Genomic DNA, 228,520 nt, shown 5'->3' on the forward strand with positions numbered 1-228,520 from the left:
CTAAGACCGCGACTGATCTTGCCGACATAGCCAAGGTCATTGAGCAGCGAACTCAATTGCAGGCCATCGATCTCATCCGCGCGCAGGGCTGCGAAGGCGCGCTCGCGGAACTGGATCTCGAAATTCCCGATACTCTGATCCAGCCGGCTCGTCAGGCTGTCCCAATCGGCCTCGTCCGCGTCGGCTATCGCGCGGATCTCTTGCATGAGGGTGATCAGCTGGCGGCGCAAGTCGACATAGGCGCGTCGCACCGGAGAATCCGGCTGCCGTAGGTAGTAACCTAGGTTCTTTTGCAGGTGCTTGGCGTCCTTGATTGTCTCGACGAGCTGCAGCGCCGCAAGCTGGCAGACGGCCCAGAAATTCTGCTTCTCCGCGCTCTCCTTGCTCGTATCAATGCGTCCCATGAAGCTTAGAAGATCGCCGTATACGCCCTTGATATGGCGCTGGTACAGCGTTTCCGCGTCCGCGTAGGTGTCGGCGGGGCGCGATGCGAGCAAAGCCTCGTCATGCTGGGCGCGATCCAGCTCGCTCACCGGCAGGTAAAGCGCATGGCAGATGACTTCGGCGCCAAGACGTCCCAGATGCTGAAGCTCCATCACGACCGCGGACGCGGCCGCGTCGGGCGAGTTGAGCGCCTGTTCCGTCAGGTATCGCGCACGCGTCCGCTCGACTGGCGCGGCGCCCCCGCGCCCGCTGGGCAGGAGGACGCTCGGCTCCTCCTCCTCCGGCAGCATTCTTCGCAAAAAGCCCGCGAATGTGTCCAGGAAGGGCCAGAACATCCCAACACCGAGCCCATTGAAAAGCGAATGGAAGATCGCCAGCATGATGAGATCGTTGCTGGGGAAGCCGATCAGACCGGCGATCTCCTTCGTCAGCCAAAGGAAAGCGGGTAACAGCACGAAGGCAACGAGGGCCGTGATCACGTTGAACAGGACATGCGCCAACGCCAGTTGCTGGCCGCTGCGATTGCCACCGAGCGCCCCCGCGAGCCCCGTTGTTACACTGCTGCCGACATTGGCGCCGATGGCGATCGCGGCTCCCTGCGTAACGTCGATCTGACCGAGCGAAAGCGCGGTCAGGGTCAACATCAGCGTTGCATGAGTCGACTGCAAGACAAGCGTCAGCACAAGGCCCGCACCGAGGAAGACGAGGCTGCCGACCCATCCCGTCAATTGAACCTTGGCAAGATCGAGGGCTTCGGTGACGCTCGAAAAGCCGGTCCGGATCTGGTCGATTCCGAGCAGAATGAAAGCTATGCCGAGCAGGATACGCCCGGATGCTTTCGCCTTCGGCCCCATGAAGCTCGCCAGGACACCAAAGATCATCAGCGGCATGGCAAACGGCGCCAGCCCGAAATTCTGGCCGGCCAGTGCGAGAAGCCAGATGCCGGTGGTCGCGCCGAGATTGGCCCCGAAGATGATGGCGATGCCCGCCACAAGGCCTATCAGACCCGTGGTGATGAAGGCGATCGTCATCAGCGAGACAAGTGTGCTCGACTGTAGGACAGTCGTGCCAATGACCCCGATCATGAGGCTCTTGAGGCGGGTTGCGGTGCCCCGCGCCAGCATGCTCTCCAGCTTCTCGCCGGCGAGATTGCGGAGCCCTTCCTCCAAGCATTGCATGCCAAAGAGGAACAGTGCCAGACCCGCGCAAAGCGTTGTCCAGTTTCGGCTTTGCCAGAAGCTCGCTGCGAGCGCGCCAGCGAAGAGGATGATCAGGCTATTGGTGGCAAAGCGGCGCCATGTCCCGCCGTACCTGTCAACCCCGCTCATGGCCGAAGGCTCCAGGAATGAGTACCGCCGCACGCGCTGAGCGCGCAATCCGCCAGGGCTGCTCCTGCCATTGACGCCACTCCCCTTCCGCGGGCTCAGCGCCCGTGCCTACAAGCCGCGACGAAGATGCCGGCTTAGCACAATACGGCGCGGGAGGAAGCGTCTTCCCCAATCCAAATCACGGCTCAGGCCTGGGAGGTCGGGGTCCTGAGATAGGCGCCATGCGCACGCAGGTCATCCTGGAGTGCCGCCACGTTGATAGCGCGCGGCGACACATCCTCTCTGATCGCGAGCTTCGCGGCCCGGCCCGCCGCTTCTCCCATGGCCATGCAAGTAGCCATGACGCGGATAGCGCCCATGGCCTCGTGTGTCGTGGATATGGCACGCCCAGCCACGATGAGTTGCTCGACCTTCTTGGGAAGCAGGGAGCGATAGGGGATATCGTAGCAGTCACCACACCAGATCAGAGTACATCCATCGTCTCCCGGCCGATGGATGTCGATGGGATAGCTCGCGACGGCGATAGCCTCATTGAAGTACCGGCAGGAAAGCACATCATCCTGATTCATCACATAATCCCCGACGATCCGCCGCGTTTCGCGGATGCCGAGGAACGGCGCCGTCTTGGTGAAATACGCGTTCTCGAAGCCGGGCACGTAGTTCTTCAGATAAGTGAAAATGTCGTCGATCTGGTGGCGCGCCTCGATCTCACCCATGCTGAGACTGCGTGAATCCGTCCCATCAACCCCCTTCACACGGGTCATGTTGATCCAGACCTCGCCGGAGCGCAGCCCCGTGATGATGATCGTGCGCTCATTCGGGATATCGAGCCCGCGTTCCTCGCGCGCTTTGGCGATCAGCTCGCGCAGACCGACAACGATGAACTGGTGGTTTTGTCCGAAATACTCGGCCGGGATGAAGTCTGTCAGATAGGTCCGCGGTTGGACAGCGATGCTGTTGCGCAGCTTGTCCGTATCCACACCCGCGATACAGAACATCAATGTGGGCGGCTGCATCCCGCCGTGCTCGTCGCCCTTTTCACACGGCACCCCCGCCCGATAGGCGACATCGGCATCACCCGTGCAGTCAATGACGATCTTCGCCAGAATGGCCGAGCGACCGTCCTTGCCCTCGGTGATAATGCCACGGATGGTATCGCCAGCCTCGTTCATAACAACGCCGACGCAGGCGGTATAAAACGTCACGTCGACCCCAGCCTCAAGCAGCATGTCCAGCGCCACGGTCTTCACGGCCTCTGGTTCGACCAGCGTGATCCCCATGTGCAGCGGACAGGGGCGGTGCTCGCTCGCGCCACCGCGCGCCTTCAGGCGGTCGATGAACTTCTGTGGTAATCCCTCGATGATCTGGTTGCCTTTTTGCCCAAGGAAGCCGAGCACCGGCAGGCCGATCGTCATGTTGCCACCGACGAAGCTCCGGTTCTCGACAAGGCCGACCCGCAGCCCGTCCTCGGCTGCCGCAAGCGCCGAGGTGAGACCAGCCGGACCACCGCCGACGACCAGCACATCATATTCAGCGCGCACCGGCGTGGAGCGGGCAGGTTCATGGATCGCGAGTTGTTCCGTCATCATCAGACCTTCATCTTGTCCAGGCACGCACGTCAGGCCTCGGGTCATACGGGTAATTTGCGTCGTGACGGCCGCCCCGCGCCGAGCCAAAGCGCGGGGCGGCCGTGAACTCACGCCGGCAGCAGCGGCCGCACACGGGAGGCGATGTCGGCGACAGCCGCCTTCACGGGCTTGCGGCCGAGAACAGCCAGTTGCACTTCCTCGAGGAAAATCGTCTGGGCACGAGCCGCCTCCGGAAAGGGCGGAAAGGCGCCGCGCGCATTTTTGAGCACCGCCGCCTCCACCGCCGCAACCGGATTGGCTGCCGCGAAATCCTTCTCCGCGTAAGTCGAAACGCGCACAGGGCCATTGCCGTTGATTGCCATGCCCAAGGTCACGCGCTTGCTCGCGACCTCGCGCAGGAAGCTCCAGGCGAGATCCTTGTCGCTGGCGTTGGCAGGAATGACCATGCCCCAGGATTCGACGACGGAAGCCATCGGCGTCTTGCCCTTCAGGCTTTCCGCGATAGGGAATTCCACCGCCTTGATCTTGCCGGGGAAGCTCGACTGATCCTTGTTGTTGAGCTGGGCATTGCGGGCGAACGGTAGCACCGTGTAAGCCGCCCGCCCCTGCTGCAGCCAGGTGACCTGATCGTCGTTGCGTGTCGTCGCGTAGCTCCGGGGCAATGCCCCCGCGTCGAAAAGGTCTTTGAGGACCGAGAGCCCTTTCTCCATGGCCTCGGGATTGGGGAGCAGCTTGAAGTCACTGGTGATGAAGTCCCCGCCGTAGGCACGGGCAAACATCACGGGAAACACCGCCAGATCGCTCGCCAAGACAAGGCCGACCACCGGAGTGCCCGACTTGGTCGTGAAGGTCAGTTGCTTGGCCTGCTCGACCAGTTCCTCCAGGGACCCCGCCGGCGCCTTGATGCCCTTCTCTTCAAGCAAGGCCTGATTATAGAACAGGCCTTGCGTCGCATGACGCACCGGGACGCCAATCATCTTGCCGCCAACGGTCATCGCCTGGACGAGGCCGGGCGCGATGTCGGAAAAATCCTCGATCGGCGCCTTCGACTGATAGTCGTCCAGCGGCGTGAACAGCTTGGCGATCTCAGCGGTTGGACGATTGTCTATGATATAGCCGACACTGAAGTCAGTCTTCGGGAGACTCGCCTCACGGAAGAGGCGATCCTGCAGGGGGTTGGAATCGAACGTCACCCACGAAAGTTCAGCGTCGTTCGCCTTGCGCCAGGCCTCCGTAAGGTCACCGGTCGCCGGGCCGTTGAGAACCGTCTGGTGCACCTTGTGACTCAGGATGTTCAACGTCTTCGCCGCGGCAAAAGCTGAGCGCCCGGCAAAAAGGCCAGCGCCCGCCAATGTCATACCGAGCATCCGTCGGCGTGTCATCGTGAGTATATTTTTCTTTGTCATGATCTCCTCCCTCCACGTCCCCAGTATTCGCACCCATTCCAGGGCGCGTTTCCCCGATGGATTCACCCCTTGGTGGCCCCAGCCGTCAGACCCGCAACGAGATAGCGGTGCATGAAGGCGACGAACAACAACACCGGCACAAGCTGCACGGTCGCAGCCGCGAACAGAATTCCCCAGTCTACGCCATCGATGGAGCCAATCATCTCCGATATGACAAGCGGCGCCGTCTTCGCGCGTGTCGCGGTGAAGACGAAGGCGAACAAGAACTCATTCCAGGCAAAAACCACCACAAACACCGACACGGCCAAAATGCCCGGCGCGACGATGGGCAGGATGATGCTGCGCATGATGGTGAAGCGCGAGGCTCCGTCGATGAGTGCCGCCTCATCGAGTTCGCGCGGGACCTGATCGATGAACGTGCGCATCAGCAGAGTGCCAAGCGACACGAAGAAGGTCGCATAGAGCAGGATGAGCACGAGATGCGTGTCGTTCAGCCGCAGCCAGTTCACGACTGGAAACAGCGGCAATGTAATCGCGATCGGCGGAATAAGACGCACGACGATGAGAAACACCGCGCTTGCGTTGAGGAACCGGCCGCTATGGCGCGAATAGATGTAACCCGCTGCAACGCTCGTGACGACCGCTAGCATGGTGGCACCGACAGTAACAATGAAGCTGTTCAATAGCCCGTCGAAGAAGCCACCCCACTTGGCGATGAGCTCCAAGTAGTGCCGCATCGTTGGTTCGAAGATGAATTTCGGAGGCGCCGCGAAGATGTCTTTCGCGGGCTTCAACGACGACATCAGCACGAACGCGATCGGGAAGAGCGACCAGATCAGGATCAGAGCCACCGCGACCAGCCGTCCGCCCATAGCGAGGAGGCGTTCAATGGGCATGGGCGCCTCCCTGACGTCGCAAGATGAGCACATAGCCAGCGGCGAGCAGCAGCGAGATCAGCACCATGATCCAGGCCGTCGCGGCCGCCGTGCCAAAAGCATTGAAGCGGAAGGCCTCCTGATAGAGATACACCGCAACCACCTCGGTGGAGCGGGCGGGACCGCCCTGGGTCATCAGCCACACTTCCGAAAACAGCCGGAAGGCGAAGATGTAGCGAAACAGCAAGGCAATCAGCATGGCGGGCCCAAGCAAAGGCAAGGTCACGCGGCGGAAGCTCTGCAAAGTCGTCGCGCCGTCGACCTTCGCTGCCTCATAGAACTCACCGGGAATGGCAAGGCGTGCCGCGTAGAGGATGACGAAGGTGAAAGGCAGGTGCAGCCAGATCGTCAACAACGCGATGATCAGAAGACCGTGAGACGGCACATAGGACCATTCGAGGATCGGTAGATGAAGCGCCCTCAGCGCCATTGTCACCGGTCCGATATCCGGATCGAAAAGAAAGCGCCACATGGCAACGGCCGTCACCTCGCTGATCGCATAGGGGGCCAGGACCGCCACGAGAAGGAAGCGTCGGCCGGGCAGCCCGCCCGCGAACAGAAGCGCCATCCCGAGCGCGACCGCCAATTCGAGATGCACGGCGACGACCACGATGATGCCCGTATTGATGAGGGCTTCGCGAAATGCGGGGTCGGCCAGAACTTTCACATAGTTCGCGAGGCCGACATAGACAGGCGCCTGGCCGAAACTCGACGTGTTGAGGCTGAGCCAGCCCACGTAGAACGCGGGTATAACGATGATGCTCAGCAGAAGCAGATGCACAGGAGCAAGAAACGGAAAAAAGCCCAGTGCATTTCTCACGCGTTCCGGGATGCGGATGATCCGCGCTGGTGTCCGGCCTGGCTGGGGTGACCTGCGGTCCACCCGTCGTTCGTCGGGCATGGCATTGGCGTGAATGGCGCTCACGGATGGGGGACCTCCGTCATGGCGCGCAGCCGATGCATTCCGTCCTTGAGGGCGGGATACAGCGACCGGTAGACTTCGAAACAAGCGTTATAGATGTGCTGCTCCCGCTCGCGTGGTTCCGCGCTGGGAGCAAGCCGCACCCACCCATCGGCAGCCCGCCGCGCGCTGACGAGGCCAGCCCCGAGTGCCGCCAGAAGGGCAGCGCCCATGGCTGCCTCCACGTTCTCGGCGATGGTCAGGACACGCCGTCCCGTCACATCCGCAATGATCTGCAGCCACAGGCTGGATTGCGCCGCACCTCCAACCACGATGAGATCCTTGTCGAGAAGGGCCGTGTCGCTTGCCTCGATATTGTGGCGAAGCGCAAAGGCCACGCCCTCGAGTACGGCGCGATAGGCGTGCGCGCGGGTATGGTAGAGGCTCAGACCGACAAAGGCTCCGCTCGCCCGCCCATCCCAGATCGGGCTGCGCTCTCCCATGAGATAGGGCAGAAAGATCAGCCCGTCTGCTCCGGCCGGCAGCGGGGCGGCCGCCTCGTTCAGCAGCTCATGAACGTCGCGGGCGCCATATTTTGCTTCGTCTGTATCGGCCTTGCAGAACTGCTCGCGAAACCAGGTGACGGATGCACCCGCGGCTATCGCACCGCCAAAAACATAAGCGTCGCGCTCGCCGTTGAACACATGCGGCATGCTCACAAGCTTGCTCGCGGGGTCGACCGCCGGCGTGATGTGTCCCCAGCACATGCTCGTGCCGATCATCGCCACGTGCTGGCCCTGGCGCGTCGCACCGGCTGCGAATGTTGCGACCGCGGCGTCGACGCCGCCGGCGACCACCGGCGTAGCCGCGGCAAGACCGAGCCGTGACGCGACATCAGCCGTGAGCCCACCGACGATCTCATGGGAATAGACCAGCCGTTGCGGCATCATCGCCGGCGGAATGCCGAGCTCCGAAAGCATCTCCGCAGACCAGCAGCGCTTGCGAAGGTCATAGACACCGCCGATATTGCCCGCGGAGGAATGGTCGACAGCGATTTCGCCTGTCAGCGCATGGATCACGAAAGCATTCGGTGGCAGCCAATATCGCGTTTTCTTCCAGACCTCCGGCCTGTTCGCCTTCAGCCACAGGATCTTTGTATAGCCATAGTAGCTGTCGACGTGATTGCCCGTGATTTCCGCGAGCCTATCCGGGTCGATGGAATGCCGGACCCGGGCCACCTCGGCTTCGGCGCGCCGGTCCATCCAAATCAGGCACGGATGAAGCGGATTGATGTGGTCATCGACCGGAATGCCGGAACCGCCATAGAGGCTCGAAATACAGAGCGCCTTGACCTGCGCCGCGTCAAAGCCCGGCACGTTTGCACGGGCGCGCTCGACGCTGCCCACGATGCTTTCAAGCGTCGCATCGAGCCAAACCGAGGCATGCTGTTCCGCCCACAATGGGCGCGGGGTATCGGGATGGTACGCCTTGCTCATCTGCGCCACGATATGTCCATCGGCATCGCAGATGAGAGCCTTTGTGCTTTGGGTGCCGATATCGACGCCGATCACATAACTCATGGCAGGGACCGTCCACTCTCAGGCTGCATCAGCACCTTGATGGAGCCAAGTGAGCTGGCCACCTTTATGGCCTCATCCCACGCCTCCAGCCCGTATCGGTGGGTGACGATGCCTTCCGAGGTGACAAGGCCGCGCGCGAGCAGGTCGATGGCGATGGGATAGCAGTAGGGTCCAAGATGCGCTCCGCGCACATCGAGCTCTTTACGGTCGCCTATAATGGACCAATCGACCGTGGCGGGCGCGCCGAAGACCGAGAATTCGACGAAGCGTCCGAGCTTGCGGACAAGGGTAAGCCCTTGCTCAACACCACTCGGCGAGCCCGTCGCCTCAATATAGGCATCGCAGCCGTAGCCGTCCGTCAGTCCGCTGACGATTGACCAGGCGTCGTCCTCACGCGGGTTGACCACCACATCGGCCCCAAACCGTCGGGCGAGCTCCAGTCGCTCCCGCACCGGGTCGATGACGACAAGCTTCCGTGGAGTCTTCAGGCGCGCCACCTGCACCATCATCAGGCCGATCGGACCGGCGCCTGCAATGACGAGAACATCGTCGAGCTGCACCTCGGCGCGGTTGACCGTATGGATGGCGCAAGCCAGCGGCTCTATGATGGCCGCGTCGTCGAGCGAAATGCCGTCGGGTATTTTGTGGACGCGCGCGGTCGCGGGAATACGCATGAATTCTGCCATGCCCCCATCCGCCACTTCGCGCTGAAAGCCAAAGATATTGTGCACCTCGCACATCCAGTATTGGCCCGAACGGCAATAGCGGCAGCGGTCACATGGAACGATCTGCTCTGCAATCACGCGGTCTCCAATCGCGATGCCGAAATGTTCAGCCGCTTTGGCCCCGAGTTCCTCTACGTAACCAAAGAATTCGTGACCCGGTACGACTGGCGCCTTTACCCATGGGCTATCACCGCCCCAGAACATCTTGGCACCGGACCAGCATTTGCAATCACTGGCGCAAACACCGCACGCGCCAATACGGATCACCATCTCACGATCACCGGGTATAGGCCGGGCAATGTCCTCGACGCGATAGTCTTCGGGCCCGTGACAAACGATGGCTTTCATCGTCGTGGGCCGACGGGATTTCTCGGCGCCCGCGCGCATTTCCGTAAAAGCCATCTGTCGATGCCTCTGTCTGTTTCTGTCTAGGACCGCATCGTGCCAGCTGCACGTGCAGCGTTCAGCGCCGCGATGCGCCCCTCTGTCCGCTGCCGACTGCCTCCGGAGCTACTGTTCCGCTGGAGCGGAGCGAGGCCCGATGAGGCGATGGATCGATGAACTGTGCGGCGTTCTGCCGGTGCAAGCGCCGGAACACGGAGGGCGGCATGCCGCGCAAAGCGATGAAATGACGATTGAAATTCGAAAGATTATTGAAGCCTACCTCGAAACAGATGTCGGCCACGCTCTGGTCGCTGTTGCGCAGCAGTTCACAGCCGCGATCAATGCGCAGGCGGTTGATGTACCGGACGAAAGTCAAACCCGTATGATGTTTGAACGCCCGCGAGAAGGCTGAGGGCGTAAAGCCACTGAGTTCGGCGAGTTCCGCCTGCCTCAGGTCGCTGCAAAGATTGCGCGCGATGTGGTCCAGCACATGGTTGAGCGGTTCTGCGACATAATTTTCGGGCCGCGATCGGTAGCTCGCGCTTGCAAGCTGGCGAAACTCCGAGCCGCGCAAGACGCTGAGCAAATGGAAAAACAGGCTGATACGTTCCGGACCGCTTGCCGCCAACAGCTGTTCGATGATCGGTCGGACCGATGCCCCAACGCCGTTCGCAAATTCCACACCCGAAGCCGAGGCCGCGAGGACGGGCTCAAGCGACCGCAATTCCGGCATGGTGACGATACAGGCCTCGATGAACTCATGGGTGAATTGGACAACAAGTCCGCGCTGTGCGACGATCTCACCCTTTTCGATGTCACTGATCCAGTTATGTGGAAGATTCGGGCCGGTCATCACGAGATTTCCCGGCTCGAAAGTTCCGATATAGTCGCCGATGAACGATCGCCCGCACGTCTCCGTTACAAGATGGATCTCGTATTCAGGGTGGAAGTGCCAGCGGACAGTCCGAAATGGATAGCCGTGGGCCCAGGCCTTGAAGGAACTTTCCCGCGGAACGTCGACAACTTCAAGATCCGGTGACGTGTCCAAGCCCTCGCCCGCCGCACGCGCGGACAGGCTGTCGGCTTCGAAGTTCGAGTCATCATCACGCGTCGAGACGGCTTCGATGCGCAACACACCGCCGTTTCTCGACGACGTCCTTGTTGAGGAGGCCCCCTCCTGGGTAGACGGCACGCGCGCCCCACCGTATGTCGCAAGCGCTTGCGTGCTTTCCGCTGGCACAGGATGCGACGCGTATTTTTTTGCAGGCCGAATGTTCCCGCAAAATCCGCCAGAAGATGCAGCGCCGTAGCGGTGGTGTGGATGCACGCGAAATCCTCCCAGGCCGTGCATTCTCTTCTTATGGCGTGATTCATCGCATGGGCCGTGATAGCCCCGCAACCACGTTTCAGCGCAGCGACTGATACTTTTTTGCGGGAGACGCCACGGGGAGAACCTCCCGACCGGTGCGCGGCAGGGAGGGCAATCCAATTTGGTTTAATCTAGATGTCTAGAACATAATCCGAGAGGCGTGGGCCGAGGATTGATAGGATTATGCTTACAACAAAAGGGGGGGCCGATCTCATTCAATCAGATCGGCGCTCTAGCCGTGCAGCGTCGCGGGCGCCCGTGCTCCGGACAGGGACGCAAAGCGGTTGATAGCAAAAGGCTCTATCGGCAGATGTGTCACCTTGTCCACCACGAGGTCCCTCACGATACGTCCGGTGATGGGACCGAGACAAAAGCCGTGCCCGGAAAAGCCCATCGCCACGACCAGCCCCTCGACGCCCTCAGGTGTATCGATCACCGGCAGCGCATCCGGCGTCAGATCAATCAGGCCAGACCAGGTGTCCTCGATCTCGGCGCCTCGAAAGGCTGGGATGACCTCACCGATTAGACGAACGACTTCTCCGATGCTCTCAGCCGTCGGCAGCACGCGTGGCCTGATGCCCTCCGGCCCCGCCATGTCCTGCATCCCGCCCGGCCAGCTCTTCAAGCCGCTCGTGACACGAAAGCGGCCGTTGTGTTCCTGGCGGCCCGCGCAGTCCGCATTGGCGACACCGATTACCTGTTCGAGCATGGCCGTCATGGGGGCCGAGCGGAGCACGGTGACCATGGGCACCTCAAGGGGCACGTGGAGACCCAAGGGGGCGATCAGTTCATTGCCGAAGACGCCCGCCGTCACCACCACATGGCGGGCGGGAATGCTGCCCTTGTCCGTCTCGACGCCCGTGATGCGTCCCCGGTCGGTGTGGAGCCTGATGACCCGTTCGCCGAAACGCAGTGTCGCGCCAAGGCGCTCGGCGGCCCTGATGAAGGCCGCGACGCTGGCGGCCGCATCGGCGCTGCCGTCGCTTGGACACAAGGAGGCGCAGAGAACCCGCTCCGAGAGTGCCGGGGCGACGGCACGCAGATCGGCGGTAGTGGCGAGAAAATCGATCTCCAGGCCGGCGGCGGACTGGTCATCGACCAACTGACGGATGACCGCGGCTTCCGCCTCCGTCCGCGCCAGACGCAGGTTGCCGCCACGGCGATAGTGGGTTTCGCCGTCGAGCTCACTCGCCAGCGTCGGCCAAAGCGCGACGGCCGCCCGTGCCAGCGGCAATTCGGCCGGATGGCGGCCGGACTGGCGCACCCCGGCGAGCGTCCAGCCTGATGCCATCGCAGCGGGACCGAAGCGATCGACAAGGACGACATCGAGCCCCGCCTTCGCCAGCTCATAGGCGCTCGCGGCGCCGCTGATGCCAGCGCCGATGACGACCACGTCGGTCATTGTTATAATCCTCTTTGGATGCAGCCGAGGAGATCAGCGAGGCCATCGGCCTAGATCTCACTCTGAAAGAACACTGAGAAAACACGACATCTACGTCAATCGCGATCCGATACCCAAAAACATCGATCGATTACTATTTCGACTGTCGGAAAGCTTCCTTAAAGCATGGCGGTTAGCTGCTGGTGCAGCTTCGCGGGAATTGTTATGCCCTCGCGCGCGGTGCGCGCCCGCATGGCATTCCTTCGTCCGCCGGGCACGCGCACGCCCGGCTGGTCGGCAATGGCCCCCAGCAACCGGTCCAGCGCCGTGCCGAAGCCGGCGCCGGCAACGCCTGCGGCGTCAAGCGCGATAAAGGTCACCCCAATCCGTGAAGGCCCGGTCTTCGGATCGACGAGCGGGGTCGCATCAAGGCCAAGGTCGCTGCCGGTGTAGACGGCCGCGAACAGCTCCACGATCAGGCCGACACCGAAGCCCTTGTAGCCCCCGAAGGGCGCCATGGTGCCGCCATCAAGGGCGGCCTTCGGCGAAGTGGTCGGGCGGCCTTCCCGGTCGAAGGCCCAGTGAGACGGAATGTCCTCGCCATGCGCCGCGCGATCCATCACCTCGCTCTTCGCCACGACGGACGAAGATTGGTCGATGACAAAGCAGGTGCCGTCGGGTCGCGGCGCGGCGATCGACATGGGGTTGGTGCCGATGACCGCCCGCTTGCCGCCCCAGGGCGCGATCGAGGCGGGAGCCTGCGTAAAACCCATGACCAGAAGACCCTCTGCCGCGAGCCGTTCGGTGTGGTGGCCCAGCACGCCGCAGGCATAGGCGTTGGCGACCGCCAGAACGGCGATGCCGTTGTCCCGCGCACGTTCGGCCAGCAGGGGACGCGCCTTGTCGATAGCCAGATGCGGAAAGCCGTCGCGGCCTTCCACATGCACGATGCCCGGCTTGGGGACGGTAATGACCGGTTCCGCATCCGCGGCAATCTTGCCCGCCGTCACCATGGCCGCCGTGCTCGGCACGCGCGCCAGGCCATGGCTTGGAATTCCGTCCGCCTCGGCCGCCGCGAACTGCGCGGCGACCGGGAGCGCATGGCGCGGCGACAGCCCCGCCCGCGTGAGGACCTGGACAGCCAGGTCCTCAACTTCGGCAAGATCGAGATGAACCCGTCCCTCGCCTTGCTTCATGTCGATGGCGTTAGTCATCCTGCCCTCACCTTCAGCCGACAGAAGCCGTTTCAATGGCGAAACCGGACGTCAAAGTGAGGAAACCCGGCAGATTGACGAAGCCCGACACCGCCTTGCGGCGTGCATAAGCCTGATGGCGGAAGACGAGGCTGATGATGCCGGGATCCGCGACCACGGCCTTCTCAAGGTCGGCATAGATCGCCTTGCGCTTGTCGACATCGAGCGTGCTGCGGCCGGCCCGCACGAGCCGGTCGACCTCCGCGTTGACGTAGCCCCAAGGTCGCGAGAAAGCCGGCGGAAGCCCCGAACCAAGTACACCGTCGAGCCCCGCCGGGTCGTTGTTGTCGAGCGATGTCGCGGTCACGCTCATGTGGTACTGGCCCTTGTTGCCAAGCTGCACGCGGGTTGCCCAGTCAGGCAGGTTCAGCTCGCCCTGAATGCCGACGTCGACCAGGCTGCGCTGGATGACGATGGCCGGATCGCGGTGAACGCTGTACTGGCTCGTCGCCAGAATGCTCGTCTTGAAACCATTGGGATAACCGGCCTCGGCCAGCAACGCCTTCGCCTTGGCGAGGTCACGCTTGAAGATGTCGACGGAAGCCGGATCGAAATAGGGCGAAGCGCGGCTGAGCGGCAAGGGGCCGCTGAGGGCGGCGCGTCCCGAGAAGGCGCCATCGATGATCGCCTGCCGGTCGATGGCATAGCCGACCGCGCGGCGCACCCGCGGATCGACGAACGGCCCGCTCTTGACGTTGAACATCACCAGCGAGGCCGGCCCCTCGACCGCATCAAGCGCGAGATTGGCGTCCTCTTCGATCGCGCCCATGGCCGGCGAAGGCACATATTCGATGAGATCGACGTCGCCCGAGCGGAGCGCCGCGACGCGAGCGCTTTCGTCGGCATAGACCACGAAGCGCAGGAGCGGCGATTTCGGCAAGCCCGGCCGGTAGAAGCCGTCGAAAGCCTTGAGGTCGATTGCCGTGCCCCGTTCCATCCCGGTCACCTGATAAGGTCCGGCACCGACCGGCTTCGTCGCGTCCTCCTTCATCGAGCGACGCGACACCACAGGCGCATCATAACTCGCGAGCCCGACGAGAAAGGCCGCGTCCGGCGCCTTGAGCTTGATGCGCACCGTCTTGGGATCGACGGCCTCGATCGCCGCGAGCGAGGCGAAGAACGGCTTCATGAAGGCCGTCGAGGGCTCAGCGCCCATGGTCTCGAACGAGAAGACCACGTCATCGGCCGTCACCGGGTCGCCATTGTGAAACTTGGCGGGCCGGAGGGTGAAGACGACCGTCGTGTCGTCCTCCTGCTTCCAGCTCTCCGCGAGCTCACCGCGCAGTTGGCCGTCCGGCTCGTAGCTCATGAGCCCGCGGAATGATTGCAGCTTCACGGTTTCCGCCGCCGTGCCGACATTCGCGAACGGGCTGAAGTTCGATGGATAGGCCGAGAGCCCCACGCGCAACGGCGTACCCGCGGCGCGCGCCCCGCGCCATGTCGGCGCAACGAGCGCGAGCCCCGCGGCACTGCCCAGGCCAGCGAGAAGATGGCGCCGGCTGAGGCCGGACCTGTGATTGAATCTGGTCTGCATGGTCTGTCCCTTCTGGTTGTCGTCGACGAAGAAACCCTGCAATGCTGTGTGCGCTTCTGCTCCTTGTTCCTGCAGTCTGCCCGGCCTATGCGGCGGGGATGAACCAGCCGTCGGCCGCGTCGCGCGCGTGGTCGGCCTCTCCGCGCTCATGCGCCGGGCCGTGGCCGCCTCCGCCGGGTGTCACGATGTCGAGCACGGCCCCTGTGGCGAGAACACCCGCGCCGTTGGTGAAGACCGCAGGCTCACCATCGATGAGAAAACGCGTCGACTGTCCCGCATCGCCGCCGGCGAGCCCCCAGGGCCCCGACCGGAAGCGCGAGCCGTCAACCTCGATGCGGCAGTCAGCCTCCGCGCGATAAACACGGCGCAGGCCCATCCCGCCCCGGCGGCGGCCCCTGCCTCCGGAATCGCGCGCCAGTTCATAGCGCAGCACTGTGAGCGGATATTCGGGCTCCAGCGCCTCCACCGGCAGGTTGGACGTATTGGTGAGATGCACCTGGATACCGTCGAGCCCGTCCTTGGCCGGGCGCGCGCCTCCGCCGCCCCCGATCGCCTCGAGATAGACCCAGGGCGCGCCCTCCCCTTCATGCGCTCCAGCGGGGCGCAAACCGCTGAAGAGAGCCGCCGTAGCCGAACCGCAAGCGGCCGCCGGCATACGCTCCGGCACAGCCTGCGCGAGGGCGCCATGGATGAGATCAACCACACGCTGGCAGGGCTGAATGCGTCCGTTCACGGCCGCCGGTTCCTCGCAATTGAGCGTGCTGCCGAGCGGCGCCTCCACCGTGAGCGGCCGGCCGATGCCGGCATTCGGCGGCACGGTCGGGTCCACCACCGCCTTCACCGCGTAGTACACCGTCGCCAGGAGCGCCGTGCGTACGATATTGATGCTGGCACGGACCTGCGGCGGCGCGGAGAAGCGCAGGTTCATCCTGTCCCCGGCGATGGTGATCTCCACGCCGAGCGTGATCGGCTCCGGCACTTCCGGGCAATCGAACTGGTCGGAAAAGCGATAGACGCCATCGGGGATCGCCGCGATGCCGGCGCGCATGCGCCGCTCCGTATAGTCTTTCAGCGCAGATCCTGCCGCGAGCACCGTCTTGAGGCCGTAGCGGTCGCAGAGTTCGCCCATCCGCTGCACGCCGAGCCGGTTGGCCGCCATCTGGGCGCGCAGGTCGGAGACGCGTTCGCGAGGCACTTGGCAGTTGATCAGGATGAGGTCGAGCAGGTCCTTCTGCAGCACGCCTTCCCGGTAGAGCCGGACGGGAGGGATCCGGATGGCTTCCTGAAAGATATGGGCGTGCGGACGATCGGCGAAATCGGCGTGATGGGCCGTATTGATCGCCCAGCCGATCAGGATCTCACCGTGGAAAATCGGCTCCGCTATCACGATGTCGGGCAGATGCGTGCCACCGCCCGCATAGGCATCATTGCCGACGAAGGCATCGCCCGGCCGGATCTCGGCGACGGGATGACGGGCCAGGATCTGCGGGATGAACCCGAGGAACGAGCCGAGATGCATCGGGATGTGCTCCGCCTGGCAGAGCGTTTCGCCGTCCGTGTCGAACAGGGCCGTCGAACAGTCCCGGCGCTCCTTGATATTCGTGGAATAGCTGGCGCGCACGAGCGCCTCCCCCATTTCCTCGGCGATGGAAAGGAAGGCGCTTCCGAGAACCTCCACCGTGATCGGGTCTACGAAAACGGGGTCTGCCGCATTCTGGGAGGTCTGCGCCGAGGTCACTGTGGAAGCCATGACTTGTGCCTATCCTGAAGTTGCTGGGGGTCACCGTCGCAGTTGAACAATCCATGGCCCTCATCAGGGCTGGCTGGCGACGCGCGGTGCGCGGCCGAAGAATGCATCCTTGAAAAACGCCATGCGCGCAGGGGAGCGCCCGCGTGGATCGAGGACATCCCGCAAGCCGTCGCACAGCGCATTGAGCAGCAGCACGGTCAGGCTGAGCGCGAGACAGGGCCAGATCAGCAAGAGCGGTGATTGCGCCATCGTGGCGCGCGCCGCGCCGATCATCAGCCCCCAGGACGGCGTCGGCGGCACCACGCCGAGCCCGAGGAAGGACAATCCCGACTCCAGCATGATCGCCGCGGCGGTCGCGAGGCTGACTTGCACGATCACCGGCCCCATGATGTTGGGAAGTATGGTGCGCAGCATGATGTGCGTGCGTCCCGCGCCGATGACTTGCATGGCGTCGACATAGTCCTGGTTGCGCACCTGCAGCACGCCCGCATACGTTACGCGCACGAAGCCCGGCAGATAGACGATCGCGAGCGTGGGAATGAGAGTGCCGGCGCCCGGCCCCGCCAGTGTGACGACGAGGAGGGCCAGCAGAAGCGGCGGGAAGCATTGCACCACGTCCATGCTGCGGATGCAGAACAACTCCGCCCAGCCTTTGAGATAGCCGCCGAGAAGGCCCAGCGTGACACCGATGACGCAGGCTATAACCGATGCTGAGAGTGCCACGAACAGGGAGATTCGGGCGCCCCAGAGCAGGCGCGAGAAGACATCGCGGCCGTATTCGTCCTGCCCCAGCCAATGGGCTGCGGACGGGCCGGCGAAACGGCCCGCGACATCCATCGCGGTCGGATCCTGAAGGCCGAGCAGGGGCACAAGCAGCACGATGACCACGAACGCGATGGCGATGAAAAGGGGAACCCGGAGCCTGTTCATGAGCGTCGCACCCGCGGATCGAGGACGCCATAGATGAGGTCGACGCCAAGGTTGATGAGAACGAACAGGATGGCGATGACCAGAACGACCCCTTCCACGAAGGGGTAATCGCGCGCGTTGACGGCATCGACCATCAGTCCCGAGAGCCCGGGAAAATTGAAGACGTATTCGACCAGCACCGTGCCGCCCAGAAGCGTGCCGAGCTGCAGCCCGAGTACGGTGACGACGGGCATGAGGGCGTTGCGCAACACGTGCCGGGACATGATCGCGCCATGCGACAGACCCTTGGCCGTCGCGGTGCGGACGAAATCACGCTGGAGAACCTCCAGCACCGACGCTCGTGTCATCCGGAAAATGATCGGGAAGAGCCCGAGCGCGATCGTGAAGGCCGGCATGGCCATCAGCATGAAATGACGGGCGGGATCGGGCCAGAGCGGTACATACCCGCCGGCCGGGACCAGCCCCAGCGTCTGCGAGAACACGAGGACGAGCAGCGTCCCGACGACGAAAATGGGCACGGACAAGCCAAGCGCCGACATCCAGCCCGACAGCCGATCGAGCCAGCCACCGGGATGATTGGCGGCGATGAGCCCGGCGGGAATGCCGAAGATAAGCGCCAAAACCGCCGATACCGCGATGAGTTCCAGCGTGCGTGGCAGACGCCGCATGATCTCGGAGGCCACCGGCGTGCCATCCGTGAGGCTTTCACCCAAGTCGCCGCGGAAAAGGCCGACGAAGCGATCGGCGTATTGGACCGGCAAAGGCTTGTCGAGCCCGAGCTGGGAATGGATCTCGGCGACGAGCGAAGGATCCGGCGCGATACCGCCCTGCGACAGGAGAATCTCGGCCGGATCGCCCGGCACCATGCGGATCGCCAGGAAAACGATGCTGGCGACGATCCAGATCAGGATGACTGATACGCCGATCCGGCGCAGAAACCATGTCATGGCGGCTCACTCCTATCGCGAGACGGCGGGGGAGTTGGCGGTCCCAATGATGCTGGCGGTGGCCTCCTTGCGAGACGCCTCCGGGGCAGGCTTCGCCTCTCAGGCGATGGCGGTCGTTTCCAGTGTCATGCCTGAGAAGAACGTGAGCTGGCTCGGCAGGTTCACGAAACCATCGACGGCGGTCTTCATCGCATAACCCTGTTCGCGCCAGGCAAGCGGCGCCAGCGGCACCTGGTCGAGGAAGGCCGTCTCGAGCTTCTTGTACACGGCCTTGCGTGCCTCCGGCTCGAAGGTGCGCCGCCCTTCGGCGAGAAGCGCGTGGATCTCCGGCACATCGAGCTTGAAGCTTCGCACGAAGGACACCGGCAGCGTGCCGTCGATCAGCGAGGCCAGTCCGTCGGGGTCGTTATAGTCGGCCGTGTTGCCCACTACGGCCATATCGTACTGGCCACGATTGCCGAGTGTCGTATAGGTCGCATAGTCGGGCAGGTTCAGCTCGGCCTGGATGCCGATCGCCGCGAGACTTTGCTGGACGACCTCGGCGGTCGAGCGGTGCATGCCATATTGCGCGTTGGACAACAGTTTGCAGGCGAAACCGTTGGGATGGCCGGCCTCCGCAAGCAAAGCCTTGGCCTTCGCGGGATCGAACGCGAAGTGGTTCGCGGTCGCCGGGTCATAGAACGGGCTCTCCTTCGCCAGCGGCATCCCTTCCAGCAGCCCACCACGACCGAAGAACGCACTCTTGACGATATCGTCACGCTTGACGCCATAGGCGACAGCCTGGCGGACGCGCTTGTCGGCGAAGGGCCCGGACTGACCGTTGAAGGTCAGGTACATGAACGGGCCGAGCGTTGTCTCCAGCTTGAACTTCTTGTCCGCCTCGATTTCCGCCATCGCCTGCCAGGGCACGTATTCGATCAGGTCGACATCCCCGGATTTCAGGGCGGAGACCCGCAAGGTCTCGTCCGCGTAAGCCACCATGCGCAGCTTCGGCATCTTGGGCAGGCCCGGCTTGTAGAACTTGTCGAAGCGCTCGAAATCGAGCGCGACGCCGCGCTCCTGGCGGACGAGCTTGTAGGGGCCGGCGCCCATCGGCAGGGTGCTGCGCTCGAAGACCGTGTCCTTCGGCACGATCATCATATGCGGCATGGCAAGAATGAGCGGCAGCGTCGACAACGGCTCCTTCATGACGATGGTCACCGTCCGCGCATCCGGTGTCTCGATGGCCTTAACGCCTTGCATCACGGCGCGGTAATATGCCGTGGAGTTGTCCAGCGCGACCTGCTCGAAGCTCCATTTCACATCGGCCGAGGTCACCGGGCGCCCGTCGTGGAAGACCGCATCGCGCAGCTTGAAGGTCCAACCGGCATCGTCAACCCGCGCGAAGCTCTCGGCGATCTCGGGCTGGATCTCTCCCTTGTGGTCGAAGGAGAGCAGGCCGCGATGCGTCATCAGCTTGACGGTGGTGGCGGCGGTGCCCACCTGTCCCCACACGGAGAACGCGCCGGGATAGGCGGAGAGGCCAAAAGTCAAGGTGTCCTTGCCGGCCGCGAAGCCGCGCGTCGTTCCCAGGCAGGGGAGCGCGATGCCGGCGGCGATGAGACTACGGCGAGTAAGCTGCATGGTGTCTCTCCTCATTGTCACTGAACCGCCTCGGCGGCGTCGGCAAAACGATCGATACGGAACGCTTCCAGGGGAATTTCGGTCTGCCCGTCGATGACGAGCTCGGCGAGGATCGATCCGATGGCGGGACCGAGCTGAAACCCATGTCCCGAAAAACCGAAGGCGTGGAACAGGTTGGGTATCGTCCGGCTCGGCCCGATGACGGGGATATGGTCGGGCATCTCGCCATCGATCCCTGTCCACGAACGGATGACCGTGGCGGAGGCCAGCGCTGGCACGAGCTCGATCGCCAATCCCATGATCTCGCGGCTGACCTCGGGCAGGGGCCGCGACCATGGTACCGATGGATCGCTGATGCCGAAGCCGCCGCCAAAGACGATGTTGCCGCGTCGTGTCTGGCGGAGGTAGACGTTGCCGCCGACCACACCCAGATTGGGCACGATGAAATAAGGCATCGGCTCCGAAACCATCATGTTCGGATTGAAGGGCGCAACCGGCACGGGCTCGCCGAAGCGCTCCGCGATCGCCCCGCCCCAAAAACCTGCCGTATTGATCATCACGGGCGCGCGGAAGGTTTCGCCGCCGGCCTCGGCCATGAAGCCCGCACCGTCATGCTGGATACGGTCGACGTTCATGAACTCGCGAATGATGGCCCCGGCGGCACGCGCCGCATGGGCGATACCCGGCGCGAGCAGACGCGGATTGGCCACGCCATCCTCGGGCGCGAAGGAGCCCGCGACGATCGTCGGCCCAAGAAACGGATAGGTCTCGTGGACCTCGTTGTTGCCCATGAAATGAAGCGGCAGCCCATGCTCCCGTGCCACATCGAGATAGGCGACGAGGTCCGCCTCCTCATCGGCGTTCCGGGCGACTTTGAGGTGGCCCGTGTTCTCGAATTCCGCATCACTGCCGATGAGCTCCGGCAGCCGCCCCCAGATCTCGCGGGAGCGCCGGGCTATCGGCAGTTCCGCCGGATGCCGCCCTTGCTGGCGGACGCCGCCGTAGTTCACGCCGGAGGCCTGGCTGCCGATCTGGCCGCGCTCGAGCAGGATAACCTTGGTCCCGCGCAGCGCCAGATGCAGCGCCGCCGAGGTGCCGGCACCACCGCCGCCGACGATCAGCACATCGGCATCCTGGGGGGAGGACAGGACGCTCATGATGCCCTCGCCTTGAGCACCACATCTGCATCAGCGCGTATGGGTACGGGTTTGACCGGCGATTGACCGCGCAAGCGCCCCACTTCCGGTAAGGGGCAGCCGAGCGCCGCCGCCAGAACCTCCGCGCCCGCGGGACCGCAGACCCGTCCCTGGCAGCGGCCCATGCCGACACGCGTGAAGGCCTTGGCGCGGTTGACCTCGGGCGCGGCCAGCCGGACTTCCTCGCGGGCGGTCGCGCGCAGCTCTCCGGCGGTAATTCTCTCGCAACGACACAGCACGGTCTCATCGGCGACGCCGGCCGCGAGATCCACCGGGAACGGACCAGCCTTCTCCACCGCCCGGCGGAAACGGTCCTCGCGCGCGAGGTCGCGGTCGATCCGCGCGATCGCCGTCCTGTTTACGGCGAGCCCGATGTCCTCCAGCAGGGACCAGCCGGCACGCGCGCCGGCCAGTTCCGCCGCATCGGCGCCGCCGATACGGACGCCGTCGCCGGCCATGTAGACCCCCTCGAGCGGTGTGCGCCCCGTCGCATCCACCTGGGGCAGCCAGCCGCGCTGGCGTTCGCTGTAGGCAAAGGGCACACCGGCGAGATCCGCGAGCTGGGTCTCCGGCTTGAGCCCCCAACCGACGGCAACAGCGTCACAGGCGGTTTCCTGCTCCCCTCCTTTGGCATCGCGCCAGGCGAGAGCGGCGACCCCGTCCTCTCCGTTGATGCCGCGCGGCGTGGCGCCCTCGACGACGCGGACGCCGTGGCTCTTCAGCCAGCCGTAGTAATAGAGCCCCTTGGCGAAGGTTTTCGGCTCATTCAGGAGGCCGAGCGTCGCGGAGGCCTTGTCCCCGAAGGTCGCGGTATCGAGCACAAGAGCGACGCCGGCGCCAGCCTTGGCGTATTGATAGGCGACGAGGAAAAGCAGCGGCCCGGTGCCGACGAAGGCGACCCGCCGCCCGATGCCGACGCCCTGCGCCTTGAGGGCGACCTGCGCGCCGCCGAGCGTCGTGATACCCGGCAACGTCCAGCCGGGCAGCGGGATGACCCGGTCCATCGCGCCTGTCGCGAGGATCAACCGGTCATAAGCCAGCCGATCGTAGTCGCCATCGCGCATGAGGTCGAGCTGCCCCTGCCCGATGTTCCAGACAAGCGTGCCCGGCCTGTAGTCGATGCGCCCGGAAAGCGCGTCGAACGCGCCGTGCACCGCCCGCGCTTTCTTCGCCTCGAAGCCGTATAGCGCCTCCGGTGCGCGGGAAAAACCCGCGGGCTGACGTTGGTAGATACGCCCACCGCTGGCGGCCGCTTCGTCGATCACGACGGGACGTAGTCCGGCAGCGACAAGGACCTCCGCCGCCCGGGTGCCGGCTGGCCCCGCGCCGACGATGGCGATGCACGGCTTGTCGCTGTCCCTTATCATGTGCGTATCACCTTCATGCCGTCCTCGACGGGGGTGGAGCAGGCGCGCAGGCGCCCCCTGCCCTGCACGGTGACCCAGCAGTCCTGGCATGCGCCCATCCAGCAGAAACCGGCACGTGGACCATCACCGAACTCGCTCATGCGGACACGGCCATCGACGGCGAGGATCGCGACGAGCAGCGTGTCGCCAACGAGCGCTTCAGTCTTCAAACCGTCCAGCGTGAAGCTGACCGCAGGGCGAGCCGTCTCGGCCAAGCGGATGATCCGCATAGCCTCACCGCCCGCCCCGTCGCGGCGTGCCTTCAGCGCCGCGTGCTCAACCATAGGTGGCCTCCGCCGCCTCGGCCGTGATCGTGCCGTCAGCCACATCGCGGGCGATCGCCTCCCGCGAACGCTCCGCCGCGGGACCATAACCGCCCCCGCCGGGCGTCTGGATGGTGACGATCTGCCCGCGATCGAGCTCGCCCTGGCCGAGCAGAAGCGGCTTCGCGCCCTCGCCGAGATCGAGATGCGAGCCGGAGGCCTTGGCGCCGCCGAAGAGGCCCCAGGGCTGCGAGCGGATGCGCGAGGTGTCGAACTCGATCCGGCAATCGGCTTCGGCGCGGTAGACGCGGCGCAGTCCGAGGCCGCCGCGATGGCGGCCGGCGCCGCCCGAGCCTTCCGCAAGCTCATAGCGCAGCACGGTCAGCGGATATTCCACCTCCAGCGCCTCCACCGGCAGGTTCGACGTATTCGTCATGTGGACGTGGACCCCGTCGAGACCGTCCTTGTGAGGCCGGGCGCCGAAACCGCCGCCGATGGTCTCGATGTAGATCCAAGGATCGCCGTTCGTGGGCTGCACGCCGCTGAAACAGGCCATCATCACCGTGCCGCAGCAGGCAGCCGTCACCCGTTCGGGCACCGCCTTTGCGAGCGCGCCATGCACGAGATCGACGACACGCTGGCTTGGCCCGATGCGGTTGAACACCGCGGCCGGCGCCTTGGCATTGACGACGGTTCCGACCGGCGCGGTCACCGTCAGAGCGCGCGAAAGGCCCGCGTTCGGCAGGATGGTCGGATCCACCACGGTCTTCACGGCGTAATAGACCGTAGATAGAAGCGCAGTATAGGTCATGTTGAAGCCGGCGCGCATCTGCGGCGGCGCATCGAAATGGAGGCGCATCGCATCGCCATCAACAGTCACCGAGATGGACAGCGGCACCTCGCCGTCGAATTCGGGATTGTCGTAGACATCCGCGAAGGTATATGTCCCGTCCGGAATGGTCGCGATACCCGCGCGCATCTTGCGCTCGGCATAGTCCATCAGCGCATCGCCAGCGGACAATACGATATCCCTGCCGTATTTCTCACACAACGCCTGCATGCGCTGCACGCCGAGTCGGTTGGCCGCCATCTGGGCGCGCAGGTCCGACAGACGCTCGCGCGGCACCTGGCAATTGAGCAGGATGAGATCCTGCACGTCCTTCTGCAACGCGCCGGCGCTGTAAAGCCGGATCGGCGGGATGCGGATGCCCTCCTGGTAGATATGGGCGTGGCCGCGATCAGCGAAATCGGAATGGTGAGCGGTATTGATCGCCCACGCCACGATCTCCCTCTCGACGAAGATGGGCTCCGCGAGCACGATATCCGGCAGATGGGTGCCGCCGCCCTCGTAAGCATCGTTGCCGATGAAGACATCGCCCGGCTGCATCTCCGCCACCGGAAACCGCTTCGTGATCAGCGGGATCATGGCCAGGAAGGAGCCGAGATGCATCGGGATGTGCTCGGCCTGGCAGAGCGTCTCGCCGTTGATCGTGAACAGCGCCGTCGAGCAGTCGCGACGCTCCTTGATATTGGTGGAATAGCTGGCGCGGACGAGAGCCTCACCCATCTCTTCCACGATGGAGGAGAGCGCGCTGCCGATGACCTCGACGGTGATCGGATCGACCGCCACGCGCTGGCGGGGGGCGACAAACTGGTTCATGCGTCTTCCAGGATCAGGTTGAGATAAGGATCGACGTGAGCCGACATGCCGGGAAGCACGACGGTGGTCGTGTCCATCTGCTCGACGATGGCCGGCCCCTCGATGCGGTTGCCGGTGGCGAGGGCCTCACGGGAATAGACGGGGCATGTCACGAAGCCGCCCGCCTCAGGCATCCACACCTCGCGCGATCCAACCCGCGCCGAGGATGCATCCGTACCCTGGTCGCTCATCGGCTCGAAGCGGGCCTTACGGACGACGCCTGCAGCCTCGACGCGGAAGGTCACGAGCTGGATGGTTTCACCCTCCGCGATGAAGCCATACATGCGTTTGTGGGCGGCCTCGAAGCCGGCGGCCAGCGCATCAAGCGTCGCCTTGGTGACCGGGCCGTCCGGCAGCGGGATCGAGAGCTCGTAGTTCTGTCCCTGATAGCGCATGTCGACGGTGCGCGTCAGCCGGCGCGAGGCCGGAAGGATACCTTCGTTCTCAAGCCACCCGTCGGCGTCCTTGAGGAGGCCGACGAAAGCCTCTTCGATCGTCGGCAGGATATCGGCTTTCAGGACCATGAGCCGCGTCGTCGCGAAGTCGGCGCGCAGATCGGTCAGCAGGAGCCCCATGGCGCAGAGAATGCCGGGATAGCGCGGAACCAGAATGCGCTTCATATCGAGCTCGCGCGCCAGCCGCGCGGCATGGAGCGGCCCGGCACCGCCGAAGGCCGCGAGGGCGTAGTCCCGCGGATCATGGCCGCGCTGCACGGAGATGACGCGGATGGCGCGCGCCATATTCGCCGTCACCACCGAAATGATGCCCTGCGCCGTCGCCATGACATCCATGCCGAGCTTTTCGGCAAGGAGTCCGATCGCGGCCTTGGAGAGATCCTGGCGGATGGCCATGCGGCCGGCGAGCAGATGCGTCGGGTTGAGGGTCTGGAGGACGACGTTGGCATCCGTCACAGCCGGTTCCGTCGAGCCCTTGTCGTAGCAGACCGGGCCGGGGAAGGCGCCACAGCTCTGCGGGCCCACCTTCAGCAGTCCACCCGTGTCGATATGCGCGATCGAACCGCCGCCCGCCCCGACGGTGTGGATGTCGAGCATGGGCGCCTTGATCGGGTAGCCATGGACGATCGCCTCGCTGGTGAGGCGACACTGGCCGTCATGCAGAAGGGCGACGTCCGTCGAGGTGCCGCCCATGTCGAAGGTGATGAGGCGCTCCATGCCCGTCATCTGACCGATGGCCTGGGCCGCGACGACACCCGTGGAGGGGCCCGAGAGCACGGTGCGCACGGGCAAGCGCGCCGCCTGCTCGAAACCGATGACCCCGCCGTTCGATTGCGTGAGGTGCGGCGCGACTTTCAGTCCGAGCTCCTTGAGCCGGCTCGCCAGTCGATGGATGTATTTCTCCATGACCGGACCTAGATAGGCGTTCACGACCGCAGTCGACATACGCTCATATTCGCGAAATTCCGGCGCGACTTCATGACCGGCGGAGAGAAATACGTCTGGCAATTCTTCTTTGAGGATCTCGAGAACACGCGCCTCATGCTCGGCACGCACGAAACCATAGAGAAACGAGATAGCGACGGCGGCGACCCCGGCCTCCTTCAGCGTCTTGGCGGCCTCGCGCACGGCCGTCTCGTCGAGCGCCGTTTCGATGCGGCCATCGTGGCGGACACGTTCGGGCACCTCCAGGCGCAGCGAGCGCGCGACCAGCACCTCCGGCTTGTCGGCATTGAGATCATAGAGGTCCGGCCGCTTCTGACGCCCGATTTCGAGAAGATCGCGGAATCCCTCCGTAGTCACGAGGCCCGTCTTGACACCTTTGTGCTGTATAAGCGCGTTTGTCCCTACAGTCGTTCCATGTCCCAGATACGCGATAGCGCTCGCCGCAATTCCGATTTTCTCGATTCCTTGCTGAACACCCTCGGAAATACCACGCGAGGGATCATCCGGCGTCGATGACACCTTCCAGACCACGACCTCGCCGCTGTTGTCCTCGAACATACAAACGTCCGTGAAGGTGCCGCCTGAATCGACGCCAATTCTCCAGACCATGGCCTTGTCTCTCCTCGGATAGAATCCACAACGGATGCGGACCGCCCACGGGGCCGCAACCCGGCAAAGACCTCGCGTTCGCCACGCCGAGCAACGCGCTTGTCGCTGATACGACGCAGGCGTGGGGCCTCAACCGCGCCGGACGCCGCCTCAACACATCAAAGCGTGTGTTCGTAGCGGCAATTGACCAATAACTCGGCAACTGCCGCAGTATTCGGAAGCGCTACGATAGTACCCACTAGTCGCGCCAGATCCTCCGCCTGGATCATCTCATCTTGCGCCACCGAGGGAACATCAGACGTCATCTCGGTGCTGACGTAACCGGGACAGAGCGCGACGGCACGAATACCATGTTCCCAGCCGGCGCGGCGGATGGCGTGATTCAGCGCCATCACCGCATGTTTGGACATCTGGTAGCCGACATTGAGGCCCATCACACGCTTGCCCGACAACGATGCGACCGTGACGACACGTCCGCGACCGCTCTGTTTGAGAACCGGAAATGCCGCCCGCGCAAGACGGAATGGAGCCTTCACATTGATATCGAGGAGGGCGTCGAGCATGGCGTCCTCGGCAGCCTCATCCTCAGCCTCGAGGCCCACATGGCCAAGGATTCCCGCGTTGAGCACGAGGACATCGAGGCCGCCGAAACGCGCGGCGACGGCCTCAACAAGGGCTTTTTCCTCACCCCTTTCAGCGTCATAGGCGAAGACGGCGGTGTTCTCGCCGACAAGTTCGTCGGGGATACGGGAGGGGTCGCGGACAGCGAGGGCGATGGAAAAGCCGTGCCGATGCAATTCGAGTGCGATAGCGCGGCCAATCCCACGGGACGCACCCGTGATCAAGGCAATGCTCAATTCGTCTTTCCTCTCTGGAATTTCCCAAAAGAGACCAGAGGGGGCCGAACGCGTCAAGACGATTTCGTATGTCAGAACTTGACAGTTATAAGTATTCCGACTATCGGAAACTATGGCTGACAAGACGATTTCCGAAACAGTCGAAAAAGCGCTGATCCTGCTGTCCCATCTCGCTGAGGGTGGTCACGATGGTCTTGGCCTCGGAGACGCGGCGGAGCGCGCCGGCATCAGCAAGCCAACGGCTCACCGCCTGCTCAATACTCTGGTTCAGCAGGCCTTCGCCGAGCGCCCGCCCTATTCTCGCAACTACCGGCTCGGGCCCGCCATTAGCGCGCTTGCACGTGTCGATATCGCAGCCGACCTCCACGGGGAGCGCTGGCGCACCTGCCTTGGGGAGATATCGGCGGGAACCGAGGCGGCCGCCTTTCTATTCGTGCGGGCGGGTGATGAGGCGCTTTGCGTGGAGGCGAATTTCGGCGCCTTCCTGCTGCCTACACTCTCGTCTGGCATCGGCGGCCGCGTGCCCCTGGGCTTAGGGCCAGGAAGCATCGCCATCCTGGCAGGCCTCGGCGAGAGCGAAGCCGAGGCCATCCTAGCGCGCAATGCCCCCCGGTTGCGCCTTAGTGCAACCCGCACGCTCGAAACCTTAAATGGGCAAGTCAAGTCAGCCCGCTGCAACGGCTATGCCTTCGATCCCGGAGAAATACTGGCTGAGGTGCGCGGCGTGGCTATCGGGGTTGTCCACCATGGCAATTCACTGCCGATGGCTGTCACAACCGCGAGCCTTGCCTCGCGCCTGCCGGAGGATCGCATTTCCGAGACCTGCAAGCTGATGCGCAAGGCGATAGCCCAGGCCTTGGGTGGGCGCTCTTAATCCGCGTCAGGTTTCCCGCCCGGAGACGCAGTCAGCGACAGAATCGCCCGACCGGAAACAAGACGTTGTGATGGCGTCCCTACTAACCCCGCTTTCAATCACGCGGGGTCCCCTCAAGTACATTGGATAGCAGCATTTTTCAGTCGGGATGAGGCTTAGCAAGCGCCTGCTAGCAGCCACGATCATGGCCGAGGATCTCACCATTCGAAGGCACGCACCCTTAGAATTATCTATAAACGTGATGGCGACGAAAAGGCGAGACCGCCTTCTGGCCCAATTCTCCGGCAAGCGGCCAGAATGCGAGGGTCCACTCGCATCAGGTGCTCTTAACGCAGCATTCTTTGTCAAACCGAGGTAGCTTCGGCCTAACCCCATTGTCATGCCTGCACTAGCGAATATGATTTTAGCGATAGAGATTCGTTTTTATAGATTGTTTTCACAATGACGGCATAAGCCACCCCGCAAGACCAGCGCGACCCCTGCCGCATTGTTGGCCGGCAATCTCACCCGCGGGGAGAATTTGCCCAAACTGACATCGAGGGAAACCTTTCCTATGGAGAGCCCATGAACGCCAATTTGCATCTGCGCGCGGCCACCGCGCCGCTCGACGGGGTAAGGCCTCTATGGAGTCTCGAGGACGCGCTAGCGATCTACGAAATGCCCTTCAACGACCTGATCTTCCGCGCACAGGTCACTCATCGGGCAAACTTCGATCCAAACAGGGTACAATTGTCTCGGCTGCTTTCGATCAAGACCGGCGGTTGCCCGGAGGACTGCGCCTATTGCAGCCAGTCGGCTCGCCATAAATCCGGCCTCAGCGCCTCCAAGTTGATGGACGTGCAGCGGGTCCTGACCGAGGCGGCGAAAGCGCGTGACCGCGGCGCCACGCGGTACTGCATGGGCGCCGCTTGGCGTAATCCCAAAGAGCGGGACATGGACGTCGTCACGGCCATCGTCAAGGGCGTGAAAGCACTTGGCATGGAGACCTGTATGACACTCGGGATGCTGGATCTCGACCAGGCGTTACGCCTGAAGCGGGCCGGGCTCGACTACTACAACCACAACATCGACACTTCCGAGCGGTACTACCCTGAGATTATTACCTCGCACAGCTTCCGCGACCGTTTGAACACGCTTGCGAATGTTCGCGACAGCGGTATCAAAGTCTGCTGCGGCGGTATCCTCGGGATGGGCGAGGATAAGATCGACCGCGTCGCCATGGTGGTGGTGCTGGCCAACCTTCCCGAGCATCCCCACAGCGTGCCGATCAACATGTTGATCCCGATCGAAGGTACGCCACTCGCCGATGCGGAACCGGTCGAGCCGATAGACTTCGTGCGCATCATAGCGCTTGCCCGGATTGTGATGCCGAAGTCGCATGTGCGCCTGTCGGCCGGACGCACCGCAATGAGCGACGAGATGCAGGCGCTGTGCTTCCTCGCCGGCGCCAATTCGATCTTTGTCGGTGAGACGCTCCTGACCGCCGAAAACCCCGAGGAAGACATGGACCATGCTCTGTTCCGGCGCCTCGGTATCCAGCCGATGGAGCGTGACGCCCCATGAACAGGAAATCTCTGCTCGACCGCTACGAGGTCAGCCTCAGTGGCCTGGCCCGCAAAAGCCGCTTGCGCTCGCTGAGCCGCCGTACCGGGCTAGATTTTGCTTCCAACGATTATCTCGCGCTTGCGACCAGCGCGCACATTGCCGCCGCCATTGTAACGGCCGTTGCCAACGGCACGCCTGCCGGCGCCACAGGTTCGCGTCTGCTGCGCGGCAATGCCAACGAGCACGAAGCGCTGGAGGCTAAGGCTGCCGGTTTCTTCGGCTCCGAGCGTGCGCTGTTCTTCGGCGGAGGCTATCTGGCCAACTTCGCCGTGCTCACCACCCTTCCCCAGAAGGGCGACCTCGTCGTGCTCGACGCGCTGATGCATGCCAGCGCCCATGAAGGCGCGCGCGCCGGCCGTGCCGATGTCGTGAAGGTCCCGCACCGCGATGCTGACGCAGTGGACGATGCGATCAATACCTGGCGGGCGAGCGGCGGCCGCGGGCATGCGTGGATCGTGGCCGAAAGCCTCTACAGTATGGACGGCGACCGGGCGCCGCTGGACGAACTGGCCGCGATCGCCGACCGCCGTGAGGCATTTCTCTTTATCGACGAGGCGCACGCGACAGGCGTTTACGGCCCTCGTGGCCGCGGGTTGGCTCATCATCTTGAAGGCCGCGAAAATGTCGTGGTGCTTCATACCTGCGGCAAAGCACTAGGCGCCTGCGGCGCGCTCGTGACGGCGCCTCGCGTACTATGCGATTATCTCGTCAACCGTTGCCGGCCTTTCATTTACGCAACGGCACCGTCGCCGCTCATGGCGGTCGCGGCTACAGCCGCCCTCGACATCGTCGCCGCGGAGCAAGAACGCCGCGAACGGCTGGCAAATATGGTGATCACGGCAAGCGAGCAAGCCGAAGCGTTCGGCTTTAAAACAAGCGGATCGCAGATCATGCCAATCATCATCGGCGACAACATCCGTGTGATGGCCCTGGCCGAGGCGCTGCAGGCTCGCAATTTCGACGTGCGCGGCATCCGCCCGCCGACAGTGCCCGAGGGCACCGCACGCCTCAGGATCTCGCTGACTCTCAATGTGGAGGAGCCGGATCTTCTTGCTTTGTTTGAAGCATTGTCTGAGGAATGTTCGCGATGACGGTCAAGATCGTCGTGACGGGCACGGACACCGGCATTGGCAAGACTGTCTTCGCGGCAGGTCTCGCCACGCTGCTCGGGGGCATATACTGGAAGCCGGTGCAGTCGGGCGTCGAGGCCGAGATCGACAGCGAGATCGTAGCACGGCTGGCCGGCCTGCCCAGCGAGCGGATCCTACCCGAGGCGTGGCGTCTGAGAGAACGGCTGTCGCCGCACCGCGCCGCTGAACTCGAAAACGTGGACATCGACGCAGAAGCGCTTGCCCTGCCCACGACACGGCTGCCTCTTATTGTCGAAGGCGCCGGCGGGTTGATGGTGCCGGTTGATCGGCGCACTCTCTTTATCGACATCTTCGCACGTTGGGGGGCTCCGGTTGTGCTCTGCGCCCGCACCGGGCTTGGCACGATCAATCATACGCTTCTATCGATCGAAGCCCAGCGGCATCGCTCCGTTCCACTTCTAGGTGTGGCCTTCATCGGCGATGAGATGATTGATACGCAGCGCACCATTGCGGAGATGGGCAGAACGCGCGTGCTCGGCCGCCTACCACATCTCGATCCTTTGACGCCGAAATCGTTGGCCCAGACTATGCGGGCAAACTTCAATGCCGCCGACTTTCTGAACGCCACACCATGAAACGGTCTGCGGTTTGGCATCCATTCACGCAGCATGCGACCGAACCGGCGCCACTTAAAATCAGGCAGACAGAGGGCGCTTATGTCGTGACATCCGACGAAAGGCGCGTCCTCGACGCGATCTCATCGTGGTGGGTCATCACCCACGGCCATCGACACCCCAAGATCGCTAATGCAATCCGCACGGCAACCGAAACGCTTGACCAGATGATCTTCGCCGGCCTAACTCACGAACCCGCGGAAAAACTGGCGTCGGCCCTCGTCGAGATTGCACCTGCCGATCTTGACTGGGTGTTTTATTCCGACAGCGGCTCCACCAGTGTCGAAGTAGCGCTGAAGATGGCACTCGGCTTCCACCGCAATACTGGCGGCATACGCCACCGCATCATCGTCATGGAGCACGGCTACCATGGAGATACGATTGGAACCATGAGCGTCGGCGCCCGCGGTGTCTTCAACGCCGCCTACGATCCACTGCTGTTCGAGGTCGACACTATTCCCTTTCCTGCGCCTGGTCGCGAGCAGGCGTCGCTTGACCGCTTTGAGGCGCTTACCCGCGACGGCCGGGCTGCGGCCCTCATCGTCGAGCCACTCGTGCTGGGCGCCGGCGGCATGCGGATTTACCCGCCCCGGGTGCTGACCGAACTGAAGCGTATTGCCGAGAACTCCGGCACTCTGCTGATCGCCGATGAGGTCATGACTGGCTGGGGACGCACCGGTACCATGTTCGCTTGCGAACAAGCAGGCATCTCGCCCGATATCCTCTGCACGTCGAAGGGCCTCACGGGCGGTTCGGTGCCACTGGCTGCGACGCTCGCGACCGACCAGGTGTTCCGAGCGCATTTCTCGACAGACCGAGCAAAAACTCTCTTCCATTCGAGTTCCTACACAGCGAACCCGATTGCCTGCGCGGCTGCGCTCGCCAATGTCGAGATCTGGTGCAATGAGCCGGTAGCGAAGCGCGTTTCGGCACTGTCGCGCAAGCAAGCCGAAAACATCGCGCGATTCAACGACGACCCACGCTTCGAGAATGCACGCGCAATCGGCACCATCGCCGCGCTTGATCTACGCGTGGACAAGCCAGGGTATCTCGCCGAGGTGGGGCCGAAACTCCGCGCGTTCTTCCTCGAGCGCGGGCTCCTGCTCAGACCCCTCGCCAACGTCATCTACGTGTTGCCACCCTACTGTGTAACCTCTGCCGAACTCGACCGCCTCTATAACGCCATCGATGAGGCCGCCGAATTAGCGTGCGGCCGATGAGCTTCGGCACACGGATCTCCGGCTTCGGCCACTTCGTGCCCGATCGTAAGGTCGCGAACGCCGAGATCGAAGCGATGCTCGGGCTAGGCGCCGGTTGGATCGAGGGCCGCACCGGCATCCGCTCGCGCTTTTGGGCGGAGCCTGACGATACTTTGTCCGGATTGGCAGCCAGAGCTGGCGACATGGCGCTGAAAGCATCCGGCGTGGTCCGCGACCAGATTGGCCTTCTGTTGCTCGCCACTTCGACGCCCGACCATCTGCTGCCACCGAGCGCACCTCTTGTCGCCCACAAACTCGGCCTCGCCAAGGCCGGCGCCGTGGACCTCGCCGGCGCCTGTGCCGGGTTCATCTATGCGCTGACCTTCGCTGACGGCTTCGTCCGTCTCCATAATAAGCCAGCCCTCGTGATCGCCGCCAATATCCTGAGCCGCCGTATCAACCTGGCGGAGCGGGCGAGCGCGGTCCTGTTCGCCGACGCAGGCGGAGCCGTGGTGCTCTCGCCCTGCGACAGCCCGGAGCGCGGCATCCTTGGCGCGTCAGTACTCGCCGATGGCGCCGGATACGACCTGATCCAGATCCCGGCGGGTGGCAGCAGCTGCCCCTTCACCGCTCAAATCAAGGCTACGGAAACGCAAATGACTATTGCCGATGGTCGAGCGGTCTTCGCTCACGCCGTCGGGATAATGAGCCGCTGTTCGCAGGAGGCGCTCACCTCAGCCGGACTGGCCGCGACCGACGTCAGCCGCTTCGTACCGCACCAGGCCAATGCTCGCATCTCCAAAGCCGTCTGTAAAACCCTCGGCATTGCCGATGATCGGACCATCAAAACTATCGCCGACTTTGGCAATTCCTCCGCCGCCACGATCCCGCTGTCGCTCTCCCTAGCCCATGCAAGGCAGTCATTCCGACCTGGCGAAAAGGTACTGCTTGCAGCCGCAGGAGCGGGCTTGACTGGCGGAGCCCTGATAGTCGGTATGTAATAAGCTGACATGTATTCGACGATCTGGGTGCCTCGAAGCACCGGTGTCGGCAAAGCCAGATTTCCCCAGCACGGCGTGCCGGCGCGAGCGACCCTCATAGTTCCTCGTCCTGCGCGCTGTGGCCGGCAGTCGCAGCGCCTGTAGGCTTTCGCGACATCGATAGCTTTTCGTGCCGTCGGACCTCACCGGCCACTCCCAACGTACCTTGCCCCCAAGCACGTGATAACCCTTTGCTTTCGAATGACTTCGCGCACCTCCTCACAGCGCGGCCGTGGGTTCTCGCCACCGCGACGGGACGATGTAACGCTCTGCCGCGTGAAAGAGCAGGGTCGACGACATTTTAAGCTCAAAAAGAATGAAATTTCATGCATAATCACTGTCGCTGGTTCCGCCCCATAGGCAAGCTGGCGGAAAGAGGCGATGATCGCCCGGCAGAGGGGACATAAGGGAGCGTGGATCGACATGATCGGGATTCAGCAGAAGCAGCGCGGCTGGGCGCTCGGCAAAGGTATCACACTCGCGTGCGCCATCGCCGCGTCGGCAGCGGGGCTCGCGACGGCCAGCGCGCAAACCATTCCGACGATTCGCGTAGGCTGGACCGTTCCGGCCGAGGACGCGAAATACTGGATGATGAAGCGTCCGCAGGAATTCCCCAATCTCGGCAAGAAGTATAACGTCGAGTGGGTGCAGTTCCAGGGCACTGCGCAGATGGTCCAGGCAATGGCAGCCGGTGCGCTCGACTGTTCGACCCAGGGCGTCCTGTCGCTCGCGCAGGGCGCCGCTTCCGCTGGCCTGCAGACCTACATCGTCGCCCAGCATGTCGGCGAGAAAGCGCCGGGGAGCTTTTCCGTGTATTGGGCTGTAAAAGAAGACAGCCCCATCAAATCCGTGAAGGACTTCAAGGGTAAGACCATCGGCCTCAATGTGCTCGGAACGGGGATCTGGGGGCCGCTCGCCATCGCGCTGAAGAAGAACGGGATCGATCCGGACAAGGACGTCAAGCTCGTGGAAGCGGCGTTCCCCACCCAGGAAGACGCCATCAGAACCGGCCGTCTCGATATCGGCGTGCTCAACCAGCCGTTCGCCGCGCGTGCGGAGGCGAAGGGTGGGCTGCGCAAGGTCTTCTCGATTTCCGAGGAAATTCCCGACATTGTCCATATCCTCGAGGCCTGCAGCAAGACCTTCGTAGATAAGAACCCCGAACTTGCGGCGCTCTATGTCGAGGATCTGACCGCGGGCATGGGCAAGGCGCTCGCCAACCGTGATGAGACCTTGAAAATCGTCACGGAGATCTTCAAAGCGCCTGTACAGGTCTTTGATCCATTCTACTTCAAGGCGCGCGCATCCAATGATGCGCCATTGGGTTCGGCGGATTTCGCGCGTGATCCCGGTGCGGCTGCCAACTACGATGGCATCCAGGCCATGTTCAAGCTTTACTATGATGTCGGCATGCTGCCGAAACAGCTTGACGTAAAGGACTTCAAGCACGCCAAGATTTTCGCGCCACTCAAGCCATGAGCCATGCAGAACTGATGCAACAACGGATCGCGACCGGGGAGCGGAACGCGTTGCCTCAACCCTCGATGATCTCCATCGAGAGCGTGTCGAAATTCTTCGACACGCGGCGCGACAGGCGCCATCTTGCCTTGAGCGAGATAACCCTCTCCGTCGCACGTGGCGAATTCGTTTCGATACTAGGGCCTTCCGGCTGCGGGAAGTCGACGTTGTTGTACATCGTTGGCGGCTTCGTGCAGCCGTCTGCGGGGCAGGTGCTGGTCAACGACCGCCCTGTCGAAGGGCCGGGGCCGGACCGGGGACCCGTCTTCCAGGAATTCGCGCTCTTCCCGTGGAAGACTGTGCTCGGCAATGTGACCTACGGGCTTGACCAGCGCGGAGTGCCGAAAGCGGAGGCCGTGGCGCGCGCGCGGGAATTGCTCGCCATGGTCAGCCTCTCCGGGTATGAGAACTTCTACCCGAAGGAACTGTCGGGCGGCATGAAGCAGCGCGTCGCGATCGCCCGCACGCTCGCCTACAAGCCCAATATTCTTCTCATGGACGAGCCTTTCGGCGCACTCGATGCGCAAACGCGCACGCGGTTGCAGAACGATCTACTGAAGATCTGGGACGAGGATCGCAAGACCGTGCTGTTCGTCACCCACAGCGTCGAGGAGGCGGTGTTCCTGTCCGACCGCGTGGTGATGATGTCGCGCTCGCCGGGCCGCATCCAGGATATCATCGACATCGACCTGCCGCGCCCGCGCGATCGCGCTTCGCTCCTCCTCGACCGGCGCTACCAGGACTATGTCGTCAGCATCGAGCGGATGATGGACGCCCAGACCGGGGACCACGCGTGATGGGGCGGGTGACTTCCATGCCCGCACTGGCCCCGCTCATTGCTTGCGCGGGCATCCTTGCCATCTGGGAGCTCCTGTCGCTCTACTTCGGCCTCGACGGCCTGCCACCCCCCTCGGTGGCGCTGTGGCAGGTGCCTGTCATCCTCACCGACCCGCAATCGCTCTTCGATATCGCTGATTCCCTGCGGCGCATGGCCATCGGCATCGCGCTGGCGCTCGTCTTCGCCATCCCTGTCGGCCTCTGGATGGGCCGCAGCCGTCTGGCGGCCGCCTTTTTCAATCCGCTCCTCTCGGTCATTTACCCCGTGCCTAAGGCGGCCTTGATGCCCATCGTCATGCTGTGGCTGGGCGTTGGTGATGCCTCGAAGATCCTCGTCATTTTCCTCGGCGTCACCCTGCCGCTGATCTACCACAGCTATCAGGGCAGCCGGGCCGTGGAGGAGAAGCTTCTCTGGTCGGCCGCGGCCATGGGCATGCAACCGACCGCGCGGCTTGCCCGCATCGTCCTGCCCGCCGCCTTGCCGGAAATCCTCGTGGGCTGCCGCACAGCGCTCGTGCTGGGGCTGATCACCATGGTGACGAGTGAGATGATCGCGCGCCAGACCGGCATTGGCAATCTTGTCTTTCAATCACTCGAGATGGGCATCTACGACACGGTCTATGCGATGATCGTCATCATCGGCGCACTCGGCTTCATCCTTGATGCGCTGTTCGAGAGGCTGCGCGGCTGGCTTGTCGGCTGGGCGGAACCCGCGCAATCCATTGTCGTGGGCTCCACATGAACGCGCGTTCTTCGCAGGCTGTCGTCGGAGTGCTCGGCGCGCTCCCCATCGTCGGGCTTCTCGTCCTCTGGCAGGCCATCCACGCCTCCGGCATCGCTCCGCCAGCGCTGCTGCCCTCGCCGGTGGCGGTCTTCACGCGGTTTTTCCAACAGCTAGGTGACGCGAGTTTCCTGCAGAATGTCGGCGTGACGCTTTACCGGCTCTTCGTGGGATTCGCCGTGGCGGCGATCATCGGCATCGCCGCCGGGGTCCTGGCGACCGGCAGTAAGCTGTTCGCAAGCTTCCTGCTGCCGCTCGTGCGAGTGCTCGCGCCCGTGCCGAAAATCGCGCTGTACCCCGCCTTCACGCTGACGCTCGGTTATGACGATGCCTCGAAGATCGCCCTGGTGATCGCCGACGCGCTCTTTCCCATCCTGCTCGCCACGTATCAGGGCACGTCAGCCGTGGAGCCTAAGCTTGCATGGTCGGCCCGTGCAGCCGGGGTGTCGCAACTGCGCACCTTGTTCACCGTGGTCTTGCCCGCAGCCCTTCCCTCGGTGCTGACAGGCTGTCGCATCGGCCTTGTCATCTCGTGCATCGTGGTTTTCCTCGCGGAGATGATCACCTCGACGGACGGCCTCGGCCATCTCCTGATGCGCGCGGCGCGCAATTTCCAGACGGTCGACATGTTCGTGCCGCTGATCGCGATCTCGATCCTCGGCCTCCTCCTCAATGCGGCTTTCAACGCCCTGCGGCGCCATCTCCTGCGCGGATTTCCCGAGGAGAAATAGTCGCTATCGCCGTGTACGCTCGGCGCACTCGCGGATCAGGAGATCGAGCGCCTTGAGGATCATGGCGCGCTCCTCCGGCGTCAGCGGTGCCAGCATGGCGGTCTCATGCTCCTTGGCCGCCTTCAGCATCGGCACCGCTCGCGCCCGTCCATCCGCGGTGAGATGGATGAGGACGCGGCGTCTGTCGCGCGTGTCGGCACGCCGCTCGACAAGTCCCTGGCGCTCCATGCGATCGAGAATCTTGGTCATGCGCGACTGGCCCATGATGGCCATGGCCGCAAGATCGCTGACCCCGAGGCCCTCGGCACCCGTGAGGCAGGCCAGAACCCGATATTCGGGCACCGATAGTTTCCAGGTCTTGAGCTTCTGGTGAAAGCCGCTCGCAACAAGATGGCTCGCGCGGGCAAGGAGATAGGACAGATAGGTCGCAGCGAAGCTGTCGGACGGGTTCTCCGCGGAAGGCGATGCGATCGTGATCTCGTCCGTTGCGTCCTGCATGCGTCCTATCCAGCGGCCCTTCTGTACGGCCTATTCCTTTTCATATAGTCTTTATCCAAGCATGGCCTGCGCATAGGGGCTTGTCCATCGTCTCGCGCTGCTCGTCTTGGCCGGACCATCGCCGCTGACGCGATCGAGGCCCAGGTGAGGTGGCATTTGGACCATGATCCAAAGCACGAGCTTGGTCATGGCGATAATTTGCGACGGAACTGGCGGATCACTCAAAGAAAATGATCGATGCATTCGCCGAAACGAAGTGCATCTTACACCAAGGGATTGCCGATGCTTGCGGATCGTATCGAGGGAAAGTGGATCGACGCCTTCACGGAGGTGATAGGGCGTTGCGGGGTCAAGCCCGGAGAGACGGCCGCCATCCTGTCCGAGACCCAGTCACGCCCGTTGAACGTGCATCTTGCCGAGCTTGCGCTTCTGCGCCTCGGCGCCCGCCCCTTCCACATCGTGCTGCCAACACCGCGCAATCCTCATCCCGTACCAGTACGGTCCACCGGCGCCAGCACGGCGATCGGAGGGCTGGAACCGGTTATCACGGCGCTGTCGCAGGCGGGCTTCATCGTCGACTGCACGATCGAGGGGCCGATGCATGCGCCGGAAACGCCGGCGATCCTGAAATCAGGAGCGCGCATCCTGTCCATTTCCAATGAGCATCCGGAAGCCCTGGAGCGCATGCGCCCGGATCCCGTCCTCGAGCAGCGGGTCCGCAATGCCGCGCGTATGGCGCGCGCCAGCCACCGCATGACGGTGACGTCGACCGCGGGCACCAACCTCACCATCGACATGACGGGCGCATCGACCGTCGGCATTTGGGGCTGGACGGAGAAGCCCGGCACGTTGGCTCATTGGCCCGGCGGCATCGTCGTGAGCTTCCCGGCCAAGGGCACCGTGAATGGAACGCTGGTGCTCGACCGTGGCGATATCAACCTGACTTTCAAACGCTATCTGGAATCACCGATCCGCCTGACGCTCGCGGATGACTACATCACCGACATTGCCGGCGATGGCACCGACGTTGCCCTGATGCGTCGCTATCTCGAAGCCTGGGGCGATCGCGAGGCCTATGCGGTCTCGCATGTGGGCTGGGGCATGAACCCCGGCGCCCGCTATGAGGCCTTGACCATGTATGATCAGCGGGACACCAACGGGACGGAGCTGCGTGCTGTGCCCGGGAATTTCCTGTTCTCGACCGGCGCCAACGAGTTCGCCGGGCGCTTCACGGCCGGACATTTCGACATCCCCGTGATGAACACCACCATCATCCTCGATGAAACCGTCGTCGTGCAGCACGGCGTCCTGCAGGACGTGTTCGGCTGACGAAGTGCGGCGCGATGGTGGGCATGGCTATCACGACCTCCTTTCAGACCTGCCCGGCGAGCTGGAGCGTCGGATCCTGATCAGCCCCGGCATTGGCTGGCTGATCATCGCAGGCCGGCAGTGGTTCGAGATGCATCTCGTGATGCTCGGCGTCGTCATGCTCCGCCTTGCACGCTTTGCCATGAACACCACCGCCGAGCGCACCGCACGGCATGCGCTGTCCTGACGGGACGGCCGCTGAACGGCGCTGGATGATGAGCGCCATGGACTGTGAAATACGAAGAATGATACTTACATGATTAAAGCCGTCGATTTAGTATACAATCACTGTCACGTGCTCACCGATGGTCGGATGGGAGCACTGCCCGGCGGTTTCCGACGCGGCGTGGAGTGGGATAGAAGAGGAAACCGAGATGCGTTCCGCTCGTCAGAACATCGCTCTGGCCGATCCGATTTGGCTCACGATCCAGGCCGAAGCACGCGAGGGCGTCGCGCATGAGCCAGAACTGGCGAGCTTGCTGTATGCGGGCATTCTCCATCACAGCAGCCTGGAGGGAGCCGTCGCGGCGCGTGTTGCCAACCGCATAGCCCATGATTTCTTGCCGCCCGATCTGATCAATGCCGCTTTCTCGCAGGCCCTCCGCGCTGATCGCAACATGCGGCAGGCCATCAGGGCGGATTTGGCAGCCGTTCTCGATAGGGATCCGGCCACGACGCGCTACCTTGAGCCGTTGCTGCATTTCAAGGGCTTCCATGCCCTGCAGGCCCATCGCCTCTCCCACTGGCTCTGGCGCGAGGGGCGCAAGGATCTCTCTCTCGCGATCCAGAGCGCGGCCGCCGAGGCGCTGCAGGTCGACATTCATCCAGCTGTGAAGATTGGCCTCGGAATCTTCTTCGATCACGCGACCGGTATTGTCATCGGAGAAACCAGCGAGATCGAGGATGATGTGTCGCTGCTGCAGGGCGTCACGCTGGGCGGCACGGGTAGCCGGAACTGCAAGAGGCATCCGAAGTTGCGCTCGGGCGTTCTCGTCGGCGCTGGCGCGATCCTGCTCGGTGACATCGAGATCGGCCATGGCGCGCGGGTGGGAGCGGGGTCGGTCGTGCTGCATTCCGTGCCGCCCTATACGACCGTTGCCGGCGTTCCCGCGGTCAAGGTCGGCATGGTCGATCGCACGATCGAACCGGCCAAAAGCATGGATCAGATGTTCTATGACGTGGGGCTGTGACGGCAGCATCGCTGCCATTCTGAAAAGCAGCGCATCCGCGACACCGTTCCTCTACCGGGCCGGGAACAGCGCGGCATCCGACGTGCGCAGGCCTGAGGGACAGGAGGCAAGCCAGTGCTGACCAAGAAAGGCAAGTATGGCCTGAAGGCGATCGTATTTCTTGCCAGCCTGAAGCCTGGTCAATCTGTCCAGGTCGCCGAGATCGCCGAAGCCAACAACATTCCGAAGAAGTTTCTGGATGCGATCCTCGGCGAACTCCGCAACGCCCGTTTTCTCAACAGTCGAAAAGGCAAAGGCGGCGGCTATATGCTGGCCCGACCGGCCGAGGAGATCATCATAGGCGATGTCGTTCGCGTTTTAGACGGTCCACTCGCGCCGATCCAATGCGCCAGTCGCACCGCCTATCGGCGATGCGATGACTGCGATGAGACCCGCTGTGAAATACGCCTGATGATGCTGGAGGTCCGCGAAGCCATCGCGAACGTGTTGGACAATCGCACCCTCGCTGACATGCGCGAATTGACGGATGATGCGATGGCGTCCTTCATCTATCACATTTGAGGCTCCGCCGGAGCTCCCCGCGCCGGGGGAAGCGCTCTATTCACCGAGAACCGGCGGGCGCTTCAGCCCATACTGGTCGAGCATGGCCGCGAAGGCTTTCAGCCTGTTACGACGATAGGCATCGAGATCAAGATTGTCGTAGTCCAGGAAACCCTTGCCGGTCTTGAGCCCGATGCGGCCTTCGCGCATGTTGCGCTCGACGATGGCCGGTGGCGCATGGCGCGGATCATCGAGCGCTTTCGCCAAGTAATGGCTGGCATAGTAAAGAATATCGCCGCCGCCCCAGTCGATGAATTCAAGCAATCCAAGTACCGCGAAGCGGAAGCCGAAGCCGTATTTGATGGCCTTGTCGAGTTCTTCCGCTGTGGCCACCCCTTCTTCGACCATGCGCGCGGCCTCATTCATGGCGAGCGCCTGAATACGCGGCACGATATAACCCGGGCTTGGCGCGCAGGTCACAGGTACCTTGCCGACTGCCTCCAGCAATGCCCTGAGCCGCGCTGTCACCCCCGGATCCGTCGCCTTGCCGGGCGACAGTTCGACGAGCGGCACGAGATAAGCGGGATTGAGCCAATGGGCATTAAGGAAGCGCTCTGGATGCTCCACCGCGCCGGAGAGATCATCGACCAGGATGGTTGATGTGGTCGAGGCTATGATGGGTTCCGGGCCGGCCAGCCGCGAGGCCCTGGCGAGTGCCTCGCGCTTGAGATCGAGCACCTCCGGCACGCCCTCGAAGATGACCGTGGCGGAAGACAAGGCCGTTTCCGCCTCAGCATCCGGCACGACCGAAACCCTTGCCGCGATCCGCTCGACGGCGGCGCTGTCGAACATCCCGAGTTCCGCCAGCATGCCGAGCGTGCCGCGCACCTCGCCTAGCGCCTCAGTGGCCAGGCGCGCGAAATCGTCCGCCGGGCGGGGCTTGAGATCGACGATGGCGACGGCATGGCCGGCATAGGCGAAGACCGCGGCGATGCCGCGCCCCATGCGGCCCGCCCCGAGGCAGGCGATACGTTCCCGCCCGCTCATTGGAAGCCGTCCCGCAAAAGGGCCTGCAACGACGCGCGGTCATAATCGCCGAAACCCACGCTGCGCAATGTGCGGCCGGTCTCCATGAAATCCTCGCCGCAGACCGCCCCGCCGATCGCCGCGAAAGCCTGCATCAGGGGCGTCGCGACGCCGGCGAGCGCCGCGACCGAGCGAAAGAAGGACAGGCCGATGCGCGTATCCTCGACCATGTAGCGATGTTCCGTGAGGATGATGTTTTCGCGCCAATCGCCGGAATCGGTGAGCCGGTCATGGGAGCCGCGCCCGTACATCCATTCCTCGCCCTCGCGGGCGTAGTGATGGGCGAGCGGGAAATGCGGCCCGCCGTAGCCCAGGGCCTCGCGGATGGCGATGCGCTCCGCATCGAGCGCATCGGTGACGCGGCGGATTGCCGGCTGCGTGCCTTCCTTATGAATATCCCAGCTTGGAAAATGCTCCAGCGGCCCCGCGTTCATGGTGATGAGCGGCGGGTGGATGATCGGTCCTGCATTCATCAGCGCGCCGGAGAGGGCATCGCCGCAGTCCTCGATCACGCCGGGGAACGCCTGCCCAATGACGTGGAGGGCATGAGCTTTCCGCGTCAATGGGAAGACGCCTGTCGGCAGCCGCTTCGCGCGCACCGTGATCGCCACCTCGAAGGGGCCGTGCTTGCGCGTCAGCCACGGCAGCGTGCCGGTCTCGGCGAAGGCCACATCGGCCCGATTGCCGGCATCATGGGCGGCCTTGGCGAAGATCATCGAGCCGAACGTGCCGGGCGGCAGGAACACGACCTGGCCCTCGGCGAGATGCGGCGCAAGCCGGCGGGCGATATCGGGCTGGGCGGTCGCGGGCGCCGGGCAGACGATGAGCTCGGCCCCTTCAACGGCCGCCGCGATATCATCCGTGACGAGGCCGATCGGCGCTTCGTGGCGACCTGCGAAATCCTTGATGGCGATGACGCGGCCGGCCGCGTTATGCGCCTTCACGGCCTCTCCGTCGCGCCGCCAAAGCCGGACATCATGGCCCGCGAGCGCGAAATCCCCGGCTGCCGCGAACGAGCCGTTGCCTCCGCCAAGAACGGCAATCTTCATCAGGGATCTCCCATCACGCTAATTGTTGTTTGAGAACGAAATGCTGAACCTTGCCCATGGCATTGCGCGGTAGGCTCTCGACGAAGACGACCTCGCGCGGCACCTTGAAGCGGGCCAGATTATCGCGGGCATGGGCGATGAGCGCATCGGCTTCGACAGCGCAGTCGCGGCGGATGACTACATAGGCGACAGGCACTTCCTGCCACCTCGGGTCGGGCCGGCCGATCACCGCGACTTCCGCGACTGCCGCATGTTCACCGAGAACGCGCTCCAATTCGGCCGGATAGATGTTCTCGCCACCCGAAATGATGACGTTCTTCTTGCGGTCATGGATGTGGAAATAGCCGTCCGCATCGCGCGTGCCGATGTCGCCGGTGTAATACCAGCCATTCTTCAGGGCCTCAGCCGTGGCGGCCTCGTTCCCCCAGTACTCGAAGAAGACGCTCGGTCCGCGCACGACGACCTCGCCGGCGGTGCCGTAGGGCACCTCCTCTCCTCTCTCGTTGACGATGCGCGCCTCGCAATGGAGGCCCGGCAGGCCGGTTGAGGTGCCCCGCGCCTCGCCGCCGAGACGCGTGTAGACGGCGATCGGGCAGGTCTCGGTGGAACCATAGACCTGCAGCACAGGGATGCCGCGCGCGGCGACCGCGTCGATCAGGGGCTGAGGCACATTGACGGAGCCTGTGGACAGCGCCCGCAGGCTGGAAAGATCCGTCGTCCCCCAATCGGGATGTTCGACGACTGCCTGGATGGTGGTGGGTACGAGCACCGTATGGGTCGGCCGGTCCGTAGCGATCGCCGCGAGCGTCGCGTCCGGGGCGAACCGCCGGTGGACAGTGACGGTCGCGCCCAGCTGCAGCGCCGGTGTCGTCTGGATGTTCAAGCCGCCCACGTGGAAGAACGGCAGGACAGTCAGAATATGGTCGTCGCTCGTCAGACCATGCATGTGCTGGCTCATGGCGGCGTTCCAGACCAGAGCCTCCTGCCGCAGCACCGCGCCCTTGGGCCGCCCTGTCGTACCCGACGTGTAGACGATCAGCAGCGGACAGGAAAAATCGATATGGGGACTGCGCCCGTCGCCCATGCCCACTGCCAGGAGATCATCGAAGGAGATCGCATCCGGTGGGGCGAATTCCAGGCCGACGACGCGCGTCTCCGGCGCGGCCTCGGCCAGCGGCGCGACCACGGCGGCATAGCTCTCCTCGACAAACAGCGCCTTCACCGAGGCATCGGTGAGGATGAAGAGCTGCTCCGGCAGGGCGAGCCGCCAGTTGATCGGCACCAGCATGGCGCCGAGCCGCGCGCAGGCGTAGAGCAGCACGAGATAGTCGGGATGGTTGGCGGCGAGGATCGCCACCCGGTCGCCGCGCCCCACACCGAGATGCGACTTCAGGGCGCGCGCCGTCGCGGCGATGCGCTGCGACAGATCACGATAGGTGAACGTCGCGCCCTCGAAGCGGATCGCCGCCTTATCCGGCGTGAAGGCCGCGTTGCGGTCGATGAGATCGGACAGATCCATACGCGTTCTCAGTCGTCCTTTTCGCCGGGCTCGTAGAGCGCCTCGCGACCGATGCGATCGACGCAGATTTCGGCGGTCCAGGGCAGCATCAGCGCGCCGCAGCGGCTGTCGCGGTAGATCCGCTCCAGGGGCAGACTCTTCAGCATGGCCTGCCCACCGCAGGTGCGGATCGCCTTCACGGCGATCGCATTGGCGTTCTCCATCACGCTGTGCTGAGCCGCGTAGGCACGCAGAACCTGCTCGCGGCTCGGATTGGCGCGCGCCTCGGTAATGGCCTGGAACCAGAGCGTCTTGGTCTGCTCCAGCATGATGCGCATCTCGGCCACGGCGATCTGCTTGGTCGGGAACATGCGCCGCTTCACCGGCGGCATGCCGGGCAGTTCGCCGCGCAGATAGGCCACCGTGAAATCATAGGCCGCCTGCGCCAGCCCCATATAGGTCGGCGACAGCGTCAGGAACATATGTGGCCAGCGGGTCGCCGCCTGGAAATAGACCCCATGCGGCATGAGCATCGCGTCCTCAGGCACGAAGACGTCCTTGAAGAGGAGCGTGCGCGAGACGGTGCCCCGCATGCCGAGCGGGTCCCAATCGCCGACCACGGAGACGCCTTCGGCATTGGCCGGCAGGGCAAGGTAAAGCGTGTTGCGCCGGCTCGCCGCCTCGCCTTCGGCGCGCTCCGTGCACAGCACGCCATAGTAGTCGGCGGCGCCGGAGAGGGACGCGAAGATCTTCTTGCCGTTGACGATGAAGCCACCCTCAACCGGCTTTGCCTCCGTGCCGAAGGCTATGGCGCCGGCCGCCGCCGCGCCGCCTTCGGAGAAGGGCTGGGCGTAGACAGCGCCCTCATTCACGATGCGCTGATAATGCACGCTGCGGCGCGCCCGATGGGCGGCGCGATCCGCGGGCGTCATCTCGAGTTCGTCGGCCAGGGGGCCGGACCACAGCGTCGAGCAGACATGCATGTTCCAGGAGAGCGCCGTCGCCCCGCAGTAGCGGCCGAGTTCGGCGGCGGCGAGGCAATAGGTCTGGAAGTCCGCACCGAGCCCGCCTTCATCCTTCGGGATGCAGAGCCTGAGCAGGCCCTCGCCGTGCATGTCCCGGAAATTCTCGATGGGGAAAGTAGCTTCCCGGTCGTGGATGGCGGCGCGCGGCGCCACCACTTTCCTCCCGAAGGCGCGGACCTTGGCAGTCAGTTCGGCCTGCTCATCGCTGAGCCGAAAGGCCTCGGGCGCGAACAGCGGCGCATCGACAGGCGCGCTGTCGAGATCGGTAGGTTGGGCGCTCATTGGATCGTTCCCCTCATGCGCTCGGGTCGAGTTCTGCCAGAAAATCGAGAATGGCGGCGTTGAAGCTGACGGGCGCCTCGCAGTTCGGCAGATGGCCGACATCGGGCAGCAGCCGATAGCGCGCGCCGGGAATGCGTGACGCCATGCGCTCCATCATCGGCGCGGGTGCGTTGCGGTCATGCGCGCCGGCAAGGCACAGCACCGGCACACGGATGGCGCCGAGGCTGGCGCGCTCGTCGAAATTTACGAGGCACAGCACCGCCGCGCGATAGGTGGCGGCAGGCGTCGCAGCCATGGTCGCAACAGCGAGCGCCCTGCCCTCGCCATCGGGCGAAGGGCCCATCATGCCGTCGACCATCTCCGGCGCGAGGTCTGCCATGGTGCGTCCGCTTTCGAGCGGCGCAAGCCGCGCGGCCACGAACGCTTTCTGAAAGTCGCCCTGCGGATTGCCGAAAGCCGGGCTCGTGCCGACCAAGACGGCGGCATGATAGGCGTCAGGCCGACGCCGCAGCATCGTCTGCACCACCATCCCGCCCATGGAATGGCCGACCAGGACGGGCTTCGGCTGGCCAACGCGCCCGATCGCCGCCTCGACGTCGGCGGCCAGATCCTCGAAATCCATGGCGGTGACGGCCGGCCGCGCGCCGTAGCCCGGCATGTCGAGCGGCACGGGCCGGAAGCCCGCCGCCGCGAAAGCCGCCACCTGCGGTGTCCATACCCGCGCGCTGCCGCCGATGCCGTGGATGAACACGACAGCCCGCTTTCCGTCATTCCCCTCGCCGGGGCGATCGCCCCTTGCGTCCGCGCTCATATGGGCCTCCCGAGCGTTCTTACGCGGGGTCCATGCTAGCAAACCTAGGATATATGAAAAGGAATATTTCTAGGCAGCCATTTGACGCAAAAAGCAGGCGGGCGGGACCGGCCGCGTTGAATACGCGAGCCGGGCCCACAACCGCTTGTGCATTTTTCATCGCGCCGGGATGGCGCTTCGGCCGCGACCGCTCAACGGCGCGCGACGCTTTCGGCCGCCGCCTTCAGCCAGAGTGCGACGGCTTCCGCGCCCGGATCGGGATAGCCCAGCGCACGCTCGCCGATGTAGCTGGACCGCCCGCGGCGCGGCATCATCTCGGCCGTGCGGGCCGCCCCCCGGCTCGCCGCATCGGCGGCGGCGGCCAGTTGCGCGGCCACCCCGCCACCCTGGGCGATCGCCTCGGCGGCAGGCAGAAGCGCGTCAACCATGGTCCGGTCGCCCGCCTTTGCGCCACCGAGCCGCGAGACGGAGGCCACTGCCGCGGAAAATGCCGTCGCCAAGGTCGCAGGGGCGTCCCCGGTGGCCTCCTTCAGGCTGTTGCTGGCGCTCAGCGCCATCGCCGCATAGAGCGGTCCCGACGTACCGCCCACGGCGCGGCGGATGGTCAGCGAGAGCTCGCGCAGCACGGCATAGGTCGCGTAGCCCGGCATCGCGTCGAGCCGCGCCAGGATGGCTTCCGCGCCCTGCGCCAGCGAGCGGCCGATATCGCCGTCGCCGACATGGCGGTCCATTTCAGTGAGCCGGTCCTCGGCCGCGAGCAGGGCCTCGCAGCCGCCGCGGATGGCGGCGATCACCGCGGGCGGGGCAGGCGTCGCGCGGCCGTCATCGGGGTTCACCTCGGCCTGCCCGGCGGGCACCGTCGCCACCCTGGCAAGCGGTGGCCGCGTGGCGCGGACGTTGCCGAGCCATGCGGGCGCTTCCGTCGCCGCGTCCAGCGCCTCGCGCAGGGACGCTTCGAGCTTCAGCAGGCTGAGCGACACGCCGTCCATCTCGATGGCGGTCAGGAAAGTGCCGCAATAGGCACGCTCGACGACGATGCCATGGCCCTGCAGATGATCGAGCGCATTCTTCGCGACGATGTTCATCTCCATCGTCGGCGTGCCGCCGAGATTGTTGACGAGCAGCGCCACCGCATCGCCGGACTTGATGGCCCGATCCGCGATGATGGTGTCGAGCAGGAGAGCGGTCAGCGTCGCGGCGCTGGCAATAGTGCGCCGCGCAACGCCCGGCTCGCCGTGGATGCCGAGCCCGAGCTCGATTTCATCCGCTCCGAGCTCGAAATTGGCCTTGCCCGACGCCGGCACGGTGCAGGGGGACAGCGCGACGCCCATGGAGGCAAGCCCGGCGACCGCCGCCCGCGCACGCGCCGTCACGTCGGCGAGGCCGAGGCCCGCCTCAGCGGCCGCGCCCGCCACCTTGTGCACCAGCACGGTGCCGGCGATGCCGCGCCGGCCGGCTGTCGCCTCGGCGCTGCCAAGCGCCGCGTCATCATCGACCACCACGGTTTCGACCGGAATGCCGTGCGGCCGCGCCATTTCCGCCGCGAGGCCGAAATTGATGCGGTCGCCCGTGTAGTTCTTGACCACCATGAGGACACCGGCCGGCGTGCCCACGGCCATCAGCGCCGCGAAAACCGCGTCCGTGCTCGGCGAGGCGAAGACATCGCCCGACACGGCCGCCGTCAGCATGCCGCGACCGACATAACCGGCATGAGCGGGCTCGTGGCCGGCGCCGCCGCCGGAAATGACGGCGACCTTGCCGCTTGCCCGGAAAGCCTCAATATCGCCGCGGATCACCGTGGCATAGCCGTCGAGCAGCGCCAGATCCGGATGCAGGCGAACAAATCCCTCAAGCGTTTCCGGTACAACCTTCAGAACGTCGTTGATCAGCTTCTTCAAGGCATCCTCGCTCCGTTGATGCCTCGAGTATGATCACATCGCCTGACCGATCAACCGGCAGAGGTCGTGAATGTTGCAGCCGGGTCCCGTTGCTGTCAGGCGAAGCCGGCCTGCTTCAGCACCGCGATGCCCGAGCGAGCAACGGCTGCGCCATCGTCGAACAGGTTGCGCCATGCGCCGACCCCGGCGGCCACCTCCGGGCCGGAAATAGCGCTCGAGAAGGCCTCGACGCCGATCATGTCGGTGTAGTTGGAGGCCTTGAGAAAAGCGAGCATAGGGGCGAAATCGATGACGCCGCGATCAAGCGGCCCCCGGTTACTCTGGTCGATCTCGAAATAGGCAAGATAGGGTCGCGCCGCCTTCAGTGCCTCTAGTGGGTCGTCTTCCTCGATATTCATGTGGAACGTGTCGAGATGAAGATGAAGATTGGGCGCGCCGACACGCCTGACCATGTCGATACCTTGGGCGGCCGTGTTGAGAAGATTGGTCTCGTAGCGATTGACGATCTCCAAGGCGATCCGCATGCCGAAGCCGGCGGCCTCGTCGGCGAGAAGCGCGAGCGCCTCCGCCGCGGCCTTCACATTCTCCTCCGTCGCGGCGCGCTGCGCCTTGCCGAACACGCTGTAGAGAATGCCGCCCATGTGCTTGGCGCCGAGATCGCGCGCCAGCCGCAGGGAGAGGCGATGACGCTCCAGCCCCGCTGCCCAGATAGCGCGGTCGGTGCTCGAAATGTCCGCATCCGGTCGCTGATTGGCCGTCGTCACCGGCCGCAGACCCTCCCGCTCCATGATGCGAACGATGGCGGCGGCCTCGATAGCCTCATGATCGCGCAGTGGAATGACGAGGCACTGGTAGCCGGCGGCCCGTGCCTGACGGGCCGCTTCCTCGCCATACTGCGTCGTCCATGTCGGCAGGAACGTATAGGAGTGGATGGAAAGCGGATTCATTGCGACAACCTTCTGAAGCCTTCCGGTGACACCACCGAAGCCTAAATGCGAGACAAGCTGGAGGAGTGGGCTCAGTCCTTGACGGCGCTGCCAGTGAAGCCCTGCACCAGGTATTTCTGAAGAAAGACGTAAAGCGTGGCAGGTATGACGCTGCCGATAACGGTAGCCGCCATGATTTCAGACCATTGCACGCGGAATTGACCGATGAGCCGGGTAATCCCGAGTGTCATGGTTTGCTTGGCCTGATCTTCAATGAGGCACAGAGCCCACAACAGATCGCCCCAGGCGAGAAGAAAGGCGAAGGTTGCGGTGGCGACGAAGCCCGGAATGATGTTCGGCGCGATGATCCGCAGCAGGATCTGCAGCCGGTTGGCACCATCGATCATCGCCGCGTTGTCGATCTCGGCGGGGACGGTGTCGATGTATCCCTTCAGCATCCAGACGCTGAACGGCAGTGTAATCGTCGTCTGCGCAAGAATGAGACCGAACAGGGTGTCATAGAGCCCGGCGAAGGTCAGCATACGGAAATAGGCGCCGACCAGGAGTACGCCTGGCAGCATCTGGCTGCCGAGGAACAGGGACATCCATGCCATCCGCCCCTTGAACTTGAAACGGGAGAAGCCGTAGGCCGCGAAAAGGCCAACCCCGGACGACAGCAAGGCCGTGCTGAGCGACACGATCAGGCTGTTACGGAAATAGGCGACAAACCCTTCCTGCAGCCAGATGTTGCGGTAGGCGTCCGTCGTCCACGCCTGCGGCACGAGCGTCGCGGGATAAGAGACGACCTCGAGCGAGCTTTTGAAGGAGGACGTCACCATCCAGTAGAAGGGAAACAGATTGAAGATCGCCACGGCGAGAAGCGCGACCCAGACGAAGAGATTGGATTGAGGGGATTCGCGCATTGGTCTCACGCCTCCTTCCGCAGGCTGGAGCGCACATAGGGCACCGCGAAGACCAGCATGACTGCTGCTAGAACGACCGCCATGGACGCCGCATAGCTCGCGTTGAAGAATTCAAAGTAATTGCGGTAAATCAGCAGCGGCATCACTTCAGTTGCATTGCCCGGGCCACCGCTCGTCATGCCGAACACAAGACCGAAGAGGCGTGCCTGCCAGATGAGATCCAGCACCGCGGCCACGAGCAGCATGGGCTTGAGGTTCGGGATCGTGACATGCAGGAAGCACTGCCAGGTCGAGGCGCCATCAAGCTGCGCCGCCTCGTATTGCTGCTGACCGATCGACTGCAGCCCTGCGAGCAGGATCAGCATGATGAAAGGATAGCCGCGCCAGCCCTCCGCGAAGACCACGGCGGCGAAGGCAAGCTGCGGATCGCCGAGCCAATCGATCGGCGCCGCGATGAGCCCGACCGTCGTCAGGAGCGCGTTCACGAATCCGGCCAATGGATCGAACATGAACCGCCAGAGAATGCCGCTGATCACGTCAGGGACCGTCCACGGCAGGATCGCGGTAACGCGGAACAGCCACTTGCCCTTGACATCGGCGTTGAGCAGAAGCGCCACGCACAGGCCGAGCGTGATGTGGATGCTCACGGTGGATGCGACGAACAGCGTGGTATTCCGGAAGGCCTGCCAGAACTGCGGATCCATCGCGAGCTGAACGTAATTCGCGATGCCCGGCACGTCCCCCGACCCCCAGAGCACATCGAAGCTCTGGAGAATTGCCGCAACCGCAGGGAAACCAAGAATGCCTACAAGAAGAATAATGGCAGGCAACGCGAAGAATAAGCCGACACGTTGATCAGTCATTGCCACCCTGTCTTTGTCCAATATGCGGCTTTACGCGACATGGAGCGCGGAGGGCCTTGACCCGCCGCGCGATATCAACGGCCCGCTGTTTTCAACAGGCTCGCCACACCCCTAGCGCGCCAGGATCGCCTCGATCTGGTTATGAGCGTCGGCGAGAGCGGCTTCCGGCGTCTTCGTCTGGGCAACGGCTGCCTGGAGGTTCTGCCGGAAGGCGGTCAGGATTTCCGGCCATTGCGGGATCAGCGGCAGGAAGGACGCGTGGTCGATCTCGGCCTTCACGACCTGGGCGAACTTGCTGTCCTGGATCGGCTTGAACTCGTCGTTCACAGACTGACGGCCCGACAGCATGTTGTTGTCAACAAACCACTTTTCCATGCGCTGGCGATCAGTCATGAACTGGATCAGCTTCCACGCCGCATCCGCGTGCTTCGTGTTCGGGTTCATGAAGAGGCCGTCCACATAGAGCGTGGACCGCACCTTGGGGTCGGTTCCCGCTTTCACCGGGATCGGCGCCATGGCCAGCGTGTTCCAGGCGTCGAAGGCCGGGTTGATCGCCTGGATGATCGGCAGGGCCCAGAGTGTCTCGACGATCGTGCCCACCTTGCTCTGCGCCATGAACTGGCGAGCGGCGTTGGCATCCACCTGAGAGACGCCGGGGGGCATGACCTTGTCCTTCTGGATGAGGTCGACCACGTACTGGAAAGCTTCCTTTGCCTCAGGCGTGTTGAGCGCGGAGTGCTTGTTGTCCGGCGTCAGGAAATCAGCCCCGAAACCGCGCAGGATGACAGACACGCGCAGATCAAATCCGGCCGGCTGAAGAATAAGCGCCGTGCCCCACTGGTCGACCGGGCCGCCTTCCTTTGTCGCGCGCGTCAGTTTCTGGGCGGCCGTGCGGAATTCTTCCCAGGTCGCAGGCGCCTGGCTGACGCCTGCCGCGTCGAAAAGCTTCTTGTTGTAGGTCAGGACCATCGCGGCGGTATTCTTCGGCACGCCATAGACCTTGCCGTCGTTGGTGACAGCGTCGCGGAGCGAGGGGTAGAAGTCCGCCATGAATGCCTTGGCGCCGCCCTCCTTCTCCATGTAGGGCGTCAGGTCCTTGACCCAGCCTTCCCGAATGTACTGGCTGATAGGGTTGGCATCGAGCTGGAAGATGTCCGGCCCGCGCCCCGCCCGGATGGCGGTCGTCAGCGTGACGTCGCGCTGCCCGAGCGACACCGGCTGCGGCACGATCTTGATGCCCGGATTGAGCCGCTCGAATTCCGCGAAGCCTTCCTTGAGCGAGGTCGCCCAAGGCTCTTCCGCCAGATGCCAGCTCTGATAGGTCAGCCGGATGTCTTCCGCCTTTGCAGGCGTGAGCGAACCAAGCGCCGCGAGCGAGGCCCCGACCAGGGCGGCCTTCGCCAACCCGCGTATCCCAAATCCCTTCACCGCATCCTCCTTGGCTTCCACGGCTCTGTGACCGTCCTCGCGCCGGACAGTGCAGACGGCGTTTTCATTTGTCAACAAGTACAGAATTTGTTGGACAACAATTTTCGGAGGCTAACACGTCATCGACGCAAATTTCTGAGTTATCTGATATTTTCCACAACCTGCGGGCGCGTCCTTGTATGATGACTTGACGCTGGAGTGAAGCCGTCGTCTGTTGCGCAAAGGCAAGCGAGAGAGAGTTCGATGTCGTCTGGCGATCTGTCCCCGGCTGGTAGCCAACCGTCACGCCGTACCGCGTCCAGGGTCTATGATCATATCTTCGACCGCATCGCGGCTGGCGACTACCTGAAGGGACAGAAGCTCCCGACGGAGACGGAAATCGCGGAGCAGTTCAAGGTGTCGCGCACCGTGGTGCGGGAAGCGCTTGCCCGGCTCAGGGACGATGGCCTCATCCAGTCGCGGCAGGGCGCGGGCAGCTTCATCCTGGCGAGCGCGGACCAGGCGATTCGCCGCTTCGCGCCGGTGATGAGCATCGGCGACATCCAGCGCTGCTACGAGTTCCGCATGTTCATCGAGGAGGCCGCCTGCGGGCTCGCCGCCCTGCGCCGCACCGAGAACGAGCTGCAGGAGTTGCAAAAGCTTCTGCGCGCCACGGAGGACATCAACGATGTCAGCCTCGGCGTGGAAGCCGACCTCGATTTTCACCTTGCCATCGCCTCGGCCTCGCACAACCGCTTTTTCGTCGACACGCTCGTGTCCATGCGCAGCCATATGACCGTCGGCATGGAGCTGACGCGCAAGCTCTCTCTCACCCGCCCGCAGGATGCGCTGCAGCTGATGTATGCGGAGCATCAGCTCGTCTACGATGCGATCGCGGCCGGGCAGGTCGACGTCGCCTCGGCGGCCATGCGCAATCACCTGGAGGCCGCCCGCAAGCGCGTCTTCGAGGATTAGAGCATAATCCGACCGGAGGGAAACGAGGTCGATATGAGTGCTTCAAATAAAACAGCTTAGAGCGCCGATCTGATTCAATCAGATCGAATCGCGCTCTAGCGGGGCGCCCCGCCCTTTCGCCGCAGCGCAACATGGCCTACATGCACGGGCTCAAGCATCCGCCAGGTCCCCGTAAGCCATGATTCGTCTCGACAATATCGGTAAGCAGAACGGCAAGCAGATCGTCTTCATCGAGGCCGGCATGGCGCTCCTCAAGGGCGAGAAGGTCGGCCTCGTCGGCCCCAACGGCGCCGGCAAGACCACGCTGTTCCGCATGATCACGGGCGAGGAGCAGCCGGACGAGGGCCAGGTCTCGATCGATCGCGGCGTCACCATCGGCTATTTCAGCCAGGACATCGGCGAGATGTCCGGCCGCAGCGCGGTGGCCGAGGTCACCGATGGCGCCGGGCCCGTCAGCAGCGTCGCCGCCGAGTTGCGGGAACTGGAAGCGGCGATGGCCGATCCCGACCAGGCCGACCGGATGGACGCGATCATCGAGCGTTACGGCGAGGTGCAGGGGCGCTTCGAGGAGCTTGGCGGCTATGCGCTTGAGGGCCGCGCGCAGGAGGTGCTCGCCGGCCTCGGCTTCAGCCAGGAGATGATGGACGGCGATGTCGGCGCCCTCTCGGGCGGCTGGAAGATGCGCGTCGGGCTGGCGCGCATCCTCCTCATGCGCCCGGATGTCATGCTGCTCGACGAGCCGAGCAACCATCTCGACATCGAGAGCCTGATCTGGCTGGAGCAGTTCCTGAAGGGCTACGACGGCGCCCTGATGATGACCTCGCATGACCGCGCCTTCATGAACCGCATCGTCACCAAGGTGGTGGAGATCGACGGCGGCGCGCTCACCACCTATTCCGGCGACTACGAGTTCTACGCCGAGCAGCGCGCGCTCAACGAGAAGCACCAGCAGGCGCAGTTCGAGCGCCAGCAGGCGATGCTCGCCAAGGAGATCCAGTTCATCGAGCGCTTCAAGGCGCGCGCCTCCCACGCCGCCCAGGTACAGAGCCGCGTCAAGAAGCTGGAGAAGATCGACCGGGTGGAGCCGCCGAAGCGCCGCCAGACCGTGGTCTTCGAGTTCCAGCCGCCCCCGCGCTCCGGCGACGATGTCGTCAGCCTGAAGAACGTGCACAAGCGCTATGGCAGCCGCAGCATCTATGAAGGGCTCGATTTCGCCGTGCGCCGCCGCGAGCGCTGGTGCGTCATGGGCGTCAACGGCGCCGGCAAGTCGACCCTGCTGAAGCTCGTCGCGGGCGCGACCACGCCGGACGACGGCACGGTCGTCATCGGCGCCAATGTGAAGATGGCCTATTTCGCCCAGCATGCCATGGAGGTGCTCGACGGCGAGGACACCATCTTCCAGTCGCTCGAATCGTCCTTCCCGCAGGCCGGCCAGGGCTCGCTCCGCGCGCTCGCCGGCTGCTTCGGCTTTTCCGGCGACGACGTGGAGAAGCGCTGCCGCGTGCTCTCGGGCGGCGAGAAGGCGCGCCTCGTGATGGCCAAGATGCTCTTCGACCCGCCGAATTTCCTGGTGCTGGACGAGCCCACCAACCATCTCGACATGGCGACCAAGGAGATGCTGATCACCGCGCTCGCCAACTACGAAGGCACCATGCTCTTCGTCAGCCACGACCGCCACTTCCTCGCCGCGCTCTCCAACCGCGTCCTCGAAGTCAGCCCCGACGGGGTGCATCAATATGCGGGCGGCTACACGGAGTATGTCGCGCGGACGGGGCAGGAGGCGCCGGGGTTGCGGGGGTGATGGCAGCCAAGCTTTGATTAGCCCACACTATAGCAATGAGTTATTGCCGGATGATACCCCGCTCAGCGACGGCGAAAGCACAGTGAGACATTTTCCCGATCTGGTTGGCCATTGTCAATATGTAACTGTCGTATCGTCAATCGTCACGGCAATATTTGAACCAATCCTTATCTAGAATCGAAAATCGTCGATAAACCGGTCCGCAAAACTATGCTCGGATCTAAAGCGCCGCGGATGTCTATAAAATGTAAAATTTGCTGAAAAAAAGCTCGTCTGCTACCTTCCGTTAAGGGGCTTGATCTACTGGGGGCAGGAGCGAATGAATAAGGAAGCTCATTTTTCCGTCCATACGAGGTTGACTAGAATCCTTGGAGAAACATATCGCTCTAGTGAAGTCGCTATTAAGGAACTAGTTGATAATGCTTGGGATGCAGACGCCCAACATGTGTGGATCAATCTGCCCGATCCGCTATCAAACGAAGCTATTGTTGTAAAGGATGACGGCACCGGAATGACATCCCAAGAGATACGCAGTGAGTATCTCAATATAGCGAGTGATAAACGCACTCGGACTGGCGAGAGAACGCCAGTATACCGACGAAAAGTGAAGGGAAGAAAAGGAATTGGAAAATTCGCTGGCTTGACCATTGCTAATAAGATGGAAATATCTACAGCAGCACGCGGCTATATTTGCACCATTATTGTGGACAAGCAGGAGCTGATTGACAATCAAAACGATCTTGAAGCAGTTCCCCTTCCCTTCACTGAAGCCCCGCAGAATGAATCCGCGACAGGAACCACCATTACACTTTCGTCGCTCGACGATCGCTTAAATTTTCCGAATCCTGATCGTCTTAGAGAGGTTTTGATATCTTAGAGAGGTTTTGATACAAGAATACGGGCGAGAGGACAGATTCATCGTTTCTGTTAACGGAACTGCGCTGTCGGTCGATGATGTGCCGGGCCAGACCTCCCAGGCAGAGGAGATTTTACCTAACGCCGGCAACATAAAGCTACACTTCACTATAGCCGACAGCAAACGTCTTCCAAAACTTCCAGGAATTATTTTAAAAGTTGATGGGAAGGCGGTCGGACGACCTTTACTATTTGGTCTGGATCAAGATGAGGAAATTCCCACCAAACTCGCCCGTCGTGTCTATGGTGAAGTTAATCTCAGCGGACTGTCGGATTTTGTTACCGCCGATTGGGGAGGCTTTATCGAGAACAGCAAGGCGTTTCAGGAAGTGCAGACTTATGTGCAGCTTGAAATAAAGAAAGGGCTTAAGGATACGCATGCTCGCGAAATGAACCTCCAGCAGGCGCGATTAAAGAACGAACTACGACAACGCCTGATGCGGCTTCCTGAACACCGCCGGCAGTATGCAGAAGAAGCCTTAAACCGCATTCTCAAGCGCTTTTACGGAGAAAGCGATGAACGTGTTTCAACCATTGCAAGCGTGGCGCTGGACGCGATGGAACACGATGCGTACTGGGCCGTTTTTGAGCGCATCAGCGTATCCAGCCGTAGTGACGTTTGGTCATTTGCAGAGTCATTGGAGCAATTTGGCCTAGTCGAGCTATCTAGCATTGCCCAACAAGCGGTACGCCGCGTAAAATTCTTAGATTTTTTTGATCAACTCGCCAACAATCCAGACACGCTTGAGAAAGATGTGCACAAAGCACTGGAAACAAACCTTTGGATTCTCGGCCGCAATTACTCTGCAATGTCGTCTAATGCGACGCTTCGCACCATAGTCGAGACTTATTGCGGGACTTCGTTAGAAAGCGGCAGAGCCTCAAAGCGGCCTGACCTGTTGCTTTCGCAGAGCTACGGGGACGCCTACCTGCTAATCGAGTTTAAGCGCCCCAATCACAGCATATCGCGGGAAGATATCGCGCAAGCCGAGAAGTATCGGGATGATCTTTGCGTACGACTATCATCAACTACAAAAATGGAGATAATGATGATAGGAAAAGGTAGAGTTAACACCTTAGATACGAAGAATCTTCTGGAAACGATAAAAATTATCTCCTATGCAAGCATGATATCTAATGCCCGGTCCGAATTAGAATGGCTTATTGCTTCCTTATCTAATCTTCGAGCCTAAAGGTCAATTTGATACATCATAATCGCGCACGAAAGCCCTTCACACCCCGCGCGGTCGTATATCATCATGTTTCCCTCACCCCCCATTCGCCTCCCGCACATGCACCAGGAGCCCCTGGCCGCCGCGTTCGATGTCCTCGCGGCTCGCGGCGCGGGCTTTGTCGGGGTCGCGTTCGCGCAGCGCGGTGATGAGGCGCAGATGCGGGTGGGGTTCCCAGTCCGGCAGGCCCTCGTCGTAGAGATGGGAGAGGATGGGCCCGCAGCGCACCCATAGGCCCTCGACGATGTCGTAGAGGATGGGCAGGCGCGCCATGCGGCAGAAGGTGAGGTGGAACTCCGTGTTGAGATCCACCGCCTGCACGAAGCTCCGGCTCGCGTGGCATTCGGAAATCTGCGCGTGGATGGCGACGAGGGTCTCGATCTCGGCCTCGGTGGCGATGAGGGCCGCGGCGGCGGCAGCGCGCCCTTCGAGATCCGTGCGGATGGCGCGGATCTCCTGCAGCTGCTCCAGCGTCAGGGTCGGCACCACCACCGAATTGCGGGCATCGAGCGCCAGCGCCTTCTCGCCGACGAGCCGCAGCAGGGCCTCGCGCATCGGGGTCGCGCTGATGCCGAACCTCACCGACATGGGCCGGAGCCGCAGGCGCTCGCCGGGCCGCAGCCGCCCGCGCATGAGGGCCGCCCTCAAGTCCGTGTAGGCGCGCTCGCTCAGGTTCTCCTTGACGATCGGCTGCACCCAATCGCCCGTCGCCGGGGTTTTCTCTTTATTGTGTGGCATACGACTTGACACGGGGCGGTTTCCTCGACCAAAACTGTTATAACAAATTACTTATTGCATCAACCCAACGCCCGGACCAATGCGATCGGGCAGCGACCGCCGGGGCCGATGAGGCCTCCGCCGGCGCACGGGCTGATAACGGGAGGAAGCGGTGATCGCGCTTCGCAAGACAACCACGGCCTTTGGGGCCGAACTGGTCGAGATGGACAAGGAGCCCGCGCCAGGCGAGGGCGAGGTCGTCATCGCGGTCGCCGCCGCCGGCATCTGCGGCAGCGACATCCACGCCTATGAGTGGACACCGGGCTACGAGTTCATGACGGCGTCGATGCCGCTCACCATCGGCCACGAGTTCGCGGGCACGGTGCGTGCGCTCGGCGCTGGTGTCACCGGCTTCAAGATCGGCGACCGCGTCACCTGCTGGCCGACGGTGAGCTGCGGCCACTGCCCCGCCTGCGATGCGGGCACGCCGGAGCACTGCCAGAACCGCAGCATCATCGGCCTGCATATCGACGGCGGCTTCGCCGATCTCGTGCGCGTGCCGGCCGCCAACTGCCGCCCCATTCCCGATGGCCTGCCCTTCAAGGTTGCCGCGCTGACGGAGCCGCTCTCGGTCGCCGTGAACGCGGTCGATGTGGGCGATGTCGGGCCGGGCGACCGGGTGGTGGTCCTCGGCCCGGGGCCGATCGGCCTCGGTATTGCCTTCGTGGCGCAGACACGCGGCGCCAAGGTGCTCTTGTGCGGGCTGAACGACGCGCTGCGTCTCGACAAGGGCCGCGAGATCGGCATCGCCCATTGCGTCGATCTCGCCGAGGAAAGCCTGGGTGATGCCGTGCAGCGCGTCTTCGCTGGCCCGGCCGACCGCGTCATCGAGGCGACCGGCGTCGCCCGCTCGGTCAGCGACGGGCTGGCCGTGCTGCGCTCGGGCGGCGTCCTGGTGGTGGCGGGCATTCACTCCGGTCATCTCGATCTCGATCTGACGCGATTCGTGCGGGACAAGAAGCAGCTTCGTGCCGCGCACGATACCACCGCGCAAGCCCTTGAGAACGCCATCACTCTGCTCGCCGCCCACGCGGATGTGCTGGCCCGCCTGATCACCCACGCGGAGCCGCTCAGCCGCGCCATCGAGGCCTTCGAGCTCGCGCGCAGCCGCCAGGCGGTGAAGGTTCTGCTGGTTCCGCAGACCCTGTCGCAAGATTTGCCCCAACCGGAAAGTGAAATCGCATGACCTCGGTCACACGCGTTGTTGTCGCGCCTGTCCCCGGTGGCCCGGACGCGCTCAAGATCGTCGAGCGGGAACGTCCGACGCCAGGTGAAGGCCAAGCGCTCGTCAGGGTGCATGCCGCAGGCATCAACCGTCCGGACGTGATGCAGCGGCAGGGCAACTATCCGCCGCCGCCCGGCGCGAGCGATGTGCTCGGCCTCGAGCTCGCCGGCGTGGTCGAGAGCCTCGGCCCGGGCACGACGCGCCTCAAGCCCGGCGATCGCGTCATGGCCCTCGTCGCCAGCGGCGCCTATGCCGAATGGGCCGTCGTGGACGAGACGGTAGCGCTGCCGATCCCGGAGGGCATGTCCTTCGTCGAGGCCGGCGCCTTCCCCGAGACCTATTATACGGTCTGGTCGAACCTCTTTCAGCGCGCGGGCCTGAAGGCCGGCGAAACCGTGCTCATCCATGGCGGCACGTCCGGCATCGGCACCACGGCGATCCTGCTCGCCAAGGCGCTTGGGGCGCGGGTTCTGGTCACGGCCGGCTCGGACGAGAAATGCGCCGCGAGCCGCGCTGTCGGCGCTGATCTCGCCATCAACTATCGCACAGAAGATTTCGTCGCCGCCGCCCGCGCCGCCACCGACGGCCGGGGGCCGGAGGTGATCCTCGACATGGTCGGCGGGGACTACATCCCGCGCAATCTCGATTGCATCGCCGCCGATGGGCGCATCGCGCAGATCGCCTTCCAGCGCGGCTCGAAGCTCGAGCTGGATCTGCTGCCGCTTCTGATGAAGCGCATCACCCTCACGGGCGCCACGCTCAGGGCGCGGCCCGTCGCCATGAAGGCGGCGCTCACCGCATCGCTGGCCGAGCATGTGCTGCCGCTCCTCGCGGCGGGGAAAGCGAGGCCCCTCATCGACTCAACCTTCCCCTTCGACCGCGTTGCCGAGGCGCATGCCCGCATGGATGCCGGCGAGCACGTAGGGAAGATCGTTCTTGTCATGCAAGAGGGCGCGTGAGCGCCACAGCAGCAGGGCGCATCTGCGCCACGGAAGGAAACAGGAGCATGAACGCAGTGACCAAGCCCGCGCCGCGCGCAGCCAGCAACATCACCGGCGCGCATCTCATCGCCGCGGCCTTGCAGCGCCATGGCGTGCGGGAAATCTTCGGCCAGAGCATTCCCTCGGCGCTTTTTCTCGCCGCGCCCGACTACGGCATCCGGCAGGTCGGCTATCGCACGGAGAACGCCGGCGCGGCCATGGCAGATGCCTATGCGCGCATTTCCGGCAAGGTCGCCGTCGTCACGGCACAGAACGGCCCGGCCGCGACGCTCCTGGTGCCGGGCCTCGCCGAGGCGCTGAAGGCCTCGATCCCGGTCGTCGCCATCGTCCAGGACGTCAGCCGCAAATTCACGGACAAGAACGCCTTCCAGGAACTCGACCATTTCGCGCTGTTCGGTGGTGTTGCCAAATGGATCCGCCGGGTTGCCGATCCTGCGCGCATCGATGACTATGTGGACATGGCTTTCACGGCAGCCGCCAGCGGCCGCGCCGGCCCAGCCGTGCTGCTGGTGCCGCTCGACGTGCTCGACGAACGCCCGGATTTCGCGCCCGAGGCGCCCCAGCGCGCGAGCCATCTTGGCACCTTCCCGCTTGACCGCACGGCCGCTGATCCGGCGCGCGTGGCAGAGGCGGCTAAGCTGATCGCCGAGGCCAAGGCTCCTATCGTCATCGCCGGCGGCGGTGTGCACGCCTCGCAGGCCTGTGCTGAACTCTCGGCCCTGCAGGCGCTTGGCATCCCCGTCGCGACGACCGTGATGGGCAAGGGAGTTGTGGACGAGACCAACCCGCTCTCCGTCGGGGTGGTTGGCTACTTCATGGCTCCACGCGGGCGCTCCTCCCATCTCAGGGATCTCGTCACCGAGGCCGATGTGGTTGTGCTGGTCGGCAACCGCACCAACCAGAACGGCACGGACAGCTGGTCGCTCTATCCGCCGCAGGCGCGTTATATTCACATCGATATCGACAGCCACGAAATCGGTCGCAACTACGAAGCGCTCCGCCTCGCGGGCGATGCCAAGCTGACACTCGCTGCGCTGACTGCGGCCCTGGAAGCGGCTAAGCCGGCCTCGCTCGCGGCGCGCCGGCCCGCGCTCGAGGACAAGATCACCCGAGGTCGTGCACAGCACGCTGAGGACATGAAGCAGCTTGTCCATCTCGATGCGGTGCCGGTGCGTCCGGAACGGTTGATGGCCGACATCGACAGCGTGCTCACGCCGGATAGCATCGTGGTCGCGGACGCGAGCTATTCGTCGATCTGGATTGCCAATTTCCTTACCGCCCGCAAGGCCGGTCAGCGTTTCCTCACGCCGCGCGGCCTGGCCGGCCTCGGCTGGGGCCTGCCTTTCGCACTCGGCGCGAAGGCCGCCCGCCCCGATGCTCCGGTCATCGCGGTCACCGGTGATGGCGGCTTCGGCCATGTCTGGTCGGAGCTCGAAACAGCGCGCCGCATGAAGCTGCCCGTCGTCCTGGTCGTCCTGAACAATCAGATCCTCGGCTATCAGAAGCATGCCGAGCTCAGCCTCTTCGGGAATTTCACCGATGTCGTGGACTTCGAGGCCGTGGACCATGCCGCCATCGCGCGGGCATGCGGCTGCAGCGGCGTCCGCATCGAGAAGGCGTCTGACTTCCTGCCCGCCTTGAAGGAAGCGCTCGCGCGCAATGACGTCACCGTCATCGATGTAATCACGGATGAGCACGCCTATCCGCCAATCACGGTCTTCGAAGGCAAGGATGCCTTGAACTACTGATTTTAACGCCGCTCGATCAATAATATACGTGGGAGGGATATTATGAAATTGTCACTGTTGCTGAAGACGGCTGCCGCGGCCGTGCTCTTCACGGCCACGGCAGCCCATGCCGACGTCAAATTCGGTGCGCTCTATCCGTTCAGTGGCCAGCTCGCGCTTCTCGGCGATGAAAGCGCGCGCGGACTGGAGATCGCAGTCGACGAGATCAATGCCGCGGGCGGCGTCCAGGGCGAAAAGGTGGTACTGATCCGCGGCGACGCCGTGGACAATAACCAGGCGATCGGCGAGGCCCGCCGGCTGATCTCCCGTGAGAAGGTCGCTGCCATATTCGGCTCCTATTCGTCAGCGCGTTCCATCGCGGCGAGCCAGGTCGCCGAGTTGTCGGGCGTTCCCTATTTCGAGATGGGCGCGGTTGCCGACGAAGTGACCGGTCGCGGCTTGAAGTTTCTTTACCGCACCAATCCAACTGCCGAGGACATGGGCAAGTTGATCATCGAGATGATCGTCAACAAGGTGGCCCCCGGCATCGGCAAGAAACCAGAAGATCTCAAAATTGGAATCATTTATGAGGATTCCAGTTACGGCACGTCTGTTGCTGGCCACCAGAAGAAATATGCGACTGAAGCTGGCTTGAACGTCGTTGCCTCGCAGGGCTATCCCGCCTCGACGGTCGACATGTCGTCGCTGGTGCTGGATCTCAAGCAGCGCGGCGTCGATATCGTGCTGCAGACGTCGTACCAGAATGACTCGGTGCTGTTCCTCCAGCAGGCCAACGAGGCTAATTTCAAGCCCGCAGCCATTATTGGTGGCGGCGGTGGCTACTCCATGCAGCCGACGGCCGACGCGGTCGGGCACAAGGTGATCGATGGCGTCCTGGATGCGGATTTCACCCAGTTCCTTGTCAATACCAAGTATACGCCTGGTCTGGAAAACTTCGTCGACGCCTACAAGAAGAAGTACGGTGAGGCGCCCCGCTCGGGTCACTCGCTCAACAACTACGTGGGCGCGAAGGTTCTGCTAGAGGCGCTCAACAAGGGCAAGGGCTTTACGCCGGACGCTATCGTTGCGGCGGTCAACAACATCGACATCGGTGAAGGTGTGACGGCGGCCGGTTACGGCATGAAGTTCGGAAAGAACAACCAGAACGAGCGTGCAAAGATGATGGGAATGCAGTGGCAGGATGGCAAGCTCGTCACGGTTTATCCGGATGCGGCCGCCGTCTCCCCGATGCGGCTCAACAAGTAACCGAGTTCTTGGGGGATGCCCCGGCATCCTCCAACCTCTTGTCCAGAAAGCGAGACGCGATGCCCTGCATTCGCAATCGCGCTTTCCATTTTTTGGTTTTATCGCATGTCGATGACGCAAGATCTCTACGCACCTTTGTGCGACATGCTTTAGCGAGGGCGTGATGGATACCGTTCTCCAGTTGCTCGCCAATGGCTTGATGCTTGGCGGCCTCTTCGCGATCGTTGCGGTTGGACTGACGCTGATCTTCGGCATCGTCAAAGTCGTGAACTTCGCCCATGGCGAATTCCTGATGGTCGGGATGTATCTCACCTTCCTGGTCACGCGTCTGCTTGGGCTCCATCCCTTCGTGGCGGTCATCGTTGTTGTGCCAGCGCTCTTCCTCCTCGGAGCCTTGACGCAGCGCCTCATTATTCAACCGCTGATGAGCGCGCGCGACGATCATATCCAGATCTTCGCGACAGTCGGCTTGTCGACAGCGCTGATAAACCTCGCCTTGCTGGTTTTCGGCGCCGATATCGCCAACACGCCGGCAAGCGGGCTCCGAACGCCCATTGAAATCGGGCCGGTTCGCGTCCTCAGCGGGCAGATCGTGATCTTTGCCGCTTCTATCCTGCTTGTCATCGGCTTGCAGGCGTTTCTGCAGAGCACGGCGACAGGCCGTGCCATTCGTGCCGTCGCCCAGAACCGCGCCGCCGCCCAGCTGATGGGCATCAACGTCGACCGGATCTATATCCTGACCTTCGGCATCGGCGCGGCCTGCGTAGGCGTCGCCTCAGTGCTGATCGCGCCGCTCTATCCGACCTCGCCGACCATCGGCACCTACTTCGTGCTGACTGCCTTCGTTGTCGTCGTTCTCGGCGGGCTGGGGTCCATTCCCGGGGCCTTCGTCGGTTCGCTGGTCATCGGATTGATCGACAGTTTCGCGGGCTTCTATGTTGGCTCGGACATGCGCGAAGTCGCGGTCTTCGGCATGTTCCTCATCATTCTCATCCTGAAGCCGGCAGGCCTGTTCGGAAAGCGTCTGAACCTGTCGCACGTATCGCCATGACAGCGCCATGACAGGATTGCCATGACAGATATCACTCTCGCCTCCCCCGCTCCCTCGCGGTTCGCCGGCGTGACCTGGCGCAATCTGGTTGCGCTCGTCGTCTTCCTGGCTGCGCTCTTTATTATTCCGGTGATGATAGATGATGACTTCATCTATCACATCTTCGTCACGCTGTTCATCTTCGCGGCACTGTCGACCGCATGGAACATCGTCGGTGGCTTTGCCGGACAGTTGTCGCTAGGCCATGCCATCTTCTATGGCCTCGGCGCCTATGTCGGCATCATCCTGATGAACATGGGCATCAGCCCTTGGCTCGGCATGTTCGCGGGCGCTGCGGTTTCGATCGTCGTGGCAATCGCGATCAGCTATCCTTGCTTCAGGCTGCGCGGTCCCTTCTTCGCTTTGGCGACCATCGCCTTCCTGGAAGTGTTCCGCGTCATCGCGCTGCATTTCCGCGACCTTACGGGTGGCGCCACCGGTCTGATGATCCCGCTGAAATTCGGCTGGGAGTGGATGGTCTTCCGGGAGCGCCTGCCGCCGCTCATCATCGCCTTCGGCATGCTTTTGGTTTGCCTGGCCGTTGCCTGGTGGATCCGTTCGCATCGCATCGGCTTCCAGCTGGTCGCCACGCGCGAGCGCGAATCCGCCGCGAAAGCCGCCGGCGTCAATACCGTGAAGGTTCGCCTCATCGCCGTGTCGGTTTCGGCGGCGCTGACCGCCATGGTCGGCACCTTCCACGCCATGTACCTCACCTTCATCGAGCCAGCGGCGATGTTCTCGCTGCCTCTCTCGATCCAGATCGCCATGTTCGCCCTCATCGGCGGCATCGGCACGGTCTTCGGCCCCTTGCTCGGGGCGGTGCTCCTGGTGCCGATCTCGGAGGTGGCGCGCGGCTGGCTCGGCGCGCACGCGCTCGGGCTGCACGGCTTCGTCTACGGCGCGGTGCTGATCCTCGTCGTGCTCTTCATGCCCAATGGTTTGATGGGTTTGCTCGCGCGGCTGAATGGCGGCGGCGCCACGGCCGTCTCCCGGCAAAAGCAGGCCAGCGCCGTCGCGGCGGCCCCGGCAGCGGCGACGCGGGCTCCGCTGGGAGAGGAGATCGTCAAGGTGGAAGCCCTGCAGAAGCACTTCGGCGGGCTGCATGTCACCAACAATGTCGGCTTCACCCTGCGCGAGGGGGAGATCCTCGGCCTGATCGGCCCGAATGGCGCCGGCAAGACCACTGTGTTCAACATGATCTCGGGCTTTCTGGCGCCGGACAGCGGCTCGGTCACGGTGCGCGGCGCCGATGGCAATTGGCACAAACCCGTGACGCCGGCGGATTTCGCGGCGATCGGCGTCGGCCGCACCTTCCAGATCGTCCAGCCCTTCGCGGCCATGACCGTCGAGGAAAACATCATGGTCGGCGCGTTCCATCGCTTCAGCGACGTCCATGAGGCGCGCGAGGTGGCACGCGAGACGGCTCACCGGATGGGACTGGGTCCCTGGCTCGATGCCGAGGCCCGCGGCCTGACCATCGGCGGCCTGAAGCGGCTGGAGATGGCCCGCGTCATGGCGATGAAGCCCCGCGTCCTTCTGCTCGACGAGGTGATGGCTGGCATCAACCAGACGGATGTGCGCCGCGCCATCGACTTGACCCTGTCAATCCGCGACAGCGGCGTCAGCATCATCGCCATCGAGCATGTCATGCAGGCGGTGATGTCGCTCTCGGACCGGGTCATCGTGCTGTCCTCCGGACAGATTATCGCTCAGGGCAAGCCGCAGGAGGTGGTGCGCGATCCCACGGTCATCGAAGCCTATCTCGGCAAGGAATTTGTCCATGCTCAAGCTTGAGAACATCGATGCCGGATACGGCGCCACCACGATCCTGCACGACGTCTCACTGGAGGTGAACGCCGGCGAGGTGGTGACGATCGTCGGCGCCAATGGCGCCGGCAAGACAACCACGCTGCGCACGATCGCCGGACTGATCAGGCCAACGTCGGGTCGCATCCTCTTCGAGGGGCAGGACATCACGCGCCTCTCCGCTCACGAGACGGTCGACCTCGGCATTACGCTCATTCCGGAAGGGCGCCAGCTCTTTCCGGAGATGACCGTGCACGAGAACCTGCTGATGGGGGCCTATCGCAGCGCAGCTCGTGAGAAGCAGGCCGATACGCTGGAGGAAGTGCTCACGTTGTTTCCGCGTGTGCGTGAGCGCCTTGACCAGAATGCCGCCTCGCTGTCCGGCGGCGAGCAGCAGATGGTTGCCATCGCGCGGGGCATGATGGCCCGCCCGAAGCTCCTCATGTTCGATGAGCCCTCGCTTGGCCTTGCCCCCATCATCGTCGCGCAGGTCTTCGACGTGATCGACTCGATCGTCAAGACGGGCGCGACGGTGTTGATCGTGGAGCAGAACGTCTTCCACACCCTGAAGGCGGCGGATCGTGGCTATGTGCTCGAGAACGGCGAGATCGTGCTAACGGACAGCGGCGAGGCCCTGCTCGCCAATGATCACGTCCGCCAGGCCTATCTGGGTATTTAGGCCTATCTCGGCATCTGCATGCCTTCCACGCGTGAACTCCGCACAGAACTGCGCAATCCTGAGCAAGTTCCAAAGACTGGGCAATTGTCATGGCAACACGTGAAGTCAATCCCGCCGATATCGCAGTCCGGCCGAGCCATCAGGGCCGCCGCGTCCTCGTCACCGGCGCCGGCCGCGGCATCGGGCAAGCGATCGCCCTCGGTTTCGCCCGCCGCGGCGCCACTGTCGGCGTCGCCGACGTGACGAAGGCCGATGTCGATGCCACGGTCGCGGCGATCGCGGCGGCGGGCGGCAAGGCCCTGCCGCTCGTTCTCGACGTCGCCGATTACGACGCGGTGGACAAGGGGCTGGCGGAGGCCGCCCGCGCGATCGGCGGACCGTTCGATACCATCATCAACAATGCAGGTATCTCGCCGAAGCACGACGGCGTCGCCCACAAGGTTTGGGAGATGGATCCTGCCGAATGGAGCCGCGTCGTCGCGGTCAACCTGTCCGGCCCCTTCAACACCATCCGCGCGCTGAGCCCTTTCATGCGCGAGGCCGGACGCGGCTGGATCGTCAATATGTCTTCCGTCGCCGGCAAGACCTATTCGCCGATCGTCGCCTGCCACTATGCGGCGACCAAGTCGGCGCTGATCGGCTTCACCAAGCATCTCGCCACCGAGTTCGGCCCATTCGGCATCCGCGTCAATGCGCTGGCCCCCGGCCGTATCGAGACGCCGATGGTCAAGGCCGTGGCCGGCGCCGTCAACGACGAACAGGTGCGCCTGACCCCCATGGGCCGCCTCGGCGGGCCGGACGAGGTCGCCGATGTCGCGCTCTATCTGACTTCGGCGGAGGCAAGCTTCGTCACCGGCCAGACGGTGGATGTCGCAGGCGGCCTCTATATGACCTGAGCTTGCGCCCGGTCTAGCCATCGGCAAAGCTGGGGCTCCGCAGCGGAGGCGAACGGCACGTCTGGAAGAACGGCAATACTGCCACAGCGGCATGGGACGGAACAATGCAAGAGATTACCGGGCGCACGCGGATACTCGGCATCCTGGCCGACCCGATCTACCACGTGAAAACGCCGCAGGTGATGAATACGCTGCTCGCGCGGCACAACGTCGATGCCGTTCTCGTGCCCTTCCACGTGGCGCCCGGGCAGCTCCGGACGCTGCTGGACGGTCTTCGGACGATGCAGAACTTCGGCGGCTTCATTGCCACGGTGCCGCACAAGCCGGCGATGCTGGAGCTCTGCGACGAGACAACGCCGGAAGCACGGTACATCGGCGCCGTGAACTGTGTGCGGCGAGAAGCCGACGGTCGCATGGTCGGCGCCATGCTCGACGGCATCGGCTTCGTCGAGGCGCTGCGGACCTCCGGTGTGGAGCCGAAGGGCCTGCGCGCTTATCTCGCCGGCGCGGGCGGCGCAGCGAGCGCGATCGCCTTCGCGCTTGCCGAGGCCGGCGTTCGCGAGCTCACCATCGCCAACCGCACGCGGGACAAGGCCGAGGCGCTTGCTGGCCGTGTGCGCGGGATTTATCCAACGCTCCCCGTGAGCACGGATGCGGACCAGGTCGCCGCGCAGGATATCATCGTCAACGGGACGTCGCTCGGCATGCGCCCGGACGATCCACTGCCTCTCGACGTGGCGCAGATCGAGCCCCGGCAATTTGTCGCCGAGGTGATCATGGACCCTGAGATGACGCCTCTCCTGAAGGCCGCAGAAGCGAGGGGGTGCCGGATCCAACGGGGGCTGCCCATGCTGGAATCCCAGATCGTTCTCATGGCGCGGCACATGGGTGCGCTTTGACCCTTCTTGACTGCATTCGGCGGGATCGCCGGCTTCTGTCGCAGTAACCCGGACGACACCGCCCATGACCGATATCTCCGCTGAAACCTTCGACTACATCATTGTCGGCGGCGGCACCGCAGGTTGCGTCCTTGCCAATCGCCTCACCGCCTCGGGGCAGCATTCTGTCCTTCTGCTGGAGGCTGGTCGGGAGGCCAGAAGCCCATGGGTTCCCATACCCGCCGGCTTCAGCAAGCTTCTTACCAATCCGACTTACAACTGGCGCTTCCAGACCGAACCCGAGGAGGCCACCGGCAATCGCGTCATCGCGGTGCCGCGCGGCAAGGGGCTTGGTGGCTCTACCCTGATCAACGGCATGATCTATGTGCGCGGACAGCCGCAGGACTATGACGGCTGGGCGCAGCGGGGCTGTCTCGGCTGGAGCTTCGAGGATGTCCTGCCCTATTTCAAGCGGCTGGAGGACTATGAGGGCGTCACGGGCGGCCTGCGCGCCCGTGGCGGGCCGCTTCCCCTCGTCGAGGTGGCGGAGCGCCCGGCCATCGCCGAGGCGTTCATCGCGGCGGCCGGCCAGGCCGGCTTCCAGCGCAATCCCGACTACAACGGGGAAAGCCAGGACGGCTTCGGCTATTATCAGGTGAACCAGCGCAACGGCCGGCGCGTCAGCGCGGCGGAAGCCTATCTCAAACCTGCTCGGGGCCGCTCCAATCTCGCGGTGCGCACGGATGCCCATGTGCTGCGCGTGGTCTTCGAGGGCGGCCGCGCGGTCGGCGTCATGGTGAACGTCGCCGGCCAGACCCAGCGCTTCTCGGCGCGCGCCGAGGTCATCCTGGCGGCAGGCGCCGCGCAGACGCCCCAACTGCTGGAGCTCTCCGGCATCGGCGATCCCGCAATCCTGCAGGCGCTCGACATTCCCGTCCAGGCCGCGCTGCCTGGCGTTGGCGCGAACTACATCGATCATTTCTGCACACGTATGAACTGGCGGGTCAAGCAGCCCATCACACTCAACGAGCAGACGCGTGGGGCAAGGCTTGGTCTTTCAGTCCTGCAGTATCTGGCGACGCGGCGCGGCATCCTCACACTCGGCACCGGCCTCGCCTTCGGCTTCGTGCGTACGCGCCCTGAGCTTGCCGGGCCCGATGTGCAGTATTTCTTCATGCACGCGAGTTACGCCAACGCGGCTGAACGCAAGCTCGACCGTTTACCCGGCATGACCATTGGCGTCACCCAGCTGCGTCCGGAATCGCGCGGCACCATCCACGCCATCTCACCCGACCCGCTGCGCGCACCCGCCATCCGCCCCAATTTCCTGGCCGCAGCGGAGGATCGCCGCGCCATGGTGGAAGGCATGAAGATCGCACGCCATATCGTGGATCAGGCTGCCATGGACCCCTATCGCCAGATCGAGTTGGCACCGGGCCCGGACTGCCGCAGCGACGCAGACTGGCTCGCCTTTGCCCGCCGTGACGGCCAGACCATTTATCACATCTGCGGCACCTGCCGCATGGGGCGGGACAGTCTGGCGGTCACCGATCCAGAACTGCGGGTTCACGGTGTCGAAGGGCTGCGGATCGTCGACGCCTCGATCATGCCGACGATCGTCTCGGGCAATACGCAGGCGGCCGTCTTCATGATTGCCGAGAAAGCCGCGGACATGATCCTGTCCTCCGCGCGACAGACAGCGCGACCGAGCAGGGCTGCGGCGAGCTGACCCCATGCCGACAAGGTGAACACATCCGCGTCCTTGCCTGGATCCATGATATGATCACCGCGCAGGTGAGCGCAGAAGGCTCTCATACAGGGAGACTAAGCCTTGGATAAAGATCCTATCGTCATTGCCGCCATCGCACGCACCCCGATGGGCGGGTTCCAGGGCGAACTCAAGGGGCACTCCGCTCCGGAACTCGGCGCCGTTGCCATCAAGGCGGCCGTGCAACGTGCGGCGCTCACCGGTGACGACATCGATGAGGTCTTGATGGGCAACGTGCTCAGCGCCGGCGTCGGCCAAGCCCCAGCGCGCCAGGCCGCTCTCGGCGCGGGCTTGCCACAAGCTGTTCCCTGCACGACCGTCAGCAAGGTCTGCGGGTCGGGCATGAAGGCCGTGATGCTCGGGCACGATCTGATCGCTGCCGGCAGTGCAAATGTCGTGGTGGCAGGCGGGATGGAGAGCATGACAAATGCGCCCTATCTGCTGGACCGTGCACGCCAGGGCCTGCGCCTCGGCCACGGGCGCGCGCTCGACCACATGTTCCTCGACGGTCTCGAAGACGCGTACGACAAGGGCCGCCTGATGGGCAGCTTCGCCGAGGACACCGCGCAGCACTACCAGTTCACACGCGAGATGCAGGATCGCTATGCGCTGACCTCGCTGGAACGTGCCAACCGTGCCATCGCGGACGGGGAGTTTTCATCGGAGATCGTGCCTGTACCAGCAGGTGTCGATGCCATCCGCATCGACGAACAGCCCGGGAAAGCGAAGCCCGATAAAATCCCAACGCTGAAGCCCGCGTTCCGCGCTGACGGCACCGTCACCGCCGCGAACGCCTCCTCCATCTCAGACGGCGCCGCTGCCCTCGTCTTGATGCGTCGGTCGGAAGCGGAGCGTCGGGGGATCACGCCTGTCGCGATCATCCGCGGACAAGCCGGTCATGCGCGCGCGCCGGCCTGGTTCACAACAGCCCCCGTCGGCGCGCTCGAAGCCTTGTTCGCGAAGACGGGTTGGACCAAGGCCGACGTCGATCTCTTCGAGATCAACGAAGCATTCGCGGTGGTGGTACTCGCCGCGATGCGCGAGCTCGACCTGCCACATGACAAGATCAATGTGAATGGCGGGGCCTGCGCACTCGGACATCCCATCGGCGCGTCCGGCGCGCGAATCCTCGTTACTCTCGCGGCTGCGCTTGAGCGACGCGGTCTCCGGAAAGGCGTCGCCACGCTCTGCATCGGAGGCGGAGAGGCAACAGCCGTCGCCATCGAGCGGCTGTAACTCCCGGATCGGCATCTATCACTTTTGCCAAACACATCCATGCTGTGGAAGCGCCGTGCAGTCACGGCGCCCGCATTCTTGCCCACTCAGCCATAGATCAGATTGGGCAGGAACAGGCTGATCGCCGGGACGTAAGTGATCAGCAGCAGCGCGAGCAGCAACATCGCGAAGATCAGCCAGAAGTAGCGCATGAACTCTGATGACGTGCATCCGACGATGGTGCTCGCCACGAAGATTAGAGTTGCTACCGGCGGCGTCAACGCGCCGAGCGTCAGGTTGAACACCAGAATGACGCCGAAATGGACGAGGTCCACGCCAAGGCCTGTCATGAGCGGCACCAGGATCGGCGTCAGTATGATCAGGAGCGGCGGCCCCTCCAGGGCGAGGCCAAGCAGGAGCAGCACCACGTTGATGATCATCAGGATGACGAACTTGTTGTCGCTGGCACTCAGGAACCAATTCGCAATAGCTTGCGGTAGCCTTTCCCAGGCAATGGCATAATTGAGACCTGTGCTCGAGGCCAGGATGAACATGATTATTGCTGTGAGAAGTGCCGACTCCTGGAATATCGCCGGGAGTTCCTTGAGTGTCAGCTCCTTGTACACGAAGACGCTGACGACAAGACAATAGAGGGCAACAAACGCGCCTAGCTCGGTTGGGGTGAACAGCCCCCCGCGCAGGCCAACCCAGACAAAGACAGGGAACATCAGGGCCCAGAAGCCGCGCTTGACTGCCTGCAGGAGATCCCCGGCGGTCGCTTTGGGCTGCAGTGGGATTTCGATGGCATGCTGTTTCATGACGAGGAGATTGGCCATCATCAGCGCACCCGCCACGACTATGCCGGGTAGCACGCCCGCCATGAACAGCCGGCCGATCGACACCTCTGCCATGAGACCATAGAGGATCATCATGATGCTGGGCGGAATGAGGGGCCCGAGAACACCAGCGACCGCAGCCACCGAGGCGGCGAAGCCGCGCGGGTAGCCTTCGCGCACCATCTCCCGGGACACTGTCTTGGAGAGAATCGCCGTATCGGCGGTCGCCGATCCCGACACTGCGCTGATCAAGGCACCGCCCAGCACGCCGACCTGGGCGAGCCCACCCCGCATGTGGCCGACTGAGACACGGGCGACATCGATGAGACGCCTCGCTATGCCGCCGCGTTGCATGATCTCGCCAGCGAGCACGAAGAAGGGTATCGCCAACATGGGAAACGACGCCGTGCCACTCGCGATGCGCTGCGCAAACAAGGCCTCGGGCAGCCCAGCCGCAACGAAATACAGCGCGCAGGGAATAAGAACCGCAAAGGCGATCGGCATGCCGAGGCCGATCAGGACCATGACACCGATGAGCATGAGCGTCATGTCAAACCTCCGGGTCGGTATTGTTTTTTAGTCGTACGCATTCAGCCTGTTGCCAGTTACGTAGAATATCGACGACCTGGGCGAGAGAATGGATAGCGATAAGAGCAAAGCTGATAGGAATGGCGATGTAGACGTAAAAATACGGCACACCGACCATGTCGATTTCACGGTCCCATGAATTCATGCTCAGGTTATAGCCGATCCTGACCATGTGGAGCGATACAACAAGGATTGCGCCGGACATCGCAAGATGCAGCCACGGCTTGCCCGCCTTCGGGATGAATATCGAGAAGCCTTCGATGCCGATGTGCTGCAGTTTTCGAACCGCGCCTGCGCTTCCAAGAAAGACGAGCCATACAAAGAGCGCGGTGGCAACCTCGGCGGAACCTGCAAAGCTCACATTCAGGACATAGCGACAGAGCACATCGATGATCACAAGAATTGTCATCAATGCCAGCAGTGAGCCGGGGAGAATATTTTCCGCCCATTGCACGAAGCGCTTTGCAAACATGGGACCCCTATCGAGTGCATATCCGGTGGAAGCCGAGCCTGACGAGCGACCGCCTCGTAGAGCTAGGAACAATAAGCGGGCCAGCGGCACGCCCTCGAAGACGCGCCGCCGGTCACGTATGCCAATGGGTCAAGCCATATTTGGAGGGAACCACCCGGACGCAGATCACGTTACGCTTAACGGAATGGGCCCAGGCTGAATGTCGGCTGCCTCTAGGCATATACTAGAGTCGAGGCGTGAGGTTGACGGTTTTATTTTTTACATCTGGGCGCCGATGATGGCACGAACCTTGTCCAGCAGCCCGGGGCTCCAGTCCTTATAGTCCTTGTAGATCGGCATGACGGCAGCCTTGTAGCCTTCTATGTCGGGCGTGACGAAGGTCGCGCCGGCCTTCTGCATCTGCGCCTGCAACTCGCCCTGACGATCTGCGCCCTGCTTGCTGTAGCGCTCGCCGCCAGCCAGCATTTCCTCGATCAGGATTGTGCGCTGGTCAGCGGGGAGGCTGTCGAACACCGTCTTGTTCATCATCAGCCCAAGCACCTGCTTGACATGCCCGGTCTTGGTGATGAAGGGCGCGGGCTCGTAGAGTTTGGAACTGTAGATCGAACCCGTTGGGCCCTCGGCCGCGTCAACCACCCCCTGTTGAAGGGCGCTGTAAACCTCGGCGAAATCGAGCGTCACGGGCGAGACGCCAAGGGCTTTGAACGAATCGATGTAGATCGGGATCGGTGCGAGACGGAACTTCACGTGAGCGAGGTCGCTAACCTTCGGATAGCCCTTGCGACCTACAATGTGGCGATCGCCGAAGAACCAGTTGAAGGCGAGCATCTTCACGCCGTTCTTCTCACCTTGGGCGAGCCAGCTCTTGGCCAGATCTGATTTGAGCACCTTCGTCACTTCTTCGTAGTCCTTGAAGACGAAAGGTGCTGAGAGAATGCCGACGTCCTTGCTCGCGTAGCTGGCGAAATAGCCGGAATCGACGATCGTGATGATGGGTGCACCCATCTTCACCTGCTCGTGCACATCACGCTCGCTGCCCAGCTGCCCGCCAGGGAAGAGCTCCAGCACCAGCTTGCCACCTGTGCGCTCCTTCACCCGCGTGGCGACCTCCTGCAGAATGACGTTCTGCAGCTCGGCCGCCGCCTGTCCGGTGCCGATGCGCAGAACCGTCTGCGCCTGGGCTGGCGCGGCCATTGCGAGCGCAGCCGCAGCCATGCAAACACCAACGAGTTTCTTGAATGATTTCATGTGACCCTCCCGAATTCTTATGCAAGCGCGACCTAGCGTAAAAGCATCGTCGCAGTCTCTCTCCGCTGGCAGAAGCAACCCGCATGCCCGAGAACGGCTTGCACGAGACTTGCGGAGTGCAGACTGGTCATTGCCGGCCCTAGCGACCGATCTCATCATCTTGGGAGACTGGATCTCCGCTTACGTTCACTGTTTGCGTCGCGGCTGACGAATACTTAGGCCGCAGCTTGGGCATGTGTGGCGTCCACGAGTTCCCGCATTGCCGTGAGCAACGCTGACCGCGTCGTCTCCTTTCTCAGGTAAGAACCGACATGGTGGCCGGCCTGCTTCTCAAAACGACCAAAGCCACGGAAGCGCGGACGGATCGCCGCATGCTGCAGCGTCTCTCCAACGGCAGAGAAATAGCCATTGAAGGCGCCATCGATCGTGCTGTCCCGCCAGGATGACATCGTCGCGGGCTGGCCGTGATGTCGGGCGAAAATGCCATCTTGAGTTTCATTGTGAAGCAGGAAGGCGACATAGGTTCTCGCAGCATCGGGATCGGTGCAATGCGCGGTTATACCGACAGCGGCGCCGCCGACCAATGTTCCTGCGCATTCCGGCGCCTCAAGCCCGGGGAAGGCTCCAAAGGCCAGGCGTCGCCGGCCGAAATCGGCCTCGCCATAGGTCGCGTAGCCGTAGGTCAGCGGACAATAGACAAGATCATCCCGGGCCGTCATCGCGTCGTGCAAGGCGATGGAGTTGAAATGCCCGCTGTCCGGATGAGCAAAGCCGTTGACTTCATCAAGCGCATCGAGCGCCCGCGAGAACGCATCAAGATCGAACACAAGCCCGCCTTCAGGCGTCTCCGTCCAGCGAGCACCCTGATTATGCATCAGCGTGCCTGCCGCCAGAAACCCGTGGTGATCGCCATTGGCGAGACCGAGCCACAGCCCTTGCCGGCGCGCGGCGCGGCCCAGCGCGATCACCTCCTCCCATCTCCGAGGCTCGGGACAATCCAAGGGTCTGAGCAGGTCCGGACGGAAAATCGCGTTCATGGTCGCCGCATCGACGGGGGCGCCCCAAACCTGCCCCTGCCACCGGTAGCTCCGTAACGATGGACCGGCGTAGGTCGCCTCAGCCGTGCCGCCAGGAACCCGTGCCAGCACGTCATCCAGCGGAAGGAACAGGCCGGAACCCGCAATTTCTCCGATGAACGGATGATCGAAGACGAGGAGATCACAATCGCGGATGGCCTCAGCGAGCGGCTGATGCTCGAACGCCCTGAGATCCCGAACTGCCCATTGAACGCTCCGGCCGTGCTGGGCTTCAAATACGCGGCTTGCCTCGACAAGGGGGTTGATCGCCCGTCTGTGTCCCCACGTGATCCCTCTAAGCGGCGCGTGCGACCGGTTCGCAGATACCATGTCCGTCCCCATCACGGCGTCTTGCGCGCGTTGAACATCTGCGCACCCGCCTTGTCATTACCGGCTGCGAAGCACAGCGCCATCAGCTCGTTTTCAATCTGCAGACCCAGATCGAGATTGCCGTTCATGCCCGCGCGCACCGCGGCTTTCGTCGCCTGGGTGGCGACAGGCGAATAACTGGCGATCTGCCGGGCAAGCTCACGGGCCCGCGGGAGTGCCGCGTCGTCGTCCACCACTTCCTCGACGAGGCCGATCCGCAGCGCTTCCTCGGCTGTGATGCGCTGACCCGTGAGCAGAATCCGCATTGCCTGTCCATAGCCGATCAAGCGAGGCAGATACTGGGAGGTCCCGCCGGCTCCCACCCAGCCGAGGCCGATTTCCGGGGAGCCGAGGATAGCACTGCGCGCGGCGATGCGAATATCGGAGGCAACCGCGAGTTCATGCCCGCCGCCGAGAGCCCACCCGCGCAGGACCGCGATGACGGGTTGCCGAATAGCGCGGATCTGCGTGACATAGTCGACCCGATTGCGCCAATCCCAGAAGTCTTCGTATTCCTTGAGCGTATTGATATCGGTCCCGGCGCAGAAGGCACGCTCGCCCTCGCCTCTCAGCACAACGACGTGGATCGAGCGCGTCTCGTTGATCTCCTGGCTCAATTCGCGCAACAGCTTGAACATCGCAGGGGTCATCGTGTTCAACTTGGCCGGTCGGTTGAGGACGAGTTCAGCGACGTGCCCGTCCTGTTCAACGTATATGTCCGCCTTCATCGGGCCGCTCCCGTGCTGTGCAGCGCCTGCCGCGCGTGCTCGTCAAAGCCGAGCTCAGCCAGCACCTCGTCGGTGTGCTCGCCGAGACGCGGCGCTGTCTTGAACGTACGCTTCTCGCCGGTGTCGATCGCCGGGGCCAGGGTGCGATACGGACCACCGGCATGGTTGATTTCCGTGACAAAGGGGCGAAACTGCTCGTGGCTTGCAAGCTCCGCGTAGCTCTGAACTGGATTGACCCAGATATCGAGCGGAGTCAGCCGGTTGATCAGCTCCTCCGTCGAATATTTGGCAACATGCCGCGCCACTAGGCCCGCCGCCTTGTCGCGCCAACGGCGACGCGCCTCGAGATCCGCGTGGGGCGGCGCTTCTTCACCGAGCCCGGCGAGCTCCGGATCTTCGAAGGCATTGGCGAGAGCCGGAAAGCGTGCCTGGGCGATCGCAAGAAAGCCGTCCGCTGTGCGGTAGATCCCGTAGGGCGGCTCCATATATACGCTGGCGAACGGCCGCTCGGAGCGCGGCGCCAGACGCCCGGTATTCAGAAAGGTGGAAATCTCCTGGATCTGGATCTCGAGCGCGGCAGCGAGCAGGGAGACTTTGAACTCACGCCCCTTTCCGGTGCGCTGGGCCTCGATGTAACCGGAAAGCGCCGCCTCCGTTGCCAAATGCGAGGCGCAGGTATCGACCATATAGACCGGCGACGGATGAGGCAGACCGTCGTCAGTACCCGCGTTGAACGCGAGACCCGAGAACGACTGCACCAGAAGGTCCTGGCCGGGCCTGTCGACCATCGGCCCCTCGTCGCCATAGCCGCTGATGGCCACATAGACGAGCTTCGGGTTGATGCGACTGAGCGTCGCGAAATCGATGCCGAGCCTTGCGGCGACACGCGGCCGGAAATTCTGCACCAGAATGTCTGACTGGGCGACGAGCCGGTGCAAAACCTCCTGGGACGACGGCTGCTTCAGGTCGAGGCATATGCCGCGCTTGCCGCGATTGAGCATGAGGAACGCGCTCGACTCCTCACCGTGCCAATAACCGTCGATCGGCCACTGCCGTGAGAAGTCCCCGCTGGGGGACTCGATCTTGATGACGTCTGCGCCGAGATCGCTCATGCGCGACGTCGCCAATGGGCCTGCCATGGCAATCGTCAAATCGAGCACTCTGACGCCCTCGAGGACGGAACTAGGTGAATGAGCTGCGGCCGACACGGGAACCTGCCTGGTTAAACAATCCATAGATCATAAATCATATATGATCTATGATCGCAAGCACCAAACGCGCCTCGATCCCGATTTTGTGCCGCCACGAAACGGATATGCTTCGCCGACGGCCCGTCGGATCCGTCGGCTTTTCCCTTCCGAGAATCGGGCAAAGGCTATAAAGGTCACGATGATGGAGCCCATACGCGAGCCCGACTTACCCCTCTCAGCCCGCGCCGGCCGGAGTGATCTGCAGCGCTCCAATCTGGTCGACCAGATTCACGACGAGCTGCATCGGCGTATTACCGACAGGCTCATGGCCGCGGGTGAACGCATCGTCATCGACAAGCTTGCAGCTGAATTCGGCGTGAGTCTCATTCCCGTGCGAGAGGCGCTCGCGCGCCTCAAGGTCGAGCGGCTCGTGACTCACGAATCGAACAAGGGCTATCGTGTCGCGCCCTTTCCTGAGGGCTTCGAAATGCGCAAGCTCTTTGAGGCCCGGCTCGTCGTGGAGCTAGGGGCCCTCGAGCAGGGTTTCGATAATCTCTCCGACGCTCTTGTCGAACAGCTCGCCGCTATCAACGCCACCATTCGCAACGGCGACTATGGGCCGGAGTTTGCGAGCTTTCGGGACTTCATCGACCGCAATGCCAATTTTCACCGGCTCATCGTCGGCCTTGCGCAAAACCCGTTTATTGACGAGGCCTACAGCACGCTGGGCTATCATCAGCGGGTAGCCCAGACGCTGTTCGGGCGCGGCCCCGACAACCTCGATATGATCGTGACCGAACACGACAGCATCGTGGAGGCCCTGCGTCGACGCGATCTTGCAGCCGCGAAACAGGCGCTCGGCGATCATATTCGCCACGGGATGGACCCGTATCTGACATAAGCCAAGCGACACCGTCCGGCGCGAGAGGCAGTCGCATGAGCGAAGCCGCAACCAGCACTCCGTCTGCTCGCCCAACGATCGCAGCTTCGAACGCCCCGGCTCACGCGGAGCTTTCTCACCCGTGCGCATGCATTTTCTTTGTGACATCTCACAAATGACTTGTGAGATGTCACAAGCTGTGATGAGCTATGCCCATGCTTGATCGATCCTCCCCATTTCTAACCGCGATACCGCCTGGTCCCGCCACCAAAAACGCGGTGGCCGGGCAGGTGCTCCGCCATGCTCTGCTGACCTGTGACATCGCGCCGGGGGCGGCCTTTTCGGAGGTGGAGATCGAATTTCGATATCGGCTGGGGCGAGCCAGCATCCGTGGGGCACTCGCCGGCCTTGCCGGGGAAGGTCTCGTGACCCCGCTGCCGCGTCAGGGGTGGCGGGCCGCGCCGATCACCGTGGCGCTGATCACGAGCCTCATCGCGGCGCGGCGCCAGCTCGAGCCGATGTTGGCGAAACGCAAGCTCTCGGCTGCCGAAGTCTCTCGCCTAGATTCGCTTGTGATGCTCGATGTCGCGCTTGCAGGGAGGGGCGACATTCAGGCCATCACGACCGCGCGCGTCACTGACCGCCAGATCATGGATGTCATCGCCCTTGAAAGCGGGGTTTTTCAACGCAAATGGCTTGCGGAAACGTGGGACCACTGCGCCCGAGTCCTGGCCTTCCTCGAAACCGGCGAATTAAAGTATCATCACGCATCGCGAGCCGATCTCGTGGCGGCCCTGCGAGCTGGTGACGCCAAGCAAGCCGGCGCTGAGCTGCTTCGCGATATCGCTGCTTTCGAGCGTTTTGTAGAACGGGCGGTGCTCAATCGCTCCGATTTCGCTTTGGGTGCTGTGGAAAAACGATCCGCACGCCGTATTCGCGACAAGTCGACATCAAATGCAACGACGAGCGTGTCATCCATCGGGACATTGGGTTCGCCACGCAAATCTTGAGCATGACGGTCGAGCGTGTTTTGGGGAGAACTCAGATGACGTCACTTAGCTCTAAAGTCGCAGCAATTCTATTTGGACTGTCTCTTGCGTCCGCGCCAACCGCACTCTTCGCCAAAGACAGGCTGACGGTGGATCTCGTCAACGAGCCTTCCTCACTCGATCCTCAGGTGCAGTGGAACCCCGATAGCTATTACGTCTACCGCAATATCTTCGACAATCTGCTGACGCGTGACGACAAGGGCGATATTATTCCCCAGGTCGCGACATCCTGGAAATACCAGTCAGACACTGAGATCGAGTTTCAAATCCGCGACGACATCACCTTCCATGACGGCAAGAAACTGACCGCCGAAGATGTCGCCTTCAGCGTACAACGCATCACCGATCCGAAGTTCGGCAGCCCACAACTTGGGCAGTTCAACAAGATCATCAAGGCCGAGGCAACGAACCCAACGACGGTCAAGTTGACGACCGACGGCGCCTATCCAGCCCTGCTCGCCCAGCTCACGAAGCTGTCCATCGTGCCGAAACACGTGGTCGAGGCCGTGGGCAAGGATGCCTTCAACCTCAAGCCCATCGGCAGCGGGCCCTACAAATTCGACAATTGGCAGCGCGGCGTCCAGGTGACGCTCACGGCCAACCCCGCCTACTGGGGTGAGAAGGGGCCCTTCCCGACCGCCGTGTTCCGGGCCGTGCCAGATGCGTCAACGCGCGTTGCCAATCTGCAGGCGGGCACCAGCGATATCGCCGTGACGCTGGATTCCGATCTCGCGGAGCAGCTCAAGGCCTCAGCGAAAGCGAAAGTCCTTTCGGTGCTGACCGAGCGCGTCGCCTATCTTCGTCTTAACCCGACGAAGCCCCCCTTCGACAATGCGAAGGTCAGGCAGGCGGTGGCCTATGCGATAGACAAGGAGGGCCTGATCGACGGCATTCTCGGAGGTTATGACAAGCCCGTGCCGGAGATGCTGACGCCCTCGCATGTGGGCTGGGTCGCCGACATCAAGGCGCCCTCCTATGATCTCGACAAGGCCAAGGCGCTCGTCGCGGAGGCGGGTCCCGCGGCCAAGGCCGAGATCGAACTTGCGACGTCGCCGGTCTTCGACCAGCGTATCGTGCAGGCGATCCAGCAGATGCTGGCCGAGGCCGGCTTGAACGTGAAGATCAACATGTCCGACATGGCCAATTATCTGAAGCGCGCGCAGGGCGGCCTCGACGCCACGCCAGCCCTCAGTTTTGGCCGCTGGTCGTGCTCGTGCCAGGATGCCGACGGCGTACTCTTCCCGCTGCTCCACAAGAGCAGTTCCTGGTCCGTCTATCGCAACGACAAGGCCGATGCCCTGCTCGAGGACGCCCGCGCTACGCTCGACGAAAAAAAGCGGCTCGATGATTACCGGCAGATCCACGAAATCGTCGCCGAAGATGTGCCGCTTGCGCCGCTTTACCAGGTTGCGGCCATCTATGGCGCCGCCAAGCCTCTGCAGTGGCAGCCCTCGCCCGGCGAAAGCCTCTTCCTCAACCGCATGAGCTGGAAAGAGTAACCGAGGACCGGGGCAAGCCCTCCCCTGCTCGGCACATAACGATGGGCCTTTAAAACATACATTTTCAGATGGAACTCAATGGGAGAACGGTTATGGCGATGCGAGGCAGGGGGCTCGTGGCGGCCCTTCTGGGACTATGCCTGACAGTCGCGCCGGGGGCGCTGATGGCAAAGGACAGGCTAACGGTGGATCTCGTCAACGAACCATCGTCGCTTGATCCGCAGGTACAGTGGAATCCGGACAGCTATTTTGTCTATCGCAATATCTTTGACAACCTCGTCACGCGCGACGACAAGGGCGAGATCGTCCCGCAAATCGCGACATCCTGGAAATACTTGTCCGATACGGAAATCGAGTTCCAGATCCGCGATGACGTTACCTTCCACGACGGCAAGAAGCTGACCGCCGAGGATGTCGCTTTCAGCGTTCAGCGCATCACGGATCCAAAGTTCGGCAGCCCGCAGCTCAGCCAGTTCAACAAGATCATCAAAGCCGAGGCGACGAGCCCGACAACGGTGAAGTTGACGACCGACGGCGCCTATCCCGCGCTGCTCGCCCAACTCGTCAAACTGTCGATTGTGCCGAAGCATGTGGTCGAGGCCGTCGGCAAGGATGAATTCAATCTGAAACCGGTCGGAAGCGGTCCCTACAAATTCGAGAACTGGCAGCGCGGCGTGCAGGTCACGCTCAGCGCCAATCCCAATTACTGGGGTCAGAAGGGGCCATTCCCCACAGCCGTGTTCCGGGCAGTTCCGGACGCCGCGACCCGCGTTGCCAACCTCCAGGCCGGCACTACGGATCTCGCCGTAACACTCGATTCCGATCTTGCTGCGCAGCTCAAGAATTCACCGCGGGCGAAGGTTCTCTCGGTTCTGACCGAACGCGTCGCCTATCTCGCCATGAATGTGCAGAAGCCGCCGCTCAACGATCCGAAGCTGCGCGAGGCGGTAGCCTATGCCATCGACAAGGAAGGTCTCGTCGACGGCATCCTGGGTGGCTACGACAAGGCTGTGCCGCAGATGCTTTCTCCCGCGCATGTCGGCTGGGTCGAAGGCATCGAGGCGTTGCCGTTCGATCTGGCCAAGGCGAAGGCGCTCGTGGCCGAAGCCGGCCCCAAGGGAAAGCAGGAGATCGGGCTCCTGACCTCGCCGGTCTATGACCAGCGGGTGGTCCAGGCTATCCAGCAGATGCTGCGCGAGGCCGGCCTGAACGTCAAAATCGACATGACGGACATGGCGACCTGGCTGAAGCAGATGCAGAGCGGGCCGGACGTCATCCCGCAGATGGCCTTCAGCCGCTGGTCCTGCGCCTGTCAGGACGCGGATGGGGTGCTGTTCCCGATCCTCCATTCATCGAGCGGCTGGGCCAATGCTAATGACAAGGCCATCGACAGTCTCCTGGTGGAGGCGCGTCAGACGCTCGATGAGAAGAAGCGCCTTGAGGCCTATCGCGGCGTGCACGAACGGGTGCGGACAGAGCGGTTCGTCATCCCCCTTTATCAGGTCGGCATCGTCTATGGCGCCGCGAAGGGCCTGCAATGGACGCCGACGCCTAACGAGAGCATGTTCATTAATCGCATGAGTTGGAAGGATTAAGATCGATCGACGTTCAAGGACTCGCGCCGGTCATCCCGGGACGAGCGAAAGCCCGGGCCCGGGATCCAGAACCGAAACGGTTAGTTGATCATCAGTATCCATCAGCCTCTGCACAAGGCGCCTCTTTGCTGGAGGGGCAAGGTTTCTGGATCCCGGACAACGGCTTCGCCGTTTCCGGGATGACACCGAGGTTCCCGCCTGATTGCGGCAGATGCCTGAATGTCGGTCGATCCCACAGATCCTTCCGCGAACATCGCTCTCCCCGGAGCCGATACCATTACGTTTCACCTTGATCGGCAGGAATGCAGATAGATGCGGCGGTTCCTTATTAGGCGGATAGGACAGGTGATCGGCACGATCTTTGGTGTCGTGACCCTGATCTTCTTTCTCCAGAGGCTGACTGGAGACCCGACGTTCCTCCTCGTGCCGGAGACGGCGACGCAGGCGGATATCGACGCCTTGCGCCATTCGCTGGGCTTCGATCGGCCGCTCATCGTGCAGTATCTGGATTTTCTGAGGCAGATCGCCAGCTTTGACCTCGGCCGCTCCGTCATCCAGAATATCCCGGTCTGGGATATCATCGCGTCACGCCTGCCCTACACTTTGCAGCTCGCGGGCGGGGCCTTCCTCGTGGCCTTCGGGCTTGGCATCCCCGTGGGTATCGTGCTGGCGCTACACCGCGAACATATCGCGGCGCGCCTGCTTGCCGGCATCGTGCTGTCCGCCCAGAGCATGCCGACCTTCTGGAGCGGCATCCTCCTCATCATGATCTTCGCGGTGACGCTCGGCTGGCTCCCCCCGTCGTCAGCCGGGGGCATCGACCATCTCATCATGCCATCGGTCGCGCTCGGCCTGCTCAGCATGGCGACATTCGCGCGCATCACACGCACATCGCTGCTCGACGAGCTCTCCAAGGATTATGTGCGCACGGCGCGCTCACGCGGCGTGTCGATCGGCCGGCTGCTCGTCCGCCACCTCGCCCGCAACGCCTCCATCCCGATCATCACGGTCTCGGCGCTGGAAATTTCCAACCTTCTCGCCGGTGCCGTGATCGTCGAGACGGTCTTCGCTTGGCCAGGCCTGGGGCAGGTCACGGTGCAATCCATCCTGGCGCGCGACTTCCTGGTCGTGCAGGGCGTCGTCCTGCTCGGCGCCTTCGTCACCGTCGCGCTCAATCTTGCCGCCGACCTTCTCTACAGCGCCGTCGATCCACGCATCCGTCTTGATGGGGCGAGCCGATGAGCGCGGTGATGTCAGCGCCGGCCCGCCGCAAGCCGAGAGTCAGCGTTGCCAAGCGGGTCCTTCAGTGGGCGCCTGTTGGCCTCATTGTATTCGCCATTCTTGTCGCAGTCTTTGCGCCGTTCATCGCGCCATACGATCCGAATGCGCAAAATCTTCTTGGCCGGATGAAGCCGCCCGGCACGGTCTCACGCAGTTTCCATTACCTGCTCGGCAGCGATGAATTGGGTCGCGATCTCCTCAGCAGGCTGATCTTCGGCGCGCGCGTCTCCCTGTTTGTCGCCTTCGCCTCCGTCATCCTGTCTGGGGTTATCGGCGTGCTGCTTGGCATGCTCGCAGGCTATGCGCGCGGCTGGGTGGAAGTGGTCGTCATGCGGCTTGTCGATGTCTTCCTATCGATCCCCGCCATTTTGCTTGCGATCATCACAGTTGCCGTGCTCGGCCCGGGCCTCGTCAACGTCATCGTGGTGCTGGCGCTGACACGTTGGCCGCGCTACGCCCGCATCGCCTATGGCCAGACCCTCGGCGTTGCCAACATGCCCTACGTCCGTCTCGCCACCTTCATGGGCGCGTCCGCCCCACGGGTCCTGCTGCGCCACATCCTGCCCAACATCATCGGTGCCGTCACGGTGGTGGCGACGTTGGAATTCGGGCTGATGGTGCTGTTCGAAGCGGGGCTCTCCTTCCTTGGCATGGGTGTGCAACCGCCGACGTCGAGCTGGGGCGCCATGTTGAGTTCGGGCCGCAATTATCTCGCCACTGCCTGGTGGATCGCCACCTTCCCCGGCATCTGCCTGTTTCTGCTCGTCCTGGCAGTCAATTTGATCGGCGACGATCTGCGCGATCGTTTCGATCCTCGTTCACAGTGAGGCATTCATGGATTTCTTCTCCGACATAGCCGGCAAGCGCGCCGTGGTCACCGGCGCATGCGGGGTCATTGGCCGCTGGATCGCGCAGTCTCTACGCGAAGCGGGCGCCGATCTCTGCCTCACGGATACGGACGCCGATGCGCTCAAGGTCTGTGCGGACGAGCTCGGGCTCGGCGGAACCGGCTTTACCCATGCCGCCGATCTGACGGACGAGGCTTCGATCAACAGCCTCGTCAATGCTGTCGAGCAGCACTGGGGCGCCACGGATATTCTCGTGAATAATGCGGGGATCTATCCGAGCGGCTTTCTGCTCGATATTTCAACGCAGGATTTCGATCGGATCTTCGCGATCAACCTGCGAGCGCCTTTCATCCTCACGAAGGGCATCGCCCTGCAGATGATCGCCAAGGGCATCAAGGGCTCGGTCATCAATATTTCGTCCGGCGCCTCGCGCAAGATGCGACGCACCGTCGTGCCCTACTGCACCTCGAAGACGGCGCTCGACCGGCTGACGAAGGGCTTCGCCATCGAGCTCGCCGAGTTCGGCATCCGCGTCAATGCGCTGGAGCCCGGCTTCGCCGCCGGCTCGTCGGTCAGCAGCCTCACCGAGGACCACATCAACAATACTATCGCGGCGATCCCGCTCGGCCGTCCTTCGTCGCCGAGTGACGTCGCCAATGGCCTTCTTTATCTCGCGAGCGAGGCCTCAGCCTATGTCACCGGGGCGACCCTGACGATCGACGGCGGCAATTCCATCGGCTCGCTCGCCGTGCATCAGGCAAAGAAGCATCCGTTGTGAGCGAGGCCGCCATGTCCGATCAATCCCGTGCTACCCCCTCGCCGCGCTACGTCTGGCCGGAGGGCAAGCAAAGCGCCTTTGCCTTCTCCATCGACGTCGATGCGGACGCGCCCCTTCTGTGGAACGTCCGGGGCGAGCCGCCCTCTCGTTTGCTCGGCCATATGGAACAGCGGCTGTTCGGGCCACGTGTGGGCATCTGGCGCATTCTCGATCTGCTCGATCGTTTCGGGATAAAGGCGAGCTTCTATGTGCCCGGCGCCGTCGCCGAACAGCACCCGGATCTTCTGCCCGCCTTTGTCGCGCGCGGCCATGAAGTCGGCCTGCACGGCTATTTCCACGAGATCGTTAGCCAAGTCTCCGACGAGGAGTTCACCGGCGCGCTGGAGGCATCTCTGGCGATCTTTCAGGCGCAAGTCGGCATCAAGCCGAAGGGGTTTCGCTCGCCGGCCTGGGAAATGACACCGCATATGCTGGCCGAGATCAGGAAGCATGGGCTCTACGACAGCTCCCTCTCCGGCTTCGACCACCCCTATACGATCGGCGACGTGGTCGAGGTGCCGGTGCAGTGGGCCATCGACGATGCGATCTATTTCAAGTTCCTTGGCGGCGGCGCCGATTCCTGGCCGCCGCAGGCGACCCAGCCCATTCTCGACAACTGGCTCGACGAATGGGACATGCTCCATGCCGAAGGCGGCCTTTTGATGCTCACCATTCATGACTGGATCTCCGGGCGCGCCCACCGCATCCGGATGCTGGAGCGGCTGTTGACCCGCATCACGGCAACCCCGGGGGCCTGGACCGCGACCGTCGGCGAGATCGCGGCTCACCACGCGGCCTCTGCCAATGCCACGCGGTTCACAGTGCCTGTGAGGACGCCCGAGCCGATCGCCGATCGGCGTTTCGGAAGATAGATATCATGCAGACCTTCTCGATCCACAAGCCGGCCGTGCGCTCCCGCCACGGCCTTGTAGCCGCCCAGAACCGCTATGCGGCCGAGGCGGGCGCCGCCGTTCTCGCCCGGGGCGGCAATGCCATGGACGCGGCCATCGTCACGGCGCTGGTGCTCAGCGTCGTGGAACCCTGGCTCTCCGGCATCGGCGGCGGCGGTTTCCTGCTCCATGCGGACGGCGCGACCGGCGAGGTCTCAACGCTCGATTTCAACGTCATGTCGCCGCGTGCGCTCGACCCGGCGGATTATCCCCTGTCCCGCGCCAAGATCGGCAACTGGTTCGACTGGCCGACCGTCGAGGGCGAGCGCAATGTCTCGGGCTATACCTCCATGTGCGTTCCCGGCGCGATCGCCGGCTTCGCGGAGGCCTTGTCACGCTTCGGCACCCTGTCCTGGGCGGAAGCGCTGCAACCGGCGATCGCCCATGCGGAACGCGGGCTGGAAGTGGACTGGTTCACATCCCTTTCGCTCGCCGTGGAAGCGGCGGCGCTTGCGCATTACCCGGCGAGCGCAGCCCTCTTCCTGGACGATGGCCGGGCACCTCGCGCCGGCGACACCACTCATCCGAACTTCCGCCCGATGCCGGAAAAGGCAGAGCTCCTGAAGCGCCTTGCCCATGCCGGCGCGCGTGACTTCTACGAGGGCGAGGTGGCTCGGCTTCTCCTTCAGGATCTTACCGAAGGTGGATGTGTCATCGATGCCAGGGACCTCGCCGATTACCGTCCTGTTTGGCAGAAACCTGAAACCGGCCGTTACCGCGACCTCGATATCCACGTTATTCCCGGCCTCAGCGGCGGTCCGACCTTCCTCGACGCCTGCCAGCGGCTGACGGACCATGATCTCGCCGCCGCCGTGCCGATGGCCGATGCCGCGCTCGCCTATGCCACGGCCATCCGGCAGGCCTATGAGCATCGGCTGACGACGATGGGCCATGCGGCAACGCCCGAGGCAGGGTGCACCAGCCATCTCAGCGTCGTCGATGCTCAGGGCACGATGGTCTCGCTAACGAACACGCTGTTGTCGCGGTTCGGATCGAAAGTGGTGCTGCCACGCTCCGGAATCCTGATCAACAACGGCGTGATGTGGTTCGACCCGCGCCCGGGCCAGCCCAATTCCATCAAGGGTGGTGTCAAGCCGCTTGCGAATATGTGCCCGCTCATCGCCAGCCGGCGTGGCCAGCCCCTACTTGCGATTGGCGCGGCGGGCGGCCGTACCATCTTCCCAACCGTGCTCCAGATCATATCCTACATGGCGGACCGCGGGCTGACGCTGGAGGAGGCCTTCCATACGCCGCGCCTCGATGCGAGCACGCCGACGATCCGCATCAATGCCAAGGCCGATCGGGGCGTCGCCGCCACAGTCGGGACCCGCTATCCCGTGGAAATCGTCGAGGACACGCTCTATCCCGTCAATTTCGCGGTTCCGTCCGCTGTCATGCGTGAAGGCGGGAACAATATAGGCATGGCCCATCCGACAAGCCCATGGGCCTCTGTGGCCGTCGGAGAGCCCGATGGCCGCTGAGACCGCTGCGCGTGGCAACAAGCCCCTCCTCGCGATCGACAACCTGCGCATCACGATCGCGGGGGTCGACGTGGTGGATGGCGTGTCGCTCACCGCCGATGCGGGACGGATTCTGGCCATCGTCGGCGAAAGCGGCTGCGGGAAAAGCCTGACCGCCCTATCAATCCTGCGTCTGCTTCCCAAGGCGGCCCGCATCACCGAAGGGGCGATCGATCTCGACGGCACCGATCTCATCCGCATCTCCGACGACGAATTGCAGAGCGTCCGTGGCAATCGCGCGTCGATCATCTTCCAGGAGCCGATCGCCTCGCTCAATCCCCTGATGCGGGTGGGCGCGCAGGTGGAGGAGGCGCTGCGCCTCCATCGCGGGATGTCGCACAGCGAAGCGCGTCGGGAGGCCGTCGGGATGCTGGCGAGCGTCGGCATTCCGGAACCCGAGCGGCGCGCACGACAATACCCCTTTGAGCTGTCCGGCGGGATGTGCCAGCGTGTCATGATCGCTGCAGCGCTCATTTGTCGCCCGCGGCTCCTGATCGCCGACGAGCCGACGACGGCGCTCGACGTGACGATCCAGGCGCAGATCCTCGATCTCATGAAGCGGCTTCGCGATGAGGTCGGCACCTCGATCATCATCATCACCCACGATATGGGTGTGGTAGCCGAAATGGCGGATGACGTGGCTGTCATGTATGGCGGGCGGGTCGTTGAGCGTGGAACGGCCGACGCGGTCTTTTCCACGCCGGCCCACCCTTACACGCGCCTTCTGCTGGCGACGGTCCCGCGCCTCGATGGACATCGCAAGGAGATTTTGCGCACGATCGAGGGTATCGTTCCGAGTGTCGATCAATGGCCGCAGGGGTGTCGCTTCCGCAGCCGCTGCCCATTGGAGAGCGCGATCTGCGAAACGCGGCCGCCGTTGAGCCCGGTCGAGACGCCGGCCCACTCAGCCGCCTGCTGGCACACCGACCGCGTGGCGGAACTGGCGTGAGGAAGTGTCCATGACGAACGCCGCAGGACCGCTTCTCAGCGTCCGCGATCTCAAGGTCCATTTTCGCGTTCGCGATGGCCGCAACGGCGTCGTGAAGGCAGTCGACGGCATCTCCTTCGACGTACCCGTCGGGCGCACCGTCGCCCTTGTCGGCGAGAGCGGTTGCGGGAAATCTACGACGGCCTACGGCATTATCGGGCTGGAACCGGTCACATCCGGCTCGGTCATCTTCGACGGGCGCGAGATCGCGCAGCTCGACAGGAAAGCGCGGCGTGCTCTCGCGACCGACATGCAGATTGTTTTTCAGGATCCGAGCGCGGCGCTCAATCCCAAAATGACGATCGGCGAGAGTATCGCTGAGCCGCTGATCGTGCAGGGATGGCGTAAGCGCGACTGGCAAAAACGGGTCATGGAACTGCTCGACAGGGTCGGCCTGCCAGCCGCTTATGCGGAGCGAACGCCGAATGCGCTGTCCGGCGGCCAGCGCCAGCGCGTGGTCATCGCCCGGGCGCTTGCCCTCTCACCGAAACTGCTGGTGCTCGATGAACCGGTCTCGGCGCTCGATGTGTCCATCCGTTCTCAGATCCTCAACCTGCTCATGGTCCTGCAGAAAGAGCTCGGCCTGGCCTATCTCTTCATATCCCATGACCTGTCGGTCGTTCGCCATATCGCGGACGAGGTTATCGTCATGTACCTCGGCACCGTCGCCGAGCGCGGCGAAACAGGTATCCTCTTCGATCATCCGTGCCATCCCTACACCGAAGCGTTGATCTCCGCGATCCCGTTGCCGGACCCACGGGCGCAACGTGCACGCGAGCGCATCATTCTCAAGGGCGACTTGCCGAGCCCCTTCAACCCGCCTGCGGGTTGCCCATTCGTCAGCCGCTGCCCCATCCGGATCGAGCCGTGCGACACGATCCGCCCCACGCTGCAACCCGTGGAGAGCGGCACGGAAGCCGCTTGCATCGTCAGGGCGCCCGCAGCAGCAGCCGGCCACGCTACCCCGCCCACCCGCACCAAGGTCCTCAGTGCATGATTGAACGCAAGAACCCGTCAAACCTCGCGCCGCCCGTCGGCCGCTACCATCATCTCACGGTCATCCCCGCCGGCAGCGATATTCTCGCGATCGCCGGTCAGGTCGGCCTCGATGAGAAGGGCGATCTCCCGGGCACGGTCGAGGAACAACTCGCCAACGCCTTCGCCAATGTCACACGGATTCTCGAGAGCGAAGGCCTCGATCATCGCTCTGTGTTCAAGATCAACATGTGGCTGACCAAGCCGGTGGCCCGCGAGCGCTATGTCGAGATCTGGCGGGCTTTCCATCACGACGAACCGCCCGCCAGCATGTTCGCCTATGTCGCGGCGCTGATCAGCCCGGAGTATCTCGTCGAAGTCGAGGCCTGGGCGGCCCGGCCCGCCAAGGCGACGCCCCCGGCCTGAAGGGCGGAGGCTGTACAGCAACATCCGGATGAGCTTGGCGCCAGTCGGCATCCAGTGCTGTTGGCGGGAGACTCTGTGTCATCTCGGAAGCCGCAACGCCCGATCCCTCCCCGCGCATCTCCCGGCTCCTGGCGACGCGACGCCCCCGGGGATGACTGTCTGGGCTATCCTTGCATGGCGATTCAGCCTAGACCTTGCCTCAGCCTTCGTGGTGCAAGGCGGACGACAAGGGGAGGATCAACATGACACCGGAGGACAGACTGGCTGCCTTGGGGATCACACTGCCGGACGCGCCGAAGCCCGTCGCGAACTACGTGCCCTACCGCCTCATAGGGGACATGCTGTATCTCTCCGGCCAAGGGCCCCGTCAGCCCGGAGGCGGCTACAGCGTCGGCCGCCTCGGCAGGGATGCGACCGTAGAGCAGGGCTACCAGGATGCCCGCGCCTCTGGGCTGCTTCTGCTCGCGGTTGCCAAGGACGCGCTGGGGGAGCTTTCCCGAGTCAAAGCCGTCGTCAAATTGCTCGGCATGGTGAATGCCGAACCTGATTTCGGTGATCATCCCAAGGTCATCAACGGCTGTTCGGACCTGTTCGTCGAGGTGTTCGGCGAGGCGGGCCGCCACGCGCGCTCGGCTGTCGGTATGGGCTCCCTACCCAACCGGATGACGGTTGAAGTCGAAGCGATCCTGCAGATCGAGGCCCCGGGAAGCTGACGCCCTCCGATGCCGGAACTTCGGCCAGTCTCCTGGCCAAGTGCTTGATTTTAGAAAGAATCCAGCCAGCATCGCACTATTGACCCCTCGTCGGGGGAGGACTAGACCAGTCACGATCGGCAGGTCGCTCATACGCACCTCCCGAGACTGTCCTGTCCGCCACAATGAGGATGCTCGTGGTGCGGCATTGCGCGCGGACATCCCGTGGATGTCTCCACGATGTCTGGCACGCGGGCGATTGCATGACCATGCTGGATTACATCAAGCGCATTCTGACCGCATCCGTCTATGACGTTGCGGTGGAGACCCCGCTCGACCCGATGCCCCGCCTGTCCCACCGGCTTGGTATCAAGGTGCTGCTGAAGCGCGAAGATCTCCAGCCGGTGTTCTCGTTCAAGCTGCGTGGCGCCTACAACAAGATCGCCCAGCTTTCGGCTGACGAACGCGCCCGCGGGGTCGTGTGCGCGTCGGCGGGCAACCATGCGCAGGGCGTCGCCCTGTCAACGGCGCGGCTCGGCATTCGCGCCGTCGTGGTCATGCCGCGCACCACGCCGGGCATCAAGGTCAGCGCCGTGCGCAGCCATGGCGCCGAGGTGGTTCTGCACGGCGACACCTTTGATGAGGCGCGCGTCCATGCCGAAGAACTCGTGCGGCGCGATGGCCTCGTTTTCGTGCACCCGTATGACGATCCGGATGTCATTGCCGGCCAGGGCACGATCGGTGTCGAGATCCTGCACCAATGCGCCGGTCCTCTCGACGCCGTTTTCCTACCGATCGGCGGCGGCGGATTGGCAGCTGGCGTCGCGGCATATGTGAAATTCCTGCGGCCTGAGGTGAAGGTGATCGGCGTCGAGCCCGATGACGCCGCCTGCATGGCTGCAGCCATTGAGGCGGGCGAACGCGTCATGCTGCAGCATGTCGGCCTGTTCGCCGACGGTGTCGCAGTTCGCCAGGCGGGCGCCGAGACGTTCCGGCTCTGCCGCGACCTGCTGGACGGGGTTGTGCGCGTAACCGGTGATGAAATCTGCGCCGCGATCAAAGATATCTTCGACGACACACGCGCCATCGCAGAGCCGGCCGGCGCAGTGGCCCTGGCCGGGTTGAAGCGCTATTGCGAGGACAATGCGGCCTTCGACCAGGTGATGATCGCCATCAACTCGGGCGCCAACCTCAATTTCGACCGTCTGCGCCATGTGGCGGAGCGCGCGGAGGTGGGCGAGCGCAGCGAAGCACTCCTCGCGGTCACGATCCCGGAACGGCCAGGAAGCTACCGCGCCTTCATCCGCATGCTGGGCGACCGATCCATCACGGAATTCAACTATCGCTATGCGCCCGGCGCTGACGCCCGGATCTTCGTCGGCGTGAAACTCGCAGAAGGAGATCGGGAGAAGCAGCACATCATCGAGCATCTCACCGGCAAGGGCTTCCCGGTGGTCGATATGACCGACAACGAACTCGCCAAGCTGCATGTCCGTCACATGGTCGGCGGCCGCGTCGCACAGTTGGACGACGAGCAGCTCTATCGCTTCCAGTTCCCAGAGCGGCCCGGTTCCCTTCTCGCCTTCCTCGAGGGCCTCAGGCCGGACTGGAACATCTCCCTGTTCCACTATCGCAATCACGGTGCGGACTATGGGCGGGTTCTGGCCGGAGTACAGGTCCGCAATGGAGCCCAAGCGGCCTTCGAGCGCTACCTCGACACGCTCGACTGCCCCTATTGGAACGAGACGGATAATCCGGCTTACCGCCTCTTCCTTGACGGACACCCCGCCAAGTGAGCGACTGTCCCTACCGCGCGTCGGCCAAGGCGCTCGCGATGGCGTCCTTCAACGCAAGACGCCGCTTGCGCAAGGTTGTCTCGACCTCTTGGCTGACGGGCTCGATATTCGTCTCCGCCCGATGAACCTGATCATTCACTTCGTCATATTCCTCCAGGATTTTCGCAAAGGCGGCATCCTTCACCTTAAGCGCATGGATGGCATCGACCTGATCGGGGAATTCCTCGCCAAGCGTATGGGGCGTATTCGACATGTCATTTCCTCGTGCCGGTCTGTTCGGTCAACCTAAGGGTTGAGATGTAGACGACATTGATCGGCGTCAATGTGATGGTCGACTGTAACGCCCGAACGTGCTGACCAATCCTGCGTCGTATCCGTTGATAATGACAGCGGGTCGAGAAGGCGCGAGCGTTTCGATTCATACCACGTAGCAGCCCGACACGCCTGCTTCGCACCTTTCTGCTCGGAAGATTGCCAGAACGCACGAACAGTATTTTTGGCCCCATCACCTACCCATCAGGCTAGCTGTCTCAGCAGGCTCCGGCGCACACAGGCGGCGGCGATCGGACGACGCCCGCCTCCGGCATACGCCTATGTCTGCGCCGGATAAGGTGACGAATTCCGTTCCATATGCGTCTGCCGAATGTTCATGACGCTGGCATCGCTGATGCAAGATTTGACACATCCATGAGAATGATAATTATATAACGATGTGAGACATTTAGACTGTAAATCATTGTAAAGATCGCCGCCACTTTTGTAAATTGAACTATCGGGACATAGCATGGCCAAAGAGAACCCGCAGATCGGCGCTCGTATCCAGCGGTTGCGCCGGCAGGCGAGGACGTCGCAGGCGGAGCTTGCTGCTATCCTCGGCATCTCGGCGAGCTATCTCAATCTGATCGAGCACAACCGGCGTCGTATCACTGTGCCGCTCCTGATGAAGATCGCCGGTCACTTCCGGGTAGAGCCAGGGGAACTCGTCGAGAATGACGAGACGCGACTCACCGGTGATCTCATGGAGATCTTCGGCGATGACCTCTTCGCGGAAAGCGCATTGACCAACCAGGACATCCGCGATTTCGCTTTCTCTAATCCGTCCGTCGGACGGGCCGTCGTGCGTCTCTTCGACCAGTATCGCCAGCTCAAGACGAACAGCAGGCTTGGCACGGGAGCGCCCGCCGAAACGGGACACCATGTAGCGACCGATGCCGTCTCCGACTTCATCCAGCTCAACGCCAATCATTTTCCGACGCTCGAGGCAGCGGCGGAGCGCGTCCGCGCCGACATCGACCAGATGTCGGAGAACCTGGAGCACGGCCTGCGCTCCTATCTGTTCAATGTCTTCGGGCTCAATTGGCGTCTGGCCGCCTTGCCGACCGGCATCATGCAGCGGGTCGACACGGCCGGGCGCGAAATCCTGACGGCCGAGGCTCTGCCTGCGGAGACAAGCCTGTTCGCCGTTGCCCATCATCTGGGTCTGCTGGCGGCCACCCTCGATATCGAGAGACTGATCGACGAAAGCGAGCTGCCCGCCGACGCGCCCGTGCTGGCGCGCAATGCGCTCGCCAGCTATTTCGCCGCCGCCCTGATCATGCCCTATGAGCCGTTTCTGAAGGCCTGCCGGGAAACGCGCTACGATATCGAGCGGATCGGACGACGGTTCCGGGTCAGCTTCGAGCAGGTCTGCCACCGCATGACGACCCTCCAGCGCCCGGGCCAGGCCGGCATTCCGCTGCATCTCGTGCGCACTGATATCGCCGGCAATATCTCCAAGCGCTTCTCGCTGTCGGGAATCCATATTCCCCGCCATTCCGGAGCCTGTCCGCGCTGGAACGTCTACGGCGCCTTCCTGCAGCAAGGACAGATCAACGTGCAGATCAGCCAGATGCCGGAGGGTCAGCGCTACTTCTGCATAGCGCGGACCCAGACGAAAAGCGGGCCGCAATACAACGCGCCCCGGCGACATTTCTCCATTGGCCTAGGCTGTCACATCAGCCAGGCCACGCAGATGATCTATTCAGATGGTATCGACCTCAACAATCCGGCACTCGCCGTGCCGATCGGCGTCGGCTGCCGCATCTGCCCGCGCCTCGATTGCGAACAGCGCGCTCACCCGCCCGCCGACCATCGCTTCACCTCCGATGGTCGCGAGGGCGAGCGCGGCGAAAGCATCTATGTGCGCCCGAATGCACAATGGGGAAGGTAGATCCAGGCGAGAGAACGCGAGGCGGACCAATCGCTGACGAAAACTCCACGACAGCCCCCCAAACAGCCTTGCGGAACGCGGCATTCGTCGCCATTGTAGGCAATATAACTATATACGAGGCTCAGGCTATGGAAGAACTCGTTTCGGCAGCGGATGCCAACCGCAAATTCTCTCTCATCCTGCGCAACGTGCGCGAGGGGCGCAGCTATGTCGTGACGAGCCACGGACGCCCTGTCGCTCGCATCGTTCCCGCCGACAAACACGGAAGCCTTGTGTCCGGCGCACGGGCGGCGCTGCTGTCGCGCCTTGAGCGCCAGCCCGCCGTCAGCGCCGGGCGCTGGACACGCGACGAGCTTTACGAAGACGAGCGTTGAAACTCGCGCTCGACACCAATGTCCTCGCCTACGCGGAGGGCGTCAACGATGCCGCAAAGCGCGACATTGCCCTCGAGCTGGTGCGCAATCTGCCGCAAGAGGCAACTCTCATTCCGGTTCAGGTGCTTGGCGAACTGTTCAACGTCCTCACGCGCAAGGCCGGAAGGTCGCGGGCCGAAGCCCGCGAGGCCCTTCTGGGCTGGCGGGATACCTTTCCGATCGTCGAGACCGGGTCCGAGGCGATGCTGGCGGCAGCCGACCTTGCGATCGATCACCAGTTCAGCATCTGGGATGCGGTCATTCTTGCCGTTGCCTCGCAACACGGTTGCCGCTTGCTGCTCTCTGAAGACCTTCAAGACGGCTTCACATGGGGCGGGGTGACGGTCGCGAACCCGTTTGCCTCTCCGCGCCATGCTTTGCTGGAAGCACTGTTGGGAGGAGAAGCCGAATAAAACCGACCCACCCTGTTTGCAGCCGATACTTCGCTACGGCCGCGTAGCCTGCGATTGCGTTTTTGCTTCTGCTCTCAAGGCTGCTTCATGCCTGTTCCAAGTCCAACGACTTACAGCAGCAGCCAGGCCCGAGCGTTCGGCTTTCGCGCGGGCGGCCCCGCCGCCCTCACGACCTGAAGAGGCGGCCATCGGCGGGCTCCCAGGTAAGGGTGACGGGGGTGCCTTGGGTGAAGACGGCAGCGCCGGCGCCGTGGGGCTGCTCGGCAGTGATCTCCACCGGCGCGGCGTCGAGCCCCACCACATATTGCACGGTCGAACCGCCGAAGATCATCTGCCGCACCACGCCGGTGGCCCGCGCTGATCCCAGATGATCCAAGCCGGGATGATCCAAGCCGGGATTATCCAGGCCGGATGCACCAACGCCGGTCTGCGCCGCGCCGATGCGCACCCGCTCGAAGCGCAGCGCCAGGGTCGCCTCTCCGGCCAGCGCCTCGCGCGCCACCGCCACGAAGCCGAGATCGCCCAGCCGCACCCGCGCAAGCCCCTCGCCCGCCGGCCCCTCCACCGTCACCGGCAGCAGATTGGCATGGCCGATGAAACCCGCCACGAAGCGCGTCGCCGGCGCGTCATAGAGCTCCTGCGGCGAGGCGATCTGCTCCACCCGCCCGGCATTCATCACCGCCACCTTGTCCGACATGGCGAGCGCCTCGCCCTGGTCATGGGTGACGAAGATGAAGGTCGTTCCGATCTCCTGCTGGATACGCTTCAACTCGATCTGCATCTGGTGGCGCAGCTTGAGGTCGAGCGCGCTCAGGGGCTCGTCGAGCAAGAGCACCTTCGGCCGCTTCACCAGGGCCCGCGCCAGCGCCACGCGCTGCATCTGCCCGCCGGAGAGCTGGCCCGGCTTGCGGCCGGCAAAGCCCGAAAGCCCGACGAGCGCCAGCGCGTCACCCACCCGGCTGCGGATCTCGGCGCGCGGCCTTCCCTCCGCCTCCAGCCCGAAGGCGACATTGGCTTCCACGCTCATATGCGGAAACAGCGCCCAGCGCTGGAACACGATGTTGGTCGGCCGCCGGTAGGGCGGCACGTCGGTCATGTCCTGACCGGCGATGCGGATCGCGCCTTCATCGGGCGCCTCGAAACCCGACAGCATCCGCAACGTCGTCGACTTGCCGCAGCCCGATGGCCCCAGCAGCGAGAAAAACTCCCCGCTGCCGATCCCGAAGGAAATGTCGTCGACCGCAAGATGCGACCCGAAGCGCTTCGTCACGCCAACGATCTCTACCGTTCCTGACACGTTGCAAGGTCCCCTTGCGATCACCCCGATGCGCCATCTCCATTGCCATGGGGGACAGCACTGCCGTCAAGCGATTCTCGCGCCGGCGGATGGCAGCATCCGTTGTGGCTTCCTGTAGCCGTTCCCGCGCTGATGGGATGCCTATGCGCGGATCTAATGGGTATTGAGGAGTAATAGGCCGACGCCCACCACGATCAGAACCATGCCGGCGATGTCCCGCCGGCTGGTGCTCTGGGCCATAAGACGATGGGACACAGCCTGGGCGAACAGCACCTCGACGAGCGCCAGCGTGCGAACATTCGCGGCACTCGTCAGCGAAAAGCCGATGAACCAGAACTGTGAAGCGAACGCCCCCGTCAGGCCGGCGAGGATCGAAACGCGCCAAGCCCGCAGCGTCGCCAGAAGCTGGGGCCGATTGAAGGCCAGCATCCAGACAACAAGGATCGCCGATTGCAGGAACAGGCTGAGCGCAAGGATCGTCGTCGCGCGGACCACGAAGGAGCCCGACGGCAAATCGATGATCGCCCCACGAAAGCCGATGGCAGAAAGGGCGAAGAGCCCGCCGGCAATGACGCCCATGGCCACCGAGCGGCCGCTGAGCCAGCTCGCCGCCGATCCCGGCTTCACAGACAGCAGGACGACCCCCGCCGTCGCGATGACAATGCCCGCTGCGGCCCATGTTGTCGGGATATCCCCCAGGATGACCATGCCGGCAAGCGCCACAAGGATAGGCTCGGTCTTGAGCAGCGCGATGGTGACAGAAAAGGAGCGTTCCTTCATCGTCACCAGCATCAAAGCCGTGGCGAGGATCTGTGAAATTGCCCCCATAGCCGTGAACAGCAGGGCTTGCAGACCAACCTGGGGCAGGCTTTCACCGCCGACGACAAGAACGAGGCCGAGGAAGAAGAGCGAGAAAGGGAGCCCATAGAGGAAGCGGACCTGTGTCGCGCCCACTGTGCCGAGTGCGCCCGTGAGGCCGCGCTGCATGGCATTACGGGCGGTTTGGGTCAAAGCCGCAATCAACGTTGCGGGAATCCACAAGAGCGACAAACTGAACACGCCGAACCTCGCCATCAATCCACGCCCGGCCGGGCAACCATGCCACCCGGGTTTCGGGTCGGTGATCACGCGCGGCGGGATCGATCATGCTGTGGCTTGGCGGGACGAGCGGGGCCAACACTAGTGCAAAGCCGGTATGGGACAACCGCCATCGAACGCAGGGCTGGCTTGCGTTGGTTCATATGCGCCACGTGACAGCGAAAGCTGCTCCCACCCTCAAATATCAGTAACACGCAGGCGCAACGCATTCGCGATGACGCTGACGGAGGACAGCGCCATGGCCGCCGCCGCGATCACCGGCGACATGAGGATGCCGAACAGGGGATAGAGCACGCCGGCGGCGATGGGCACGCCTGCCGCGTTGTAGATGAAGGCAAAGAAGAGATTCTGCCGGATATTGGCCATCGTCGCCTGAGAGAGGAGCCGGGCGCGGACGATGCCGGTGAGATCCCCCTTCAACAGCGTGACGCCCGCGCTCTCGATGGCGACGTCGGTGCCGGAACCCATCGCGATCCCGACATCGGCGGCGGCGAGTGCGGGCGCGTCATTCACACCATCCCCAGCCATGGCAACCACCCTGCCCTCCTGCTTGAGTCTCTCGACGACGGCGCTCTTGGCGTCCGGCAGCACGTCGGCCTCGACGTCGTCGATCCCGAGGCGGCGCGCAACCGCGTCGGCGGTCGTGCGGTTGTCACCGGTCAGCATGACGACGCGGATACCATCCTTGCGCAGCGTCTCAAGCGCAGCCGGGGTCGTTGCCTTGACGGGATCAGCGATTGCGAAGATGCCGGCTGCCTTATCGGCGACGGCGATGAAGATAGCCGTCGCCCCTTCGGCGCGGAGCGCGTCCGCTCTTTCGACGAGTGCGTCCACCCGAACGCCATGTTCAGCTAGAAACCCCGCGTTGCCGAGTACGATCGACTTGCCCGCGACGGTGCCCAGCGCGCCCTTACCGGTTGGCGAGTCAAAATTGGTCACATCCGGGATGGTAATGGACCGGCCCTCCGCCGCTGCAACGATTGCCGCCGCCAGGGGATGCTCTGCCGCACGCTCGACGCCGGCCGCCAGACGCAGGATCTCGTCCTCGGTCCAGCCATCGGCCGGAACGATGGCGGTCACCGACGGCTTGCCTTCGGTCAGCGTTCCCGTCTTGTCAACGACGAGGGTGTCCACCCTCTCCATGCGTTCGAGAGCTTCGGCATTCTTGATGAGAACGCCGAGCCCCGCGCCCTTCCCGACGCCGACCATGATCGACATCGGAGTGGCGAGGCCGAGCGCACAGGGACAGGCGACGATCAGCACCGCAACGGCCGCCACCAGCCCATGGGCGAGGCGCGGTTCCGGCCCCCATACACCCCAGGCGATAAAAGCAAGCGCCGCGATCGCGATGACGAGGGGCACGAACCAGCCCGATACCGTGTCGGCGAGGCGTTGGATCGGCGCACGCGAACGCTGGGCATCGGCAACCATCTGGACAATGCGCGCGAGCATCGTCTCGCTGCCGACCTTCTCTGCACGGATCACCAGCGCACCAGTCTGGTTAAGCGTGCCCCCTGTGACACGATCGCCCACAGTCTTGGTCACAGGCATGGATTCGCCCGTGACCATGGCTTCATCCAGGGAGGAGCGCCCGTCCTCGACGATGCCGTCGACCGGCACTTTCTCGCCGGGCCGCACCCGAAGCTTCTCGCCGACCACGATGGTATCGAGTGGCACCTCCGCATCCCGGCCATCCGCCTCTATACGCCGCGCCGTCTTCGGCGCGAGATCAAGCAAGGCCTTGATGGCGCCGGATGTCTGCTCGCGAGCCCGGAGCTCCAGAACCTGTCCCAGCAGCACGAGCACGGTGATCACGGCCGCCGCCTCGAAATAAACGGCAACGGTGCCGTCCATACCCCTGAACGCCGCGGGAAAGAGGCCGGGCGCCAATGTGGCAACCACACTGTAAGCCCAGGCCACGCCGGTGCCCATTGCGATCAGCGTGAACATGTTCAGGCTGCGATTGACGAGGGATTGCCAGCCCCGCACGAAGAATGGCCAGCCTGCCCAAAGCACAACGGGCGTCGCCAGCGCGAACTGGGCCCAGATCGAGACGGCGGGCGGCACGAGGTGATGAATAACGGGCAGGAGATGGCCGCCCATCTCCAGTACGAAAACCGGCAACGACAGGACCAGACCAACCCAGAAGCGGCGCGTCATGTCCTGGAGTTCAGGACTTGGGCCTGTTTCAAGCGTCGCGACGATGGGCTCGAGCGCCATGCCGCAGATAGGACAACTGCCTGGGTCCGTGCGTCTGATCTCCGGATGCATCGGACAGGTATAAAGAGTTACAGGCGGCTGGGCGGTCACGCCCGGCGCGCGCCCTCCATGACCGTGCTGGTGCCCCCCGTGGCAGGCCGTCTCCTTCGCGTCTTCATGGCCACATTCGTGACCGCCTTGCCCGTGGCCGTGGTCATGGCCATGCCCGGGGTCGTGGCCATGTCCGTGACGATGTCCATCATGCGCAGTTGTCGTCCCCGGCTCACCAGAGTGCCGTTCATCAGGGCCGCGATTGTGCTCGTGATGCCGCATCTCCTCGGGATCTTTACCCATCGGACGATGATGCTCGTGGCTCACCGCTGCTGGTGCGCTGGATTTGTCCATCTTCATAACCGCCGCGTGTCGTTATGCGATGATACGTCAGATCTTCACAGATTGGGCTCCCTTCCGCGAATGTCCACCCGGGGCAACCGGCGAGACCCGAGCTGTCAAAGCGGCTCGACCGAAACAATCTGATAAGTATGCATATGCTCGTCATCGCGGATCGAGACATATTCTCCGGGCTGAAAGCTTTCCTTGTTGAAGCGGAAGCCGGATTCGTCGTCCGCATCGCTACCGCGGTCATAATCGAAATACCAGCTCCCGCCAGGCTTACGCGCGAGACGACCATGCTGATCGGCCTCATGCGCGCGAAAACGCCGGACGCGGCAATGCTCGGCATGCTTCTTCCAGGTCGTGGCGTCGATATGCCCGTCTGCCATGAGCGGCGCGGCAAATTCGTAGCCGTCGAGGGGGCTTCCCACTGGATGGCCCGGTTCGCGCGCCAGCTCCAACCTGATCCTGCGGAAATTCGCGGGTAGCTCAACCATGTCAACCTCCTCATCAGCCGGGCTGCTTTGACCGCCCCGAAATGCTCAATATCAACGCGGCACACCGCGCTGCCGTTGCGGTGATGCTTGCAGCTAAGCAGAAACTATCTGTCCCGTCCTGATCCTGATCAAGAAGTCGTTGTCGAGCGAGCCGACCGCCAGATACTCGCACCCGACGCCATTTGGTTGACTTACGCGGTTATCTTATGTCTTATATAAGATAGGAATACCGACGGCCCACCGGGATGATGCGCCACACAAGCTGGTTCACGCCTCGCTGCCGTAGATCAAAGCCCTTCTCATTGGGACCGGGCTGGGAAAGGCGCTTGCGGCCCATCTCTGTGTCTCGGGCAAGGGCGGCGCGATCATCATAGGGAGGTTGGGACAGTCCCATGAGCATTCCGCAATGCCTCGTTCACACGCCCCAGGACAGCTGCGGGGTCGTGGTTGTTGAGGATCTGAAGGCCGGCAGCGAAATGCTGTGTCTGATCACCGAGAACGACACGACCTTCACGCTCATGGCCGCCCATGACGTGCCGATCGGCCACAAGGTCGCCCTCAAGGACATCAAGGCTGGCGACACCATTGTCAAATACGGCGAGGACATCGGCAAGGCGATTGCTGACATCGCGAAGGGCGAGCACCTGCACGTTCATAACGTCAAGACAAAGCGCTGGTGAGGATCAAGGCCATGCAAAGCAATTCGGAAGCTGCGATCGCCGCTTCGGCCGCCCAGACAAAGGCCCTCTTTGCCAATGGCGATTACGGCAAGCTGACGTTCCATGGCTGGAAGCGCGAAAACGGGCGGGTGGGTGTACGTAACCACGTCGTCATCTTACCGCTGGACGACCTGTCCAACGCCGCCTGCGAAGCGGTTGCCAATGCGATCAAGGGTACGCTCGCGCTGCCGCACGCGTACGGCCGCCTGCAGTTCGGCGAAGACCTTGATGTCTTCTTCCGCACGCTGATCGGCGTCGGCTCGAATCCGAATGTCGCCGCGGTGGTCGTGATCGGCATCGAAGAGGGCTGGACCAAACGGGTGGTCGACGGCATCGCCAAGACTGGCAAACCCGTAACGGGCTTCGGCATCGAGGGCCACGGGGACATCGCGACGATCGCGCGCGCCTCCTATGTCGCCAAGCAATACCTGCAATGGGCAACCGAGCTGCAACGGGAAGAATTCCCGATCAGCGAGCTCTGGGTCTCGACGAAATGTGGCGAATCCGACACCACGACCGGCCTATCGTCTTGCCCGACTGTAGGCAACATGTACGACAAGCTGATCCCGAAAGGCATCTACGGAGTGTTCGGGGAAACCTCCGAGATTACGGGCGCCGAGCACCTCTGCAAAGCGCGCGCCGCGACGCCGGAGCTTGGTGAACGCTGGTACAAGATGTGGAAGGCCTATCAGGACGACGTGATCGAGGCGCACAAAACTGATGACCTTTCCGACAGCCAGCCGACCAAGGGCAATATTGCCGGCGGGTTGACGACCATCGAGGAAAAGGCGCTCGGCAATCTCGAGAAGATCGGCCGAACGTCGAAATTCATCGATATTCTCGAGCCGGCCGAAATGCCTGCGCGAGGCCCCGGCCTCTACTACATGGACACCTCGTCGGCAGCCGCTGAATGCGTGACGCTCATGGCGGCTGGCGGCTATGTTGTCCACACCTTCCCAACGGGCCAGGGCAATGTGATCGGCAACCCGATCCTGCCGGTTATCAAGATCACCGGCAATCCGAAGACCATGCGCACCATGTCCGAGCATATCGATCTCGACGTGACCGGTATTCTGCGCCGCGACCAGACGCTGGAAAGTGCTGGCGACGCCCTGATCAGCATGATCCAGCGCACGGCCAATGGCCGCCTGACCGCTGCGGAGTCCCTCGGTCACCGCGAGTTCGTCATGACGAAACTCTACCGGAGCGCCTGAGCCGTCTTCGAAATTGTTCCGAACCTTGTACTGAGCTCGGCGCCAGCCGGGCTCAGCTCTATGGACCTCTCGAGGCCAAGCCAATGATCGTGATCAGCGAATTCATGGATGAGGAAGCGATCCGCAGCGGCCTCAACGGGTTTGAGGTCCTCTACGATCCCAGTCTCGTCGACCGCCCGGACGATCTGGCCGTCGTGATCGGTCAGGCAGACGCGCTCATCGTCCGCAACCGCACGCAGCTGCGTGGCGCCCTGCTCGACGCGGCACGCAACCTCAAGGCAGTCGGACGGCTCGGCGTCGGCCTCGACAATATCGATGTGGCTGCTTGCAAGGCACGCGGCATCGCCGTCTATCCGGCGTCCGGCGCCAACGACACATCTGTCGCGGAATACGTCATCGCCACGGCGATGTTGCTTCTGCGCGGCGCGTACGGCGCCAGCGCTGAGGTGGCGTCCGGAGCCTGGCCGCGCAATGCCCTTATCGGCCGCGAGATCGCCGGTAAGCGGCTCGGCCTCGTCGGCTTTGGCGCGATCGCCCGCGAAACCGCGAAGCGCGCGGCCGCCCTTGGCATGACGGTCACCGCTTATGATCCCTATCTGCCGCCGTCCGCCGAGGCGTGGACGCAACCCTGGGGACGTGTCGAGGCGCAGCCTCTGGACAGGCTCCTGACCGAGGCTGACGTGGTATCGCTGCATGTGCCGCTGACCGATGAAACGCGTGGGCTGATCGACAACGCCGCGATCGCCCGCATGAAGAAGGGCGCGCTCGTCATCAATGCGGCACGGGGCGGCGTGGTGGATGAAAGCGCCATCGCCGCCGCGCTTCGCGCCGGCCAGCTCGGCGGGGCGGCGCTCGACGTGTTCGCGGAAGAACCGCTCACCGCAGGCCGTGGTGCGGGCTTCGCGGGCACCCCCAACCTCATCTTGACGCCGCATATCGCCGGGGTAACGGTGGAATCGAATGTGCGCGTCTCGTGGGTGACGGTGGACAACATCCGCCGCCATCTCGCCGGGGCATAACCCAGCCGAAAGCAAGCCATGCCTGTCCTGTCACTCGTCGAAGCGCGAGATCTCGTCGCCGCAGCCCTCGTCCGCTCCCGCGTCAATGAGGCCAATGCCGCGAGCGTCGCCCGCGCGCTGGTCGCCGCCGAGGCGGACGGGCTGAAGGGCCACGGCCTGTCGCGCGTGCCGAGCTATGCAGCCCAGGCCAAGGTCGGCAAGGTGGATGGCTTTGCCCGGCCCGTCGTCACGCGGCCGGCCCCCGGCGTCGTCGCGGTCGATGCCGCCCATGGCTTCGCCTATCCGGCACTCGATGCCGCGCTCGATGCCCTGCCGGAGGTCGCGCGCAGCCAGGGCGTCGCCGTCGCCCCCATCCGCCATTCGCATCATTGCGGCGCTGCCGGCCACGCTGTCGAGAGGCTGGCGGAGGGTGGGCTTGTCGCCCTCATCTTCGCCAATACGCCGGCCGCCATCGCGCCCTGGGGCGGTTCCCGCGCGGTGTTCGGCACCAATCCCATCGCCTTCGCCTGCCCGCTCGCCAACGCGGCCCCCATCGTGGTGGACCTGTCCGTGTCCAAGGTGGCGCGCGGGAATATTCTCGCGGCCAAACAAAAGGGCGAGCCCATTCCCGCCGGCTGGGCCCTGGACGCATCCGGACAGCCGACGACTGATCCGGACGCAGCGCTCAAGGGCACGATGCTGCCCCTAGGCGACGCCAAGGGCACCGCGCTCGCGTTGATGGTGGAGCTTCTGGCCGCCGGCCTCACCGGCGCCCGCTATGCCGCGGAGGCTTCATCCTTTCTCGATGCCGAGGGGCCACCGCCGGACACCGGGCAACTGATCCTGGCGCTTGACCCCGCCCGCCTCGGTGGCCCCGGTGCCACCGCCCGTTTCGCCGTGCTCGCGGAGGCGATCACCGCGCAGGACGGCGCCCGCCTGCCGGGCTCCCGCCGCCTTGCCCTGCGCGCCAGGGCCGAAAAGGACGGCCTGACCGTCGCCGACGGCCTGCTCTCCGACATTCGGGGGCTTTAGCCAACCGGCATTCCGACAGGACCAAGTAACCCTCCGTGTCATGTCATCGGCGCGCAGATTCAACTAGCTTGATGACACGACAGAGCTGTCGCGTTGATCCCTCCCTAGGGGAGGGTGGCCTCGCGTCAGCGAGGTCGGGTGGGGATACGCTGGAGAACGAACCCTCAAGCCGGCAGCCGTTCCTGCCCTTCGGTCGGATCAAAGTCAGCTGGCCCCACCCGGCGCCTGCGGCGCCACCCTCCCCGGAGGGGAGGGATCATTGCGGCGCGAGTGACGTAGAGACACAAGGCGGACGGGCACGCCGGAACCGAAAGGCCCGCGTGCCCGGAACACTTGCATCAGTTCTTCTGCATCAGTTCTTCGGCCCGTTCTCTCCAATGACAGCGCGCCAGGTCGCGATCTCCTTGGCGAATTGGGCTTGATGCGCGGCTGGCGTTCGCTCTCCCGTGGGGAAAAGCTGCGTGCCGACTTCTGCGAAGCGTGTTTGCACGTTCTTGTCGTCCAACGCCTTCTGCAGCGCCGCATTGAGCTTGGCCACCACGTCGGGCGAGGTCCCCGCTGGGGCGTAGATTCCGTGCCAGATGGTAAAGGCGAAGTCCTTGAGGCCCGTCTCCTGCAATGTCGGCAAGTCCTTGAGAACCGGCAGCCTCTCCTGCGAGGTCACCGCGAACCCTTTGACAGTGTTACCCTCGATCTGCGGAACGGCTGTTGTCGACTGGTCACACAGCACGTCCACTTGCCCGCTCATCAGATCGTTCATCGCGGGGCCGGTGCCGCGATAGGCAACCTGCGTGAACGTGACGCCCAATGCCTTCTGCAAAAGCAGGGTGCAGAGATGTGAATTCGATCCGACGCCGGCATGGGCGAGCGTGGCCTTCATCCCGTCCGCCTTCAGTTTGGCTGTGAGGCCCGCGGCATCGGTCGCCAGATAATCCTTTTTCGACATCAGGACCATCGGCCCGGAATTGACAAGTCCGATGGGGGCGAAGGCCGTTGCCGTATCGTAGGCGAGCTTCGGATAGAGCGATGCTCCGGCCGCGAGAGCCACATGGTGGATGAGCAGCGTGTAACCATCCGGATCCGCCTTGGCGACGCGCGCGGCACCGGACGTCCCGCCGGCCCCCGCGACATTCTCGATCACGACCTGTTGTCCAAGCGTTTCCGACATGGACTGGCCAATAAGGCGCGCGATCGCATCGCTCGGGCCTCCCGCCGCGAAAGGAACAACCAGTGTTATGGCTCGTGAGGGATAGGATTGCGCTTGGACCGCGCCACCCGCCGTCGCTACCGTCATAAGACCGGCCACAATCGCCTGCATCAATATTCGCATCGATAAATTCCTCCCGCCGTTTGTTGGCGTTGCAATATGTCCGCCGTTGATACGCACGGTTCGTCGACCAGACTGACGCTGGCTTGGAACAAAAAAGATGTCGTTTAGCCGCCTCGGGTTGATACGCAGCCACGAGCGCGGAGCGATAATATAACAGATATCTTATATAACACGAGGATTGGCTTGCGTCCGCCATAGGACTTCCATGAGGCCTGCAGGGCAACTTCAGCGCGTCCAGTTGACGAGGAACCCAGCCGTTCGCAGCCTCGTGGGGTTAATGGGCTGTCCGACGCACGTCCCATCCCAAAGCGCAGATCTCGGAAAGGCGAGCGAAGCTCTCTCTTTTGTCTCATAAATGATATAAGATAACTCTTCCCGCGAACTTGCCGCGGAGCATGCGCGTCAGTGGCGCTGAAAATCGCACCTGACCCTGGATGAGACAGACACAGTTTTGCGGGCATCTTGCCCGAGGGTATCAACGGAAACGCATGACAGCGCCTCAAGACGATATCGAAACACTCGGCTTTCGGCCGCTCTACCGTCAGGTCCGAGACCGGCTCATCCGCAATCTGGTCGATGGCGTATGGGCTCCCGGCGAGGCGTTGCCCAGTGAGATGCAGCTTGCGGCGGATCTCGGCGTGAGCCAGGGCACCGTGCGCAAGGCGCTCGATGCGATGGCGGCCGAAAATCTCGTGGTACGCCGTCAGGGCCGTGGCACTTTCGTCGCCCGCCACGATGAAGAGCGCATCCTCTTCCAGTTCTTCAAGCTGGTTCCCGACAGCGGCGCGCCGAGCTTTCCCGACAGCCGGGTACTATCTCTGTCTCAGGGACGTGCTGATGCCAACGAACGCTCTCTGCTCGCCCTGGCGCCGGGAAGTCGGGTCATCCGCATCAAACGGGTGCGATCGATAGAGAACAGGCCGGTCATCGCTGAGGCGATCACGCTTCCCGCTGCACTCTTTCCTGATCTCGCAGGCATGGCCGTGCCGAACAACCTCTATGGTCTCTATGCGATGCACTACGGCATTACCATCGCCAACACACAGGAAAAGCTCAAAGCGGTCGGCGCGTCAGCCGATGACGCCGCCATTCTCGGCGTCGCGCCTGGGGCACCTGTCCTGCAGATCGACCGACTTGCGCTCGCCCTCGACAAGAACCCTGTCGAAAGGCGGCTCAGTATCTGCGTGACTCAAGATCTGCACTATCTGTCGGATTTGATGTGAGGAGACCGAGGGCTGGGGCAGCATACAGCTCAGATAAAAGTCCATTGAACGAGACTAGGCGATGTCCCCCTCCTCCACAGGATATCGGCCGTCGACCACACCGCTGATGAGGTTCAGCCCGAGCAGCCGGCGCGCGTCGAGGTCCGGGCGGGCGGGCTTCAGGCGGCCCGCAAGCGATGCGATGGCGGCGCGATGCTGGCGGGCCAGTCGCACCGCCTCTTCCCGTTCGATCGCCCGGAACGTCAGCTCCGTGCCGGGCACGGATTGCGCCAGCCGATCAAGATCGGCGCTGATCACCGTCGCGATTTTTGGGTAACCACCCGTCGTCTGTCGGTCGCGCATCAGCACGATCGGCTGGCCATGGCCCGGCACCTGCACATGGCCGCTGACGATGCCGTCGGATACAATATTGTGGCCACCCGCGGCGATGAGCTTCGGCCCATCAAGTTGATAGCCCATGCGGTCGATACGCGGGGAAACGCGATATCTCTCCCCGAGAAAGCGGGCGATTGTCGCCGGCTCGAAATAGTCGTCCTGCGGGCCGAGAACAACACGGACAGGACCTCCCTCGACAGCCGGCCCGTCCGTGAACCGGCTCGGCCGGGCCTGCTCCGCGACGGGGCAGGGCAGCCGGTCGCCGGCGGCAAGCGGCCGGCCGACAAGGCCGCCCATGCCCGAGCGACGGTGCAAGGAAAGGCTGCCAAGTTCAGGCGCCGCATCAAAGCCACCCGCAACGGCCAGATAGGCGTAGAGCCCGGCGCGGCAGGCACTCACCGTCAGCACCTCGCCCTCGTGCAGCAGCACGGAGGTGAGCGGCGCCAGGGGCGTGCCATCCACGGTAAGTGTCGCGCCGCCACCGGCGAGCGCCACATGAACAGGCCCTCCCTCGCAGATCATTGAGCCCCCCTGCACCATGAACTCGATGGCGGCAACGTCGGTGGCGTTTCCGACCAGCACATTGGCAACCGCGAGCCCGGACTGGTCCATCGCGCCCGCCGGGGAGACGCCGAAGCGCTGGTAGCCAAACCGCCCGCCATCCTGAAGTGATGTCGCCGGCCCGCAATCGCGCAGAATGAGAGCGCTCACGATGCCACAAGCTCCGCGACCGGCTCGCCGGCGTCGGCGGCCTTGTCGAGGGCTGGCCAACGGTCGGCCGCGACCGGCTCGAATACGATCTCATCACCCGCCGCGATTAGGAAAGCGGGATCACGGCCAGGTTGATAGGGCCGAACGGGCGTGCGCCCCAGGAGATGCCAGCCGCTCGGCCCAGCGATCGAGCTGATCGCCGCCTGCGCGCCCCCGATGATGACCGAACTCGGGGGGATGAGCAGGCGCGGCTCCGCCCGACGCGATGTGGCGAGCCTGGGATCGAGGCCGCCCAGATAGGTGAATCCGGGCAGGAAGCCGATCATGTAGACACGATAGACAGACCCGCAATGCGCCTCGATCAGCTCTGACTGCGAGAGACCGTGCTGGGCCGCAACATCAGAGAGATCTTCCCCGAATTCACCGCCGTAGACAACGGGAATGCGCCAGCGCCGCGCGCTAGCCTCACCGGTCGGCGGGTCGGCGGCGAGGGCGAGAAGCGCGTCCGGCAGCGCTTCAGGGTCCGCGGCGACCGGGTCGAAATGGATGAGCAGTGAACGATAAGTCGGCACCGTCTCGACAACGCCGGCGAGAGGCCGTGCCTTCAGCGCCGCGTCAAGGGCCAGGACCTTGGCGTTGAGAACGGGATCCACCGCGTCGCCGAATTCAACGGTCAGCGCCGTGTCGCCGCAGGGGCACACGCGCGGATAGTTTGTTGGGGTGGAAGCCATGCGACGCACCGCCATGTCAGGAGCCCTGCACGCATGGAATCCGTGCACGCTCCTCCACGTGATGTGGCGCCATCCGGAACCTTGTTCTCGTGGCCATGACTTCTGGTCGCCTATCGTCTTGGGCCATGCCGATATCAGATCTTTCTCACAAAGCCGCATAGCCCGCGACATGCAAGAGCTTTTACCACGCCCCCCATCGATCCGCGCAGGCAGTGGCGCGATGGACCTCATTCGCGCTGCCGATCACTGCGAATTGCGCGTGCGGGCTTCCCCTTGGCACATAACGGCTGTATCGGAAAACGCGTGTCCGATCGCGGACAGGTTGCGGATCATAGCAGAGGACAGCCGATGAGCTCTTATGGCATTGCCGTCATACCCGGCGACGGAATCGGCGTCGAAGTGGTCGCAGCATCAAGGAAAGTGCTCGATGCGGCCGCCGATATCTTCGGCTTTGGCCTGGACTATGAGCATTTCGACTGGTCATGCGAGCGTTACCTCGCGACGGGCCACATGATGCCGGAGGACGGCATCGAGCAGTTGCGTCCCTTCGATTCCATCCTGCTGGGCGCGGTCGGCTGGCCCGCAAAGGTGCCCGATTCCGTGTCCCTGCATGGCTTGTTGCTTCCCATCCGCAAACAGTTCGGGCTGTACGTCAACGCACGGCCACATCGCCTGCTGGCTGGCGTGAAGGGCCCCCTGCGCGCGGAGAATTTCGACATCCTGTGCATCCGGGAGAACACGGAGGGCGAGTATTCTGGTGCCGGCGGGCGGCTCCATGTCGGCACGCAGGATGAGGTCGCGGTCGAGACCGCGATTTTCACCCGCAAAGCTGTCGAACGGATCCTGCGCTACGGCTTCGAGCAGGCGCGCCGCCGCACCAAGCGCCTGGCTTCCGTGACGAAGTCCAACGCGCAGAAGCACTCCATGGTGTTCTGGGACGAGGTCACCGACATCGTCGCCAGGGACTATCCCGACGTGGAGGTTAAGCGTTACCACGTCGACGCCATCGCGGCCCGGTTCATCACGAACCCGGAAACGCTCGATGTCGTTGTCGCCTCTAACCTATTTGGCGATATCCTCACCGATATCGGCGCCGCCATCCAGGGCGGCCTCGGCTTCGCGGCCTCTGCCAATATCAATCCGGAGGGCGGCGTGCCGTCGATGTTCGAGCCCGTGCACGGCTCGGCGCCGGATATCGCCCATCGCGGCATCGCCAACCCACTGGCGACGATCTGGACCGCCGCGCTGATGCTGGAGCATCTCGGCGAGGCCAAGGCCGGTGCCACCATCCTGGCGGCCATCGAGGCGACGACGCGCGCTGGCGACGTGTTGACGCCCGACCAGGGCGGACGCGCTTCCACGAACGAAGTCGCCGAGGCGGTGGTGGCCAACCTCCGCGCCGCCGCCCGGTAACTGGATAGTCACCGGCAGACCGCACCCAAGTGCGCGGCGCGGTCTCCTATCTTTGTCCTCCGAGCGGCCGCGGGCGGACGAAACCATGGGCGGCGAGAAGCGGCAGGATGATCGCCCGGGCGGCCTCCCGATGGGCGCCGGCCGCCGCGGCCGCTGCCGCGCCGTCACCAGCGGCAATAGCGGCGATGATCGCATCATGCTCGGCCGCCGCCTTCTCCGGCAGGGGCCTCAGACGCAGGGTGAGCATTCTCGCCCGATGTGCCTGGTCAGAGACCGTCTCAACGATCCGCACTATGCGGGCATTGCCGCAGTTCTCTACCAGTGCGCGATGGAACGCCTCGTCGCCCTGCGCCCAACGATCGAGATCGCCGTCAGCCAATGCCGCGCGCATCCTGGAGGTCGCATCGCGCAGGTTTCCGAGCGCGTCGTCCCGTTGTTCTCCGGGCAGGCTCGCCAAGCGCCGCGCCGCCACGCCCTCAAGCCCGACCAGCACATCATAAATTTCGTCGATGTCGCTGTCGGCGATCACCGTGACGAACACCCCGCGCTTAGGGATAAGTCGCAGGAGCCCTTCCTCCTGCAGGCGGATGACCGCGTCATGCACGGGCGTTCGGCTCATGCCGAACTGGGTGGCCAGTTCCTGCTCCGAGCCGTGGTATCCCGGCGTCAGACGGTTGTCACGGATCGCGGCCTTGATCGCGCTGTAGGCATCACTGACGAGCGAGGAGCGCGTAGCGGATTCGGGGTGTGGCTTGGACATGCTCTCTTCATAACCGAGATCTGCTCCATCAGCCCAGCCACCTTGCCCCCCAGCCGCCTCTGCGGCCTTTCGGCAGAACCCGCCGGCGGACTCACCTGCAGCCCTCAGATGCGATTGACCCCGGCGGCGAGCCGTGGTTCATCTTCCATGGAAGATTGCATGGAAGAAGATCGCGAGGAAGCCCCGATGAGAACCTACAGGCTCGCAGTCATTCCCGGCGATGGCGTCGGCAAGGAGGTCATCGCGGCTGGAATCGAGGTGCTCGAGACGCTCGCCCAGCGCGAAGGCAGCTTCGCCTTCGCTTTCGACCATTTCGACTGGGGATCGGACTACTACAAGCAGCACGGGCGTATGATGCCGGATGACGCGCTGGCCCAGATCGCCGGCTGCGACGCCATTTACTTCGGCGCCGTCGGGGCTCCCGACGTGCCGGACCACGTGACCTTGTGGGGACTTAGGCTGGCGATCTGCCAGCCCTTCGATCAATATGCGAATGTACGCCCCACGCGCATTCTGCCGGGCATCCGCACGCCTTTACGCGACATCGACGACAAGGCGCTCGACTGGGTCATCGTGCGCGAGAACTCGGAGGGCGAATATGCCGGCCAGGGCGGGCGCTCGCATCGCGGCCTGCCGGAGGAGATCGCCACCGAGGTTTCCATCTTCACCCGCGCCGGCGTCACCCGAATCATGCGCTATGCCTTCGCACTGGCCCGCTCGCGGCCACGCAAGCTCCTGACAGTGGTGACGAAATCCAACGCCCAGCGGCACGGCATGGTGCTGTGGGACGAGATCGCCGCCGAGGTCGCCCGCGACTTTCCCGATGTCACCTGGGACAAGATGCTGGTTGATGCCATGACGATCCGCATGACCTTGAAGCCGGAAAGCCTCGACACGATCGTCGCCACCAATCTGCACGCCGATATCCTCTCGGACCTCGCCGCGGCGCTGGCCGGCTCGATCGGCATCGCCCCCACCGCCAATCTCAATCCGGAGCGGCGTTTTCCCTCCATGTTCGAGCCGATCCACGGTTCAGCCTTCGACATCATGGGCAAGGGCATCGCTAATCCCATAGCCACCTTCTGGTCGACGGTGATGATGCTGGAGCATCTCGGCGAGCCCGCGGCCGCCGCGCGCCTCATGCGCGCGATCGAGCGCGTCACGGCGGATCCGGCACTGCACACGCCGGACCTCGGCGGGAGGGCGACGACCCGCGATGTCACCCACGCGCTCTGCGAAGTGCTGCGCGGCGACAATACCGTGCCTGGCTAAAGCATTTCCCACGATTTAGTTTCCCTGCCCCTCAGTCGTATGGTCGGACTGATGCGGACATCTCGAGAGAGGCTCATGCCCCTCCGATCGTGATCCGCGGCAAAGGGCCGAGGATGACGCCCCGGGAATCAGGCGACCCAATCTCGGTTGAAAGGACGCCAATCAGCGAATCGAGCTTGTGACTTCCACGCCATCGAGGAATTCAACGGGGACACCCGGCTGCACCAGCTTGACCAATTCCTCCACGTCCCAGTTGGTCAGCCTGATGCAGCCATGGCTATTCGTCTTGTCGATCCGGCTGGGTTCCGGAGTGCCGTGAATGCCATATGTCGGTTTGTCCAGGCCGATCCAGACTGAGCCAACGGGGTTATTCGGCCCAGGGGCGATGCGGAGTGCCTTCGTGTTGTCGCCCTGCTGGAAATTGACCGCGGGGCGGTACCAGTACTCGGGATTAACCGCGATCGCTCCAATCAGGTGCACACCCGTGGGTGATGGAAGGTCCCGGCTGCCGATCGTCGCGGGATAGGCGACGACGAGTTCGCCGGTCGCACTGTAACCAAGCAGTTGCTTGGTCGACTTGTCCGCGACGAGTTTCGCGACCTTCGCGCGCGCCTTCTTTTGACGGACGTCAGCGACAACGATTGTCTCGCCCGGCGCCTCAAACGTCGCTCCGGGATTGAGGCGCCGCAACAGGTCCTCGTCCATATGGAATTTCTCGGCGAGCAGTTCCACGGGATTACGATAGGCGAGCCGATAAAGAGTTGCCAATGCAGCGTAATCCTTGGGCATGTCTGGCACGAATGGCCCGGCGACATCCTCTACCGTGATGGTATAAGCCGTGAGCGGCGGCTCGGGGTTCTCCCTTTCCAGGCTATCCCAGATCGCTTGGTTGAGGACGCCGTTGACAGGCAGGTTTCGCATGGCCTGAAAAGCAGAAATCGCTTTTGCGACATTGCTGCCGAGATGCCCGTCAATTACACCGGGAGAGGCATGCACGCGATCGAGCATGATCTGCAGCTTTACGATTGCAGGGCTGACCTTGGACTGTCTCGGCAGTGCACGCGGAAAGGTCACAGCGCCTGTCACCGCGAGCCATTCCTCGCGCGTGGTGGGAAGCGGATCGCTTATGGCGGCTGCTGTTTTCGGCTTGTCGGCGGACGGCGTGTCCGCGCCAATGGATTGCGTACGATCCGGGCCGGCCTCAGGCGCCGCAAGTGCCGGAATACTATAGAGCACGGCACCGCACATCAGAACAAGGGCAGCACTCAAACGCATCGCCATTCATACCCCATCGATACGCGTCGCGCCTTCTGGGCATCCCTAAGCAGGTGAGAACAGACACCCCAGGCGATGCGCATCGCGACAACTAAGGGGATAGCAGGATTGGCTTAAAAGGAATTGAACGCGCCGATCTCCGCTCCGGACCTTGATCGCGACCAGCCTGCCAGTCCCGGTCCGCGGGATGGGTGGCAGCAGGCCGGCCCTCCCGCCGCCGATCCGCCTCGAGGAATGCGACAACGCATCACCCTTTGAACCCACCTGCATTCAGGAAGGCCACCTCTTCGGGCGTTGTCTCGCGCCCCAGAACCGGGTTGCGATGAGGAAAGCGCCCGAAGCGCCGAATGATATCGCGATGCCCCTCCGCATGCTCCAGCCATGGCTGCCCGAGTTGCCCGTTCAATGTCACGGCAATGTCCTGGTCCGCTTCATCCTCCGAATGCGAGAACGGCAGGCAGAAGAAAAGCCGCAACGCCGCCTCCACACGCTTCATATGCCCAAGCGCCAGGGCCTGACGAGCGTAAAAGCGCGCGAGGGGATCGGTGGCATACATATGCCCTGTGCCGCGAAAGGCGTTTCGCGGAAACTGATCTGTGAGGATAAGGAGGGCAAGAGCGTCCTCTGGTCTCTCCATCCACCGATCATAGCGGCGGGCCGAGACAGCGAGATGCAGGTCGAGGAAGCGCTCGCGGAAAGCGGCATCAAAGCGCTTGTCCTTGGCAAACCACCTGCCCTCCGAAGCCCGCCAAAACCCGACGACTTCCGCCGCAAGCTCACCGCTGTCCGTTCGGGTTGTCTGGCCAGCTAGAGCCTTCTTGGGCCGCATGACACCTAAATACCCTCAATGTTGCGGAGAGGTGGACTATATCCTCGTCTTTGACACATACCGCCACGGTGAGCTGCACGGGAAAATATCGTTCTCACCAGGAGGAGAAGGGGACCCAGAGCATGGGGGCATGAACTCCGGATCCCCTTCCTGGCCAGCTGCGCTGGCCATCAAGTGGGGGGACAGGAACACAGAGAGTGTCCTCTTCCCCGACGTGAGGAATGATGCGATTGGGAGCTTGCGCTATTTCGTCGTATAGCCACCGTTGACCAGGATGGTCTGCCCCGTCATCCACCAGCCCTCGGAGACCAGAAAGCGGAGATAGGGGACGATATCTTCGATGTCGGTGAGCCCCGTCTTTGAGAAATTCGACAGCGCCGCAGCGCTCTTGTGATAGGCCACCGCGTCGGCGCCCTCGGCCGGGTAGAAGAACGGCGTGTCCATGGGGCCAGGGCCAATTGCCGTGACGGAAATGCCTCGCCCGCCAAACTCCTTTGAGGCGGCGCGTGTGAAATGCTCGACCGGTGCCTTGGTGCCTGCATAGGCGGAATAGAACGGCGTATAAGCCCCCAGCAGCGAAGTCACCAATGTGCAGATCTTGCCGTTGTCATTCAGGTGCTTGCCGGCTTCCTTGAGGAAAAAGAAAGCCGACTTGGCGTTAACCGCGCTCATTTCGTCGTACTCAGTTTCTGAAACCTCGAGGATCGGCTTTTTCAGCACCTTGCCGACAGTATTGATCGCGATGTCAGGACGCCCAATCGCCGCAACCGCGTCGGAGAAGAGCTGCTCTACGGCGGCGGCAGCCGTCAGGTCCGCCTGAAACGCGACAGCTTGAGCACCGGCAGCCTTTACAGCCGCCACGGTGGCTTCCGCCTCCGGCTTCGTGGCAGCACTGTTAAAATGGATCGCAATCGCCCTCGCGCCATGCGCGGCCAAGTCGCGGGCAATGAGCCCACCGAGGTTCTTGGCCCCACCGGCGATGATAACGGTCTTGCCCCTGATGGTATGGTCGGTCACGGCCTTGCCTCCTCTACCGGCACGCGGCCACATCCCGCGACCGCTTTTGCCGATAAAGATTATCGTCTAGGCTCAGCCGATAAAGTTGCGGATTTTGACATCATCTGTCAGATATGCCGAACAATGCGAGGTTGCGCGCCCTGTGGACCGTATCGATCTTTTTCGCATCTTCACGCGGGTCGTTGATTGTTCGAGCTTCACGCGGGCGGCGGCTATCCTTGGCCTGCCACGATCTTCCGTGTCCGCAGCTGTACTGGAGCTCGAAAACCGGGTTGGAGCGCGGCTCCTCCACCGCACCACGCGCAAGGTCTCCCCGACCCAGGACGGCCTCGACTTCTACAAGCGATGCCTGCGCCTTGTCGCGGATGTTGAAGAAGCAGAAAACCTGTTTCGTCAGACAGACGCCGGCCTGACAGGCAAACTCAGGGTTGATGTTCCCGCCCGCATCGGGCGCTTGATCATCGCCCCTGCCCTGCCGGATTTTCTCAATCGTCATCCCGGCGTGGACATTGACCTCGGCGTCACCGATCGCGCCATCAATCTGATTGAGGACAGTATCGACTGTGTGCTGCGCGTGGGCACCTTGAACGATTCAGGCCTGATCGCCCGGCCTATCGGCAAGTTGCCGCTCCTCAATGTCGCGAGCCCAGCCTATCTCGATCGCTGCGGGGTCCCCAAGTCGCCGGCAGATCTCGCCAGCCACTGGGCCGTCAATTACGCTTCCCCCTCCAATGGCCGCGTGGACAATTGGGAGTGGGTCGAGGGCGACACGTTACGCGCCATGCCCATGCGCGGTCGCGTGACCGTGAATAGCGCCGAAGCCTACATCGCCTGCTGCCTCGCGGGGCTCGGGCTCATCCAGATTCCGGCCTATGACGTCAAGAGACATGTCGAGGCGGGTGAACTCATCGCCGTGATGCCAGATCATCGCGCCGAGCCGATGCCGATGACGTTGCTCTATCCGCACCGCCAGCATCTATCTCGCCGCCTCCAAGTCTTTGCGGACTGGCTCGAGTCGTTGCTGCGACGAGAACTTCTCACGTCGGATCCCTGTCCTCCGGTCTGAAGCATTTCTTGACCTATAGCGCCTGCCCACGGAGGCTGGGTTGCACCGTCCCAGCCTCGTATAACCACTTCAGTAAGTCGCACGTCCGCCAGACACGTCGAACACACCGCCCGTGGTGAAGGAGCATTCATCCGAGGCGAGCCAGCAGATCATCGCCGAAACTTCCTCGATCTGACCGAAACGTCCCATCGGTATCTTGGACAGCATGAAGTCGATGTGGGTCTGGCTCATCTGATCGAAGATTGCGGTCCGCACGGCGGCTGGGGTTACGCAATTGACGGTGATCCCACTCTTGGCAAGCTCCTTCCCGAGAGATTTAGTGAGACCGATCACCGCGGCCTTGGAAGCGCTGTAGGCAGGGGCGTTGGGATTGCCTTCCTTGCCCGCGATGGAGGCGATGTTGACGATGCGCCCGTAGCTCTTCTCGAGCATGAAGGGCACCACGGCCTTGTCGCAATAGAAGACGCCGTTGAGGTTGATGTCGATCACCTTCCGCCAGTCCTCGACGGGATAGGTCCATGTTGTTGTATTAGGGCCGGTTATACCCGCACTCGCCACAAGGATGTCGATTCCGCCGAAAGTATCGGCTGTCTTTTTCGCAGCCGCCTCGACCGCCTCCCAATCCGAAACGTCAAGAGCGATGCCGAGACCGCTGGCGCCAAGCTTCGCGGTAGCCGCCTCGATCGCTGCCGGATCCCGGTCCCAAAGAGCGACCTTGCCGCCCTCCGCGACGATACGACTGGCGACGGACAAGCCAATACCCGCCGCCCCGCCGGTAACCACCGCGACGCGGCCCGCAAAACGTGTTGCATCGGTCATCACTTCTTCTCCCATGTGACCCCGGCTTGCCGGCGGCCTTTCAGATGGTTTCGGACGGTTCATTCACTTCCAATGGCGCCGGTCCAAAATCCCATAATATGGTATTGCATTTCATATTATGGGATATAAGAAGAGGGGCTACCGAAATGTCAAGAAGCATCGCCAGTTGCAATGGCCCAAAGGCCACGCGGCGCATGGAGCGTTCAAATCGAGGAGACTGGAGAATCGATGCGAAAGGCACTTCCGACCGCTTCCCGGGAGAACGACGTCAGCCTCGAGCGCGCGACAAAGCATCGGCCCAAGGCGCCCGGCACACAGGGCGCTCAGACGCTGATGCGGGGGCTCGACGTGTTGGAGGCAATCGCCTCCGGCGCGACCGATCTGCCTGCGCTCGCGAAGAAGCTCGGCACCACGCGCACGACAACGCATCGTCTCGCGTCGGCGCTTGTCGACCGGCGCTATATCAACTTCACCCCCCGCGAGGGTTACAGCCTCGGCCCAAAACTGCTCGAACTTGGCTTTCAGGCGCGGCGGGAGATGCCCTTGAGCAAGGCCGCCCACAGCCATCTACGGCGTTTGGCGGAACATACCCTCGATACCGTCCAGCTCGGCATCCTTGATGAGGATGTGGTCTTTTACATCGACAAGGTGCCCGGGCAGCGCAGGTTCGAAATCCGCTCCAGCATCGGTGATCGCCATCCTGTATGGTCCACGGGACTCGGCAAGGCGCTCGTGCTGGACATGACCGAAGCGCAATGGGCGGCCTTCTTTGACGCACGTCGCCCCGATCTTCCCTCCCCATCTCCAAGCTCGCGGACAGTCTGGTTCGACCAGATGCGAAGCTACGCCAAGCGAGGGGTCGCCTTCGACCTTGAGGAATCGGAACCGCAATTACGCTGTGTTGCAGCGCCGATCCGGGATGCGAGCGGCGCCATTGTCGCCGCAGTCAGCGTGTCGAGCATCGCCCCCTACATGCAACCGGATCGTATGCAGGTGCTTTCACAGGATGTCCTGGAAACCGCGAAAGCGATCAGCGCTGCGCTGGGCTGGACCGATGACACCGCGGCCTCCGCTGGGGCAAAGGCGCGATAGTGCTCGGAACGTCGAGCGAGTCGATCGCGTAGAACCCCGCAGGCATGCTCGTTCATCGCTTCAAAGCGGACGCTTCAATAGCTTGGAGATAGAACCGACGATGCCTTCGCGGAAGAGAAGAACACAGACGACGAACACAACACCCTGGATCGTCGTAACCCAGTCGCCGAAGGAGGCGAAGTAATTCTGCAGGACCACGACCAACGCGGCTCCAACGGCTGGCCCGATAAACGTGTGCACGCCACCAATCAAGGTCATCAGCACCACCTCGCCGGACATCGTCCAATAGACGTCCGTCAAACTTGCGAGTTGGAAGGCTATGGCCTTCGTCGCTCCCGCCAAGCCGGCAAAGAATGCTGACAGGACAAAGGCCAGAAACTTGTACTGATTGACCCGGTAGCCGAGAGACGTCGCACGTGGCTCATTCTCGCGAATGGCCTTCAAGGTCTGACCAAAAGGCGAGTGGATGATGCGGTGGAGTGCCAGCATCGAAAGCATGAAAAGCGCCAGCACGAACCAATAAAGCGCGCGATCATCCGCCAGCGATAGTAACCCGAACAGAAATCCGCGCGGCACCTGCTGTATGCCGTCTTCTCCACCTGTAAAAGGAGCCTGCAAGGCGAAGAAATAGACCATCTGCGCGAAGGCAAGCGTCACCATTGCGAAATAGATTCCTTGGCGACGGACTGCGAGCGCTCCGAAAACCGCACCGAGAAGGGCCGCCACGATCGCTCCAAACAGGATAGCGAGCTCGGGCGTGAACCCCCAGATCTTCGCGGCATGGGCCGCCGCATAGCTCGCCATGCCGAAATAAGCGGCATGGCCGAAGGAGAGAAGCCCAACGTATCCGAGCAGCAGATTGAGCGCGCAAGCGAACAATGCAAAGCATAAAATCTTGATGACCAAAAGTGGATAAACAAGGAATGGCGCCGCCACCAGCAGGAAGAGCAGACCCAGCATGACTGCTAAATGATCGCGCGACATCCCCAATTTCTCAGGAGGGGCGGCTGTCGGAATGCTGCTATCAATCGCCATGTCAGGAGCTTTTTCCAAAGAGGCCGGCAGGTTTTACCATGAGAACGATGGCCATGATCACGAATATGACGGTCGCGGATGCCTCTGGCCAGAAGACCTTGGTGAAACCTTCAACTACGCCGAGGGAAAATCCCGTGATGATCGAGCCGAGGATCGATCCCATTCCGCCGATAACCACCACCGCGAAAACGACGATGATGAGGTCCGACCCCATCGTGGGATTAACCGCATAGATCGGCGCGGCGAGCACACCCGCAAATCCGGCGAGCGCCACCCCGAAGCCATAGGTCATGGTGATCAGAAGCGGCACATTGATGCCAAAGGCCTCAGTGAGGGTCGGATTCTCCGTGGCCGCGCGCAAATAGGACCCCAGCCGCGTCTTTTCGATCACGAACCAGGTGGAAAGGCAGACCACCAGTGATGCGACCACCACGAAAGCGCGGGAGTTAGGCAAATACATGAAGCCTAGATTATGGCCCCCGGTCAAAAGGGGCGGGAGCGCGTAGGGCAGCCCCGTTGCACCATACTGGTTGCGGAAGATCCCCGTGATGATCAGGGCCAGACCGAAGGTCAGAATCATTCCATAGAGATGATCGAGGGAATAGAGCCAGCGAAGCAGACAACGCTCGACGACGATCCCGAACAAGCCTACCGCCAGCGGTGAAAGCAGCAGTGCCCACCAGTATCCGATATCGAGATAGTACAAAAGCGCCCAGGCCCCAAAAGCACCCATCATGTAGAAAGCGCCGTGGGCGAAATTGACGATATTCAATAACCCGAAAATAACTGCGAGCCCCAGGCTGAGCATCGCGTAGAATGCGCCGTTGATCAACCCGAGCAGGAGCTGACCGAAAAGCACCTGAGGGGCAATGCCGAACAGACCTAACATCTTTCCGCTCCCCTAGACGCCGAGATAACGATTGAGTTTGGCGGTATTCGCCGCGATTTCGCCGTTGTGGAGCATGTCGATGACCTGCCCATGCTCCATCACGAAATGCCGATCTGCGACCGTCGCGGCAAAATGGAAGTTCTGCTCGACGAGTACGATCGTAAAGCCCCGCTCTTTCAGTTGGCCAATGGTGCGACCGATCTGCTGCACGATGACAGGCGCGAGTCCCTCTGTGGGTTCATCGAGCAGCAGCAGTCGTGCCCCTGTCCGCAGGATGCGCCCGATAGCCAGCATCTGCTGCTCGCCGCCAGATAGTTTGGTGCCCTGGCTCTTCAGTCGCTCGCGCAGGTTGGGGAAGAGGACGAAGATCTCGTCGATGCTCAAACCACCATCGGCAACAACAGGCGGTAGACGTAAGTTCTCATCCACATTCAGGCTCGAGAAAATGCCTCGATCCTCCGGGCAGAAGGCGATGCCGCTCCTTGCGATCGCGCGCGCGCTCAGCCCGATCGTCTCTTCACCATTGAAACGGATAGAACCACGCCGCTTGCGGACAATGCCGACAATCGACTTCAAGGTTGTGCTCTTGCCTGCGCCGTTTCGGCCGAGAAGGGTCACAACCTCGCCGGGCAGGACATCAAACTTCACCCCATGGAGCACATGGCTCTCGCCATACCATGCCTGCAGCCCGTCAACGGTGAGAAGAGGAACGGTCTTTCCGTCCGAGACCACCTCAAGCATTGGGAACCCCGATATAAGCTTCGACAACACGAGGGTCCTTCGAGACTGTCTGATAATCTCCCTCGGCCAAAATCTTGCCCCGGGTCAGCACCGTGATGCAGTGCGACAGCGATGCCACGACTGAGAGATTATGCTCGACCATCAGAATGGTCCTGTCCTTGGAAATCCGCAGGATCAACGCCGAGATCCGGTCGACATCCTCCTGCGTCATACCGGCCATCGGCTCGTCGAGAAGGAGCATTTCCGGGTCAAGCGCGAGTGTCGTGGCAATCTCGAGTGCCCGTTTACGCCCGTAGGGCAACTCTCCGGCCGCAGTAGTAGCGAATTCGGAAAGGCCAACAGCATCAACAAGCCTCCAAGCCTCATCGTGCAAAGAGGAGAGCACCCGTTCGGAACGCCAGAAGTCGAAGCAATCGCCGTGCAACCGACGCTGCAAGGCAACGCGCACGTTTTCCAGCACGCTCATTTGGCCAAACACAGCCGAAATCTGGAATGACCGCACGAGCCCAAGTCGTGCGATATCCGCCGGGCGCATCTTGGTGATGTCCCGACCCTTGTAGACAATGCGCCCGCGCGTCGGGGTCAAGACCTTTGTCAGAAGGTTGAAGCATGTCGTCTTGCCGGCACCGTTCGGGCCGATCAGCGCATGGATCGTGCCGCGTCGGACGGCGAGCGCGACATCGTCGACCGCGACAAAGCCCTTGAACTCCTTGGTGAGCCCTGAGGCACTCAGAATGATCTCGTCAGACATGGGTCCATGCGTGGTCTGGGGCGTGACTGCCCGGGAGAATTCCGGCGCAAGCGCCCAGTGCGAAAAAGTGCGAGACCAGGGGAGAGGGCCGGCCTCGCTCAGGACGCGACGCACCATTAACGTGCGCGCGATGGCGCTCCATTGACGATCGGAGGCCGTTGATCCCTCGTGTCTCCTATTTGGCGACGAGAGGACATTCGCTCTGAGAAAGCGGACGAAATGCCTCATCTCCCGGGACTGTGCGCAGGATCTTGTAATAGTCCCATGGGCCCTTGGATTCGCTCGGGCTCTTCACCTGCGCGAGATACATATCGTGGACCATGCGGCCGTCGTCGCGGATCTTGCCATTCTTCGCAAAGAAATCATTCACGGGAGTAGCCTTCATCTGCGCGACGACCTTGTCAGCCGCATCCGTGCCAGCCGCCTCGATCGCCTTCAGATAATGCATGATTGCCGAATACACGCCCGCCTGGGACATCGTCGGCATCGCTCCATGGCGCTTGAAGAACCGTTGAGACCATGCGCGGGTCTCATCATTCTGGTCCCAATAAAACCCCGTGGTGAGATACAGCCCTTGCGCGGACGGCAGGCCGATCGCGTGAATATCCGTCAAGAAAATAGCCAGCCCCGCGATCTTCGCCTTCTGCGTCAGGCCGAATTCCTGCGCCTGCTTGAGAGAATTGATCGTATCACTGCCCCCGTTGGCGAGCGCGATCACATCAGCGCCGCTGCTGGGCGCCTGGAGCAGGAAGGACGAGAAATCGGCGGTGTTGAGCGGATGCTGCACGCCTCCGACGACCTTGCCGCCGCTTTCTTCGACGACACGCGCCACATCAGCCTTCATCGTATGGCCGAAGGCATAGTCGGCCGTCAGGAAGAACCAAGACTTGCCGCCTTCCTGCACGATCGCCTTCGCAGTGCTGACGGCGGCCGCATAGGTATCCCAGGTCCAATGGATCCCGTTCGGGGAGCAGGCCTTGTTGGTCAGATCCGCCGTGCCGGCGCCTGAGACGATCAGCACTCGGTTCTTCTCTCGGGCAAGCTGCTGCACTGCAAGCACGACTGACGAATTCGGGACGTCGATGATCATGTCGACCCCCTCGGTATCGTACCAGCGGCGCGCCGTCTGGGCACCAATATCCGCCTTGTTCTGGTGGTCAGCGCTCACGAGCTCTACCGGCTTACCACCGATGCGGTTGCCGAAATCCTCGATCGCCATCTGAGCGGCAACGACCGAGCCCTTCCCTGCGAGGGACGAGAACACCCCGGTCTGGTCGGTCAGAACGCCGATCTTGACGGAGTTATCAGACATCTGGGCCATCGCTGCCGAAGCCGAGCAGGCTGCGGCGAACAGGCCAAGGCACACTTTCTTCATGAATTCCTCTCCCCGTCGTTCCTCACGGCAAGCGCGAGTTGGTTTTCATTATTGGCCGCAGAGTGCCAGAAACTGGCTGCCGTTTTGCAAAAAGCTTTTCCGCAGTGCAGAAGGATGCTCCGCGACGTGGACGTTGGGCTCACAGGAGACTGCGCACCAAGCCGCCGTCCACCGCGATATTCTGCGCGGTGATGTAATCGGCATGTCGCGAGCACAGAAATGCGCAGAGCGGTCCGAAATCTTCGGCAGTGCCGAGCCTCCCGGCTGGCACTGAAGCGGCCATCTGCGCGGACGCCTCCGCTTCTGAAATCTGATCGCGCGAGGCGCGGGCTCTTATGACGCGGTCGAGGGCGCCGGTCGCCATGAGACCTGGCAGAATGTTGTTCACGGTCACGCCCTTGCCGATGACTTCGCGGGCAAGCGTAGCCATCGCCCCGGTGAGACCGGCACGAACGCCATTAGCCAGCGCCATGTTGGGATAGGGCTCCTTCACGGCAAAGGAAGTGATGTTGACGATCCGGCCGAAACCGGTCTCGATCATGCCGGGCAACAGCAGCCGCGCGGCTTCGATCGCGGCCAGCATGTTCACCTCGAGCGCCTTGCGCCAGGTCTCGAGCTGGTGGTCGGTGAACTGCCCGGTCGGCGGGCCGCCGGCATTGGTGACGAGAATGCGAATGGGACCGATCTGTTCCTGCGCCTCCGCGATCAGGCGCCCAGGCTGATCCGCATCCGACACATCTCCCTGTACGAAGACCGCGCCGTTTCCGATCCGGGCGACCGCCGCCTTCCCCTCTTCGGCGTTGCGACCATTGATCGCGAGCCTTACACCCGCATCGCTGAGATGATGCGCGCAGGCAAAGCCGAGGCCTTTCGTTCCGCCCAGGACAAGAGCAGTTTGACCTGCAATTCCGAGATCCATGGCGTTGTCTCCAAACTATCCGTGTGACGATGGTACCGCGCAGTCGTTGAACCCAACGACAACACTAGGCGGTCCGCTCAGGCGCCGGTGTAATGGGGCGGGCGCTTTTCGAGAAACGCGCGCATGCCCTCGTTCTTGTCACTGGTGGCGAAGAGGACCTGTAGGGCCTTGCGCTCCAACGCCAGCGCCGCACCAAGTGACGCGTCCTGCCCCTGCAGGATAACCTCCTTGATTTGGGCGAGCGCGATCGGCGGCAACTTTGTCATCTGCTCTGCCATCTTCATGGCTGTCGCAAAAACCTCTTCATCGGCAACGAGCTTGCTGACGAGGCCCATCGCATAAGCTTCCTGCGCGTCGATGATCTCACCTGTCAGGCAAAGGCGCATCGCCTGGAACTTGCCAACGGCGCGCGTCAGGCGCTGGGTACCACCCGCGCCGGGCATTATCCCGACCCGGACCTCCGGCTGACCGAGTTTGGCGCTGCGCCCGGCGATGATGATGTCCGCATGCATGGCAAGTTCGAGTCCCCCGCCCAGCGCAAAGCCGTTCACCGCCGCGATGACCGGTTGCGGGCAACGACCAATCGCCTCCCACAGCCGTTCGTTGTGGCGAAGATACATATCGACGGCGCCGATTTCAGCCATGTCTTGGATATCGGCTCCGGCTGCGAAGCTTGTTTCGTCGCCGGTTAGGACAACACATCGCAGGAGGCTGTCGTCGGCGAACTCCTCAAAGATTTCAGCGAGCTTCCGACGCACTGACATATTGAGAGCATTGCGCACTTGCGGCCGATTGATACGGACCACCGCGACGGCATCGCTCACGCGCTCAAGGATCACTTCCGAATTCATGGGAAGACCCACGGATGGATTCGCGGATTTGTCCATCACGCCTTCTCCATCACGAGGGCGATCCCTTGACCGACGCCGATGCACATGCTGCACAGGGCACGCTTGGCCCCGCGCTCCTGCAGTTCCACCGCGGCGGTCAACGCGAGCCGGGCGCCGGACATCCCCAGTGGGTGCCCGAGCGCAATCGCGCCTCCGTTCGGATTGACGTGCTCGGCGTCGTCCGGCAGGCCGAGTTCGCGTAGACACGCGAGTGCCTGCGCGGCAAATGCCTCGTTGAGCTCGACCACATCCATGTCCGAAATTTGAAGCCCCAGACGCTCCATAAGCTTGCGGCTTGCCGGCACGGGCCCCATTCCCATGATCCGTGCCTCGACGCCCGCCGTCGCCAGCCCCACCACCCTGACAAGGGGCGTCAGACCATAGCGAGCCACCGCAGCGCCGGATGCAACTATCAACGCGGCGGCTCCGTCATTGACACCCGACGCATTGCCCGCTGTGACACTCCCTCCTTTACGAAAAGGTGTCGGAAGCTGTGCGAGCTTTTCGACCGTCGTCTCGCGGGGATGCTCGTCCGTGTCGACGACGATCGGCTCACCTTTTCGCTGCGGAATCGCAACGGGCACGATCTCTCGCCCGAAGCGTCCGGATTTCTGAGCCCGCGCGGCACGTTGCTGGCTGCGTGCGGCGAAGGCATCCTGATCCTCGCGTAAGATCGCGAACTGCTCGGCCACGTTCTCAGCGGTCTCCGGCATGGAATCGATGCCACAACGCTCTCTTAGTGCCGGATTGACGAAACGCCACCCGATCGTTGTGTCGAAGACCTCGGCGGAGCGGGAGAAGGGGGAGCTGGCCTTGCCCATCACGAAAGGAGCTCGCGTCATGGATTCGACGCCACCAGCGATGATCACCTCCGCCTCGCCCGCCCGGATCGCCCGGGCCGCTTGCCCCACGGCGTCTAGACCGGAGCCGCACAGCCTGTTGATGGTTGTGGCTGGCACGGTGTCGGGCAGTCCGGAAAGGAGCACACCCATGCGAGCCACGTTGCGGTTGTCTTCACCCGCCTGATTGGCGCAGCCCATGATGACATCATCGATCGCCCCGGCCGGCAGTCCGGGCGCGCGCGTCATCAATTCGCGCAGAACAAGCCCCGCCATGTCGTCGGGCCGCACGGCCGCCAACGCACCACCATAACGACCAATGGGGGTCCGCACGCCCGTGCAGATGAACGCATCCGTCATGTAGCGATCTCCTTGGGGCATTCTCGAGCGAGCCGGGCACGGTTCGGCCTCGAGGATATGCCGTCAGCCTTGAATTAGAGTGGGCAATCCTTGGTGAAGTTGGGTCTACGCTTCTCGCGCAGCGACGCCAGCCCTTCACGCACATCCGGCCCTTTAAAGCCCATGAACTCAAGGGCGAGTGACGTATCGAAAGTAGGCCCTGCCATCCGCAGCCAGTTGTTCAGTGCATATTTCGTCCAACGGATCGCAGTCGGTGAGCCGGACGCCAGTTTCTTTGCGACCTGGAGCGCTTTCTCATGCAGTTCCGCGTCGTCGACGCACAAGGAGACAAGACCGATTCGCTCCGCTTCTTCGCCGCTCACCGGCTCACAAAGCAACAGATAGTATTTCGACTTGGCGAGCCCGCAGAGGAGAGGCCAGACGATCGCGGCATGATCACCGGCAGCAACGCCGAGCCGCGTATGTCCATCGATAATGCGCGCGGAACGTGCGGCGATCGAGATGTCTGCCAGCAACCCTGCGACAAGGCCCGCTCCAACTGCCGGCCCCTGCATCGCGGAGACAATGGGTTTGGAGCAATTCACGAGATTGTAGACGAGATCGCGCGCTTCCTTCCATACACGGGTCAACGTGTGGAAATCCTCAGTCATCTCCTTGACGAGATCGAGATCGCCGCCTGACGAGAAGGCCTCACCCGCGCCGCGGATAATGACAGCCGAGACTTCAGGATCTGCATCGATGTCCCGCCATATGCGTACCAACTCTCCATGCATGATCTCATCGGCCGAGTTCAGGCGTCCGGGATTGTCCATCGTAATGCGCAGGATACGCTCTTCGGGCCAATCGAATTTCAGACGGCTATAGCTGGCGTAGGGGCTCGTCATATCTTCTTCTCCCGGTCCTTCCAGTAGGGCTCACGCAGGAAGTTCTTCTGAATCTTGCCGATGGGTGTCTTGGGAAATTCCTGCACGAACTTCACGACCCTGGGTCGCTTGAACCGGGCGAGACGCTCTGCGCAGTGGGCGACGAGATCATCCTCCGTCACCGACCCACCCGTTCTGATCTGGATATAAGCGGCCGGCACCTCACCCCACTTCTCGTCGGGAATTCCAAAGACGGCGCATTCCGCCACCGATGGATGCTCATAGAGCACGTTCTCGATCTCCTTCGGATAGACGTTCTCTCCCCCCGAGATGATCATGTCCTTCGACCTGTCGACGAGAGTAACGAACCCGTCCTCATCCACAGTCGCCAGATCGCCTGTCCATCCCCAGCCATTCCGGAAGAAATTCGCCGTTTGTTCAGGTTCGTTATAGTATTCGATCATGACGTTCTCGCCTCGGGAGACCAGTTCGCCAATTTCGCCTGCCTTAACTGGGTTGCCTTCTCGATCCACCACAGCAAGGTCGATGTTATAGGCCTGGCGCCCGACCGAGCCGAGCTTGGCAGGTAGGTTCCAATGCCGCAGCACAGTGAGAACGCCAACCTCCGACTGCCCGTAGATCTGCGTCAGCTTCAACGCCGGCAATTTGGCGAGCAGATCCCGCTGCACCCAGTCCGGCATCGGCGCTCCCGCGAACGAGAGCTTCGTCCAGGTCTTGAAATTGTCAGCGTCGAAGGCCGGATCGCTGATCACCATGCTTGCCTGGGTCGGCACCATGAATGCCGCTGTCATGCCGGTTGCGCGCGCCATGGCCGCGAAATCCGCGACATTCCATTTTGAAAGGAAGGTGCTTGTCGCACCTGCCAAGACAGCCGGCTGGAACATGATATTGAGCGCGGCCACGTGGAACAAGGGCGTGACGATTCCAACCACATCGCGCTCGTCAATCGCCTCCTCCACCATCACCGTATGAGCCGTGATCATGCGGTTGCGATGGCTTGTCAGAACGCCTTTCGGGCGGCCGGTGGTGCCTCCGGTATAGGTCATGCTGAAAGGTTCGTCCTCGTGGATTTCCACCTTCGGACAATCGGGGGCGCCGCTGGCGAGGACTTTCTCGAAGTCCACCGCCCCTTCAGTGCGGCCGCCGACGCAGATGTAGGTCCGGATCTTCGGCAACGATGCTCGCACAGCCGCAATCTTTTCAGCAAAGACATGCTCGAAGATCAGGATTTCGACATCTGCCTTGTCGAGCACGTACTGCAGCTCTTCCGGCGCGTAGAGCACGGAGATATTGACAAGCACACCGCCCGAGCGGGCGGCACCGAAGAATGTGATGCCGTATTCGGTGCGGTTCCGACTGATGATCCCGACCTTTCGCCCCTTCGCCAGGCCAAGGCCGATCAGGGCGTTGGCCAGCCTGTTGGCGGCGAGATCAAGGTCCTGATAGCTCAGTGAGGTCCCCTGCCAGAGGATGGCAGGCTTCCTGGGAAAACGTTCGGCTGAGCGACGTAGCATGTCACCGGTCAGCATCCATTTCCTCCCTTTGCGAATGGAGCGGCGTGTCGCCTGCGTTACGAAGGTTGCGTGGACTCTCTCCGAGAGAGGTGATATTCGCAATGTATAATTGCGAAAAGCCTTTCCGCACAGCGGAATAGTCGAGGAGCGATGATGCAGCGCGAGGACCGACAATTCGTCGACGCATTCGCGAGGGGACTGGCTATACTTGAAGCCCTTTCGCGCGAACAACGACCGCTCAATAACGGCGAGCTTTCACGCGCAACAGGCCTGCCGCCTTCCACCGTCAGCCGCCTCACTCACACCGCGATGGCGCTTGGTTATCTGCGCTTCAGCCAGTCGAAGCGTGCCTATGAACTAACCCCGAAGAACCTCACCCTCGGCTACCCGGTCTTGGCCGGGATGACATTGCTTGACCGAGCGCGGCCCCTGCTCAAACAACTGTCGGAGGAGACCGGCGAAACGGTGGGTCTTGTCATTCGCGATGGCTTACATGTGACCTTCGTCGAGGTGGTGCAGGGCTCCGAGCTCGTCGCGGTTCGTCTTGCGACGGGCGGACGCTTGCCCATTGCCGTCTCAGCAGCCGGCATTGCTATCCTCGCCGCCATGCCGGATCGCGATAGGCGCATTCTCGCCACACGCGTGCGGGCCCATCTCGCCAAGCGCGGCGGGAACGTGGAGACGTTCAACGCCAAGCTCGTAGAGGCCACGGAACTCGGCATCTGCTTTATTCGTGACGCCTGGCGGCGCGGGATCGGCGGTATCGCCATGGGGCTTGAGAACAATGGAGAAATGGCTGCGATCACCATTCCCATCGCAACGGGCAGCGTCAGCGAGATGGACATGCACGGCCGCCTCGCCGACGCCCTGAGGGCAACGATTGACCTCTTGCGCGGAACGGCCGGCGGCGCTCACTCCGTCCAGACCGGAACGCCCAGCGAGGCCCGGCGGCGCAGCCACTGACTGGGACGGTAACGGTCATCCCCGGTGAGGGCCTGCAGCGTTGTGAGAATCGCTAGGATGTTGCGAGCGCCGCAGGATTCCACGAATTCAAGCGGACCTTGCGGGTAATTGAGCCCAAGTCGCATCGCCTTGTCGATATCGCGCGGAGCCGCCAGTCCGGCCTGGGCCATTTCGCACCCCAGATTGGCAACCATCGCGACGATCCGCTGGGCGATGAAGCCCGGCGAGTCAGCAATCGCCGTGACTGACCGACCACGCGCGATGAGTGTATCGATTATGGCCTGCCGCATCGCCAGATCGCTGCCCGGCGCAGTCATCACGGTGACCCGCTTTGACGTGTCGAAGCTCAAATCAAGCGCAATCAGCCGGCGGGCGTCGACGCCGTGGCGTGTCGCAAACGCGGTCGCATCCTCACCGAGCGGCGCACAAAGCAACGGCGAAGTGCCATCGTCGCTTGCCAAGCACCTCAAGCCAAGCTCGTCAGCGAACTTCACGAGGCGATCGCAACGCTCCACCAGGACAACTTGCGCCGGCGCTCCGCCGGCGCTGGTCGCGTCCGCGGACGGCTTCCCCGCATGTGATCCATAAGCATAAAACCCCCGCCCCGTCTTTCGGCCAAGCTGGCCCGTTTCCATGAGATAGCGATGATAAGGCGTCGAGCGCAGGCGCGGATCGCCGAAGAAGCTCTCATGAACAAAGCGCGTGACAGGAAAGTTCACGTCGATGCCGGTCAGGTCCATCAGCTCGAATGGCCCCATTCGGAACCCGCAGCAGTCGCGCATCACTGCGTCGATTTCAGCGGGAGAAGCGATGTTCTCATGAAGAATGGCGAGCGCCTCCGTTGCGTAAGCGCGCCCCCCTAAGTTGACGAGAAAGCCGGGCGTATCGCGCACCAGAACAGGCTCACGCCCAAGACGCCTTCCAAGGTCGGTTAGGGCTGCGACGACGACGTCCGTCGTCTCCGGCCCGGGAATGACCTCCACCAGCCGCATCAAAGGAACCGGATTGAAGAAATGCAACCCGCCGACGCGCCCGCGGTGTCGAAGCCCCGCCGCGATAGCACCGATAGGCAGCGAGGACGTATTCGAGGCGAGGATCGTATCCTGACCAACAATATCCTCGAGGGCCTTGAACAAGGAACGCTTCGCTTCGAGATTCTCGACAATGGCCTCGATAACCACGTTGCAGTCTGCGAGCGCAGCGAGGACATCCACGGCGACGACGCAGCTGATGCTGGCCTCGGCCTCTTCCGTCTTCAGCTTGCCTTCATCGACGCGCTTGCGCAGACGCCTTGCAATATCGCCCCGCGCTGCCTCGGCGGCACCCGCTCGGGTATCGAAGAGGCGCACCTCAACCCCCGCTGCCGAAGCGACCTGGGCGATCCCTGAGCCCATAGCGCCCGCCCCGACAATGCCCAGTATCAGTCGCGATTCCATTATAGTCGCCATCGGCGTTGTCCTCTCCTGGCAGCAGCAACGACCTCCGCCAGTGACCATCGCGTGGCGAGCGATGGCGGAAGTCTTCGCGGATGATCGTTTGTGAATGATGCTGAAATGACCGCGGCCGAGATCGAGGGTCAAGCAGTTTTGCGGAAAACTCTTTCGCACTGCGGAACAATTAGTCTGCCTGGCGGCCACGTGTTCGCTAGGATGATGCATGCGGGCCGGACCTGGCCTCCGTTCATCATTAGTCGGGATCGACCATGCCCCCTCACGAGACTGGGCTGAGCCAGAGTGAAAGTGCACCCGTTCTCATGGGCAAGGGCGAGGGCTATCGTATCCTCACGCTGAACAGGCCATCGCGCCTCAATGCCTTCAATGTCGCGATGCACGAGGCGCTGCGTACAGCTCTCGACGAGGCGGAAGCGGACGACGAATGCAAGGCGCTGATCCTGACGGGGGCCGGCCGGGGCTTTTGCACGGGTCAGGATCTCGCGGACCGTATTCCCCCCGACGGTACGGTGCCGGATCTCGGCGACAGCCTCGAGCGCTACTACAATCCGCTCGTGCGACGATTACGCGCGTTCCGCTGCCCTGTGATCGCCGCCGTCAATGGCGTGGCGGCCGGGGCCGGTGCGAATATCGCGCTGGCCTGCGACATCGTCATCGCCGCGCGCTCGGCGCGCTTCCTCGAACTCTTTACCAATCTCGGCCTCGTCCCCGATTGTGGCGGCACCTGGATTCTTCCGCGTCTGATCGGTCCGGCCAGAGCGACAGCGACCATGCTTCTTGCCACGCCGGTGTCCGCCGAACAGGCTGCAGCATGGGGTCTTGTCTGGAAAATCTGCGAGGATGAAGACCTTGCGACCGAAGCCCGAGCCATCGCAGCTCTTCTCGCAAGAAAACCATCTCTTGGAATAACGCTCACCAAGCAGGCACTTGGGGCAGCTGGCACAAACAGCTTGTCCGCCCAGCTCGATCTGGAACGCGATCTGCAGCGGCAGGCTGGGTTGGAGCCAGGCTATGTCGAGCGGGTCAAGGCATTCCTGGCGAAACGCTGAAGTTCACTCGGAGCGATGGGCGATATCCGGCTTGTGATCAGACCCCCGAGAGTTCCCCACGGACACGACTACCGATCCCAACGACCCGGCCATTATGCTCCAAGACCAGGCGAGCCGAGGCCGGGCCCCGGCGACCGCATTCTTGCCCGTCTGTAAGTTCCGCACCATCATCCCAATCAGGTACTCTCCCGGATCACGATCGAAAAGCCGAGGTCGAGTTGCACCGCACCCTTCTCCGCGGAACTCAGCCGCGCGAGAACCCGCTCCGCCGCCCGTTGTCCGATCTCGCGCGCTCGCACCTGCACCGTGGTCAGGGCCGGCACGAGCACTTGCGCAACGGGCAAATCGGAAAAGCCCATGACCGCGATCCGAGTGGGGACCGCAATCCCGCGACGCTGGCACTCAAGGAGCACCCCCATGGCGATCATGTCGTTGCTGCAGAACACGGCATCGACATCGGGCGCGATGGCGAGCAGTCGCCCGAGCGCTTCGCAGCCAGCGAGAACCGAGGATGGCGACGGCGAGGGGATCCGGACGACGGATGGTGGACCGAGCCCGGCCGCTGACACCTCTGCGGAAAAGCCCTTCAAGCGGGCGCCTGAGCGTAGGTCCATACCGCCGATGAAGGCGAGACGCTTCCGATCCCGGTCGATGAGATGGCGCGCGGCCGCTCCGGCCGCGTCTTCATTCGAAAAGCCAACCAACATGTCAATCGGACGGGGGCCGAGCTCCCAGGTTTCAACGACCGGAATACGGGCCGCTTTAATGCGCTTCCGCAGAGCGGCATTCCGGGTAAGGCCCGTGAGTACGAGCCCATCGACCCGACGGCCGATGAATGTCTCCACCAACTCGGCCAGACGTTTTTCATCATACCACGTCTGCCCGAGCAGCAACTGATACCTGTTCTCCGTAAGAACTGTGGATAAGCCGTCTATAGTCTCGGAAAATATTGAGTTCGTAATCGTTGGAACCACCGCCGCGATAATCTTCGAACGATTTCCCGCCAAGCTGCCCGCGGTCAGGTTGGGCGTATAGCCAAGGCGGCCGGCAACGCGTCGCACGCGCTCGACGGTATCGGCGCTGACAATGCCTGGCTGGTTAAAAACGCGCGAAACGGTGGCGAGCGATACGCCAGCCTCCCGTGCAATGTCTTCCATTCTTAGAACCGGTGAGTCGTGCATGCGCGAATTTTGACCTTCAACTGTTGGACCGACTGTAGCCCATCCCCGACACCTCTGCCACGGCTTGACAAATGGTACGGCTTTTCATAGCAATGAAAGCGCTTTCATACCCATGCCGCGTGAGATACGATGCTAGACGGGCACCAACTAACTGATAAGACGCTTGAATTGGCGTTGAGCCGTGCAATTCGCCGTAGCGATCCGCTGCTGAGCCGGTTCAATCCTCTGCCGCGCATCCTCTTCGTCAACGACTTCGATGACGGCAGCCATGGCTGGTGCGAACTTAGCGGCAACCACGACAACAATCTCGACAGCCTGCGTCGCATGGCGCGCGATTTGCGCCCTCCCCAGCTCAGCAGCCTTACGTTCTTCGACACCGGCACGCACGGCTCGATCGACGGAACCTACGCATTGAAGCTCGCGACGCGGCCGCGTGCCAACCACATGAGTCAGGCAATCAAACGCTTTACCTATGTGAAACGCGGACTTGTACAGTTCGAGATGTACTTCACGTTCAAAGCCGAAACCATCTTTAATCAACCGAAAGTCGGCGAAAGAGCTTGGGATGGCAACTTCCATCCTTCCGCGTCTCAGTTCGGCGACTTCACAATCAGCAATGACGTCGGCGAGGGTGAAAATGGCGAGCGTTATCATTGCGCGCTACGTTACCAGAATACTGATCATGCCGGAAAGCTTATCCAGCGATGGCAGTACAAGACCTCCGTCCAGCCGACGACCATGATGGAAAAGCAGGGCCTGGCGCAATCGCCGGAAGACTATCACGTCTGCCATCCCGACGATTGGGAGCCGATACCAGGCGGTCATCAGCCGCTTTGCTACAATGAGATTCCTACAAAAACGAACTGGCACTACCTGCGATGGGTCTTCGATACGGAGAAGCGCGCCAATACTGAATTGCAAGTCAATGATCTGACGATGGACCTCCGTGATTTGCCGGTCCCGCGTTACGACCATCCCTATTGGGGCTGCGAGCGGTTGCTGAACTTCTGTCTCGATGTACGAACACACTGCAACGTGCGGAATTTTCTCTGGGTCGATTCCGTCGTGGCGTCGGTGGATTGGTGAGGAGCGCCGCGATGAAGCGATCATTCACTGCTGTTATCGAACAGGGCAACACCTACGGCTCGCACTTCGAGACCGAGCCCTACGAGGCCGGCTGGGCGACCGAGGCTCGCTGGTTCCTGCGTATTCAGGATGCCCCAGAGGACGCTGGCTCCGTTCTGATCCGTCCAGAAATATCCCCAGACGGACTTCTGTGGCTCGCCGATGAAGGCCCTACCCAGCGGATCGATGCGAGGGCGGGTGAAGCCATCACCTTTGTGCAACGTGAGTTTGGAAACTGGCTGCGACTCAAGATCGGATTCGAGGAGAAGGGCGAACGCTCCGCCAAGTTTCTGATTTATCTGGTGCTCAAGGAATAGAGCACCGTCGGGCTGATCGTGTATACCGCTATCCAAGGGGAGGAGATCTATGAAATTCCGTCTCGGTTCTATGCTCGTCGCTTGCGCAGTATTGCTCGGCGCAACGGGAGCGCCATTCGCTCAGGAAAAGAAACCTGAGGTTACCCTAACGATCTTGTCGCACAAGGTGCACGAGAACGTGGCGCGCGGCCTCGTACCGGGCACAACCGGAGGCGATATCGCCGGCGAGTGGGCCGCGCGCAACAATGTCAAGCTCAACTGGATCACGGCCGACATTGACCCGATGCATGACCGGTTGCTGCGCGAGCTTTCGTTGCGCTCGACGTCGATTGATCTGGTCCTTATCATCAATAAATACGCCACCCCCAAGATGAGCCGGCTGCTCGAGCCGCTCGATCCCTGGAACGAGAAAGCGCCCATCGAGGATTTTGCCGGCATCCCATCCAATCTCCGTGCTGCGTTGACCTATGATGGGAAGATGTTCGCCATTCCTTTCCGGCACGCGACCACCGGCCTTCACTATAATGAAAGCCTCTTCAAGGAACGGGGACTCACCCATCCTCCGCGCACACCAGCCGAAGTTCTCGAGTTCGCACGCAAGCTGACCTTCACGCGCGACGATGGCACCAAGGTGAACGGCCTTGCGGTACCGGCCGGAGCGGGCCCGTTCGCTGTTCTGTCTATCCTTAACATGTTCGGCGCCGAACTGATTGATCAAGATCGGAATGTCAAAGCGGGCAGCCCGGAGATGGTCAACGCCCTGCGCACAATGAATCAGCTATACAAGGAAGGTGTTCTCCCTTCAAACTATGCGACCCTTGGTATTGATGAAGTCATCACCGGTGTTCAGAACGGCCAAGTCGGCATCGATTTCGATCCATTCGCGCGGTATACGACCTATAACGATCCAAAGAAGTCGAAATTCGCGGGGCATATAAAGGTCATTCCCATTCCGGCCGATCCCGCGTCAGGGAAGGATGTAGTCGCAATGACGGAGATCTGGTCCTTTGCGATCCCCAAGAATTCGACCCATAAGGAACTCGCATGGAGCCTCGTCCAGGAGTTGTCGAGCCCAGCCAATACGATCCGCGCAGCTTTGAACGGCAACGGGCCGGTTCGGCCCGCGGCGTATCAAGACAAGCGGCTGAAGGAGCTTCTGCCATATACGCAGGAGGAAGCACTTGCGATTTCCGAGGCCGTGACCATTCCCTCCTCCTATGACGCCTCTACGCAGGTCAACTTGATCTTCATGGAGGAATCCCAAGCAGCGGTTCTCGGCTTGAAAACGCCTGAAGAAGCGGCCGCTTCCATGCAGAAGCGGATCACTCCGCTTGTGAAATAGGACCAAGGCATCATACCGGTCGGCGGAAGAGGCGCACCTTGACGCTTCTTTCGCCCGCTGCCCCTGCTGCTTCCGGATCTTTTCTGATGAAGGCACTCAACCTGTCTGCACTTGGACTGCTCGCGCCGGTGCATCTACTTCTTCTCGCTGTCATCGCGGTGCCCTCCCTCGCTGTCTTCTGGCTGAGCCTCAACGCTTCAACCTACGGCGTCTCCCCTGAGTTCGTTGGGTTCGCCAACTATTGGACAGTGCTGACGGACGGTTATTTCTGGCGCTCTGCACTCAATACATTCGTTGTTGTCAATGTCGTCGTCTACGCCGAAATTCTCCTCGGGCTTGGACTTGCGCTACTATTTGTCGGGAAGGTGCCCTGTCGGAATCTCCTCTTCGCGATCATCCTCATGCCCTACGCTGTCTCTGAGGTGGTTGGAGTCCTCGCCTGGAAAATTCTGATGAACCCGAGTTACGGCGCGATCAGCCGTACGCTCGCGGAAATCGGGCTCAGCCTCAACTGGAGCGCGTCCCCAACCCAAGGCTTGGCGCTCGTCTCCATCATAAGCATCTGGCATCATCTCCCATTCACCTTCTTGCTGCTCTATGCCGCGTTGCTTGCCATTCCCCGCTCCCTCTATGAAGCCGCGAGTATCGATGGGGCGGGCACTCTGCAGACTTTCGTCCGCATAACACTTCCGTTGCTCGTACCGGCCTTGCTCATCACCGTTATTTTCCGGCTCGTCTTTGCGTTCCGCATGTTTTCCGAAGTGTGGCTCCTGACGAAGGGCGGACCAGCGCGGTTAACCGAGGTGCTTGCGGTGTATCTCTACCAGGGCGCGTTCCGCAACGGCGACTTCGGGACGGCATCTGCCACCGGCTGGCTCATGGTGCTGAGCTCTCTCGGCGTTGCGTCGTTCTATCTCTATCAAATGCATCGGCGGATCGCGGGTGGCCATGCGTAAATTTGCTTTATCGACAGCGCGATACTTCGCCATACTGATGTTTCTGGTCTGGTCCGCCGGGCCCATCCTGTTCATTATCATCTCCTCACTCAAACCGCAGACGGAGATGTTCGCTTATCCTCCCTCCCTGATCTTCCAGCCGACATTCGAGCACTATGTGACGCTCTGGAACGAGTGGGACGCATTCTTCGCGACGATGCGCAACAGCCTGATCGTCGCCGTGGGGGCCACGCTGCTTGCTGTCTTCGTGAGCTTCCTTGGTGGCTATGTCTATTCCCGCTACTCCGGACGGCTCCTTGGTGCCAGCGCGATCTACATGATCGCGATCCGCTTGCTTCCCCCTATCGTCGTCACCCTGCCTCTCTTTCCCATCGTCGACGCGCTCGGTCTCAGCGACACCCACATCATCCTCATTCTGCTCTATGCCGCCTTCTGGGTTTCGCTGTGCACAATGATCATCAAGACATTCATCGATGAGGTCCCGCGCGAACTCGACGAGGCGGCATTCGTCGATGGCGCCTCGCAGCTGCAAACAATCGCGCGGGTCATCTTCCCGCTCGCGCGTCAGGGAATCATGGCGAGTGCGATATTCGTCTTCGTTTTTTCCTGGAATGAATATCTGTTCGCGCTGATCTTCACCACACAGCATGCCAAGACAGCACCGCTCGTCATCAGCGAGGTCATGGATGCGATCTATGGAACAGATTGGGGCGTTCTCTTCGCGGGCGTGACCGTTCAACTTCTCCCGGTCGTTCTTTTGGTGATGCTGGCGCAACGTTTGCTTGTCGCGGGATTGACCGCCGGCTCCGTGAAAGGCTGAGATCTGATGCCCACCACCCTGCCCTCAATCGAGAACGATATTCCCTCAACGCCTGCCGCCGCGATCTACCCCAGGCTGCGTGACAGGACAGCCATCGTCACCGGCGGAGCGACCGGAATTGGGGCGGCGATCGTCCTGCGGCTCGCCGAGCAAGGTGTCCGAACCGGCTTTCTCGACATCGACGCTGACAAGGGCGCGCGCACTGCCGCCGTGATCGGCGAGCGCACCGGCATCCAGGTTCGGTTCCGGCATTGCGACATCACAGACATCGCTGCGCTGCGCAGCGCAATCACCTGGCTTCAGAACGATCTCGGCGACATCAGCATTCTGGTCAATAACGCAGCGAACGACGAGCGCCGTGGCGTCGCAGATATCGAACCCGATGATTTCGACACGAGCCTCGCCGTGAACCTGCGACACCAGTTCTTCGCGGCGCAAGCGGTGCGCGTGGGTATGGCGCGTCTCGGCCATGGCGCTATCATCAATATCGGCTCCCATGCCTGGTACCTGGGAGCGCCTTCCATGAGCCTGTATCTGATGGCCAAGGCCGGGGTCGCCGGCCTCACGAAGGCGCTCGCGCGTGAACTTGGGCCGGAGGGCATCCGTGTCAACCACGTCGTGCCCGGCTGGGTCCTGACCGAGCGGCAGCGGCGCTTGTGGTGGAGCGAGGAAGCCGACGCCCGCCGGCGGCAGAACCAGTGCATCCCGACGGAGATCGAAGCAAGCGATGTCGCGGAGATGGTGGTGTATCTCGCCTCCGACGCCGCTCGCGCGTGCACCAACCAGAGCTATTTCGTGGACGGCGGGAGAAACTGATGGCCGCCTACCGCCGCATCGTGACCGGCAACAACGCAGCAGGGCGCTCGGAAATCCAGCATGATGGGACCCCGCCAGCCGTTCTGGCGACGCCGGGGGGCGGACAGATCATCGAGCTGTGGCGAACGCGCTCTCCCTGCGAGCCGGGGGCCAGCATCGCCGCGACGGATGCAGAGCCGGTCGCCTTCGCGCCTGCCCCGGAAGCGACATCCTGCCGGGTGGTGCGCATTCCCCCCGACAGCAAACGCTGGGGTGGCGGGCTCGCGTCCGCAGATCTCTTCGCGGCCATGGGCGCGAGCGGCGCCCGAAGCGGCGATCCGGCCCGTCATCCCGGCATGCATGTGACGCCAACAATCGACTACGTCTGCGTCCTCCGTGGGGAAATCATCGCCGTCATGGAGGACAGCGAGACCCGTCTCATGCCCGGCGACATCCTGGTGCAACGCGCAACCGTCCATGCCTGGAAGAACGAGACCGACGACTATGCCGAGATGTTCGTGGTGATGATCGGCATCCCCCCCGAGACGCGTTAGGCGCAGGCTCCGATGCAAATACCTGATGAAGTCGACTATATCGTCGTCGGCGCGGGCGCGGCGGGCTGCATCGTGGCCAGCCGGCTTGCGGAAGACGGGCGCGCTTCTGTCTGCCTCATCGAAGCAGGTGGGCGGGACAGCAACCCATGGGTCAAAGTACCAATCGGCTATGCCCGGCTGATGAATAATCCAAAGGTCAACTGGGGCTATAGCACCCAACCTGAGGCAGGTCTGAACGGGCGGGAGATCCGCTGGCCGCGTGGGAAGCTGCTCGGTGGGTCGGCAAGCATCAACGGCCTCGTATTCCTGCGCGGATCCCCCGGCGATTTCGATCTCTGGGAGAACGCCGGCGCCCGCGGCTGGTCCTATGCGGATGTGCTGCCTGCCTTCGAAAAGCTTGAGCGCTGCCTTTATCCGGGGGCGGAGGAAGGGCGGCACGGCTTCAACGGGCCGATACCCGTTGCGATAGCCAAGCGCCCCTCCGCGGTGGCGCAAGCCTTCGTGAAGGCCGCGCTCGAACTCGGCTATTCCTATAATCCCGATTTCAATGGCCAGTCACTCGCGGGAGCGGGCTTCCTGCCGTTCAATGTCGAGCGGGGCAGGCGTCACACCTCCGCCGCGACGTATCTTCGACCCGCCATGCGCCACGGCGCCAAAATACATCTGCAACTGAATACGCTCGTCCACCGCGTCATTTTCGAGGACCGCCGTGCAACCGGCGTGGTGATCGCGCCGCAGGGAGCCGGCGCAGGCCGCATCCTGCGCGCTCGGCGCGAGGTCATTCTCTGCGGCGGCGCTGTTAATTCACCCCAACTGCTGATGCTTTCGGGAATTGGCGACGCGCAGGCGTTGTCGGCGCTCGGCATCGCGCCGGTCATCCATTCACCGCAGGTCGGCCGCGGGCTGCAGGACCATCTCATGGCGCGCTTCGCCTTTCGCTGCACGCGCGCGGTCACCTTGAACGACATCATGCGCAATCCCTTCCGTATCGCCGGGATGGGTGCGCGCTATGCGCTGAGCGGGACGGGCCCCATGGCCATTTCGGCCGCGGAGGCGAGCCTGTTCGTGCCGACGCAGGCTCAACCGAAACACATCCCGCCTTCCGGAGATCCCGCCCTCCAGTTCCAAGTCGCCAATTTCAGCCTCGATAGCTACGAGACGGGTCTGCACCCCTTCCCCGGCTTTGTCTACAGCGCCTGCGTCTGCAGGCCGGACAGCAGGGGCGAGGTCACGTTGGCGTCGTCTGACCCGCATGAAAAGCCGCTTATAGCGGCCAACTATCTTTCCGAAACGTATGACCAAAAAGCGATGATCGAGGGTTTTCGCATCGGTCGGAAACTGGCCGGGACGCGGGCGCTCTCGCCATGGATCGCGGAGGAACTGAAGCCCGGACGCCAAGTGCGCACCGACGAGAGCCTCATCGCCTACATCAGGGAAACCGCCTCGACGACCTTCCATCCCTGCGGCACCGTCGCCATGGGGGGCGAACAGGCTCCACTCGATCCCAGCCTGAGGGTCCGCGGGGTCGAGGGCCTTCGCGTGATTGATGCCGCCGTCATGCCGATCATCCCGTCCACCAATATTCATGCGGCAACATTGATGGTGGCCGAAAGGGGTAGCGCGATCGTCCGCAGCAACGGGCCGTGATCATGCTTTATTCCGTTCGGGCAGGCGCCGCGCCAAAGAGGCGCGATGTCCAGTCCTCCACCGCGCGCGTCGAGAGGCGGCGCTCGGCAAGCCGCCGCCAGCTGTCCGGCAGGCCCGGCAGATCGGCCATCGCGGTCAACTCCTCTTCATCGAGCGGCGTGACATACAACAGCCGCCACAGCCGCCTTATCGTCCATTCTGGCAAGTGGCGGTCGAGTAGGACGAGGCTGTCGCCCGGTTTGACAACGCCAGTCTCGATGACGCGATAATACCAGCCCGTCCTGCCGCTCGTCTGCACGCGCAACGCCATGTCGTCGACGCCGAAGCGGACATTGAGCTTCCAGCAGGGCTGGCGTCCCTGCGACACCTCCACCACGGCGCTGCCCAGCCGAAACACGTCGCCAATGGCCACCGTCGCCTCATCAAGGCCCGTGATCGAGAGGTTCTCGCCGAAGGCACCGGGCCGGGCGAGAAGGGCACCGTTCCCGATCTCCGCGCGCCAGGCCGCGTAATGCTCGAAGGGATAGTGGTGAACGGCCTTGTCCGGCCCGCCATGATGCCGGCGATCCCCCTGCGCGTCACCTTCAAAGCCTTCGAAGCCCAGCCGCAGCGGGCCGTCCACCGGGCGCTTGTCGATGCCGCTCGACGTCCCGGTCTGCCCGAGTGGGTGGACGGAGCCAACGAGCAAGTTTTCGAGACGCAACATCATGGTCGGAACCCATCCATTCACCGCCACACGATAGCCGCGCCATCCGTAGCGGTCACCTGCGGCTTAGCCTTTGGACATTTTCAACGCACTCGAACCCGCGAGAATAGCAGGCAAAGGGCCTGGAAACTATTTGATCGCAATACCTTCAGCCGAAAAGGCACACACGCAGGCTTGCCGAGCTATGGCTTGGAATTTTATTATTTTTCAATTCATCTTGCTAATATTCAAAAATCTCCTAGGATCGATGCCGCAATATGAAGGCGCGAAAGGGCGCTGCCAAGACAGAGGGTTGCGCGCAGAGCGCAAGGAACGAAATAGGCGGCCCGGCAAGGGCTGAAGGTAGCTGGATGCTCCCTGCGCCATCATTCGGGACCGAACACGACTCATGAAGCCTGCGTCATTCGACTACATCAGACCGGGATCGCGCGCCGAAATCGTCGCCGCCCTTGCCGAGCACGGCGATGACGGGAAGATCCTGGCAGGCGGCCAGAGCCTGGTCGCCGCGATGAACTTCCGTCTGGCACGGCCCGAGGTGCTCATCGACATCAATGGGACAAAAGAACTCGACTATCTCACGCCGTCGGGCGACACCCTCGCCATCGGCGCGCTGACACGCCACGCCGCCTTCCACAAGCCGACCGTGCCCGGCCCGCTCGGTGAGCTCTTGACCAAGGTCGTCCGGCATATCGCGCATTATCCCATTCGCCAGCGCGGCACGTTCACCGGCAGCCTCGCCCATGCCGATCCGGCGTCCGAATGGTGCCTGGTGGCGACGACGCTCGATGCCGAAATGCTCATCGAGAATGCGGGCGGCGAACGGCGCTGCCGCGCCGGCGACTTCTTCAAGGGCACCTTCACCACCGCCGTCGGTCCGCAGGATCTTCTGGCCGAGGCGCGGCTGCCGCTGCTGGGCGACGGCTGGCGCAGCGGCTTCTATGAATTTGCGCGGCGGGCCGGCGATTTCGCGTTGGCAATGTCGCTCGTCGCGCTGAAGCTGGAGAATGGGCGCATCGCTGCGGCGCGCCTAGGCGTCGGCGGTGTCGCGGACCGGGCGATCCGCCTGCATGCCCTCGAGAACGAACTCGTCGGCAGAGAACCCTCGCGCCCACTGTTCGAGGACGTGGCGGCCGCCGCCCGGGCGGCGATCAAGCCGAGCGAGGATATCCACGCCTCCGCGGACTATCGCAGCGATCTCATCAGAACCGTCGTCCTCAGGGCCTTGACGGAGGCTGCGGCATGAGCTGGATCGGCCGATCCCTGCCGCGTCTCGAAGATCCCTCGCTCCTGATGGGGCGTGGACGCTATGTCGCGGATCTGGCGCGCGGGGCCGCCTCCGTGAAATTCGTGCGCAGCCCGGTTGCCGCCGGGCGCATCCTCAGCATCGACGTGCCGGACGGGGAGCTCGTTTTCACGGCAGCGGACCTTGCCGGGGTAAAGCCGATTTGCCCCATCCTGCACCGGCCGGACTATATCGCGGTCGAACAGCCCATCCTAGCCAGGGACAGGGTGATGTTCTGCGGCCAGGCGCTTGCCGTCGTGGTCGCGGAAGACCAAAGCCTGGCGGAAGATCTCGCCGAGCAGGTCTTTGCCGACATCGACGCCGAAGATGCCATCGTCGATATGGACACGGCGCTCGCGGAGGGCGCGACCGCTGTCCACGCCCACGCGCCCGGCAATGTCCTCGTCGAGGGTGTGCTGCGCAGCCCCGGCCTCGATGCCGCCTTCACCGATGCCGCCGAGATCGTGTCCCTCGACTTGCGGTCAGGCCGGCAATCGGCGATGCCGCTCGAAGGGCGCGGCGGCGTGGCGCAATACGATCGTATATCCGGGCGCGTGACCCTCTACGCCTCGGTGCAGATGCCGCATATGCTGCGCACGGGCCTCGCCGACGTGCTGCAGATGCCGGAAGCCGATCTGAGGGTCGTGGCGCCGGATGTCGGCGGTGGCTTCGGCCAGAAGATGTCGCTGTTCCCCGAATATGTGGTGCTCGTCTGGCTGGCGCGGAAGCTCGAACGCGACGTCGCCTGGATCGAGGACCGCCGGGAAAACTTCCTGGCCTCGTCCCACAGCCGCGACCAGTCCTTCCGCGTCCGCGGCGCCTTCGCCAAGGATGGCACCTTGCTCGGGATCGACGCCGACCTGAAAAGCAACGTCGGCGCCTTCTCCTGCTATCCCGTGACCTGCGGCGTGGAACCACTGATGGCGCTGGCCGAGTTGCCGGGGCCCTACAAGGTCGCGGAATATGGCGTCCGCTCACGCGGCGTGACCACCAATACCGGCATGATGGCGCCCTATCGCGGCGTCTCGAGGCCGATGCTGACGCTCACCATGGAGCGAATGATGGACGTCGCGGCCAAACGGCTCGGCATCGATCCCATCGAGATCCGCCGCCGCAACCTCATCGACACTTTCCCGCACCGCTCGCCGACCGGCCTCGTCTACGATGAGGGCAGCTACAAGGAAGCCATGGACCGCGCCGTCGAGGCCATCGATCTCACCGGCTTCCGTGCCCGTCAGCGGGAGGCGCGCGCCGCGGGACGATATCTCGGCATCGGCTTTTCCGTGTTCAGCGAGCGCACCGGTTATGGCACGCCCGCCTATGCCGCGCGCGGCATGAACATCGTCCCCGGCTATGAAATCGTCTCCTGCGCAATGGATCCCTCCGGCTTCGTCGAGGCACGGATCGGCTCCTCGCCGCACGGGCAGGGGTTGAAGACGGCGCTTGCGCAGCTCATCGCCGACGAGCTCGGCGTGGAACCCGGCAAGGTCAAGGTCATCTCCGGCGATACCGACGCGACCCCCTATGGCTGGGGCACCTTCGCCAGCCGCTCGATGGTGATCGCCGGCGGAGCCTGCAAGCTCGCCGCCGGCAAGGTGGCGACACGGCTGCGCTCCGTCGCCGCGGTGATGATGCAGGCTGACGAGGATCAGGTCGTGCTGGAGGACGGGCTGGCGCGTGTCACGGGCACCAACCAGTCCCTGCCCATCCCCGAGGTAGCACGGGCCTCCTATCACCAGAGCCATCGCTTCGGCCAAGCTGGCCCCGGCCTCATCGAGAATGCCACCTACGATCCCGGCGGCACGTTCTCCAACGCCTGCCACGCCTGCATCGTCGAGGTCGATATCGAGACGGGCGGCGTGAAGATCGAGCGCTTCGTCGTCGCCGAGGATGCCGGCGTCCTGATCAATCCGATGATCGTCGACGGGCAGATCCATGGGGGCGTCGCCCAAGGCATCGCCAACGCGTTGTTCGAGGAGCTGGTCTACGATGAGACCGGCAATCTCCTCACCGTCTCGCTCGCCGATTACCTGCCGCCGACCATCGCCGAGGTGCCGAAGATCGAGATCGAGCATCTCGTGACGCTCTCTGACGCGACGATCACCAAGGCCAAGGGCGTCGGCGAAGGCGGCGCGATCGGCGCGCCTGCCGCGATCATCAACGCCACGGTCGATGCGCTGTCGCCCTTTGGGGTCGAGATCTTCCAGATCCCCGCCACTCCGCAACATATCCGCAAGCTGATCCGCGAGGCCGAACGGAACGCCCATGGCTAACAAGCATGACATCACGCTCACGGTGAACGGCAAGGACTACAGCCTTACCGTCGAGCCGCGGCGCACGCTCGCCGATGCGTTGCGCGACGATTGCGGGCTCACGGGGACGCATCTTGGCTGCGAGCACGGGGTCTGCGGCGCCTGCACGGTTCTGGTCGATGACAAGCCCGTGCGCTCCTGCCTGATGTTCGCGGTGCAGGCGGAAGGCCGTGCTGTGCGGACCGTCGAAGGCCTCGCGAAGGGCGATGTGCTACATCCGCTGCAAAAGGCGTTCTGGGAGAACCACGGGCTGCAATGCGGCTTCTGCACGCCGGGCTTCCTGATGCTGGCCGCGGGCGCGCTGGAGGCGGATCCCGATCTCAGCGAGGAGGAGATCCGCGATATCCTGTCGTCGAACCTCTGCCGCTGCACCGGCTATCAGAACATCATCAAGTCGGTCTGTCTTGCTGCAAACGAGATGCGTGCATGTCCGCCATCGGCCGATCGCTGAAGCGGCTGGAGGATCGCCCGCTCCTCACCGGGGAAGGGCGTTTCGCCGCCGACAACCGCGCCGACGGTCAGGTGCATATGCGCATCGTGCGCTCGCCGATCGCCTTCGGCCGTATCCTTGCTATCGAGACGGAGGACGCGAAGTCGCTGCCGGGCGTCATCGCCGTCTGGACCGCAGCGGACATTGCCGATCTCCCGCCGATCGACTTCCGCATGACCCGGATCGCCGGGCTCGAACCCTATCGGCAGCATGTCCTGGCGCGCGACTACGTGCGTTATGTCGGCGATCCCGTCGTCGCGGTCTTCGCCGAGGATCCCTATACGGCCGAGGACGCGGCCGAGCTCGTCTTCTGCGATATCGAGGAGGAAACGCCCTGCCTCGATGCAACCGCCGACCCGGTCGGCTTCATGCCCGAGCGTGATCCCGCGCTCCTCAGCGAGCCCGCGGTCATCACCAAATCCTACGGCGACATGGAGGCGGCCTTCGCGGGCGCCGCCGCCGTCATCGAGATGGAGCTGAAGGTCGGGCGCCATACGGGCGTGCCGCTGGAGGCGCGCGGCGCGCTCGCCGTGCACGACCCGGAGACGGGCGTGCTCACCATGTATGGCGCGGCCAAGGTGCCGCACTATAACCGCGACAGCATCGCCCGCATGCTGGGCCTGAAGCCGGAGCAGGTGCGGCTCAGCGAGGGCCATGTCGGCGGCGGCTTCGGCATTCGCGGCGAGCTCTATCCGGAAGACGTGCTGGTCTGCGCCGCCGCCCACCGGCTCGGCGTCCCCGTCAAATGGGTGGAGGACCGGCGCGAGCATCTGATGGCGGCGAACCATTCGCGCGACCAGGTGCACCGCCTCAAGGCAGCCGTCGATGCGAACGGCTTCGTACGCGGGCTCGTGGACACCTTCTACACCGACCAGGGGGGCTATGTCCGCACCCACGGCGGCACGGTGTCGGACCTCGCCGCGGCTCTCCTGCCCGGCCCCTATCTTATTCCGGCCTATCATGTGGAAGGCCATATCCGGCTGACCAACAAGACGCCCTCCGGCACCTATCGCGCACCCGGCCGCTACGAGACGACCTTCGTTCGGGAGCGGTTGATGGACGCGATCGCCGCCAGGCTCGGGCTCGACCCGATGGAGGTACGCCGGGTCAACCTCATCCCCGAGGATCGGATGCCGTTCGACCGCGGCATCGAGGCGCTCGGCACGCATGTGCTCTATGATTCGGGCAAGTATCACGATCTGCTTGATCGCACCCTTGCCCGCATCGGCTACCCCGACCTCAAGGCGGATTTCGCCCGCAGGCGCGCGACCGGCGAGGCGGTCGGCCTCGGCATTGCCTTCTTCGTCGAGAAGAGCGGCCTCGGCCCCCATGACCTCGTGACGATGTCGGTCCAGTCCGATGATACGATCGAGATCATCACCGGCGCAGCCTCCGTGGGCCAGGGCATCGAAACCGTGATGGCCCAGATCTGCTCTGACGTGCTCGGCGTGCCCATCGAGCGGATCCGGGTGATCCACGGCCAGACCGATCGCATCTCGATCGGCTTCGGCGCCTTCGCCTCCCGCGTCACGGTGATGACGGGCTCGGCCGTGAAGATGGCCTCCGAAGCCCTCAAGGAAAAGGCGATCGCGCTCGCCGCGCCCCTGCTGCAGGCCGACATCGGCGCGCTCACGCTCGAGATGGGACGCGTGGTGTCGCGCGATTCGGGCGCGACGATCGGCCTTGCCGAAATCGCCGCGCAATCCGGCGAAGACCTCGACGCCGAGGGCCTCTTCCGCGCCGATCACATGAACTACCCCTACGGCATCCATGTCGCGCAGGTGCGGGTGGATGAAGCGCTCTGCGGCATCCATGTGGAGCGTTATCTCGTTGCCTATGACGTCGGACGCGCGATCAACCCCATGCTCATCGAGGGGCAGATCGTCGGCGCCGCAGCGCAGGGCATCGGCGGCGCGCTTCTGGAGGAGTTCGTCTATAGCGAGGAAGGCCAGCCGCTCGCCACCAGCTTTGCCGATTATCTCATGCCGACCTGCCATGAGATGCCGCCGGTGGAGGTGCTGCTGCGCGAGGATGCGCCGAGCCCCCAGAACCCGCTCGGCGTCAAGGGCGCCGGCGAAGGCGGGATTACCGCGGTCGGCGCAGCCATCGCGGCCGCCGTCGATGACGCGCTTGGCCGACCGGGACTGATCACCAGCCTGCCGATCGCACCAAGCCGGCTCCATACCCTGCTGCGACGCTGAAGCGGCAGTATTCCGGAGCCCGGGCAACGGCTTCGCCGTTTCTGGAATCAGACCGAGTTTCTCGCTCCAATCCCGTGGGGACTACTGGATATCGATTGACCTTAATCGCGCTGCAAATTGATCCAGAGGGTGCGAACTTGTTCCTTGCCGTGGTTCCAGATGCGATGGGGACGGCGCGAACTGTAGGAAATAAGGTCGCCGCGCTCAACCACATGCAAGGTTCCATCGACCTCGACGGTGAGCTTCCCTTCGAGAACGAAACCATATTCAAAGCCATCGTGAGTGATGGGCTTTTCCGTCGCGCCGGTATGAGGTGCGTATTCATTCAGTGCGATCGAGACGCCGCGTGCGCGGTCTTCCTTGATCAACCTTCGGATCACATGGGCCGCAGTCTCGATAACTCTTTGATCGGCACTGCTGACCACCAGCTTTTCGTCATCGAGAGCCTGATCAACGATAAAGTCCGACATCTGCACGCCCAAGGCGTTAGCGATGACGATCAACGATCCGATCGACGGAGACGCCCGGCCACGCTCGACCAGGCTGAGCATCGAAGCACTCAAACCGCAGGCATCGGCGAGGGCCTGCAATGTCATGTTGCGCGCGAGTCGCACTTCACGAATGCGAAGTCCGATGGCCGCGAGCGTGCTCGCAGTCGTCCCGGCGGGATCATCCTGGGGGTTCAGCAAGGGCTCACTCACGATGGCCGTATCCTCGATCTTCTAACGGGCGTTTCACCAAGCGCGCCTCGAAAGACGAATAGCGCTTGCACAGCGTTTGATTTTGATCATACTAAAATACGTGAATAATATTCAAACGGAAATTGAAGCCGTGGCTTGCCTCCAATCCCATAACACAGTCCGCGTCGTGAATAGCGCGATCGACTGTCCCGATCTCCCGATCATCATTGGTTCAGGCCGCGCCAAAGCCGTGATGTGGCCCGGGAACGGTGCGCTCTATCGCACTTTTCAGGTACTCGAACTTGAGCCGAATGATCAGACCGTTGCACTCGTTCATCCCTCCGACAGCGCCTATTACGTGGCCGCAGGCTCCGGGATTATCGCAGATCTGCGTTCCGGCGAGCGAATGCCCCTCGTTGAGGGCGCTATGGTTCATATCGACAAGGGAGACCGCTATCGGTTCGAGGCCACTCAAACAGCGGGTCTGAAGCTGATAGGAGGCCCGTGCCCCGCCGATCCGCAACTCTACGCTCATCTCACCCAAGCCGGGGAGGCGGTTTGATGGCCATCCGGATTTTTCACCGTGACAATCCTTCTTTACGTCTCCCGCTCATTTCCAAGGACGCCCGGTTTGTGATCTGGCCGGGGACCGGCGCCTGGCATGCGAACCTGAATTATGTACGGCTGGAAGCCGGCGAAGCAAACACGCCGCATGTCCACACGCTCTCGGAGGACACGATCTTTATCCTCGAGGGCGAGGGGACCGCTTACGACTACACGAATGACATCAAGCTCCCGTTCCACGCGGGTTGCGTCGTCCACGTGCCCGTTGGCGTCAAGCACGCCGTCGCCGCAGATCGCGGTGTCGAGATCGTCAGCGTCGGCGGCCCGAGCCCGGCGGATGTCCCCCTGCTCAAGGCGGTCGGCGCCCTGCCGGCGGACGCGGAACAGCCGGCATGACGTCATCCGTCGCAGCCGTCCAGTTCACCGCCTTGGCCGGCCAAGCCCGGGAGAACCGGGAGCGCAGCCTGCGGCTGATCGAGAACGCGGCCGCTGACGGCGCCCGTGTCATCGTCCTGCCCGAGCTCGCGATCTCCGGTTACACCCTGAACCAGGATGATCTGTCGGCCGCGGCCGAGCCTTGCGACGGACCGACGCTGTCGGCCTGGACCGAGGCGGCCCGGCGTCTCGGCGTGGTGATCGCAGGCGGCTTCTGCGAAAGCCACGATGGGCGTCTTTACAATTCCGCCCTCCTCGTCGGGCCGGATGGCCTCCTGCTGCATTACCGGAAGCTTCATCTCTTCGATGCTGAGAAGCTCGTCTTCACGCCGGGAGACCGCGGCCTTGGCGTGGCGTCGACGCCCTTCGGACGGATCGGCCTGTGCGTCTGCTATGACCTGCGCTTCGTGGAGGTCATGCGCGTTCTGGCGCTGCAGGGCGCTGAGCTCATCGCTGTCCCGACGGCCTGGGTGCGAGGCTTCGACAAGGTCGACCGCGATGGCGACGGCCTGATCGGCCAAGCGCGCGGCGCGATCGTGCAGGCCAATCTCAATCAGGTCTATATCGCTTGCGCCTCGCAGGGTGGGGCGGCGGGCGACATCGCCTTTCTCGGCTCCTCACTTGTCGCCGATCCCTATGGACGAATTCTGGCGGGGCCATTGCCCGAAGACACCGAGGCGACGGTTGTCGCCCCCATGGATCCTGCAATCGCTCAGGCCGCCCTGGTGCGGACGGAGCGAGTGAAGCCACGGGAGGACAGACGAACAGACGTTTACGGCATCACCACCGGGGGACGAACACTCTAAGTGATGCGGTTATTCTGATCAGAATTGCAACGCGGCAGTTGAAACGAACCAGACGCATCATCGGATCTTCAGGATTCCTGACGCTCTGCGTTATTCGTTGATCTGTTGGTGCGTACCGTCATCGAAACCTTGGAGGTATATTCCAAGGGACAGAGGAATTGTTGCCGGAGGATAGCCAGATTTTGTGTGACGGCAGCCCGGTGCTGGGCAAGGCGTCCCCCTCAGTCGAGGTGGCCCTTCCGTGCGCCCTGAAAGCCCGCCGTTCACAGGTCGGTCTCAGAGAAGGTATCAGCCATGAAGATCGCGCAGGAATTCACCGTGGCTCGTCCGATGCCCGCCGTATGGAGTTTTTTCCAGGATGTCCCCGGCGTCGCGCGCTGCCTGCCGGGCGCGGAATACCTCGGCCCGAAAGAAGACGGGAAACATACCGGCAAGGTTTCATCAAAGATCGGCCCCTTTCAGGCCAGCTTCGAGGGTGAAGCAGATGTCGTTTATGACGATATCGCCAAGTCTGTCCATGTCGAAGGCAAAGGTGTCGACAAAAAAGGCGCAAGCCGTGGCAAGATGATCATGGATTGCCGTCTCTTCGCGGAAGGAGACAAGACCAAGGTCGTCGTCGACGCTGATGTGCAACTCTCAGGCGCCATCGCGCAGTTCGGCCGCACGGGCATCATTAATGAGGTTGCCAACGTGCTGGTCGCTGATTTCGTGCGCAACGCCGAGGCGGAACTCGCGGAGGGTGCCGCACCCGGCGAAGCAGTCCACACGACGCGGGAGGCGCCCTTAGCGCGAGCGACGGGCGCCACATCGGGCGCCGCCGCCACGGCACCGGCAGCCGCCAAGCCGATCAGCGGTTTTGGCCTCATCCTCTCCGTCCTGAAATCCTGGCTCGCATCTCTATTCGTGCGACGCGCTCACTAGAGCATTGCCGGTGAGGCAGTATTCACCGGCAATTCTCTAGATTTCTATTCCATGCATTTTCTTCGCGGACCGGTTTCGCTTCGCACGAAAATGCTCTGATCCATCCAAATCTGGAGCCGACTGATGAAGATCATCGACCTTTCCCATCTCATGAATGTCCATACGCCGGGCTGGGTGGGATATGCGGGCAACAAGATGTACTATGCCCAGAACCTCCAGACGATCCACATCGTCGCGCAGCGCATCGACTCGGCGCTCCATGTCGGGACGCATATCGACGGCGCCATGCACGGCACCGACGGCATGGGCGACATGGCTTCCTATCCGCTCGACTTCCTGGTCGGCCCCGGAGCGGTCGTGGACGTGTCCGCGCATATGGACGACTGGGCCGTCATCACGCCCGAGATGATCGAGAGCGCGCCCGTCGATGTGAAGGAAGGCGACATCCTCATCATCCACACCGGCTGGCATCGCTACTGGGAAGGCAAGCCGCAGCAGGATCTCGTGAAGTATTTCTGCATGCATCCGGGCGGCAAGCAGGAGCTTCTCGACTGGATGCTCGCCAAGAAGATCAAATGGTTCGGTATCGACTGCGGGTCAGGCGACCACGCCATGAACACGACGATCCGCCGCATGCGTCCTGATCTCGCTAAGCAGTTCGAAGCCCAGGTCGGCATGAGCTGCGACGAATTCTTCGGCAAGAACAGCTATGTGCACAAGCGTTCCGGCCGCAAGGTGGTGGAGGACTATTTCCCCTTCCATTCGCAGGCCTTCCAGGAAGGCTTGATCCATGCCGAGAATGTGGGCGGCGATATCGAGCTCATGCTCAACCAGCGCGCCGTAATCGGGGCTTTTCCCTGGCGCTACGAAGGCCTTGAAGCCTGCCCCTGCCGGATCGTCTGCTTCCAGGGCATCCCGGAAGATGTCGAAGCGGTCGGTGACGTCGCCAAGGCCATTTTCGGTCCGCGGCAGATTGCTTCAGGGATGATGTCCGGCGGGCCGGACGGGCGCTGAGGAGGAGAACGGAGATGCTGATCGGGGTCCGCGACGTCGCGGAGATGACGCCCAGGCAGCGCGAAGTCCATGATGCCATCGCATCCGGGCCGCGCGCAGGCGTGCCGCTGCCGTTTCTCGCCATGCTCGATGTGCCGGAGCTCGCGCATGCCATCCAGTCGGTCGGCGCGGCGATACGCTTCTCGGGAGCGCTTGCCCCTGCCCTGCGTGAGATAGCAATCCTCGCGACAGCCGCGGCCTTCGGCTCGGGCTATGAATGGGACTACCACCTCCCAATCGCGCGTGACCTTGGCGTGCCGGAGGCGACGATCGCAGCGGCCGCATCGGGCCGGCCCGCCGATGCCGCCACGCCCGAGTATCAGGTCATCATAGCGCTCTGCCGGGACGCCGTCCTGAATTGCAAGGTCAATCAGGACAGCTTGAGGGACCTGGTCGGGCTCGTCGGCTCCCCGGCCGCGAGCGAAGTCGTGGCGATCGCCGGCTACTACAAGCTGCTCGCCCTGTTCCTGGCGGCGGGCGCGCTGGATCACGGCATCGCCGATCCATAGGGCATCGTTCGCAAGATGATTGACCGATGCCCACAAAAGGCACTTGCGCTGCCGGCGAGTTGAGGCGTAATCATATTGAAATTTTCTAAAGAAATTTGAAAAATACAAAAACGAGGTGGAGCAAGGCTATGATCACACAACGATCCAGGAGCAATGTCGTCGCCGCAATTCTCTCCGGCGTCATAGGATTGGCCGCCGTAAGCCCGGCAGCCGCGGCCGATATCAAGGCGGCTTTCCTCTATGTCGGCCCGCGCGCCGACAATGGCTGGACCTTCCGCCATGACGAAGCCCGTCTTTGCCTTGAGAACGCTGGCATTCCGACCTCATTCGTGGAGTCGGTCGCCGAAGGCCCCGATGTCGTGCGTATTGAACGCGATTTCATCTCGCAGGGCTATAACGTCATCTTCGGAACAGCTTTCGGCTACCAGCCCTTTACGCAGCAGGTCGCCAAGCAGAATCCTGATAAGTTCTTCTTCAATATTGGTCCGGGGATAGCGCCGAACGCCAATATCCAGACCTACTACGGCAAGTTGTGGGATGGCCGCTATCTCACCGGCATCGTCGCCGGCAAGATGACGAAATCCAACAAGATCGGCTTCGTCGCCGCCCATCCCAAGCCCTCCGTACTGGCCGGCATCAACGCCTTCACGCTCGGCGTGCGGTCGGTCAACCCCAAGGCTGAGGTCAATGTCGTCTGGACCCTTTCGTGGTTTGATCCGCCGGCGGAAAAGCAGGCCGCGGTCGCGCTGGCCGAGGCGGGCAACGACGTCATCGCGCAGCATCAGGACACCGGCTCGGCCGCCCAGGGCGCAGCCGAGAAAGGCGCATGGGCGATCGGCTCCGAAGCCGACCTGTCGAAGATCGCCGGCGACCGAGTCCTGACCGGGACGATGTGGGACTGGTGCCAGTATTACAAAAAGGCCATCACCAGCGTGAAGGACGGCACCTTCAAGCCCGGAGATTACTTCGGCGGTCTCGATGACGATGTGATCAGCCTCGCGCCGTTCAACAAGGCCATTCCGGAGGATGTCGTCGCCCTCGTCAATGAAAAGAAGCAGGCCATCATCGACGGCAAGCTGGATTACTGGAAGGGTCCGCTGAAATCCAACGACGGTAAGGTGATGGTCCCGGAGGGCGGGACGCTTTCCCTCACCGATGTCCAGAAGGTTCTCTGGCTCGTCGAAGGCGTCAACGGCACGGTAGGAAAGAAGTGATTGTCGCCGCCGCCCTCAGCCGTGAGCATGCGGGCAAGCCAGCGGGCTTGCCCGTCCTCAAGGTCGAGCATGTCACCAAGTCCTTCGGCGACGTGCTGGCCAACAGCGACGTCTCGTTCGCAGTGCCGGCGGGCAGTGTCGTCGCTCTGCTGGGCGAGAACGGGGCCGGAAAATCCACCATCATGAATGCGGTCTGCGGCCTCTATCTGCCCGAGGCAGGCCGCATACTGATCGACGGACAACCCATGGAACTCGGTTCGCCCGCGGCAGCCGTCACTGCGGGGGTCGGGATGGTCCATCAGCAGTTCAAGCTCGTGGATACTTTGACCGGCTATGAGAACATTTCGCTGGCGACCGATCGCGGCCGTTTCCTGCAAAGGCACGTGGTCCCGGCCGCACTCACTGATCTGATGCGCGAGGTCGGCTTTGAGCTCGATCTCGCGGCGCCGGTCTGGACGATGCCGCTCGCCGCGCGCCAGCAGCTGGAGATCCTGCGTGTCCTGGCGCAGGGCGCGCGGCTCCTCATTCTCGACGAGCCGACATCCGTCCTGTCGCCCAGGGAAACCGAGCAGCTCTTCGCCATCGTCAAACGCATCGCGGCGTCCGGCCGCTCCATCATCCTGATTTCGCACAAGCTGGCCGAGATCGAGGATGTCGCCGACCATCTCGTGGTCATGCGCGGCGGCTGCGTGGTCTTCGAGGGCCCCAACCAGACCCTCACGAGGGATGATATCGCCGAGCTCATCATCGGCAAGCGGGTGGTGCGCGCGGGGCAAAGACCGCACGCGGCACCCGGCGAGCGGCAGCTGTCACTGCGGAACGTATCGATCGCCGCCCGCAACGGAGTAACCGTGGTTTCCGACGTAAGCTTCGACGTGCATGGCGGGGAACTCGTCGCAGTGCTCGGCGTGACCGGCAACGGTCAATCTGAACTGTTCGACGCGATTGGAGGCCTGCTGCGCCACACATCCGGGCGGATCAACGCGCCGAGACGAGCCGGCAGACGCGCCTTTGCCTTCATCCCTGCCCGCCATCTCGGGATTGCGTTGGCGCCGGGACTGAGCCTCGAAGATAACGCGCTTCTTGGCGCGCAACGCAGGCCCCCGTTCGGGCCCTGGCTGGCGCCTTCCCAGGTCAGGCTCCACGCGCGCGCGGTGCTGGACAGTTTCGACGTCAGAGCTGATCCGAGTTCAGCGACCAGACGTCTCTCGGGCGGCAATCTCCAGCGCGTGGTGCTTGGCCGGGAACTAGCGAGCCAGCCATCTCTGATCGTCGCAAGCTATCCCACACGCGGGCTCGATATCGCATCCGCCACGCAGATCCGCGCGGCGCTTGCGCAGCGCGCGGCGGCAGGAACCGCCGTTCTCATGGCGAGCGAGGAACTGGACGAGTCTCTGGAGATAGCGACCCGCGTCCTCGTCATGAGCTCGGGGCGCGTTGTCGCCGATCTCGCACCGCATCAGTTCGAAAGGGACGCCATCGGGCGGTTGATGACCGCGGCACGGACCCACTAGGATCCCCATGCGCATGCGCCTTCGCCTAGAGCCTCGGCTTGAGACCGTCAAACCGCTTGAAGTGATGGCTCGCGTCGCCATCGGCGCAATGCTTGCGCTTGTGTTGGGCGGCCTCGTCATCGCCTTGAGCGGCCATGATCCGCTCACCTCTTATGCTGCCCTCATCCGCGGCGGCTTCGGGTCGCGAGCCGCATTCGAGGGCACCTTGAACAAGGCTGTGCCGATCGGCCTATGCGCACTGGGCATCGCGATTGCTGCGCGCGCCAGACTTGTGAACATTGGCGCAGAGGGACAACTCTTCTTCGGTGCCTTTGCCGCGACAGCCGTCGGCCTTGCGTTACCGGAGAACACGCCGAGTCTGATCGCACTTCCCTGCGTCATTGGCGCAGGGATCCTGGCTGGCGCCTTCTGGGCAGCGCTCGCCGCAATCCTGAAGGTGGCATTCGGCGTTAACGAAATTCTGTCGACGCTGATGCTTAATTATATCTGCTTGTTGTGGGTCGGCTATCTCGTCCGTGGCCCATGGGCCGATCCGTTGGCTTACTCTTTTCCTTACTCTCCGCCCATTCTCGACAATGCCCAGATGGGCCCGCTTCTCGGCAGTCTGAACGGCGGCCTGCTGATCCTGGCAGCAGCTGCCTTGTTTGTCTGGATCGTCGACTATGGCACACGCTGGGGGTACGAGCTCAGGGTGTCCGGCGATGCGCCACTGGCAGCACGATACGGCGGCATCAGCGCTGCGGCCGTCACCTTATCCGTCCTGTGCGTCTCCGGTGCCCTGGCTGGGCTGGCGGGCGCGGTCGAACTCTCGACCTCGACCGGGCGGCTGCAGCTCGGCCTGTCGCCGGGTTATGGCTTCATGGCGATCCTGGTCGCCTGGCTTGGCGGTGGCCGGGCCCTGCCCATCGTCCTTGTATCAATTCTTTATGCCGGTCTCCTCAACGGCGGGTTCAGCCTGCAGGTGTCGCGCATTCCCTCGTCGATCAGCACGATTCTCCAAGCCTTGCTCCTGATCATGGTGCTCGCCGGCGTGACCCTTGGGCGCTACAGAATCCGCCTGGTCCGTGGAGCGCCCGCATGAACATCGAACTACTCTTCGCGGCGGCCATCGTCTCGGCGACGCCGATCCTCTTCGCAGCCCTGGGACAGCTTCTGACCGAGCGCGCCGGGGTCCTCAATCTCGGCATAGAAGGAACCATGCTCGTCGGCGCGGTCTGCGGTTTCGTGATGACCTTCGCGCTCGGCTCAACCGCAATGGGGCTCGTGGGCGCGGCCATCTGCGGTGGCCTTTTCAGCGCTGCCTTCGCCTTTTGCGTCGTTACACTTCGCTTGGACCAGGTGGTGACCGGCCTCGCCTTCTCCATCCTTGGAAGCGGACTGTCCGCTTTCGTCGGGCAGGCCTATGTCGGCAAGGCCCTGCCGATGCGGGGCCCAGCCGACGCGCCTTCTACCATTGCCGGAATTCCGGGGCTTGGCGTCATCATTTTCAACCAGGATGCAATGGTGTTCCTGGCTTTTGCAATCGCCGGACTCATCACATTCTACCTTTACAAGACTAGGCCCGGCCTCATCCTCAGGACGCTCGGCGAGAGCCCGGAAACATTGGACTCTCTCGGCATCACCGTCGTTGGGTTGCGCTATGCCTACATCATCGCCGGCGGCGCGCTGATCGCCCTTGGCGGCGCCTATCTCTCGGTCATCAACACGCCGACCTGGGTCGAGAACATGACAGCCGGGCGCGGCTGGATCGCGCTTGCCATCGTCATCTTCGCCAGCTGGCGTCCAGGCTGGGTGGTCTTCGGCGCGCTTCTGTTCGGTCTCGTCGATGCCTACCGGTTTCGTGCGCAGGCAAGCGGGCAAGCCTTCATCGACCCGCACTTTCTCAACATGTTGCCCTATTTGACGACACTGATCGTTCTGATCGTGATGTCGCGCCCGGGGCTGCGCGCGCGGCTGCGGGCACCGGCCGCACTCGGTATCCCCTATGATCGCGAAAAGCGCTGAGGAGACAGGGATGAAAGCCTATATCGAGGGCAAGGCCCAACAGCTCGGGCCCGAATTTGCGCCATGGTTCGATGCCCGCAATACGGCGATCGTTTCGATCGACCTGCATCGCGGGCATCTCGAGGATTCGCTCGATTGCCCCTGCCCGGCCCCGCGGGCCCGCGCGATCGTCAGCGCGGTCGATGCCTTTCATGCCGCGGCCCGCGAGCTCGGGGTACCCGTCATCCATGTCCGCAGCGTCCTGCGCAAGGGCGGCGTCGATGATGTCAACGGCCTGAAGGCCGCTTGGCGGCTGGTGTTTCCTCTCCATGTGGGTGAGATCCGCAATATGGATGAGCACGCGATCGAGGGGACCCGCTGGACGGAATTCGTCACCCACGTCGATGAGAAAGACCTGATCGTCCAGACCAAAAAGCGGCTTTCAGCCTTCTTTCCGACCGACCTCGACTTTCTCCTGCGCAATCTCGGCACGAAAAGCGTGGTGCTCGACGGTTGCCTCGCCGACTGCTGCGTGCTGAACACCGCATTCGATGCCTCCAACCTCGGCTATAACGTGACCGTGCCGCAGGACCTGGTGCGGGGAACCAACGAGGCGATGGAGAAGGGCGCGCTCGCGATCATCGCGGCGCATCTCGGCATCGTCACCGATTCCGCGAGCATTCTTGACGCCTGGTCGTCCCGGAACGCGCCCGCGATTGCGCAAGCCGCCTCCGCATGAGGCGGCGCGCGAGCGCCGCCGCGGCTCGTCAGGCGAAGATGTCCATCACCCGATAGAGCTGCGTCACCGTGACGATGCCGAGGTCGCTAATGGGTGCCGGCGGCATCCGCGGCGCCGGCGTATTGGGGACCGGGAGGGTCGCCGGCGAGCGATCCTGCAAGATGGTCTCGCCCAGCAGCTTGCCATAGGCGCTCGCCATGGCGACGCCGCGACCGCAATAGCCATGCGAGGTCCACAGCCCGGGCTCGGGTTGGTCGATATGCGGCAAGAAATCGCGTGTGAGCCCGACCTTCCCTGACCAGCGGAATTCGATCTCGGCGCCGCGAAGCTGCGGATAGATCTTGCCAAGCGCCGTCTCGACATGGGCGAAGTCTTCCGGCTGCCGGGGACCGGACAAGGTGCCGCGCGTGCCGAACAGCACCCGCCCGTAAGGATCCTTGTGCCAATAATAGAGAATGCGACGGCTATCCGAAACGGCCTGTTCACCGGGCAGGATGTCTGCCGCAAGCGCGGCCGGCAGCGGCTTTGTGGCGACTATATTGGTGTGGATGGTCGCCATCGTGCGTTCGACGCTCGCATTCAGCCCATTGGAATACGCATCCGCCGCAATGATGACTGTCGGCGCCGTTACGCGGCCGCGGGATGTCTCGACGATCCACCCGCGCGGCGCGCGTAAGACCATCTTCGCCGGTGTCTCACGATAGACCGCCGCGCCTTCCGCCATGGCAGCCCGCGCCAGCCCGCGTGCGTAGCCCAGAGGGTTCAGGGAAGCGCCCTCGTGATCGATCATGCCGCCGATATAGGCCGAGGAGCCGAGCATGCGGGCAAGCTCATCGCGCGAGAGCATGTCCAGACCGCCGATGCCATCGGCTGTCCAGGTGCGCTGGCGCTCCTCCACTCGCCGCAGCCCCGCCGTGTTATGCGCCGGCAGGATCCAGCCGGTGCGCTTCAGATCACATTGAATGTCATAGGTTTTGATGAAATCATAGACGACGTCGGTGGTGGTCGCACCGAAATCTGCCATGGCGCGACCGCGCTGCGGGCCGAACTCCTTGATCAGGCCGGAACGGCTGCTCTTGAAGCCGCGGATGACCGCACCGCTGTTGCGTCCCGAACCACCCCAACCGGGATAGCCGCCCTCGATCACGCGGACACTGGCGCCGCCTCTGGCGAGAACGAGGGCCGCGGAAAGGCCGGTATAGCCCGCGCCGATGATCGCCACATCGCAGGTCGTGTCGCCATCCAGCGGGCGCGAGGGGTCGTCTTCCCTGACAGTCGCCGACCATAGTGTCGGAAATGTATTGATGCAGTCGTTTGCGTAATTCATCTGGTAGAATCCCGGGTAGCGCTTGACGCGGCAGACATCGCGTGCAGACGAACCGTTGTGGCAAAGTGGTAGTCGAGCTCGGCCTTTGCAGTGCCGGCATCTCCGCGCTGCAAAGCGGCAAAAATCCTGCAATGATCGCGATATGCGCCTTCCGGACCGGCATCGATCGCCAGTTCGTTGGTGCGGATCAGGCGGGCACGATTGAGAATGAGTGACAACTCACGCTGCAGCATATCTTGTTCGCTCATCTCCGCGATCGACAGGTGAAAGGCCGTATCGAGATCGCTGAACTCGCCGCGACTGATGTTTTGCAGGGACACGCGCTGCAGCTCGAGGATTTGCGCTACACGGTCGAGCCCGTCAGCACTGCGACGGGCGACAGCGAGCTCCACGGCGAGATGTTCCAGTGCTGCCCTGAGGCGATAAGTCACCAGAATTTCGGGGTAAGAGTAGGTTCGAACGGCATAACGGCGTCCGACACGCTCCACAAGCCCCTCCTGTTCCAGCCGCCGCAGGGCATCGCGCGCCGGAATGCGGCTTCCCCCGAACCAAGACGCGACCTCGTCTTCCTTGAGCACCGCGCCCATCTGGAACTCGTGCCGCAAAATCCTGGTTTTCAGTCCCTCGTAGGCTTGGTCCCCGCGCGAGGCGTTAGCCGTATCGTTCCCATTGAGATCGTGCATCGTTGTCTTTCGCTGGCGTCGCGGAGCCCCTGCTCCTGAACAACCGTTGTCGCGCTATTTTAGTATACTCAATGATGGGAAAGGCTCAATCCGGAAAGCGCGCTCAGGCCACTTTTCGTCAGCTTCAGCGAATTCACTGGCCTCAGCGTTCTGGCATTTATGTCGTTTTATTAGTATGTTATTGGTTTAAAGCCGCCACGAAAGACGCAGCGAAGAGTCTGCTTCGTAAAAAATGCATTTGCGCTATCGCGAGAGCGCGATAGGATATCAGTATACGGAATGCCTGGCAGAGACCGTGACGACGCGCCATCCCAGGCTTGAACTACGCGCCGGCCACGCCTTCTCACTGAGAGACATGGGCGGCCTATGAAGGGGAACGACGATGAATGCATCCCGGCAGATGCGGCTCGGGTTGTCGATGCGCTACCTCGGCTACCATATCGCCGCGTGGCGTCATCCCGATTTCCATCCCGCGAGCCTTGTGGAGTTCGAGACCTACCGCGATATCGCGCGCAAGGCCGAGGCCGCCAAGCTCGACATGATCTTTTTCGCGGACGGCGTTGCTGTGCGGGGTTCCGACAATCCACCCGGCGCCTTGTCCCGCGACATGAAGAATGCGGAGCTGGAGCCGCTGACCCTGCTCTCGGCTATTGCGGCCTGTACAAGCCGGATTGGCCTAGTCGCCACGGCGTCGACGACCTACAACGAGCCATTCCACGTCGCGCGAAAATACGCGTCGCTCGATCACATCAGCAAAGGCCGCGCCGGATGGAACGTCGTCACCTCGTGGTCCGACCAGGAGGCGCAGAACTTCAATCGCGTCGCCAATCTCGAGAAGGATGAGCGCTACGCCCGCGCCGCTGAATTTGTGCAGGTTGTCAAAGGGCTCTGGAGCAGCTGGGACGAGGATGCCTTCGTTCACGACAAGGCGTCGGGGCAGTTTTACGACCCTGACAAGCTCCATGTTCTCAATCATAAAGGCAAATTCTTCGCGGTCCGGGGGCCCTTGAATTCGTGCCGGACGCCACAGGGGGAGCCCATCATCGTGCAGGCCGGCGCGTCATCGCAGGGCCGCGACATTGCAGCCGAGCACGCGCATGTCGTTTATACGAATTCGCTGGACATCGGCGAGGCGCGAACCTTCTACGGCGATCTCAAGGACCGCGCCGCCTCATTCGGTCGCCGGGGCGATGCGCCGCTGATCATGCCGGGCGTCACCCTCTATGTCGCGGCGACGAGGGCCGAAGCGCAGGCCAAGTTCGACGAGTTGCAACGGCTGATCGATCCTGTCGCGGGTCTTGCGCTCCTCTACAATTTCTGCGGCGATCTCTCCGCCTATGATCTCGACAAGCCACTGCCGTCTGATTTCTTCGCGGACGGCATCAGCATAGGCGGCAATCTGCTGGCAAAAGCTCGCCGGGAAAACCTCACGATCCGACAACTCTACGAGGACGTTGCTGCCGGCTACACCGGCCGCTATCTCATCGGAACGGCCGAGGATATCGTCGACGATCTCCAGGACTGGTTCGAGACGGGCGCAGCCGATGGCTTCAACATCTGCCCCCCCATCCTGCCACAGGGCATGGACGATCTCGCGACATTCGTCATACCGGAGCTGCGCAAGCGAGGACTTTTCCGGTCCGATTACGAGGCAACGACACTTCGAGGCAATCTCGGGCTCGCTCAGGCGTGAGGACCGCCGGTGAGCCGGACTGGAGCCAAGCCTGCGATGGGACGTTCAATAGAATAATCCGGAAGTCTAAATAACAAGGAGCCAGAGGATGAATTCGAGCATATCCGTACCGCGCCGCACCCTGTTCAAAGGTATTGGCGCAATGGCCGCGGCAGGCGTTCTGGGCGGGAACGCGCGGGTTGCTTTTGCCGCCGCCCCGCATTTGAGGGCCGCCATCACCGGTTACAGTGTGATCAATACGCTTGATCCGGGCAAGGCGACGCTCATCCCTGAGTTTTACGTCATCTGGTCGTTGTACAACGGGCTGCTGACCTTCGACGACAAGATGAATATCGTCCCGGACCTCGCGGAATCTTACAAGACCCTGGAGGACGGCTCTCTCGAGTTCAAGCTGCGCAAGGGCGTCAAGTTCCACGACGGGTCCGAGATGACCGCGGACGACGTCAAGTTCTCGATCGAGCGGATCCTCAACGAATCCTTCGCATCGCCGAACCGGGCGAAAGTCGCGGCCGTTGATCGCGTGGAAGCCGTCGATCCGCTGACCGTCCGGATCTACACGAAACGCCCCTTTGCGCCACTCCTGACGTTCCTCACGAATTCGCGCACCGGCACGCAGATCGTGCCCCGCAAGGCCGTCGAGGCCATGGGCGCGGAAGCCTTCGCGCGCAAACCTATCGGTACGGGTCCCTATAAGCTCGAATCCTGGTCGGCCGGCACCGGGCTGAAGCTCGCCGCCCACAAGGACTACTTTGGCGGCGCGCCGGCGATCGATACCGTTGAGGTGCCGCTGATTGCCGAGGAATCGAGCGGCGTTACGGCACTGCTCGGCAACCAGATCGATCTGACGAGCACGGTGCCTGCTGCCGACGTCCCGCAGTTGTCGACAAATCCCAACGCGAAGATCCTGAAGCAGCCAGGGCTGAATATGCGCTTCATCTCGATCAACTTGAGAAAGGCGCCTTTCGACGATCCCCATTTCCGGCGCGCCGTATCCATGGCCTTCCAGCGCGAAGCGATGGTCAATGCAGTGATCTTTGGCGAAGGCGCCACATCGCACGGGATCTTCCCACCGCTGCTCGGTGATTACTATTCGAATATTCGTCCACCGCAGACGCTATTCGACGCTACTGCAGCGAAGGCTGAGATGGCAAAGTCGCGCTACAAGCCCGGCGAACATGCGGTGGCGGTGGTCACCTGGGGTGGAAGCTGGTGGAAGCGGTTTGCCGAGATCTTCGTCGCGCAGGTCAACCAAACCCTCGGCACCAAGTTCACGGTCGAAGTCACGGACGCCAACGCCGCTTACGCACGTCAGCAATCCGGTGACTTTGTCTGCTCGGTCTGGGGCTGGCTCGGCCTGGTGGATCCCGATGAATACATCAACGACATTTTTCACTCGAAGGGATGGCGAAACTTCGGCGGCTATTCCAACCCGGAAGCCGACACATTGATCGAGGCGGCCGCTCGCGAGATGGACCAGGCTAAGCGTGTGGAGCTTTACCATAAGGCCGAGAAGGTCGTGATGGAGGATCTGCCGTTCATCCCGTGCTTCACATCCAATATCCATAACCTGATGCGCAAGGGCGTAAGCGGCTTTGTTCAGAAGCCCTATTCGAACTTCGGCGACCAGTTCATCAACATCAAGACGACCTGAGGCAAGCCTTCATGTCCGACGTTGCCCTGCAATCCGGGCTGCACCGAGAGCGCATGGCGCGCCTGAAAGCCCTTTTCATCTATATCGCCAAAAGGGTTCTCGGGAGCGCCGGCGTATTGCTCGTCGGCACGCTCGTGGTGTTCTTCACCATGAAAGCCGCGCCCGGTGACCCTGCCCTGGCGGCCCTCGGCGAGCAGGCATCGCCCGATGCCATCGCGGCTTTCAGGGCCGCGCATGGTCTCGATGCGCCCATCCACGTGCAGTATCTCGCGTGGCTCACGCAAATGCTGCAGGGCAATTTCGGCCAATCGCTGGCACTCGCCAGCGGTGTTCCCGTCGCGACGCTCCTTCTGACAAAACTACCCGCTACGGTCTTCATTGGACTTTATGCTCTCGTGATAGCAGTCGTCATATCACTCGTACTCGGCACGATCGCCGCGCTGCAGCGCGGGCGCGCAGCTGATACGGTGGCGACGTCAATCGCGGTCTTCGGCATCTCCATGCCGGATTTCTGGCTGAGCTATGTCCTCATCTTCGGACTGGCGCTCAATCTCGGATTATTTCCCACGTTCGGCTATGTTTCGCCGGCCGATGACTTTCTGCGGGCACTTCATTTCGGTTTTCTGCCTGCCTTTGCGATCGCGGCTCCCATGGCCGCGGTCTTTGCGCGCACCCTGCGTGCCGTGCTCATCGACGTCATGAACAAGCCCTATGTCACCACGGCCAAGTCGTTTGGCCTCCGTGGCCAGTTCATTTTCGTGCACTTCGTGCTTCGCAATGCACTCGTGCCGTATCTGACAGTGATCGGACTGCAGATCCGCTACATTCTGGGAGGTGTGGTCGTCGTCGAGCGCATCTTCGGAATACCCGGCATCGGATCACTGATGGTCGATGGGGCGTTTGCCCGTGACTTTCCAGTATTGCAGGCCTGCACCGTGACATTCCTGTTCATCGTGCTCGTCGTCAACATGATGACTGATCTCATCTGCGCGGCCCTGGATCCGCGCCGGTCAAGCTAGGGGTCAGCCGCATGCAACTCACCACGACCCTTCGCCGGTTCTTCCGCAACAGAACGGCGGCAGCGGGCCTGCTCATCACGTTCTTCGTCGTCTTCTCGGTCGTGGCGGGGCCTTACCTCCTGCCGCATACGCCCGAAAGCATGGACTTCATGGCCATCCTTTCTCCGCCGAGCTGGAGCCATCCGTTCGGCACCGATTCCTTCGGCCGCGACGTGCTCGCACGCGTGCTGGCCGGAGGCCAGATATCCCTGCTCATAAGCTTCGCCGCGATCGCCATCGCGGCTCTCGCCGGCTGTCTCATGGGGATCATGTCCGGCTATCACGGCGGCATGATCGATACCGTCTTCATGAGGGTCGCCGATCTCCTTTTCGCATTTCCAAGCTTCATTCTTGCGATGTTGCTGATGGTGCTCTTCGGCTTCTCTTCAATTAACATCATCGGGGCCATTGCGCTGGTCTACCTGCCGATCTTCACGCGTATCGCACGCAATACGACCTTGCTGGTGAAAGAGGAATCCTATGTCCAGGCGGCGCGTCTCATGGGCCGGCGGCCGATCACGGTCATGGTGACTGAGATTTTCCCGAATATCTCCGCGGCCATTCTTGTGCAGGCGAGCGTCGGCGTGGCCTTTGCCATCATCCTGGAAGCCGGCCTCAGCTTCATCGGGCTCGGCGTGCAGCCGCCCACGCCTTCCCTCGGCGGGGTGATGGCGGATGGGCGCGAGTACTTCAGCCGCGCGCCCTGGGTGCTGACCATGAGCGGCATCGCCATCTCGATCGCGCTGCTCGGCCTTAATCTGCTGGGCGACGGCATCCGCGACATGACCGACCCTCACCTGCGGGAGCGCGCATAATCATGGCGGCACCGCTCGTCAACATCAGCGACCTGAATGTGTCCTTCCATAATCATGGCAAGGAAACAAAGATCATCCATGGCATCGACCTGACCGTCGGCCGTAACGAGATCCTCGGCATTATCGGTGAATCCGGCTCCGGCAAGACGATCACGGGCCTCTCGCTGCTGCGTCTTCTGCCGCGTAATGCCCGTGTGGAGGCGAAAGAACTAAGCTTTGACGGCATCGCCCTGCCGGGCTTGACGGAGTATCAGTTCGGCGTCCTGCGCGGCATCCGCATGGCGATGATCTTCCAAGACCCTGTCGCCTCCTTCAATCCGTCCAAGCGGATCGGCTGGCACTTCCATCACATCATCGCGCGCGCCGCCGCCCACGGGCCGGATCGGCCGCACGCGGGTCTGGCGGTCGGGAATACCCGCGAGAAGGCGATCGCACTGATGCACAGCGTCGGCATCAAACGCGCGGAAGCGGCGATCGAACTCTATCCCTTCCAGCTCAGCGGCGGCATGCTGCAGCGCGCCCTGATCGCCCTCGTGCTCGCACTCGAGCCCGATCTCATCATCGCCGACGAGCCCACCACTAATCTCGACAAGATCGTCGAGCAGCAAATTCTTGAACTCTTCCGCGACATTCGCCAGCGGCTGTCGGCCGGCATGATCTTCGTGACCCATGATCTCGCCGTCGCGGCCACGCTCTGCGACCGCATCGCCGTGATGCGCTTCGGGGAGCTTGTCGAGATCGGGCCGACGCGGCAGATCTTCGAGGCGCCGCAGCATGAATACACGCGGCTCCTGATCGACACCGCGCAGGAACTGGCGCGCGGCGGCGACAACGGCCGGCTGACGACACGCATCGGCACGGACAAGAGTGCCGCCGTGGTGACGCGGCGGGACGATGCGCGACATAGCGGCTCGCCCCTCATCAGCGTGCGCCATCTTGCCGTTACCTTCCCCGGCCGGGGCTCGCACCCGGCTTTCAAGGCTCTCGACGACATATCCTTCGACGTGGCGCCGGGCGAAATCCTCGGCCTCGTCGGGGAATCCGGTTCCGGCAAGACCACTTTGGGCCGTACGATACTGCGTCTCTACACGCCGTCCGCCGGCCAGATCATCTATCGCGGCCGGGATATCACCCGGCTCTCGGAAACGCAGCTGCGCCCCATGCGGCGCGACCTGCAGATGATATTCCAGGACCCCGCCGGCTCGTTCAACCCGCGCAAGACCATGCGCGCCTCGCTGATCGATGCGCTCACCGTCGCCAAGGCCTGCCCGCGGCCGCAGATGCCGGCGCGTGTCGATGCCCTCCTTCATCGCGTTGGATTGACGGAGGCGCACGCGGAGCGCTATCCGCATGAGCTCTCCGGGGGACAACTGCAGCGCGTGGCGATCGCGCGGGCGATCTGCCTGTCGCCGACCTTGATCGTCGCGGACGAAGCGGTGTCGAAGCTCGACGTTTCCGTGCGCGCCGGGGTGCTCAATCTGTTCAAGGATATCCAGGCGGAAACGGGCATGGCCATGATCTTCATCACCCATGACCTCGAGGTCGCGCGCTATATGTGCGACCGCATCGCCGTGCTCTACCACGGGCGCATGCTCGAATACGGCACGACGGACGAGATCTTCGGCAATCCGCGTCACGATTACACGCGATCGCTGCTGGCGACCATGGACCATGGCGTGTTCGGAAAGCCCGAAATCCGGCAGGCGAGCCAGGCCTCATGAGTATCTGCTATATCGACTGCTCGCCGTTCATGCGCGAGCTCATGGACGAAGTCGCGGACGTCCACGCCGGCGCCATTGCCGTGAATGTCGGCGATCCCGGCGCCGACGAGATCGTCGAACTGGCTCGTGGGCATGACGTGCTCATGAACGGACACAGCTTCATGAACGACGACGTGCTTCGACGCCTTCCTGATCTGCGCCGGATCGTGTTTCTCGGCAGCGGCGCGACGAGCTATATCGACGTCGAGGCGGCCGGCAGGCGCGACATCGAGGTGCTGACGGTCACTGGCTACGGCGACCGTTCTGTCGCGGAACATGCGACGGCGCTGATGTTCGCCGCCGCTCGCCAAGTCGCCCGAATGGACCGCACCCTGCGAGACGGGGACTGGGATCCTCTAGAGGGAATCGAGCTTGCCGGGCGCACGATCGGCATAATCGGCTTCGGCGGCATCGGCCGGGAAATGGCGCGCATCGCGCAAGCTCTCGGCATGGTCCCGCTGATCTGGAACCGCCGGCCGCTCGATGCGGAATGGAGCGCCTTTCAGGCTTGTTCGCTGGAGGAGCTACTGCGGGAAAGTGACGTGATCTCGCTACACCTCGCACTCACTAATGAGACCCGCAGACTACTCGGCCGGGCGGAATTCGGCCTTATGAAGCGAGGCGTTTTGCTTATCAACACAGCGCGCGCAGGCCTCATCGACCAGACAGCTTTGCTGGGTGCCTTGCGCGAGGAACGACTGGGCCATGCCGCGCTCGATGTCTTCGACGAGGAACCATTGCCCCCGGAAAATCCTTATGTGGCGATGGACAACGTCACCTTGACCGCCCATGCGGGCTTCAAGACACGGGCAGCGTCGCGGCGCCTGCTACGGGATGCGTTGGCGAAGGCGCTTGCACCGATTTCCCACCGCGGATGACCTCGCGTGAAGCAGCAGCTTGCATTGCTTCACTTCTTCCCATGCCTAGCGAAGCCTGCCGTGTCGGGACGCGTGAGCCTCCCGTTCGCGTTCTCTGATCTCTCCGGCGTATCGTCTGGCGCTGCATCGTCATCAGCTCGTTAAGAAAGGTTTCTATGTCTCTCGCCGCGTGAGGGAGCATTTGGCTCCTGATTGCACAGCTGTGCAAAAGGGCGAGACCTTGGACGAACAGATCTTCCTTCGCATCTCCGACCTTTCGGCGGGCTACGGCTCAACCCAGGTGCTGAAGGGGTTGAACCTCGCTATCCACAAGGGTGAGTTCGTAGCCCTCCTCGGCTCATCAGGCTGCGGCAAGACCACGCTTCTGCGCGCCATCGCCGGTTTTGCGCAACCCTCCGCCGGTTCAATCAGCGTCGCAGGCCGGGATGTCACCCGTCTGCCGCCGGACCGGCGCGGCATGGCACTGGTATTTCAATCCTATGCGCTCTGGCCGCATATGACGGTGGCGCAGAACATCGGCTACGGGTTGAAGCTGAAGAGGCTGCCCCGCGATGAGATCGCGCGCCGTGTCACCGCGCTGGAGGATCTGCTCGGCCTCTCGCATCTGGGACAGCGCAAGCCGGCGGCATTATCCGGCGGCCAGCGCCAACGCGTGGCGCTCGGCCGGGCGCTGGCCATCGATCCGCAGATCCTGCTGCTCGATGAGCCGCTTTCCAATCTCGACGCACGCATCCGGCTGAAGGTGCGCCACGACATCAGTGCGCTGCAGAAGCGCCTCGGCATCACCGCTGTCCACGTCACCCACGATCGCGAAGAGGCCATGGTGATGGCGGACCGCATCGTCATCATGGATGGCGGCCGTATCGCCCAACAGGGCACGCCGGAAGACGTCTATAACCGTCCCGCCTCACCCTTCGTCGCTGCCTTCATGGGCGCGGAGAACGTGCTCGAGCTCAGCGGGCGGGTCAGCGGCGACCGGATCGACATCGAGGCCGGCCCGGGAAACGCTCACAGCACGCTGCCGCGCGACGGCCGCGCGATAGGCGACGGCCCACTCGAGGCGCGCTTCCGCGCCGAGGCGGCCGAGCTCCTGCCGGCCGGTCCGGCCACGCCCACCTCGGATCACAACCTGGAACTCACCGGCCAAGTGGAGGCGACGAGCTATCCCGGGGGCCTCTGGCGGCATGCCGTGCGCGTCGGACGGAACGAACTGCTCATTGACGCCGCCTGCCGGCACGCACCCGGCACCGCCGTCCGCATTCGCATCCCGGCGGACAAGCTCTTCCTCTTCAACGCACGGAGCGCCGCAAGGCCCTCCTCCACCCGTTCCCCGCACGATGCCCGGACAGGCCGCGTGCTGGAAGCATCTGAGGCATGATTTTCACCGAACGGAGAGACCACCCATGAAGAGACTTCTCCAGGCGACGCTTGTTCTCGGTTTCGCAGCCTCGCCAGCCGCGGCGGCCGAACTCACCGTCCTTACCGCCGGCGACCAGAACATGGTCGACTACATCAACGAGTATCTCGGACCACTGTTCGAGAAGGAAAATCCGGGCAACACCGTACGTGTCGTTGGCACCGGCCCCGGCGATGCGGGATCACAGAAGATCGTCGAGCGCTTCGACGCGCAGAAGAAGGCCGATGCCGCCAAGTGGGACGCGGATGTCGCCGTCGTCCACGAGAAGTTCGTTGCCCCGATGATCACCGGCGGCTATCTCGAGGCTTATCGCGACAAGATCGCGACCGGCAAGATGGTGACGCGCGCCAACGCCGACATGGCGCTCGGCACCAAGGTCACCGGCTATGTCATGCCGATGTTCAATAGCCAGACCGCGATCGCCTACAATCCGGCGCTTGTTCCGAACCCGCCGAAGAGCTACGCCGAAGTTGCCGAATGGGCCAAGGCCCATCCCAAGCAGTTCGGCTACAACGGCATCAAGGGCGGCGCCTCGGGCGTCAGTTTCGTCATGGGCTGGATCTATGCCTTCGGCGACGGCGATGCCAACAAGCTCATGAACGGCCCGTTCGAGGAGGGCGAAACCAAGAAGTGGGACAAGGCCTTCACGAGCCTGCGGGACTTCACCAAGACCGCGACACTCACCCCCGGCAATGCCGGCACCCTCGACCTCCTGTCGCGCGGCGAGATCGCCATGGGGCCGGTGTGGGTCGACATGTTCTATTCCTGGCAGGCGAGCGGCCAGCTGCCTCCGGACTTCAAGCTGATGCTGCCGGCTCCGGGCATGCCCGGCCAGCCCATGCACTACGTGATCCCGGCCAAGAGCCCCAACAAGGAGCTGGCCGAGAAGTTCGTTGCGCTCGCGACGAGCCCGAAGGTGCAGGCCGAGGGCATCGTCAAGCGCTTCAATTGGTATCCGGGCATCGACGCCCAGCATGTGAAGGCCGAGCTCGACGACGCTACCTGGAACAAGCTCTTCACTGACGTGAAGCCAGAAGATCTCGCCAAATACGGCAAGCCCTTCCCCATCGCGCCCTACAATAACGCCATCCTCGAGGCGTACGAGCGCCAAGCGACCAACTGAGCATGAGTTGACCAAGACCGGCCGTCCGGGTGTCCCGGACGGCCACCCGGGAATGAAGCCATGCCCAAGCGCCTCTTCGGACTGATGCTGGTCCTGCCCGCCCTCGCGGTGATCGTCTTCCTCTTCATCGTGCCGCTTGCCGCATCGGTGATTGGGGCGTTCGTGGTGGACGGCGGCTATGGCTTCGGCAATTTCACCAAGTCGTTTGCGCTTTATGCGTCCGACATCGTCTTCACCGTGATAATCGTCAGCCTGTCGACTGTCCTCACCGGCCTGTTCGCGATCGCCATCGGCGGCTATCTGACTCTCGGCGAGAACCCGCGCGCGGTCGCCCTGCTACGCTGGCTCTACCGCTGGCCGATGTTCATTCCCTTCATCGTCGTCGGGCAGGTGCTACGGACGTTCCTCGCCAAGAACGGCCTGATGAACAACGTGCTCATGGCCGCCGGCATCATCACCCCGCTGCAGGCGACAAGTTTCCTCGACTGGCGCGGCATCGTGATCGCCTTCGTCTGGAAGCAGACGCCTTTCGTCGCCCTGCTGGTGGCCGGCGCCATGGCCTCGGTCGACCGCGGAACCCTAGAGGCCGCGCGCAACCTCGGCGCTTCGCGGCTGCGCATTCTCTGGGAGATCCTCGTGCCGCAGGTGGCGACAACCCTGATGGTCGGCCTAGTCCTGTCCTTCGTCACCATGATGTCGGTGCTGTCGGTGCCGCTGATGATCAATGCCCAGTCGCCGACGATGATCACCGCGGACATCGCCTTCCGCATCAATGCCTATGGCGACTACGGGGTGGCGAATGCGCTCGGCCTCATTTCGCTCGCCGCGACAGCCTGCGTGGCCTGGATCTACCTGCGTCACAGCGTGAGGGAGCGGGCATGAGCATGGCCATTCCGGCGGCCGCTGGCCTCACCCGCCCACGCGTCGATCTCTGGTGGATCCCGCGCGCCATCGTGCTCGGCCTCCTCGCCTTCGCGATCTTCGGCCCCTTGACCAATCTGGCGCTCTGGGCCGTCGCGGAGCGCTGGTACTTTCCCCATGCGCTGCCGATCGACTACGGCTTCAGCTATTGGGCACGCGTGTTCTCGCCGCGCGGCAATGCCCTGGAGGCGCTGAGCAACAGCCTTCTCGTCGCCATGCTCACCGTGATCGTCGCGCTGATGCTGGCGATCCCCGCGGGCTATGCGCTCGCCCGGTTGAAATTGCCCTTCCGCGCGGCGATCTTGCTCGCCTTTCTCATTCCGCAGGCGTTCCCCAATCTCACGGTTTACGTCAACATCGCCCGGCTGTTCTATCAGATCGGCCTCAACGGCACGATCGCGGGGGTCGTGCTGGTGCATGCCACCCATGGGCTTGTCTATGCGGTGTGGATCGCGACGGCGGCCTTCGCGGCGGTCGACAGCGAGCTCGAGGAGGCGGCCCGCTCGGTGGGCGCCGGCGCGCTGCGTGCCTTCCGCGATGTGTCCCTGCCGTTGGCGGCGCCCGGACTTCTCGCCAGCGCGATCTTCGTCTTCCTGGAGTCCCTTGACGAGTTCACGGGCAGCTATTTCGTGGGCGCCCCCGACGTCAACATGCTGCCGCTCCTGCTTTATACAGCGGGTGCGGGCGGCAACTACCAGGTCGCGTCAATTACGGCTGTTCTGCTTCTCATTCCGTCGATCGGCTTCATGCTCGTCGTGGAACGTTTCCTGAAATCCGATGTGCTGTCGAAGGTCGGTCATTGAAGTTCATCCCTAACGACGAGCCACCGGCGCGACGTTTCGTCAGCGCGCAGCAGGTGGCCGAGCTTGCCGGCGTGTCGCGCTCCGCGGTCTCCCGCGCCTTCACGCCGGGGGCCAGCATTGCGACTGAAACGCGCGAGAAGGTCATGCGCGCGGCGGAGGAACTCGGCTACCAGGTCAACGACCTCGCGCGCAGCCTGCTCGCCCATCGCAGCCGGCTGGTGGGCCTCGTCGTGACCAAGCCGGAACTCGGCTTCCGGGCGCATCTGGTGGCGGCGCTGACGCGTGCCCTGATCCGCCGCGGCAACGTGCCCTTCATTATCAACACCGGCAGTTCCGAACCGGAGATGCGGGCTGCGCAAACGGCGCTCTTCGGCTATCGTGCCGAGGCGACCGTCATTTTGTCGGGCTCGCCACCGACTTCCTTCGTGGAGCTCGCCCGTCAGAACGGCCAACCGCTCATCATGATCGGCCGCTCGGAGCCCGACTGCGACCGTATCCAGATCGATAATGCCAGTGCGGCACGCGAGGCCGCCCAACTCTTCGCCGCGCAGGGGTTAAGACGACTGGCCCTTGCGGGATCTGCGTCCGGCACGCCCAGCATTGTTGAACGCGAGCAGGCTTTCGTCAGCGAGGCTCGGCGGCTCGGCGCAGATGTCATCGTGGTGCAAGGCCGCGACTCCGACTACGCCGGCGGACAGGAGGCGGCAGCTCGGTTGTTCGGGAATGGACGGCCACCCGAAGCCGTCTTCTGCGTCAACGACCTGATCGCCTTCGGGCTTATCGACACCGCGCGCAGCGACCACGCCCTCATCGCGCCCCGCGACTTCCAGGTGGTCGGCTTCGATGACATTCCCGAGGCGGCATGGAACGCCTATCGTCTCAGCACCTTCCGGCAGGATCCCGACGAGATTGCCGGATGCGCCATCACTCTTCTCGATCGCCGCCTCGCCACCCCTAGTGCGCTCCCCTCCACCACACGACTGAAAGCGGCCTTTGTTCAGAGGTCGAGCACGGGCGTGGTGTCCTCCCCTTTCGCCCGAGCCTTCCGAGGTCGCCAAGGCGGACGAAGATGACCCAAGCCTTCACTCCTTTGAGCCGGATGAAGCCAGCGAGGCGATGAAATACCGCTGGAAGATGAGGAGAATGGCCATCGGCAGCAAGGCGGTGACGACAGCGCCGCCGAACATCTGACCATAGTCGACATCGTATTGTCCGGCGAAGCTGGCGATCGCGACCGATGCGACGTGATAGTCGGGGTTGGGTGCGATCAGCAGAGGCCAGAGATAGGCTTGCCACTGAAAGACGAAGAGGATGAGGCCAGCCCCGATGAGCGCAGGCCGCGACAGGGGCAGATAAATGCGCAGGAAAATACCGCCCCAACCGAGACCATCAATCTTGGCGGCCTCTGACAATTCCTTCGGAATGGCCATGAAGAACTGACGCAGCATGAACACGGCCAGCCCGTTCCCGATACCCGGAAGGATAAGACCGGCATAGCTGTTCTGTAGTTCAAGGCTGCGGAAAAGCTCAGATAGGGGCACAGCGATCGAATCGAAGGGAATGAGGAAGCTCACAACCATGATGGCGAAGATGACGCTCCGGCCGGGATATTCGAGGACTGCGAGCGCGAAGGCAGCCGTTGCACATACGACAAGACCGATTACCACGGTGAGCGTTGTGACCAGCGCGGAATTGATCATGGCCCGCGCGAACGGCCCCTGGCTCAGGGCAATGAAGTTGGAAAGCGTCCATTCCCTGGGAATCAATGTCCAGATGCTGATGGGCGAAAGGTAACGAAACACCTCATCGCTCGGACGCAACGCGCTTGCAGCCGCCCACCATAGGGGCAGCATCACCACGATGCAGCACGCCACCACGAAGGTGAAACGCAGCCAGGGACTATTCGCCTTCATGATTTCGCCCGCTCGGTCATCATGCGGAACTGGATGCCGACCACGACAATGACGAGGGCGACGAGAATGACTGTCGCAGCCGCAGCGCCTGACATGTCGCCGGAGAGAAAGCCGCGCGTGTAGATCTCGTTCATAATGAGGTTGGTTGACCCTTGCGGACCGCCCTTGGTCAGAATCTGGACCGGCGCAAAGACCAGGAAATTGGCGACGGTGTTGGCTACAAGCACGAAAGTCAGTGTGCGTCGGAGCTGCGGCAAGGTGACATGCCAGAAGCGCTGCCAGCCGTTGGCGCCATCGATCTCCGCCGCTTCGTAGAGAATGGGCGGAATGTCTCGCAGCCCGGCAAGCAGAAAGGTCATCCAGTAACCAACGCCGACCCAACTGACAATCATGATGATTGTTATCAACGCCTGGTTTGTCGACGTCATGAAACCCTGAGGAGGAATGCCGATTGTTGCGAGCAAAGCATTGACCGGTCCGTCTGGCCGGAAAGCAACCCCGAGGATGATCGCCGAGACACTCTGCGGCACGGCGACAGGCAGAAGCATCAGGGTGCGCCAGAGCCCAGCCGCCGGCAAAGCCTTATCCATGGCGAGCGCCAGAAGGAGGGCAAGACCGATCTGCACCGGATTGACGATGATGAGAAACAAAAATGTGGTGGTGAGCGACTCGATGAAGACCGGATCGCTGAGAAGATAAGTGTAGTTGCCAAATCCGAGATTAGCAAAGCCGGGCGCGGCTGCCGGCTCATGCAGGGATTGCCAAAGCGCCAGCCCCGCCGGCCAGATACGCAGGATGACCACGGCGACCAGCGCCGGTGCCAGAAAGAGGAGTGCGGTGCCGAGGGAGCCGGACCGAAGCGCGTCCCCCCAGCGTGGGCCATTCCGGCCGCGCCCGACTACTGCCATCAGTTCAGGCGCCCGAAGCCAGCGCGCAGCACGCCCTCGGCCCGTTCCAGCGAGGGCTTCGCCTCTGCGCCATTGCGGATGTCGCTGAAAGTCTTGTTCATGTTCTCTTCAAAGACCACATAGCCGATCGTGCGGGGACGGTTCACGGCGGTATTGGCAAGATCGTAGCGGACAATTTCTCCGAAGCCAGGCGTTTTGCCAGCCTCGCTTTCACGCTTGAGATATGCCTCGAACGCCGATTTGTTTGCTGGCGGCTGAGGCGCAACGGTGCTGGCCTGAAGAGCCCCTTCCGAATTGAGGGTAAGGTATTTGGCGAAGGCGAGCGCCGCGTCCTTCTTGGTACTTTTCGGATTGACGCCGATAGTCCACGAGCCGGTCGGCGTGACGGGCTTCCCATCCTTGAAATAGGGCATGGCCGCGATCCCGAAGTTAAGACCCTCGGCATTGCGGAAGGAACGTGCATGCCACACACCACCCACCATGTAGGCCAGCTGGCCGGACGAGAAGAGCGCCGGCATCTGCTCGTAGGTGACACCACGGGGGGCTAGGCCACTGGCATAAAGATTCCTGTACCAATCCGTGGTCTTGACCCAGCCATCACTTGTCAACGCCGGCTCCAGCAGCTTGTCACCCTTGAGGCCGGGGCCGTAGCCAAGGCTCTCGTAGAGCGGCTGCACTTCATAATAGCGGTCGTTCTGGTCGAAGGCGAAGCCCCATTTCGCACCGGCCTCCTGCGCCTTCTTCGCATTGGGAAGAACCTCCTCCCAAGTCAGGCGCTTGGCCGGATCCCCGCTCGGCTCGGGAAGCCCTGCCTTGTCCAGGAGATCCTTGTTGTAGAACAGGAATTGCGCCGTGGTCCAGAATGGGAAAGCCCAGATCTTGCCATCATAGCTCGCACCCGCTATCGGCGCAGCGTTGGCAGCGGCCTCGATCTCACCGCGATGCTCCGAAAGATCCATCAGGAAGCCGCGATGGGCGTAATAAGGAACGCGCGGTTCGTCCACCGTATAGACATCCACGCTCGTATCGCCAGAACCAAGGCGCGCCTGCACCTGCGCGTTGAGCTGGTCAAATGGGATGTACTGGGCCTGAACCTTGATGCCCGGATTGGCCTTCTCGAAGCTCGCGATGACGTCGCTGAACGCGCCGGGCTTCTGCGAGGACAGAAAGCCGATCGTCAAGTCAGCGGCTGAAGCCTGGGAACAGGCTATGGCGATAGCTGCGCCAGCTAACAGATACTGAAGTTTATTGATTGATCCCATTGCCAGTCTCCCTATCGCCTGTCCTTGCCGCCCCTCTGAGGCAGAATCGTGCTTTGTCGCGCGCGCGACGCTCTGATCGTGGGGAGGCGCGAACCCTGCCTCACGCAGGTCCTGAACCCGCTCATCCAGAGCGTCGAGACTCTCCAGCGCCCGCTGTCGTCCCGCATTTCTCCCAGATCAACGGCGCGTCAGCTCTTAACTCACGCGCTCTTCCTTCGGTGCTGGCCCTTGTAGCGGCCGGCAGTTGAGAAGCTAACTGGTAAATCAAACATGTCAACATATAACTTTATTATAACTCTTCCGCAGGCCGCGCGGCCCATATCCAGCCGTTGAAGTCTGGACAATTTATTGAGATATAATGGTATTTTTCCATCACCCTGGGAAGGCACCAGCCGAGAGAGCAGTTTGACATGTAAAATTTCATGTCATAAAGATCGCAAGCAGGGTAGGTGGAAACAAGGCCAGCAAGGGAGGGTCATGTGCGTCTTGGCTGCACTCTGTTCGCGCCCAGCACGATCGAGGAACTCAGGGCACTTTGCGACAAGCTTGATTGCTACGGCCTGTCGGCCATCATCGCGCCACGCCAGCTGGAGCATTTCACCGAAGATGAAGCTATCGCCTTCGGCGAGGAGGCCAGGAGGCTCGGCATTGTCATCGGCGAGGCCGGTTTCTGGGAAAACCTGCTGACGGATGACGCCGAGCTGCGCGCGAGCCGCATGAAGCGGTTTCGCACGGTCCTTCGCAACGCGGAACTCATGGGTTGCCGCTCCACCAATACCCTGGTTGGCACCAAGCACCCGTCCGACCGTCCTCTATTCCCGGATGCTTACAACTTCACCGAAGCTTGTAAGGCCGAGTTCCGGGAAATCGTTCTTCGCGCGTTGGATGGGATCGACCTGAAGATCTCGAAATATGGCGTCGAACCCTGGTACACCTCGTTCTTTTATCAGCCCGAGGACATCCGCGCCTTTATCGATTCCGTGGATCATCCTCGTTTCGGTGTCCACATGGACCAGGGCAACATGATCTCGCACGCGTCGTTCTACGACACGACATCGATGATCGAACGTACGTTCAACTTGCTCGCTGACAAGGTGGTGAGTGTTCACATCAAGGATATCCAGTGGGAGGGCGCGCATTTCGGTCTGCGCTGGAACGAAGTCTATATCGGCGAAGGCACGATGGATCTCACAAGCTATCTCAAGAAGATCGCGACGCTTGACGCCGACGTGACGTGCTATTGCGAGCATTTTGCCGAAGAGCGGGACTATGCGGTGAATTTCGCCCGTCTCCATCAGATCGCCAAGCGCGCCGGCACGGCTTTCCTGCCGCGCAGCGCCTGACACGGCTTTTACCCCCCTACGCCTCGATGGCGTTGGGCCTCGGAGGACTTTTTTATGGATCAGGTGCGGCTCGGTATCGTCGGCTGCGGGCGTATTTCGGAAGCTCATGGCATCGCCGCGGATCGTCTTGGCGATTCTGTGCGCTTCACGGCTTGCGCTGACGTCAACGAAGAATCCGCGCGGCGTTTCGCGCATAAGTTCGGCAGCAACAGCATCTACACCGATGCGCGTGACATGATGGCGAAGGAATCGCTCGACGGCGTCGTCTTCGCGACCTGGCCGGCGCAGCACCGCGAGCAGATCCAGGCGGCCATCGACTCTGGCGTCCGCTACATCCTCTGCGAGAAGGCGCTGGCGCTCACCGGCGCGGAAGCCCGTGAGATGTGGCTGGCGGCGACGGCGGCCGGGGTCACGCTGGTCGAAGCCTTCATGTACACCCATCATCCGGTGATCGGTGAACTGGACAAGCTCGTGCGGCGCGAGGTGAGCGGAGCCATTGATTCGATCCGCTCCAGCTTCAGCATGTACGCGCCCGACCCCGAGGGCGGCAAGGAAACATGGCGGCAGCGCAAGGAGACCGGCGGCTCCGTGCCTTACGACCGCACCTGCTATCCCGTAAACATCCTCGGCCGCTATGCGGACGCTCTGCCCGCGCAGGTCTATGCATCTGGAACAATCAGCCCGAGCTACGGCACAATCACGCGGCTTTTCGGCGAAGTCACCTACGAGAACGGCCGTGTAGGGCTCATCGAGACCAGCAACGCCGCGATCTTCACGCAGGAAGTCCAGATCACCTGCGCGAACCGCGTCTATCGCCTCTCGACCCCTTTCACGCTTGCTGGCGACGCCACCATCTTCGAATACGAGGCGCTCAAGTTCTCTCATGTGAGGACCATCGAGCATCCCGTGTCCTCGGAATACCCGCTCCAGGACGATCTCCCGTCGTACCAGGCCTACAAGCCCCAGCTCGCCCGCTTTGTGAAAGCGGTGCGTGGCCAATCGACCCCCTCGCCTCGTCTGATCGACTCGGTCGTCAATTCCTATACGCTCGACGCCCTTGTCGAGAGCATGACCAACAACACGATCGTCAGGGTCGGCATCCCCGACGACGTCCGTGACGCCTGGCACGCCAGCCGGAGCAGCAACTAATGGGCACGGCCGCCGTCGTCATCGCCGGCACGCTCGATACCAAGAGCGAGGAGATCGGCTACGTCCGGTCAGCGCTGGAGAAGCGCGGCCGGCGGGTCATCGTCATCGACTGCGGGATCCTCGGCCGTCCGACCCTGGCGGCCGACTTCCCCCGCGAGGTGGTGGCCACGGCCGGCGGCGGCGACCTCGCCGCGCTCATTGCCAAGCGCGACCGCGAAGCCGCCCTGCCGGTGATGATCGCGGGACTGGAAAATATTCTGCGGGAATTGCTCGCCAAGGACGAGGTTGGCGGCTTTCTCGGCATCGGCGGCGGCACCAACGCAGCTCTCGCCGCGGCGGCATTCCGTCTGATGCCGTTCGGCCTGCCCAAGATGCTGGTCTCGACAGTGGCCTGTGGAAACACACGCCCCTTCGTGGGCATCAAGGATGCGCTCCTCTTCCATTCTGTGGTCGATATCCTCGGCCTCAACACGTTCCTGCGCAGCATTCTGCATCGCGCCGTCGCGGCGATGGACGCCATGCTTGCGCTCGATTCAGCAACATCGGCGCGCTCCGGCCGAGGTTGTGTCGGTCTGACGAGCTTCGGCTCGACCACCGAAGGTGCCGAGCACGCGCTCGCCATCTTGCAGTCGCAGGGCCTCGAGGTGCTGGGCTTCCACGCCCGAGGTGTCGGAGGCGAGGCCATGGAGGCCTTGATCCGTGAAGAGCGGATCGACGCAGTCCTCGATCTCACCACGACAGAGGTGGCGGACGAACTCGTCGGCGGCATCTGCAGCGCCGGCCCCAACCGCCTTGAGGCGGCGGGCGAGCGCGGGCTGCCGCAAGTCATCCTGCCCGGCGCTGTGGACATGGTGAATTTCGGCCCGCGTACAACGGTGCCCGAGCGCTTCCACCACCGCAGCTTCGTTTCGCATACACCGCTGGCGACCCTGATGCGCACCACGCCAGCGGAGAATGTCGAGATAGCGCGCTTCATCGCACGCAAGCTCAACGCGGCTCGGGGACCCGTTGCGGTCGTCCTGCCGCTGGGCGGCTTCTCCGCCTATGACCGCAAGGATGGACCTTTCTGGGCCCCCGCCGCCGACGATGCCTTCCGCAGCACGATCCGCGCGGAACTCGCCTCACATGTCCCCGTCATCGATGTCGATGCGCACATCAACGATCGCGTCACGATCGAAGCTGCGACCTCGCTTCTGATCGATATGATCAACACAAAAAAGAATGAGGCTCGCCCATGAGCAAACGCTTCACCCGGACTGAGATTCTCGGCCGCCTGAAGGCGCAGATCGACGCCAAGCAGTCCATCCTCGTGGTTGGTGCGGGCAACGGCCTCGTTGCACGCTGCGCGGAGCAGGCGGGCGCCGATCTGGTTGTTGTTTACAACTCGGGCTATTTCCGCCTGAATGGCCATCCGAGCATGGTCGGCAACCTGCCCGTCGGTGATGCGAATGAGATCATGCTGCGCCTTGGCGAGCGCGCGGTCATTCCCGCCACGAAGGATATGCCGGTGATCGGCGGCGCCTACGGCGTCGATCCGACCCGCGACATGGACCGCCTGCTCGAGCAGATCTCGGGCGTTGGCTTCTCCGGTATCATCAACTTCCCGACGGTGGGCCGGATCGACGGACAGTACCGGAAGGATCTGGAGTCGGCTGGTCTCGGCTTCTGCCGTGAGGCCGACATGGTGCGGCGCGCCCGCGACAAGGACATATTCACCATGGCCTATGTGTACTCGCCTGAGGACACGCGCATGATGGTGGAAGCCGGTGTCGACGTGATCGTCGGCCATTGCGGCCTCACCGCCGGCGGAGACGTGGGCTCGCGCAATGCCATGCCGCTTGACAATGCAGTGTCTACCCTGAAGGCGCTCTTCGAGGCGGCCAGATCCACGCGGGAAGACATCATTCTCCTCTCGCATGGCGGCCCGATCTCTTCTCCCGAAGACGCGGAATACGTGAACTTCCACACGGATGCTGTCGGCTTTGTCGCAGCCTCGAGCGTTGAGCGCATCCCGATCGAGGAAACGCTGAAATCCGCCTGCCGCAGCTTCAAGTCGATCAAGGTTCAGCGCTGAACGTGTTCAGCCAGGAGAAGTGTGATGCCGCATGTTTTTGACCATACCGGTTTCATAACGCCATCACTGGAAAAATCGGTGGCGTTCTGGACTGAGGTCATGGGTTTCGAGCCCCGTCCGATCGTTGAGCGCAGCGGCGAATGGGTGCCTCCCTTCACAGGAATTGAAGGCGCGACGCTGCGCATCGCCCATCTCTTCAGCGATGACGCGCATCTCGAATTCATTGAGTTTGCGACCGCCTCTGGCGGGACGTCACCCGCTGGGGCCAATCAGGTCGCTGCCGGTCATGTCTGCTTCAAAGTCGATGATCTAGACGCTACGGTGGACAAGATCCTCGCAGGCGGGGGCTCATTCGCCGGCAAGATCACAACAATCACCGAGGGCGCAGCAGCCGGAATTCGCGGACTTTATATGCGCGATCCGCTCGGTGTGCTGATAGAGCTCCTGGAGAAGGCTCCCGCACAGGCCTGATATAGGGGCAAGTTCATGGCCAACGTTCTTTATACGGAAGCGATCTACACTGACGAGGCTTTGGAGACGTCTGTCTTCGGTCCGGACGTCACGATTACCCGTCGTGACGTCAAGAGCCTGAAGGACGTCAGCGATGAAGACTGCGCGGCCGCCGAAGGCCTGATGCTCTTCCGGCATTTCATGACGGCAGCGGAGTTCGAGCGTTTTCCCCGGCTCAAGGCCATCGTGCGCATGGGCGTCGGCTATGATCGGATCGATCGGGAGGCCGCTGCCAAGCGCGGCGTGATCGTCTGCAATTGCCCCGACTATGCAACGGCGGAAGTGGGTGATCACGCCGTCACGCTGGCACTTGCCCTGCGCAAGGGCCTCCTTCTGCACCACGACGCCCAGCGCGCGGATCCACCAGCCGCCTGGGCACCGATCCAGGATCCGCTGCTTCGCCGCTTGTCCGCACTCACTTTCGGCGTGGTGGGACTTGGACGTATCGGCACGACAGCCGCATTGCGCGCCAAGGCGTTCGGCTGCCGCGTGGTCTTCTACGACCCTTATCTCAGCAACGGCGTCGAGACGGCGCTTGGCATAGAACGCGCCGCCAGCCTCGAAGGCCTTTTGGAACAGAGCGACATCCTCTCCCTCCATGCCCCCCTCACCCGTGAGACACGTGGCATGGTCGGAGCGGCGGAAATAGCGCGACTGCCCAAGGGGGCGGTGATCGTCAACACGGCGCGCGGCCCGCTGATCGACATCGACGCGGCAGGCGCCGCGCTGAAGAGCGGTCATCTCGCAGGTCTTGGTCTCGATGTGCTGCCAGTCGAACCGCCCACAGATCCGTTACCGGAGCTTGTACGAGCCTATCGTGCACGTGAACCCTGGGTGACCGGGAGGTGTGTCATCACGCCCCACGCGGCCTTCGTGTCGCCCGAAGCCTATGAGGACGTCAAGCGCAAGTCAGCGGAGACCATGATGGCAGCGCTTTTCTCCACACGCCCTATCAATGTGATCACGCCGGATATGGAATAAGCCGCACGGCAGCCAGCCCGCCGTCTTCGTCAACGGCGGTAAGGTTGCCTTCATTGGTGATTTTCCTCCCCACTGACGCGGCAACGCCGCGTCTTTTTTTGCGCGGATCTATCCGGGAAATAGTCATAGCCCCGAAAGCTAAGCGGCGACTGTGAGATAACCTTGCGGCGAATGCGATCTCAGGTCCATTTGCCGAAGAACACGCGCTCGCGCGAGCGTGATATATGCTCGCGCATCTTCTCCCGGGCCCCGTCCGCGTCACCGTCACGAATGCATTCAAAGATCGGTTCATGGCTCGATCGGATCATCGTTGTATGATCGCGGCTATGACGAACCGCAAAATTGCGCGCCATCTCGATGATGAAGCGGATATGAGACCGCGACGCATCCCAGACTGACAGGAAGAACTGATTGTGCGTGGCTTGCGCGATCGCAAAGTGAAATTTCAGGTCTTCTTCTATCGCGTTGCTTGCATCGGCTTGCTGCGCCTTCATGCTTTGCAGAAGCGCTCCAATACGCTTGACATCCTCCTCCGTTCGATAGGTCGCGGCGAAGAAGGCAGCCTCCCCCTCAAGGGAGATCCTATAGTCGTAAAATTTCTGAACATCAGAGATGCTCGTAATTTGGGTGGGCAGGATCCGCGGGCTGGTCTCACGCTCGCCCCCGCCTCCAACAGGCGCTGTCACAAAGCTGCCGGCGCCTTGCCGTGAATGGATATAGCCATCGATCCGAAGCCGCCGTAATGCATCGCGCACAACGGGCCGTGAAACGCCGAACTGTAAACTGAGCTCGTTCTCCGATGGCAATTTTGCGTCGCGCTCGAACTGGCCGCTCCGGATCTGGTCCAGAACCTCGGCATACAGCACGTCGCTCAGCTTGGGCCTGCGCGCCAAGTCGATCTCCCGCCTCGCTTCACTTGTTCTAATTGTTACAACTTTACGACCTTAGCGCAAAGAGGCGCGCAGGGGATTTATGCCGGACCCCACGCATATGATGAGGCCCGCCAAATGAATAAGAGTAGACCCGGCGGTAGGGCAGCGAGAGAGAGACGATGGTCTCGGCACTGATGATGAACTCTTGGATTTGCACACAAGAACCCGGCGCGTCTTCCTCTCTGTCCAGCTCAGGAGAATGAATCGCCAACAAGCAGCCTCGCTGCTGCCAGATCCTCAATGGCCGCGCCGACCGATTTGAACAGCGTGATTTCGTCTTCCGAGATCCGTCCTGGCCGCGCCTTGCTTGTTAATTCGTGAAGATCCGCACAGACGCGATCCGCCTGCCAGGTTCCAGCAGCGATCGGCTGCAAGAGATCGCCCGCCTCCGCAAGGGCGCCCGCATAGGTGTCCACGAAGACACGGCTGCGACGCACGGCCTCGTCATCACTTTCACGCATCTGCGGCGTGAAAGCGCCAACGAGATCCAGATGCGTGCCTGGTCTGAGCAGCTTGCCAGCTATGAGTGGGGCACTGGCCGTGGTCGCGCAACTGATGATATCCGCCTCCGAAATCCCCGCGGGAAGATCAGAAATCGCAGCAGCGTCAAAACCGCCGCTGCAAAGTCGCTCAGCAAGGCCCCGCGCGTGCTGGGGATTGCGCCCCCAGATCATGACCCTCTCGATCGGCCGCACAGCACGGTGAGCCGCCGGCAGATGTTCCGCCACATGGCCGGTGCCGACAAGCAGCAGCGTTCGACTGTCGGGACGAGAAAGGTACCGCGAGGCGAGCGCCGAAGCCGCCGCCGTGCGCCGATTTGTCAAAGCCTCGCCATCAATCATCGCGCGTGGCTGGCCGGTTTGGCCATCAAAGAGAATATAAAGCGACGACACGGCGCCGAGACCGCGTGTCCTGTTCTGTGGAAAAACTGTTACCAGCTTCACACCCACCGCTTTGCCCCGGTTCCACGCCGGCATCGTCAGGAGGTGGCCGGGCGCGTCATCCAAGCCAACCTCGTAGCTGCGCCGGACCGGCATAGGCTCGCCGCCGCGTCGGAAAGCGTCCGCAAGAGCTTCGATAAGCCTTGGATAGTCGAGGCCTGCCTCGACATCTGACTGGGAAAAATGGCGCAGCACCGTAGGCGTCCTCATCGTCAGCTTCATTCAAGCGTGGACGTCTGCGCAGACCCAAGGGCCGACATTCGCCGCGCTCAGGATGCCTCATACCAGATCCGCTCCAATTTGTTGCATCGCCCCACGCAAGTAATCCACGTCCGGCCACTGCTGTTGCGGAACGTTTGCCACGTCCACCTGCGGTGACCGCGTGCCGGAAGAGGCCACTCGCTCCAGAGCAAAAGAGCGCTTGACGCACTTGGAGTAACGTCGTTACAGTAACGGCGTTACAAAAATCTGAAACCTGGGAGGGTTACATGCGCCTTGGCTTGGCCGAGATTGGCGGCGTGCGCGAGCTGGTTGCTCTTCGCGATGGCGTTCTCGTTCGCCCTGGTAGCGAGCTACCAACCGATCCGCTCAAGATCCTCACCGACACATCCCTCAGAGCAAGGGCCAGCACGGCGATCGCAAATGCGGCCGCCCTTGATCCCGCATCAGTGCGATTACTGCCCCCATTGGCTGAATTCGGAAAGATCATTTGCGTGGGCCTGAACTACGCAGATCACGCGGCTGAGAGCCCCTATGATCGCCCCAAGTTTCCCGTGTTCTTCCTGCGCGTGGATACGGGAATCATCGGCCCTAACGACCCGATCATACGTCCGTTGATTTCTGATCATCTCGACTTTGAAGCCGAAATGGCGATTGTTCTCGGGAGCGGCGGGCGACGGATCCCTGAAGAACAAGCGCTTCGTCATGTCGCCGCCTATACGGTGTTCAACGATGGCTCGATCCGTGATTGGCAGTTCAAGGGACCGCAATGGACGTTGGGCAAGAACTTTGACAATACAGCTCCCATCGGCCCGTTCCTCGTTTCCTCCGATGAGGTACCATTGGGTGGAAAGGGCTTGCGAATTACCACCCGCCTCAACGGTGAAATCGTGCAGGACGCCAATACTGACGACCTTCTTTTCCCAATTCCCGAGCTGATCGCGCGCATATCAGAGGCGATGACTCTCAAACCAGGCGACATTATTGTCACCGGAACTCCGGCGGGCGTAGGTTTCGCCCGTAAACCGCCACTATTCATGAAAGCCGGAGACAACTGCGAAGTGGAAGTCGAGGGCATTGGCAAGCTCGTCAATCCGATCGTCGATGAGGCCGCGCCGTGAGCACGAGGGAGCCAATTGGCATGGCTGCACGAGACCTGCGCATCGCTGCAGATGTCGGCGGCACTTTCACGGATGTGGCCGTTTTCGATGAAGCAACCGGCGCAATCCGTCTTGGCAAGACTCTGACGACACCGGCAAGTCTCATCGCCGGGATGAACCGTGGTGTGGACAAAGCTGGCGCGCGCTTTTCCGATGCCGGTCTATTCCTCCACGGCACCACAGTCGCAATCAACGCGCTGCTCGAGCGCAAGGGTGCGCGCACCGCTCTCGTCACAACAAAAGGCTTCCGCGATATCTACGAGATTGGCCGCATCAACAGGCCGGAAGCTTACAATTTATTCTTTCGCAAGCACCGGCCGCTCGTCGAGCGCGCGTTGCGCATCGAGGTCGACGAGCGACTGGACGCTGCCGGTGAGGTGCTGCGGCCGCTCGACGACACCGAAATCGAACGCGTCGCCGCCGTGCTGCGGGATGAGAAGGTAGAGGCGGTGGCGATCCTTTTTCTGCATTCCTATCGCAACCCGGCTCACGAGATCCGTGCGCGTGATCTTCTCAGCGCGCTGCTACCGGGCGCATTCGTCACCGCCTCGCACGAGCTCTCTCAGGAATATCGGGAGTTCGAACGGTCCTCGACAGTCGCGGCGAATGCTTATGTCGGCCCCCGCGTTACACGTTACCTGGCGGAAGCCCAGGATGTACTGGAGAGCGTCGACTTCAACGGCAAGTTCCTCATTGTCCAATCCACCGGTGGCCTTTATGACGCCGCGCAAGCCAGCCGCGAATGCATCCGCATGCTGGAATCAGGCCCTGCGGCTGGCGTTATCGGTACCCGCGAGCTCTGCGCCGAGATCGGCCTCAGCAACGTGATTGCCTTCGATATGGGCGGCACGACGGCCAAGGCCGGTGTCATCCTCGACGGCGTCGAACTGACGGCCAACCAGGTGATGGTCGGCGGTTATGCTGAAGGCCTGCCGATCCAGATCCCGATGATCGACATCGAGGAGGTCGGTACAGGCGGCGGCTCGATCGCCCGCGTGGCTCACGGCCAGATGCGGGTCGGGCCGGAAAGCGCAGGCGCCGTGCCCGGGCCGGTCTGTTACGGCGGTGGCGGTACGGAGCCAACGGTTACCGACGCCAATCTCCTGCTCGGACGACTATCCCCGGATCTCTTCCTCGGCGGCGAAATGAAGCTCGACATCGCCGGGGCCAGCCAGGCGATGGAGGAGCGCGTGGCACGTCCGCTCGGCCTCACCACCGCAGAGGCGGCCGACGGCGTCATTCGCATCGCAGTCACCCAGATGGCGAATGTCGTCAAGCGCGTGACGACGGCACGCGGACTGGACGCGCGCGATTTCGCCATGGTCGCCTACGGCGGCGCGGGGCCGCTGCACGCGGTGTTCGTGGCGCGGGAGCTGCAAATTCCTCGTGTCATCATTCCGAACGCGCCAGGCCATTTCTCCGCTTACGGAATGCTGGTCAGCGACCTGCGTCGCGATTTCGTGCGCACGCTCTTCGCCCGGCTCGCGGAGGCTCCCTTTGATGTGTTCGATACCATTTTCACAGAAATGGAGCACCAGGGACGCGAGGAGATCGAGGCCGCGGCTCCGGGGAGGCTGGATATTCAGATCAAATATGCCGCCGACATGCGCTATGTCGGCCAGGAACATGCGGTGACCGTCGAAGTACCGGTGGCTGCCTTCGCGCAGCGGGATTCCGCCGCGATCAAGGCGGCGTTCGACGCGGTGCACGCCGTGCGCTACGGTTATTCCTCCCAGGACGAGCAGGCGGAGATTGTCAGCCTGCGGCTATCGGCTATCGGCACTATCACGAAGCCGTCGCTGGCTGCGGTGCCGACCGCAGAGCATGGGATCGATGCCGCGCTCATCGGGGTCCGGGTCGTTGACTTCGGCGCGCTCGGCGGCCGTCATGACACGCCAGTCTACGATCGCGCCCGGCTCGCTGCCGGTCATCGAATCCCCGGCCCGGCCCTGATCCAGGAATACGCCTCGACCACAGTCCTGCCGCCCGGCGACGTGGCTGAAGTCGACATGCGCGGCAATCTCGACGTCGCGGTGGAGGTGAGCTAATGGACAAGATCTACAAAGGCCCCGATCCGGTCACTACCGAGATCATCCGCAACGGCTTCATCGCGGCGACTGAAGAGATGAAGACCAACCTGATGCGGACGGCCTATAACATGATCATCTACGAGGCGCTCGACTTTACTGTCGGGCTCTTCGACCGACACGGAAACACCGTGTCGATTGGTCTTGGCTTGCCAATGTTTATTCGCGGGATGAGTGAAACGATCAAGGCGAAGCTGGCGCATTTCGGTGCGGACGGCCTCCAGCCAGGAGACGTGCTCTTAACCAACGACGCCTATACGACCGGCAGCCATCTCAACCATATGACCTTCTCTGTGCCGATCTTCCATGATGGCAGGTTGATCGGCTTTTCGGCCTGCATGGCCCATTGGCAGGATATCGGGGGCACGCTCGATGGCATGACGACCGATATCTACTCCGAGGGACTACAAATGCCGATCGTCAAAGCTTGGCGGGCGGGCGTGCCGAATGAGGAGATTCTCTCGATCATCCGTATGAACGTACGCCTGCCGGAACGGGCTATGGGTGATCTAAAGGCCCAGGTCGCAGCCGTTCGCACAGGCGAGAAGCGGTTCCTGGAACTGATCGCGAAATATGGCGAGGCCGCCGTAGACGGTGCCATAGAATCGATCTTTGATCATGGCGAGGCAGTGGCGCGCGCCAGCGTCGCGCAGATCCCGGATGGCGTCTATGAAGCCGAAAGCTTCATGGACGACGACGGTATCGAAGCCGGCCGGCGGATCCCCATCCGCGTTAAGGTGACGGTCACGGGCGATGAACTGACCATCGACTTGACGGACGTCGGCGCTCAGGTGCGCGGCTTCTACAACTCCGGCGAAACCGCGGGGCGTTCCGCCGCCCAGGTTGCCTTCAAATGCCTGACCTCCGGGCTTGAACTCCCAGTCAATGACGGCGCATTCCGCAATCTCAGCATCGTGCTGCCGCCCGGTCGGGTCGTCTCAGCGGAGCGCCCCGCCCCGATGCGCTGGTGGATGACCTATCCCATGACCGTGGTCGATACGATCTTCAAGGCTCTTGCGCCGGCGATCCCCACCCGGGTGATTGCCGGACATCATGCCGACCTCGTGATCGCTTCCATCAACGGCCGGCAACCCCTTGATCAAAAGCTCTATCTTTACCTCGGCGGACTGATCGGCGGCGGCTGGGGCGCGAAGATGGGCGAGGACGGCATGAGCGCCACCGTCGCGATTAACGATGGCGACACGCATAACGGCCCTTCGGAACAGGTGGAGGCGAAGTATCCACTGATCGTGGAGCGCTATGCCTTGCGCGAGGACTCTGGCGGTGCCGGCAAGTATCGCGGTGGCCTCGGAACCGAGCAGGTCGTGCGCGCGCGCCACGACATCATGTTCAATGCCCAGATCGACCGAGTCGACTGCCGACCCTGGGGCCTGTTCGGTGGTTTGTCGGCACTCGGCAACGAGGTGCGCCTTGAACGTGACGGCACGGAAGAGCGCTTTCCGACTGGAAAGGTACTCTCGCAGAAGCTCTCAGCGGGTGATGTCTACACGGTATGCTCCGGCGGCGGGGGAGGCTTCGGCTCACCCCTTGAACGCAACCTCGCAGACCTCGAGAATGACCTCCGGCAAGGCTATGTCTCGCGAAAGGCAGCGTCTGAATTCTACGGCGCGGCCTTCGACAAAGACGGGCGCATCGACCGCGACGCGACCGCGCTCCGGCGGATTGACATGCGGCGGCGGGGGTTGCCGAAGGATCGGCCCTTTGCAACGGAGGATCATTCCGACTGGGGTGGCTGTCCCTATTGCGACAGGATGCTGTGGCCGCATCCGGAAGCCGAGCAGATGGCAAGGGAAGCGGCCGCCAACGGATTGAGCCGGTGGCGTTGCTGCTAGGGCAATTCCGGCCCGGAGGTTATCATTCGATGCACTTCGGGCGGAGAGGGTTGCTCGTTGATTTTGAGAGGGGCAGGTCCGCAACAATCGGACTTGGTCTGGGCGGAGACATGTGGATGCGAAGTGTTGGTGCAGGTGAGCGGCGGACAGTAGAGCGATCTGGCGAGGACACGATTCTCGCGGTGGAGCGCGCTCTCGATCTGATTGAGCACTTGTCCAGCGCGGCCGATGGCATGAGCCTCGCCGAGATTTCGCGCGAGCTCCTCGTCAACAAGGCGATTGCCGTGCGGCTGCTCGATACGCTCGAACACGCTGGCTATATCTGGCGCGACGATCGCGTGCAGCGTTACTACTTGACTTACCGGGTCAGCAACATCGGCTTGCGCCATCTTCAGACAAGTAGGTTACTCGATCAGTGCGCCGCCGTGTTGAAGACGTTGGCTGAAGACAGTGGTGAACTCGTCCGTCTCGCGGTGGTCGAGCCGGGAGGAGAGAAGTTGACCTGGGTGCATCTGGTTTCCGGCACCAAGAGAACACTCCAGATCGACCCAAACTATTCACTTGAGATCAGCCTCCACACCCATGCAATCGCCAAGGCCTGGCTGTCGACCATGCCGATCGAGCGCGCGATGGGGCTGATAGAGGCACAGGGAATCGAGGCGCGCACATTGCACAGCAAGACCGCCCCAGAGGCGATCCGCGAAGATCTGGAACAGGCGGCGCAGCGGGGCTTCGCCGGTTCGTTCGAGGAAAACGAGATCGGCATCAGCGCGATCGCCGCACCGATCTGGGCCGATACGCTTCAGGGTGGACGTGAGTGCGTGGGTGCCGTCAGCCTCGCCGCTCCGACCAATCGGACGACGCGCGCTGATCTGGAAGCATGGGGTCCGGCGCTTGTCCGCACCACCGAGCAGCTCGGCCGAATCTGGCCGTTGGAAGCTCGCGCCCGATCCGGACCCTTTCCACATCGCACCTGAGGAGGATGGACAGAATGCCGCGTTTTGCGAACGACCTGCCAACCGGCGTCATCCCCGCCGTCTTGCTCCCCTTCCATGACGACCTGTCAATCGATGAGGCGAGTTTCAAGGCGCATCTTCGCGACGTCGCGGCGGTCGAGGGCGTGTCGGCCATCACCTTGAACGCCCATTCGACCGAGGTGGCCTCTTGCAGCGCGGATGAACAGCGCCGCGTCATGGAGATCGGCGCGGACACAGTGGGCGACCGTCTTCCCATCGTCCATGGCATATGGGCGGATGGCAGCCTCGAGGCCGCGGCTATAGCCCGCCGCGCAACCTCTGGCGGGGCCGCTGCCCTGCTCGTTTTCCCGCCCGCTCCGTTCACGCTCGGCCAAACCACCGAGATGGCCCTCACCCATTTCCGCCGCATCGCCGACGCAAGCGACCTGCCGCTGATCGCCTTCCAGTATCCGCGGGCGACCGGCCAGGGCTACCCGCTCGAGACGTTGCACAGGCTTGCGGATGAGATCCCGACCTTGCGCGCCATCAAGGACTGGACGCCGGTCGTGCAGCAGCATGAGGAAACGATCCGCGCGCTCCAGGGCCGGAGCCGCCCCGTCAATGTCCTGTCGACTAACAGCGCCTGGCTCCTGTCATCGCTTGTGCTTGGCTGCAACGGCTTGCTTTCTGGCTCTGGTAGCGTGATCGCCGACTTCCAGGCGCAGTTGTTCCGCGCCGTACAAGCCAACGATCTCGTTGAGGCACGCCGCCTCAACGACCGGATCCACCCTCTTGCGCGTGTCTTCTACGCTGATCCGTTCGTCGATATGCACAATCGCATGAAGGAGGCGCTCGTGATGCTTGGCAAACTGCCGCGGGCCATTGTCCGACCGCCGCTTGTCAAGCTTTCCGCAGCCGAGATTGCCCGCATTCGCAAGGCACTGGTCGAGGCTGATCTGCTGTCGGGGACGCGGGAGGGCCGCGCCGCCTGAAACTGGGCTTCAACCGGCGACCGGCCGACAGAGCACGGCGCCATAAGGGGAGAAACATATGAGCATATTTCTAAGAACAGTGGCCTGCGCGTTGCTCGTGGGTGTGGTGCCGGCGGTCTCCGAGGCCCAGGAGAAGCCACCCGTGAAAATCGGCTTTGTGACCGAATTGACGGGTCCATGGTCGTTCTTTGGCACGAGTTGCGTCGCCGGGCTCAAACTTGCCGAACAAAAAATAAATCCTCCCGGCAAGCGACGCATCGAATTCATCGTAACGGACAACCAGACCAACCCGGCACAAGCGGTCGCCGCGTCACGTTCCCTTGATGTACAGGACAAGGTCTTAGCCTTGTCGGGACCGACGAGCTCCGACACCGGCCTAGCCCAATACGGTTATGCCGAGCAGAACAAGGTGCCCTTCGTGGTGCCGGTGGCCGCATTCCCGCAACTCACCAAGCCAGGCACGCGCTATACCTTCCGGCTGGAGCCGAACGCCGCCGGCTGGGGCTACGCGATCGCCAAATTCGTGGAACAGCGCAAGCCTGGCGCGAAGATCGCGTTGATCTACTCAGATTATGCCTTGATGCGTGCCATTACGGCGGGGCTAAAGTATCAGGCGCCTTTGTCCAAGCTCAATATCGTGGCGGACATCGTCTTTCCGCAAGGCGCCAATGACGCTACCGTGCAGGCCGCGCAGGTCTTGGCCGCCCAGCCGGATTATGTATTCGTCTCGGGCGCCGGTGGTTTTGACAACACGATCACCAACCAGCTTCTCGACCTCGGCATCAAGCCGGAGCAGATCATTCATCCTTTCGGTATCACAACTCAAGTCATGAACTGGGGTAAGCGTTCGGTAGGCTCATTCTATGGAACCTTCTTTGACTCGAACCTTGATAACCTGACACCCGAGGGCAAAAGCTTTGTCGAGCAATTTACAGCTCAGAACGGGCGGCCGCCGTCCTATGGCGAAAATTTCTGTTATGTGACGGCGCATGTCATCCGCGAGGCCCTCGACAAAAACCCGGAAGCCGCAGACGATCGTGAGAAGTTTCGCGACGCCATGTCAGCTCTGAAGACCAAAGAAACAACGTCGGGCATTCCGATCGAGTTCGATAAGAACGGAGCGCGCAAGGAGTATATTTACTTCATGCAAATTCAGGATATCGCCGAGAAAGGCTACAAGGCGAAGCAAGAATTCTACACTGAATGGGACCCTGAAGTCATCCCTGTCTATACGCTTGTGAAGTGATCGCAGCGCCACCGGCCAGCCGGTGGCGCCCACTTGAAGCTTGACGTAGCGGCATTTCCAGTTCGGCCGCTCATCATGGAACGAGTTGGATGGGGCGATGTCTAATGCAAATCTGATCATTCTTTTTTCGACGCTGTCCACAGGGCTGATCCTCGGCGCGATCTTCGCGCTTGTCGCGGCTGGGGTGACGATCGTCTACGGCAGCATCTGGATGCCGAATGCCGCCAATGGTCAGTTTTTTGTCCTTGCGGCGCTGTTTGGCTGGACGATGACGGTCGGCTGGGGCCTTAATCCGTGGATCGCCGCCCTTCTTGTCATTGGCGTGTCGGTCCCGCTCTCCTATATTTTGGAAATACTGCTTATCCGCCGCTTCTACGATGTGCCGAACCGAAACATCTCCTACTTCGTTTTGAGCCTCGGCATCACGCAGATCCTGGCGGGCATCTACGCCATTACCTACGGGCGCTGGAGCGACCAGTTCCAGCTTCCTCCACTTGTCAACGGCATTACCTTGATCGGCCCGTTCCCTATCGCCAATAACAGGCTCATGGTGCTTGCGATCGCAATAGCGCTCCTGGCCGCGCTGTTCATCCTGCTGCGATACCACCGCTATGGCCGGGCCCTGCGCGCCGTTTTCCAGAACAGGGATGCCGCAACGCTGCGCGGCGTCAACGTTAAGGCCATTTATAGCCTCTCCTTCATCCTCGGCAATGCGGTGATCTTCGCCGGTGGCGTGTTGTTCGCACTCGCCTATTCTTTCGATCTTACCGTCGCCTGGACAATGGCGATCACGGCCTTTGCTATCATGATCATCGGGGGCCCGGGCTCGGTGTTGGGTGCCCTCGTCGTCGGCATGGTCTTCGGCTTCACCCAGGCTATCGTCTCCATCTTCGCAAGCCCCACCATCGCCGCTTTCTCCTATCTCGGCGCGATGCTGCTGATCCTGCTCTTCAAGCCCTCGGGGGTTTTCGCACGATGACGGCCCAGCCGACCAAAGACGCGCCGCGCGGCCTTGCCGCCCATTGGCCGCTTGCTGCCTTCACCGTGGCCGCCGTGCTGGTGCCCATACTCCTCTCCGGCAACCGATATCTCGCGTTCGTCGCAGGCATGACACTGCTCCACATCTTGTGGGCGACAGGCATGAACCTGCTCTATGGCTATACGGGCCTGATGCCGCTGATGTTTGCGGGGCTGGCCGGCATCAGCGCCTATTTCGTTGTGAACCTCACATCGATGGGCTGGTCATTCTGGCTCGCCCTGCCTGTCGGCACGCTCGCGGCCTCTATCGCCGGCACGATCCTCGGCCTGCCGTCTCTCAGGCTCAAGGGCTTCTACTTCACGCTATGTTCGCTGGTCATCCAGACCGTCATCACTCTTGGTTTCGTCTATTTCGCAAGCATCACCAACGGTGATACTGGGATCTCCCAGATTCCGCCGCCATCGATACCCGGTGGCGGCGAGCTCACGGGCCTCGGCTACGAAATCGTAATCGCGGTCATGGCCGTTATTGGCATAGCAGTCCTAATGTTGATCGTGCGGTCTTCCTTCGGACGACGCCTCGCGGCGATCCGTGAGGATGACGGACTGGCCGAAACACTCGGGATCAACGTTACGTACCAGAAACTCGCCGCCTTCTTCATAGGCTCGCTCTATGCCGGCGTCGGCGGTGCGCTTTACGCTCCCTATATCGGCTTCATTTCCCCCCGCTCCTTCGATGTCCTGATATCCATGAATATCTGGCTGATGGTTGCATTCGGAGGCCGCGGAACCATCTGGGGACCTGTATTCGGCGCGATGCTTCTGGCGCCAATCCCTTTTCTCCTGCAGGATTACTATACCGTGAAGGACATTCTCTACGGCGTCCTCATCATCGCCGTGACGATCCTGATGCCAGGCGGCCTCGCGAGTGGCTTCAAACGCAAGGCACCGAAGGCTGAGATCGCAAAGGACGCCCCCTCTCGTCAGCTCGACCAGAGGAGCGCGGCATGAACGATGTTCTTCTCGACGTGAAAAGCTTGTCGAAGCGTTTCGGCGGAGTTGTCGCGCTGCGAAGCATCGACCTGACTCAACATCGCGGCGAGACATTGGGGATGATCGGCCCGAATGGCTCCGGCAAGACTACCTTCGTCAATTGCATTACAGGCCATTTGAAACCGAATGCTGGCCGCGTGGGATTTGACGGTCACGCCATGACCGCAAAGAAGCCGTTTGAACTGGCCCAGGTAGGTCTCACCCGGACGTATCAGGCCGTGCGCATCTTCGGCGAACTCACCGTGGCGGATAACATAGCGATCGCAATGGTCGATGCCGCCGACCCGGTCTCGCCCGAGCGCTACGCGGAACTCGCCGACTGGCTGAGGATCGCCCACCGCTTCGAAACCCAGGCCGGCAGTCTTTCGCTCGACGAGCAGCGCCGGCTCGAACTGATGATGCGGCTGGTGCAGCAACCAAAGCTCATCATGCTCGACGAGCCGGTCGGCGGCCTCTCCTCCAGCGAGGTGAGAGCGATGATCGCCCTTCTCGCCGAACTGAAGTCGCGTTGCACAGTCTTCATCATCGAGCACACGATGAAGGTCATCCGCGAATTGGCGGACAAGGTCGTCGTCCTGCTTGCCGGAGAGAAGCTCGCGGAAGGCCCTCCTGCGCAAATTCTCGCCGACCAGCGGGTCATCGATCGCTATCTGGGAGGCGCCGATGCTTGACGTCGCCAGCTTGACGATCCGCTACGGGCCCTTTCTCGCGGTCGACGACCTCGCCATGAGCGTCGGCGCGGGAGAGATCGTCGGTATCGTCGGTCCGAATGGCGCGGGGAAATCCTCGGTCGTCAAGGCTATCGGCGGGCTCGTCGCCCCGAAAACCGGCGCGATTACGTTCGATGGACAGGATCTGCTCGCCATTCCTCCATACCAGCGCATCGCGCACGGCCTCTCGATCGTGCCGGAAGGGCGAGGACTGTTCCCCCGCATGTCGGTGGAGGAGAACCTCATCATCGGAGCTGATGCGATCGGGGACCGCACAAGCCGAGACCGCAACCTCGATCGGTGCTATCAGCTGTTCCCCATTCTCAAGGAGCGGCGCTGGCAGGCGGTGGGAACCCTCTCCGGCGGCCAGCAGCAGATGGTTGCCGTCTCCGTGGGGCTGATGGCCGACCCCAAGCTCCTAATCCTCGACGAGCCTTCACTCGGCCTGGCACCGATCGTCATCGGCGAGATCGGGCGCGCATTGAGACGGCTAAGAGAGGACGGCCTGACGGTCGCGCTGTTCGAGCAGAACGCCAAGTTGACCTGCTCGGTGGCGGATCGCATCTACATTCTCGCGACCGGCGCGGTCCGCTATCATGACAATGCCGAGACCCTGCTGCAAAATCCTGAAATCCTCGATCACCTGATGTGAGCCTCGCATGGCGCAACCCGACACTCTCCCCATCATCGACGCGCACCATCATATCTGGCGGCGAGAGGATCTCACTTGGCTGCAAGGGCCCAGTCAGCCGCGCATCTTCGGCGACTACGAGCCCATCAAGCGCGACTATCCGATTGAGGAATATCTGGCCGACATAGCCGGGACAAGCGTGATCGCCTCCGTTTATGTCCAGACCAACTGGCCAGCGGGTGGCGCTCTGCGAGAGGTCGAGTGGGTCGAGGAACAAGCGGAGCGCACCGGCTGGCCCCATGCCATCGTTGGCTACGCAAACTTCCTCGATGATGATGTCGCGACGCTTCTTAAGGCGCAGTCGCGGTTTCCGCGGATGCGCGGCATCCGTCAGCAGATCCACTGGCATGAGAAGACTCTCTATCGCTTTGCTGATCGGCCAGATATCGCCGATGATCCGCGCTTCCGCCGCAATCTCGCGCAGCTTGCCGATCACGGCTGGCTCTTCGAGTTGCAGCTCTTCGAATCCCAGATGACATCCGGCGCGAGGCTCGCCGAGGCGACACCCGAAGTCACCTTCGTGCTCGAACACGCCGGCATGCTGGAAGATCTCTCTGAGGCCGGCAAAGGCCGCTGGCGCGACGGCATGCGGCGGCTTGCGGATTGTCCGAACGTGTCGACAAAGCTCTCGGGCCTCGGCACGTTCGTCCATAGAAATGACAGCGCTCTGATCGCGGAAATCGTGGCCGAAACCGTTTCAATCTTTGGTGTCGAGCGCTGCTTCTGGGGATCAAACTTCCCCATCGAGAAGCTTTGGACAGACTATCCCAGCCTCGTCCAGTCAATCCGCTCAGCAGTTTCGTCCTATGGGGAGCAGGATCAACGCGCCATTCTTTGCGGCAACGCCGCGCGACTTTACGGCCTCGGAAAGCTGAGACAGCACGGCGGCGATCCCGATAGCTTTACTACGGTGCTTTAGCCTCTGCTGAGAACAGCGCGCGCCCGTTGTCCTCGAAGACCGCTGCCCGGCCCTGGATGTCGAGACCCAAACGCCGCGAGAGACGATCGAGACGCGCGAAGCTGTTGCCATAACCGCCGTGCAGCGAGGAGACTGGCCAGTTCGAGCCTGCCATGAGCCGTTCCGGCCCGAAGACCTCCAGGAGATGGCGCAGGAACGGCAGGATGGCGTCATCCGTCAAGTCCGCCTCCCCGGCCTGGTGAAAATCGCAGATCTTGCAGACCGCCGATGTCTCCCGGGCGACCCGCCCCATCCAGGCCGCCCAGGGATGGAGGGCGCCCGTTGCCACCGGGGGATTGGCGGCATGGTCGATGATGGTGCGCAAGCCAGGGCGGCGCTGAAGTGAGACAAGGACCTCCGGCAACTGCTCGGGGAGGGCGAGGATCTCGGCGATGAGCCTTCGGCGGGCCAGTTGATCGAGCAGGGCCTGTGTGCCAGGGGCCTCCAACCAGCCATTTGGCATGACGGGCAAAGGCAGCCGTAGGCCGGCGAAAAGGGGGCTCGCCGTCCAGCGCTCCAGCCGCGCTGCGACATCATCCATCGCCGGATCGAGAAAACCCACGACGCCGACGACAGGAAAAGCGCCGCACCCGGCCTCGGCAAACAGCCGGTCCGTCTCGCCGGCATCCTGGGCCGACGAAACAAGCACGACGCCAGAGATCCCAGCATCCCGGCACAGGGGGGCAGCCTCCGCCAATCCAAACCGCCGGTCAAGCCGCTCGAATCGTTCGCGAACCTTGACGAGGAAGCCATCGCCAGGCGTCCAGCAATGAAGATGGCTGTCAATCATCGAGGTGGGACCACGCCGGTTACGCAGGCGTCAAGGGCAAGCCAGCAATCCTCCGGAATGGGGAACTCCAGCATGGCAAGACCGTCCTTGAGTTCTTCCACCGTTGCCGGGCCCAGCAATGTCGTTGCTCGGGCAAGTCTACCCGGGAGCTGCAGGGCCGCAGCCCTCAGCGGGACGTGATAGGCGGAGCAGATACCGGCAAGACGATCACGCATGGCCAGCATGTCTGGCGGCGCCGGTGCATAGTCGAATGTCTCCCGCCCCGGATGATCCGCGAGCAAACCCGAGTTCAAGAGGCCGCCGAGAATAACGGGGAGGTCCGCACGCGCGCATTCCGGCAGTAAACGCGTATCGGCGGACCGGTCAAGGAGCGTATGGCGTCCGGCCACCAACACGACATCGAGTTTCGCGCGCGCGATGGCCCGCAGCGCCGTATCAACACGGTTGGTTCCAATCCCGACAGCCGTGATCACGCCCCTGCCCTGCAACTCCCTCAAGGCAGGAAGCGCCTCGTCCATCGCCTCATCAAGCAGGTCCTTATCCGGATCGTGCAGCAAGACGAGATCAATAGTCTCACGCTGAAGCCGCGCTAGGCTCTCTTCAACCGAGTGGAGGACAAAACGGGCGGAAAAGTCCGTTCGCCGTTCAGCCCGTGATGGTCGCGCCCCAAAGGGCGCGGTGAGCCGGTGTCCCACCTTCGTCGACAGGATCGCGCCCGGTCGATGGTCCGCCAAAGCGTGACCGAGGAGGACCTCGGACCGGCCGCTTCCATAAAGCGGCGACGTGTCGAAATAGCGGATGCCGGCATTCCAGGCATGGTCTATCAGGGCCATCACCGCGCTGTCCGACGTCGCGTCAGTGAGAACGCCGAAGGCGGCACAGCCGAGACCGAGCGTCGGCATCATCGGTCAGCCTTTCACGGCACCGGCAGCCAGGCCGCCGACGATGTAGCGCTGGAAGATGAGCGCGAGCAGAAATGGCGGCAAGGCCGTGAGAACGCCGGCGGTCATGACATAATCGAACTGGATGGAGGCGGTGTCGACGAAGCTCGCGGTCACGACGGGAAGCGTCTTACTGGCGGTCGTCTTCGTGAAGACCACCGCGAACAGAAACTCGCTCCACGAGGCCATGAACGCCAGTATGGCGACGCAGGTCAAGCCAGGTCGCGCCAGCGGCAAGATCACATAGCGCATGGTTTGCCAGCGCGTCGCCCCGTCGATGGTCGCCGAATCCTCCAGCTCGACGGGCATCGTCTTGAAATAGGCCTGCAACAGCCAGATCGAGAATGGGACGGTCAGGATGCAATAGGCAGCGATGAGCGAAAGCGGCGTATCGATCAGGCCGAGATTGCGCATGAGGAGGAACATCGGCACCACGAGCATGATCGGCGGCAACATGCGGCTACCAAGATAGACCATCAGAAGCGGCAAGGATCGCCTGACATTAAGGCGCGAAAACGCATAAGCGGCGGGCGATGCGATCAGCAGATTGGCGACCGCGACGCACAGCCCGACCGTCAGGCTGTTGATCATTGCGGGAAAGATATCAAAGACGGCGGGCGCTCTGTTCTGCGCGAACGCGATGAACTCCGGGTCGCCAATCCCGAAGATGGTGGCGTAGTTGCGCAGCGTCGGCGCTTGCGGAATGAAATGTGGCGGCACCGCCAGCATCTCGGCCTCCGTCATCAGGCTGGTTGCGACCATCCAGTAGACGGGTGTGAACATGAAGAGGAAGAAAATCGCGGCTGCCACCATGAGGCCGCAGGTGCGGATAATGCGCGTGTGTTCGGACATCATCGGGCGAGTTCTCCCCGCTTCCATAAAAGCCTGATGTAAATGATGGACAAGGCCAGCGTTGTCAGTGCGATCAGATAAGCATAGGCATTGCCGCGTCCGAAATCCGCGAAGTTGAATGTCGTGACATAGGTAAGCCATGCCAGCACCGTGGTGCTGTCGCCCGGCCCGCCGCCGGTCAGGACATAGATGATGTCGAAGGTCCGCAGGGCGACCATGGTCTGTGTAATCAACACAAGGAGAAGCGAATGACTGAGCCACGGCAAAGTAATCGCCTTGAAACGCTGCAACACATTCGCGCCGTCCATGCGCGCCGCTTCATAGAGCTCGTCGGGAACGGTCTGAAGCGCCGCCAGAACTACCAGGGAAACGAAGGGAATATGGTTCCACGCCTGCGCAACGATCAGGGCCGGCATCGCGGTATTCACATCGGTCAGCCACGACCGGTACTCATCGAGCACGCCGGCCCCGACAAGCACAGCATTGATGAGCCCATAACGCCCGTCGAGCAGCCACTGCCAGATGAGCCCGTTGACCACGGGAGGAACCGCCCAAGGAATGAGAATGATGGCACGCAGAAGTGCTCGTCCGGGGAAGACTTCGTTGAGGAGAAGCGCCAGGAGCGTCCCGAGCACGATCGTCAGCGTAATCGAACCAACGGAGAAGAGCGCGGTCGTCTGGGCAGCCCTCCAGAACTGCTCGCTTCCCAGTATCGATATGTAATTATCAAGCCCGATGAACCGAAAGCGCGCCGGCTGGCGCAGGTTATACTGATGCAGGGACAGCAGGAACGAGTAGATGATCGGATAGAGAACGAAGACCAGCAGAAGCAGGATCGCGGGTGTGTTCAGCACAAAGAACAGAAATGGTTGCGGCTCCCGTGGCGCAACCCATTGCCCCCGCCCGAGACCGTTCCGCGAGAGGCGCCAGGCAGCCTTCTGCCGGCCGGCTGGCGAACCGGCGTATGCCGGGGACGGAAAATCGCCCTTCACCGCCATGCTCAGCCTCTCAACGTGAGATAGATGATCGCCTTCACCCGTGCGCCCTCCGGCCCCTCCACCCGGCCGTTCAACCTGAGCCAGGGGCCGACATTGTTCAAGGGAAGCGACAGTAGACCCGGGCCATCCAATGCGACTGGCGGAGCCTCATGCGGACACCAGGTCAGCCCTTCGGGAGATATGTCGCTGCCCACGCGCAACGTGGCGCCCCTGTCCGCCTCGAGGACATGGATGAACCAGCGCACCTCCGCGGCCCAAGCCGTCTCGTAGGGTTCGGTCCAGAAATCCCCGCTCAGCGAGACATTCCGTTCGATAACAGCTGTGAAAGCGCGAGAAAGCATGGATATCACCAATCGACAGATACGAGAACCGAATCGAGAAACAGGAAATTCCGCACCGAGCGGTGTGTCTTCACGTCGATGGTGAAGTTGAGGAGCCGCTCCAGCCCCCAATATCCGTGCTCAAAGCGCGGAACAGGTATGGCCCTGAGGTCCATTATCTTGTCATTGACCTGGAGTTCAACGTTTCTTCCGGCTTCCGTGTCGAACAGATAACGCAGATAGTGCCAGTTCAGCTTCGTCGGCACTTCGTTGTAGCAGAGCGCCTGCTGACCGTCCGGCACGTCGGCCCAGTCGTCAGGATGCGCCACGTGATAGTCCTGAACCGGTGCGCTTCCGCTCCTCTCCATCAAGGTCGTGGTCTGCACCGAGGTCTTGTAGCGCCATTTGCGCACAAGCTCTCCGGCGGAGTTCGTATTTTGGTAGCGCAGCGAGCAGTGATAGCGCCGACCGTATTCGCGATCACAGACATCGTTTCCGATCGTGAAATCGCCGAAGTCATAGACGCTCGGATCAAGATTGCCATCAAACCCGTTCTGATGATCCGGCCTCGCGCCAATCCACTGCTCGGCCTTGAAGCAGAAATACGTCTCGAACTGGACAAGCCCGGGCTTCACCGAGGTCGCCCGCTTGATCGCAAGCGCCATATGATTGGGCTTCGGCCGGGTCGCAAGCTTGAGGGCATAGGTCCCACTCAGCGGACCATGCGTCCCGATGTCGAAGAACGAGCAGGTGCTGAGCTGGGGCGGCCGCATGTCCGCAAGAACGGATCGAACGTGGTCGAGATTGCCGTCGTGGTTGCCGATAAGCTCGCACCAGCCATTCACACCGAAATCGAAATCATCATGGAAGAGAATTCGCGGAAGCGGATTGAAGCGACTGAGGGCTGGATTAGCGGCAACGAGTGCCGAGCGGAAGGCGGCAGCATCAGGCATGCGAATTGTCCATTGGAATTGAGCACCACGCGGGCAAGCTAGCTTCCAACATACTTGTATGCAAGTACCCAAATAATCTTGTATGGCATTTTCTCGTGTGCTAGAGGTGAGACATGATCGTCGCCACCCCTGTCACACCACTCGCTTCGGCTTCCGTCTCGGAAGAGGTTTATCGCGCCATTCGCGGCGCGATCCTCGACCTGACCCTGGAGCCGGGAAGCACCATTTCCGAGAATGCGCTGGCCCGTGAGCTCGGCGCCAGCCGCACGCCGGTTCGTGAAGCGATCCAAAGGCTTGAACGCGAGAGATTGCTGTTCGTGTTTCCACAGCGCGGAACCGTTGTGGCGCCGCTCGATCTCGACGAATTCCGCGCGGCCTACTTCGTCCGCTCTTCGCTTGAATGCGCCGCGGCGGCCGAAGCCGCACGTCGGGCGAGCCCTGCCGATGTGGCGCGCCTCCATCAGCATGTGGAGACGCATACGGCTGCACTTGCTGTTGAAGACGAGCGCACGTTCTTCGCCTTGAATGATGCCTTTCACACCGAAATCATGACGATAGCCGGTGTCCCGAGCGTCTGGAGCGTTGTCCAGAACGCGAAGGTGCACCTCGACCGCGTGCGCATCGCGCATCTGACGCGGGCAAGCAATTATCCCCTCGCGCCCATCGTCGAGGAACATCGCCAGCTCGTCGCGGCCATTGCTGCCGGCGCTCCGGATGAGGCGGCGGCCATCATGCACGCCCATATCGCCAAGGTGCTCCACCGTGTGGACCTGCTGCGCGACCTGCGGCCGGAGTTGTTCGAAATGCCGCGCGATCTCACCGCGCAGGTCAGAGCCATCTCGGGGCCGGCGTCCGCCGGTCGGCGTTCACGCGCCAGCGACAGATAACAACGATAGTCGGGAGGAAATCATGTATCACGACCCACGGAGGTCTTTGTCACGCCGCCGCCTGATCCAGATTGCAGCCGCCGCCGGCGGCGCTTTCGCTCTCGGGCATCGGGCCAGCGCGCAGGATCGCAATGCGCCTGCTTCTCTCAAACGCGGGGGAACAACCCTGCAAATGCGCGCCTGGGAACGTTATCCGGCCGCCGATATTCCAGGCATCAATCGCTATCTCGATGCGACGCCCGGACTTTCCGTCGAATGGGTAAGTACGCCCTATTCGCGTTACCGCGACCGCATGATCGCGGAGTTCATATCGGCGGCTCCCCTCGACATCATCCAGCTCCCCGAAAGCGAAATCGCGGCCTGGGCTGACAGCGGATGGCTCAAGCCTCTGGACGGCACTCCGGGCCTCGACAAACTGCTTGCCGCCGCCACGCCTGCGGCGCGGGAGGGCGTGAAAGGCGTCGATGGCAAGGTTTATGGCCTGCCTTATCTCAGCGATGCCTTCGGCTTCGCTTATGATGAGGAGGCCTTGCACAAGGCCGGCTTCGACAAACCCGCACGCAATCTCGACGAGCTCAAAACCCAGATGCTTGCGGTCAAGAAGGCGGGTGTCGATGAATTTCCGCTCAGTCTCGCCATGAAGCGCCAGCCCGGCAACTTCTGGAGCCTCTGGGCAACCGTTTTCGCCTCGGGCGGAGACCTGTTCGACGCCGACAATCAACCCGTCTTCGATAAAGCCGACAACCCGTTGAAGGAGGTCCTCGAATGGTATGCGGCCGCCCTCAACGAATGGAAGATCGTTGGCCAGGAAGACATGCAACGCGACTGGGGCGCGGCTCGCACCGGTATCCGCACGGGGATCGTCAAGTTCGGATATATGGCACAGTACGCCTTGGCCGAATTCAACGTCTGGCCGGATTCGAAGGTTGCCGGAAAGATCAAGATGGCTCTGGTCCCAGGCCTGGGGCCAGAATGCATCGCGACCGTAAGCTATGCGCATAGCGTTGGCATCGCGGCGACGACGAAATCTCCGGATCAAGCGTGGAAGTTGCTCGAATACTACGCTGGGACCGACAAGAATGGGCAGTTCACGCTGCCGCGAGAAAGGCTGCTCGGCGAGGGGGGCCGCTCTCCCTATCCAGCCCTCTATCAGGACCCGGCTGTGAAGGAGCTCGTCGCGAAGATGACAGGCGGAAACGATAGCGATTTCCAGAAACTCTCAAGCATTTCCCGCCTGCGCCAAGCGACGAAGACCGCTTGGTATGCTGAATGGGAGCTCTTCATGATGGCTCAGTTCCAAGAGGCCATGATGGGTCGCACAGGCATTCCCGACGCGATCAAGAAGACAGCCGACGAAGCGCGCCGGCTAGCCAAGGCCTGACGGGTTCCAGAACGTCGTTTTCGACGAGGTCTGTTTCAAGGTGGCCTGCGGTCAACGCCGGCAACCGTGCGAGGCAAGCGTGGCGGACGGGTACCCATGCCCTCATTTCACGGCACGCAATGCAGAACAACCTTGCCAGGCGTTCTCGCCTCCACGGCTTCATGGGCCGCGACGATGGCGTCAAGAGGCATGTCCATGGCAATCGTTGGACGCAGACCGCCTGTCTCAAGCATCGTGGTCACGTGGTCGACAGCAGCCCGAATACTTTCGACCGGCAAAATGTAGTTCGATAAAAGGCGTATCAGCGCGGCCTTCCGTTGCAATGCGTAATAGGGGATGACGGGGTTGGGGCTGCTTGTCGAAGAATAGCTGACGATTGTCCCGCCGGTCGCAACGATGCGCGCGTTGAAATCAACATTGGCACCGAAATCCACCTCGATCACCCTGTCAACGCCGTCCGGGCGAGAGGCCAGCACGAGATCACCGGCGTTATCTTGGGATACATCGACCACCATTTCGGCCCCGGCCGCCTGCGCGATCGCGGCGCGCGCGCCCGAGCGCACGGTGGCTATCACATGAGCGCCGGCCGCTTTCGCCATCTGGACTGCGAGTTCACCCACGGCTCCCCCGCCACCCTGGACGAGCACCGTTTTGCCCGCGACGGGCCCGTCCGCAAAAACTGCATAGTGGGCCGTTATCGCGGGAACGCCGAGGCAGGCGCCGATGCGATAGTCCACCCCATCCGGAAGCGGCGCGAGATTGGCAACCGGCACCGCTAGCCATTCGGCTGCCGTTCCATATTCAATACCCTGGCGCAGGAACGTCCGGCCCGGCACGCTCCACACCCAGGCACGCCGACCGACCCAGGGTTGGCCGAGCGCATCGGCCGCTGCGACAATGTCGCCAGCGCCATCGCAATGCGCGACAATCCTGTGGCCCGGCCACGCCGCGCCCCCCCAGCCCGCCCGTCGCTTGACATCCGATGGATTGATCCCCGAGGCGACAACGCGCATCAGCACCTCGCCAGGCCGCAGCTCCGGCTGGTCGATGTCGTCGACCTTCAGAACATCGGGTGGCCCAAAGCTATCGAAGAACGCCGCACGCATCGTTTCCTCACCTCAACGGCCAACAGCCAGTCCTTGCATCCCTCGCGGGCTTGACGCGGCCCTGAGGTGCCGGCCTTCGCGCGAGGCCGCCGACAAGCGTCCCTCGCTCCAGACCGCGCCAACGCGCACCACATGCCCCCTGGCCCGCAACTCCTCAATCGTCGCCAAGGGCACGTTCTCTTCAACCACGAGAAGCCCGGGTTCGGCCTGCCGCGGCCAGAATGAGGCGGGGAAATGCTCGCTGTGCCAGGCGGGGGCGTCGATGGCTTGCTGAAGGTTCATGCGGCCATGCACGATGCGAAGAAAGTACTGCAGGTTCCATTGGTCCTGCTGGTCGCCTCCCGGCGTGCCCCAGGCAAGCCATGGCTCGCCGTCACGCAGCGCAAGCGAAGGTGTCAGTGTTGTTCGCGGCCGCTTTCCCGGCGCGAGTGAATTGGGGAGATCACGCTCAAGCCAGAACATCTGCGCGCGTGTGCCCAACGGAAAGCCGAGCCCCGGAATGACCGGCGAACTCTGCAGCCATCCGCCGCTCGGCGTTGCCGAAATCATATTGCCGTCGCGATCGATGATATCGAAATGCACCGTATCTCCGCGCTCGGCCGGTAGATCCGCCAAGGTTGGCTCACCAGCCCCTTCCACGGCAGCCGCAGCACGCGCGACCGCGGGTATATGGCGGCCAAGACCTGCCACGTGCCCGGGGCGAAGATCAAGGGACGCTCGATTTCCGATCAGCTCCCTCCGGGCCGTGTTGTAATCACGCGAGAGCAACGCTTCCAACGGCACGGATGTGAAATTGGGATCACCGTAGAAGGCCTCCCGATCCGCGAAGGCGAGCTTTGCCGCTTCGACCTGGAGATGGATAAAGTCAGGGCCGCATGGATCAAGGCCATCAAGCTCAAATTCCGCGAGCAAGGCCAATTGCTGGAGAAGGACCGGCCCCTGACTCCATGGCCCGATCTTGCAAACCGAATAGGACCCGTAGTCATAGCTGACCGGGGCTTCCACGTGGGCCTGCCAACCTGCCATGTCCTGTCCGGTCAGCAAGCCCGGGTTATGTCGCCCCGAGACGTCAAATACCCGTTCCTCGCGGCAGAACCGGTCGATGGCCTCGGCGATGAAGCCCTCGCTCCATATCCGCCTCGCCCGTTCGATTTCCTGCTCACGCCTACCCCCCGCAGCCTCTCGCAGCACGCGCGCGTAGGTGTGCGCCAGCGCGGGGTTGGCAAAGAACTGGCCGACCTGCGGCACAGCATTATGGGGCAGAAAAACCTCGGCAGAACTTGGCCAGTGCTCGCGGAAAAGGGACGCGACGGAGGCTATTCCTGCTGCGATCCGGGGAATGACCGGCACGCCATGTTCCGCGTAGTAGACGGCCGGCGCAAGAACGTCGGAAAGACGCAGCGTGCCATAGTCCCTCAGCAACAACATCCAGGCATCGAAGGAGCCGGGGATACAGGCAGCAAGCAAGCCCGTACCCGGCACGAGATCCAGCCCCAGCTCTTCGAACGCATCGATGCTTGCCGCGGCCGGCGCCGGCCCTTGCCCGCAGATGACGTCTGTGCGCCTTGCGCGCCGGTCATGGATAAGAATGGGCGTATCGCCGCCCGGGCCATTGAGATGCGGTTCGACAATCTGGAGGGTGAATGCCGTGGCCACCCCGGCATCGAATGCATTACCGCCTCGCTCCAACATCGACATCCCGACAGCGGACGCGACCCAGTGCGTCGACGCCACGACACCGAAACTGCCTTCGATCTCGGGCCGTGTGGTGAAAGGCGGCACGCGTGGTGACATCGCTGAACCCCTGCCTTCGAGAAGATGAAACCTATCAAACGTCAGGCTTCCGCCGCCTCCTGCAGAGGCTCACGCGCGGCGTCAGCCCCATCCAGATATTCGAACCAGTCGCCCCAGGTCCATGTGCTCTTGAGAACTTCTGCGAGCTGGCAGGTTTCGATGCTGGTTATAGCCGGAATACGTTGAGGCAGCTCCTCACTGACAAAACGGTGGAGGTCCCGTGTATCGCGATGCAAGGTCTGGATGAACAAATCGACCGAACCGAAAGCTGACCCCACAAACCGCACATTCGGATAGGAACTGAGGATCGTTCCCGCCTCCTTCACATGCCCTGGCTTCACGCGGATCAAGATCATCGCATAGACCTCGACGCCAAGTGCGAGGGGACTGCCGACCGCCGTTACACGGATGAGCCCCTCCTCCTGCAGCCGCGTCACGCGGAACCGCACGGTTCCTTCGGAAATGTCGAGCTCACGCGCTATATCCCGAAAGGTGCGTCGCCCATCGCGGGCCAAAGCGGCGACGATCCGCCGGTCCAGTTTATCCAATGGTCCGGGCACTCCGGGCTCCTGTATTGCCACGCTTAAAATTTCAGCTGTCCGCCCACGTTATATGCGCAGGTCATCTCCATCAACACATTGACGACCGGCGCCAACCGACATATCATTTTCGCATTCCGCAATAAGAAGCAACTTTTTTTACGCAAAGCGTAATTAGCGCATATCACAGTCACCCAAAACAGAGGGGACGGGGAATGAAGGCGTCTCGCACCATCGCGATGGCCAGCGTTGCACTCGGTATCAGCCTGTTTGCAAATGCGGCCAACAGCGCAGAGCCCACGGAAATTACTTTCTTCATCTGGGCCGGCTCCAACCAGGGCATCGTGCCAACGGAGGTCATCGAGAAATATCGCAAAGATCATCCGGATGTTAAGATCAACATTCTGGAATCGAATAATACGATCACCTATCCCAAGATGGTCGCCGCCTACCGCACTACGCCGGACAAGCCGCTGGTCCACTGCGGCTTCTTTAATGTCGATTCGATCACGAAGGGTGACGTTGAGGGCCTCTGGGCGCCTCTCGACCCAGCCCGCGTGCCCAATCTCGCTAATATCGAGACGAAATATGCGCGCCCCGATAACAAAGGCACGCCCTATATGATGTCCGGCATCGGCATTCTCTACAATAAAAATGCCGTCAAGGAGCCACCGACAACATGGGCCGACATGTGGGACCCCAAGAACAGGGGCCGCATCACCATGTTCGATTATGATAACCGCATGTTGGTCATCGCCGCGCGCTTGAACGGTGGTGGCGAAGACAACATCGATCCCGGGTTTAAAGTGTGGTCTGAAAATGCCAAGAACTTCCGAGCGTTGGTCGATTCCAATGACGCTGTGAAGAATCTTCTCGTCTCCGGCGACGCGTGGATGGCCCCGTGGTTCTCGGGCCTGTCCTATGTCTGGATCCGTGAAGGTGCTCCTCTTGGCTTCGCCATTCCGAAGGAGGGAACGATTGGGTTCCCGCTGTATCTCAGCATGGTTCAGGGTGTTAACCCGGCCCAGAAAGCCGTATGCGAGGATCTGATCAACGAGCTGATGTCTCCCGCAAATGCAGGTCGTTACTCCAAGCTCACTTTCGCAGTATCTCTCGTCAAGAATGCAACGCTTGATGACGAGCAGAAGAGCGATCCTCTGCTGAACGCGGAACTCGCCGCCACTTCCATTCCGTTCGACTATGGCTCCATCGGGCAGGATGCGGCGGAGTGGCGTGAACGTTGGGACCGCGAGGTCAAGTTCAAACTCCGCTGAGATCTGCCGGGCGGCACCGCCACCCGCGCCAGCGACGACAAGGAATGCCACGTGACCTCCGACGTCGAATTCCGCAACGTCTCCAAGTTCTTCGGCGCGTCTGCCGCGGTCGACGACATATCCTTCTCCGTGCCAGCCGGCAGTTTCTTCTCTCTTCTTGGTCCCTCTGGTTGCGGCAAGTCGACGACATTACGCATGACGAGCGGGTTCGAGTTCCCGGATCGCGGTGATATACTGATCGCGGGCGAGAACATGGCCGGCATCGCAGCCTACCGGCGCCCAACCAACATGGTCTTCCAGCGCTGGGCGCTCTTTCCGCATATGACGGTGTTCGACAACATCGCCTTTGGACTGAGCGTCGAGCGACAACCACGGGACGTCATTCATCGGCGCGTCGGCGAAGCGCTCGAGCTGGTGGGGCTGACACAGTTTGCGACACGCAAGCCGCGGCAGTTATCCGGCGGGCAGATGCAACGCGTCGCGTTGGCCCGCGCTCTCGTGAAGCGTCCCAAAGTTCTTCTATTGGATGAGCCGCTCGGCGCGCTTGATCTCAAGCTGCGCATGCAAATGCAACTGGAGTTAAAACGCATTCAGCGTGAGGTCGGTACCACCTTCATCTATGTCACCCACGATCAAGGTGAAGCCCTGACCATGTCTGACCAAATCGCGGTGATGCACAACGGCCGCATCGACCAGCTGGGCTCTCCGCAAGAGATTTACGATCATCCTGCCACGCGTTTTGTCGCCGGCTTCATTGGGAATGCCAATCTTCTCCCGGTCGCGGTAGCTGACCGCGGGGGTGGGACGGCAACGGTGTCATTGGATGGCTTTACGTTCCCCACGCATATCGCCCAAGAACCGACGGGCGACAGAGGCTGGATCGTCATCCGCTATGAACGTATCCGTATGGGCAAGGCGGCTGGCAGCATGCCGATCCGCACGCAGGCGCGCGTGCGTGATGCGATCTTCGCCGGCTCGACCGTACACTACGTCATGGCTATCGAGCCTTCCGGCACCGAGATCACGGTTGAGGCAGGCCATGATGGTCTATCCAGCCCTCTTACGCAGGGCAGTCTGGTCGATATCGGCTGGGAGCCGGGCGTGACGCGCCTGTTTGGCGATGTCTGAAGCCGCGATGGTCAATCTCCCTGCGCGCAAGATCGTTGCGCCGAGCGCCCGTCGGGAATGGCGCAGGCGCGCAATGCCGTGGCTCATGTTGGCGCCGAGTTTGGCGTTGATGCTCTATGCCTTCGTCCTCCCGATGCTCACCTTCTTCGAGTATTCGTTCTATACATTTCGGCGCGGGAAGCTCATCGATGAATTCTCCCTCGCGACCTACCGTCGTTTTCTGTTTGACGCCTACTATCAGACGATCGTTCTCGATACGCTGTGGATGGCTGCGCTGACAACGGCACTTGCGCTCGCCATAGGCTATCCGCTTGCCTTTGCGCTGTGGCGCCTCGAGCGCCCGTGGATGAAGCGGTGGCTTTCACTGATCATCTTCTCGCCTATCATCGTCAGCGTCGTCGTGCGTTCCTATGGCTGGATCGTCCTGCTGGCGGATCAGGGGCCCGTCAACTGGCTGTTGAGAACGACCGGCCTTACAGCAGAGCCTGTAACGCTCGTCTTCAACCTGGCCGGCGTCGTCCTGAGCCTTTCCCATGTGTTCCTGCCTTTCGTCGTCTTTCCCATCTATTCTTCGATGAGCCGGATCGATCCGGCCCTGCGCGAGGCAGCCATGGATCTCGGAGCAGGCTGGTTACGCACGTTCCGCAGCATCACCCTGCCTCTTACTTTGCCTGGGGTTGTCGCGGCCGTACAGATCGCCTTCACACTGGCGCTCGGTGCGTTCGTCACTCCGGCCATGCTGGGGGGCGGACGTGTGCTTGTTCTCCCACTTCAGGTCTACAACGCCACGGCCGAGATCAATTGGCCGGTCGCTGCAGTCGGCGGGCTCGTTCTCCTGGTGATTGCGATCATTGTGGTCGCACTCTGCAACCGTCTTCTCAAATATAGCGAGGCGTGAGATGCAGGCTGCAGCATCCGGCATTCGAATACGCTATGTATTTCTGTGGACATTCACAGTTGTCGGCATTCTGTTCATCATTGCGCCGCTCTTCGTGGTGGTCGTGAACTCGTTTTCGGCGGTCGCCTACAACGTCTTCCCACCCGAAGGCTTCTCGTTGCGCTGGTATCAGAACCTTGCGGGCCAAGCCGCATTCTACGCCGGCGCCTGGCGCAGCCTTGTCCTTGCGACGTTGGCCACGCTTGGCGCCCTGATCATCGGCACCATGGCCGGCTACGCCCTCGTGCGCTATCGCCTGCCTATGCCGAATGTGGTGAAGGCCTTCATGCTGTCGCCCATCGTCATGCCGAAGATCGTGCTCGGCGTTGCGCTGTTCATGTTCTTCGTGCGCATCGGCACTCTAGGCGGATATTCAAGCCTCCTCTTCACCCATATGCTCGTCGTCCTGCCCTTTGTGATCTCCCTGATCACGGCGGCGCTGTTCAATTTTGACTGGACGCTGCAGGAGGCGGCGATGGATCTCGGCGCGGGTCCGCTGGAGACTTTCTTCCGCGTGATCCTGCCGGAGATCTCCGTTTCGGTCGTCGTCGCAGGCGTTTTCGCGTTCGTAACGTCATTCGATCAGGTCGAGACGACGCTTTTCCTTGTCAGGCCGGGCGACAATACACTGCCCGTTGAAATGTTTCTCTATCTGCAGAAATGGCAGGATCCGACGATCGCCGCGTTGTCGACGGTTCTCATACTGTTCGCCGTCGCCATCATCGGCGGGCTCAGCCTTGTTCTGCGCAATCAGAAGCTGCCCCTTGATGTCGGCGGCTCTCGGAAGGAAACCACCGCATGAGCGCCCCCTCACTGGAAGCCGTCATCGCGGCCGTCGATGGCCCCCTGATGATGCAACACATGCGCCTTTTCGATCGCTATACGAAGGTGGCCGGCACACCAACCGAGCTCGACAGCCTACGCTACTGCGAAGAGCAGATGAAATCCTTCGGTTTCGCCACGGAGATCATTCTCCACGACGCCTATATCAGTATTCCGCTCAAAGGTGAGGTTATTCTCGACGGCCGCGCGCTTCGGGCGATCACCCATTCCTTCTCGCGGTCATCCCCGGTCGGGGGCCTTACGGCTGAAGTCACCGATCTCGGGGCTGGAACAGCCGCTGATTTCGCGCGCCAGAATGTCGCCGGCAAGGTTGTCCTGATTGACGGCATTGCGAACCCCGCAGCAGCGCTACGTGCGTCGCAGGCGGGCGCTGCCGGCCAGATCCATGTCAGCCCGCACGAACATCTTCACGAGATGTGCGTATCGTCCGTCTGGGGGAGCCCCACACATGAGACGGTCGACCGCCTACCAAGGACTGTGATCGTCCAGATCCCCTTCGATGAGGGCCAAGAGCTGCGTCAGCGGCTGAAAGACAATCCTCACCTCGAAGTTATCCTGCACGCCGAAGTTGACACCGGATGGCGCAAGACGCCGATACTCGTGGCCGACCTGATGACGGGGTCAAATCCGCAGGAGCAGCCTTACGTGTTCTACACGGGACATCACGACACCTGGTATTACGGCGTCATGGACAACGGCGGCGCCAACGCGACCATGATGGAGGTCTCCCGTATAGCGGCCCAGCATTGCGATATATGGCGACGGGGGCTGCGCGTTGTTTTCTGGTCTGGACATTCGCAGGGCCGATATTCCAGTTCATCGTGGTATTCGGATGAGCATTGGGAAGATATCGACAAGCGCGCGCTGGTCCATGTCAATGTCGACTCGACCGGCGGCCTGGGAAACACAGTTGTCGGAGACACGAGCTGCGCAGCCGAGCTGCGCCCGCTCGCGGCCGAAGCGGTTATGGCGCACAGCGGCCAGACCTTCAACAACAGACGACAGAGCAGAGCTGGCGATCAGTCTTTCTGGGGCATCGGCGTGCCTGGAATTTTCCAGAACATGAGCGAACAGCCGGCCTCGCCGGAAGCGGAAACGAATGCCTCGGCCTCTGTCTTCGGCGGCGGCAACCGGGTGGGCCACGGTACGGGATGGTGGTGGCATAATCCGGCCGATACCCTGGACAAGATCGATGAGGCAATCCTCGTGCGCGACACAAAGATCTACATGCACGCTGTCTGGCGGCTGCTCACCGACAGGGTCCTGCCTCTCGATTACGCGGAGCATGCCCGCTATCTCACGGCGACCCTGCGCGAGTTACAGGACGCGGCTGGCGCCAGCTTTGATCTCAGCTTGCTGCTATCTCGCGCCGGCCGTCTGGAACAGCTGGCCAGCCGGCTCAAGGCCAAGTCAGAGGCGGCAAGCGATGCAGAAGCCGCTGCCATCAACGAGACGCTCAAGGCGGTGTCACGGGCGCTCGTGCCGGTGGATTACACGGAGAAAGACCGCTTCACCCAGGATCCCGCCCTCGCGCAGCAGGCTTACCCTGGCCTGCAACCACTCCGGCAGTTCGCAGCGCTCGCGCCCGAAAGTGACGCGGCGAAATTCCTGCACGTGGGCATGATGCGGGCCCGCAATCGTACCGCGTTGGCCCTGGCCGATGCCATCAAAGCTATCGAAACCTGCCTTCAAAACCTTGGCGCCACTGCGCAATAGGACAATATTACGATGCTTCTCGAAGGACAGACGGCGTTCATCACAGGCGGCGGCGGCCGTCTTGGCAGGGCAATTGCCCGCTGTTGCCAGCGAGAGGGCGCGGCGGTCGTCATTGCGGACCTGAACATTGCCGCGGCCAGAACTGTTGCGGCAGATCTCGCGTCCTCGGGACGCACGGCAGTGGTCGCGGGCGACGTGTCCTCCAAGGAAGACGTCCAGCGCATGATGGACGATGCCGAGAAGCAACTCGGCCTGCCGGATGTGCTCATCAACGCGCATGGAATCTTCCCCAATATTCCCGTGCTCGAGGTCGAGGTCGATGACTGGGACCGGATCTTCGCAATCAACGTCCGCGGGACGATGCTGCCCGTGCAGGCGATGGTGCGACGCTGGATAGATCGGGGGATCAAGGGCTCGATCGTCAACCTGTCATCGGGAGCCGCCAGCTCCGCACGGGCGGGCGGTGCCGGATACAACGGCTCGAAAGCGGCGGTCAGCATGATGACTGAGGTCATGGCCATCGAGTTCGGGCCGCACGGCATCCGCGTCAATGCGGTGGCGCCCGGTCTCGTCATGGACGAGGTCTGGACGAAAGACAACGGGGCGGATCTGCATCCCTATGCCGAGCTGATGTTGAAGGGTACACCACTCGGCCGCACCGGCCACCCCGACGACATCGCAGAGGCCGCCGTCTTCCTCGCCTCTTCCAAAGCCTCACCCTGGACGACGGGATCAATCCTGAAGGTCACCGGCGGCTCCCACTGCGGCCGCACCCATATGCCCCTTTCAAGGAACATGCGCTGATGGCCTCTCCCTTTGTCATCATCGGCGCGGGAGCGATCGGCAGCATCGTCGGCGCTCATCTCATGCGCTCCGGACACGACGTCGTCTTCATCGAGGCCAATGAGGCACATGCAGATGCCATCCGGCGGAACGGCCTGAGGATCAGCGGACATCTCGACGCGCTGGTCCGTCCCGCCATTCACGCGCCATCGACCTATGACGGGCCGATGGAGCGCGTGCTTCTCGCCGTGAAGTCGCGCGATACGATCGCCGGCCTGTCCCCGTATGCCGATCGTCTTGCGGCGGATGGCTATGTTCTCTCGCTCCAGAACGGGCTTGAAGAAGAGAAGATCGCGGCCATCGTCGGGAAAGAACGCACGATTGGCGCCTATCTTACCTTTGGCGGCTACTACAAGGAACCAGGCCATATCGTCTATGGCGGCGCCGGAAGCTTCAAGATCGGCGAGCTCGACGGCCGCGAAACATCACGCATCACGACGCTCCGTCAAGCGTTGTCCGCGCAGCAACCCGTTGACGTGACAGAGAATATTTTTGGATACCTCTGGTCCAAGATGGCCCTGGGCTCAGTTTATTTCGGTACCGCGATCATCGACGCGCCTGTGCTTGAGATATACGACGATCGACGCGCGCGAGCCGTCCTCAGCATCCTCGCGGGAGAGGCCGTCGGGGTTGCGGACGCAATCGGCATTCGCACGGAAAACTGCGATGGCTTCGATCCCAAGGTATTCCGGCTGGACCGGCCAACTGACGACGCGGCTCAGACCGCTTCCTGGGATGCCCAGCGCGCCTACTGGAAAAGCCATGACAATACCCATACCGGCGTTTGGCGCGACCTGAAGATTCATCGTCGAAAGACCGAGGTGGAGTGGCAAGTGGGTGCGGTCATCCGCGCCGCGGAAAAAGCCGGCGTGGCCGTGCCGCATCTGAAGCGCCTCAAGGCGACGGTCGAAAGCATTGAGAATGGAGACCGGGTGCAGAGCTGGGAAGCCCTTTACGACATCGTTGGTTGACCTCGGCCACGCCACATTAGCTTTATCTCTTTGGGACTAGATACCCGATCCTAAGGTCGATATATCATATATAGGATCGGCCGGCATTGAGAGGCGTGGTGTGGAAACCTTTCTCGTGGAGCCTTCGTGGCTGGAAACGAAGCTCGGCTCCCATGATCTAGCGCTGTTGGATTGCGCTTGGTTTGCGCCGGAGGCGGGCAAAACCGGCCTCGACGCGTTCCGCGCGGAGCATATTCCAACGGCCCGCCACTTCGACCTCAATACCGCCTCGGATGGCGCATCACCCTATCCAAACATGATGCCGGATCCGACACAGTTTTCCGCCATCGTCGGCGCGCTCGGAATCGACAATGATATGACGGTCGTGATCTACGATGCGGGCTATGTCTCGGCGCGCGTGTGGTGGATGTTTCACCGCTTTGGTCATGACAATGTCTTCATTCTCGACGGCGGCTTGCGCCGCTGGAAGGCGGAAGGCAGGGCCCTTGAAAGCGGCGATGCCGATGCGGCCATCGCACGAACCTTCGAGGCAAAGCCGCCTGTCACTGACATCGCAGGCTGGGTGGATGTCGCCATCGCACTGAGTGAAGGCACCGCACAGGTCGTCGATGCACGCATGCCCGACCGCTTCTCCGGCGCGCTTCCCTCCGGCTATCCGGGACTGGCGCCGGGGCACATGCCCGGCGCCATCAATGTGCCCTGGACTTCGATGATGCGCCAGGAGGGTGACTTCGGCTTCATCTCGCCCGAGGAGGCAGACGCGGCTTTCCGCAAAGCTGGCGTCGATCCAGACCAGCCAATCATTGCGACCTGTGGCTCTGGTGTGACGGCGGCGGTCCTCGCCTTCCAGCTGCTACGCATGGGCAAGACGGATTGGACGATCTACGATGGTTCGTGGAACGAGTGGGGACGCCGTGACGATCTGCCCAAGGCCGCGGTCGATCCGGCGAACGACGTCGCCAGCACGATCTGATCACCCTGATTTCGAGCCGAGGATAAGCCATGCGTGCTTCCTTCGATCATCTCATTGTCCTCGTGCAAGATCTGGACACGGCTGCACGCGACTTCGAACGCTTGGGCTTTACCGTGGCCGAGCGGCACGATGCCATCGCCGGCTCCATGCGTAATCGCTTCATATGCCTCGCCGACGGCTCCTACCTGCTGCTCAGTGCCTTTGCGGATCCCGGGGCGGCGGAGAAGCACCGCCTCGGTCCCCTGCTGCAAAGGGGCGAAGGCTGGGCCGACTATTCTCTCGTCGTCGAGGGGATCGAAGAAATCACAGCGCGCCTTCAGTCGCTACATGTGCCAACACGAGGGCCAGTTCAGGTTTCCAACTCGGTCGCGAGTGGCGACCGCTGGTCGCTGGACCTCTTGATGACCGGCATCGGCGCGGGCGGCGATGACGCACTGCCCTTCATTATCGAGGATCGCGGGGGTCGCGCGCATCGCATTCCCGCAGTGACGCAACACCGCAACGGGGCAGTGGGCATTGCGGGCATCAGGGTCGCAACCTCCTCGGTGGCCCCAGTTATCGCAACGTTGCGGGGCATCCTCGGAGAGACGATCTCGCTATCGGAGACCGAAGTTCATGGTCGTCCGGCGACACGCATCGGTTTCGGTGCCGGCTGGATCGACGTGCTTGAAGATCTATCGGTCAACAAAGGCAGCCCTGGCCTCTTCGAGGCAGTCATCGTAACCACGATGCCCCAGCCAGAGCGCGATCCTGCTTTGACGCATGGAGCAACGATCCGTTTCGCGTCCCGGTGAAACGGCTCACGCCGCGCTGGAACTCTCGCGCGCGTTGATAGCTGCGAGGACACGCTTGGCACCATCATCGATCGCGTGTTCGATCGCCGCGCGTGCGGCATCGGCGGACCGACGATGCAACGCCTCGAGCAATTCGTTGTAGTTGTTATGGATTGTGAGAGGCCTGCGTTCCTCGGGATAGAGATAGTTGAAGCCCGGACCTGCTCGCAACCACAAGGTCTCGATCACGCTGAGCAAGGTCGGCATCTCGGCAGCTCCGTAGAGGACGAACCGAAACTCCTTGTTTCTCATGAGCGCCGAATGAGGATCACCTGCAGACTTCGCAGCCAGATACTGAGCGAGTAGCTCCTGCATTCGCGCAATATCCGTGGCAGCTATGCGCAGTGCGGCCTTCGCCGCCGCCAGCCCCTCAACAGCCTTACGGACCTCTGAGAGCTCCAAATATTGTGCGGCACTCAGGGCGGGCACGCGGAAGGACTGCGCAGGCTCGGCAGTCAGGATGCCGGAGGCGGCAAATCGCACTAGCGCCTCGCGCACCGGTGTAATGCTCATCCCGAGGGTATCGGCGAGTTCCTTGGTGACAAGCCGAGTGCCGGGCTCCAGGCGCCCCTCGACCAAGGCATTGCGCAATTCTTCCTCGACATAGCCAACGAGGCTCTTGCGGGGGGCCGCGTTGAAGGGACCGATGCTCACAACACCCTCATTGTTCGGATGGTTGCCTGAATTTTTACCATGCCCCTCTGAGCGCTCACACCTTGTGCATGTCGGATATATCATATATCGTCAGGACACTCACAGACTTTTCTTCCTTTGTCGCGCAGCTCCTGCAGCCACTAGAGAAAAGGTCACCGTCATGAGACAACTGAAAGCGTTAGCCTTGGCGGCAGCCATTTTATTGCCGGGATCAGCGGCATGGGCCCAAGCCAGCCAGATCACGATTGCACGGCCGGTTTCGACCACCGCGATGGACCCCGGGTTCCTGCGCGAGGCGGCCACAATCGTCGACAACATCTTCGACACGCTTGTCATGCGTGACAAGGCGATGCAGCTCGTCCCAGGGCTCGCCGAATCCTGGAAATCGATCGACGACACCACATGGGAATTCAAGCTCCGCCAGGGCGTCAAATTCCACAACGGCGAGGATTTCAACGCCGAGGCGGTAAAGTTCACGATTGACCGCATCATAGACCCGGCCGCCAAATCCCCGACGCTCTCCTACATCAGGACTGTGGCGGGCGTGGATGTGATCGATCCCTACACGGTACGCATCAGGACAACCGAGCCAGATCCCCTCCTGCCCACCCGGATGAGCCGCTATCCGGCCTATATCGTGCCGCCCGCCTATGTGAAGCAGGTCGGCAACGACGGCTTCGCGTCGAAGCCCGTCGGCACCGGCCCCTACCAACTCACTGCTTTCATTCCCGACCAGCACGTCATCCTGAAGGCCAATCCGGGCTATTGGCGGGGCAAGCCGTCGATCGATCAGGTGACTTGGCGTGCCATTCCCGACGGCACGGCCCGCATCACGGCACTCGTCACCGGCGAGGTGGATCTGATCGAGGGCGTGCCCGTCGATCTCGCGCCGATGATCTCGGCAAGCTCCGATGCCGACCTCGTGCAGGTGAAGAACGGCGGCCTGACGATCTATCTCGGGCTCGTCATGAAGGACAAGCCGCTCGACAACGTCAAGGTCCGCCAAGCCCTCAACATGGCGATCGATCGCAAGGGCATCGTCGACAATATCCTGAAGGGTATGGCGACGCCGAAGGGAACGCAGGTTGGTCCTGCCGATTTCGGCTATCTCGACATTCCTCCTCCAGCCTATGATCCCCAGAAGGCCAAGGCGCTCCTCGCGGAGGCCGGCTTCCCGGACGGCTTTCCCATCAAGATGCAGTCGACCCTGCGCTACATGAAGGACGGCGAGGTCGCGCAGGCGATCGCCCAACAGTTCGGCGACATCGGCGTGAAGACCGACCAGGAGGTTCTGGACTGGTCCGTCTATGTGCAGCAGGTGCCGCGCAAAGGCCCGATCTTCATGCTCGGATGGGGCTCGACGCAGACCCTTGATGCTGATGCGGCCGTCTATGCGATCCTGCGGACGGGTGAGCCCTACTCCACGGCGTCCATCCCGGAGCTCGACAAGCTCCTCGACGAAAGCCGCAAGATCGTCGATCCCGAGGCGCGCAAGACAGTTCTGCACGATATCCAGAAGCTCGCCGCCGAACAGGTTCCGCTGATCACGCTCTATCAGGAGGATTCCCTCTATGGCAAAGCCAAGACCCTCAACTTCGAAGGGCGACCTGACGCGCGCATCCCGGTCTTCGAGATGAGCAAGCGCTGAACGCGATGACGCGGTTCTGGAACGCCGGCCGGAATGCGGACGCCCTCTTCGCCATCAGTCTTCTCGTCGCAGTTTTTGCGCTCGCCATTCTGGTGCCGCTCCTCTGGCCGGTCGACCCGATCCGTGGCCAGATCACGGCGACGTTCAAACCGCCGATGAGTGTCGTGGGGGGGCAGTTGCACCCCCTTGGCACGGACCAGCTCGGGCGCGATCTCCTGGCCCGGCTCGGCCTCGGCACAGCAATTTCCCTCGGGATCGTTCTCTTCGCTTCCGTCATCGCCGTGGTCCTCGGTACGCTGCTCGGCATGATCGCGGGCTATTTCGGCGGCTGGCTGGACGCGGTGATCATGCGCGCCGTCGACATCCAGCTCGCAATCCCCTTCATTCTGCTCATCCTACTGATCGTCGCGGTGGTCGGCCCCTCGATGCTCAATCTCATCGTGGTGCTCGGTGTCACCGGCTGGGCGATCTTTGCACGGGTTGCTCGCGCCAGGACGCTCGAGGTGCGGGATCTCGAGTATATCGATGCATCGCGGGCCATCGGCCTCTCGGACTTCGCGGTGCTCCTGCGGCATGTGCTGCCGAATATTGCGGGTTCGCAGATCGTCCTTGTCACGCTCGACCTTCCGCGACTCATCATCCTGGAGGCCTCTGTCGGTTTCCTCGGCCTCGGCGTGCAGCCGCCGACGCCGACGCTCGGCAATCTGATCGGCGAAGGGCGCTCCTTCATTCTTCTTGCCAACTGGCTCGTGCTTTACCCCGGCCTTGTCATCGGCGGTCTCGTCGTCGGCTGTAATCTCCTGGGAGACTGGCTGGTGCGCCGCGCCGACCGAAGGGGCGCCACGACGTGAAGGCACTGATCTTCATCGCCAATCGCGCCGCGCAGGGCGTCATCGTGCTGCTCGGCGTGTCGGCGATCGTCTTCTTCGCGCTTTTCCTCACGGGCGACCCCGCTGCCCTGATGATGCCGCCCGATGCCTCGCGCGCCGAGATCGAAGCCTTCCGCCAGGCGATGGGCTTCAATGATCCGATCTGGGTTCAATACGGCCGCTTCCTCGGCGGCGTCTTTTCCGGCGAGTTCGGCAATTCGCTCCGCTTCCAGCGTCCGGCGTTCGACCTGCTGATCGAGCGCCTTCCCGCCACGGCGCTTCTCGCCTGCGCCGCGCTCCTGTGGAGCTCGCTGCTCGGCTTCCTTCTCGGCACCATCGCTGCCGTGCGCAAGGACAGCCCCATCGATTTCGCCATCCGCGTCATCTCCCTGCTGGGGCAAGCCATCCCGGTGTTCTGGCTGGCCCTCCTTCTGATCATCGTCTTCTCGCTCAATCTGCGTTGGCTGCCGAGCAGCGGCATCGGCACCTTCAAGCAGCTGATCATGCCGTCGATCGCGCTCGGCGCCTATTACCTCAGCGCGATCACGCGTCTGGTGCGCGCCAGCCTGATCGAGGTGCTGGGCGAGCACTACATTCGCACGGCCCGCGCGAAGGGCGTCAAGGGCTGGTCCCTCGTCGTCCACCATGCCCTGCGCAACGCCCTGATCCCGGTGATCACCGTACAGGGGATATACTTTGCATCACTGCTTGGCGGCGCGCTCGTGACCGAGATCATCTTCGCCTGGCCGGGCATCGGGCGGCTCGCGGTGGAATCTATCCAGAACCGCGATTTTCCCGTGGTTCAGGCGGTGGTCTTGTTCGCCGCCTTCGTGTTTGTGGTCGTGAACTTTCTTGTCGACCTCGCCTATCTCTGGCTCAACCCGAGGATCAGGCTGTGACCCGGCCGCTCTCCCCTCTGGCCCGGAATGCCCTCAACCTTGCCGAGGCATGGTGCCGCGTTCCGTCGGTGCGGGGGAACGATCAGGCGCTTGACCGCCAAGCAGCGGCCATCAGCCACTGGCTCAGGCACGAGCTCGGCGCGGAGATCATCAACGACCGCCGCCGGGACGGCCGGCCGGCGGTCGTCCACGCGCGGCTCGACATCGGCGCGGCCCATACGGTCATCCTCTACAACATGTACGACGTGATGCCCGCCGAGCCCGCCGGCTGGTCTGTTGACCCCTTCAGCGGCGGCATCGTTGATCTGCCGGAGGTCGGCGCCTGTTTCGTGGCACGCGGCGCGGAGAACAACAAGGGTCCGCTGGCCGGCATGCTGGCCGTCCTGAAACAGATGGCCGACAGCGGCGCCCTGGCCGTCAATGTCGAGATCCTCGTGGAGGGCGAGGAGGAAAGCGGCAGCGGCGCGCTGCGCGCCTATCTCCTCGACCCCACCTGCCCGGTCCGCGCCAGCATCGGCGGCCTGTTCCCGTCCTTCTGCGAATATGGCGGAGGCCCGCCGCGCGTCTATCTCGGCTTCTCCGGCATCGCAAAAGGCGAGATCCGCGTGGAAGGCGGCGCGTGGGGAGGCCCGCGTGCGGCCATCCACTCCAGCAATGCGCCGTGGATCGCCAATCCAGCGAGCCGTCTCATTGCGGCCCTTGCTCTGTTCGGCCGATCCCCGACCGGCGAACTCGACAGGATCACCCTCGATGCGGAAGCCCGCGCCATCGTCGCCGAGCTCGCGGCAAGCTTCGACCCCCAGGCGGAGCTTAGCTTCCGCAAGACGGAGCGCTTCGCGCTGGACGGCGATGCGGAAGCCTTGCTGACGCATGTGCTGACAACCGCCTCAGCCACCATCAACTCGCTCGCGACGGAGCCAACCGCGGGTGATGCCGTCATCCCGCATGCCGCGCGCGCGGCCTTCGACCTGCGGTGTCCGCCTTCCCTCGACCCCGCCCGCTATCTCGCGGCCTTTCGCGAGACGTTGCAGACAGCCGGCCTCGCCGGTGTCTCCCTTGACGTTGCCGATGCCTATCCCGGTACGCGGTTCAGCCGGGACGCGGAAGGGGTCGGCGCCTTGCTCGCCGCCTATGGCGCAACGTCAGTACCGCCGCAGATCTGGCCTTGGGCGATCGGCGCGGCCCCCGGCTATGCCTTTGCACGCCACGCGGATTCGTTTCTCATCGGCGGTGCGGGGTGCGGCGGCAACGCCCATGGCATCGATGAATTCATGACGCTGGAAGGCTTCGAGCGTTTCCTTACCTCCATCGCGATCTGGCTGGACGAGATGGCAAAGGTGCCCGCGCCGAGGACGAGCCCATGATCACGTTGCGCTATCTCTCCCGCGCCGATGTCGTCGCAGCCGGCGGCGGCGACTGGCCGCTGGCGCTCGCCGATATTCGCGAAGCCACCCGCCTGCTGCGGGCGGGAGAGGCCGGCATGGAGGCCGAGAGCGTCATGCCGATGGGCGGCGATCCGCGCGCCAAGGCCTACGGTCTGCCCGCCTTCGTCGGCGGCCGTTATGATGCGGTGGGCCTCAAATGGGCCGTGCATCTGCCGGAAAGCCGGGGCGATCTCCCCAGCATCACCAACACCACCTTCATCAATCGCCTGAGCGACGGCCGTCCGCTCGGGCTGATCGAAAGCGCCCTGCTGACGCGGATGCGGACAGCGGCCGTCTCCGCGCTCGCCATGGAGAGCCTTCTGCCGCGGCCGCCCGGCCGCATCGCCCTTCTCGGCGCCGGCGCCCAGGCGAAGGCTCACCTCGCCATGGTGTTGGCGCTGTTTCCGTCCGTCGGCGAAATCCGGCTCTGGAACCGGAGCGCGGACAAGCTGGATGCGCTTCTTGCGGACACGCCCTCTCCCGCCGGCGTGGCGCTCGTCCGTTGCACGGCGATCGCAGATGCCATCGCCGAGGCCGATGTCGTCCTGAGCTGCACGACCGCGCCGGAGCCGATCCTCGATGACGACGCTGTGCGCCCCGGCCGGCTGATCGTGCAGGTCGGCTATCACGAGGTGTCCTTTGCCGCGATCGCCGCCAGCGACGTGGTGGCGGTCGACCTGTGGGGGGACTTTGCCGAAAAGAGCGCCAAGAGCCTCTTCCAGATGTACCGCGCGGGGCAGTTCACGCCTGACCGGGTAGCGGCCGACCTCGCCGCGCTGGTGGTTGACGGCTGGCGGCCGCCGGCCGGAGCCTCGCTCTATTTTTCCAGCTTCGGCCTCAACCTGTTCGACATCGCGCTCGCCGCCCGCGTGCTGTGCCGGGCAGAGGAGGCGGATATCGGAACGGCCCTGCCGTATCTGTAGGGAGATCCCCAACCAAAGGACAGTGCCCATTCCGAAGGCCACCCTGTCTTTGACAGGGGAGATATATGATATATCCTTGTACAATCCTTCTTGACGCGGGCCTTGATGCCGCGTGCTCCCGAGGACATCCCATGAAACTCGAAGACATTCCGCGCCTCTCCCTCGGCTTTCTCCCGACGCCGATTGAAAAGCTCCCGCGCCTCAGCGCCGAATACGGCATCGACCTCTCAGTCAAGCGCGATGACTTCACGGGCTTCGGCGGGGGCGGCAACAAGGTCCGGAAGCTAGAGTTTCTGATGGCCGATGCGGTCGCCCAGGATGTCAAGGTGCTGATCACGACGGGTGGCCACCAGTCCAACCACGCGCGGATGACCGCGGCGGCGGCGCGCAAATTCGGGATGAAGCCTATTCTCGTGCTGCGCGGCAACAGCCCGGCGGTGCTGCAGGGCAATCTCCTGCTTGATCATCTTTTCGGGGCCGAAATCGATTTCCTCGATCCGGACGCTTATTTCACCGAGATCAATCCGCGCATGCAGTATCACGCGGACCAGGCCACGGCCCGTGGCGAGAAGCCCTATATCATTCCCCTCGGCGGGGCGAGCGCACTCGGCGCGATGGGCTATGTCGCGGCGGTGAAGGAACTCGCAGCGCAATATGCGGCCACTGGGGAAGCCGCGCCCGATCTCATCGTCGCGCCGGTCGGCTCGGGCGGCACGCTCGCCGGTCTTCTCATCGGCTGTGCGCTGTTCTGGCCGGACACCAAGGTCGCCGGCATAGCGGTCAGCGGCAGCGCCGTGCCCTTCTCCGAGCGCATCGCCGTCATGGCCAATGCCGGCGCCGAATTGCTCGATTTCGACAAGCGCTTCGAGCCGGCCGATATCCGCATCGAGAATGGCTACGTGGGGGCGGGCTACGCGATCCCCAGCCCGGAGGGCAACGCCGCGATCACCAAGGCCGCCCGCAGCGAGGGCATGCTGCTCGACCCGGTCTATACCGGCAAGGCCGTCGCCGGCCTGCTCGACTGCGTGACGCGCGGCTCGATTGCGAAGGGCAGCAAGGTCCTGTTCGTCCATTGCGGCGGATCCCCCGCCCTCTTCCCGCATGCCGAGCTGCTGACGCAGGACCGCGCCAGCTGAAGCCGTCGCGAGATTCAGGCTGCTCCCGCGAGCAGGCGCTCGACCTCGCCCGCATCGGGGCAGCCCTCGCGTCCGCCAAACCGTGTCACCTTGACAGCCGCGGCGGCGGAGCCGAAGCGCAAGGCCTTCTCCACATCGTCGCCGCGGCCGATCGCCAGGGCCAGAGCCCCATGGAAGACGTCGCCGGCGCCAAGCGTATCGCGCACGTCTACCTTGAAGGCCGGCATATGCCGCATGAGGCCCCGTTCAAGCCAATAAAGCCCATTGGCGCCATCCGTCACCACCGGGACCCCCGAGGTTCGCCCTGCGAGCCGCTTCAGGCCCGCTTCAATCTCTGGGGTCCCCGTGTTCTCCGCGAGCGCCTGCCGGGAGAAAGCGGCTATGCTTGACAGCGCGAGCAATTCGTCCGGAATGACGGGGATGTCGCCATCGAGGATGATCGGGATTCCGGCCTTGCGCGCCTGACGCATCATGTGGAGCGCGCCATCCGCCCAACGGGCGTCGGCGAGGAGGGCATCGACGCCCTTCGGCAGATCCACATCCGCGACGGTGGAGGGCAGGTCGGGATCCGTGTAGCTGATGATCTGTCGCTCGCCCGATCCGTCGATCATGATGCAGGCCAGGGTCGTCTTCGCCCCCGGATGCACCATCATCAATGCGGTGTTGATACCGCGCGCCCTCAGTTCGTCGAGCGCCTGCCGTCCGATCGCGTCGTCACCGACCCGTGCCATCAGATGCGCCTCGCCTCCGAGGCGCTTGATCGCCACCGCCGCCGTACCGGCATTGCCGCCGCCGACGGCGTGGAAGCTCTTGGCACGGAACTTCAACGGCCCGACCGGAAAACTGTCGAGTGCGAAAATGAAGTCCATCGTCGTGGTCCCGACACAGACCACGCGCACCGGGCGGGAGGCGGGGGTGAGCTCATTCATGCCGCGACACCATTATCGAAAGCGCCGGGCATAGCGCCGGGCCTTTGCGCATAGGCAATGCGCCGCTCAGATCCCCGGTTCCTTGTGGATCGGATCGATCCAATAGACCTCCTCCGGCTTCTCCACCGGATCGACGTCGGTGATATTGACCACGACCGCCTCATTGTCCGATCGAACCAGCACGCAATCTAGCGGCTGAGCGGGATCGGCGTTGATTTCCTGATGCGGTACATACGGCGGCACGTAAATGAAATCACCGGGCCCGGCCTCCGCGACATATTCCAGCCGCTCGCCCCAGCGCATGCGCGCCTTGCCGCGCACCACATAAATGACGCTCTCCAGTTCGCCATGATGATGCACCCCGGTCTTCGCGTTGGGCTGGATCGTCACGGTGCCGGCCCAGATCTTCTGCGCGC

The 228,520-nt window shown here is 62.7% G+C and carries 211 protein-coding genes (1 of these 211 cut by a window edge); 125 read left to right on the forward strand and 86 right to left on the reverse strand.

Going from position 1 to position 228,520, the window contains the following annotated elements:
- From KIO76_RS20070 to KIO76_RS20170, 21 genes are all read right to left on the reverse strand, one after another.
- The coding region (locus KIO76_RS20070) for a Na/Pi cotransporter family protein (RefSeq protein WP_213325378.1) at nt 1-1,772 on the reverse strand (1,772 nt) is incomplete at its 3' end.
- 185 nt (nt 1,773-1,957) lie between these two features.
- Entirely contained in the window at nt 1,958-3,361 is a 1,404-nt protein-coding gene (locus tag KIO76_RS20075) for an FAD-dependent oxidoreductase (protein ID WP_213325379.1), read from the reverse strand.
- A 107-nt stretch (nt 3,362-3,468) separates the two neighbouring features.
- Complete coding sequence (locus tag KIO76_RS20080; protein WP_213325380.1) at nt 3,469-4,767, reverse strand: ABC transporter substrate-binding protein; 1,299 nt, start codon at nt 4,765-4,767, stop codon at nt 3,469-3,471.
- Between the two features lie 62 nt (nt 4,768-4,829).
- Nucleotides 4,830-5,663, reverse strand: a complete 834-nt coding sequence (locus KIO76_RS20085) for a carbohydrate ABC transporter permease (RefSeq protein ID WP_213325381.1) — start codon at nt 5,661-5,663, stop codon at nt 4,830-4,832.
- On the reverse strand, nt 5,653-6,627 hold the full coding sequence (locus KIO76_RS20090) for a carbohydrate ABC transporter permease (RefSeq protein ID WP_291977599.1): 975 nt from the start codon (nt 6,625-6,627) through the stop codon (nt 5,653-5,655). Before KIO76_RS20090 ends, KIO76_RS20085 begins: the two co-directional genes overlap by 11 nt.
- Nucleotides 6,624-8,183, reverse strand: a complete 1,560-nt coding sequence (locus KIO76_RS20095; RefSeq protein WP_213325382.1) for an FGGY-family carbohydrate kinase — start codon at nt 8,181-8,183, stop codon at nt 6,624-6,626. Before KIO76_RS20095 ends, KIO76_RS20090 begins: the two co-directional genes overlap by 4 nt.
- The gene (locus tag KIO76_RS20100; protein WP_249729979.1) at nt 8,180-9,310 is read right to left on the reverse strand and encodes an alcohol dehydrogenase catalytic domain-containing protein; all 1,131 of its coding nucleotides are present in this window, start codon (nt 9,308-9,310) and stop codon (nt 8,180-8,182) included. The genes KIO76_RS20095 and KIO76_RS20100 overlap by 4 nt, the downstream gene beginning before the upstream one ends.
- A 61-nt stretch (nt 9,311-9,371) precedes the next feature.
- Nucleotides 9,372-10,427 (reverse strand): AraC family transcriptional regulator, encoded by a 1,056-nt coding sequence (locus tag KIO76_RS20105; RefSeq protein ID WP_349629415.1) that lies wholly within the window; start codon nt 10,425-10,427, stop codon nt 9,372-9,374.
- A gap of 466 nt (nt 10,428-10,893) precedes the next feature.
- Nucleotides 10,894-12,063 carry an NAD(P)/FAD-dependent oxidoreductase gene (locus tag KIO76_RS20110; RefSeq protein ID WP_213325384.1) on the reverse strand — a complete coding sequence of 390 codons (1,170 nt, stop codon included), beginning with the start codon at nt 12,061-12,063 and terminating at the stop codon, nt 10,894-10,896.
- A 158-nt stretch (nt 12,064-12,221) separates the two neighbouring features.
- Nucleotides 12,222-13,256: an Ldh family oxidoreductase gene (locus KIO76_RS20115; protein WP_213325385.1), complete on the reverse strand. Its 1,035-nt coding sequence runs from the start codon at nt 13,254-13,256 to the stop codon at nt 12,222-12,224.
- Between the two features lie 13 nt (nt 13,257-13,269).
- Nucleotides 13,270-14,829 (reverse strand): ABC transporter substrate-binding protein, encoded by a 1,560-nt coding sequence (locus tag KIO76_RS20120; protein WP_213325386.1) that lies wholly within the window; start codon nt 14,827-14,829, stop codon nt 13,270-13,272.
- Nucleotides 14,830-14,914: 85 nt separating this feature from the next.
- Nucleotides 14,915-16,579 (reverse strand): hydantoinase B/oxoprolinase family protein, encoded by a 1,665-nt coding sequence (locus KIO76_RS20125; RefSeq protein WP_213325387.1) that lies wholly within the window; start codon nt 16,577-16,579, stop codon nt 14,915-14,917.
- 63 nt (nt 16,580-16,642) lie between these two features.
- A complete protein-coding gene (locus tag KIO76_RS20130; protein ID WP_213325388.1) occupies nt 16,643-17,509 on the reverse strand; it encodes an ABC transporter permease in 867 nt (288 codons plus the stop codon).
- Entirely contained in the window at nt 17,506-18,456 is a 951-nt protein-coding gene (locus tag KIO76_RS20135) for an ABC transporter permease (protein ID WP_213325389.1), read from the reverse strand. The genes KIO76_RS20130 and KIO76_RS20135 overlap by 4 nt, the downstream gene beginning before the upstream one ends.
- Before the next feature lie 99 nt (nt 18,457-18,555).
- Nucleotides 18,556-20,079: an ABC transporter substrate-binding protein gene (locus KIO76_RS20140; protein WP_213325390.1), complete on the reverse strand. Its 1,524-nt coding sequence runs from the start codon at nt 20,077-20,079 to the stop codon at nt 18,556-18,558.
- A 17-nt stretch (nt 20,080-20,096) separates the two neighbouring features.
- Complete coding sequence (locus KIO76_RS20145; protein WP_213325391.1) at nt 20,097-21,236, reverse strand: NAD(P)/FAD-dependent oxidoreductase; 1,140 nt, start codon at nt 21,234-21,236, stop codon at nt 20,097-20,099.
- On the reverse strand, nt 21,233-22,642 hold the full coding sequence (locus KIO76_RS20150; protein ID WP_213325392.1) for an FAD/NAD(P)-dependent oxidoreductase: 1,410 nt from the start codon (nt 22,640-22,642) through the stop codon (nt 21,233-21,235). The genes KIO76_RS20145 and KIO76_RS20150 overlap by 4 nt, the downstream gene beginning before the upstream one ends.
- Nucleotides 22,639-22,965, reverse strand: coding sequence for a (2Fe-2S)-binding protein (locus tag KIO76_RS20155; protein ID WP_249729980.1), 327 nt, complete (start codon nt 22,963-22,965; stop codon nt 22,639-22,641). Before KIO76_RS20155 ends, KIO76_RS20150 begins: the two co-directional genes overlap by 4 nt.
- Nucleotides 22,958-24,604: a hydantoinase B/oxoprolinase family protein gene (locus KIO76_RS20160; protein WP_213325393.1), complete on the reverse strand. Its 1,647-nt coding sequence runs from the start codon at nt 24,602-24,604 to the stop codon at nt 22,958-22,960. The genes KIO76_RS20155 and KIO76_RS20160 overlap by 8 nt, the downstream gene beginning before the upstream one ends.
- Complete coding sequence (locus KIO76_RS20165) at nt 24,601-26,652, reverse strand: hydantoinase/oxoprolinase family protein (protein WP_213325394.1); 2,052 nt, start codon at nt 26,650-26,652, stop codon at nt 24,601-24,603. Before KIO76_RS20165 ends, KIO76_RS20160 begins: the two co-directional genes overlap by 4 nt.
- 158 nt (nt 26,653-26,810) lie before the next feature.
- Nucleotides 26,811-27,509 carry an SDR family NAD(P)-dependent oxidoreductase gene (locus KIO76_RS20170; protein WP_249729981.1) on the reverse strand — a complete coding sequence of 233 codons (699 nt, stop codon included), beginning with the start codon at nt 27,507-27,509 and terminating at the stop codon, nt 26,811-26,813.
- A 112-nt stretch (nt 27,510-27,621) separates the two neighbouring features.
- Between KIO76_RS20170 and KIO76_RS20175 the strand changes: the two genes are divergently transcribed.
- From KIO76_RS20175 to KIO76_RS20220, 10 genes are all read left to right on the forward strand, one after another.
- On the forward strand, nt 27,622-28,383 hold the full coding sequence (locus tag KIO76_RS20175) for an IclR family transcriptional regulator (RefSeq protein WP_213325395.1): 762 nt from the start codon (nt 27,622-27,624) through the stop codon (nt 28,381-28,383).
- 564 nt (nt 28,384-28,947) lie between these two features.
- Nucleotides 28,948-29,946 carry a biotin synthase BioB gene (bioB, locus tag KIO76_RS20180; RefSeq protein WP_213325396.1) on the forward strand — a complete coding sequence of 333 codons (999 nt, stop codon included), beginning with the start codon at nt 28,948-28,950 and terminating at the stop codon, nt 29,944-29,946.
- The gene (locus KIO76_RS20185) at nt 29,943-31,079 is read left to right on the forward strand and encodes an 8-amino-7-oxononanoate synthase (protein ID WP_213325397.1); all 1,137 of its coding nucleotides are present in this window, start codon (nt 29,943-29,945) and stop codon (nt 31,077-31,079) included. The genes bioB and KIO76_RS20185 overlap by 4 nt, the downstream gene beginning before the upstream one ends.
- Nucleotides 31,076-31,714, forward strand: a complete 639-nt coding sequence (bioD, locus tag KIO76_RS20190; protein ID WP_213325398.1) for a dethiobiotin synthase — start codon at nt 31,076-31,078, stop codon at nt 31,712-31,714. The genes KIO76_RS20185 and bioD overlap by 4 nt, the downstream gene beginning before the upstream one ends.
- The gene (locus KIO76_RS20195; protein WP_213325399.1) at nt 31,711-32,973 is read left to right on the forward strand and encodes an adenosylmethionine--8-amino-7-oxononanoate transaminase; all 1,263 of its coding nucleotides are present in this window, start codon (nt 31,711-31,713) and stop codon (nt 32,971-32,973) included. Before bioD ends, KIO76_RS20195 begins: the two co-directional genes overlap by 4 nt.
- Nucleotides 32,970-33,953, forward strand: a complete 984-nt coding sequence (gene bioZ, locus KIO76_RS20200) for a 3-oxopimeloyl-[acyl-carrier-protein] synthase BioZ (protein ID WP_213325400.1) — start codon at nt 32,970-32,972, stop codon at nt 33,951-33,953. Before KIO76_RS20195 ends, bioZ begins: the two co-directional genes overlap by 4 nt.
- A 462-nt stretch (nt 33,954-34,415) precedes the next feature.
- Complete coding sequence (locus KIO76_RS20205) at nt 34,416-35,471, forward strand: ABC transporter substrate-binding protein (RefSeq protein WP_213325401.1); 1,056 nt, start codon at nt 34,416-34,418, stop codon at nt 35,469-35,471.
- A 14-nt stretch (nt 35,472-35,485) separates the two neighbouring features.
- The gene (locus tag KIO76_RS20210; RefSeq protein ID WP_249729982.1) at nt 35,486-36,307 is read left to right on the forward strand and encodes an ABC transporter ATP-binding protein; all 822 of its coding nucleotides are present in this window, start codon (nt 35,486-35,488) and stop codon (nt 36,305-36,307) included.
- Nucleotides 36,308-36,324: 17 nt separating this feature from the next.
- Entirely contained in the window at nt 36,325-37,089 is a 765-nt protein-coding gene (locus KIO76_RS20215; protein ID WP_249729983.1) for an ABC transporter permease, read from the forward strand.
- Nucleotides 37,086-37,859: an ABC transporter permease gene (locus KIO76_RS20220; protein ID WP_213325404.1), complete on the forward strand. Its 774-nt coding sequence runs from the start codon at nt 37,086-37,088 to the stop codon at nt 37,857-37,859. The genes KIO76_RS20215 and KIO76_RS20220 overlap by 4 nt, the downstream gene beginning before the upstream one ends.
- A gap of 3 nt (nt 37,860-37,862) precedes the next feature.
- On the opposite strand, the gene KIO76_RS20225 is transcribed toward KIO76_RS20220, so the two are convergent.
- Nucleotides 37,863-38,357, reverse strand: coding sequence for a MarR family winged helix-turn-helix transcriptional regulator (locus KIO76_RS20225; protein ID WP_213325405.1), 495 nt, complete (start codon nt 38,355-38,357; stop codon nt 37,863-37,865).
- Nucleotides 38,358-38,639: 282 nt separating this feature from the next.
- Between KIO76_RS20225 and KIO76_RS20230 the strand changes: the two genes are divergently transcribed.
- From KIO76_RS20230 to KIO76_RS20245, 4 genes are all read left to right on the forward strand, one after another.
- Nucleotides 38,640-39,686, forward strand: a complete 1,047-nt coding sequence (locus KIO76_RS20230; RefSeq protein WP_213325406.1) for a 2,5-dihydroxypyridine 5,6-dioxygenase NicX family protein — start codon at nt 38,640-38,642, stop codon at nt 39,684-39,686.
- A 4-nt stretch (nt 39,687-39,690) separates the two neighbouring features.
- The gene (locus tag KIO76_RS20235) at nt 39,691-39,912 is read left to right on the forward strand and encodes a hypothetical protein (protein WP_213325407.1); all 222 of its coding nucleotides are present in this window, start codon (nt 39,691-39,693) and stop codon (nt 39,910-39,912) included.
- A 187-nt stretch (nt 39,913-40,099) separates the two neighbouring features.
- The gene (gene cysE / locus KIO76_RS20240) at nt 40,100-40,915 is read left to right on the forward strand and encodes a serine O-acetyltransferase (protein ID WP_213325408.1); all 816 of its coding nucleotides are present in this window, start codon (nt 40,100-40,102) and stop codon (nt 40,913-40,915) included.
- Between the two features lie 114 nt (nt 40,916-41,029).
- On the forward strand, nt 41,030-41,476 hold the full coding sequence (locus KIO76_RS20245) for an RrF2 family transcriptional regulator (RefSeq protein ID WP_213325409.1): 447 nt from the start codon (nt 41,030-41,032) through the stop codon (nt 41,474-41,476).
- A 36-nt stretch (nt 41,477-41,512) separates the two neighbouring features.
- On the opposite strand, the gene KIO76_RS20250 is transcribed toward KIO76_RS20245, so the two are convergent.
- The 10 genes from KIO76_RS20250 to KIO76_RS20295 all read right to left on the reverse strand — a co-directional run bounded on the left by KIO76_RS20250 (nt 41,513) and on the right by KIO76_RS20295 (nt 53,265).
- The gene (locus KIO76_RS20250) at nt 41,513-42,502 is read right to left on the reverse strand and encodes a 3-hydroxybutyryl-CoA dehydrogenase (protein ID WP_213325410.1); all 990 of its coding nucleotides are present in this window, start codon (nt 42,500-42,502) and stop codon (nt 41,513-41,515) included.
- On the reverse strand, nt 42,499-43,590 hold the full coding sequence (locus tag KIO76_RS20255; RefSeq protein WP_213325411.1) for an NAD/NADP-dependent octopine/nopaline dehydrogenase family protein: 1,092 nt from the start codon (nt 43,588-43,590) through the stop codon (nt 42,499-42,501). The genes KIO76_RS20250 and KIO76_RS20255 overlap by 4 nt, the downstream gene beginning before the upstream one ends.
- Before the next feature lie 13 nt (nt 43,591-43,603).
- On the reverse strand, nt 43,604-45,109 hold the full coding sequence (locus KIO76_RS20260) for a class I adenylate-forming enzyme family protein (RefSeq protein ID WP_213325412.1): 1,506 nt from the start codon (nt 45,107-45,109) through the stop codon (nt 43,604-43,606).
- An 8-nt stretch (nt 45,110-45,117) separates the two neighbouring features.
- Complete coding sequence (locus KIO76_RS20265; protein ID WP_213325413.1) at nt 45,118-46,395, reverse strand: acyl-CoA dehydrogenase family protein; 1,278 nt, start codon at nt 46,393-46,395, stop codon at nt 45,118-45,120.
- A gap of 13 nt (nt 46,396-46,408) precedes the next feature.
- Nucleotides 46,409-47,206 (reverse strand): alpha/beta fold hydrolase, encoded by a 798-nt coding sequence (locus tag KIO76_RS20270; RefSeq protein WP_213325414.1) that lies wholly within the window; start codon nt 47,204-47,206, stop codon nt 46,409-46,411.
- 191 nt (nt 47,207-47,397) lie between these two features.
- Nucleotides 47,398-49,104: a dihydroxyacetone kinase subunit DhaL gene (dhaL, locus tag KIO76_RS20275; protein WP_213325415.1), complete on the reverse strand. Its 1,707-nt coding sequence runs from the start codon at nt 49,102-49,104 to the stop codon at nt 47,398-47,400.
- 95 nt (nt 49,105-49,199) lie between these two features.
- A complete protein-coding gene (locus KIO76_RS20280; protein WP_213325416.1) occupies nt 49,200-50,051 on the reverse strand; it encodes a sugar phosphate isomerase/epimerase family protein in 852 nt (283 codons plus the stop codon).
- A 71-nt stretch (nt 50,052-50,122) separates the two neighbouring features.
- A complete protein-coding gene (locus KIO76_RS20285; RefSeq protein ID WP_213325417.1) occupies nt 50,123-50,953 on the reverse strand; it encodes a carbohydrate ABC transporter permease in 831 nt (276 codons plus the stop codon).
- A 5-nt stretch (nt 50,954-50,958) separates the two neighbouring features.
- Nucleotides 50,959-51,816 (reverse strand): carbohydrate ABC transporter permease, encoded by an 858-nt coding sequence (locus tag KIO76_RS20290; protein WP_213325418.1) that lies wholly within the window; start codon nt 51,814-51,816, stop codon nt 50,959-50,961.
- A 111-nt stretch (nt 51,817-51,927) separates the two neighbouring features.
- Entirely contained in the window at nt 51,928-53,265 is a 1,338-nt protein-coding gene (locus KIO76_RS20295; protein ID WP_213325419.1) for an ABC transporter substrate-binding protein, read from the reverse strand.
- Nucleotides 53,266-53,487: 222 nt separating this feature from the next.
- On the opposite strand from KIO76_RS20295, the gene KIO76_RS20300 reads away from it, so the two are divergent.
- The 4 genes from KIO76_RS20300 to KIO76_RS20315 all read left to right on the forward strand — a co-directional run bounded on the left by KIO76_RS20300 (nt 53,488) and on the right by KIO76_RS20315 (nt 58,107).
- Complete coding sequence (locus tag KIO76_RS20300; RefSeq protein WP_213325420.1) at nt 53,488-54,198, forward strand: FadR/GntR family transcriptional regulator; 711 nt, start codon at nt 53,488-53,490, stop codon at nt 54,196-54,198.
- Nucleotides 54,199-54,376: 178 nt separating this feature from the next.
- On the forward strand, nt 54,377-55,999 hold the full coding sequence (locus KIO76_RS20305) for an ABC-F family ATP-binding cassette domain-containing protein (RefSeq protein WP_213325421.1): 1,623 nt from the start codon (nt 54,377-54,379) through the stop codon (nt 55,997-55,999).
- 319 nt (nt 56,000-56,318) lie between these two features.
- Nucleotides 56,319-56,876, forward strand: a complete 558-nt coding sequence (locus tag KIO76_RS20310; RefSeq protein WP_213325422.1) for an ATP-binding protein — start codon at nt 56,319-56,321, stop codon at nt 56,874-56,876.
- A gap of 7 nt (nt 56,877-56,883) precedes the next feature.
- The gene (locus KIO76_RS20315) at nt 56,884-58,107 is read left to right on the forward strand and encodes a Shedu immune nuclease family protein (protein WP_213325423.1); all 1,224 of its coding nucleotides are present in this window, start codon (nt 56,884-56,886) and stop codon (nt 58,105-58,107) included.
- A 75-nt stretch (nt 58,108-58,182) separates the two neighbouring features.
- Here the strand turns inward: KIO76_RS20315 and KIO76_RS20320 are convergent, their stop codons facing one another.
- On the reverse strand, nt 58,183-58,884 hold the full coding sequence (locus KIO76_RS20320) for a GntR family transcriptional regulator (protein WP_213327039.1): 702 nt from the start codon (nt 58,882-58,884) through the stop codon (nt 58,183-58,185).
- Between the two features lie 151 nt (nt 58,885-59,035).
- Here KIO76_RS20320 and KIO76_RS20325 point away from each other — a divergent pair, with 151 nt between their 5' ends.
- The 11 genes from KIO76_RS20325 (at nt 59,036) to KIO76_RS20375 (ending at nt 72,495) form a co-directional block, all read left to right on the forward strand.
- Nucleotides 59,036-60,109 carry a zinc-dependent alcohol dehydrogenase gene (locus KIO76_RS20325; protein ID WP_213325424.1) on the forward strand — a complete coding sequence of 358 codons (1,074 nt, stop codon included), beginning with the start codon at nt 59,036-59,038 and terminating at the stop codon, nt 60,107-60,109.
- A complete protein-coding gene (locus KIO76_RS20330) occupies nt 60,106-61,107 on the forward strand; it encodes an NAD(P)H-quinone oxidoreductase (protein WP_213325425.1) in 1,002 nt (333 codons plus the stop codon). The genes KIO76_RS20325 and KIO76_RS20330 overlap by 4 nt, the downstream gene beginning before the upstream one ends.
- Nucleotides 61,108-61,154: 47 nt before the next feature.
- On the forward strand, nt 61,155-62,897 hold the full coding sequence (locus tag KIO76_RS20335; RefSeq protein ID WP_213325426.1) for an acetolactate synthase catalytic subunit: 1,743 nt from the start codon (nt 61,155-61,157) through the stop codon (nt 62,895-62,897).
- 42 nt (nt 62,898-62,939) lie between these two features.
- Complete coding sequence (locus KIO76_RS20340) at nt 62,940-64,142, forward strand: ABC transporter substrate-binding protein (RefSeq protein ID WP_213325427.1); 1,203 nt, start codon at nt 62,940-62,942, stop codon at nt 64,140-64,142.
- Between the two features lie 163 nt (nt 64,143-64,305).
- Nucleotides 64,306-65,193, forward strand: a complete 888-nt coding sequence (locus KIO76_RS20345) for a branched-chain amino acid ABC transporter permease (RefSeq protein ID WP_213325428.1) — start codon at nt 64,306-64,308, stop codon at nt 65,191-65,193.
- A 21-nt stretch (nt 65,194-65,214) separates the two neighbouring features.
- Nucleotides 65,215-67,026 carry a branched-chain amino acid ABC transporter ATP-binding protein/permease gene (locus tag KIO76_RS20350; protein WP_213325429.1) on the forward strand — a complete coding sequence of 604 codons (1,812 nt, stop codon included), beginning with the start codon at nt 65,215-65,217 and terminating at the stop codon, nt 67,024-67,026.
- Nucleotides 67,013-67,717: an ABC transporter ATP-binding protein gene (locus KIO76_RS20355; RefSeq protein ID WP_213325430.1), complete on the forward strand. Its 705-nt coding sequence runs from the start codon at nt 67,013-67,015 to the stop codon at nt 67,715-67,717. Before KIO76_RS20350 ends, KIO76_RS20355 begins: the two co-directional genes overlap by 14 nt.
- A gap of 89 nt (nt 67,718-67,806) precedes the next feature.
- The gene (gene fabG / locus KIO76_RS20360; RefSeq protein WP_213325431.1) at nt 67,807-68,613 is read left to right on the forward strand and encodes a 3-oxoacyl-ACP reductase FabG; all 807 of its coding nucleotides are present in this window, start codon (nt 67,807-67,809) and stop codon (nt 68,611-68,613) included.
- Nucleotides 68,614-68,717: 104 nt separating this feature from the next.
- Nucleotides 68,718-69,512 (forward strand): shikimate dehydrogenase family protein, encoded by a 795-nt coding sequence (locus tag KIO76_RS20365; protein WP_213325432.1) that lies wholly within the window; start codon nt 68,718-68,720, stop codon nt 69,510-69,512.
- A 64-nt stretch (nt 69,513-69,576) separates the two neighbouring features.
- Complete coding sequence (locus KIO76_RS20370; RefSeq protein ID WP_213325433.1) at nt 69,577-71,220, forward strand: GMC family oxidoreductase; 1,644 nt, start codon at nt 69,577-69,579, stop codon at nt 71,218-71,220.
- A 102-nt stretch (nt 71,221-71,322) separates the two neighbouring features.
- Nucleotides 71,323-72,495 carry an acetyl-CoA C-acyltransferase gene (locus tag KIO76_RS20375; protein ID WP_213325434.1) on the forward strand — a complete coding sequence of 391 codons (1,173 nt, stop codon included), beginning with the start codon at nt 71,323-71,325 and terminating at the stop codon, nt 72,493-72,495.
- An 86-nt stretch (nt 72,496-72,581) separates the two neighbouring features.
- Here the strand turns inward: KIO76_RS20375 and KIO76_RS20380 are convergent, their stop codons facing one another.
- From KIO76_RS20380 to KIO76_RS20405, 6 genes are all read right to left on the reverse strand, one after another.
- Nucleotides 72,582-73,859, reverse strand: a complete 1,278-nt coding sequence (locus KIO76_RS20380) for a TRAP transporter large permease (protein WP_213325435.1) — start codon at nt 73,857-73,859, stop codon at nt 72,582-72,584.
- A 1-nt stretch (nt 73,860) separates the two neighbouring features.
- Nucleotides 73,861-74,370: a TRAP transporter small permease gene (locus tag KIO76_RS20385; protein ID WP_213325436.1), complete on the reverse strand. Its 510-nt coding sequence runs from the start codon at nt 74,368-74,370 to the stop codon at nt 73,861-73,863.
- Nucleotides 74,371-74,628: 258 nt separating this feature from the next.
- A complete protein-coding gene (locus KIO76_RS20390; protein WP_213325437.1) occupies nt 74,629-75,618 on the reverse strand; it encodes a C4-dicarboxylate TRAP transporter substrate-binding protein in 990 nt (329 codons plus the stop codon).
- A 215-nt stretch (nt 75,619-75,833) separates the two neighbouring features.
- Complete coding sequence (locus KIO76_RS20395; RefSeq protein WP_213325438.1) at nt 75,834-77,024, reverse strand: ABC transporter substrate-binding protein; 1,191 nt, start codon at nt 77,022-77,024, stop codon at nt 75,834-75,836.
- 11 nt (nt 77,025-77,035) lie between these two features.
- Nucleotides 77,036-77,791, reverse strand: coding sequence for an enoyl-CoA hydratase/isomerase family protein (locus KIO76_RS20400; protein ID WP_213325439.1), 756 nt, complete (start codon nt 77,789-77,791; stop codon nt 77,036-77,038).
- The gene (locus tag KIO76_RS20405; RefSeq protein WP_283771504.1) at nt 77,788-79,026 is read right to left on the reverse strand and encodes a CaiB/BaiF CoA transferase family protein; all 1,239 of its coding nucleotides are present in this window, start codon (nt 79,024-79,026) and stop codon (nt 77,788-77,790) included. The genes KIO76_RS20400 and KIO76_RS20405 overlap by 4 nt, the downstream gene beginning before the upstream one ends.
- 154 nt (nt 79,027-79,180) lie before the next feature.
- Between KIO76_RS20405 and KIO76_RS20410 the strand changes: the two genes are divergently transcribed.
- The 14 genes from KIO76_RS20410 (at nt 79,181) to ilvA (ending at nt 94,297) form a co-directional block, all read left to right on the forward strand.
- Complete coding sequence (locus KIO76_RS20410) at nt 79,181-79,882, forward strand: GntR family transcriptional regulator (RefSeq protein ID WP_213325441.1); 702 nt, start codon at nt 79,181-79,183, stop codon at nt 79,880-79,882.
- Between the two features lie 194 nt (nt 79,883-80,076).
- Complete coding sequence (locus KIO76_RS20415) at nt 80,077-80,871, forward strand: GntR family transcriptional regulator (protein WP_213325442.1); 795 nt, start codon at nt 80,077-80,079, stop codon at nt 80,869-80,871.
- 35 nt (nt 80,872-80,906) lie between these two features.
- On the forward strand, nt 80,907-82,409 hold the full coding sequence (locus KIO76_RS20420) for an ABC transporter substrate-binding protein (protein ID WP_213325443.1): 1,503 nt from the start codon (nt 80,907-80,909) through the stop codon (nt 82,407-82,409).
- A 92-nt stretch (nt 82,410-82,501) separates the two neighbouring features.
- Nucleotides 82,502-84,004 (forward strand): ABC transporter substrate-binding protein, encoded by a 1,503-nt coding sequence (locus tag KIO76_RS20425; protein ID WP_213325444.1) that lies wholly within the window; start codon nt 82,502-82,504, stop codon nt 84,002-84,004.
- 312 nt (nt 84,005-84,316) lie between these two features.
- Entirely contained in the window at nt 84,317-85,246 is a 930-nt protein-coding gene (locus KIO76_RS20430) for an ABC transporter permease (RefSeq protein WP_213325445.1), read from the forward strand.
- An 8-nt stretch (nt 85,247-85,254) separates the two neighbouring features.
- A complete protein-coding gene (locus KIO76_RS20435; RefSeq protein WP_249729984.1) occupies nt 85,255-86,112 on the forward strand; it encodes an ABC transporter permease in 858 nt (285 codons plus the stop codon).
- Between the two features lie 7 nt (nt 86,113-86,119).
- On the forward strand, nt 86,120-86,911 hold the full coding sequence (locus tag KIO76_RS20440) for an SDR family NAD(P)-dependent oxidoreductase (RefSeq protein ID WP_213325447.1): 792 nt from the start codon (nt 86,120-86,122) through the stop codon (nt 86,909-86,911).
- An 11-nt stretch (nt 86,912-86,922) separates the two neighbouring features.
- Nucleotides 86,923-87,822, forward strand: coding sequence for a polysaccharide deacetylase family protein (locus tag KIO76_RS20445; protein ID WP_213325448.1), 900 nt, complete (start codon nt 86,923-86,925; stop codon nt 87,820-87,822).
- Nucleotides 87,823-87,827: 5 nt separating this feature from the next.
- Complete coding sequence (locus KIO76_RS20450) at nt 87,828-89,381, forward strand: gamma-glutamyltransferase (RefSeq protein WP_213325449.1); 1,554 nt, start codon at nt 87,828-87,830, stop codon at nt 89,379-89,381.
- Nucleotides 89,371-90,369 (forward strand): ABC transporter ATP-binding protein, encoded by a 999-nt coding sequence (locus KIO76_RS20455; RefSeq protein WP_213325450.1) that lies wholly within the window; start codon nt 89,371-89,373, stop codon nt 90,367-90,369. Before KIO76_RS20450 ends, KIO76_RS20455 begins: the two co-directional genes overlap by 11 nt.
- Nucleotides 90,370-90,379: 10 nt before the next feature.
- On the forward strand, nt 90,380-91,405 hold the full coding sequence (locus KIO76_RS20460) for an ABC transporter ATP-binding protein (protein WP_213325451.1): 1,026 nt from the start codon (nt 90,380-90,382) through the stop codon (nt 91,403-91,405).
- Nucleotides 91,402-91,809 (forward strand): RidA family protein, encoded by a 408-nt coding sequence (locus KIO76_RS20465; protein ID WP_213325452.1) that lies wholly within the window; start codon nt 91,402-91,404, stop codon nt 91,807-91,809. Before KIO76_RS20460 ends, KIO76_RS20465 begins: the two co-directional genes overlap by 4 nt.
- 242 nt (nt 91,810-92,051) lie before the next feature.
- Nucleotides 92,052-92,522, forward strand: coding sequence for a RidA family protein (locus tag KIO76_RS20470; protein ID WP_213325453.1), 471 nt, complete (start codon nt 92,052-92,054; stop codon nt 92,520-92,522).
- 248 nt (nt 92,523-92,770) lie between these two features.
- On the forward strand, nt 92,771-94,297 hold the full coding sequence (gene ilvA, locus KIO76_RS20475; protein ID WP_213327040.1) for a threonine ammonia-lyase, biosynthetic: 1,527 nt from the start codon (nt 92,771-92,773) through the stop codon (nt 94,295-94,297).
- Between the two features lie 10 nt (nt 94,298-94,307).
- Here ilvA and KIO76_RS20480 read toward each other — a convergent pair whose 3' ends face one another.
- On the reverse strand, nt 94,308-94,550 hold the full coding sequence (locus KIO76_RS20480) for an HP1242/YdcH family protein (RefSeq protein WP_213325454.1): 243 nt from the start codon (nt 94,548-94,550) through the stop codon (nt 94,308-94,310).
- Between the two features lie 531 nt (nt 94,551-95,081).
- Between KIO76_RS20480 and KIO76_RS20485 the strand changes: the two genes are divergently transcribed.
- The 3 genes from KIO76_RS20485 (at nt 95,082) to KIO76_RS20495 (ending at nt 97,332) form a co-directional block, all read left to right on the forward strand.
- Nucleotides 95,082-96,506, forward strand: a complete 1,425-nt coding sequence (locus KIO76_RS20485; RefSeq protein ID WP_213325455.1) for a helix-turn-helix domain-containing protein — start codon at nt 95,082-95,084, stop codon at nt 96,504-96,506.
- A gap of 128 nt (nt 96,507-96,634) precedes the next feature.
- Nucleotides 96,635-96,880, forward strand: a complete 246-nt coding sequence (locus KIO76_RS20490; RefSeq protein ID WP_213325456.1) for a type II toxin-antitoxin system prevent-host-death family antitoxin — start codon at nt 96,635-96,637, stop codon at nt 96,878-96,880.
- Nucleotides 96,877-97,332 (forward strand): PIN domain-containing protein, encoded by a 456-nt coding sequence (locus KIO76_RS20495; protein WP_213325457.1) that lies wholly within the window; start codon nt 96,877-96,879, stop codon nt 97,330-97,332. Before KIO76_RS20490 ends, KIO76_RS20495 begins: the two co-directional genes overlap by 4 nt.
- 166 nt (nt 97,333-97,498) lie before the next feature.
- Here the strand turns inward: KIO76_RS20495 and KIO76_RS20500 are convergent, their stop codons facing one another.
- From KIO76_RS20500 to KIO76_RS20515, 5 genes are all read right to left on the reverse strand, one after another.
- Nucleotides 97,499-98,629: an ABC transporter ATP-binding protein gene (locus tag KIO76_RS20500; protein ID WP_213325458.1), complete on the reverse strand. Its 1,131-nt coding sequence runs from the start codon at nt 98,627-98,629 to the stop codon at nt 97,499-97,501.
- Between the two features lie 153 nt (nt 98,630-98,782).
- Nucleotides 98,783-99,703 (reverse strand): EamA family transporter, encoded by a 921-nt coding sequence (locus KIO76_RS20505; RefSeq protein ID WP_249729985.1) that lies wholly within the window; start codon nt 99,701-99,703, stop codon nt 98,783-98,785.
- A gap of 201 nt (nt 99,704-99,904) precedes the next feature.
- Nucleotides 99,905-102,037, reverse strand: a complete 2,133-nt coding sequence (locus tag KIO76_RS20510) for a copper-transporting P-type ATPase (protein WP_502761896.1) — start codon at nt 102,035-102,037, stop codon at nt 99,905-99,907.
- Nucleotides 102,034-102,228 (reverse strand): hypothetical protein, encoded by a 195-nt coding sequence (locus tag KIO76_RS31120; protein ID WP_249729986.1) that lies wholly within the window; start codon nt 102,226-102,228, stop codon nt 102,034-102,036. The genes KIO76_RS20510 and KIO76_RS31120 overlap by 4 nt, the downstream gene beginning before the upstream one ends.
- Nucleotides 102,229-102,435: 207 nt before the next feature.
- Nucleotides 102,436-102,816: a hypothetical protein gene (locus KIO76_RS20515; protein ID WP_213325460.1), complete on the reverse strand. Its 381-nt coding sequence runs from the start codon at nt 102,814-102,816 to the stop codon at nt 102,436-102,438.
- Nucleotides 102,817-103,208: 392 nt separating this feature from the next.
- Between KIO76_RS20515 and KIO76_RS20520 the strand changes: the two genes are divergently transcribed.
- The 4 genes from KIO76_RS20520 (at nt 103,209) to KIO76_RS20535 (ending at nt 106,779) form a co-directional block, all read left to right on the forward strand.
- The gene (locus tag KIO76_RS20520; protein WP_213325461.1) at nt 103,209-103,496 is read left to right on the forward strand and encodes a UxaA family hydrolase; all 288 of its coding nucleotides are present in this window, start codon (nt 103,209-103,211) and stop codon (nt 103,494-103,496) included.
- Nucleotides 103,493-104,749 carry a UxaA family hydrolase gene (locus tag KIO76_RS20525; protein ID WP_502761897.1) on the forward strand — a complete coding sequence of 419 codons (1,257 nt, stop codon included), beginning with the start codon at nt 103,493-103,495 and terminating at the stop codon, nt 104,747-104,749. Before KIO76_RS20520 ends, KIO76_RS20525 begins: the two co-directional genes overlap by 4 nt.
- Before the next feature lie 83 nt (nt 104,750-104,832).
- Nucleotides 104,833-105,768 carry a hydroxyacid dehydrogenase gene (locus tag KIO76_RS20530; RefSeq protein WP_213325462.1) on the forward strand — a complete coding sequence of 312 codons (936 nt, stop codon included), beginning with the start codon at nt 104,833-104,835 and terminating at the stop codon, nt 105,766-105,768.
- Between the two features lie 18 nt (nt 105,769-105,786).
- Entirely contained in the window at nt 105,787-106,779 is a 993-nt protein-coding gene (locus KIO76_RS20535; protein WP_213325463.1) for an Ldh family oxidoreductase, read from the forward strand.
- Nucleotides 106,780-107,131: 352 nt separating this feature from the next.
- Here the strand turns inward: KIO76_RS20535 and KIO76_RS20540 are convergent, their stop codons facing one another.
- On the reverse strand, nt 107,132-108,109 hold the full coding sequence (locus KIO76_RS20540; protein WP_213325464.1) for a tripartite tricarboxylate transporter substrate-binding protein: 978 nt from the start codon (nt 108,107-108,109) through the stop codon (nt 107,132-107,134).
- Nucleotides 108,110-108,597: 488 nt separating this feature from the next.
- Between KIO76_RS20540 and KIO76_RS20545 the strand changes: the two genes are divergently transcribed.
- The gene (locus tag KIO76_RS20545; protein ID WP_213325465.1) at nt 108,598-109,332 is read left to right on the forward strand and encodes a GntR family transcriptional regulator; all 735 of its coding nucleotides are present in this window, start codon (nt 108,598-108,600) and stop codon (nt 109,330-109,332) included.
- A gap of 54 nt (nt 109,333-109,386) precedes the next feature.
- Here KIO76_RS20545 and KIO76_RS20550 read toward each other — a convergent pair whose 3' ends face one another.
- On the reverse strand, nt 109,387-110,421 hold the full coding sequence (locus KIO76_RS20550; RefSeq protein ID WP_502761910.1) for a 5-oxoprolinase subunit C family protein: 1,035 nt from the start codon (nt 110,419-110,421) through the stop codon (nt 109,387-109,389).
- On the reverse strand, nt 110,415-111,149 hold the full coding sequence (gene pxpB / locus KIO76_RS20555) for a 5-oxoprolinase subunit PxpB (RefSeq protein ID WP_213325467.1): 735 nt from the start codon (nt 111,147-111,149) through the stop codon (nt 110,415-110,417). The genes KIO76_RS20550 and pxpB overlap by 7 nt, the downstream gene beginning before the upstream one ends.
- Nucleotides 111,150-111,497: 348 nt before the next feature.
- On the opposite strand from pxpB, the gene KIO76_RS20560 reads away from it, so the two are divergent.
- Entirely contained in the window at nt 111,498-112,562 is a 1,065-nt protein-coding gene (locus KIO76_RS20560) for a tartrate dehydrogenase (RefSeq protein ID WP_213325468.1), read from the forward strand.
- A 46-nt stretch (nt 112,563-112,608) separates the two neighbouring features.
- Here KIO76_RS20560 and KIO76_RS20565 read toward each other — a convergent pair whose 3' ends face one another.
- Nucleotides 112,609-113,322 carry a GntR family transcriptional regulator gene (locus KIO76_RS20565; RefSeq protein ID WP_213325469.1) on the reverse strand — a complete coding sequence of 238 codons (714 nt, stop codon included), beginning with the start codon at nt 113,320-113,322 and terminating at the stop codon, nt 112,609-112,611.
- Between the two features lie 186 nt (nt 113,323-113,508).
- Between KIO76_RS20565 and KIO76_RS20570 the strand changes: the two genes are divergently transcribed.
- Complete coding sequence (locus tag KIO76_RS20570; RefSeq protein WP_213327043.1) at nt 113,509-114,594, forward strand: tartrate dehydrogenase; 1,086 nt, start codon at nt 113,509-113,511, stop codon at nt 114,592-114,594.
- 162 nt (nt 114,595-114,756) lie between these two features.
- On the opposite strand, the gene KIO76_RS20575 is transcribed toward KIO76_RS20570, so the two are convergent.
- From KIO76_RS20575 to KIO76_RS20585, 3 genes are all read right to left on the reverse strand, one after another.
- Nucleotides 114,757-115,875: a L,D-transpeptidase family protein gene (locus tag KIO76_RS20575; protein ID WP_213325470.1), complete on the reverse strand. Its 1,119-nt coding sequence runs from the start codon at nt 115,873-115,875 to the stop codon at nt 114,757-114,759.
- 241 nt (nt 115,876-116,116) lie between these two features.
- Nucleotides 116,117-116,698: a DUF924 family protein gene (locus KIO76_RS20580; protein ID WP_213325471.1), complete on the reverse strand. Its 582-nt coding sequence runs from the start codon at nt 116,696-116,698 to the stop codon at nt 116,117-116,119.
- A gap of 243 nt (nt 116,699-116,941) precedes the next feature.
- The gene (locus tag KIO76_RS20585) at nt 116,942-117,715 is read right to left on the reverse strand and encodes an SDR family oxidoreductase (protein ID WP_213325472.1); all 774 of its coding nucleotides are present in this window, start codon (nt 117,713-117,715) and stop codon (nt 116,942-116,944) included.
- 142 nt (nt 117,716-117,857) lie between these two features.
- On the opposite strand from KIO76_RS20585, the gene KIO76_RS20590 reads away from it, so the two are divergent.
- Nucleotides 117,858-118,781 (forward strand): LysR family transcriptional regulator, encoded by a 924-nt coding sequence (locus KIO76_RS20590; protein ID WP_213325473.1) that lies wholly within the window; start codon nt 117,858-117,860, stop codon nt 118,779-118,781.
- 69 nt (nt 118,782-118,850) lie between these two features.
- On the opposite strand, the gene KIO76_RS20595 is transcribed toward KIO76_RS20590, so the two are convergent.
- A complete protein-coding gene (locus KIO76_RS20595) occupies nt 118,851-119,600 on the reverse strand; it encodes an SDR family NAD(P)-dependent oxidoreductase (protein WP_213325474.1) in 750 nt (249 codons plus the stop codon).
- Nucleotides 119,601-119,828: 228 nt separating this feature from the next.
- Between KIO76_RS20595 and KIO76_RS20600 the strand changes: the two genes are divergently transcribed.
- The gene (locus KIO76_RS20600; protein ID WP_213325475.1) at nt 119,829-120,692 is read left to right on the forward strand and encodes an IclR family transcriptional regulator; all 864 of its coding nucleotides are present in this window, start codon (nt 119,829-119,831) and stop codon (nt 120,690-120,692) included.
- 60 nt (nt 120,693-120,752) lie between these two features.
- Here the strand turns inward: KIO76_RS20600 and KIO76_RS20605 are convergent, their stop codons facing one another.
- The 10 genes from KIO76_RS20605 to KIO76_RS20650 form a co-directional block, all read right to left on the reverse strand.
- Entirely contained in the window at nt 120,753-121,727 is a 975-nt protein-coding gene (locus KIO76_RS20605) for a branched-chain amino acid ABC transporter permease (RefSeq protein ID WP_213325476.1), read from the reverse strand.
- Nucleotide 121,728: 1 nt separating this feature from the next.
- Entirely contained in the window at nt 121,729-122,616 is an 888-nt protein-coding gene (locus tag KIO76_RS20610) for a branched-chain amino acid ABC transporter permease (RefSeq protein ID WP_213325477.1), read from the reverse strand.
- 12 nt (nt 122,617-122,628) lie between these two features.
- Nucleotides 122,629-123,357 (reverse strand): ABC transporter ATP-binding protein, encoded by a 729-nt coding sequence (locus KIO76_RS20615; protein ID WP_213325478.1) that lies wholly within the window; start codon nt 123,355-123,357, stop codon nt 122,629-122,631.
- Nucleotides 123,350-124,108, reverse strand: a complete 759-nt coding sequence (locus tag KIO76_RS20620; RefSeq protein ID WP_213325479.1) for an ABC transporter ATP-binding protein — start codon at nt 124,106-124,108, stop codon at nt 123,350-123,352. Before KIO76_RS20620 ends, KIO76_RS20615 begins: the two co-directional genes overlap by 8 nt.
- Before the next feature lie 175 nt (nt 124,109-124,283).
- On the reverse strand, nt 124,284-125,483 hold the full coding sequence (locus tag KIO76_RS20625; RefSeq protein WP_213325480.1) for an ABC transporter substrate-binding protein: 1,200 nt from the start codon (nt 125,481-125,483) through the stop codon (nt 124,284-124,286).
- Between the two features lie 139 nt (nt 125,484-125,622).
- A complete protein-coding gene (locus tag KIO76_RS20630) occupies nt 125,623-126,402 on the reverse strand; it encodes an SDR family oxidoreductase (protein ID WP_213325481.1) in 780 nt (259 codons plus the stop codon).
- Between the two features lie 77 nt (nt 126,403-126,479).
- A complete protein-coding gene (locus KIO76_RS20635; protein WP_249729987.1) occupies nt 126,480-127,289 on the reverse strand; it encodes an enoyl-CoA hydratase-related protein in 810 nt (269 codons plus the stop codon).
- On the reverse strand, nt 127,289-128,491 hold the full coding sequence (gene pcaF / locus KIO76_RS20640; RefSeq protein WP_213325482.1) for a 3-oxoadipyl-CoA thiolase: 1,203 nt from the start codon (nt 128,489-128,491) through the stop codon (nt 127,289-127,291). Before pcaF ends, KIO76_RS20635 begins: the two co-directional genes overlap by 1 nt.
- Nucleotides 128,492-128,565: 74 nt before the next feature.
- A complete protein-coding gene (locus tag KIO76_RS20645; protein WP_213325483.1) occupies nt 128,566-129,375 on the reverse strand; it encodes an enoyl-CoA hydratase/isomerase family protein in 810 nt (269 codons plus the stop codon).
- A complete protein-coding gene (locus KIO76_RS20650; protein WP_213325484.1) occupies nt 129,372-130,904 on the reverse strand; it encodes a class I adenylate-forming enzyme family protein in 1,533 nt (510 codons plus the stop codon). Before KIO76_RS20650 ends, KIO76_RS20645 begins: the two co-directional genes overlap by 4 nt.
- Before the next feature lie 135 nt (nt 130,905-131,039).
- On the opposite strand from KIO76_RS20650, the gene KIO76_RS20655 reads away from it, so the two are divergent.
- The gene (locus tag KIO76_RS20655) at nt 131,040-131,852 is read left to right on the forward strand and encodes an IclR family transcriptional regulator (RefSeq protein WP_249729988.1); all 813 of its coding nucleotides are present in this window, start codon (nt 131,040-131,042) and stop codon (nt 131,850-131,852) included.
- On the opposite strand, the gene KIO76_RS20660 is transcribed toward KIO76_RS20655, so the two are convergent.
- Nucleotides 131,801-133,300 carry a 3-hydroxyacyl-CoA dehydrogenase gene (locus KIO76_RS20660; RefSeq protein ID WP_213325485.1) on the reverse strand — a complete coding sequence of 500 codons (1,500 nt, stop codon included), beginning with the start codon at nt 133,298-133,300 and terminating at the stop codon, nt 131,801-131,803. The genes KIO76_RS20655 and KIO76_RS20660 overlap by 52 nt on opposite strands.
- Nucleotides 133,301-133,554: 254 nt before the next feature.
- Between KIO76_RS20660 and paaG the strand changes: the two genes are divergently transcribed.
- Entirely contained in the window at nt 133,555-134,352 is a 798-nt protein-coding gene (paaG, locus tag KIO76_RS20665; protein ID WP_502761898.1) for a 2-(1,2-epoxy-1,2-dihydrophenyl)acetyl-CoA isomerase PaaG, read from the forward strand.
- Nucleotides 134,353-134,528: 176 nt separating this feature from the next.
- On the opposite strand, the gene KIO76_RS20670 is transcribed toward paaG, so the two are convergent.
- Nucleotides 134,529-135,509 carry a LacI family DNA-binding transcriptional regulator gene (locus KIO76_RS20670; RefSeq protein WP_213325486.1) on the reverse strand — a complete coding sequence of 327 codons (981 nt, stop codon included), beginning with the start codon at nt 135,507-135,509 and terminating at the stop codon, nt 134,529-134,531.
- Between the two features lie 153 nt (nt 135,510-135,662).
- On the opposite strand from KIO76_RS20670, the gene KIO76_RS20675 reads away from it, so the two are divergent.
- The 8 genes from KIO76_RS20675 (at nt 135,663) to KIO76_RS20710 (ending at nt 143,089) form a co-directional block, all read left to right on the forward strand.
- Nucleotides 135,663-136,619, forward strand: coding sequence for a DUF6772 family protein (locus KIO76_RS20675; RefSeq protein WP_213325487.1), 957 nt, complete (start codon nt 135,663-135,665; stop codon nt 136,617-136,619).
- An 11-nt stretch (nt 136,620-136,630) separates the two neighbouring features.
- Complete coding sequence (locus KIO76_RS20680; protein ID WP_213325488.1) at nt 136,631-136,975, forward strand: hypothetical protein; 345 nt, start codon at nt 136,631-136,633, stop codon at nt 136,973-136,975.
- 49 nt (nt 136,976-137,024) lie between these two features.
- The gene (locus KIO76_RS20685) at nt 137,025-138,317 is read left to right on the forward strand and encodes an ABC transporter substrate-binding protein (protein WP_213325489.1); all 1,293 of its coding nucleotides are present in this window, start codon (nt 137,025-137,027) and stop codon (nt 138,315-138,317) included.
- Between the two features lie 86 nt (nt 138,318-138,403).
- On the forward strand, nt 138,404-139,273 hold the full coding sequence (locus KIO76_RS20690) for a carbohydrate ABC transporter permease (RefSeq protein WP_213325490.1): 870 nt from the start codon (nt 138,404-138,406) through the stop codon (nt 139,271-139,273).
- A complete protein-coding gene (locus KIO76_RS20695; protein ID WP_213325491.1) occupies nt 139,266-140,093 on the forward strand; it encodes a carbohydrate ABC transporter permease in 828 nt (275 codons plus the stop codon). Before KIO76_RS20690 ends, KIO76_RS20695 begins: the two co-directional genes overlap by 8 nt.
- Before the next feature lie 6 nt (nt 140,094-140,099).
- Nucleotides 140,100-140,909 (forward strand): SDR family NAD(P)-dependent oxidoreductase, encoded by an 810-nt coding sequence (locus KIO76_RS20700; RefSeq protein WP_213325492.1) that lies wholly within the window; start codon nt 140,100-140,102, stop codon nt 140,907-140,909.
- Complete coding sequence (locus KIO76_RS20705) at nt 140,909-141,442, forward strand: cupin domain-containing protein (RefSeq protein WP_213325493.1); 534 nt, start codon at nt 140,909-140,911, stop codon at nt 141,440-141,442. Before KIO76_RS20700 ends, KIO76_RS20705 begins: the two co-directional genes overlap by 1 nt.
- 12 nt (nt 141,443-141,454) lie before the next feature.
- Complete coding sequence (locus KIO76_RS20710; RefSeq protein WP_213325494.1) at nt 141,455-143,089, forward strand: GMC family oxidoreductase; 1,635 nt, start codon at nt 141,455-141,457, stop codon at nt 143,087-143,089.
- 7 nt (nt 143,090-143,096) lie between these two features.
- Here KIO76_RS20710 and KIO76_RS20715 read toward each other — a convergent pair whose 3' ends face one another.
- Complete coding sequence (locus KIO76_RS20715; protein WP_213325495.1) at nt 143,097-143,798, reverse strand: MOSC domain-containing protein; 702 nt, start codon at nt 143,796-143,798, stop codon at nt 143,097-143,099.
- A 385-nt stretch (nt 143,799-144,183) separates the two neighbouring features.
- Here KIO76_RS20715 and KIO76_RS20720 point away from each other — a divergent pair, with 385 nt between their 5' ends.
- The 4 genes from KIO76_RS20720 to KIO76_RS20735 are packed head-to-tail and all read left to right on the forward strand — an operon-like array spanning nt 144,184 to nt 150,080.
- Nucleotides 144,184-145,038: an FAD binding domain-containing protein gene (locus KIO76_RS20720; RefSeq protein ID WP_213325496.1), complete on the forward strand. Its 855-nt coding sequence runs from the start codon at nt 144,184-144,186 to the stop codon at nt 145,036-145,038.
- Nucleotides 145,035-147,350 (forward strand): xanthine dehydrogenase family protein molybdopterin-binding subunit, encoded by a 2,316-nt coding sequence (locus tag KIO76_RS20725; protein ID WP_213325497.1) that lies wholly within the window; start codon nt 145,035-145,037, stop codon nt 147,348-147,350. The genes KIO76_RS20720 and KIO76_RS20725 overlap by 4 nt, the downstream gene beginning before the upstream one ends.
- Nucleotides 147,343-147,840, forward strand: a complete 498-nt coding sequence (locus tag KIO76_RS20730) for a (2Fe-2S)-binding protein (RefSeq protein WP_213325498.1) — start codon at nt 147,343-147,345, stop codon at nt 147,838-147,840. Before KIO76_RS20725 ends, KIO76_RS20730 begins: the two co-directional genes overlap by 8 nt.
- Nucleotides 147,816-150,080, forward strand: coding sequence for a xanthine dehydrogenase family protein molybdopterin-binding subunit (locus tag KIO76_RS20735; RefSeq protein WP_213325499.1), 2,265 nt, complete (start codon nt 147,816-147,818; stop codon nt 150,078-150,080). The genes KIO76_RS20730 and KIO76_RS20735 overlap by 25 nt, the downstream gene beginning before the upstream one ends.
- A gap of 101 nt (nt 150,081-150,181) precedes the next feature.
- Here the strand turns inward: KIO76_RS20735 and KIO76_RS20740 are convergent, their stop codons facing one another.
- Nucleotides 150,182-150,781 carry a cupin domain-containing protein gene (locus KIO76_RS20740; protein ID WP_213325500.1) on the reverse strand — a complete coding sequence of 200 codons (600 nt, stop codon included), beginning with the start codon at nt 150,779-150,781 and terminating at the stop codon, nt 150,182-150,184.
- A 130-nt stretch (nt 150,782-150,911) separates the two neighbouring features.
- On the opposite strand from KIO76_RS20740, the gene KIO76_RS20745 reads away from it, so the two are divergent.
- The 11 genes from KIO76_RS20745 (at nt 150,912) to KIO76_RS20795 (ending at nt 160,498) form a co-directional block, all read left to right on the forward strand.
- Nucleotides 150,912-151,322 (forward strand): cupin domain-containing protein, encoded by a 411-nt coding sequence (locus tag KIO76_RS20745; RefSeq protein ID WP_213325501.1) that lies wholly within the window; start codon nt 150,912-150,914, stop codon nt 151,320-151,322.
- On the forward strand, nt 151,322-151,720 hold the full coding sequence (locus tag KIO76_RS20750) for a cupin domain-containing protein (protein WP_213325502.1): 399 nt from the start codon (nt 151,322-151,324) through the stop codon (nt 151,718-151,720). Before KIO76_RS20745 ends, KIO76_RS20750 begins: the two co-directional genes overlap by 1 nt.
- Nucleotides 151,717-152,565 (forward strand): nitrilase-related carbon-nitrogen hydrolase, encoded by an 849-nt coding sequence (locus tag KIO76_RS20755; protein ID WP_213325503.1) that lies wholly within the window; start codon nt 151,717-151,719, stop codon nt 152,563-152,565. Before KIO76_RS20750 ends, KIO76_RS20755 begins: the two co-directional genes overlap by 4 nt.
- A 294-nt stretch (nt 152,566-152,859) precedes the next feature.
- The gene (locus KIO76_RS20760; protein WP_213325504.1) at nt 152,860-153,486 is read left to right on the forward strand and encodes an SRPBCC family protein; all 627 of its coding nucleotides are present in this window, start codon (nt 152,860-152,862) and stop codon (nt 153,484-153,486) included.
- A gap of 123 nt (nt 153,487-153,609) precedes the next feature.
- A complete protein-coding gene (locus KIO76_RS20765) occupies nt 153,610-154,500 on the forward strand; it encodes a cyclase family protein (RefSeq protein ID WP_213325505.1) in 891 nt (296 codons plus the stop codon).
- A 14-nt stretch (nt 154,501-154,514) separates the two neighbouring features.
- Nucleotides 154,515-155,048: a carboxymuconolactone decarboxylase family protein gene (locus tag KIO76_RS20770; protein WP_213325506.1), complete on the forward strand. Its 534-nt coding sequence runs from the start codon at nt 154,515-154,517 to the stop codon at nt 155,046-155,048.
- Nucleotides 155,049-155,176: 128 nt separating this feature from the next.
- Nucleotides 155,177-156,262 carry a BMP family ABC transporter substrate-binding protein gene (locus tag KIO76_RS20775; RefSeq protein ID WP_213325507.1) on the forward strand — a complete coding sequence of 362 codons (1,086 nt, stop codon included), beginning with the start codon at nt 155,177-155,179 and terminating at the stop codon, nt 156,260-156,262.
- Nucleotides 156,259-157,776 carry an ABC transporter ATP-binding protein gene (locus KIO76_RS20780; protein WP_213325508.1) on the forward strand — a complete coding sequence of 506 codons (1,518 nt, stop codon included), beginning with the start codon at nt 156,259-156,261 and terminating at the stop codon, nt 157,774-157,776. Before KIO76_RS20775 ends, KIO76_RS20780 begins: the two co-directional genes overlap by 4 nt.
- A gap of 13 nt (nt 157,777-157,789) precedes the next feature.
- Nucleotides 157,790-158,857, forward strand: a complete 1,068-nt coding sequence (locus KIO76_RS20785) for an ABC transporter permease (RefSeq protein ID WP_213325509.1) — start codon at nt 157,790-157,792, stop codon at nt 158,855-158,857.
- Nucleotides 158,854-159,780, forward strand: coding sequence for an ABC transporter permease (locus KIO76_RS20790; RefSeq protein WP_213325510.1), 927 nt, complete (start codon nt 158,854-158,856; stop codon nt 159,778-159,780). Before KIO76_RS20785 ends, KIO76_RS20790 begins: the two co-directional genes overlap by 4 nt.
- A gap of 10 nt (nt 159,781-159,790) precedes the next feature.
- Nucleotides 159,791-160,498 (forward strand): cysteine hydrolase family protein, encoded by a 708-nt coding sequence (locus KIO76_RS20795; protein WP_213325511.1) that lies wholly within the window; start codon nt 159,791-159,793, stop codon nt 160,496-160,498.
- A 28-nt stretch (nt 160,499-160,526) separates the two neighbouring features.
- Here the strand turns inward: KIO76_RS20795 and KIO76_RS20800 are convergent, their stop codons facing one another.
- Both KIO76_RS20800 and KIO76_RS20805 read right to left on the reverse strand, forming a co-directional pair.
- Nucleotides 160,527-161,825: an NAD(P)/FAD-dependent oxidoreductase gene (locus KIO76_RS20800; RefSeq protein ID WP_213325512.1), complete on the reverse strand. Its 1,299-nt coding sequence runs from the start codon at nt 161,823-161,825 to the stop codon at nt 160,527-160,529.
- Nucleotides 161,822-162,508: a GntR family transcriptional regulator gene (locus KIO76_RS20805; RefSeq protein WP_283771506.1), complete on the reverse strand. Its 687-nt coding sequence runs from the start codon at nt 162,506-162,508 to the stop codon at nt 161,822-161,824. Before KIO76_RS20805 ends, KIO76_RS20800 begins: the two co-directional genes overlap by 4 nt.
- Before the next feature lie 382 nt (nt 162,509-162,890).
- On the opposite strand from KIO76_RS20805, the gene KIO76_RS20810 reads away from it, so the two are divergent.
- From KIO76_RS20810 to KIO76_RS20860, 11 genes are all read left to right on the forward strand, one after another.
- Nucleotides 162,891-164,201 carry an LLM class flavin-dependent oxidoreductase gene (locus tag KIO76_RS20810; RefSeq protein ID WP_213325514.1) on the forward strand — a complete coding sequence of 437 codons (1,311 nt, stop codon included), beginning with the start codon at nt 162,891-162,893 and terminating at the stop codon, nt 164,199-164,201.
- Between the two features lie 88 nt (nt 164,202-164,289).
- On the forward strand, nt 164,290-165,852 hold the full coding sequence (locus KIO76_RS20815) for an ABC transporter substrate-binding protein (protein ID WP_213325515.1): 1,563 nt from the start codon (nt 164,290-164,292) through the stop codon (nt 165,850-165,852).
- An 11-nt stretch (nt 165,853-165,863) separates the two neighbouring features.
- On the forward strand, nt 165,864-166,871 hold the full coding sequence (locus tag KIO76_RS20820; protein WP_213325516.1) for an ABC transporter permease: 1,008 nt from the start codon (nt 165,864-165,866) through the stop codon (nt 166,869-166,871).
- An 11-nt stretch (nt 166,872-166,882) separates the two neighbouring features.
- Nucleotides 166,883-167,725 (forward strand): ABC transporter permease, encoded by an 843-nt coding sequence (locus KIO76_RS20825; RefSeq protein ID WP_213325517.1) that lies wholly within the window; start codon nt 166,883-166,885, stop codon nt 167,723-167,725.
- 2 nt (nt 167,726-167,727) lie between these two features.
- Nucleotides 167,728-169,446: a dipeptide ABC transporter ATP-binding protein gene (locus KIO76_RS20830; protein ID WP_213325518.1), complete on the forward strand. Its 1,719-nt coding sequence runs from the start codon at nt 167,728-167,730 to the stop codon at nt 169,444-169,446.
- Nucleotides 169,443-170,363 carry a 2-hydroxyacid dehydrogenase gene (locus KIO76_RS20835; RefSeq protein WP_213325519.1) on the forward strand — a complete coding sequence of 307 codons (921 nt, stop codon included), beginning with the start codon at nt 169,443-169,445 and terminating at the stop codon, nt 170,361-170,363. The genes KIO76_RS20830 and KIO76_RS20835 overlap by 4 nt, the downstream gene beginning before the upstream one ends.
- Nucleotides 170,364-170,583: 220 nt before the next feature.
- Nucleotides 170,584-171,741, forward strand: a complete 1,158-nt coding sequence (locus tag KIO76_RS20840; RefSeq protein ID WP_213325520.1) for an ABC transporter ATP-binding protein — start codon at nt 170,584-170,586, stop codon at nt 171,739-171,741.
- Between the two features lie 25 nt (nt 171,742-171,766).
- Entirely contained in the window at nt 171,767-172,903 is a 1,137-nt protein-coding gene (locus KIO76_RS20845) for an ABC transporter substrate-binding protein (RefSeq protein WP_213325521.1), read from the forward strand.
- 60 nt (nt 172,904-172,963) lie between these two features.
- Complete coding sequence (locus KIO76_RS20850) at nt 172,964-173,785, forward strand: ABC transporter permease (RefSeq protein WP_213325522.1); 822 nt, start codon at nt 172,964-172,966, stop codon at nt 173,783-173,785.
- Complete coding sequence (locus tag KIO76_RS20855; protein WP_502761900.1) at nt 173,782-174,627, forward strand: ABC transporter permease; 846 nt, start codon at nt 173,782-173,784, stop codon at nt 174,625-174,627. The genes KIO76_RS20850 and KIO76_RS20855 overlap by 4 nt, the downstream gene beginning before the upstream one ends.
- Nucleotides 174,624-175,700, forward strand: a complete 1,077-nt coding sequence (locus tag KIO76_RS20860) for a LacI family DNA-binding transcriptional regulator (RefSeq protein WP_213325523.1) — start codon at nt 174,624-174,626, stop codon at nt 175,698-175,700. Before KIO76_RS20855 ends, KIO76_RS20860 begins: the two co-directional genes overlap by 4 nt.
- Before the next feature lie 9 nt (nt 175,701-175,709).
- Here the strand turns inward: KIO76_RS20860 and KIO76_RS20865 are convergent, their stop codons facing one another.
- From KIO76_RS20865 to KIO76_RS20875, 3 genes are read right to left on the reverse strand one after another with little or no spacing between them, the layout of a single operon-like run.
- Nucleotides 175,710-176,540 carry a carbohydrate ABC transporter permease gene (locus KIO76_RS20865; RefSeq protein ID WP_213325524.1) on the reverse strand — a complete coding sequence of 277 codons (831 nt, stop codon included), beginning with the start codon at nt 176,538-176,540 and terminating at the stop codon, nt 175,710-175,712.
- Nucleotides 176,537-177,448, reverse strand: coding sequence for a carbohydrate ABC transporter permease (locus KIO76_RS20870; RefSeq protein WP_213325525.1), 912 nt, complete (start codon nt 177,446-177,448; stop codon nt 176,537-176,539). Before KIO76_RS20870 ends, KIO76_RS20865 begins: the two co-directional genes overlap by 4 nt.
- Nucleotides 177,448-178,710 carry a sugar ABC transporter substrate-binding protein gene (locus KIO76_RS20875; protein WP_213325526.1) on the reverse strand — a complete coding sequence of 421 codons (1,263 nt, stop codon included), beginning with the start codon at nt 178,708-178,710 and terminating at the stop codon, nt 177,448-177,450. Before KIO76_RS20875 ends, KIO76_RS20870 begins: the two co-directional genes overlap by 1 nt.
- 479 nt (nt 178,711-179,189) lie before the next feature.
- Between KIO76_RS20875 and KIO76_RS20880 the strand changes: the two genes are divergently transcribed.
- The 6 genes from KIO76_RS20880 to KIO76_RS20905 are packed head-to-tail and all read left to right on the forward strand — an operon-like array spanning nt 179,190 to nt 184,767.
- Complete coding sequence (locus tag KIO76_RS20880) at nt 179,190-180,053, forward strand: sugar phosphate isomerase/epimerase family protein (protein WP_213325527.1); 864 nt, start codon at nt 179,190-179,192, stop codon at nt 180,051-180,053.
- 54 nt (nt 180,054-180,107) lie between these two features.
- Complete coding sequence (locus tag KIO76_RS20885; RefSeq protein ID WP_213325528.1) at nt 180,108-181,202, forward strand: Gfo/Idh/MocA family oxidoreductase; 1,095 nt, start codon at nt 180,108-180,110, stop codon at nt 181,200-181,202.
- Nucleotides 181,202-182,440, forward strand: a complete 1,239-nt coding sequence (locus KIO76_RS20890; RefSeq protein WP_213325529.1) for a Tm-1-like ATP-binding domain-containing protein — start codon at nt 181,202-181,204, stop codon at nt 182,438-182,440. Before KIO76_RS20885 ends, KIO76_RS20890 begins: the two co-directional genes overlap by 1 nt.
- Nucleotides 182,437-183,276, forward strand: coding sequence for a phosphoenolpyruvate hydrolase family protein (locus KIO76_RS20895; RefSeq protein WP_213325530.1), 840 nt, complete (start codon nt 182,437-182,439; stop codon nt 183,274-183,276). Before KIO76_RS20890 ends, KIO76_RS20895 begins: the two co-directional genes overlap by 4 nt.
- 24 nt (nt 183,277-183,300) lie before the next feature.
- Nucleotides 183,301-183,747 carry a VOC family protein gene (locus KIO76_RS20900; RefSeq protein ID WP_213325531.1) on the forward strand — a complete coding sequence of 149 codons (447 nt, stop codon included), beginning with the start codon at nt 183,301-183,303 and terminating at the stop codon, nt 183,745-183,747.
- Between the two features lie 15 nt (nt 183,748-183,762).
- Complete coding sequence (locus KIO76_RS20905) at nt 183,763-184,767, forward strand: C-terminal binding protein (RefSeq protein ID WP_213325532.1); 1,005 nt, start codon at nt 183,763-183,765, stop codon at nt 184,765-184,767.
- A gap of 179 nt (nt 184,768-184,946) precedes the next feature.
- Here the strand turns inward: KIO76_RS20905 and KIO76_RS20910 are convergent, their stop codons facing one another.
- Nucleotides 184,947-185,660 carry a FadR/GntR family transcriptional regulator gene (locus KIO76_RS20910; protein WP_213325533.1) on the reverse strand — a complete coding sequence of 238 codons (714 nt, stop codon included), beginning with the start codon at nt 185,658-185,660 and terminating at the stop codon, nt 184,947-184,949.
- A gap of 230 nt (nt 185,661-185,890) precedes the next feature.
- Complete coding sequence (gene lhpI, locus KIO76_RS20915; RefSeq protein WP_249729990.1) at nt 185,891-186,850, reverse strand: bifunctional Delta(1)-pyrroline-2-carboxylate/Delta(1)-piperideine-2-carboxylate reductase; 960 nt, start codon at nt 186,848-186,850, stop codon at nt 185,891-185,893.
- 290 nt (nt 186,851-187,140) lie between these two features.
- On the opposite strand from lhpI, the gene KIO76_RS20920 reads away from it, so the two are divergent.
- The 11 genes from KIO76_RS20920 to KIO76_RS20970 all read left to right on the forward strand — a co-directional run bounded on the left by KIO76_RS20920 (nt 187,141) and on the right by KIO76_RS20970 (nt 199,504).
- Nucleotides 187,141-187,980 carry a fumarylacetoacetate hydrolase family protein gene (locus KIO76_RS20920; protein WP_213325534.1) on the forward strand — a complete coding sequence of 280 codons (840 nt, stop codon included), beginning with the start codon at nt 187,141-187,143 and terminating at the stop codon, nt 187,978-187,980.
- Nucleotides 187,981-188,000: 20 nt separating this feature from the next.
- Nucleotides 188,001-190,067 carry a hydantoinase/oxoprolinase family protein gene (locus tag KIO76_RS20925; protein WP_213325535.1) on the forward strand — a complete coding sequence of 689 codons (2,067 nt, stop codon included), beginning with the start codon at nt 188,001-188,003 and terminating at the stop codon, nt 190,065-190,067.
- On the forward strand, nt 190,067-191,959 hold the full coding sequence (locus KIO76_RS20930; protein ID WP_213325536.1) for a hydantoinase B/oxoprolinase family protein: 1,893 nt from the start codon (nt 190,067-190,069) through the stop codon (nt 191,957-191,959). Before KIO76_RS20925 ends, KIO76_RS20930 begins: the two co-directional genes overlap by 1 nt.
- A gap of 116 nt (nt 191,960-192,075) precedes the next feature.
- Entirely contained in the window at nt 192,076-192,936 is an 861-nt protein-coding gene (locus KIO76_RS20935) for an IclR family transcriptional regulator (RefSeq protein WP_213325537.1), read from the forward strand.
- Between the two features lie 14 nt (nt 192,937-192,950).
- Entirely contained in the window at nt 192,951-193,907 is a 957-nt protein-coding gene (locus KIO76_RS20940) for a dihydrodipicolinate synthase family protein (RefSeq protein ID WP_213325538.1), read from the forward strand.
- Between the two features lie 58 nt (nt 193,908-193,965).
- Nucleotides 193,966-195,153, forward strand: a complete 1,188-nt coding sequence (locus tag KIO76_RS20945; RefSeq protein WP_213325539.1) for an ABC transporter substrate-binding protein — start codon at nt 193,966-193,968, stop codon at nt 195,151-195,153.
- Between the two features lie 97 nt (nt 195,154-195,250).
- Complete coding sequence (locus KIO76_RS20950) at nt 195,251-196,132, forward strand: branched-chain amino acid ABC transporter permease (RefSeq protein ID WP_213325540.1); 882 nt, start codon at nt 195,251-195,253, stop codon at nt 196,130-196,132.
- Complete coding sequence (locus tag KIO76_RS20955; RefSeq protein ID WP_213325541.1) at nt 196,129-197,142, forward strand: branched-chain amino acid ABC transporter permease; 1,014 nt, start codon at nt 196,129-196,131, stop codon at nt 197,140-197,142. Before KIO76_RS20950 ends, KIO76_RS20955 begins: the two co-directional genes overlap by 4 nt.
- Entirely contained in the window at nt 197,139-197,855 is a 717-nt protein-coding gene (locus KIO76_RS20960; RefSeq protein ID WP_213327049.1) for an ABC transporter ATP-binding protein, read from the forward strand. Before KIO76_RS20955 ends, KIO76_RS20960 begins: the two co-directional genes overlap by 4 nt.
- On the forward strand, nt 197,848-198,546 hold the full coding sequence (locus KIO76_RS20965) for an ABC transporter ATP-binding protein (protein WP_213325542.1): 699 nt from the start codon (nt 197,848-197,850) through the stop codon (nt 198,544-198,546). The genes KIO76_RS20960 and KIO76_RS20965 overlap by 8 nt, the downstream gene beginning before the upstream one ends.
- Nucleotides 198,547-198,553: 7 nt before the next feature.
- Nucleotides 198,554-199,504: an amidohydrolase family protein gene (locus KIO76_RS20970; protein ID WP_213325543.1), complete on the forward strand. Its 951-nt coding sequence runs from the start codon at nt 198,554-198,556 to the stop codon at nt 199,502-199,504.
- Here the strand turns inward: KIO76_RS20970 and KIO76_RS20975 are convergent.
- The 6 genes from KIO76_RS20975 to KIO76_RS21000 are packed head-to-tail and all read right to left on the reverse strand — an operon-like array spanning nt 199,491 to nt 204,397.
- Nucleotides 199,491-200,333, reverse strand: a complete 843-nt coding sequence (locus tag KIO76_RS20975) for an amidohydrolase family protein (protein WP_213325544.1) — start codon at nt 200,331-200,333, stop codon at nt 199,491-199,493. The genes KIO76_RS20970 and KIO76_RS20975 overlap by 14 nt on opposite strands.
- Nucleotides 200,330-201,238 carry an aldo/keto reductase gene (locus tag KIO76_RS20980; protein ID WP_213325545.1) on the reverse strand — a complete coding sequence of 303 codons (909 nt, stop codon included), beginning with the start codon at nt 201,236-201,238 and terminating at the stop codon, nt 200,330-200,332. Before KIO76_RS20980 ends, KIO76_RS20975 begins: the two co-directional genes overlap by 4 nt.
- 3 nt (nt 201,239-201,241) lie before the next feature.
- Nucleotides 201,242-202,129 carry a carbohydrate ABC transporter permease gene (locus tag KIO76_RS20985; RefSeq protein WP_213325546.1) on the reverse strand — a complete coding sequence of 296 codons (888 nt, stop codon included), beginning with the start codon at nt 202,127-202,129 and terminating at the stop codon, nt 201,242-201,244.
- Nucleotides 202,126-203,124 (reverse strand): carbohydrate ABC transporter permease, encoded by a 999-nt coding sequence (locus tag KIO76_RS20990; RefSeq protein WP_213325547.1) that lies wholly within the window; start codon nt 203,122-203,124, stop codon nt 202,126-202,128. The genes KIO76_RS20985 and KIO76_RS20990 overlap by 4 nt, the downstream gene beginning before the upstream one ends.
- Before the next feature lie 2 nt (nt 203,125-203,126).
- Entirely contained in the window at nt 203,127-203,465 is a 339-nt protein-coding gene (locus tag KIO76_RS20995; RefSeq protein WP_213325548.1) for a hypothetical protein, read from the reverse strand.
- A gap of 5 nt (nt 203,466-203,470) precedes the next feature.
- Nucleotides 203,471-204,397: a DUF6772 family protein gene (locus tag KIO76_RS21000; protein WP_213325549.1), complete on the reverse strand. Its 927-nt coding sequence runs from the start codon at nt 204,395-204,397 to the stop codon at nt 203,471-203,473.
- Nucleotides 204,398-204,510: 113 nt separating this feature from the next.
- Between KIO76_RS21000 and KIO76_RS21005 the strand changes: the two genes are divergently transcribed.
- Both KIO76_RS21005 and KIO76_RS21010 read left to right on the forward strand, forming a co-directional pair.
- Complete coding sequence (locus tag KIO76_RS21005) at nt 204,511-205,284, forward strand: GntR family transcriptional regulator (RefSeq protein ID WP_213325550.1); 774 nt, start codon at nt 204,511-204,513, stop codon at nt 205,282-205,284.
- Between the two features lie 22 nt (nt 205,285-205,306).
- Nucleotides 205,307-206,665, forward strand: a complete 1,359-nt coding sequence (locus KIO76_RS21010) for an extracellular solute-binding protein (RefSeq protein WP_213325551.1) — start codon at nt 205,307-205,309, stop codon at nt 206,663-206,665.
- Between the two features lie 107 nt (nt 206,666-206,772).
- Here the strand turns inward: KIO76_RS21010 and KIO76_RS21015 are convergent, their stop codons facing one another.
- The 3 genes from KIO76_RS21015 to KIO76_RS21025 are packed head-to-tail and all read right to left on the reverse strand — an operon-like array spanning nt 206,773 to nt 210,125.
- Complete coding sequence (locus KIO76_RS21015) at nt 206,773-207,771, reverse strand: NADPH:quinone reductase (protein WP_213325552.1); 999 nt, start codon at nt 207,769-207,771, stop codon at nt 206,773-206,775.
- A gap of 12 nt (nt 207,772-207,783) precedes the next feature.
- Nucleotides 207,784-209,565 carry a gamma-glutamyltransferase family protein gene (locus KIO76_RS21020; RefSeq protein ID WP_213325553.1) on the reverse strand — a complete coding sequence of 594 codons (1,782 nt, stop codon included), beginning with the start codon at nt 209,563-209,565 and terminating at the stop codon, nt 207,784-207,786.
- 41 nt (nt 209,566-209,606) lie between these two features.
- Nucleotides 209,607-210,125, reverse strand: coding sequence for an Lrp/AsnC family transcriptional regulator (locus tag KIO76_RS21025; protein ID WP_213325554.1), 519 nt, complete (start codon nt 210,123-210,125; stop codon nt 209,607-209,609).
- A gap of 194 nt (nt 210,126-210,319) precedes the next feature.
- Between KIO76_RS21025 and KIO76_RS21030 the strand changes: the two genes are divergently transcribed.
- From KIO76_RS21030 to KIO76_RS21070, 9 genes are all read left to right on the forward strand, one after another.
- Complete coding sequence (locus tag KIO76_RS21030; protein WP_213325555.1) at nt 210,320-211,378, forward strand: ABC transporter substrate-binding protein; 1,059 nt, start codon at nt 210,320-210,322, stop codon at nt 211,376-211,378.
- Nucleotides 211,379-211,429: 51 nt separating this feature from the next.
- On the forward strand, nt 211,430-212,506 hold the full coding sequence (locus tag KIO76_RS21035; protein ID WP_213325556.1) for an ABC transporter ATP-binding protein: 1,077 nt from the start codon (nt 211,430-211,432) through the stop codon (nt 212,504-212,506).
- Nucleotides 212,507-212,513: 7 nt separating this feature from the next.
- Nucleotides 212,514-213,404 (forward strand): ABC transporter permease, encoded by an 891-nt coding sequence (locus KIO76_RS21040; RefSeq protein ID WP_213325557.1) that lies wholly within the window; start codon nt 212,514-212,516, stop codon nt 213,402-213,404.
- 1 nt (nt 213,405) lies between these two features.
- On the forward strand, nt 213,406-214,245 hold the full coding sequence (locus tag KIO76_RS21045; protein WP_213325558.1) for an ABC transporter permease: 840 nt from the start codon (nt 213,406-213,408) through the stop codon (nt 214,243-214,245).
- A complete protein-coding gene (locus KIO76_RS21050) occupies nt 214,242-216,002 on the forward strand; it encodes a M28 family peptidase (protein WP_213325559.1) in 1,761 nt (586 codons plus the stop codon). Before KIO76_RS21045 ends, KIO76_RS21050 begins: the two co-directional genes overlap by 4 nt.
- Before the next feature lie 12 nt (nt 216,003-216,014).
- A complete protein-coding gene (locus KIO76_RS21055) occupies nt 216,015-216,806 on the forward strand; it encodes an SDR family NAD(P)-dependent oxidoreductase (RefSeq protein WP_213325560.1) in 792 nt (263 codons plus the stop codon).
- Nucleotides 216,806-217,816: a ketopantoate reductase family protein gene (locus tag KIO76_RS21060; protein ID WP_213325561.1), complete on the forward strand. Its 1,011-nt coding sequence runs from the start codon at nt 216,806-216,808 to the stop codon at nt 217,814-217,816. The genes KIO76_RS21055 and KIO76_RS21060 overlap by 1 nt, the downstream gene beginning before the upstream one ends.
- 100 nt (nt 217,817-217,916) lie before the next feature.
- Nucleotides 217,917-218,789 (forward strand): sulfurtransferase, encoded by an 873-nt coding sequence (locus KIO76_RS21065; RefSeq protein ID WP_213325562.1) that lies wholly within the window; start codon nt 217,917-217,919, stop codon nt 218,787-218,789.
- A gap of 29 nt (nt 218,790-218,818) precedes the next feature.
- Nucleotides 218,819-219,583 (forward strand): VOC family protein, encoded by a 765-nt coding sequence (locus KIO76_RS21070; RefSeq protein ID WP_213325563.1) that lies wholly within the window; start codon nt 218,819-218,821, stop codon nt 219,581-219,583.
- A gap of 6 nt (nt 219,584-219,589) precedes the next feature.
- Here the strand turns inward: KIO76_RS21070 and KIO76_RS21075 are convergent, their stop codons facing one another.
- Nucleotides 219,590-220,276: an FCD domain-containing protein gene (locus KIO76_RS21075; RefSeq protein WP_213325564.1), complete on the reverse strand. Its 687-nt coding sequence runs from the start codon at nt 220,274-220,276 to the stop codon at nt 219,590-219,592.
- Nucleotides 220,277-220,436: 160 nt separating this feature from the next.
- Between KIO76_RS21075 and KIO76_RS21080 the strand changes: the two genes are divergently transcribed.
- The 6 genes from KIO76_RS21080 to KIO76_RS21105 all read left to right on the forward strand — a co-directional run bounded on the left by KIO76_RS21080 (nt 220,437) and on the right by KIO76_RS21105 (nt 227,175).
- Nucleotides 220,437-221,924 (forward strand): ABC transporter substrate-binding protein, encoded by a 1,488-nt coding sequence (locus KIO76_RS21080; RefSeq protein WP_213325565.1) that lies wholly within the window; start codon nt 220,437-220,439, stop codon nt 221,922-221,924.
- Nucleotides 221,925-221,929: 5 nt separating this feature from the next.
- The gene (locus KIO76_RS21085; protein WP_213325566.1) at nt 221,930-222,775 is read left to right on the forward strand and encodes an ABC transporter permease; all 846 of its coding nucleotides are present in this window, start codon (nt 221,930-221,932) and stop codon (nt 222,773-222,775) included.
- A complete protein-coding gene (locus tag KIO76_RS21090; protein ID WP_213325567.1) occupies nt 222,772-223,692 on the forward strand; it encodes an ABC transporter permease in 921 nt (306 codons plus the stop codon). The genes KIO76_RS21085 and KIO76_RS21090 overlap by 4 nt, the downstream gene beginning before the upstream one ends.
- Nucleotides 223,689-225,056: a M20/M25/M40 family metallo-hydrolase gene (locus KIO76_RS21095; protein WP_213325568.1), complete on the forward strand. Its 1,368-nt coding sequence runs from the start codon at nt 223,689-223,691 to the stop codon at nt 225,054-225,056. Before KIO76_RS21090 ends, KIO76_RS21095 begins: the two co-directional genes overlap by 4 nt.
- Entirely contained in the window at nt 225,053-226,039 is a 987-nt protein-coding gene (locus KIO76_RS21100) for a hypothetical protein (RefSeq protein ID WP_213325569.1), read from the forward strand. Before KIO76_RS21095 ends, KIO76_RS21100 begins: the two co-directional genes overlap by 4 nt.
- A 131-nt stretch (nt 226,040-226,170) precedes the next feature.
- A complete protein-coding gene (locus KIO76_RS21105) occupies nt 226,171-227,175 on the forward strand; it encodes a 1-aminocyclopropane-1-carboxylate deaminase/D-cysteine desulfhydrase (protein WP_213325570.1) in 1,005 nt (334 codons plus the stop codon).
- 14 nt (nt 227,176-227,189) lie between these two features.
- Here the strand turns inward: KIO76_RS21105 and KIO76_RS21110 are convergent, their stop codons facing one another.
- Together KIO76_RS21110 and KIO76_RS21115 are read right to left on the reverse strand one after the other, a co-directional pair.
- Nucleotides 227,190-228,104: a PfkB family carbohydrate kinase gene (locus tag KIO76_RS21110; RefSeq protein ID WP_213325571.1), complete on the reverse strand. Its 915-nt coding sequence runs from the start codon at nt 228,102-228,104 to the stop codon at nt 227,190-227,192.
- A 66-nt stretch (nt 228,105-228,170) separates the two neighbouring features.
- Nucleotides 228,171-228,520 carry the 3' portion of a cupin domain-containing protein gene (locus tag KIO76_RS21115; protein ID WP_213325572.1) on the reverse strand. 166 nt of this gene lie beyond the right edge of the window, so the window shows 350 of its 516 coding nt (coding positions 167-516); the start codon falls outside the window, past its right edge; the stop codon is at nt 228,171-228,173.

This window comes from Chelatococcus sp. YT9, assembly GCF_018398315.1.
Taxonomy (GTDB): domain Bacteria; phylum Pseudomonadota; class Alphaproteobacteria; order Rhizobiales; family Beijerinckiaceae; genus Chelatococcus.

What these genes read in the sequence shown, in the direction of transcription:
- KIO76_RS21110 (WP_213325571.1), bottom strand. Translation starts at nt 228,104, where the DNA reads ATGAATGAGCTCACCCCCGCCTCCCGCCCGGTGCGCGTGGTCTGTGTC.
- bioB (WP_213325396.1), top strand. Translation starts at nt 28,948, where the DNA reads ATGAACGCCAATTTGCATCTGCGCGCGGCCACCGCGCCGCTCGACGGG.
- KIO76_RS20300 (WP_213325420.1), top strand. Translation starts at nt 53,488, where the DNA reads ATGTCGTCTGGCGATCTGTCCCCGGCTGGTAGCCAACCGTCACGCCGT.
- KIO76_RS20735 (WP_213325499.1), top strand. Translation starts at nt 147,816, where the DNA reads ATGTCCGCCATCGGCCGATCGCTGAAGCGGCTGGAGGATCGCCCGCTC.
- KIO76_RS21055 (WP_213325560.1), top strand. Translation starts at nt 216,015, where the DNA reads ATGCTTCTCGAAGGACAGACGGCGTTCATCACAGGCGGCGGCGGCCGT.
- KIO76_RS20130 (WP_213325388.1), bottom strand. Translation starts at nt 17,509, where the DNA reads ATGAACAGGCTCCGGGTTCCCCTTTTCATCGCCATCGCGTTCGTGGTC.
- KIO76_RS20420 (WP_213325443.1), top strand. Translation starts at nt 80,907, where the DNA reads ATGACGTCACTTAGCTCTAAAGTCGCAGCAATTCTATTTGGACTGTCT.
- KIO76_RS21050 (WP_213325559.1), top strand. Translation starts at nt 214,242, where the DNA reads ATGAGCGCCCCCTCACTGGAAGCCGTCATCGCGGCCGTCGATGGCCCC.
- KIO76_RS20750 (WP_213325502.1), top strand. Translation starts at nt 151,322, where the DNA reads ATGGCCATCCGGATTTTTCACCGTGACAATCCTTCTTTACGTCTCCCG.
- KIO76_RS20960 (WP_213327049.1), top strand. Translation starts at nt 197,139, where the DNA reads ATGAACGATGTTCTTCTCGACGTGAAAAGCTTGTCGAAGCGTTTCGGC.
- KIO76_RS20850 (WP_213325522.1), top strand. Translation starts at nt 172,964, where the DNA reads ATGCCCAAGCGCCTCTTCGGACTGATGCTGGTCCTGCCCGCCCTCGCG.
- KIO76_RS20075 (WP_213325379.1), bottom strand. Translation starts at nt 3,361, where the DNA reads ATGATGACGGAACAACTCGCGATCCATGAACCTGCCCGCTCCACGCCG.
- KIO76_RS20205 (WP_213325401.1), top strand. Translation starts at nt 34,416, where the DNA reads ATGATCGGGATTCAGCAGAAGCAGCGCGGCTGGGCGCTCGGCAAAGGT.
- KIO76_RS20655 (WP_249729988.1), top strand. Translation starts at nt 131,040, where the DNA reads ATGATGCAGCGCGAGGACCGACAATTCGTCGACGCATTCGCGAGGGGA.
- KIO76_RS20435 (WP_249729984.1), top strand. Translation starts at nt 85,255, where the DNA reads ATGTCAGCGCCGGCCCGCCGCAAGCCGAGAGTCAGCGTTGCCAAGCGG.
- KIO76_RS21015 (WP_213325552.1), bottom strand. Translation starts at nt 207,771, where the DNA reads ATGCGTGCGGCGTTCTTCGATAGCTTTGGGCCACCCGATGTTCTGAAG.
- KIO76_RS20685 (WP_213325489.1), top strand. Translation starts at nt 137,025, where the DNA reads ATGAAATTCCGTCTCGGTTCTATGCTCGTCGCTTGCGCAGTATTGCTC.
- KIO76_RS21070 (WP_213325563.1), top strand. Translation starts at nt 218,819, where the DNA reads ATGCGTGCTTCCTTCGATCATCTCATTGTCCTCGTGCAAGATCTGGAC.
- KIO76_RS31120 (WP_249729986.1), bottom strand. Translation starts at nt 102,228, where the DNA reads ATGAACGGCACTCTGGTGAGCCGGGGACGACAACTGCGCATGATGGAC.
- KIO76_RS20650 (WP_213325484.1), bottom strand. Translation starts at nt 130,904, where the DNA reads ATGCTGACCGGTGACATGCTACGTCGCTCAGCCGAACGTTTTCCCAGG.
- KIO76_RS20340 (WP_213325427.1), top strand. Translation starts at nt 62,940, where the DNA reads ATGAAATTGTCACTGTTGCTGAAGACGGCTGCCGCGGCCGTGCTCTTC.
- KIO76_RS20670 (WP_213325486.1), bottom strand. Translation starts at nt 135,509, where the DNA reads ATGGAAGACATTGCACGGGAGGCTGGCGTATCGCTCGCCACCGTTTCG.
- KIO76_RS20195 (WP_213325399.1), top strand. Translation starts at nt 31,711, where the DNA reads ATGAAACGGTCTGCGGTTTGGCATCCATTCACGCAGCATGCGACCGAA.
- KIO76_RS20540 (WP_213325464.1), bottom strand. Translation starts at nt 108,109, where the DNA reads ATGCGAATATTGATGCAGGCGATTGTGGCCGGTCTTATGACGGTAGCG.
- KIO76_RS20415 (WP_213325442.1), top strand. Translation starts at nt 80,077, where the DNA reads ATGCTTGATCGATCCTCCCCATTTCTAACCGCGATACCGCCTGGTCCC.
- KIO76_RS20385 (WP_213325436.1), bottom strand. Translation starts at nt 74,370, where the DNA reads ATGTTTGCAAAGCGCTTCGTGCAATGGGCGGAAAATATTCTCCCCGGC.
- KIO76_RS20285 (WP_213325417.1), bottom strand. Translation starts at nt 50,953, where the DNA reads ATGCGCGAATCCCCTCAATCCAATCTCTTCGTCTGGGTCGCGCTTCTC.
- KIO76_RS20125 (WP_213325387.1), bottom strand. Translation starts at nt 16,579, where the DNA reads ATGGCTTCCACAGTGACCTCGGCGCAGACCTCCCAGAATGCGGCAGAC.
- KIO76_RS20150 (WP_213325392.1), bottom strand. Translation starts at nt 22,642, where the DNA reads ATGATAAGGGACAGCGACAAGCCGTGCATCGCCATCGTCGGCGCGGGG.
- KIO76_RS20535 (WP_213325463.1), top strand. Translation starts at nt 105,787, where the DNA reads ATGCCTGTCCTGTCACTCGTCGAAGCGCGAGATCTCGTCGCCGCAGCC.
- KIO76_RS20945 (WP_213325539.1), top strand. Translation starts at nt 193,966, where the DNA reads ATGAGCATATTTCTAAGAACAGTGGCCTGCGCGTTGCTCGTGGGTGTG.
- KIO76_RS20620 (WP_213325479.1), bottom strand. Translation starts at nt 124,108, where the DNA reads ATGTCTGACGAGATCATTCTGAGTGCCTCAGGGCTCACCAAGGAGTTC.
- KIO76_RS20260 (WP_213325412.1), bottom strand. Translation starts at nt 45,109, where the DNA reads ATGGATCTGTCCGATCTCATCGACCGCAACGCGGCCTTCACGCCGGAT.
- KIO76_RS20635 (WP_249729987.1), bottom strand. Translation starts at nt 127,289, where the DNA reads ATGGACAAATCCGCGAATCCATCCGTGGGTCTTCCCATGAATTCGGAA.
- KIO76_RS20210 (WP_249729982.1), top strand. Translation starts at nt 35,486, where the DNA reads ATGCAACAACGGATCGCGACCGGGGAGCGGAACGCGTTGCCTCAACCC.
- KIO76_RS21020 (WP_213325553.1), bottom strand. Translation starts at nt 209,565, where the DNA reads ATGTCACCACGCGTGCCGCCTTTCACCACACGGCCCGAGATCGAAGGC.
- KIO76_RS20520 (WP_213325461.1), top strand. Translation starts at nt 103,209, where the DNA reads ATGAGCATTCCGCAATGCCTCGTTCACACGCCCCAGGACAGCTGCGGG.
- KIO76_RS20160 (WP_213325393.1), bottom strand. Translation starts at nt 24,604, where the DNA reads ATGAACCAGTTTGTCGCCCCCCGCCAGCGCGTGGCGGTCGATCCGATC.
- KIO76_RS21030 (WP_213325555.1), top strand. Translation starts at nt 210,320, where the DNA reads ATGAAGGCGTCTCGCACCATCGCGATGGCCAGCGTTGCACTCGGTATC.
- KIO76_RS20515 (WP_213325460.1), bottom strand. Translation starts at nt 102,816, where the DNA reads ATGGTTGAGCTACCCGCGAATTTCCGCAGGATCAGGTTGGAGCTGGCG.
- KIO76_RS20760 (WP_213325504.1), top strand. Translation starts at nt 152,860, where the DNA reads ATGAAGATCGCGCAGGAATTCACCGTGGCTCGTCCGATGCCCGCCGTA.
- KIO76_RS20805 (WP_283771506.1), bottom strand. Translation starts at nt 162,508, where the DNA reads ATGCACGATCTCAATGGGAACGATACGGCTAACGCCTCGCGCGGGGAC.
- KIO76_RS21085 (WP_213325566.1), top strand. Translation starts at nt 221,930, where the DNA reads ATGACGCGGTTCTGGAACGCCGGCCGGAATGCGGACGCCCTCTTCGCC.
- KIO76_RS20905 (WP_213325532.1), top strand. Translation starts at nt 183,763, where the DNA reads ATGGCCAACGTTCTTTATACGGAAGCGATCTACACTGACGAGGCTTTG.
- KIO76_RS20440 (WP_213325447.1), top strand. Translation starts at nt 86,120, where the DNA reads ATGGATTTCTTCTCCGACATAGCCGGCAAGCGCGCCGTGGTCACCGGC.
- KIO76_RS20725 (WP_213325497.1), top strand. Translation starts at nt 145,035, where the DNA reads ATGAGCTGGATCGGCCGATCCCTGCCGCGTCTCGAAGATCCCTCGCTC.
- KIO76_RS20630 (WP_213325481.1), bottom strand. Translation starts at nt 126,402, where the DNA reads ATGGATCTCGGAATTGCAGGTCAAACTGCTCTTGTCCTGGGCGGAACG.
- KIO76_RS20730 (WP_213325498.1), top strand. Translation starts at nt 147,343, where the DNA reads ATGGCTAACAAGCATGACATCACGCTCACGGTGAACGGCAAGGACTAC.
- KIO76_RS20225 (WP_213325405.1), bottom strand. Translation starts at nt 38,357, where the DNA reads ATGCAGGACGCAACGGACGAGATCACGATCGCATCGCCTTCCGCGGAG.
- KIO76_RS20230 (WP_213325406.1), top strand. Translation starts at nt 38,640, where the DNA reads ATGCTTGCGGATCGTATCGAGGGAAAGTGGATCGACGCCTTCACGGAG.
- KIO76_RS20100 (WP_249729979.1), bottom strand. Translation starts at nt 9,310, where the DNA reads ATGGCTTTTACGGAAATGCGCGCGGGCGCCGAGAAATCCCGTCGGCCC.
- KIO76_RS20400 (WP_213325439.1), bottom strand. Translation starts at nt 77,791, where the DNA reads ATGAAGGCGGACATATACGTTGAACAGGACGGGCACGTCGCTGAACTC.
- KIO76_RS20965 (WP_213325542.1), top strand. Translation starts at nt 197,848, where the DNA reads ATGCTTGACGTCGCCAGCTTGACGATCCGCTACGGGCCCTTTCTCGCG.
- KIO76_RS20365 (WP_213325432.1), top strand. Translation starts at nt 68,718, where the DNA reads ATGCAAGAGATTACCGGGCGCACGCGGATACTCGGCATCCTGGCCGAC.
- KIO76_RS20120 (WP_213325386.1), bottom strand. Translation starts at nt 14,829, where the DNA reads ATGCAGACCAGATTCAATCACAGGTCCGGCCTCAGCCGGCGCCATCTT.
- KIO76_RS20335 (WP_213325426.1), top strand. Translation starts at nt 61,155, where the DNA reads ATGAACGCAGTGACCAAGCCCGCGCCGCGCGCAGCCAGCAACATCACC.
- KIO76_RS21045 (WP_213325558.1), top strand. Translation starts at nt 213,406, where the DNA reads ATGCAGGCTGCAGCATCCGGCATTCGAATACGCTATGTATTTCTGTGG.
- KIO76_RS20595 (WP_213325474.1), bottom strand. Translation starts at nt 119,600, where the DNA reads ATGACCGATGCAACACGTTTTGCGGGCCGCGTCGCGGTGGTTACCGGC.
- KIO76_RS20690 (WP_213325490.1), top strand. Translation starts at nt 138,404, where the DNA reads ATGAAGGCACTCAACCTGTCTGCACTTGGACTGCTCGCGCCGGTGCAT.
- KIO76_RS20165 (WP_213325394.1), bottom strand. Translation starts at nt 26,652, where the DNA reads ATGGTCTGGAGAATTGGCGTCGATTCAGGCGGCACCTTCACGGACGTT.
- KIO76_RS20810 (WP_213325514.1), top strand. Translation starts at nt 162,891, where the DNA reads ATGAATGCATCCCGGCAGATGCGGCTCGGGTTGTCGATGCGCTACCTC.
- KIO76_RS20080 (WP_213325380.1), bottom strand. Translation starts at nt 4,767, where the DNA reads ATGACAAAGAAAAATATACTCACGATGACACGCCGACGGATGCTCGGT.
- KIO76_RS20410 (WP_213325441.1), top strand. Translation starts at nt 79,181, where the DNA reads ATGATGGAGCCCATACGCGAGCCCGACTTACCCCTCTCAGCCCGCGCC.
- cysE (WP_213325408.1), top strand. Translation starts at nt 40,100, where the DNA reads ATGCGTTCCGCTCGTCAGAACATCGCTCTGGCCGATCCGATTTGGCTC.
- KIO76_RS20530 (WP_213325462.1), top strand. Translation starts at nt 104,833, where the DNA reads ATGATCGTGATCAGCGAATTCATGGATGAGGAAGCGATCCGCAGCGGC.
- KIO76_RS20720 (WP_213325496.1), top strand. Translation starts at nt 144,184, where the DNA reads ATGAAGCCTGCGTCATTCGACTACATCAGACCGGGATCGCGCGCCGAA.
- KIO76_RS20795 (WP_213325511.1), top strand. Translation starts at nt 159,791, where the DNA reads ATGAAAGCCTATATCGAGGGCAAGGCCCAACAGCTCGGGCCCGAATTT.
- KIO76_RS20825 (WP_213325517.1), top strand. Translation starts at nt 166,883, where the DNA reads ATGCAACTCACCACGACCCTTCGCCGGTTCTTCCGCAACAGAACGGCG.
- KIO76_RS20700 (WP_213325492.1), top strand. Translation starts at nt 140,100, where the DNA reads ATGCCCACCACCCTGCCCTCAATCGAGAACGATATTCCCTCAACGCCT.
- KIO76_RS20790 (WP_213325510.1), top strand. Translation starts at nt 158,854, where the DNA reads ATGAACATCGAACTACTCTTCGCGGCGGCCATCGTCTCGGCGACGCCG.
- KIO76_RS21000 (WP_213325549.1), bottom strand. Translation starts at nt 204,397, where the DNA reads ATGCCTGATGCTGCCGCCTTCCGCTCGGCACTCGTTGCCGCTAATCCA.
- KIO76_RS20330 (WP_213325425.1), top strand. Translation starts at nt 60,106, where the DNA reads ATGACCTCGGTCACACGCGTTGTTGTCGCGCCTGTCCCCGGTGGCCCG.
- KIO76_RS20695 (WP_213325491.1), top strand. Translation starts at nt 139,266, where the DNA reads ATGCGTAAATTTGCTTTATCGACAGCGCGATACTTCGCCATACTGATG.
- KIO76_RS20890 (WP_213325529.1), top strand. Translation starts at nt 181,202, where the DNA reads ATGGGCACGGCCGCCGTCGTCATCGCCGGCACGCTCGATACCAAGAGC.
- KIO76_RS20675 (WP_213325487.1), top strand. Translation starts at nt 135,663, where the DNA reads ATGCTAGACGGGCACCAACTAACTGATAAGACGCTTGAATTGGCGTTG.
- KIO76_RS21040 (WP_213325557.1), top strand. Translation starts at nt 212,514, where the DNA reads ATGGTCAATCTCCCTGCGCGCAAGATCGTTGCGCCGAGCGCCCGTCGG.
- KIO76_RS20995 (WP_213325548.1), bottom strand. Translation starts at nt 203,465, where the DNA reads ATGCTTTCTCGCGCTTTCACAGCTGTTATCGAACGGAATGTCTCGCTG.
- KIO76_RS20290 (WP_213325418.1), bottom strand. Translation starts at nt 51,816, where the DNA reads ATGACTGATCAACGTGTCGGCTTATTCTTCGCGTTGCCTGCCATTATT.
- KIO76_RS20865 (WP_213325524.1), bottom strand. Translation starts at nt 176,540, where the DNA reads ATGAAGGCGAATAGTCCCTGGCTGCGTTTCACCTTCGTGGTGGCGTGC.
- bioZ (WP_213325400.1), top strand. Translation starts at nt 32,970, where the DNA reads ATGAGCTTCGGCACACGGATCTCCGGCTTCGGCCACTTCGTGCCCGAT.
- KIO76_RS20875 (WP_213325526.1), bottom strand. Translation starts at nt 178,710, where the DNA reads ATGGGATCAATCAATAAACTTCAGTATCTGTTAGCTGGCGCAGCTATC.
- KIO76_RS20575 (WP_213325470.1), bottom strand. Translation starts at nt 115,875, where the DNA reads ATGGCGATGCGTTTGAGTGCTGCCCTTGTTCTGATGTGCGGTGCCGTG.
- KIO76_RS20775 (WP_213325507.1), top strand. Translation starts at nt 155,177, where the DNA reads ATGATCACACAACGATCCAGGAGCAATGTCGTCGCCGCAATTCTCTCC.
- KIO76_RS20480 (WP_213325454.1), bottom strand. Translation starts at nt 94,550, where the DNA reads ATGTCGAATACGCCCCATACGCTTGGCGAGGAATTCCCCGATCAGGTC.
- KIO76_RS20140 (WP_213325390.1), bottom strand. Translation starts at nt 20,079, where the DNA reads ATGCAGCTTACTCGCCGTAGTCTCATCGCCGCCGGCATCGCGCTCCCC.
- KIO76_RS20145 (WP_213325391.1), bottom strand. Translation starts at nt 21,236, where the DNA reads ATGAGCGTCCTGTCCTCCCCCCAGGATGCCGATGTGCTGATCGTCGGC.
- KIO76_RS20460 (WP_213325451.1), top strand. Translation starts at nt 90,380, where the DNA reads ATGACGAACGCCGCAGGACCGCTTCTCAGCGTCCGCGATCTCAAGGTC.
- KIO76_RS20800 (WP_213325512.1), bottom strand. Translation starts at nt 161,825, where the DNA reads ATGAATTACGCAAACGACTGCATCAATACATTTCCGACACTATGGTCG.
- KIO76_RS20485 (WP_213325455.1), top strand. Translation starts at nt 95,082, where the DNA reads ATGGCCAAAGAGAACCCGCAGATCGGCGCTCGTATCCAGCGGTTGCGC.
- KIO76_RS20505 (WP_249729985.1), bottom strand. Translation starts at nt 99,703, where the DNA reads ATGGCGAGGTTCGGCGTGTTCAGTTTGTCGCTCTTGTGGATTCCCGCA.
- KIO76_RS20900 (WP_213325531.1), top strand. Translation starts at nt 183,301, where the DNA reads ATGCCGCATGTTTTTGACCATACCGGTTTCATAACGCCATCACTGGAA.
- KIO76_RS20765 (WP_213325505.1), top strand. Translation starts at nt 153,610, where the DNA reads ATGAAGATCATCGACCTTTCCCATCTCATGAATGTCCATACGCCGGGC.
- KIO76_RS20610 (WP_213325477.1), bottom strand. Translation starts at nt 122,616, where the DNA reads ATGTTAGGTCTGTTCGGCATTGCCCCTCAGGTGCTTTTCGGTCAGCTC.
- KIO76_RS20970 (WP_213325543.1), top strand. Translation starts at nt 198,554, where the DNA reads ATGGCGCAACCCGACACTCTCCCCATCATCGACGCGCACCATCATATC.
- KIO76_RS20545 (WP_213325465.1), top strand. Translation starts at nt 108,598, where the DNA reads ATGACAGCGCCTCAAGACGATATCGAAACACTCGGCTTTCGGCCGCTC.
- KIO76_RS20940 (WP_213325538.1), top strand. Translation starts at nt 192,951, where the DNA reads ATGCCGCGTTTTGCGAACGACCTGCCAACCGGCGTCATCCCCGCCGTC.
- KIO76_RS20950 (WP_213325540.1), top strand. Translation starts at nt 195,251, where the DNA reads ATGTCTAATGCAAATCTGATCATTCTTTTTTCGACGCTGTCCACAGGG.
- KIO76_RS20770 (WP_213325506.1), top strand. Translation starts at nt 154,515, where the DNA reads ATGCTGATCGGGGTCCGCGACGTCGCGGAGATGACGCCCAGGCAGCGC.
- KIO76_RS21105 (WP_213325570.1), top strand. Translation starts at nt 226,171, where the DNA reads ATGAAACTCGAAGACATTCCGCGCCTCTCCCTCGGCTTTCTCCCGACG.
- KIO76_RS20280 (WP_213325416.1), bottom strand. Translation starts at nt 50,051, where the DNA reads ATGAATCCGCTTTCCATCCACTCCTATACGTTCCTGCCGACATGGACG.
- KIO76_RS20570 (WP_213327043.1), top strand. Translation starts at nt 113,509, where the DNA reads ATGAGAACCTACAGGCTCGCAGTCATTCCCGGCGATGGCGTCGGCAAG.
- pxpB (WP_213325467.1), bottom strand. Translation starts at nt 111,149, where the DNA reads ATGGCTTCCACCCCAACAAACTATCCGCGCGTGTGCCCCTGCGGCGAC.
- KIO76_RS20645 (WP_213325483.1), bottom strand. Translation starts at nt 129,375, where the DNA reads ATGACGAGCCCCTACGCCAGCTATAGCCGTCTGAAATTCGATTGGCCC.
- KIO76_RS20580 (WP_213325471.1), bottom strand. Translation starts at nt 116,698, where the DNA reads ATGCGGCCCAAGAAGGCTCTAGCTGGCCAGACAACCCGAACGGACAGC.
- KIO76_RS20355 (WP_213325430.1), top strand. Translation starts at nt 67,013, where the DNA reads ATGCTCAAGCTTGAGAACATCGATGCCGGATACGGCGCCACCACGATC.
- KIO76_RS20830 (WP_213325518.1), top strand. Translation starts at nt 167,728, where the DNA reads ATGGCGGCACCGCTCGTCAACATCAGCGACCTGAATGTGTCCTTCCAT.
- KIO76_RS20305 (WP_213325421.1), top strand. Translation starts at nt 54,377, where the DNA reads ATGATTCGTCTCGACAATATCGGTAAGCAGAACGGCAAGCAGATCGTC.
- KIO76_RS20390 (WP_213325437.1), bottom strand. Translation starts at nt 75,618, where the DNA reads ATGAAATCATTCAAGAAACTCGTTGGTGTTTGCATGGCTGCGGCTGCG.
- KIO76_RS20870 (WP_213325525.1), bottom strand. Translation starts at nt 177,448, where the DNA reads ATGGCAGTAGTCGGGCGCGGCCGGAATGGCCCACGCTGGGGGGACGCG.
- KIO76_RS20085 (WP_213325381.1), bottom strand. Translation starts at nt 5,663, where the DNA reads ATGCCCATTGAACGCCTCCTCGCTATGGGCGGACGGCTGGTCGCGGTG.
- KIO76_RS20425 (WP_213325444.1), top strand. Translation starts at nt 82,502, where the DNA reads ATGGCGATGCGAGGCAGGGGGCTCGTGGCGGCCCTTCTGGGACTATGC.
- KIO76_RS20175 (WP_213325395.1), top strand. Translation starts at nt 27,622, where the DNA reads ATGGCTGACAAGACGATTTCCGAAACAGTCGAAAAAGCGCTGATCCTG.
- KIO76_RS20350 (WP_213325429.1), top strand. Translation starts at nt 65,215, where the DNA reads ATGACAGATATCACTCTCGCCTCCCCCGCTCCCTCGCGGTTCGCCGGC.
- KIO76_RS20110 (WP_213325384.1), bottom strand. Translation starts at nt 12,063, where the DNA reads ATGACCGACGTGGTCGTCATCGGCGCTGGCATCAGCGGCGCCGCGAGC.
- KIO76_RS20405 (WP_283771504.1), bottom strand. Translation starts at nt 79,026, where the DNA reads ATGGATTGTTTAACCAGGCAGGTTCCCGTGTCGGCCGCAGCTCATTCA.
- KIO76_RS20345 (WP_213325428.1), top strand. Translation starts at nt 64,306, where the DNA reads ATGGATACCGTTCTCCAGTTGCTCGCCAATGGCTTGATGCTTGGCGGC.
- bioD (WP_213325398.1), top strand. Translation starts at nt 31,076, where the DNA reads ATGACGGTCAAGATCGTCGTGACGGGCACGGACACCGGCATTGGCAAG.
- KIO76_RS20490 (WP_213325456.1), top strand. Translation starts at nt 96,635, where the DNA reads ATGGAAGAACTCGTTTCGGCAGCGGATGCCAACCGCAAATTCTCTCTC.
- KIO76_RS20935 (WP_213325537.1), top strand. Translation starts at nt 192,076, where the DNA reads ATGCGAAGTGTTGGTGCAGGTGAGCGGCGGACAGTAGAGCGATCTGGC.
- KIO76_RS20250 (WP_213325410.1), bottom strand. Translation starts at nt 42,502, where the DNA reads ATGAGCGGGCGGGAACGTATCGCCTGCCTCGGGGCGGGCCGCATGGGG.
- KIO76_RS21010 (WP_213325551.1), top strand. Translation starts at nt 205,307, where the DNA reads ATGTATCACGACCCACGGAGGTCTTTGTCACGCCGCCGCCTGATCCAG.
- KIO76_RS20625 (WP_213325480.1), bottom strand. Translation starts at nt 125,483, where the DNA reads ATGAAGAAAGTGTGCCTTGGCCTGTTCGCCGCAGCCTGCTCGGCTTCG.
- KIO76_RS20215 (WP_249729983.1), top strand. Translation starts at nt 36,325, where the DNA reads ATGCCCGCACTGGCCCCGCTCATTGCTTGCGCGGGCATCCTTGCCATC.
- KIO76_RS20990 (WP_213325547.1), bottom strand. Translation starts at nt 203,124, where the DNA reads ATGGCGGTGAAGGGCGATTTTCCGTCCCCGGCATACGCCGGTTCGCCA.
- KIO76_RS20600 (WP_213325475.1), top strand. Translation starts at nt 119,829, where the DNA reads ATGCGAAAGGCACTTCCGACCGCTTCCCGGGAGAACGACGTCAGCCTC.
- KIO76_RS20755 (WP_213325503.1), top strand. Translation starts at nt 151,717, where the DNA reads ATGACGTCATCCGTCGCAGCCGTCCAGTTCACCGCCTTGGCCGGCCAA.
- KIO76_RS20820 (WP_213325516.1), top strand. Translation starts at nt 165,864, where the DNA reads ATGTCCGACGTTGCCCTGCAATCCGGGCTGCACCGAGAGCGCATGGCG.
- KIO76_RS20715 (WP_213325495.1), bottom strand. Translation starts at nt 143,798, where the DNA reads ATGATGTTGCGTCTCGAAAACTTGCTCGTTGGCTCCGTCCACCCACTC.
- KIO76_RS20985 (WP_213325546.1), bottom strand. Translation starts at nt 202,129, where the DNA reads ATGATGTCCGAACACACGCGCATTATCCGCACCTGCGGCCTCATGGTG.
- KIO76_RS20430 (WP_213325445.1), top strand. Translation starts at nt 84,317, where the DNA reads ATGCGGCGGTTCCTTATTAGGCGGATAGGACAGGTGATCGGCACGATC.
- KIO76_RS20835 (WP_213325519.1), top strand. Translation starts at nt 169,443, where the DNA reads ATGAGTATCTGCTATATCGACTGCTCGCCGTTCATGCGCGAGCTCATG.
- KIO76_RS20815 (WP_213325515.1), top strand. Translation starts at nt 164,290, where the DNA reads ATGAATTCGAGCATATCCGTACCGCGCCGCACCCTGTTCAAAGGTATT.
- KIO76_RS20925 (WP_213325535.1), top strand. Translation starts at nt 188,001, where the DNA reads ATGGCTGCACGAGACCTGCGCATCGCTGCAGATGTCGGCGGCACTTTC.
- lhpI (WP_249729990.1), bottom strand. Translation starts at nt 186,850, where the DNA reads ATGAGGACGCCTACGGTGCTGCGCCATTTTTCCCAGTCAGATGTCGAG.
- KIO76_RS20885 (WP_213325528.1), top strand. Translation starts at nt 180,108, where the DNA reads ATGGATCAGGTGCGGCTCGGTATCGTCGGCTGCGGGCGTATTTCGGAA.
- KIO76_RS20895 (WP_213325530.1), top strand. Translation starts at nt 182,437, where the DNA reads ATGAGCAAACGCTTCACCCGGACTGAGATTCTCGGCCGCCTGAAGGCG.
- KIO76_RS20955 (WP_213325541.1), top strand. Translation starts at nt 196,129, where the DNA reads ATGACGGCCCAGCCGACCAAAGACGCGCCGCGCGGCCTTGCCGCCCAT.
- KIO76_RS20395 (WP_213325438.1), bottom strand. Translation starts at nt 77,024, where the DNA reads ATGGTATCTGCGAACCGGTCGCACGCGCCGCTTAGAGGGATCACGTGG.
- KIO76_RS21080 (WP_213325565.1), top strand. Translation starts at nt 220,437, where the DNA reads ATGAGACAACTGAAAGCGTTAGCCTTGGCGGCAGCCATTTTATTGCCG.
- KIO76_RS20930 (WP_213325536.1), top strand. Translation starts at nt 190,067, where the DNA reads ATGGACAAGATCTACAAAGGCCCCGATCCGGTCACTACCGAGATCATC.
- KIO76_RS20710 (WP_213325494.1), top strand. Translation starts at nt 141,455, where the DNA reads ATGCAAATACCTGATGAAGTCGACTATATCGTCGTCGGCGCGGGCGCG.
- KIO76_RS20320 (WP_213327039.1), bottom strand. Translation starts at nt 58,884, where the DNA reads ATGCCACACAATAAAGAGAAAACCCCGGCGACGGGCGATTGGGTGCAG.
- KIO76_RS20445 (WP_213325448.1), top strand. Translation starts at nt 86,923, where the DNA reads ATGTCCGATCAATCCCGTGCTACCCCCTCGCCGCGCTACGTCTGGCCG.
- paaG (WP_502761898.1), top strand. Translation starts at nt 133,555, where the DNA reads ATGCCCCCTCACGAGACTGGGCTGAGCCAGAGTGAAAGTGCACCCGTT.
- KIO76_RS20975 (WP_213325544.1), bottom strand. Translation starts at nt 200,333, where the DNA reads ATGATTGACAGCCATCTTCATTGCTGGACGCCTGGCGATGGCTTCCTC.
- KIO76_RS20470 (WP_213325453.1), top strand. Translation starts at nt 92,052, where the DNA reads ATGACACCGGAGGACAGACTGGCTGCCTTGGGGATCACACTGCCGGAC.
- KIO76_RS20370 (WP_213325433.1), top strand. Translation starts at nt 69,577, where the DNA reads ATGACCGATATCTCCGCTGAAACCTTCGACTACATCATTGTCGGCGGC.
- KIO76_RS20220 (WP_213325404.1), top strand. Translation starts at nt 37,086, where the DNA reads ATGAACGCGCGTTCTTCGCAGGCTGTCGTCGGAGTGCTCGGCGCGCTC.
- KIO76_RS20980 (WP_213325545.1), bottom strand. Translation starts at nt 201,238, where the DNA reads ATGATGCCGACGCTCGGTCTCGGCTGTGCCGCCTTCGGCGTTCTCACT.
- KIO76_RS20615 (WP_213325478.1), bottom strand. Translation starts at nt 123,357, where the DNA reads ATGCTTGAGGTGGTCTCGGACGGAAAGACCGTTCCTCTTCTCACCGTT.
- KIO76_RS20185 (WP_213325397.1), top strand. Translation starts at nt 29,943, where the DNA reads ATGAACAGGAAATCTCTGCTCGACCGCTACGAGGTCAGCCTCAGTGGC.
- KIO76_RS20155 (WP_249729980.1), bottom strand. Translation starts at nt 22,965, where the DNA reads ATGGTTGAGCACGCGGCGCTGAAGGCACGCCGCGACGGGGCGGGCGGT.
- KIO76_RS20380 (WP_213325435.1), bottom strand. Translation starts at nt 73,859, where the DNA reads ATGACGCTCATGCTCATCGGTGTCATGGTCCTGATCGGCCTCGGCATG.
- KIO76_RS20785 (WP_213325509.1), top strand. Translation starts at nt 157,790, where the DNA reads ATGCGCCTTCGCCTAGAGCCTCGGCTTGAGACCGTCAAACCGCTTGAA.
- KIO76_RS20135 (WP_213325389.1), bottom strand. Translation starts at nt 18,456, where the DNA reads ATGACATGGTTTCTGCGCCGGATCGGCGTATCAGTCATCCTGATCTGG.
- KIO76_RS20270 (WP_213325414.1), bottom strand. Translation starts at nt 47,206, where the DNA reads ATGAGCGCGGACGCAAGGGGCGATCGCCCCGGCGAGGGGAATGACGGA.
- KIO76_RS20660 (WP_213325485.1), bottom strand. Translation starts at nt 133,300, where the DNA reads ATGGCGACTATAATGGAATCGCGACTGATACTGGGCATTGTCGGGGCG.
- KIO76_RS20605 (WP_213325476.1), bottom strand. Translation starts at nt 121,727, where the DNA reads ATGGCGATTGATAGCAGCATTCCGACAGCCGCCCCTCCTGAGAAATTG.
- KIO76_RS20680 (WP_213325488.1), top strand. Translation starts at nt 136,631, where the DNA reads ATGAAGCGATCATTCACTGCTGTTATCGAACAGGGCAACACCTACGGC.
- KIO76_RS21005 (WP_213325550.1), top strand. Translation starts at nt 204,511, where the DNA reads ATGATCGTCGCCACCCCTGTCACACCACTCGCTTCGGCTTCCGTCTCG.
- ilvA (WP_213327040.1), top strand. Translation starts at nt 92,771, where the DNA reads ATGCTGGATTACATCAAGCGCATTCTGACCGCATCCGTCTATGACGTT.
- KIO76_RS20845 (WP_213325521.1), top strand. Translation starts at nt 171,767, where the DNA reads ATGAAGAGACTTCTCCAGGCGACGCTTGTTCTCGGTTTCGCAGCCTCG.
- KIO76_RS21100 (WP_213325569.1), top strand. Translation starts at nt 225,053, where the DNA reads ATGATCACGTTGCGCTATCTCTCCCGCGCCGATGTCGTCGCAGCCGGC.
- KIO76_RS20560 (WP_213325468.1), top strand. Translation starts at nt 111,498, where the DNA reads ATGAGCTCTTATGGCATTGCCGTCATACCCGGCGACGGAATCGGCGTC.
- KIO76_RS20565 (WP_213325469.1), bottom strand. Translation starts at nt 113,322, where the DNA reads ATGTCCAAGCCACACCCCGAATCCGCTACGCGCTCCTCGCTCGTCAGT.
- pcaF (WP_213325482.1), bottom strand. Translation starts at nt 128,491, where the DNA reads ATGACGGATGCGTTCATCTGCACGGGCGTGCGGACCCCCATTGGTCGT.
- KIO76_RS20465 (WP_213325452.1), top strand. Translation starts at nt 91,402, where the DNA reads ATGATTGAACGCAAGAACCCGTCAAACCTCGCGCCGCCCGTCGGCCGC.
- KIO76_RS20455 (WP_213325450.1), top strand. Translation starts at nt 89,371, where the DNA reads ATGGCCGCTGAGACCGCTGCGCGTGGCAACAAGCCCCTCCTCGCGATC.
- KIO76_RS20705 (WP_213325493.1), top strand. Translation starts at nt 140,909, where the DNA reads ATGGCCGCCTACCGCCGCATCGTGACCGGCAACAACGCAGCAGGGCGC.
- KIO76_RS20310 (WP_213325422.1), top strand. Translation starts at nt 56,319, where the DNA reads ATGAATAAGGAAGCTCATTTTTCCGTCCATACGAGGTTGACTAGAATC.
- fabG (WP_213325431.1), top strand. Translation starts at nt 67,807, where the DNA reads ATGGCAACACGTGAAGTCAATCCCGCCGATATCGCAGTCCGGCCGAGC.
- KIO76_RS20095 (WP_213325382.1), bottom strand. Translation starts at nt 8,183, where the DNA reads ATGAGTTATGTGATCGGCGTCGATATCGGCACCCAAAGCACAAAGGCT.
- KIO76_RS20855 (WP_502761900.1), top strand. Translation starts at nt 173,782, where the DNA reads ATGAGCATGGCCATTCCGGCGGCCGCTGGCCTCACCCGCCCACGCGTC.
- KIO76_RS21060 (WP_213325561.1), top strand. Translation starts at nt 216,806, where the DNA reads ATGGCCTCTCCCTTTGTCATCATCGGCGCGGGAGCGATCGGCAGCATC.
- KIO76_RS20265 (WP_213325413.1), bottom strand. Translation starts at nt 46,395, where the DNA reads ATGAGCGCCCAACCTACCGATCTCGACAGCGCGCCTGTCGATGCGCCG.
- KIO76_RS20115 (WP_213325385.1), bottom strand. Translation starts at nt 13,256, where the DNA reads ATGACTAACGCCATCGACATGAAGCAAGGCGAGGGACGGGTTCATCTC.
- KIO76_RS20450 (WP_213325449.1), top strand. Translation starts at nt 87,828, where the DNA reads ATGCAGACCTTCTCGATCCACAAGCCGGCCGTGCGCTCCCGCCACGGC.
- KIO76_RS20255 (WP_213325411.1), bottom strand. Translation starts at nt 43,590, where the DNA reads ATGAAGATTGCCGTTCTTGGCGGAGGCAACGGCTCGTTCGCGGCAGCC.